At 68.8% G+C, this 228040-nt stretch carries 207 protein-coding genes and 24 pseudogenes; 121 read left to right on the forward strand and 110 right to left on the reverse strand.

The annotated features are described in order from the left end of the window. Positions 1-133: 133 nt before the first annotated feature. On the forward strand, positions 134-295 hold the full coding sequence (locus CG723_RS46085) for a hypothetical protein (protein WP_159032396.1): 162 nt from the start codon (positions 134-136) through the stop codon (positions 293-295). Between the two features lie 27 nt (positions 296-322). Next, complete coding sequence (locus CG723_RS08075; protein ID WP_100592627.1) at positions 323-583, forward strand: hypothetical protein; 261 nt, start codon at positions 323-325, stop codon at positions 581-583. A 25-nt stretch (positions 584-608) separates the two neighbouring features. Here the strand turns inward: CG723_RS08075 and CG723_RS48875 are convergent, their stop codons facing one another. Continuing rightward, positions 609-926, reverse strand: coding sequence for a hypothetical protein (locus CG723_RS48875; protein WP_199841695.1), 318 nt, complete (start codon positions 924-926; stop codon positions 609-611). 318 nt (positions 927-1244) lie between these two features. Between CG723_RS48875 and CG723_RS08085 the strand changes: the two genes are divergently transcribed. From CG723_RS08085 to CG723_RS08095, 3 genes are all read left to right on the forward strand, one after another. Then, positions 1245-1652, forward strand: coding sequence for an STAS domain-containing protein (locus tag CG723_RS08085; protein ID WP_159032397.1), 408 nt, complete (start codon positions 1245-1247; stop codon positions 1650-1652). A gap of 384 nt (positions 1653-2036) precedes the next feature. After that, positions 2037-3059, forward strand: a complete 1023-nt coding sequence (locus tag CG723_RS08090; protein ID WP_100592629.1) for a DNA-directed RNA polymerase subunit alpha — start codon at positions 2037-2039, stop codon at positions 3057-3059. 919 nt (positions 3060-3978) lie between these two features. Beyond that, positions 3979-4203, forward strand: coding sequence for a hypothetical protein (locus tag CG723_RS08095; protein WP_159032398.1), 225 nt, complete (start codon positions 3979-3981; stop codon positions 4201-4203). Between the two features lie 37 nt (positions 4204-4240). Here CG723_RS08095 and meaB read toward each other — a convergent pair whose 3' ends face one another. From meaB to CG723_RS08110, 3 genes are read right to left on the reverse strand one after another with little or no spacing between them, the layout of a single operon-like run. Further along, positions 4241-5221: a methylmalonyl Co-A mutase-associated GTPase MeaB gene (gene meaB / locus CG723_RS08100; protein WP_100592631.1), complete on the reverse strand. Its 981-nt coding sequence runs from the start codon at positions 5219-5221 to the stop codon at positions 4241-4243. A gap of 12 nt (positions 5222-5233) precedes the next feature. After that, complete coding sequence (gene scpA / locus CG723_RS08105; protein ID WP_100592632.1) at positions 5234-7447, reverse strand: methylmalonyl-CoA mutase; 2214 nt, start codon at positions 7445-7447, stop codon at positions 5234-5236. After that, positions 7447-9258, reverse strand: coding sequence for a methylmalonyl-CoA mutase family protein (locus tag CG723_RS08110; protein ID WP_100592633.1), 1812 nt, complete (start codon positions 9256-9258; stop codon positions 7447-7449). The genes scpA and CG723_RS08110 overlap by 1 nt, the downstream gene beginning before the upstream one ends. Before the next feature lie 252 nt (positions 9259-9510). On the opposite strand from CG723_RS08110, the gene cobF reads away from it, so the two are divergent. The 4 genes and pseudogenes from cobF to CG723_RS08135 all read left to right on the forward strand — a co-directional run bounded on the left by cobF (position 9511) and on the right by CG723_RS08135 (position 12914). Then, the gene (cobF, locus tag CG723_RS08115; protein ID WP_100592634.1) at positions 9511-10296 is read left to right on the forward strand and encodes a precorrin-6A synthase (deacetylating); all 786 of its coding nucleotides are present in this window, start codon (positions 9511-9513) and stop codon (positions 10294-10296) included. 56 nt (positions 10297-10352) lie between these two features. After that, positions 10353-10632 (forward strand): annotated as a pseudogene (locus tag CG723_RS47375) (aldehyde dehydrogenase family protein); the annotation flags it as partial. A gap of 267 nt (positions 10633-10899) precedes the next feature. Beyond that, the gene (locus CG723_RS08130; RefSeq protein ID WP_100592635.1) at positions 10900-11703 is read left to right on the forward strand and encodes a MerR family transcriptional regulator; all 804 of its coding nucleotides are present in this window, start codon (positions 10900-10902) and stop codon (positions 11701-11703) included. Then, positions 11700-12914, forward strand: a complete 1215-nt coding sequence (locus CG723_RS08135) for a glycosyltransferase (RefSeq protein ID WP_100592636.1) — start codon at positions 11700-11702, stop codon at positions 12912-12914. The genes CG723_RS08130 and CG723_RS08135 overlap by 4 nt, the downstream gene beginning before the upstream one ends. A 233-nt stretch (positions 12915-13147) precedes the next feature. Here the strand turns inward: CG723_RS08135 and CG723_RS08140 are convergent, their stop codons facing one another. Then, positions 13148-14356, reverse strand: a complete 1209-nt coding sequence (locus CG723_RS08140) for an aminotransferase-like domain-containing protein (protein ID WP_234374198.1) — start codon at positions 14354-14356, stop codon at positions 13148-13150. 96 nt (positions 14357-14452) lie between these two features. On the opposite strand from CG723_RS08140, the gene CG723_RS08145 reads away from it, so the two are divergent. Together CG723_RS08145 and CG723_RS08150 are read left to right on the forward strand one after the other, a co-directional pair. After that, a complete protein-coding gene (locus CG723_RS08145; protein ID WP_100592637.1) occupies positions 14453-15064 on the forward strand; it encodes a DJ-1/PfpI family protein in 612 nt (203 codons plus the stop codon). Next, positions 15039-15173 (forward strand): annotated as a pseudogene (locus CG723_RS08150) (transposase); the annotation flags it as partial. The gene CG723_RS08145 and the pseudogene CG723_RS08150, both read left to right, overlap by 26 nt. 346 nt (positions 15174-15519) lie before the next feature. Here the strand turns inward: CG723_RS08150 and CG723_RS46090 are convergent. The 4 genes from CG723_RS46090 to CG723_RS08170 all read right to left on the reverse strand — a co-directional run bounded on the left by CG723_RS46090 (position 15520) and on the right by CG723_RS08170 (position 18796). Beyond that, positions 15520-15693, reverse strand: a complete 174-nt coding sequence (locus tag CG723_RS46090; RefSeq protein WP_159032399.1) for a hypothetical protein — start codon at positions 15691-15693, stop codon at positions 15520-15522. Positions 15694-16097: 404 nt separating this feature from the next. After that, a complete protein-coding gene (locus CG723_RS48880; protein WP_324902800.1) occupies positions 16098-16748 on the reverse strand; it encodes a hypothetical protein in 651 nt (216 codons plus the stop codon). A gap of 5 nt (positions 16749-16753) precedes the next feature. Continuing rightward, on the reverse strand, positions 16754-18301 hold the full coding sequence (locus CG723_RS08165) for a PA domain-containing protein (protein WP_234374199.1): 1548 nt from the start codon (positions 18299-18301) through the stop codon (positions 16754-16756). Between the two features lie 9 nt (positions 18302-18310). Then, positions 18311-18796: a hypothetical protein gene (locus CG723_RS08170; RefSeq protein WP_100592639.1), complete on the reverse strand. Its 486-nt coding sequence runs from the start codon at positions 18794-18796 to the stop codon at positions 18311-18313. 561 nt (positions 18797-19357) lie between these two features. Here CG723_RS08170 and CG723_RS08180 point away from each other — a divergent pair. After that, a pseudogene (locus CG723_RS08180) lies at positions 19358-20077 on the forward strand (cation transporter). A gap of 92 nt (positions 20078-20169) precedes the next feature. Here the strand turns inward: CG723_RS08180 and CG723_RS08185 are convergent. The 7 genes and pseudogenes from CG723_RS08185 to CG723_RS08215 all read right to left on the reverse strand — a co-directional run. After that, positions 20170-22140, reverse strand: coding sequence for a potassium transporter Kup (locus CG723_RS08185; protein ID WP_100592641.1), 1971 nt, complete (start codon positions 22138-22140; stop codon positions 20170-20172). Between the two features lie 700 nt (positions 22141-22840). Next, a pseudogene (locus tag CG723_RS49130) lies at positions 22841-23114 on the reverse strand (IS5/IS1182 family transposase); the annotation flags it as partial. A 73-nt stretch (positions 23115-23187) separates the two neighbouring features. Beyond that, entirely contained in the window at positions 23188-23754 is a 567-nt protein-coding gene (locus CG723_RS08200; protein WP_100592643.1) for a universal stress protein, read from the reverse strand. A 366-nt stretch (positions 23755-24120) separates the two neighbouring features. Further along, complete coding sequence (locus tag CG723_RS08205) at positions 24121-24891, reverse strand: GNAT family N-acetyltransferase (protein ID WP_100592644.1); 771 nt, start codon at positions 24889-24891, stop codon at positions 24121-24123. 95 nt (positions 24892-24986) lie between these two features. Further along, positions 24987-25064: a 50S ribosomal protein bL37 gene (locus CG723_RS49135; protein ID WP_382007288.1), complete on the reverse strand. Its 78-nt coding sequence runs from the start codon at positions 25062-25064 to the stop codon at positions 24987-24989. A 31-nt stretch (positions 25065-25095) separates the two neighbouring features. After that, on the reverse strand, positions 25096-25905 hold the full coding sequence (locus CG723_RS08210; protein ID WP_100592645.1) for an SDR family NAD(P)-dependent oxidoreductase: 810 nt from the start codon (positions 25903-25905) through the stop codon (positions 25096-25098). 406 nt (positions 25906-26311) lie between these two features. After that, a pseudogene (locus CG723_RS08215) lies at positions 26312-26695 on the reverse strand (potassium-transporting ATPase subunit B); the annotation flags it as partial. 643 nt (positions 26696-27338) lie between these two features. Between CG723_RS08215 and CG723_RS08220 the strand changes: the two are divergent. From CG723_RS08220 to CG723_RS08275, 12 genes and pseudogenes are all read left to right on the forward strand, one after another. After that, positions 27339-28751: a hypothetical protein gene (locus CG723_RS08220; RefSeq protein ID WP_100592646.1), complete on the forward strand. Its 1413-nt coding sequence runs from the start codon at positions 27339-27341 to the stop codon at positions 28749-28751. Positions 28752-29104: 353 nt separating this feature from the next. Further along, positions 29105-31612, forward strand: coding sequence for an ATP-binding protein (locus CG723_RS08225; RefSeq protein WP_100593745.1), 2508 nt, complete (start codon positions 29105-29107; stop codon positions 31610-31612). Positions 31613-31720: 108 nt separating this feature from the next. Then, on the forward strand, positions 31721-32731 hold the full coding sequence (locus CG723_RS47390) for a DUF4118 domain-containing protein (RefSeq protein ID WP_267893696.1): 1011 nt from the start codon (positions 31721-31723) through the stop codon (positions 32729-32731). Between the two features lie 365 nt (positions 32732-33096). Beyond that, a pseudogene (locus CG723_RS08235) lies at positions 33097-33368 on the forward strand (amino acid permease); the annotation flags it as partial. Between the two features lie 304 nt (positions 33369-33672). Next, positions 33673-33762 (forward strand): K(+)-transporting ATPase subunit F, encoded by a 90-nt coding sequence (kdpF, locus tag CG723_RS08240; protein WP_018536030.1) that lies wholly within the window; start codon positions 33673-33675, stop codon positions 33760-33762. Between the two features lie 8 nt (positions 33763-33770). Beyond that, positions 33771-35435, forward strand: a complete 1665-nt coding sequence (kdpA, locus tag CG723_RS08245; protein ID WP_100592647.1) for a potassium-transporting ATPase subunit KdpA — start codon at positions 33771-33773, stop codon at positions 35433-35435. Further along, on the forward strand, positions 35432-37582 hold the full coding sequence (gene kdpB / locus CG723_RS08250; RefSeq protein WP_100592648.1) for a potassium-transporting ATPase subunit KdpB: 2151 nt from the start codon (positions 35432-35434) through the stop codon (positions 37580-37582). Before kdpA ends, kdpB begins: the two co-directional genes overlap by 4 nt. Before the next feature lie 5 nt (positions 37583-37587). Beyond that, complete coding sequence (locus tag CG723_RS08255; RefSeq protein WP_100592649.1) at positions 37588-38295, forward strand: potassium-transporting ATPase subunit C; 708 nt, start codon at positions 37588-37590, stop codon at positions 38293-38295. A gap of 121 nt (positions 38296-38416) precedes the next feature. Next, a complete protein-coding gene (locus CG723_RS08260) occupies positions 38417-39100 on the forward strand; it encodes a response regulator (RefSeq protein ID WP_100592650.1) in 684 nt (227 codons plus the stop codon). A 68-nt stretch (positions 39101-39168) separates the two neighbouring features. Then, positions 39169-41715: a sensor histidine kinase gene (locus tag CG723_RS08265; RefSeq protein WP_100592651.1), complete on the forward strand. Its 2547-nt coding sequence runs from the start codon at positions 39169-39171 to the stop codon at positions 41713-41715. A 173-nt stretch (positions 41716-41888) separates the two neighbouring features. Then, positions 41889-42174 (forward strand): annotated as a pseudogene (locus CG723_RS47395) (amino acid permease); the annotation flags it as partial. A gap of 224 nt (positions 42175-42398) precedes the next feature. Further along, a complete protein-coding gene (locus CG723_RS08275; protein ID WP_100592652.1) occupies positions 42399-43145 on the forward strand; it encodes a maleylpyruvate isomerase family mycothiol-dependent enzyme in 747 nt (248 codons plus the stop codon). 593 nt (positions 43146-43738) lie between these two features. Here the strand turns inward: CG723_RS08275 and CG723_RS08285 are convergent. Further along, a complete protein-coding gene (locus CG723_RS08285) occupies positions 43739-44671 on the reverse strand; it encodes an alpha/beta fold hydrolase (protein WP_100592653.1) in 933 nt (310 codons plus the stop codon). 403 nt (positions 44672-45074) lie between these two features. On the opposite strand from CG723_RS08285, the gene CG723_RS08295 reads away from it, so the two are divergent. The 3 genes from CG723_RS08295 to CG723_RS08300 all read left to right on the forward strand — a co-directional run bounded on the left by CG723_RS08295 (position 45075) and on the right by CG723_RS08300 (position 46720). After that, entirely contained in the window at positions 45075-45686 is a 612-nt protein-coding gene (locus CG723_RS08295; RefSeq protein WP_100593746.1) for a TetR/AcrR family transcriptional regulator, read from the forward strand. A 416-nt stretch (positions 45687-46102) separates the two neighbouring features. Beyond that, on the forward strand, positions 46103-46258 hold the full coding sequence (locus CG723_RS46100; RefSeq protein ID WP_234374299.1) for a DUF6131 family protein: 156 nt from the start codon (positions 46103-46105) through the stop codon (positions 46256-46258). A gap of 72 nt (positions 46259-46330) precedes the next feature. Beyond that, positions 46331-46720, forward strand: a complete 390-nt coding sequence (locus CG723_RS08300; protein ID WP_100592655.1) for a hypothetical protein — start codon at positions 46331-46333, stop codon at positions 46718-46720. Positions 46721-47015: 295 nt separating this feature from the next. Here the strand turns inward: CG723_RS08300 and CG723_RS08305 are convergent, their stop codons facing one another. The 8 genes from CG723_RS08305 to CG723_RS08335 all read right to left on the reverse strand — a co-directional run bounded on the left by CG723_RS08305 (position 47016) and on the right by CG723_RS08335 (position 51894). Then, positions 47016-48029 carry an iron-containing redox enzyme family protein gene (locus CG723_RS08305; protein ID WP_100592656.1) on the reverse strand — a complete coding sequence of 338 codons (1014 nt, stop codon included), beginning with the start codon at positions 48027-48029 and terminating at the stop codon, positions 47016-47018. 14 nt (positions 48030-48043) lie between these two features. After that, positions 48044-48286, reverse strand: coding sequence for a CDGSH iron-sulfur domain-containing protein (locus tag CG723_RS08310; protein ID WP_100592657.1), 243 nt, complete (start codon positions 48284-48286; stop codon positions 48044-48046). Continuing rightward, a complete protein-coding gene (locus CG723_RS08315; protein ID WP_100592658.1) occupies positions 48270-48959 on the reverse strand; it encodes a HemK2/MTQ2 family protein methyltransferase in 690 nt (229 codons plus the stop codon). Before CG723_RS08315 ends, CG723_RS08310 begins: the two co-directional genes overlap by 17 nt. Positions 48960-49387: 428 nt before the next feature. Next, positions 49388-49990 carry an alkaline shock response membrane anchor protein AmaP gene (locus CG723_RS08320; RefSeq protein WP_100592659.1) on the reverse strand — a complete coding sequence of 201 codons (603 nt, stop codon included), beginning with the start codon at positions 49988-49990 and terminating at the stop codon, positions 49388-49390. Between the two features lie 20 nt (positions 49991-50010). Continuing rightward, the gene (locus CG723_RS08325; protein WP_100592660.1) at positions 50011-50499 is read right to left on the reverse strand and encodes a DUF6286 domain-containing protein; all 489 of its coding nucleotides are present in this window, start codon (positions 50497-50499) and stop codon (positions 50011-50013) included. Between the two features lie 248 nt (positions 50500-50747). Beyond that, complete coding sequence (locus tag CG723_RS08330; protein ID WP_234374201.1) at positions 50748-51020, reverse strand: Asp23/Gls24 family envelope stress response protein; 273 nt, start codon at positions 51018-51020, stop codon at positions 50748-50750. Between the two features lie 137 nt (positions 51021-51157). Continuing rightward, on the reverse strand, positions 51158-51325 hold the full coding sequence (locus CG723_RS46840; protein WP_165914339.1) for a hypothetical protein: 168 nt from the start codon (positions 51323-51325) through the stop codon (positions 51158-51160). A gap of 83 nt (positions 51326-51408) precedes the next feature. Further along, complete coding sequence (locus CG723_RS08335) at positions 51409-51894, reverse strand: Asp23/Gls24 family envelope stress response protein (RefSeq protein WP_100592662.1); 486 nt, start codon at positions 51892-51894, stop codon at positions 51409-51411. Positions 51895-52093: 199 nt separating this feature from the next. Here CG723_RS08335 and CG723_RS08340 point away from each other — a divergent pair, with 199 nt between their 5' ends. The 12 genes from CG723_RS08340 (at position 52094) to CG723_RS08400 (ending at position 59056) form a co-directional block, all read left to right on the forward strand. Beyond that, entirely contained in the window at positions 52094-52675 is a 582-nt protein-coding gene (locus tag CG723_RS08340) for an RNA polymerase sigma factor (protein ID WP_100593747.1), read from the forward strand. A 155-nt stretch (positions 52676-52830) separates the two neighbouring features. Further along, positions 52831-53172 (forward strand): hypothetical protein, encoded by a 342-nt coding sequence (locus CG723_RS08345; RefSeq protein ID WP_159032403.1) that lies wholly within the window; start codon positions 52831-52833, stop codon positions 53170-53172. 404 nt (positions 53173-53576) lie between these two features. Continuing rightward, complete coding sequence (locus CG723_RS08350; RefSeq protein WP_100592664.1) at positions 53577-53897, forward strand: gas vesicle protein GvpO; 321 nt, start codon at positions 53577-53579, stop codon at positions 53895-53897. A 32-nt stretch (positions 53898-53929) separates the two neighbouring features. Continuing rightward, entirely contained in the window at positions 53930-54394 is a 465-nt protein-coding gene (gene gvpJ / locus CG723_RS08355; protein ID WP_100592665.1) for a gas vesicle protein GvpJ, read from the forward strand. 3 nt (positions 54395-54397) lie between these two features. After that, on the forward strand, positions 54398-55147 hold the full coding sequence (locus CG723_RS08360; protein WP_100592666.1) for a GvpL/GvpF family gas vesicle protein: 750 nt from the start codon (positions 54398-54400) through the stop codon (positions 55145-55147). Position 55148: 1 nt separating this feature from the next. Next, a complete protein-coding gene (locus CG723_RS08365; RefSeq protein WP_100592667.1) occupies positions 55149-55403 on the forward strand; it encodes a gas vesicle protein GvpG in 255 nt (84 codons plus the stop codon). Between the two features lie 7 nt (positions 55404-55410). Beyond that, positions 55411-56277 carry a histone protein gene (locus CG723_RS46845; protein WP_199841697.1) on the forward strand — a complete coding sequence of 289 codons (867 nt, stop codon included), beginning with the start codon at positions 55411-55413 and terminating at the stop codon, positions 56275-56277. Positions 56278-56283: 6 nt separating this feature from the next. Continuing rightward, positions 56284-57372 carry an SRPBCC family protein gene (locus CG723_RS08380; RefSeq protein ID WP_100592668.1) on the forward strand — a complete coding sequence of 363 codons (1089 nt, stop codon included), beginning with the start codon at positions 56284-56286 and terminating at the stop codon, positions 57370-57372. Beyond that, positions 57365-57709 (forward strand): gas vesicle protein, encoded by a 345-nt coding sequence (locus CG723_RS08385; protein ID WP_100592669.1) that lies wholly within the window; start codon positions 57365-57367, stop codon positions 57707-57709. Before CG723_RS08380 ends, CG723_RS08385 begins: the two co-directional genes overlap by 8 nt. A 43-nt stretch (positions 57710-57752) precedes the next feature. Beyond that, on the forward strand, positions 57753-58547 hold the full coding sequence (locus tag CG723_RS08390) for a GvpL/GvpF family gas vesicle protein (RefSeq protein WP_100592670.1): 795 nt from the start codon (positions 57753-57755) through the stop codon (positions 58545-58547). Between the two features lie 6 nt (positions 58548-58553). Continuing rightward, positions 58554-58781 carry a gas vesicle protein gene (locus CG723_RS08395; RefSeq protein WP_100593748.1) on the forward strand — a complete coding sequence of 76 codons (228 nt, stop codon included), beginning with the start codon at positions 58554-58556 and terminating at the stop codon, positions 58779-58781. Continuing rightward, positions 58778-59056, forward strand: a complete 279-nt coding sequence (locus tag CG723_RS08400) for a gas vesicle protein K (protein ID WP_100592671.1) — start codon at positions 58778-58780, stop codon at positions 59054-59056. Before CG723_RS08395 ends, CG723_RS08400 begins: the two co-directional genes overlap by 4 nt. A gap of 104 nt (positions 59057-59160) precedes the next feature. Here the strand turns inward: CG723_RS08400 and CG723_RS46110 are convergent, their stop codons facing one another. The 11 genes and pseudogenes from CG723_RS46110 to CG723_RS08450 all read right to left on the reverse strand — a co-directional run bounded on the left by CG723_RS46110 (position 59161) and on the right by CG723_RS08450 (position 64173). After that, a complete protein-coding gene (locus CG723_RS46110; protein ID WP_234374301.1) occupies positions 59161-59316 on the reverse strand; it encodes a DUF6131 family protein in 156 nt (51 codons plus the stop codon). 517 nt (positions 59317-59833) lie between these two features. Further along, a pseudogene (locus tag CG723_RS08405) lies at positions 59834-59992 on the reverse strand (transposase); the annotation flags it as partial. A 104-nt stretch (positions 59993-60096) separates the two neighbouring features. Then, positions 60097-60312 (reverse strand): CsbD family protein, encoded by a 216-nt coding sequence (locus CG723_RS08410; protein ID WP_234374202.1) that lies wholly within the window; start codon positions 60310-60312, stop codon positions 60097-60099. Between the two features lie 126 nt (positions 60313-60438). Then, a complete protein-coding gene (locus tag CG723_RS08415; protein WP_100592672.1) occupies positions 60439-60846 on the reverse strand; it encodes a gas vesicle protein K in 408 nt (135 codons plus the stop codon). Beyond that, positions 60836-61072 (reverse strand): gas vesicle protein, encoded by a 237-nt coding sequence (locus CG723_RS08420; protein WP_100593750.1) that lies wholly within the window; start codon positions 61070-61072, stop codon positions 60836-60838. The genes CG723_RS08415 and CG723_RS08420 overlap by 11 nt, the downstream gene beginning before the upstream one ends. Continuing rightward, complete coding sequence (locus tag CG723_RS08425; RefSeq protein WP_100592673.1) at positions 61072-61884, reverse strand: GvpL/GvpF family gas vesicle protein; 813 nt, start codon at positions 61882-61884, stop codon at positions 61072-61074. Before CG723_RS08425 ends, CG723_RS08420 begins: the two co-directional genes overlap by 1 nt. Then, the gene (locus CG723_RS08430) at positions 61877-62275 is read right to left on the reverse strand and encodes a gas vesicle protein (RefSeq protein WP_100592674.1); all 399 of its coding nucleotides are present in this window, start codon (positions 62273-62275) and stop codon (positions 61877-61879) included. The genes CG723_RS08425 and CG723_RS08430 overlap by 8 nt, the downstream gene beginning before the upstream one ends. Positions 62276-62305: 30 nt before the next feature. After that, positions 62306-62557, reverse strand: a complete 252-nt coding sequence (locus tag CG723_RS08435) for a gas vesicle protein GvpG (RefSeq protein WP_100592675.1) — start codon at positions 62555-62557, stop codon at positions 62306-62308. Positions 62558-62566: 9 nt separating this feature from the next. Continuing rightward, positions 62567-63280, reverse strand: a complete 714-nt coding sequence (locus CG723_RS08440) for a GvpL/GvpF family gas vesicle protein (RefSeq protein WP_100592676.1) — start codon at positions 63278-63280, stop codon at positions 62567-62569. 3 nt (positions 63281-63283) lie between these two features. Next, positions 63284-63799 (reverse strand): gas vesicle structural protein GvpA, encoded by a 516-nt coding sequence (locus CG723_RS08445; protein ID WP_442802534.1) that lies wholly within the window; start codon positions 63797-63799, stop codon positions 63284-63286. 26 nt (positions 63800-63825) lie between these two features. Continuing rightward, a complete protein-coding gene (locus CG723_RS08450) occupies positions 63826-64173 on the reverse strand; it encodes a gas vesicle protein GvpO (RefSeq protein WP_100592677.1) in 348 nt (115 codons plus the stop codon). Positions 64174-64588: 415 nt separating this feature from the next. Here CG723_RS08450 and CG723_RS08455 point away from each other — a divergent pair, with 415 nt between their 5' ends. Further along, on the forward strand, positions 64589-65005 hold the full coding sequence (locus CG723_RS08455; protein WP_100592678.1) for an SseB family protein: 417 nt from the start codon (positions 64589-64591) through the stop codon (positions 65003-65005). 630 nt (positions 65006-65635) lie between these two features. Next, complete coding sequence (locus CG723_RS46850) at positions 65636-65869, forward strand: hypothetical protein (RefSeq protein ID WP_100592679.1); 234 nt, start codon at positions 65636-65638, stop codon at positions 65867-65869. Here CG723_RS46850 and CG723_RS08465 read toward each other — a convergent pair. Further along, positions 65854-66111 (reverse strand): ATP dependent DNA ligase, encoded by a 258-nt coding sequence (locus CG723_RS08465; RefSeq protein WP_234374203.1) that lies wholly within the window; start codon positions 66109-66111, stop codon positions 65854-65856. The two genes, CG723_RS46850 and CG723_RS08465, sit on opposite strands and share 16 nt — an antisense overlap. 196 nt (positions 66112-66307) lie before the next feature. Between CG723_RS08465 and CG723_RS47400 the strand changes: the two genes are divergently transcribed. The 7 genes and pseudogenes from CG723_RS47400 to CG723_RS08495 all read left to right on the forward strand — a co-directional run bounded on the left by CG723_RS47400 (position 66308) and on the right by CG723_RS08495 (position 71975). After that, on the forward strand, positions 66308-66580 hold the full coding sequence (locus tag CG723_RS47400; protein WP_234374204.1) for an ANTAR domain-containing protein: 273 nt from the start codon (positions 66308-66310) through the stop codon (positions 66578-66580). A 171-nt stretch (positions 66581-66751) separates the two neighbouring features. Further along, positions 66752-67534: an SDR family NAD(P)-dependent oxidoreductase gene (locus CG723_RS08475; protein WP_324902801.1), complete on the forward strand. Its 783-nt coding sequence runs from the start codon at positions 66752-66754 to the stop codon at positions 67532-67534. 40 nt (positions 67535-67574) lie between these two features. Further along, positions 67575-68633 (forward strand): annotated as a pseudogene (locus CG723_RS08480) (NAD(P)/FAD-dependent oxidoreductase); the annotation flags it as partial. 13 nt (positions 68634-68646) lie between these two features. Then, a complete protein-coding gene (locus tag CG723_RS48635) occupies positions 68647-68817 on the forward strand; it encodes a hypothetical protein (protein WP_159032405.1) in 171 nt (56 codons plus the stop codon). Positions 68818-69073: 256 nt separating this feature from the next. Continuing rightward, positions 69074-69244, forward strand: a complete 171-nt coding sequence (locus CG723_RS46120) for a hypothetical protein (RefSeq protein WP_159032406.1) — start codon at positions 69074-69076, stop codon at positions 69242-69244. A gap of 260 nt (positions 69245-69504) precedes the next feature. Then, complete coding sequence (locus CG723_RS08490) at positions 69505-70707, forward strand: PP2C family protein-serine/threonine phosphatase (protein WP_234374205.1); 1203 nt, start codon at positions 69505-69507, stop codon at positions 70705-70707. Positions 70708-71732: 1025 nt separating this feature from the next. Continuing rightward, complete coding sequence (locus CG723_RS08495; RefSeq protein ID WP_100592682.1) at positions 71733-71975, forward strand: hypothetical protein; 243 nt, start codon at positions 71733-71735, stop codon at positions 71973-71975. Between the two features lie 513 nt (positions 71976-72488). Here the strand turns inward: CG723_RS08495 and CG723_RS08505 are convergent. Next, on the reverse strand, positions 72489-72710 hold the full coding sequence (locus CG723_RS08505; RefSeq protein WP_100592684.1) for a hypothetical protein: 222 nt from the start codon (positions 72708-72710) through the stop codon (positions 72489-72491). A 1222-nt stretch (positions 72711-73932) separates the two neighbouring features. Between CG723_RS08505 and CG723_RS08515 the strand changes: the two are divergent. From CG723_RS08515 to CG723_RS08525, 3 genes and pseudogenes are all read left to right on the forward strand, one after another. Then, a pseudogene (locus CG723_RS08515) lies at positions 73933-74265 on the forward strand (PRC-barrel domain-containing protein); the annotation flags it as partial. Positions 74266-74518: 253 nt separating this feature from the next. Then, complete coding sequence (locus CG723_RS08520; protein WP_100592686.1) at positions 74519-76102, forward strand: FMN-binding glutamate synthase family protein; 1584 nt, start codon at positions 74519-74521, stop codon at positions 76100-76102. Positions 76103-76184: 82 nt separating this feature from the next. Continuing rightward, on the forward strand, positions 76185-77915 hold the full coding sequence (locus CG723_RS08525) for a thiamine pyrophosphate-dependent enzyme (protein ID WP_100592687.1): 1731 nt from the start codon (positions 76185-76187) through the stop codon (positions 77913-77915). Between the two features lie 2 nt (positions 77916-77917). On the opposite strand, the gene CG723_RS46125 is transcribed toward CG723_RS08525, so the two are convergent. Further along, positions 77918-78211 carry a hypothetical protein gene (locus CG723_RS46125; protein ID WP_159032407.1) on the reverse strand — a complete coding sequence of 98 codons (294 nt, stop codon included), beginning with the start codon at positions 78209-78211 and terminating at the stop codon, positions 77918-77920. Between the two features lie 1056 nt (positions 78212-79267). On the opposite strand from CG723_RS46125, the gene CG723_RS08535 reads away from it, so the two are divergent. Beyond that, positions 79268-80941, forward strand: a complete 1674-nt coding sequence (locus CG723_RS08535; protein WP_100592689.1) for an FAD-dependent monooxygenase — start codon at positions 79268-79270, stop codon at positions 80939-80941. Positions 80942-81060: 119 nt separating this feature from the next. Here CG723_RS08535 and CG723_RS08540 read toward each other — a convergent pair. Beyond that, a pseudogene (locus tag CG723_RS08540) lies at positions 81061-81217 on the reverse strand (IS5/IS1182 family transposase); the annotation flags it as partial. Here CG723_RS08540 and CG723_RS46855 point away from each other — a divergent pair. After that, positions 81206-81370, forward strand: coding sequence for a hypothetical protein (locus tag CG723_RS46855; protein ID WP_199841777.1), 165 nt, complete (start codon positions 81206-81208; stop codon positions 81368-81370). The pseudogene CG723_RS08540 and the gene CG723_RS46855 overlap by 12 nt on opposite strands. A gap of 177 nt (positions 81371-81547) precedes the next feature. After that, positions 81548-81988: a hypothetical protein gene (locus tag CG723_RS08545; RefSeq protein ID WP_100592690.1), complete on the forward strand. Its 441-nt coding sequence runs from the start codon at positions 81548-81550 to the stop codon at positions 81986-81988. A gap of 45 nt (positions 81989-82033) precedes the next feature. Here CG723_RS08545 and CG723_RS08550 read toward each other — a convergent pair. Both CG723_RS08550 and CG723_RS08555 read right to left on the reverse strand, forming a co-directional pair. Beyond that, positions 82034-82258 (reverse strand): annotated as a pseudogene (locus tag CG723_RS08550) (NucA/NucB deoxyribonuclease domain-containing protein); the annotation flags it as partial. A 276-nt stretch (positions 82259-82534) separates the two neighbouring features. Beyond that, positions 82535-83091, reverse strand: a pseudogene (locus CG723_RS08555) (helix-turn-helix domain-containing protein); the annotation flags it as partial. A gap of 378 nt (positions 83092-83469) precedes the next feature. Here CG723_RS08555 and CG723_RS08560 point away from each other — a divergent pair. Further along, entirely contained in the window at positions 83470-83907 is a 438-nt protein-coding gene (locus tag CG723_RS08560) for a cupin domain-containing protein (RefSeq protein WP_100592692.1), read from the forward strand. A gap of 307 nt (positions 83908-84214) precedes the next feature. Next, positions 84215-84745 carry a hypothetical protein gene (locus tag CG723_RS08565; RefSeq protein ID WP_100592693.1) on the forward strand — a complete coding sequence of 177 codons (531 nt, stop codon included), beginning with the start codon at positions 84215-84217 and terminating at the stop codon, positions 84743-84745. On the opposite strand, the gene CG723_RS47405 is transcribed toward CG723_RS08565, so the two are convergent. The 3 genes and pseudogenes from CG723_RS47405 to CG723_RS08580 form a co-directional block, all read right to left on the reverse strand. Beyond that, the gene (locus CG723_RS47405) at positions 84738-84986 is read right to left on the reverse strand and encodes a hypothetical protein (RefSeq protein WP_100592694.1); all 249 of its coding nucleotides are present in this window, start codon (positions 84984-84986) and stop codon (positions 84738-84740) included. The two genes, CG723_RS08565 and CG723_RS47405, sit on opposite strands and share 8 nt — an antisense overlap. A gap of 194 nt (positions 84987-85180) precedes the next feature. Then, positions 85181-85285: pseudogene (locus tag CG723_RS49140) on the reverse strand (helix-turn-helix domain-containing protein); the annotation flags it as partial. 555 nt (positions 85286-85840) lie between these two features. Beyond that, positions 85841-87145, reverse strand: coding sequence for a phospholipase D-like domain-containing protein (locus CG723_RS08580; RefSeq protein ID WP_100592695.1), 1305 nt, complete (start codon positions 87143-87145; stop codon positions 85841-85843). 681 nt (positions 87146-87826) lie between these two features. Here CG723_RS08580 and CG723_RS08585 point away from each other — a divergent pair. Beyond that, positions 87827-89185, forward strand: a complete 1359-nt coding sequence (locus CG723_RS08585; RefSeq protein ID WP_199841698.1) for an MFS transporter — start codon at positions 87827-87829, stop codon at positions 89183-89185. A gap of 25 nt (positions 89186-89210) precedes the next feature. Here CG723_RS08585 and CG723_RS08590 read toward each other — a convergent pair whose 3' ends face one another. Next, the gene (locus tag CG723_RS08590; RefSeq protein ID WP_199841750.1) at positions 89211-89471 is read right to left on the reverse strand and encodes a hypothetical protein; all 261 of its coding nucleotides are present in this window, start codon (positions 89469-89471) and stop codon (positions 89211-89213) included. A gap of 35 nt (positions 89472-89506) precedes the next feature. Then, positions 89507-90334, reverse strand: a complete 828-nt coding sequence (locus tag CG723_RS08595; RefSeq protein WP_100592697.1) for a phytanoyl-CoA dioxygenase family protein — start codon at positions 90332-90334, stop codon at positions 89507-89509. A gap of 70 nt (positions 90335-90404) precedes the next feature. On the opposite strand from CG723_RS08595, the gene CG723_RS08600 reads away from it, so the two are divergent. Next, complete coding sequence (locus CG723_RS08600) at positions 90405-91199, forward strand: AraC family transcriptional regulator (RefSeq protein ID WP_100592698.1); 795 nt, start codon at positions 90405-90407, stop codon at positions 91197-91199. 111 nt (positions 91200-91310) lie between these two features. On the opposite strand, the gene CG723_RS48885 is transcribed toward CG723_RS08600, so the two are convergent. After that, positions 91311-91523 (reverse strand): hypothetical protein, encoded by a 213-nt coding sequence (locus tag CG723_RS48885; RefSeq protein WP_324902802.1) that lies wholly within the window; start codon positions 91521-91523, stop codon positions 91311-91313. 621 nt (positions 91524-92144) lie between these two features. On the opposite strand from CG723_RS48885, the gene CG723_RS08610 reads away from it, so the two are divergent. After that, complete coding sequence (locus CG723_RS08610) at positions 92145-92903, forward strand: IclR family transcriptional regulator (protein WP_100592699.1); 759 nt, start codon at positions 92145-92147, stop codon at positions 92901-92903. Between the two features lie 133 nt (positions 92904-93036). Beyond that, the gene (locus CG723_RS08615) at positions 93037-93396 is read left to right on the forward strand and encodes an STAS domain-containing protein (RefSeq protein WP_234374207.1); all 360 of its coding nucleotides are present in this window, start codon (positions 93037-93039) and stop codon (positions 93394-93396) included. A 177-nt stretch (positions 93397-93573) separates the two neighbouring features. Here the strand turns inward: CG723_RS08615 and CG723_RS49145 are convergent. Continuing rightward, a pseudogene (locus CG723_RS49145) lies at positions 93574-93814 on the reverse strand (helix-turn-helix domain-containing protein); the annotation flags it as partial. Between the two features lie 288 nt (positions 93815-94102). On the opposite strand from CG723_RS49145, the gene CG723_RS08625 reads away from it, so the two are divergent. Then, on the forward strand, positions 94103-96523 hold the full coding sequence (locus tag CG723_RS08625) for a SpoIIE family protein phosphatase (RefSeq protein WP_199841699.1): 2421 nt from the start codon (positions 94103-94105) through the stop codon (positions 96521-96523). A gap of 602 nt (positions 96524-97125) precedes the next feature. Continuing rightward, the gene (locus CG723_RS08630; protein WP_100592703.1) at positions 97126-97530 is read left to right on the forward strand and encodes a helix-turn-helix domain-containing protein; all 405 of its coding nucleotides are present in this window, start codon (positions 97126-97128) and stop codon (positions 97528-97530) included. A gap of 28 nt (positions 97531-97558) precedes the next feature. Here CG723_RS08630 and CG723_RS08635 read toward each other — a convergent pair whose 3' ends face one another. The 7 genes from CG723_RS08635 to CG723_RS08665 form a co-directional block, all read right to left on the reverse strand. Beyond that, positions 97559-97792 (reverse strand): hypothetical protein, encoded by a 234-nt coding sequence (locus CG723_RS08635; protein ID WP_100592704.1) that lies wholly within the window; start codon positions 97790-97792, stop codon positions 97559-97561. Positions 97793-97805: 13 nt separating this feature from the next. Next, positions 97806-98075: an IS3 family transposase gene (locus CG723_RS08640; RefSeq protein WP_159032409.1), complete on the reverse strand. Its 270-nt coding sequence runs from the start codon at positions 98073-98075 to the stop codon at positions 97806-97808. A 20-nt stretch (positions 98076-98095) separates the two neighbouring features. Beyond that, positions 98096-98398: a transposase gene (locus CG723_RS08645; RefSeq protein ID WP_234374208.1), complete on the reverse strand. Its 303-nt coding sequence runs from the start codon at positions 98396-98398 to the stop codon at positions 98096-98098. 94 nt (positions 98399-98492) lie between these two features. Then, complete coding sequence (locus CG723_RS08650; protein WP_100592707.1) at positions 98493-99170, reverse strand: hypothetical protein; 678 nt, start codon at positions 99168-99170, stop codon at positions 98493-98495. 95 nt (positions 99171-99265) lie between these two features. Beyond that, entirely contained in the window at positions 99266-101131 is a 1866-nt protein-coding gene (locus CG723_RS08655) for a hypothetical protein (protein WP_234374209.1), read from the reverse strand. Between the two features lie 67 nt (positions 101132-101198). Beyond that, complete coding sequence (locus CG723_RS08660) at positions 101199-101411, reverse strand: hypothetical protein (RefSeq protein WP_100592708.1); 213 nt, start codon at positions 101409-101411, stop codon at positions 101199-101201. A 30-nt stretch (positions 101412-101441) separates the two neighbouring features. After that, positions 101442-101657, reverse strand: a complete 216-nt coding sequence (locus CG723_RS08665; protein WP_199841700.1) for a hypothetical protein — start codon at positions 101655-101657, stop codon at positions 101442-101444. A 338-nt stretch (positions 101658-101995) separates the two neighbouring features. On the opposite strand from CG723_RS08665, the gene CG723_RS08670 reads away from it, so the two are divergent. Both CG723_RS08670 and CG723_RS46130 read left to right on the forward strand, forming a co-directional pair. Beyond that, entirely contained in the window at positions 101996-102256 is a 261-nt protein-coding gene (locus CG723_RS08670) for a hypothetical protein (RefSeq protein ID WP_100593756.1), read from the forward strand. A 397-nt stretch (positions 102257-102653) separates the two neighbouring features. Then, positions 102654-102959 carry a hypothetical protein gene (locus CG723_RS46130; RefSeq protein WP_159032410.1) on the forward strand — a complete coding sequence of 102 codons (306 nt, stop codon included), beginning with the start codon at positions 102654-102656 and terminating at the stop codon, positions 102957-102959. Positions 102960-103044: 85 nt separating this feature from the next. Here CG723_RS46130 and CG723_RS08680 read toward each other — a convergent pair whose 3' ends face one another. The 6 genes from CG723_RS08680 to CG723_RS47420 form a co-directional block, all read right to left on the reverse strand. Next, entirely contained in the window at positions 103045-103305 is a 261-nt protein-coding gene (locus CG723_RS08680) for a hypothetical protein (RefSeq protein ID WP_100592710.1), read from the reverse strand. A 132-nt stretch (positions 103306-103437) separates the two neighbouring features. Then, positions 103438-103818: a helix-turn-helix domain-containing protein gene (locus tag CG723_RS08685; protein WP_100592711.1), complete on the reverse strand. Its 381-nt coding sequence runs from the start codon at positions 103816-103818 to the stop codon at positions 103438-103440. A gap of 584 nt (positions 103819-104402) precedes the next feature. After that, on the reverse strand, positions 104403-105071 hold the full coding sequence (locus tag CG723_RS08690) for a DUF4232 domain-containing protein (protein WP_100592712.1): 669 nt from the start codon (positions 105069-105071) through the stop codon (positions 104403-104405). A 360-nt stretch (positions 105072-105431) separates the two neighbouring features. After that, positions 105432-106652: a metallophosphoesterase gene (locus tag CG723_RS08695; RefSeq protein ID WP_100592713.1), complete on the reverse strand. Its 1221-nt coding sequence runs from the start codon at positions 106650-106652 to the stop codon at positions 105432-105434. A 222-nt stretch (positions 106653-106874) separates the two neighbouring features. Continuing rightward, positions 106875-107336, reverse strand: coding sequence for a hypothetical protein (locus CG723_RS46860; protein WP_199841778.1), 462 nt, complete (start codon positions 107334-107336; stop codon positions 106875-106877). Between the two features lie 825 nt (positions 107337-108161). Continuing rightward, positions 108162-108332, reverse strand: a complete 171-nt coding sequence (locus CG723_RS47420; protein ID WP_234374210.1) for a hypothetical protein — start codon at positions 108330-108332, stop codon at positions 108162-108164. A 649-nt stretch (positions 108333-108981) separates the two neighbouring features. Between CG723_RS47420 and CG723_RS08715 the strand changes: the two genes are divergently transcribed. Both CG723_RS08715 and CG723_RS08720 read left to right on the forward strand, forming a co-directional pair. After that, complete coding sequence (locus CG723_RS08715) at positions 108982-109197, forward strand: hypothetical protein (protein WP_100593758.1); 216 nt, start codon at positions 108982-108984, stop codon at positions 109195-109197. 123 nt (positions 109198-109320) lie between these two features. After that, the gene (locus CG723_RS08720) at positions 109321-110442 is read left to right on the forward strand and encodes a lipid II:glycine glycyltransferase FemX (RefSeq protein WP_100592716.1); all 1122 of its coding nucleotides are present in this window, start codon (positions 109321-109323) and stop codon (positions 110440-110442) included. Between the two features lie 130 nt (positions 110443-110572). Here the strand turns inward: CG723_RS08720 and CG723_RS47425 are convergent. Continuing rightward, a pseudogene (locus tag CG723_RS47425) lies at positions 110573-110821 on the reverse strand (SAM-dependent methyltransferase); the annotation flags it as partial. A gap of 225 nt (positions 110822-111046) precedes the next feature. Here CG723_RS47425 and CG723_RS08730 point away from each other — a divergent pair. Next, positions 111047-112273, forward strand: a complete 1227-nt coding sequence (locus CG723_RS08730; RefSeq protein ID WP_100592717.1) for a cytochrome P450 family protein — start codon at positions 111047-111049, stop codon at positions 112271-112273. A 382-nt stretch (positions 112274-112655) separates the two neighbouring features. Here CG723_RS08730 and CG723_RS46865 read toward each other — a convergent pair whose 3' ends face one another. Continuing rightward, complete coding sequence (locus tag CG723_RS46865) at positions 112656-112826, reverse strand: hypothetical protein (protein ID WP_199841701.1); 171 nt, start codon at positions 112824-112826, stop codon at positions 112656-112658. Between the two features lie 501 nt (positions 112827-113327). On the opposite strand from CG723_RS46865, the gene CG723_RS08745 reads away from it, so the two are divergent. After that, positions 113328-113516 carry a DUF6381 family protein gene (locus tag CG723_RS08745; protein WP_100592719.1) on the forward strand — a complete coding sequence of 63 codons (189 nt, stop codon included), beginning with the start codon at positions 113328-113330 and terminating at the stop codon, positions 113514-113516. A gap of 293 nt (positions 113517-113809) precedes the next feature. Here CG723_RS08745 and CG723_RS08750 read toward each other — a convergent pair whose 3' ends face one another. The 3 genes from CG723_RS08750 to CG723_RS08770 form a co-directional block, all read right to left on the reverse strand. Further along, a complete protein-coding gene (locus CG723_RS08750) occupies positions 113810-114583 on the reverse strand; it encodes a polysaccharide deacetylase family protein (RefSeq protein WP_100593759.1) in 774 nt (257 codons plus the stop codon). A 573-nt stretch (positions 114584-115156) separates the two neighbouring features. Further along, a complete protein-coding gene (locus CG723_RS08760; RefSeq protein ID WP_100593760.1) occupies positions 115157-115741 on the reverse strand; it encodes a GNAT family N-acetyltransferase in 585 nt (194 codons plus the stop codon). Positions 115742-116605: 864 nt separating this feature from the next. Beyond that, positions 116606-118810 carry an FUSC family protein gene (locus tag CG723_RS08770; RefSeq protein WP_199841702.1) on the reverse strand — a complete coding sequence of 735 codons (2205 nt, stop codon included), beginning with the start codon at positions 118808-118810 and terminating at the stop codon, positions 116606-116608. 518 nt (positions 118811-119328) lie between these two features. Between CG723_RS08770 and CG723_RS08780 the strand changes: the two genes are divergently transcribed. Then, positions 119329-119826: a cupin domain-containing protein gene (locus CG723_RS08780; protein WP_100592721.1), complete on the forward strand. Its 498-nt coding sequence runs from the start codon at positions 119329-119331 to the stop codon at positions 119824-119826. Between the two features lie 276 nt (positions 119827-120102). Here CG723_RS08780 and CG723_RS08785 read toward each other — a convergent pair whose 3' ends face one another. The 6 genes from CG723_RS08785 to CG723_RS08805 all read right to left on the reverse strand — a co-directional run bounded on the left by CG723_RS08785 (position 120103) and on the right by CG723_RS08805 (position 127099). Then, the gene (locus tag CG723_RS08785) at positions 120103-120708 is read right to left on the reverse strand and encodes a hypothetical protein (RefSeq protein ID WP_100592722.1); all 606 of its coding nucleotides are present in this window, start codon (positions 120706-120708) and stop codon (positions 120103-120105) included. A 592-nt stretch (positions 120709-121300) separates the two neighbouring features. Beyond that, positions 121301-121984: a snapalysin gene (snpA, locus tag CG723_RS08790; RefSeq protein WP_100592723.1), complete on the reverse strand. Its 684-nt coding sequence runs from the start codon at positions 121982-121984 to the stop codon at positions 121301-121303. 790 nt (positions 121985-122774) lie between these two features. Beyond that, the gene (locus CG723_RS08795) at positions 122775-123839 is read right to left on the reverse strand and encodes a peptidase dimerization domain-containing protein (protein WP_234374211.1); all 1065 of its coding nucleotides are present in this window, start codon (positions 123837-123839) and stop codon (positions 122775-122777) included. Continuing rightward, positions 123836-124288, reverse strand: coding sequence for a hypothetical protein (locus CG723_RS47435; protein WP_234374212.1), 453 nt, complete (start codon positions 124286-124288; stop codon positions 123836-123838). Before CG723_RS47435 ends, CG723_RS08795 begins: the two co-directional genes overlap by 4 nt. After that, entirely contained in the window at positions 124281-125345 is a 1065-nt protein-coding gene (locus tag CG723_RS08800) for an S-methyl thiohydantoin desulfurase domain-containing protein (RefSeq protein ID WP_100592724.1), read from the reverse strand. Before CG723_RS08800 ends, CG723_RS47435 begins: the two co-directional genes overlap by 8 nt. Positions 125346-125452: 107 nt before the next feature. Next, positions 125453-127099 carry an OPT/YSL family transporter gene (locus CG723_RS08805; RefSeq protein ID WP_100592725.1) on the reverse strand — a complete coding sequence of 549 codons (1647 nt, stop codon included), beginning with the start codon at positions 127097-127099 and terminating at the stop codon, positions 125453-125455. A 253-nt stretch (positions 127100-127352) separates the two neighbouring features. On the opposite strand from CG723_RS08805, the gene CG723_RS08810 reads away from it, so the two are divergent. Continuing rightward, positions 127353-128135 (forward strand): IclR family transcriptional regulator, encoded by a 783-nt coding sequence (locus tag CG723_RS08810; protein WP_100592726.1) that lies wholly within the window; start codon positions 127353-127355, stop codon positions 128133-128135. 10 nt (positions 128136-128145) lie between these two features. Here the strand turns inward: CG723_RS08810 and CG723_RS08815 are convergent, their stop codons facing one another. Then, positions 128146-128826, reverse strand: a complete 681-nt coding sequence (locus tag CG723_RS08815; protein ID WP_100593762.1) for an AroM family protein — start codon at positions 128824-128826, stop codon at positions 128146-128148. A gap of 309 nt (positions 128827-129135) precedes the next feature. Between CG723_RS08815 and CG723_RS48640 the strand changes: the two genes are divergently transcribed. Further along, positions 129136-129258, forward strand: a complete 123-nt coding sequence (locus tag CG723_RS48640) for a hypothetical protein (RefSeq protein ID WP_267893691.1) — start codon at positions 129136-129138, stop codon at positions 129256-129258. A gap of 136 nt (positions 129259-129394) precedes the next feature. Here CG723_RS48640 and CG723_RS08820 read toward each other — a convergent pair whose 3' ends face one another. Then, a complete protein-coding gene (locus tag CG723_RS08820) occupies positions 129395-130801 on the reverse strand; it encodes an alpha-L-fucosidase (protein WP_100592727.1) in 1407 nt (468 codons plus the stop codon). A 228-nt stretch (positions 130802-131029) separates the two neighbouring features. On the opposite strand from CG723_RS08820, the gene CG723_RS08825 reads away from it, so the two are divergent. The 7 genes from CG723_RS08825 to CG723_RS08855 all read left to right on the forward strand — a co-directional run bounded on the left by CG723_RS08825 (position 131030) and on the right by CG723_RS08855 (position 137976). Continuing rightward, a complete protein-coding gene (locus tag CG723_RS08825; protein ID WP_234374213.1) occupies positions 131030-132130 on the forward strand; it encodes a sugar ABC transporter substrate-binding protein in 1101 nt (366 codons plus the stop codon). A 44-nt stretch (positions 132131-132174) separates the two neighbouring features. Next, the gene (locus CG723_RS08830; RefSeq protein WP_100592729.1) at positions 132175-133266 is read left to right on the forward strand and encodes a mandelate racemase/muconate lactonizing enzyme family protein; all 1092 of its coding nucleotides are present in this window, start codon (positions 132175-132177) and stop codon (positions 133264-133266) included. Continuing rightward, positions 133263-134339, forward strand: a complete 1077-nt coding sequence (locus tag CG723_RS08835) for an ABC transporter permease (RefSeq protein ID WP_100592730.1) — start codon at positions 133263-133265, stop codon at positions 134337-134339. Before CG723_RS08830 ends, CG723_RS08835 begins: the two co-directional genes overlap by 4 nt. Beyond that, positions 134336-135349, forward strand: coding sequence for an ABC transporter permease (locus CG723_RS08840; RefSeq protein WP_100592731.1), 1014 nt, complete (start codon positions 134336-134338; stop codon positions 135347-135349). Before CG723_RS08835 ends, CG723_RS08840 begins: the two co-directional genes overlap by 4 nt. Further along, complete coding sequence (locus tag CG723_RS08845) at positions 135346-136887, forward strand: sugar ABC transporter ATP-binding protein (protein WP_100592732.1); 1542 nt, start codon at positions 135346-135348, stop codon at positions 136885-136887. Before CG723_RS08840 ends, CG723_RS08845 begins: the two co-directional genes overlap by 4 nt. After that, entirely contained in the window at positions 136884-137207 is a 324-nt protein-coding gene (locus CG723_RS08850) for an L-rhamnose mutarotase (protein ID WP_100592733.1), read from the forward strand. Before CG723_RS08845 ends, CG723_RS08850 begins: the two co-directional genes overlap by 4 nt. A gap of 61 nt (positions 137208-137268) precedes the next feature. Further along, positions 137269-137976 (forward strand): GntR family transcriptional regulator, encoded by a 708-nt coding sequence (locus CG723_RS08855; RefSeq protein WP_100592734.1) that lies wholly within the window; start codon positions 137269-137271, stop codon positions 137974-137976. Between the two features lie 413 nt (positions 137977-138389). Here CG723_RS08855 and CG723_RS08865 read toward each other — a convergent pair whose 3' ends face one another. Further along, entirely contained in the window at positions 138390-139358 is a 969-nt protein-coding gene (locus CG723_RS08865; protein WP_100592736.1) for a DUF4331 family protein, read from the reverse strand. 400 nt (positions 139359-139758) lie between these two features. Here CG723_RS08865 and CG723_RS08870 point away from each other — a divergent pair, with 400 nt between their 5' ends. Beyond that, a complete protein-coding gene (locus CG723_RS08870; RefSeq protein ID WP_100592737.1) occupies positions 139759-141858 on the forward strand; it encodes a SpoIIE family protein phosphatase in 2100 nt (699 codons plus the stop codon). A gap of 54 nt (positions 141859-141912) precedes the next feature. Here CG723_RS08870 and CG723_RS08875 read toward each other — a convergent pair whose 3' ends face one another. The 3 genes from CG723_RS08875 to CG723_RS08885 form a co-directional block, all read right to left on the reverse strand. After that, on the reverse strand, positions 141913-142674 hold the full coding sequence (locus tag CG723_RS08875; RefSeq protein WP_100592738.1) for an SDR family oxidoreductase: 762 nt from the start codon (positions 142672-142674) through the stop codon (positions 141913-141915). Between the two features lie 39 nt (positions 142675-142713). After that, positions 142714-144324 (reverse strand): benzoylformate decarboxylase, encoded by a 1611-nt coding sequence (mdlC, locus tag CG723_RS08880; RefSeq protein WP_100592739.1) that lies wholly within the window; start codon positions 144322-144324, stop codon positions 142714-142716. A 468-nt stretch (positions 144325-144792) separates the two neighbouring features. Next, positions 144793-148230, reverse strand: coding sequence for a protein kinase domain-containing protein (locus CG723_RS08885; RefSeq protein ID WP_100592740.1), 3438 nt, complete (start codon positions 148228-148230; stop codon positions 144793-144795). 394 nt (positions 148231-148624) lie between these two features. Between CG723_RS08885 and CG723_RS08890 the strand changes: the two genes are divergently transcribed. Then, positions 148625-149548, forward strand: a complete 924-nt coding sequence (locus CG723_RS08890) for an endo-beta-N-acetylglucosaminidase H (protein WP_100592741.1) — start codon at positions 148625-148627, stop codon at positions 149546-149548. Between the two features lie 491 nt (positions 149549-150039). Then, positions 150040-151455: an FG-GAP repeat domain-containing protein gene (locus tag CG723_RS08895; protein ID WP_159032414.1), complete on the forward strand. Its 1416-nt coding sequence runs from the start codon at positions 150040-150042 to the stop codon at positions 151453-151455. 308 nt (positions 151456-151763) lie between these two features. On the opposite strand, the gene CG723_RS08900 is transcribed toward CG723_RS08895, so the two are convergent. Continuing rightward, positions 151764-152834 (reverse strand): NAD(+)/NADH kinase, encoded by a 1071-nt coding sequence (locus tag CG723_RS08900; protein WP_100592743.1) that lies wholly within the window; start codon positions 152832-152834, stop codon positions 151764-151766. 582 nt (positions 152835-153416) lie between these two features. Between CG723_RS08900 and CG723_RS08905 the strand changes: the two genes are divergently transcribed. Next, a complete protein-coding gene (locus CG723_RS08905) occupies positions 153417-154823 on the forward strand; it encodes an extracellular catalytic domain type 1 short-chain-length polyhydroxyalkanoate depolymerase (protein ID WP_100593763.1) in 1407 nt (468 codons plus the stop codon). A 31-nt stretch (positions 154824-154854) separates the two neighbouring features. Here CG723_RS08905 and CG723_RS08910 read toward each other — a convergent pair whose 3' ends face one another. Next, positions 154855-155313, reverse strand: coding sequence for a hypothetical protein (locus tag CG723_RS08910; protein ID WP_100592744.1), 459 nt, complete (start codon positions 155311-155313; stop codon positions 154855-154857). An 83-nt stretch (positions 155314-155396) separates the two neighbouring features. On the opposite strand from CG723_RS08910, the gene CG723_RS08915 reads away from it, so the two are divergent. The 5 genes from CG723_RS08915 (at position 155397) to CG723_RS08935 (ending at position 160233) form a co-directional block, all read left to right on the forward strand. Beyond that, the gene (locus CG723_RS08915) at positions 155397-156179 is read left to right on the forward strand and encodes an MHYT domain-containing protein (RefSeq protein ID WP_100592745.1); all 783 of its coding nucleotides are present in this window, start codon (positions 155397-155399) and stop codon (positions 156177-156179) included. A gap of 134 nt (positions 156180-156313) precedes the next feature. Further along, positions 156314-158752, forward strand: coding sequence for a sensor histidine kinase (locus CG723_RS08920; RefSeq protein ID WP_100592746.1), 2439 nt, complete (start codon positions 156314-156316; stop codon positions 158750-158752). 23 nt (positions 158753-158775) lie between these two features. Beyond that, positions 158776-159222, forward strand: a complete 447-nt coding sequence (locus CG723_RS08925) for a roadblock/LC7 domain-containing protein (RefSeq protein WP_442802552.1) — start codon at positions 158776-158778, stop codon at positions 159220-159222. Next, positions 159219-159656, forward strand: a complete 438-nt coding sequence (locus CG723_RS08930; protein ID WP_234374214.1) for a DUF742 domain-containing protein — start codon at positions 159219-159221, stop codon at positions 159654-159656. Before CG723_RS08925 ends, CG723_RS08930 begins: the two co-directional genes overlap by 4 nt. Continuing rightward, on the forward strand, positions 159637-160233 hold the full coding sequence (locus tag CG723_RS08935) for a GTP-binding protein (protein ID WP_100592748.1): 597 nt from the start codon (positions 159637-159639) through the stop codon (positions 160231-160233). The genes CG723_RS08930 and CG723_RS08935 overlap by 20 nt, the downstream gene beginning before the upstream one ends. Positions 160234-160552: 319 nt before the next feature. Here CG723_RS08935 and CG723_RS08945 read toward each other — a convergent pair whose 3' ends face one another. Beyond that, complete coding sequence (locus tag CG723_RS08945) at positions 160553-162877, reverse strand: SpoIIE family protein phosphatase (protein ID WP_100592749.1); 2325 nt, start codon at positions 162875-162877, stop codon at positions 160553-160555. Positions 162878-163072: 195 nt separating this feature from the next. On the opposite strand from CG723_RS08945, the pseudogene CG723_RS08950 reads away from it, so the two are divergent. After that, positions 163073-163308: pseudogene (locus CG723_RS08950) on the forward strand (helix-turn-helix domain-containing protein); the annotation flags it as partial. 132 nt (positions 163309-163440) lie between these two features. Here CG723_RS08950 and CG723_RS08955 read toward each other — a convergent pair. The 3 genes from CG723_RS08955 to CG723_RS08965 all read right to left on the reverse strand — a co-directional run bounded on the left by CG723_RS08955 (position 163441) and on the right by CG723_RS08965 (position 167472). Beyond that, positions 163441-165474 carry a PTS fructose transporter subunit IIABC gene (locus CG723_RS08955; RefSeq protein WP_100592750.1) on the reverse strand — a complete coding sequence of 678 codons (2034 nt, stop codon included), beginning with the start codon at positions 165472-165474 and terminating at the stop codon, positions 163441-163443. Between the two features lie 178 nt (positions 165475-165652). Next, a complete protein-coding gene (pfkB, locus tag CG723_RS08960; RefSeq protein WP_100592751.1) occupies positions 165653-166600 on the reverse strand; it encodes a 1-phosphofructokinase in 948 nt (315 codons plus the stop codon). A 110-nt stretch (positions 166601-166710) separates the two neighbouring features. Beyond that, complete coding sequence (locus CG723_RS08965; protein ID WP_100592752.1) at positions 166711-167472, reverse strand: DeoR/GlpR family DNA-binding transcription regulator; 762 nt, start codon at positions 167470-167472, stop codon at positions 166711-166713. Between the two features lie 180 nt (positions 167473-167652). On the opposite strand from CG723_RS08965, the gene CG723_RS08970 reads away from it, so the two are divergent. Further along, positions 167653-168744, forward strand: coding sequence for a PP2C family protein-serine/threonine phosphatase (locus CG723_RS08970; protein WP_100592753.1), 1092 nt, complete (start codon positions 167653-167655; stop codon positions 168742-168744). A 645-nt stretch (positions 168745-169389) separates the two neighbouring features. Then, positions 169390-170160, forward strand: coding sequence for a CAP domain-containing protein (locus CG723_RS49150; protein ID WP_100592754.1), 771 nt, complete (start codon positions 169390-169392; stop codon positions 170158-170160). Between the two features lie 216 nt (positions 170161-170376). Here the strand turns inward: CG723_RS49150 and CG723_RS48900 are convergent, their stop codons facing one another. Next, complete coding sequence (locus tag CG723_RS48900; protein ID WP_324902804.1) at positions 170377-170571, reverse strand: SUKH-4 family immunity protein; 195 nt, start codon at positions 170569-170571, stop codon at positions 170377-170379. Between the two features lie 42 nt (positions 170572-170613). Then, a complete protein-coding gene (locus tag CG723_RS08980) occupies positions 170614-171513 on the reverse strand; it encodes an SDR family NAD(P)-dependent oxidoreductase (protein ID WP_100592755.1) in 900 nt (299 codons plus the stop codon). Positions 171514-171581: 68 nt separating this feature from the next. Here CG723_RS08980 and CG723_RS08985 point away from each other — a divergent pair, with 68 nt between their 5' ends. After that, positions 171582-172241 carry a TetR/AcrR family transcriptional regulator gene (locus CG723_RS08985; protein ID WP_100592756.1) on the forward strand — a complete coding sequence of 220 codons (660 nt, stop codon included), beginning with the start codon at positions 171582-171584 and terminating at the stop codon, positions 172239-172241. A 394-nt stretch (positions 172242-172635) separates the two neighbouring features. On the opposite strand, the gene CG723_RS08990 is transcribed toward CG723_RS08985, so the two are convergent. Next, entirely contained in the window at positions 172636-175854 is a 3219-nt protein-coding gene (locus CG723_RS08990; protein ID WP_234374216.1) for an AfsR/SARP family transcriptional regulator, read from the reverse strand. 818 nt (positions 175855-176672) lie between these two features. Here CG723_RS08990 and CG723_RS08995 point away from each other — a divergent pair. The 3 genes from CG723_RS08995 (at position 176673) to CG723_RS09010 (ending at position 179652) form a co-directional block, all read left to right on the forward strand. Continuing rightward, complete coding sequence (locus CG723_RS08995) at positions 176673-176948, forward strand: hypothetical protein (RefSeq protein ID WP_100592757.1); 276 nt, start codon at positions 176673-176675, stop codon at positions 176946-176948. A 99-nt stretch (positions 176949-177047) separates the two neighbouring features. Beyond that, on the forward strand, positions 177048-177314 hold the full coding sequence (locus CG723_RS09000; protein WP_100592758.1) for a hypothetical protein: 267 nt from the start codon (positions 177048-177050) through the stop codon (positions 177312-177314). Between the two features lie 865 nt (positions 177315-178179). Next, positions 178180-179652: a sialidase family protein gene (locus tag CG723_RS09010; RefSeq protein ID WP_100592759.1), complete on the forward strand. Its 1473-nt coding sequence runs from the start codon at positions 178180-178182 to the stop codon at positions 179650-179652. Positions 179653-180208: 556 nt separating this feature from the next. Here the strand turns inward: CG723_RS09010 and CG723_RS09020 are convergent. Further along, a complete protein-coding gene (locus tag CG723_RS09020) occupies positions 180209-181693 on the reverse strand; it encodes a UDP-N-acetylmuramoyl-L-alanyl-D-glutamate--2,6-diaminopimelate ligase (protein ID WP_100592760.1) in 1485 nt (494 codons plus the stop codon). Positions 181694-182408: 715 nt separating this feature from the next. On the opposite strand from CG723_RS09020, the pseudogene CG723_RS49155 reads away from it, so the two are divergent. Then, a pseudogene (locus CG723_RS49155) lies at positions 182409-182552 on the forward strand (SDR family oxidoreductase); the annotation flags it as partial. Between the two features lie 74 nt (positions 182553-182626). Here CG723_RS49155 and CG723_RS49160 read toward each other — a convergent pair. After that, a pseudogene (locus CG723_RS49160) lies at positions 182627-182698 on the reverse strand (DUF5994 family protein); the annotation flags it as partial. Between the two features lie 339 nt (positions 182699-183037). Between CG723_RS49160 and CG723_RS09030 the strand changes: the two are divergent. From CG723_RS09030 to CG723_RS09050, 6 genes and pseudogenes are all read left to right on the forward strand, one after another. After that, the gene (locus tag CG723_RS09030) at positions 183038-183616 is read left to right on the forward strand and encodes a DUF5994 family protein (protein ID WP_100592761.1); all 579 of its coding nucleotides are present in this window, start codon (positions 183038-183040) and stop codon (positions 183614-183616) included. A gap of 4 nt (positions 183617-183620) precedes the next feature. Further along, positions 183621-183830, forward strand: a complete 210-nt coding sequence (locus tag CG723_RS09035; RefSeq protein WP_100592762.1) for a hypothetical protein — start codon at positions 183621-183623, stop codon at positions 183828-183830. Positions 183831-183931: 101 nt separating this feature from the next. Then, on the forward strand, positions 183932-184198 hold the full coding sequence (locus tag CG723_RS09040; RefSeq protein ID WP_100592763.1) for a hypothetical protein: 267 nt from the start codon (positions 183932-183934) through the stop codon (positions 184196-184198). A 38-nt stretch (positions 184199-184236) separates the two neighbouring features. Continuing rightward, positions 184237-184508 (forward strand): annotated as a pseudogene (locus tag CG723_RS47450) (hypothetical protein). Between the two features lie 686 nt (positions 184509-185194). Continuing rightward, positions 185195-185410 (forward strand): annotated as a pseudogene (locus CG723_RS47455) (IS701 family transposase); the annotation flags it as partial. Positions 185411-185510: 100 nt separating this feature from the next. Continuing rightward, the gene (locus tag CG723_RS09050; protein WP_100592764.1) at positions 185511-185972 is read left to right on the forward strand and encodes a pyridoxamine 5'-phosphate oxidase family protein; all 462 of its coding nucleotides are present in this window, start codon (positions 185511-185513) and stop codon (positions 185970-185972) included. A gap of 153 nt (positions 185973-186125) precedes the next feature. Here CG723_RS09050 and CG723_RS46870 read toward each other — a convergent pair whose 3' ends face one another. Further along, the gene (locus tag CG723_RS46870) at positions 186126-186308 is read right to left on the reverse strand and encodes a Tn3 family transposase (RefSeq protein WP_100592765.1); all 183 of its coding nucleotides are present in this window, start codon (positions 186306-186308) and stop codon (positions 186126-186128) included. A gap of 150 nt (positions 186309-186458) precedes the next feature. Between CG723_RS46870 and CG723_RS09060 the strand changes: the two genes are divergently transcribed. The 5 genes from CG723_RS09060 (at position 186459) to CG723_RS09080 (ending at position 190759) form a co-directional block, all read left to right on the forward strand. Continuing rightward, entirely contained in the window at positions 186459-186914 is a 456-nt protein-coding gene (locus tag CG723_RS09060) for a nitroreductase family deazaflavin-dependent oxidoreductase (protein ID WP_234374217.1), read from the forward strand. A 433-nt stretch (positions 186915-187347) separates the two neighbouring features. Continuing rightward, positions 187348-187713, forward strand: a complete 366-nt coding sequence (locus tag CG723_RS09065; RefSeq protein WP_234374218.1) for an SbtR family transcriptional regulator — start codon at positions 187348-187350, stop codon at positions 187711-187713. A gap of 425 nt (positions 187714-188138) precedes the next feature. After that, complete coding sequence (locus CG723_RS09070; RefSeq protein WP_234374219.1) at positions 188139-188636, forward strand: ester cyclase; 498 nt, start codon at positions 188139-188141, stop codon at positions 188634-188636. Between the two features lie 6 nt (positions 188637-188642). After that, entirely contained in the window at positions 188643-189137 is a 495-nt protein-coding gene (locus CG723_RS09075; protein WP_100592768.1) for a DUF3237 domain-containing protein, read from the forward strand. A 257-nt stretch (positions 189138-189394) separates the two neighbouring features. Next, positions 189395-190759 carry a glutamate decarboxylase gene (locus CG723_RS09080; protein ID WP_100592769.1) on the forward strand — a complete coding sequence of 455 codons (1365 nt, stop codon included), beginning with the start codon at positions 189395-189397 and terminating at the stop codon, positions 190757-190759. A gap of 200 nt (positions 190760-190959) precedes the next feature. Here the strand turns inward: CG723_RS09080 and CG723_RS09085 are convergent, their stop codons facing one another. Continuing rightward, positions 190960-191637 (reverse strand): GAP family protein, encoded by a 678-nt coding sequence (locus tag CG723_RS09085; protein ID WP_100592770.1) that lies wholly within the window; start codon positions 191635-191637, stop codon positions 190960-190962. A gap of 720 nt (positions 191638-192357) precedes the next feature. On the opposite strand from CG723_RS09085, the gene CG723_RS09090 reads away from it, so the two are divergent. The 3 genes from CG723_RS09090 to CG723_RS09100 all read left to right on the forward strand — a co-directional run bounded on the left by CG723_RS09090 (position 192358) and on the right by CG723_RS09100 (position 195664). After that, on the forward strand, positions 192358-193011 hold the full coding sequence (locus CG723_RS09090; RefSeq protein ID WP_234374302.1) for a hypothetical protein: 654 nt from the start codon (positions 192358-192360) through the stop codon (positions 193009-193011). 117 nt (positions 193012-193128) lie between these two features. Beyond that, on the forward strand, positions 193129-194481 hold the full coding sequence (locus CG723_RS09095; RefSeq protein WP_234374220.1) for a Dyp-type peroxidase: 1353 nt from the start codon (positions 193129-193131) through the stop codon (positions 194479-194481). A 55-nt stretch (positions 194482-194536) separates the two neighbouring features. Next, positions 194537-195664, forward strand: a complete 1128-nt coding sequence (locus tag CG723_RS09100) for a catalase family protein (RefSeq protein WP_100592773.1) — start codon at positions 194537-194539, stop codon at positions 195662-195664. A gap of 330 nt (positions 195665-195994) precedes the next feature. Here the strand turns inward: CG723_RS09100 and CG723_RS48645 are convergent, their stop codons facing one another. Next, positions 195995-196123 (reverse strand): hypothetical protein, encoded by a 129-nt coding sequence (locus CG723_RS48645; RefSeq protein WP_267893692.1) that lies wholly within the window; start codon positions 196121-196123, stop codon positions 195995-195997. 167 nt (positions 196124-196290) lie between these two features. On the opposite strand from CG723_RS48645, the gene CG723_RS09105 reads away from it, so the two are divergent. Then, positions 196291-196479, forward strand: a complete 189-nt coding sequence (locus tag CG723_RS09105) for a DUF6381 family protein (protein WP_100592774.1) — start codon at positions 196291-196293, stop codon at positions 196477-196479. Between the two features lie 190 nt (positions 196480-196669). Here the strand turns inward: CG723_RS09105 and CG723_RS09110 are convergent, their stop codons facing one another. Continuing rightward, complete coding sequence (locus CG723_RS09110) at positions 196670-197734, reverse strand: AI-2E family transporter (RefSeq protein WP_324902805.1); 1065 nt, start codon at positions 197732-197734, stop codon at positions 196670-196672. A 499-nt stretch (positions 197735-198233) separates the two neighbouring features. Beyond that, positions 198234-198450: pseudogene (locus tag CG723_RS47460) on the reverse strand (GntR family transcriptional regulator); the annotation flags it as partial. 264 nt (positions 198451-198714) lie between these two features. On the opposite strand from CG723_RS47460, the gene CG723_RS09120 reads away from it, so the two are divergent. Continuing rightward, positions 198715-199773 (forward strand): zinc-dependent alcohol dehydrogenase family protein, encoded by a 1059-nt coding sequence (locus CG723_RS09120; protein WP_100593767.1) that lies wholly within the window; start codon positions 198715-198717, stop codon positions 199771-199773. Between the two features lie 525 nt (positions 199774-200298). Beyond that, positions 200299-200859 (forward strand): DUF6817 domain-containing protein, encoded by a 561-nt coding sequence (locus CG723_RS09125; RefSeq protein WP_100592776.1) that lies wholly within the window; start codon positions 200299-200301, stop codon positions 200857-200859. Positions 200860-201100: 241 nt separating this feature from the next. Here the strand turns inward: CG723_RS09125 and CG723_RS48650 are convergent, their stop codons facing one another. From CG723_RS48650 to CG723_RS09140, 3 genes are all read right to left on the reverse strand, one after another. Beyond that, a complete protein-coding gene (locus CG723_RS48650) occupies positions 201101-201235 on the reverse strand; it encodes a hypothetical protein (RefSeq protein ID WP_267893693.1) in 135 nt (44 codons plus the stop codon). Positions 201236-201403: 168 nt separating this feature from the next. Then, entirely contained in the window at positions 201404-201865 is a 462-nt protein-coding gene (locus CG723_RS09135) for a hypothetical protein (RefSeq protein WP_159032415.1), read from the reverse strand. Then, complete coding sequence (locus CG723_RS09140; RefSeq protein WP_100592779.1) at positions 201862-206688, reverse strand: hypothetical protein; 4827 nt, start codon at positions 206686-206688, stop codon at positions 201862-201864. The genes CG723_RS09135 and CG723_RS09140 overlap by 4 nt, the downstream gene beginning before the upstream one ends. A 158-nt stretch (positions 206689-206846) precedes the next feature. On the opposite strand from CG723_RS09140, the gene CG723_RS09145 reads away from it, so the two are divergent. The 7 genes and pseudogenes from CG723_RS09145 to CG723_RS47465 form a co-directional block, all read left to right on the forward strand. After that, a complete protein-coding gene (locus tag CG723_RS09145; protein WP_159032416.1) occupies positions 206847-207815 on the forward strand; it encodes a WD40 repeat domain-containing protein in 969 nt (322 codons plus the stop codon). Between the two features lie 250 nt (positions 207816-208065). Next, positions 208066-209154: a PP2C family protein-serine/threonine phosphatase gene (locus CG723_RS09155; protein WP_100592782.1), complete on the forward strand. Its 1089-nt coding sequence runs from the start codon at positions 208066-208068 to the stop codon at positions 209152-209154. Between the two features lie 69 nt (positions 209155-209223). Further along, positions 209224-209583, forward strand: coding sequence for a YkvA family protein (locus CG723_RS09160; protein WP_107489193.1), 360 nt, complete (start codon positions 209224-209226; stop codon positions 209581-209583). A gap of 158 nt (positions 209584-209741) precedes the next feature. After that, entirely contained in the window at positions 209742-209945 is a 204-nt protein-coding gene (locus CG723_RS09165) for a hypothetical protein (RefSeq protein ID WP_100592783.1), read from the forward strand. Positions 209946-210084: 139 nt separating this feature from the next. Then, on the forward strand, positions 210085-210837 hold the full coding sequence (locus CG723_RS09170) for a helix-turn-helix transcriptional regulator (RefSeq protein WP_100592784.1): 753 nt from the start codon (positions 210085-210087) through the stop codon (positions 210835-210837). 267 nt (positions 210838-211104) lie between these two features. After that, positions 211105-211590 carry a DoxX family protein gene (locus tag CG723_RS09175; RefSeq protein WP_100592785.1) on the forward strand — a complete coding sequence of 162 codons (486 nt, stop codon included), beginning with the start codon at positions 211105-211107 and terminating at the stop codon, positions 211588-211590. A gap of 184 nt (positions 211591-211774) precedes the next feature. After that, positions 211775-211929: pseudogene (locus CG723_RS47465) on the forward strand (alcohol dehydrogenase); the annotation flags it as partial. Positions 211930-212077: 148 nt separating this feature from the next. On the opposite strand, the gene CG723_RS09180 reads toward CG723_RS47465, so the two are convergent. The 8 genes from CG723_RS09180 to CG723_RS09215 form a co-directional block, all read right to left on the reverse strand. Further along, entirely contained in the window at positions 212078-212713 is a 636-nt protein-coding gene (locus CG723_RS09180; RefSeq protein WP_100593768.1) for a biotin transporter BioY, read from the reverse strand. Between the two features lie 83 nt (positions 212714-212796). Continuing rightward, entirely contained in the window at positions 212797-213657 is an 861-nt protein-coding gene (locus CG723_RS09185; protein WP_100592786.1) for a 3-hydroxybutyryl-CoA dehydrogenase, read from the reverse strand. 94 nt (positions 213658-213751) lie between these two features. Further along, positions 213752-215749 (reverse strand): acetyl/propionyl/methylcrotonyl-CoA carboxylase subunit alpha, encoded by a 1998-nt coding sequence (locus tag CG723_RS09190; RefSeq protein WP_100592787.1) that lies wholly within the window; start codon positions 215747-215749, stop codon positions 213752-213754. A gap of 9 nt (positions 215750-215758) precedes the next feature. Next, the gene (locus CG723_RS09195; RefSeq protein WP_100592788.1) at positions 215759-217363 is read right to left on the reverse strand and encodes a carboxyl transferase domain-containing protein; all 1605 of its coding nucleotides are present in this window, start codon (positions 217361-217363) and stop codon (positions 215759-215761) included. Position 217364: 1 nt separating this feature from the next. Further along, on the reverse strand, positions 217365-218546 hold the full coding sequence (locus CG723_RS09200; RefSeq protein ID WP_199841706.1) for an MFS transporter: 1182 nt from the start codon (positions 218544-218546) through the stop codon (positions 217365-217367). Between the two features lie 100 nt (positions 218547-218646). Beyond that, positions 218647-219846, reverse strand: a complete 1200-nt coding sequence (locus tag CG723_RS09205) for an 8-amino-7-oxononanoate synthase family protein (RefSeq protein ID WP_234374221.1) — start codon at positions 219844-219846, stop codon at positions 218647-218649. A gap of 318 nt (positions 219847-220164) precedes the next feature. Continuing rightward, complete coding sequence (locus CG723_RS09210; RefSeq protein ID WP_100592790.1) at positions 220165-221007, reverse strand: helix-turn-helix transcriptional regulator; 843 nt, start codon at positions 221005-221007, stop codon at positions 220165-220167. A gap of 550 nt (positions 221008-221557) precedes the next feature. Continuing rightward, positions 221558-222490 carry a DUF1259 domain-containing protein gene (locus CG723_RS09215; protein WP_234374222.1) on the reverse strand — a complete coding sequence of 311 codons (933 nt, stop codon included), beginning with the start codon at positions 222488-222490 and terminating at the stop codon, positions 221558-221560. 335 nt (positions 222491-222825) lie between these two features. Between CG723_RS09215 and CG723_RS09220 the strand changes: the two are divergent. Beyond that, positions 222826-222951: pseudogene (locus CG723_RS09220) on the forward strand (IS21-like element helper ATPase IstB); the annotation flags it as partial. Positions 222952-223005: 54 nt separating this feature from the next. Here CG723_RS09220 and CG723_RS09225 read toward each other — a convergent pair. Continuing rightward, positions 223006-223563, reverse strand: a complete 558-nt coding sequence (locus CG723_RS09225) for a hypothetical protein (protein WP_100592792.1) — start codon at positions 223561-223563, stop codon at positions 223006-223008. A 397-nt stretch (positions 223564-223960) separates the two neighbouring features. On the opposite strand from CG723_RS09225, the gene CG723_RS09230 reads away from it, so the two are divergent. Further along, positions 223961-225589 carry an alpha/beta hydrolase gene (locus tag CG723_RS09230; RefSeq protein WP_100592793.1) on the forward strand — a complete coding sequence of 543 codons (1629 nt, stop codon included), beginning with the start codon at positions 223961-223963 and terminating at the stop codon, positions 225587-225589. 76 nt (positions 225590-225665) lie between these two features. Here the strand turns inward: CG723_RS09230 and CG723_RS09235 are convergent, their stop codons facing one another. The 3 genes from CG723_RS09235 to CG723_RS09245 form a co-directional block, all read right to left on the reverse strand. Continuing rightward, complete coding sequence (locus CG723_RS09235) at positions 225666-226481, reverse strand: SAM-dependent methyltransferase (protein ID WP_100592794.1); 816 nt, start codon at positions 226479-226481, stop codon at positions 225666-225668. An 85-nt stretch (positions 226482-226566) separates the two neighbouring features. Then, positions 226567-226818, reverse strand: a complete 252-nt coding sequence (locus CG723_RS09240) for a DUF397 domain-containing protein (RefSeq protein ID WP_100592795.1) — start codon at positions 226816-226818, stop codon at positions 226567-226569. Then, entirely contained in the window at positions 226815-227681 is an 867-nt protein-coding gene (locus CG723_RS09245) for a helix-turn-helix domain-containing protein (RefSeq protein WP_100592796.1), read from the reverse strand. The genes CG723_RS09240 and CG723_RS09245 overlap by 4 nt, the downstream gene beginning before the upstream one ends. Positions 227682-228040 lie beyond the last annotated feature (359 nt).

Consider the following 228040-nt stretch of genomic DNA (forward strand, 5'->3'; position numbering starts at 1 on the left):
GCCGCCAACTACGCCGCCGACCGGTACGGCTCCATCGACAACGTCAACTCCGCGTACTGAGCCGCCGTCACCGCACGCACACGCCGTAACTGATCCACGGCACATCTCAACCCTCGAACGGAGGGCAGCGCCCATGCCGCACACCAGCGGAGACGAAGGGCACGCGCCCTCAGCCGACGCCCTTGAACACCCCGGCCACGGGTTGGCGAACCTGCACCGCTCACGCGACAGGTCACGCAGGAAGCGGCTGCGCGTCATCACGTACACCGCGCTCGGCAACCCCGCCAGGGCCTAAGAGCTCGCCGACACCGCGACCAGGACCGTGAGCGCCGACTCCGGTCTCGCGTCCGCGGACAAACTGCTCGGCCTGGCGAAGGACCTGAAGGGCATCAGCCCCGACCACATGAACATGGTCACGCTGCCGGTCAGCTACGACGCCCAGGACGCCGGCCGCGTCCTGCCACTGACCAAGGCGTCCCACCAGGTCTGGCAGGCCCTGCGCGACGACCGTCCGATCCCGAAGTCCGCGACCGAGAACTCGGTCGCCGCGCGGACCGACACACCGGTGTCCGCCGGCGCCTAGGGGGCGTCGGGCCGCAGCCGGTTGCTCACATCGACCGCGAGGACGATTCGCCCGTCGGCCGCCCTTGGCAGCGGGCATTGATCCAGCTCCAGCTCCACGCCGCAGCGGCCCCCGCCGGGTGCGCGGAAGGTCCTTCGGAGACCAGGGTTGCCAGGGTCGCCTGCGGGAACTTGTGCTGCGTTGCGCTGCGCTGCGCTGCGTTGCGTTGCGTTGCGTGGAGGATTTCCCAGGCCGTGGACGGGGCGATCGGATGGTTGAGGTGGGCGAGTGCGCCCTGTATTCGGAGGCGGCCCCAGTTGCTGTTCTCCCGGGCCAGGCGCAGGATGAAGTGTTCGAGCGGCACAGGGTCGGCACCGACCGCTTCGCAGCGGGGGCTGAGCTGGTTACCCGCAAGGCCGGGGCGGCTGACCGGTCTGGAAGGGCACCGTTATGGCCGAACAGGTCGTCTTGGGCGCCGCTGAGGCTGTGGACCACAGTCGGGAGCTGCTCTCGCCGAGTGGCTGACCAGGAGCCGGTGACCAGTACGTGAGACCAGTGATGGCGGTCACTGCCGTTCACGCGAACTGGCCCTTGCGCAGGCCTTGATCGGGCACGGGCCTGCCGTCTCCACCGCACGCTTCCGGGCATCCCACGCCGCCTCGAGACGTGAGGAGGGATGGCAATGCGAACGAACATCATCCGGCACGAGAACATGATGGTGAGCTACGACGTGGTCAACGGCTGGACGGTCATCGAGGTCGACGGTGAGGTCGACGCCCACACCGCCCCCGTGATCCGCGAAGGAGTGATCAAGCTCCTCAACGAGGGACACTGCCATTTCGTCCTGGACCTGGGCTTTGTCACCTTCATGGATTCGATGGGGCTGGGCATGATCGTGGCGGTCACCAAGCGCCTCCGTGAACACGAAGGCGCACTGCGTATCGCGGCCGCCTCCAGCCGGGTACTGAAGATCTTCGACCTGAGCGGCATGCGTGAGAGCTACGAAATCTTCCCCTCGACGGCGGAAGCTACGGCGTCTGCTCCCTTGCCTGGCAGCCTCGCGCACTGGCCGCATCCGTCCTCCGGCTGAGGAGGGCGCCACTGTGTGTCGGGTGTGCGGCGATTTCCAGGAACTCACGACCACGCCCCGGCGGAATCTGACAAGCGGGGACGAGGTTTCTGGCACCTGCAAGGTGCTCCGTGTCGGCGACGACCCCACCGGACTGGAGGCGGAGGCCGCCATCACACCCGGCTGTACCAGTCCCGGCCCTCGGCGTATGACTGACGCCCAGGAGTAGGAGCAGCTGATCGTCGGGCCCCACGCCAGCGAGAGCTGGGCCCGCCGAGCGGTCGGCAGACGGGCGGAGTCGGGCAGTTCGGGCTCTTCGGAGGCTGTATCGGCCATATCGCACGTACCCTTCGTGGTGTCTACGGCGCCACATAGCGGGCGCCGAACCACTGGAGGCAACACCTCGTGCTGATTGCTCAGCGTCCGTCCCTGACCGAAGAGGTCGTCGACGAGTTCCGCTCCCGGTTCGTCATTGAGCCGCTGGAGCCGGGCTTCGGCTACACCCTCGGCAACTCTCTTCGCCGCACCCTTCTCTCCTCGATCCCGGGTGCGGCGGTCACGTCCATCCGTATCGACGGTGTCCTGCACGAGTTCACCACCGTGCCGGGCGTCAAGGAAGACGTCACCGACCTCATCCTCAACATCAAGCAGCTCGTCGTGAGCAGCGAGCAAGACGAGCCCGTCGTGATGTACCTGCGCAAGCAGGGCCCGGGACTGGTCACCGCCGCCGACATCGCGCCCCCGGCCGGCGTCGAGGTGCACAACCCCGACCTCGTCCTCGCCACGCTCAACGGCAAGGGCAAGCTGGAGATGGAGCTGACCGTCGAGCGCGGTCGCGGCTACGTCTCCGCCGTCCAGAACAAGCAGGTCGGTCAGGAGATCGGGCGCATCCCGGTCGACTCGATCTACTCGCCGGTCCTGAAGGTCACGTACAAGGTCGAGGCGACCCGTGTCGAGCAGCGCACCGACTTCGACAAGCTGATCGTCGACGTCGAGACGAAGCAGGCCATGCGTCCGCGTGACGCCATGGCGTCGGCCGGTAAGACCCTGGTCGAGCTGTTCGGTCTCGCCCGCGAGCTGAACATCGACGCCGAGGGCATCGACATGGGCCCGTCCCCCACGGACGCCGCCCTGGCCGCCGATCTGGTACTGCCGATCGAGGAGCTGGACCTCACCGTTCGGTCGTACAACTGCCTCAAGCGCGAGGGCGTCCACTCCGTGGGTGAGCTCGTCGCCCGCTCCGAGGCGGACCTGCTCGACATCCGCAACTTCGGTGCGAAGTCGATCGACGAGGTCAAGGCGAAGCTGGCCGGTATGGGCCTCGGACTCAAGGACTCGCCTCCCGGCTTCGACCCGACCGCCGCGGTCGACGCCTTTGGCGCGGACAACGACGCGGACGCGGGGTTCGTGGAGACCGAGCAGTACTGAACGCTGCGCTGCGCCGGGTCCCGAGAGCCGGGAAGGCAGAGGAGCCGGTGACGCGGAGACAGCCACTGGAAGACCGCACCCCCTTTCCCCGTGAGAGGACGTGGGATCCTCTGGCGCTACCTCGACGAACGCGGCGATGCGGCGGTGGCTGAGCTCGTCCAGTCAGGCTTGCGCCTGCCGAAAACCTCATCCGTGTATCTCAGGCGGCCGAGGCGGTCGTGCCGAGGTATGTCGAGGCGGGCGATCCGGCCTGGATCGGCAATCGGTTCGGGGAGGGCGCGCGGCTTGCTGGACGTGCACATGGGGGTGCCTTTCACGAAGGTTGGACCCCAAGGGAGCCTGGTTCCCCGTTCTTCCTCGACATGTCCGCCACCTTCCCGCCTCGTCCTGAGCAAGGCGACAGGACCCGAGCGTGGGAAGCTCGGGTCTCCTAGGTGTGATTGGGCCTCTTCCCTGCGAGGGAGAGGCCTGAGGGGGCTCGATGGCAGCGGCCGGTAGTCCGCGTGCCCCGTGGCTCTCCGTCCAGCCTGGCACGAGTCTGGCTCGGGCAACTGCCGGGGTCCGGTGGGGACCACTCAGGACGCCGACCGTGCGCCACGCGTACGACCACCCCGCGAGCCGCCTCTTACTCCCACGGGTTCGGCTTTCGCCTGGGGCGCCCCCGTGCGCCCTGTTGTCGGGACGGTTTGACGCTACGGCGAGCGCATCTCTGATGCGACAGGGTTTCGCCTCCTCCGTGTTGGCCGGTCCCGCCTGGATCGGTAGCGCGAGCTTCCGATCTGTAGCTCCAGCCGGATCGGTGAGCGACGACCATTGCGATCGCTGCACGGCCCTGGAGTGTCGCTACCGCATCCTGACGGGGTTGCTGCCCGGTTGCGGTACTTCGCTGCTGTACAGCAGGGTCCCAGCGGGGGTGACCATGGAACGGCATCTGTTGATGCGGCTGCTGACCGGTGACGACGAGGCCGCCCGCCGGGCCCGGTTCCGCGCGCCGGTCCGCTTCGTCGGCCCGACGCGTGCCGGCGCCGGGCGTTCCGTCTTCCGTGACTCCCCGGCTCATCCGAGGCACGGCACCAGGGAAGGCGACGCCAAGTCGGCGCGGCATGGTCAAGGTGCCGCACCTTCGAAGCGCCGCACCGTGTGAGGGCATGCTGAGGCCGCACGGCACGGGTACCCCGACCTCATCCGTTGCGGAACACGTCCAGGATCCGCTCCGCGGCCAGCGTGGCCGTGAGCTCTCCCTCCCGTACCTGCCGCTCCAGGTTCGGGGCCAGCGACCGGACCGCCGGGTCGGCGTGCAGGCGGCCGAGCAGTTCGTCGCGGACCATGGCCCAGGTCCAGTCGATCTGCTGGTCGCGGCGGCGGGCGGCGAGACGGCCGGCGGAGTCCAGCAGGGTGCGGTGTTGTTCGAGCCGTTCCCACACGGCGTCGAGGCCGGTCGACTCTCGTGCGCTGCAGCTGAGCACCGGTGGAGTCCAGAAGGCGTCTTTGCCGTGCATCAGCCGCAGCGCGCCCGCGAGTTCACGGGCGGCTGCCCGGGCGTCACGCTCGTGGGGCCCGTCCGCCTTGTTGACACTGATCACGTCGGCGAGTTCCAGGACACCCTTCTTGATGCCCTGCAACTGGTCACCGGTCCGTGCGAGCGTGAGCAGCAGGAAGGTGTCGACCATGTTGGCGACGGCGGTCTCGGACTGACCGACACCGACGGTCTCCACCAGCACCACGTCGTAGCCCGCTGCCTCCATGACCACGATCGACTCACGGGTGGCCTTGGCGACCCCGCCGAGCGTGCCCGAGGTGGGGGAAGGGCGCACGAACGCCGCAGGGTCGACGGCGAGGCGCTCCATGCGGGTCTTGTCGCCCAGGATGGACCCGCCGGTCCGGCTGGACGACGGGTCGACGGCGAGCACGGCCACTCGGTGCCCGAGGCCGGTGAGCATCGTGCCGAAGGCGTCGATGAACGTCGACTTGCCCACGCCCGGCACTCCGCTGATCCCGATGCGCCGGGAACGGCCGCTGTGAGGCAGCAGCTCGGTGAGCAACTCCTGTGCCAGGGTGCGGTGTTGGGGACGGGTGGACTCGACGAGAGTGATCGCGCGCGCGATGACGGCCCGTTTCCCGTCCAGGACGCCCTTGACGTACGTGTCGAGTTCGATCGCCATGGAGTCACCCGCTCACAGCTGGTCGTGGCCGAGGTCGGTCGCCAGCCGGGACACCAGGTCGTGGGCCGCGTCAGGGATCACGGTGCCGGGCGGGAACACGGCCGCCGCTCCCATCTCGAGCAGGGTGGGGACGTCGGCGGGCGGGATCACGCCGCCCACCACGACCATGATGTCCTCGCGCCCCTCCTCGGCGAGCGCCTCGCGCAGCGCCGGTACGAGTGTGAGGTGCCCGGCCGCCAGCGACGAGACCCCGACGATGTGGACGTCCGCCTCGACGGCCTGTCGCGCCACTTCCGCCGGGGTCTGGAACAGCGGGCCGACGTCGACGTCGAAACCGAGGTCGGCGAAGGCGGTGGCGATGACCTTCTGACCGCGGTCGTGGCCGTCCTGGCCCATCTTGGCGACCAGTATGCGGGGGCGGCGCCCCTCGGCTTCGGCGAATGCGTCGACGCGGGTGCGGGTGCGGTCCACGGTCGGGGATTCGCCTGCTTCGTTGCGGTACACACCGGAGATCGTACGGATCTGCCCCGCGTGGCGGCCGTAGACCTTCTCCAGGGCGTCGGAGATCTCTCCGACGGTCGCCTTCGCGCGGGCCGCGTTCACGGCGAGCTCAAGAAGATTGCCTGTACCGGCCGCGGCCCGGGTGAGGGCGTCGAGCGCCTCCTGGCATGCCGACTGGTCCCGCTCCTCGCGCAACCTGCGCAGTTTGGCGATCTGTTGGGCCCGTACCGAGGAGTTGTCGACCTTGAGGACCTCGATCTCCTCGTCGGAGTCCACTCGGTATTTGTTCACCCCGATGACGGGCTGCCGTCCGGAGTCGATGCGCGCCTGGGTGCGGGCCGCGGCCTCCTCCACGCGCAGCTTCGGGATTCCGGCGTCGATGGCCTGCGCCATACCGCCCGCTTCTTCCACCTCCTGGATGTGCTGCCAGGCCCGGCGCGCCAGGTCGTAGGTCAGCTTCTCCACGTAGGCGCTGCCACCCCACGGGTCGATCACGCGCGTGGTGCCGGACTCCTGCTGGATCAGGAGCTGCGTGTTCCGCGCGATCCGCGCCGAGAAGTCGGTGGGCAGCGCGAGTGCCTCGTCAAGTGCGTTGGTGTGCAACGACTGGGTGTGCCCCTGGGTCGCCGCCATCGCCTCCACACATGTACGGGTGACGTTGTTGAACACGTCCTGGGCGGTGAGGGACCAGCCGGATGTCTGCGAATGGGTGCGCAGGGAGAGGGACTTGGCGTTCTTCGGGTCGAACTGCTTGACGAGCTTCGCCCAGAGCAGGCGTGCCGCACGGAGCTTGGCGACTTCCATGAAGAAGTTCATGCCGATCGCCCAGAAGAACGAGAGGCGGGGCGCGAACGCGTCCACGTCCAGGCCCGCTTCCCGGCCGGCCCGGATGTACTCCACGCCGTCGGCGAGGGTGTATGCCAGTTCCAAGTCGGCTGTCGCGCCTGCCTCTTGGATGTGGTAGCCGGAGATGGAGATGGAGTTGTACCGGGGCATCCGCTGGGAGGTGTACGCGAAAATGTCGGAGATGATCCGCATCGACGGCTTCGGCGGATAGATATAGGTGTTGCGGACCATGAACTCCTTGAGGATGTCGTTCTGGATGGTCCCGGCCAACTTCTCGGGCGGCACGCCCTGTTCCTCTGCCGCCACGATGTACAGCGCGAGCACCGGCAGCACGGCGCCGTTCATCGTCATCGACACCGTCATCCTGTCCAGCGGAATCCCGTCGAACAGCTGGCGCATGTCGTAGATCGAATCGATGGCGACGCCCGCCATACCGACGTCGCCGGTCACCCGCGGATGATCGCTGTCGTAACCCCGGTGCGTGGGCAGGTCGAAGGCGACGGACAGGCCCTTCTGGCCTGCGGCCAGGTTGCGCCGGTAGAAGGCGTTCGACTCCTCGGCTGTGGAGAAACCCGCGTACTGACGGATCGTCCACGGCTGATTCACGTACATCGTCGGGTACGGGCCCCGCAGGTACGGTGCGACGCCTGGATAGGTGTCCAGGAAGTCCAGACCATCGAGGTCCTGCACCGTGTAGAGCGGCTTGACGGGGATGCCTTCCGGGGTCTCCCACAGCAGATCCCCACCGTCCGCGGCCTTCTTCACCGCCGTCCGCCATTCGTCGGGCCCGGCATCGACGAGAGGTGTCCCGAGCGAGAGAGCCGAGAAGTCGGGGATGGAGGAGCCGACCGCATCGGAGGGGTGGAACGGGCTGGGCATCAGGACACTCCCATACGGTCGAGCGTGGCGGACAGGACGTCCGCTGCGTCACAGCCTGCGAAGACATAGGTGTCGACCCCGGCGTATGTTGCCGGCCGACCGGCGAGGAACACCTGCCGGGCGCCGGCCGCACGCAGCTGCTGAGCGGCGGTCTCGGCCTGCTCCGCGTACACCTGGTCACTGGAGCACAGGCACACAGCTTGCGCGCCGCTCTCCTCGAAGGTGCCATCGGCCACGGGTTCGATGCCGCCTGCCTGGAAGAGGTTGGCGGCGAAGGCGAGCCGAGCGGAGTGGGCGGCGGCCGGGCCCAGCGGAGCGAGGAACACGCGGGGCCTGCTGCCGGAGGCAGCGAGATGGGCGTCCGACCGGGACCTCAGCGCTTCGAAGGCTTCGTCCCGGCGTACCCGCGGCAGACCTCCGGACGGCGCCTCGGGCGCCGGCTCACGGACGACCGGCTTCTCGTCGAGGAACGGGAACTCGCTGACGCCGGTGACCGGCTCGCGTCGCTTCGCCAGATTCCTGCTGCGAAGGGACCAGCTCTCGGCCAGGCGCTCGCGGACCATCCCCGACCGCAGTGCGGCGGCCTGGCCGCCCGCACGCTCGATCTCCTGGAAGAAGTCCCATGCCGCGTGGGCGAGTTCGTCGGTCAGGCGCTCCACATACCAGGAACCCCCGGCCGGATCGATCACGCGGGCCAGGTGCGACTCCTCGATGAGGATGGTGGAGGTGTTGCGGGCGATACGCCGGGCGAAGCCATCCGACAGGCCAAGAGCTCGGTCGAAGGGCAGTACGGTCACGGCATCGGCGCCGCCAACCCCCGCGGCCAGAGTGGCGACGGTGCTGCGCAGCATGTTCACCCAGGGATCGCGCCGCGTCATCATCACCGGTGACGTCACCGCGTGCTGGAGTTGCGCTCCGTGCTGCGGGGCTCCGCAGGCCTCGGCCACCCGTCCCCACAGACGCCGTGCCGCGCGGAACTTGGCGATCGTGAGGAACTGATCGGCGCTCGCTGCGTAACGGAACTCCATCTGTGCCAGGGCCTGTTGGATGTTCAGCCCAGCCGACGTCAGCGCGCGAAGGTAGGCAACGCCGGTCGCCAGGGAGCAGCCCAGTTCCTGAGCAGTGGAGCCGCCGGCCTCGTGATAGGGCAGGGCGTCCACCATCAGTGCCCGCAGCCCGGGCCGGTCCGTGACGCACCGGCCGGCAAGCTCGTAGATCGGCGCGCCGTCGTACGACTCGCCGGTGCGGGCCTCGTGGCCGAGCGGGTCCCCGCCCAGACTGCCGCGCACCGCGTCGGAGGCGATGCCCGCTTCGTCGTACATGCGTAGTAGTTGTGCCGCGGCTGCAGGCGTCTCCGTGCCCGCGTCGAGGACGACCGGAGCGAGATCCAGATAAACGCCGTCGAGAGCGGCAGGCAACGCGGAGACGGGAAAGCCGGTGTGCTCGCCGACGGTGAGCCACAGTGAGGTGACGCCGTTCTCGAGGTCGGTGAGTACCGCACCGGAGTCCGCGACGCTGTGCAGTTGACGCACATCCCAGCCGTTGACCGTCTGTCCTTCGGCGCGGCCGCCGCGTACGAAGGGGGCGAAGCCAGGCATCCCGGTCGCTGGGGTGGCATCGCGAGGCGTATACAGAGGGTGGGCGCGCAGCCCGTCCTCGAGGGTGGTGGACAGGGCGTCTTCTGCCTCCTCGGCCGAGACTTCCTTGCCCGACTTGCGCAGAACACCTGCTACGAGGTGCTGCCACTGCTCAAGTGTCGTGTCAGGGAACTCGGCGGCCAGGGAAAGCCCGTCGTCAGGCAGGACCGTCATGCCCGGATGCTAGGTCAGATCGACAGATGAGCAGGAGATGACGCGGGTGTGACCTTGTTCTCCTTGCCTAGTGGGCGTCGGCTGCATATGGGTTGGGGAACGGAACCTGTCGCGGGAGCTGTGCCGCCGCCTGTGCCGCCGGGTGACGCGGAGCGAGACGGACCACCTGACCGGTTCCGACGGCCCTGTGACCGGGTGCCGCCGACCGGAACCTGATCCTGTCTCATGGCCCCACCTGCGACACTGCGTCGCATGACCACGGAGCAACGCCGGATACTCGTGATCGGCATCGGAGCGGGCGACCCGGACCACCTGACCCTCGGCGCCGTGAAGGCCATCCGTCAGGCAGACGTCTTCTTCATCGTCGGCAAGGGGCCGGACAAGTCCGCTCTGACGGACCTGCGTCACAGCATGCTGGAGGAGCACGCCGAGGCTCCGTACCGCGTGGTGGAAGTGGAGGACCCCAGCCGGGACCGGCGCCCCAGGGACCGATCCGACTACACCACCGTCGTCCAGGACTGGCGCAGTCGGCGTGGGGACATCTTCGAGGGCCTGATGCGCGACGAGATGGCGGAAGGGGAAACCGGAGCGTTCCTCGTGTGGGGCGACCCGTCGCTCTACGACAGCACCCTCGGGATCCTCTCCGACATCGAGGCCCGCGCTTCCTTCTCCGTGGCGGTCGAGGTCGTTCCAGGTATCAGCAGTGTCTCGACGCTCGCCGCGAAGCACCGCATTCCGCTGAACCAGGTGGGCCGCCCGCTCCACATCACCCCGGCTCGCCGCCTCCCTGACGTGGGCCAGAACGACGACGGAGACATCGTCGTCATGCTCGACGCGCACGAGTCGTTCACCCAGGTCGAGGGGGATGACGTCTGGATCTACTGGGGCGCCTACCTGGGCACGCCGGACGAGCTCCTCGTCGCGGGGCCACTGCACGAAGTGTCCGACCGTATCCGGCAGGTTCGGGCCGAGGCCCGGGAGCGACATGGCTGGATCATGGACACGTATCTGCTGCGGATCGTGGATTCGCCGGCCTGATCGGCCGCGTCAGTGATGCCAGGATCAGACGTCCGCACACAGTCGCCCTCGCCTGACGGGAGTGGGGGGAGTGGAATCCGCAGCGCCGTGCTCGCGTCCTGCTGAAGTTTCTCACCCTCATCGAGCAGGAGCGGGACGCGCTGGCCCGGCTGCTGTCCTCCGAACACGGCAAGACCATCGCCGACGCGCACGGTGACCTTCAACGCGGCCTGGAGGTGGTGGAGTTCGCGGCCGGTATCCCGCATCTCCTCAAGGGCGATTTCACCGACAATGCGGGGCGGGGGCATCGACGTCCACTCCCTGCGCGCTCCACTCGGCGTTGTCGCGGGCATCACTGGTCTTCTTGATGCGGTTCACGGCGCCTTCTGTGCCGCCGGAACTCCAGTGCAGGGTGACGCCGGCGGTCACCGCGTCGAGCTCTCGGAGCAGGCGGAGTGCGAAGTTGGTGAGGCCGGGCAGTTGACTGGCGTCGACGGCATCGATCCATTCGCGAAGTGTGGGGCCGAGCCGATGGGTGAGGATCTCTCTCGAGGCCCAGCGAGCGCGAATTGACCCTCCCCTTACGTCAGGCTTGAGGCTGTATGCCGACGAAAGGGCAGGTGGATGAGCTACTCCGTGGGGCAAGTCTCGGCATTCGCCAGGGTGACGGTGCGTACGCTGCATCACTACGACAAGGCGGGACTGCTCTCGCCCAGTGACCGCAGCCGTGCCGGCTACCGGCTCTACAGTGAGGCTGACCTGGTCCGTCTCCAGCAGATCCTCTTCTACCGTGAGCTCGGCTTCTCCCTCGACGAGATCGCTGTGATTCTCAGGGAGCCGCAGGTGAACGCCCTGGAGCATCTACGGGCCCGGCAGCGGCAGTTGAGCGAGGAGATCGCCAGGCTGCAGCGGCTGGCCGAGGTGGCGGAACGGGCCATAGAGGTCCAGCAGTCCGGAGTGTCCCTGACTCCTCAGGAACGCTTTGAGGTTTTTGGTGAGATCACTTTCGACCTCAGCTATGCCACCGAGGCAGAGCTGAAGTGGGCACACTCGGAGGGACAGCGCGAAGCGATGGCACGCGCGACCGCCCACACCAAGGAGGATTGGCGCCGGCTCATGGGCGAGGCCGCCGCCTGGCGCGCTGAACTGCTCGCGGCCTTCGACGAGAGGGAGCCGAGCGATGGCGAGCGGGCCATGGACCTCGCCGAGGAGCACCGTTTGCACATCTCTCGCTGGTTCACCTCCTGCCCGCCCGACATGCACCGGCGCATCGCGGACGACTTCGTCGCCGACCCGCGCGCATTCGCCCTGGTAGTACCGCAGTCGCAGCAACGTCCGGGCCTGGCCGCCTATACGTGCAAGGCGGTCCACGCCAACGCGGCCCGCCACGCAGGAGACCGTACTGATTCCGAGGGGGAGGACCGATGAGGATCCTGATCGCCGCCGCGGGATCGCGCGGCGACATCGCGCCCTATACGGGCCTGGGCGCTGAACTCCGCCGGGCCGGGTACGACGTTGCCCTCGCCACCACAGACACTTTCGCGCCCTTCGTGCGCGACGCAGGGCTGGAGTTCCGCAGCCTTCCCGCCGACCCGCGGGTGCGTGGCGGCGTCACAGACAGACGTGAACTGATGCGCACCGCTGCCGCGTTCGTCACCGAACTGGGTCAGGGCTTCGCCGACGCGATGAACGATGGCGCGGACCTCCTTCTGCTGTCGACCACCACGGCCCCGCTCGGCTGGCACCTCGCCGAGGCCACAGGCACACCGAGCCTCGGTGTGTACCTCCAACCCACCGCGCCGACCGGTGACTTCCCGCCCGTCGTCACAGGCACGCGCTCACTGGGCCGTCTCGCCAACCGCACAACCGGACGCTTCGCTCTGCGGATGGCCGACCACGTCTACGAGCAGGCGGTCGCAAGACTGCGCCACCGCGTCCAGTTGCCCGCGCTCTCCGCCTCCGCGATGCGCCGACGGCAGGAACAGGCGAACTGGCCCGTCTTGCACGGGTTCAGCACGGCCCTGGTGCCACGCCCCGCCGACTGGCGTCCCGGTCTGGATGTCGTGGGCAACTGGTGGCCTCATCACGATGCGACCGAGCGGCTGCCTGCCGGCCTGGAGGACTTCCTGCGTGCCGGACCTCGGCCCGTCCTCATCGGCTTCGGGAGCATGGCGTCCGGTGAGGGGGAACGGTTGAGCGGGATCGCCGTGCAGGCCCTGCGTCGCGCCGGGCTGCGCGGCATTCTTCAGGCCGGGCGTGCCGGGCTCGCGGCCGACGGCGACGACGTGCTCACCATCGGGGAGGTACCGCACGCCCTGCTGTTTCCACGGCTGGCTGCGGTGGTTCACCATGCCGGGGCCGGCACCTCGGCCGCCGCGTTGCGCGCCGGAGTGCCGGCGGTCACGGTACCGGTGACTGCGGACCAGCCGTTTTGGGCGCGGCGACTCGCCGCCCTCGGCGCCGCCCCCGAGCCGATACCTTTCCGGTCCCTGAGCGCCGAACGGCTCGCCGACTCACTCGACCAAGTGGTGAAGCAGCACGCATTCACACAAGCCGCCGCGAGAGCGGCGAAACACCTGGTGACCGAGGACGGAGCAGGACAGGCGCTCAAGGCCATCCAGCGGCTGTCGGATGGATGATGCCAGTCCGCCCAGTCCGCCCAGTCCGCCCCGTCCGCGCCTTCAGCGCCCGACTTTTCGTGCGCGGACGCCGGTGCGGGCAGGCATCGGCTGACGGAAGGCAGTTTCAGGCGAAGGCGTCCTCGACAGCGACTCGTCGCACCGTACGCAGCGTCGACCGGAGACTGTCCATGTCGGTCGAGCCCAGCGCGAGGCGGATCGCCTGCGGTGTGTGGATCGTGGTCGTGAACGGCTCAGCCGTGGATACCGAGATGTGCTGACGCGCGAGGGTGGCGGTCAGGCGATCGGCGCGTGCGTCGTCCGGCAGCGGCAGCCATGTGAAGTAGGACGAGGGGTGGCTGATGAGTGGTAGGCCTGCCAGCTCTTGTCTCGCGAGTCCTTGGCGGGCCTTGGCGTCGTCTCGCTTCTGCGCTTCCAAACGGTCCACCGTGCCGTCCTCGAGCCAGCGGCAGGCGATCGCGGTGGTGAGGGCCGGGGTGTTCCAGATGGTCGCCCGAATCGCGCGTTCGAGAGACGGCACCGCAGGGCGGCGCAACGACGAAGCCGACCCGGAGGCCGGTGGCGACGCTCTTGGACAGTCCTGAGACGTAGACGGTGATGTCCGGTGCGGTTGCAGCCAGAGGCGGTGGAGGGTCCTCCACCAGGTAGGCGTAGGAGGCGTCTTCGATGATGAGCGAACCGTGCTGTCGGGCGATCTCGATCAGGCGGGTTCGCTGAGTTGCCGGCATGACCCAGCCCAGAGGGTTGTGCAGGGTGGGCATGGTGTAGATCGCGCGCACAGGACGGGTCGCGCACAGCTTCTCGAGGGCATCGAGATTCGGCCCGTCAGCCGTTGCGGGTATGGGCTCCAGGTCGAGACGAAAGGCGTGCGCGAGCACCTTGAAACCCGGGTAGGTGAGTGCGTCGACCGCGACGACGTCGCCGGCGCTGAGCGCGGCCATGACGGTGATGGCCAGGCCGTGCTGCGCGCCGTTGACGATGAGGACCTGATCCGCGTCGGTGGTGATTCCCCGACGCCTCAGGTGCCGTGCGATCGAGGCTCTGTCCTGGGGACGCCCTCGATGCGGTTGGTAGTGCAGCAGCGAGTCGATATCACCGGAGGTGGCCACCTCTCGCAGGGCCTGCCGAAGGAGGTCGGCTTGCCCAGGCAGCGACGGGTAGTTGAAGTTGAGGTCGACTGCATCCGTAGCGACGACCTGCTGATCGATGCCGTGACCGGCGGGAACAGCGATGTCACGCACGAACGTACCGCGGCCCTGTTCCCGGCTCACCAGGCCCATCGTTTCCAGCTCGGCGTACACCCGGGTCGCGGTCACCACGGCGATGCCCTCACGGGCGGCGAGCCCGCGGTGTGTCGGCAGGCGTACGCCTGCGGCGAGCCGCCCCGTCCGGATGTCGGATGCGAGCGCGTCGACCAGCGTTTTGTACCGCGGGGCTGCCATGGAGCGGATTGTATGCATGACAATTCTTTGACTGTCCTGTTGGTGGGTCCTTACCGTCAAGATCCACCCGCCGATCCACCCGGAAGGGCAGCCGCTGTGCACGTCGCCATCCTCACCTTCGACGGCTACAACGAGCTCGATTCTCTGATCGCACTCGGTGTTCTCAATCGGATCAAGTCCGACGACTGGCGCGTCACCATCGCCACCCCCAGCCTCAAGGTGACGTCGATGAACGGGGTGGTCATCGAGCAGATGTCCACTCTCGAGGAGGCGTGCGCCGCTGATGCCGTCATCGTCGGCAGTGGCATCGCCACCCGGGAGGTAGTCGAAGACCCAGCGATCATGAACGTCCTGCGTCGCCTGGACCCCTCGCGCCAACTCATCGCGGCACAGTGCTCCGGTGCGCTTGTGCTGGCAAAGCTCGGCCTGCTCAACGACATCCCCACCTGCACGGACCTGACCACCAAGCCCTGGGTCGTCGCCGCCGGCGTCGAGGTACTCAATCAGCCCTTCTACGCCAAGGACAACATCGCCACGGCGGGCGGCTGCCTGGCCTCGCACTACCTCGCCGCCTGGATCATCGCCCGCCTCGAGGGCAACGACGCTGCGGAAGGCGCTCTGCACTATGTCGCCCCGGTCGGCGAGAAGGAGGAGTACATCGAGCGCGCCTGGCGCAACATCACGCCCTACCTGCCCGCTCCTGCGTGACCTGCGGGAGATCGTGAACGCGATCCTCTGTGTCAACCGCACCGGCATCCCGTGGGAGTACCTTCCGCACGACTGTCCGCCGCACAAGACCGTCTACGACCACTACGCGAAGGGGGAGGCGGCGGCACCACCGGGCGGGTCCACGGTCTGCTGCGGTGCCACGTGCGCTTGTTTGGGTGGCTTCCAAGGTGGCCAGACGACCGGCCGGCCACGTGGGTCCAAGCGGTGAACTTGGCAGGCCCGCTAGTGGGCTGCGGCATACCGGCCATGCGGCGCCGTTGATGTCACTGAAGACCGTCGTGGCGCAATTCACGGTGAGTTCAATTCCCATACTCACCACAGGCGTTGGCCTGCGGTCGGGAGAATGCCGGCTACCGCCGCTGTCGCAGGAACCAAGGAGCCCGCCGTTGCACTTTGCTTCGGTGCAACGGCGGGCTGCTTCGGCGGAGGTGTTACTACAGCTCCCGCTCGATCTGGTGCTCGCTCACCTTGTCTTCGCGCAGGGTCGCCTCGTTCTGGACGGCATAGCGCGTCTGTGCCCCGCTGCCCTCGGCGCTGCGGATCTCGCCCCGCTGAAGCTCATCCTGCTGGTCCCGGTACTCCACTTGCTGTCCCTTGCGGTAAGGCATGGGGATCTCCAAATCTCGTGTGGTCGACGAGGGCCGGCCCCGCGCGTTCGGCAGCGGGCGCCCCGCCCTCTTCGCGCCGGCGACTATCGCCAGGCGCACTGACAGCTCACCTCCAACTCCGTCCTACGGCAATCACTACGGGGCGAATGGGTGACTTGCCCGCCCCCGCGTCAATGTCCCCTGCGACGGAGGGTGCTGCGAGCCCACCACTGTCGAGGCTTGACCCTCGGCCTGGCAGCCCGGTTGTTCCGCGCCTCCCGGCTTGGCCGAATGTCCGGCCTTCTCGGGAAGATCTCGCATTCGCGGGCACCGCGCGCATGGCTCCGGGTACCCGTGCGGCGCCGACGTGCGGATCCCTGGTGAGGGCCGCTCATCGTGAGTGAACTCGCCACCAACGCCGTCCGTTACGGGGCGCCTCCGCTCCGGTTGCGCCTCATCAACGGCCCGACCCTGATGCGCGACGTCAGCGATTCGAGCCTCCTCGCACCACACCTGCGGCACGCACACACCACGGACGAGGGCGGCCGCGGGCTGTTCATCAGTGCCGAGCTTGCCCACCGATGGGGCGCCCGCTTCACGAACCAGGGCAAGACGATCTGGACCGAGCAGAAGATGCCCTCGCCTGCTGCGGCTCCTATGCGTGTTGTTCCGGAACGTGCCCGCTGGCGGTGGGGATCGATCAGCCGCCGGAGGCGATTGTCGACGGGCCGGCCTCGCTGTGTTCCGCATATGTCCATGAGGCGGCGTAGGCGTCGGTGCAGCGTGCGCGGTGACAGCCCGAGTTGTGTCGCGGCCGTCGGATCGGTCAGGCCTGCCAGCAGTGGGGCGAGGATCCTCCGGTCGAGGTCGGTCGGGCCTTCCGCACCGAGTTCGACGGTGGTTTCGGCTTCTCCGCCGGGGTCTGACAGTTCGAGCGGGTGGGCGGTGCGCCATACCGACTCGAACAGCGCGTCCAGGGCATCCAGCAGGCCGCTGCGGTGCAGCAGCACGGCGCCGGGCTCTCCGGCCGGTGTGTCCGCGAGCGGGACAAGGCCGAGGTCGGCGTCGGCCAGCACGAGTTTCATCGGCAGTTGGTCGGCGACACGCAGCTGCACGCCGTTTCCCACTCGGTGCGGGTGCCCGGATGCCACTCGCGCTCGGGGAGGTTGAACGACGGGCTGAGGGTGAAGTCGGACCGGCAACCTTCCGCCAACCCGCCGTCCGTGGCCGAGTAGTAGCGGGCATCGATCCGGGCGAGGTCACGCTTGGTCGGCTTGTAGACCAGGGCACGGTCCGGCACCTTGCCCGGGTAGTCCCGGGTCAGGTCGTAGACGAACGGCGTGTACTCGGTCTGCTTCGCGGTCAGCTTCAAGTTGCCGGCCTTGGCCATCGAGACAAGGGTCTTGCCCGCGTCGCGGTGCACGGTGGCGACGGGGATGGTCGACTCGCCGACGTACTCCATCAGGGAACCGGCAACGTCGTTGACCACGATCAGCGCCTTCGCACCGGCCGCGGCCGCGGCCTCGGTGCGCTCCTGCGGCGAGACCTCCTCGCTGCGCTTGAGGACGACGGCCTTGCCCTTGGCCCTGACCTTCTCGTATTCGGCCACCGCGCCGTTGCCCGCGTAGACGGCGTCCAGCCTGTCCGTGGCGGTGCCCAGCGCGCTGCCCGCCTGCACCAGCGCCTCGAAGCGGAGCCGGCCGCCCAATGCGCTCAGGCTGAGCTTCGGCTCGCCCTTGCGCCACCGAGTTGTCAGCGTGAACTCGCCCTGCTTCATCGGCTTCGTCGGCGCGACGTAGACGTCGTCGTACGTCGGCGGCAGCACGTACGCGCTGCGGTAGTCCATGTACGGGTCCTGGCCCTTGTAGTGGACGTTGAAGTCGACTTTGCGCTGGCGGTCCTCGGTGCGCTGCGGCGCCTCGGTCTGCAGCAGGCCTGCCTTGCGCGCTTCCAGCACCGCGTCCGCGGAACCGTCCTTGAGTACGGTCTCCGGATCGACCAGCACGGCCAGACCCGATCGGTCCGCCTTCTCGCCGGTCACGTCGAGGTACCCCGCGACGGTGTACAGGCCGGGTGCCATGCGCATGGTGGTCGAGCCGTCGACGTAGACGTTCCACGGCCAGACGTCGCCGCCCAGGTTGATCCCGACCCAGCCCGCGGCGGGCTTGCCGTCCCGGCCGACCAGCTTGATGTTCAGGTCGTGGCGCTCCTCCTCCTTGAGCAGCGCCACGGATGTGCGGGTCACCGGCTGCCCGGTGGCCGCGTCGGTGGCTATGACGTAGCCGACATGCCGGCCTGCCGAGGCGGACTGCGGGTCACCACTCACCGGGACGGCAGCGGTGCCGCCCGCCGGGACGGTCACCTTGGTGGCTCCGAGCGCGAACGGGCCGCCGTCATTGGTCAGCCCCAGGTTCAGCGTGACGTCGGCGGAACCGGTGTTGGTGAAGGTCAGGTCCTTCGTGACGGCGACATCGCTCGGCTCGTGCGGCCATGTGTAGTTGCCGAAGAAGAGCGACCCGGTGCCGCGGACCGTGGTGCGCACGGCGGCGGCCACATCGACACGGCCCGTGCCGACCTCGTACGGATCTGAGTGCTCCCATGGCCCGATGTTGTCCCCCTTGCCAGCCAACCCGATCGGTCAGCCGAACGGGGAGGCGCTTCCCGGCCTGCAGCCCTTGGGGACGCTGTTGCCGCTGACGTTGAAATCGCCGCACGTCAGAAACACATGGTTCAGTGAGCCGAGCGTGAAGGCGAGCACCCCGACGAGCGCGATCGTGCCGACGACCCTCCACTGCTGACGGGCGGAGAGCTCGGATTCCCCAAACAGCAGGATCCGAAGAAGGGTCCAGGTCAGCACTGGTGTGCCGATGACACTGAGGATGCCGCCCGCCAGGAAGAGCAGCTCTCGCGGTGTCCCGCCCTTGTGGGGCACGATGGCGGCGATGCTGAGCCAAACGCTGGGTAGCGCCAGGCAGGCCAGGTACATCCACCCGTGCCGAGGCAGGCGTTCACGTAGCAGTAGAGCGCTGAGCAGCACACCAGTCGATACCGCCCAGAGGCTGAGCAACTGGTAATAGAAGACAACGTGATAGGCGCCGAGCGTGAAAGCGGGCTCCCAGACCACCAGTGCTCCGCCTCCCGCGACCACGGCAGCCGTCGCTTCCCATCGTTCACTGTCGGGCCCGCGCCGACTCGCGGAGGCTGGGCGGCCTGTGGGGCGATTTTCGGCATCCATGGATATCCATATCCGGCATAGCGTCACTTTTTGGGCATTATAGGATCGGGTGGCCTAGGGGCTGTGCTGGTAGCCCGCACGTCCCCCACGTTTCGCAGTCGATGGGCACATGCGTGCATCCCTGTCTGCTACCGGCGACTCGCCAAATGAGATGGGCTGTGAGTGGGAAACGGCCGGAACCGCCCCCGCACTGGAGCCCCTGCCGACCCGGGATGCCGGGGCGCGCCATGCAGGGCAGTCAGCTCGCCCGTCACATGACCGCACTCGGGATCCCCGTCAAGGCCGCACGCAACACCGCGGTGATGGCCCTGGCCGCAGAGCTCCCCGCGGTGGCATTCAGACGTCTGCTCGGAATGCACATCGACGGGGCAATCCAGTGGAGTCGGATGGCAGGTGCCCATCAGAACGCCTACGCAGCTGAACTCAGCCGCCGTTGGCCCGAGTGCGGCCGTGCCGAGCGCCGCATCGCGCTCGGTAGCGTGCTCGGGGAGGGGCCGCCGTGACGCGCTGACCCGCCGCATACGCCTGCTGGTCGCGGCCACCATCGCCTACAACGTCATCGAAGCGATCGTCGCCCTCACGGCCAGCACCCTCGCGTCCTCCACGGCCCTGATCGGCTTCGGACTCGACTCCGCAATCGAGGTCTCCTCTGCTGCGGCGGTCGCCTGACAGTTCTCCGCCCGCGACCACGCTGTCCGCGAGGCCCGCGAACAGCGCACCTTGCGGATCATCGCCGTCTCCTTCTTCGTGCTCGCGCTCTACGTCACCGTTGACTCGATCCGCGCGCTGACCGGCACGGGCGATGCCGATCACTCCGTCACCGGCATCGTCCTTGCCGCCCTGTCCCTTGCGATCACGCCGTTTCTGCCCGCGGCCCAACGCCGCGCGGGCCGCGAACTCGGCTCCGCCACCGCCGTCGCCGACTCCAAGCAGACCCTGCTGTGCACCTACCTCTCCGCCGTCCTCCTGATGGGCCTGCTTGCCAACCTGCTGCTCGGCTGGAACTGGGCAGATCCGATCGCCGCCCTGGTCATCGCCGCCATCGCACTCAAAGAGGGCAGCGATGCCTGGCAGGGCAAAGGCTGCCGCGCCCCCAGCTCGACCGGCTCGCTCGGCCTCAAGTCCGAGGCGGACCAGTGCGGTTGTGCCATCGGCTGCGCCTGCTGCTGACCCGAGCCGACCGGCCGCTATGCGGCCCGATGGAGCGGAGGAATTCCGCACCTTCGGGGATCGCCTTTGAGCGGACGAGGTCCGGGAACGCCCTACACCTCGATGTGCGAGCCCATGATGACCGTGCGGTCGCGGGGCAGGCTGAAGTACTCGGCGGCGTCGGACGTGATGTAGGAGGTGGCGATGAACAGCCGCTTGCGCCAGGGCGCCATCGTCGGTGCCTTCCCGCGCCGGAGCTCGATCTTCGACAGGAAGTAGGACGCCTGGTCGAGCTGCAACGGCCCTTCGGTTTCGGCCGGGTCGAGCGTGGCCAGCAGACCGGGCACGTCCGGTGTCTCCATGTAGCCGAACCGGGCGGTGACGTGGACGATCCCGTCGTCGGCGTAGCCGAGGTCGTCCACGACGATCCGCTGGTCGGCTGGGACACGGGGCACCGGCTCTGTCTGCAGGGCGAGGATCACGACCTGCTCGTGCCGGACATGGTTGTGCACGACGTTGGCACGCATGGCCAGCGGCGTGGTCTCCTTGCCCCGGTTCAGGAAGACGGCCGTGCCGGGGACCTGGAGCGTGGAAGCCTTGCCGCTGCGGAGGTCGTCGACGAACTCGGGCAACGGCCCCTCGGCGCGAGCTCGTTCCGCGGTGACCAGCTCGCGGCCCCGCTGCCAGGTCGTCATGACGGTGAACGCCGTGAGGCCGATCAGCAGCGGCAGCCACGCGCCGTGGACGAGCTTGGTCATGTTGGCAGCCACGAACAGCAGGTCCACGAAGAGGAGCACGCCCGCGCCGATGCCGAGCAGCCACCGGGGCGTGCCCCACTTGGCGCGGGCGACGTAGAAGAACAGCAAGGTGGTGATGGTGATGGTGCCGGTGACCGCCATGCCGAACGCGTACGCCAGCGCCGCGGAGCTGCGGAAGGCGAAGACCAGGGTGAGGACCGAGACCATGAGCAGCCAGTTGATCCAGGGGACGTAGATCTGACCGATGGTGGATTCGGAGGTGTGCGCGATGCGCAGCCTCGGCAGGTAGCCCAGCTGGGCCGCCTGGGAGGCGACCGAGTACGCGCCGGTGATCACTGCCTGGGAGGCGATCACGGTCGCCGCCGTCGCCAGTAGGACCATCGGCCAGCGTCCCCAGCCGGGCACGAGCAGGAAGAAGGGGCTGCTGATGTTGTCCGGATCGTCGAGGATCAGCGCGCCCTGGCCCAGGTAGCTCAGGACGCAGGCGGGCAGTACGAGGAACAGCCAGCCTCGGGTGATCGCCCGGCGGCCGAAGTGACCCATGTCGGCGTAGAGCGCCTCGGCGCCGGTGACCGAGAGCACGATCGCCGCCAGGGCGAAGAAGGCCGTACCCCAGTGGCCGAACAGGAAGCCCAACGCGTACGTCGGCGACAGGGCCTTGAGGATGTCCGGGTGGTCGGTGATGCCGGCGACGCCGCACGCGCCGATGGCCACGAACCAGGCGATCATGACCGGCCCGAACACCCGGCCCACGGCGGCGGTTCCCCTGCGCTGCACCAGGAACAGGATGACGATGATCACCGCGGTGATGGGTACGACCGCGTCCTCCAGGGACGGCTCGACGACCTTGAGTCCTTCGACCGCGGACAGTACCGAGATCGCCGGGGTGATCATGCTGTCGCCGAAGAAGAGCGACGCGCCGAAGATGCCGAGCGCGGCCAGGACGACGGCGGCCCGGCGCCCGTGCTGTGAACTCAACCGTCGCAGCAGGGTGATGAGCGCCATGATGCCGCCCTCGCCGTCGTTGTCGGCGCGCATCGCGAGCAGCACGTAGGTGACCGTGACGATGATCATCACCGACCAGAACACCAGTGACACCACCCCGTACACGTTCTCCGTGCTGACGGGGACGGGGTGCGGGTCGTCGGGGTTGAACACCGTTTGGAGGGTGTAGATCGGGCTGGTCCCGATGTCGCCGAAGACCACGCCGAGAGCGCCGATGACCACCGCGAGGCGCACCGTGTCGCGCGCGTTCGCCCGACGGGCGTCCAGTGTCCGCGATGGGGATCCGTCATCCGAGGAGGGTTCCTGTCGGCGATCGGCCATGCTGCTCCTCCTCGTGCGGGCCGCTGAGCCGCGGACCGGGGCGTCGGGGCGGACGATACCGATCCCAGGGAGAAATCGTCGGCAGGGACGCCACTTCGTCTCGGCTACCGTCGCGGGCGCGAATCCGGGGCCGGCGGGGAGCACGTCGGCGACATGACCGCGTCGTATCTGAGGGGTGGCAGGCCGAAGTCCTCCCGATCGAGGAGGGGGTGGGGCGTGGCGCAGGTGAGGTTGGGAGGCGCCGGTCAGGGCATCGGCGCGATCACTCAATCGAGTTCAGGAGCGTCTCCGTACTCGTCGACGGACTCGGGACCCAGTGCACCGTCGCTTGTGAAGAGCTCGCGAAGTCAGCCGCTCCTCTGCGCGACACACGGAACCTTTATCCGTCTCGGGCCTGAACCGCTCGGGGGCCAGGCAGTGTCCGGCGGATCCCGAGCATGCAGCGCACAGACGGCAGCGGAGCCGGACGGAGATTGCCTGGCATCGGCATGGCCGGGCACCACCGGGTCCAGCGACAATGTGGGCATCTTCGGGCCGGGCGTCACTCGCGTTCCGGGCCTTTTGCGGTCGGAGCGGAGCGACACCATGACATGGGTAGTAGGAACGGGCGCGTTCCTGGGGATGCTGGCGATCGCATCGGGAATCGTCACGCTCCGGACAGGGTGGATCCTGCCCATGGCGCGCCGCCACGTCACCCGGCCCCGACTCCACCGCGCCGTTTGCGGGTGGCCCCTGGCCCTTCGGCTCGGGGTCATGTGCTTGGTCCGGCGTCTTCGCAAGTAGCGGCGATTGCGGCGTGAGCTCTATGCCTTGTTGCTGCCCAGGTGGTCCGGCTGGGTGCGGGGGTGACCGTCCTCGGGCGGGGAACGCGGATGCGTTCGAGAGCCTCGATCATCTGCGGCGCGTCGCCCCACTGGCCGGGTGTGACCAGGAATGGCCATCGGTCGTCATCCACCTTCACCTGCGAGGTGGATGACGATCAGACCGGCTCGGCCCTCGGAACGTCAGGGCCCGCGCGCGGACTCTGACGTTCTCCCGAGGTCGCTCTCAGGCGTCGGGTGGTGTCGTCTCCTTGGTGAAGTGTCGGGTGTCCAGGCGCAGTCGCCACACATTGCGCAGGTGTGCTGCCGCGAGGTCGGCCTCCAGTGGGGACGGCGGGACGGCGAGGACCGGGCAGCAGGCATGGGCGAGGCAGTACCGGCTCACCGACGGGTGCAGTGCGCGGTGGAGGTGGCCGCGGTGCCCGGCGCCGACGACCAGGAGGTCGTCCTCACCGTCGGCGGTCTCCACCAGTGCCCGGCCGGGGGTGCCGCGAGTCAGGACGGCGTGCAGGGGGACGCTGGGGCCGTCGGGCAGCACTTCGCGGATCGTCGTGACGAGCGTGGTGCGGGCGAGGTTCTCCCAGTCCCCGTCCGCGAGCGGCGCAGCCGAGGCCCGGCGAGCGTGGAGTTCGCCGCCGGGTGACTGCCACGCCAGCACCGCCCAGAGCTCGGCCTGCCGATGGTGGGCTTCGGCCGCGGCGCGGCGCAGGGCTGTGCGGCTTCCCGGTGACCCGCTCACCCCGACCACGACACGGGCGACACGCGCGTCTGGGGCCGCGTCGGAACCGGACATTGCTTCACCGTCCGTCAACTGCCGCCGCAGGAGAGGGTCCGTCGGCGGTTCTCATCAACACCGGCACCATCACACTCCCGTGCCGGGGCCCGTGCACAGCCCCTTCGTCGCTTCTTGGCGCACCTCTGACGGCGCCGTCCCACTGTCGGAGCAGTGCCCATCACCATCGCGTCAGCATTGCCGCTGTCCGCGTCAGCAATCCGTCAGGACGGCTCCGGGGGCCCGGGTGGGCGGGCATGGCGTCCTCGACGAGCCCTGGTCGCCCGTCCTGTGACCAGGGACCGGTCCTTCCACGTGCAGGGCCTGGGATGTGAGGGTGAGCGATCAGGCATGGGTGTGGTGGAGCGACTTGTGCGCGGGGCGGCCTCATGCAGCGATACGGCTGCGTCGTGCTGGGCTCCCGACCGTGTAGTGCACGTACTCGCGTACCAGCCGGAAGCCGGCTGTCCAGGCCAACAGGCGGCTGGCGCGGTTGAGGACGGAGCAGTTCCAGCTGGGTGTGTGGCCGCGTGCGGTGATGTCCGGGACGAGGGCGGTGACGCAGGCCAGGGCGAGGCGGTGGCGACGATGGTCGGGGGTCGTGAAGACGGCTACGTCCTCGTAGCGGGTGCCGCGGAAGTACGTGCAGGCGATGGCCAGTACCTGTCCGTCGCGGTCCACGGCCCCCCAGCCGTGACCGGAGGCGGCGAGTCCGGCTGCCCCGCCCCAGCTGGCGTGGATCCAGGCCGCATCGGGGCCGAGGGCGTGCAGGGCGTCGGTGTCTGCGGGTTCCAGGTGACGCACGGTCACGCCGCGCGGAGTCGGGCAGGGCTGGGGCTCGGCCTGCAGGGTCCACATCATGCGTTCCCACGGGGTGAGGCGGTCGAAGGCCGCGCCGAGGGCGGGCAGGAAGCGGGCGGGCGCGTCGATGCGGCTGCCTGCCAGGGGCGCCAGGTCCTCTGGTGTGTCCGGGAAGCCGCGCAGCAGGACGTGGTCGGCGCAGGAGACGGCGATGATGCGCGGCTGATCCGCCCGGTCCGCCCACCAGCGGCCGACGCCCGTGGTGAGAGCATGCTCGCCGATGGTGGCCGGCCCTGGGGCTCCGGCGGGGAACCAGCGGGTGAGTGGGGGAAGTTGACGGGGTTCGAGCTCGATCATCGATGCCTCCGTGGGCTTGGAAAGGGGGAGAGGCGGGCGGGGGAAGCGCGGCCCGTGCGGCCGGTCTCGTCACCGCGCCCGCCCCTCCGATCGGGTCAGCGCTGGCCGGCCTTGCGGCCGTGGTTCGCCTTGTTCCTGCGGCGGGCTCTCTTCTTGCGGGATCGCTTCGACATCGGCGTCAACTCCGTTTGAAGGAAGAGAAGTTCAAGCGGTGCGGCCGACGAGGAGGTCGGCCAGTTTGTTGAGGCGCTTGACCGTGCGGTCCTCGGTGGCGGCGGGCGCAGGGTCGACGTGCTCGGCGCGGTCGTAGTAGGCGCCGTTGACGATCTCGACCGACGGGTCACAGAGGCGGACCACGTGCGCGGCACCCTCGGTGGGCGTGACGCCGTCGTGGGCGTAGAGGGGGAGCAGCGCGGTGTCGCACACACCCGGGTGGACGGACACCGCGGTGACGCGCGGATCCGCCGCGAAGACCGTCAGGGCCAGCTGCGACTGGGCGTACGCGGCGAGCCGGGAGTAGCGGCGGGCGCGGTTGGGGTCGCTCCACTGGATGGAGCCGGTGCGGTGCAGGGAGGAGGAGACGTTCACGACACGGCCGCCCGGATTGCTGGTGAGTGCCGGTTCCAGCAGGCAGGTCAGCAGGTAGTGGGCGAGGAAGTTGACCTGGAAGGCGATCTCGTTGCCGTCCGCAGTGATGGTGTGCCGCTCGGGCGCCGCCATACCCGCGTTGTTCACCAGGACGTCCAGGTGAGGGTGCTCGGCGACGACACGGGCCGCCATGGTCTCGACCTCGTCCAGGCGCGTGAAGTCGGCACCCACGGTGCAGAGCCGGCCCGCGTCGATGCCGGCCGTCGCGACGAGGCGGTCGGCGACGGCACGCGCTTCCTCGGCGGTCCGGCCGTGCAACAGCACGGTGGCGCCGCGTTCGGCGAGATGCCGGGCGGTCTCCAGACCGATGCCGGAAGTGGCGCCCGTGACAAGGACGGTACGGGACGAAAGGGTGGTGTCAGACATGGTCCATCCGGGGATACGAGTACGGCTTCGCGTACGGCTCAGGTCCGCGTACGGCAGGTGCGTACGGGCATGGAAAGGGGCGCCGGACGTGGGTCACGGCGCCCCTGGGGCAGCGGAAAGCGCGTCAGCGGACGACGGACGCGGGCGTTTCCGCACAGCGGGGCACACGACGGGACGCCCGATGAGGCGGCCGGTCGATGAGGAGCCACTCGCTGTTCATGGTGTCCATGGAACCCGCGGGAGCCGCCCCGTACAAGCTCAAGCCCCGCTCCCTTACGCGCTTCTGACGTGCCCGGACGCCTTCTTGACGCGGGCTGTTCACCCGAGCCCGGGCACGCCGGAAATCAGCAGGTCGATGAGCTTGATGCCGATGAAGGGCAGGACAAGGCCGCCGGGGCCGTTGGCGCAGGCGCAGCGCGACCGTGTCCGTACGTGCCTTGCGCAGCGATTCCGCCTGCGCCTTGCCGCGGCCCTCGGCGACGGCCTCCGCGAGGTTCGCGAAGATCACCGTCAACCACAGCCAGGCGCTGATGACCCAGGTGAAGACGGCGGGGTGGAGGACCGCGGAGAGGGTGGTGAGGACGGCTCCGACGGAGACGACGAACAGCACCGGGTTCTTGACCAGGACTCGCGGGTGCAGCTTTCGCAGCGCCTCGGGGAAGGAGCGCGCGAGCTGGGCGGGTTCGAACAGCCCGCTCGGCGTACGACGGCCCGGACCTCTCTTGGCCCCTGGTTCGGGTCCGCGCTGAGGAGGGGACGGCGGGGCCTGCTGGGGAGGGGCGGAAAACATGGGAACCCTCATGCCTCGGTGGGGAACCGCGCCCGCGCGCAGGGTGGCGCGCCGGGGACCGGTCGGGCTGACAAACGTGTGGCGGCCGCCGGGCCCTGTGGTGCCGGGGCCCCGGCACCACAGGGCTGCGCACGGACGTCGGCGACGGGATTGGGAGACGCCGTCCGCGTGTTCGGCTGCCCATGAGGTGCCCTGACCGGAAGCGTCCGATGGGAACTCTCGGTGGAGAGCCGTCGTATCACTGACGCCCGCGGGCTTCACCGGCGGCCGACGGGAAATCTAGCCCCGCCGGATGCCCGAAGTGCGCAGTCCGGCACGGAATTTGCGCCTCTCTTACGACCCGCCGAACGGCAGCATCAAGCCTGCGTCAAGGTCACCTGAGAAAGCGTCAGGAGGGCGTCAATGAACCACGTCCGCGGCCGATTAGGGTCGCAGACTGAGCGGCGCGGGGGACACGGGCGACCGTCCGTGGCGTGACGTTGGAGGGCTCGTGACCATCACGGCCGGTACCACGCGCAGTTCTGAGGTCGAGGCCGAGACTGTCGCGGAGCCACAGCACGGACCGGTCGCCCCGCCCGGGGGCGGGCACGGTCCGCGGCCACGAGGGGGGTCGCGACCGGGCCCTCACCTCCGTCGCGAGGCCGTGGACGCGTGGGCCGCTCTGCGCCGCCGCTTCTGGGCCACCCTGCCCGCGCGGCTGCGCCTCCTGCACGTGTCCACGGTCTCGCTGACCGCCGCCCTCGCGCTGCTGCTTCTGCTGGCCGGGCTCGCCGCTTCCGGCACCTGGGACGCGGTCGCCGACCGGGACTCGCCGCGCACCACCAGTGCCGCCGACCTCAACCTCGCCCTCAACGACATGGACGCGCAGGCCGCGAACATCCTGCTGTCCAGCGGCGACGCGGGCAAGGGGCGTCTGAGGACGCCGTACGGGAAGGCGGTCGGCTTCTACGGCGACGCCCGCACCGCCATCGGCCACGACCTCCGCACCCTCGCCGTCGCCGCCCAAGGTGACCGCACCGACGAGCGCACCGTCGAATCCCTCACCGACCACTTCGCCGAGTACCAGGAGCTGGTGGGGCGCGCTCTCGAGAACGACGGGCGCACCGGCGGCAAGGCGTCGGCCCTCGCCGACTACCGGGATGCGACGGATCTGCTCCAGCGTAAACTCCTGCCGGAATCAAGCGAGTTGGTGGCCTCCAATAATCGGGCATTCAACACGCAGTACGCGCAGGCCCGTTCGGCGCTTTCCGTGCAACTCGCCGCTGTCATCGTGCTCGGCGTACTGCTCCTTGCCGTGCTCGCCGTACTGCAGTGGTATGCGGCGCGCCGTTTCCACCGGATCCTCAACCCCGGCGTCCTGGCCGGCACCGTCTGCGTCCTGCTCGCCACCCTCCTCGGTGCTCAGGCGCTCTCCGAGACGGCCGAGCAACTGCGGGGCGCCCGCCGGGACGCGTTCGACTCCGTCGTCGCGCTCTCCCGCGCCCGCGCGATCGCGTACGACGCGAACGCCGACGAGAGCCGCTACCTCCTCGATCAGGAGCGTCGCGGCCAGTACGAGCGAGCGTTCGTGGCGAATTCGCGGAAGTTGTACGGCGTCCGGGGCGCGACCCTCGCCACGTATGACGACGAACTCGCCACGACCTGGCAGGCGTACCGCTCCGACCACGAAGACCTGCGCTTCACCGGCGAGTTCCGGCGCGAACTCGACAACATCACCTTCCCGGGCGAGCGGGCAGCGGCAGAGAAGGCGGTCGAGACATACGCCGTCTACCAGCGCGACGACCGCAAGATCCGTGCTCTGGTCGCGCAGGGCAAGGAACGCGAGGCCGTCGCGTTCGGGATCAGCTGGCAGCCCGGCATGTCCAACGCGCACTTCGGGGCGTGGATGGCCGCGCTCGACAAAGTGACCGACATCAACCGCCGCCACTTCACTGCCTCGGTACGGGCGGGCCGATCCGCGGTGGGCGGATTGCTGCCCTGGGCCCTTGGGGCGCTTCTCGCGGCGGTCGCACTCACCGCCCTCGGGCTGCGGCCGCGGTACGCGGAGTTCCGCTGACGTGAGGGGCACGTGGCCGGCGGGTGGAGCTCGGCGGTCTCTGCGCTTCGTACGCCGTCCCCGTTGGTCCTGAGATGGGGAGCATGTGGCCTTCTGCCGACCGGAGGCCCCGGTGCGCCTCTTTCACCCTGGCGGACCAGATCTCGTCAATGTGGTGTCAATGTCCATGTGAACGGCGCCAAGGATCCGTCAAGGGGCGCGCCGATGCCCTTGCACAAGCGCTTCGGTAGAGGGAAGTAACCCTTCCTCCGGGAGAGTTGATCGTCAGTGAGCGGAGCGCATCGGCTGCGATGAGTGACGTACGGAACGACGAGAGTGACGTACGGACCGGCTGGAGTGAGGCACGGACCGGCGTGGGTGACGTGCGTCCCGGACGTCTGAAGGTCTACCTCGGAGCTGCCCCGGGAGTGGGCAAGACCTACCGCATTCTCGACGAGGCGCGGCGCAGGGCGGCGCGCGGGGCTGATGTGGTGGTGGGGTTCGTGGAATGCCATGGGCGCCCCGGCACGGAGGCGATGCTCGACGGCCTGGAAGTCGTCGATCGAGTCTCATGCGCCTATCGGGGCGGCGCGTTCACGGAGATGGACCTCGCCGCGGTCCTCGCCCGCCGCCCTCAGGTTGCGATCGTCGACGAATTCGCCCACAGCAACGTCCCGGGCGGCGGCCGCAACCCCAAGCGCTGGCAGGACATCGAGGAGCTGCTCGCGGCAGGGATCGATGTCATCAGCGCGCTCAACATTCAGCATCTCGAATCCCTCAACGACGTCGTCGAGAAGATCACCAAGGTCCCGCAGCATGAAACGGTGCCCGATGAGGTCGTCCGCAGAGCGCGTCAGATCGAGCTGGTGGACATGCCGCCCGAGGGGCTTCGCCGCCGGATGGCGCACGGCAACATCTACGCCCCCGAGAAGGTCGACGCGGCCCTCGCCAACTACTTCCGGCCCGGCAATCTGACAGCCCTGCGCCAACTCGCCCTGCTGTGGGTGGCCGACCGCGTCGACGAGGCACTGCAGACCTACCGCTCCGAGCACGGCATCGGTGGCGTGTGGGAGACCCGGGAGCGGGTGGTCGTGGCTCTGACGGGCGGGCCCGAGGGCGACACACTCATCCGGCGGGCGGCCCGCATCGCCGACCGGTCGGCCGGCGGCGACCTGCTCGCCGTACACGTCACGCGCAGCGACGGACTCGCCGCCGGCACTTCGCACGCCTCCCTGGCCCGGCAGCGGCGCCTCGTCGAGGACCTCGGCGGCAGCTACCACTCCGTGGTCGGCGACGACGTCGCCACCGCCCTGGTCGAGTTCGCGCGCGCCGAGAACGCCACCCAACTCGTGCTGGGTACCAGCCGCCGTGGCCGCCTGGAGCGGTTCGTCACCGGCCGCGGCACCGGCGAGACGGTGGTCAAGTTCTCCAGCGACATCGACGTCCACATGGTCACGCACGAACGCGCCGGGCGTGGCACGCTGCTGCCCTCCCGCCGCCGCACTCTGTCGACCGTCCGCAGGATCGCCGGTCCCGTCGCCGGTCTGCTGCTGCCGGTGGCGCTGACCTTCCTGCTGGATCTCGACGTGGCCAGGGACAGACTCAACCTCACCAGCGAGGCTCTGCTCTTCCTGCTCGCTGTGGTGGGTGTGGCCTGCATAGGTGGGGTCGTGTCGGCGGTGATCGCGTCGGTGACGGCGTCCCTGCTGCTCAACTACTGGTTCATCCCGCCCAGAGGGCACTTCACGTTGAACGATACGAATGCGTTGCTGGCGCTCGGGGTCTTCGTCGTGGTGGCCGCCATTGTGGCGGCTGTCGTCGACCGCTCCCTGCGTCTGTCGCGGCGCTCGGCGCGCGCCACCGCGGAGGCGGAGACCATGTCGTCCCTCGCGGGCACCATCGTGCGCGGCGGTGCGACCATCCCCGCTCTGGTGAAGCGCACCCGTGAGACCTTCGGCATGGACTCGGCGGAACTGGTGGACGAGCCGCCCGCGGAAGACGGCGCAACTGTCGTACCCGCGGGTCCCGGAGCCTTCCTGGTGTTGCGCGGCCGCCCACTCCCGTCCTCCGAGCGACGCGTGCTGGCCGCCTTCGCGGCACACGTGGGCGCCGCCGTCGAACGGGCGAGGCTCGCCGAGGTCGCCGCCGAGGTAGAGCCGGTCAAGGCCGCCGACCGGATGCGTACAGCGCTGCTGCGGGCGGTCGGCCACGACCTGCGCACCCCGCTCGCCGCCGGATGGGCCGCCGTCTCCTCGCTACGCAGCAAGGATGTGGAGTTCTCCGACGCGGACCGGGACGAGCTCCTCGCCACCGCGGACGAGTCCATGGCCAAGCTGAACCGGCTGATCGAGAACCTCCTCGACCTCAGCCGTCTGCAGGCGGGAGCGCTCACGTTGAACCTGCGCCCCACCACGCTGGACGAGGTCCTCCCGGCGGCGCTGGCAGACACTCCAGAGGTCGAGGTGGGGGACCTGGACGAGGTTCCGGCCGTGCTGGCCGACCCGCCGTTGCTGGAGCGGGTGGTCGCGAACCTCGCCGGCAACGCAGCCCGCCACAGTCCCGCGGGGCGCATGGTGCTGCTGACCGCCAGCTCCCACGCGGGACGCGTCGAACTGCGAGTCGTCGACCGGGGCCCCGGCCTCCCGCCGACCGACCGCGACCGCCTCTTCGAACCCTTCCAGCGTCTCGGCGACACCGACAACGCCACCGGACTCGGCCTGGGTCTCGCCCTGTCCAGAGGGCTGGCCGAGGCGATGGACGGCACCCTCGTCCCGGAGGACACTCCCGGCGGGGGCCTGACCATGGTGCTGTCCCTGCCCTTCGCCGAGCGGGCGGAGCACCCCAGCGGTACGCAGAGCGTAGGAGGAGCACATGAGCTCTGACATCGGCGTACGAGGGCCCAGGCCCGCACTCGCCGCGACGAACGCAAGAGGTGACGGCATGATGACGGGCTAGGGGCTACGGGCTACGGGCTCCGCGACCGGCTCGCACTGCTCGCGGGCCTCGCGGGACCGTTCCTGGTGGCGCTCGCGCTCGTGCCCTTCCGTACCGACCTGTCACAGACGAACGCCGCGCTGATCCTGGTCGTGGTGGTCGTCGCGATCGCCGCCGTCGGCAGCCGTGCGGCAGGCGCGCTCGCGGCGCTGTCGGCGGCCGCCTGGTTCGACTTCTTCCTCACCCGGCCGTACCGGACCTTCGACATCAACGCATCCGACGACATCGAGACGACGGTCCTCCTTCTGGTCGTCGGTCTGATCGTGTCCCAGCTCGCGGCACACGCCCGCCGCCTCGAAGTCATCACGGTGACGGATGCGGGCTACCTCGCCCGTATCCATGAGACGGCCGACCTCGCTCAGTCCGCGAAGTCCTCGGACTCGGTGGTCGACCACGTCCGTCACCAGCTCACCGAACTGCTCGGCCTGCGCGCCTGCCGTTTCGAATACGGCACCCTCATGGGACAGCCGGCCCGCCTGCAGCCGGACGGCAGCGTCGTGGTCGGCCGCAAGCGCTGGGACGTCGACAGCAGTGTCTGGCCGGAGGGCGAGACGGAACTGCGCACGTACGGCAATGGCCACTACCTCGGCCGGTTCATGCTCACTCCTGGCCCGGGTCCTGTCCCGCCGCTCCAGGCCCGCCTTGTCGATTTCGCTGACGGTCGTGTGAGTGAGGCCGGTCCGATCCGACGTCGGCCGATGGGCACGAAGGGCTCAGTCCAGGCCGGAGGCTTTGAACACGGTCAGGGCCGTCTCGCGGTCGATGCGTGCCGAGATCCGGAGCAGTGCGGTTGCCCCGCATGTCAGGTGTCCGCGGGTGGCAGACTCCTGGACGTCCTTGGAGAAGCGGTGCCACAGCTCGGGGTTGTTCACGAGGACCTGGGGGTTGATCTCGAGCCGTCGGCCCGACGTGTCCCGCAGGCGGAGCCGCTGGGAGACGCCACCCAGGCAACGCACCGACACCAACATGTCGGTGCGTACCCCCCGCTCGCGCAGGAGCCCGCGTGAGGCCAGCCAGCCTTCGCTTGCGTGGCTGTGGACCGCGTCTTGTCGCGCGTCGTCGGGGCGTCCCATGGAGCCGACGGTAAAGCCCCGGGGAGCACGTTCTCCGTACCTTGACGGGGCTCTGATGGACACGCTGCCCCACCTTGACGTCCCGGTCAGGGTGCGGCCGTGGGGAAGGGCAGGCTCACTCCCGTGGAGTCGTGCGCGTCACGTGCTCATCAGGCTCAGGTCAAGGTCGGGGGGCTGTGGCGCGAAGATGCCGCAAAGGAGAGGTCGGAGACGGCGGTGAGAGGACAGAACCTGGGTGCACCCGCATAGCGCCTCCCCGTGTACGTGGGCCTTTCGTGATGTGTAGGAGCACGTGCCCCATGTCTGTCCTGACCGCCGAGCCCGGCGCCGCCCCTGCCGGGGCGAGGAACCCCCGGATACTGGCGAGCGCCATCGGCTCACTGCCCGCACCGGCCTGGCCGCCCTGTCTCTCGACGCGATGGCGTCAGTGGTGTACGGCCCGGAGGCGATCGTCCTGGTGCCGGCCGCCGCGGGGGCACGCGGCCTCGGCTTCACCCTGCCGGTCACGCTCGCTATCGCCGGACTGCTCGCGGTGCTCGTCGCTTCGTACCGGCAGGTGATCGCCGCGTTCCTGACGCCCTTCACCCTCGATGGCCCGCCCCTCGCCGGCGCGGGCCATCGGCGTATTCAGGCGGATGGGGGGTGGTGGTTCCTGCCGATGGATGAGCCGGCGTAAGAGTTCCGTCAAAGGCGTACGCGCCTCCGTAAGGGAGGCGTCAACGGCGCTCGAATTCGGCCAGGGAGGCGGTTTCCTCTAATCGTCCGTTCAATCCGAACCTCATCTAGGAGCTCGCGATGGCCGACCTGGCCTTCGTCGTCACCACGATCGCGGTGTTCGCGCTGGTGGCTCTCGTCGCCAAGGGGGTGACGAAGCTGTGACTGCCGAAAACATCGTCGGCCTGATCGTGGCCGTCGCCCTCCTCGGCTATCTGGTCCTCGCCCTCATCTACCCGGAGAGGTTCTGAGCACCGATATGAGCCCCGTACTCGCTGGTGTACTCCAGCTCCTCGCGCTGATAGTGGCGCTCGGCCTGGCCTACCGCCCCCTGGGCGACTACATGGCCCGGGTCTACTCCTCCGACAAGCACCTGCGCGTCGAGAAGTGGATCTACAAGGGCATCGGCGCCAATCCGAACGCCGAGATGCGCTGGATGGCGTACCTCCGCGGTGTGCTGGCCTTCTCGGCCGTGAGCGTGCTGTTCCTGTATCTGCTGCAGCGCTTCCAGGGCAGCCTGCCGGGTTCGCTCGGTTTCTCGGCGATCGACCCGGACCAGGCGTTCAACACGGCCGCGTCGTTCGTGTCGAACACCAACTGGCAGTCGTACTACGGCGAGCAGGCCATGGGCCACGTCGTGCAGACGGCTGGCCTGGCCGTGCAGAACTTCGTCTCTGCCGCTGTCGGTATCGCGGTGGCGGTCGCGCTGGTGCGGGGCTTCGCCCGCTCCCGCACGGGTGAGCTGGGCAACTTCTGGTCGGACCTGGTGCGCGGCACGGTCCGCATCCTGATCCCGATCTCCGTGGTCGGCGCGATCGTCCTCGTGGCGTGCGGCGCGATCCAGAACTTCTCCGGGATCCACGAGGTCGGCCAGTTCATGGGCGGCTCGCAGCAGTGGAACGGTGGCGCGGTCGCCTCGCAGGAGGCGATCAAGGAGCTGGGCACGAACGGCGGCGGTTACTTCAACGCCAACAGCGCCCACCCCTTCGAGAACCCCAACGGTTTCACGAACCTCTTCGAGATCTTCCTGATACTCGTCATCCCGTTCGCCCTCACGCGCACCTTCGGCCGCATGGTCGGCTCCCTGAAGCAGGGCTACGCGATCCTCGCGACCATGGTCACGATCTGGATCGGGTTCACGGCCCTGATGATGTGGACCGAGTTCCACCACGGCGCCCCGGCGTTCGACATCGCGGGCGGCGCGATGGAGGGCAAGGAGAACCGCTTCGGGGTCGGCGGCTCGTCGATCTTCGCGGTGGCGACCACATTGACGTCGACCGGTGCGGTGGACTCCTTCCACTCCTCGTTCACCGGGTTCGGCGGCGGCATCACGATGCTGGGTATGCAGCTGGGTGAGATCGCGCCCGGTGGTACCGGTTCCGGTCTCTACGGCATGCTGATCATGGCGATCATCGCGGTGTTCATCGCCGGTCTGATGGTCGGCCGTACGCCGGAGTACCTGGGCAAGAAGATCGGCACCCGCGAGATCAAGTTCGCGGCCTGCTACATCCTCATCACCCCGGCCCTGGTGCTGGTGTTCACGGCGATCTCGATGGCGCTGCCCACACCGCCGAACTCGATGCTCAACAGCGGCGCGCACGGATTCTCCGAGATCCTTTACGCGTATACGTCCGGCGCCAACAACAACGGTTCGGCCTTCGCCGGCCTCAGCGCGGACACGCAGTGGTTCAACACCACGATCGGGCTCGCGATGCTCCTTGGCCGGTTCCTGCCGATGGTGTTCGTCCTCGCCCTGGCGGGCTCGCTCGCCGAGCAGAGGCCCGTCCCCGCCACGGCCGGCACCCTGCGCACCGAGAAGCCGCTGTTCACCGGACTCCTCGTCGGCACGATCCTCATCCTCACCGGCCTGACCTACTTCCCCGCCCTCGCGCTGGGCCCGCTGGCCGAGGGGCTGGCGTCATGACCACTCGTATAGCCAAGACCCGTACAGAAAACGACGAGGACGCGATGTCCCAAGCCACTCCGACCCGGGCGCCGCACAGCGATGTGCCGACCGGTCACAAGGACGAAGGACGTGTCGGCGCGGGTCTGTTCGACCCGAAGCAGCTGCTGAAGTCGCTGCCGGACGCCTGCCGCAAGCTCGACCCGCGCATCATGGTCAAGTCGCCCGTGATGTTCGTGGTGCTGGTCGGCTCGGTCCTGACGACGGTGTTCTCCTTCAAGGATCCGAGCGACTGGTTCGGCTGGGCGATCAGTGCCTGGCTGTGGCTGACTGTGATCTTCGCGAACCTGGCGGAGGCGGTGGCCGAGGGCCGCGGCAAGGCGCAGGCGGACACCCTGCGCAAGGCCAAGACCGACACCGTCGCGCGCCGCCTGTCCAAGGACGGCAAGACCGAGGACCAGGTGCCGGGCACGGCCCTGACCGTCGGCGACCTGGTGGTGTGTGAGGCGGGCGACATCATCCCCGGCGACGGTGACGTCGTCGAAGGCGTCGCGTCCGTGGACGAGTCGGCCATCACCGGTGAGTCCGCGCCCGTCATCCGCGAGTCCGGTGGCGACCGGTCCGCGGTCACCGGCGGTACGAAGGTCCTCTCCGACCGCATCGTCATCAAGATCACGACGAAGCCCGGTGAGACGTTCATCGACCGCATGATCGCCCTGGTCGAGGGCGCCGCGCGTCAGAAGACGCCCAACGAGATCGCGCTCAACATCCTCCTCGCGTCGCTCACCATCGTGTTTCTCCTCGCGTGCGCCACACTGCCGCCGTTCGCGGACTACGCGGGCAAGCACCTCACGATGGTCGTCCTGGTGGCCCTGCTGGTGTGTCTGATTCCGACGACGATCGGCGCGCTGCTGTCCGCGATCGGCATCGCGGGCATGGACCGCCTCGTTCAGCGCAACGTCCTCGCCATGTCCGGCAGGGCGGTCGAGGCCGCCGGCGACGTATCCACCCTGCTGCTCGACAAGACCGGCACCATCACGCTCGGCAACCGGCAGGCCTCCGAATTCGTGCCGGTGACCGGCACCCGCGAGGCCGAGGTCGCGGACGCCGCGCAGCTGTCCTCGCTGGCCGACGAGACCCCCGAGGGGCGGTCGATCGTGGTCCTGGCGAAGGAGAAGTACGGGCTGCGTGAGCGGCAGCGTGGCGAGCTGGCCGGCGCCGAGTGGATCGCCTTCACCGCCCAGACCCGCATGTCCGGCGTCGACGTCGACGGGCGCAAGATCCGCAAGGGCGCTGCCGGTTCGGTCATCACCTGGGTCAAGGAGCATGGCGGCCAGGTCTCCGACGATGCGGACACCCTGGCCAACCGAATCTCCGAGGCAGGCGGCACTCCGCTACTGGTCGCCGTAGAGGACGACAAGGGTGCCCGCGTACTGGGTGTCATCCACCTCAAGGACGTCGTCAAGGAGGGCATGCGCGAGCGGTTCGACGAGCTGCGCCGCATGGGCATCAAGACCGTCATGATCACGGGCGACAACCCGCTGACGGCCAAGGCCATCGCGGACGAAGCGGGCGTGGACGACTTCCTCGCGGAGGCCACTCCCGAGGACAAGATGGCCCTCATCAAGCGCGAGCAGGCGGGCGGCAAGCTCGTCGCGATGACCGGCGACGGCACCAACGACGCCCCCGCCCTCGCCCAGGCCGATGTCGGCGTGGCGATGAACACGGGAACGTCGGCCGCCAAAGAGGCCGGCAACATGGTCGACCTCGACTCCAACCCGACCAAGCTCATCGAGATCGTCGAGATCGGCAAACAACTCCTCATCACCCGGGGCGCGTTGACGACGTTCTCCATCGCCAACGACGTCGCGAAGTACTTCGCGATCATCCCGGCGCTGTTCGCGGCGGTCTACCCGGGCCTCGACAAGCTCAACATCATGCACTTGTCCTCACCTGACTCGGCGATCCTGTCCGCGGTCATCTTCAACGCGCTCGTCATCATCGCGCTCGTACCGCTCGCCCTGCGCGGCGTGCAGTACCGGCCGGTGAGCGCGGACAAGTTGCTGCGCCGCAACCTCGGGATCTATGGCCTGGGCGGACTGATCGCGCCGTTCATCGGCATCAAGATCATCGACGTACTCATCTCCCTCATCCCCGGAATCGGCTGATCACGATGAACAACTCAGTGGCAAACACGGGTCGGTTGCTGTGGGCGGGACTGCGTGCGCTGCTCGTCCTGACCGTCGTCTGCGGTGTGATCTACCCGCTCGCCGTGACCGGCGTCGCGCAGGCCGTCTTCCACGACAAGGCCAACGGCTCGGAGATCAAGTCCGAGGGCAAGGTCGTCGGCTCGTCCCTCATCGGCCAGCGCTACGACCTGCCGCTCAAGAAGGGCCAGGAGACCGCGGAACCCGACCTCAAGTGGTTCCAGCCGCGCCCCTCCAACGGCCTGGGCGAAAACAGCGTCAACACCCAGTACAAGCTGATCCTTTCCGGTGCCACCAACCTGTCCGGCGACAACGGTGCGATCAACGGGAAGTGCACAGCGAAGTCGGAGGAAGGCACCCTCTGCGCCCAGGTGGTGGCCGCCAAGGCAGCCGTCATCAAGGACAACTCGGTCGGCGGCTACACGGTCAAGCTCTCCGACGTCCCCGCCGACGCGGTGACGTCCTCCGGCTCCGGCCTCGACCCGGACATCTCCCCGGCGTACGCCGACCTCCAGGTCCACCGGATCGCGGAGCGGAACGGCCTGTCCGTCACCCAGGTGGACAAGCTCGTCAAGGACCACACCAGCAGCCGCATCCTCGGCTTCATGGGTGAGCCCCGCGTCAACGTCCTCGAACTCAACGTCGCACTCAAGGAACTCGTGGCGAAGAGCTGATGGCCTTATGCGCACCACGCGGGAGTTGGCGTACGGGACACCCCCGATGCGTCAACTCCCGTAGCCATGAAGCAGGTTCCGCAGGCTCCGGCCTTCCGTACAAGAGGAAAGGCGCACACCGATGACCCGGGTGCTGGTGGTGGAGGACGATCCTCAGCTCGTCCGGGCCCTCGTGATCAACCTGGAGGCCCGCCGATACGGAGTGGACCCGGCACCCGACGGCGCCACCGCCCTACGTCTTGCCGCCGCGCGCCAGCCCGACGTGGTCGTACTCGACCTGGGCCTGCCCGACATGGACGGCACGGACGTCATCAAGGCGCTGCGCGGCTGGACCCGCGTACCGATCCTGGTGCTCTCCGCCCGTAGCGCCTCCGACGAGAAGGTCGCCGCGCTGGACGCGGGTGCCGACGACTACATCACCAAACCGTTCAGCATGGACGAACTGCTGGCCCGCCTGCGGGCGGCCGTCCGCCGCACCGAGGCCGCTCCGCTCGCCCCCGACATCGTCCTGGTCACGACCGACGAGTTCTCCATCGACCTGCTCGCCAAGAAGGCCAGCCGAGGCGGACACGACGTACGCCTCACGCCGACCGAATGGCACCTGCTGGAGATCCTGGTCACCAACCCCGGGCGACTCATCACGCAGAAGTACCTGCTCCAGGAGGTCTGGGGCGCGTCCCAGAGCAACAAGACCAACTATCTGCGCGTCTATATGGCCCAGCTGCGGCGGAAACTGGAGACGGATCCCGCCCACCCGCGCTACCTCATCACCGAGCCCGGCATGGGATACCGCTTCGACAGCTGACCCGCGCTTTCGTTACCCGGCCCCAGCACTCCCACAGCCTCCGCCCGTAGAGACGAAGAGACGAGAAGATGGCACGCGGCAAGCTTCGGATATACCTCGGTGCGGCACCGGGTGTCGGCAAGACGTACGCGATGCTGTCCGAGGCGCACCGTCGCGTCGAGCGGGGGACCGACTGTGTGGTCGGATTCGTGGAGCACCACGACCGGCCGCGCACCGAGGTGATGCTGCACGGCCTGGAGCAGGTCGTGCGCAAGGAACTGCAGTACCGCGGCAGCGTCTTCACGGAGATGGACGTCGACGCGGTGCTCGCCCGGCGTCCCCAGGTGGCCCTGGTCGATGAACTCGCGCACACGAACATCCCGGGCTCGCGCAACGCCAAGCGCTGGCAGGACGTCGAGGAACTCCTTGCGGCCGGCATCGACGTCATCTCGACCGTCAACATCCAGCATCTGGAGTCGCTCGGCGACGTCGTCGAGTCGATCACCGGCATCCGGCAGCGTGAGACCGTCCCTGACGAGGTCGTACGACGGGCCGACCAGATCGAACTGGTCGACATGTCGCCGCCCGCCCTGCGCCGCCGGATGGCACACGGCAACATCTACAAGCCCGACAAGGTCGACGCGGCACTGTCGAACTACTTCCGGCCCGGCAACCTGACCGCGTTGCGCGAACTGGCCCTGTTGTGGGTGGCGGACCGGGTCGACGCCTATCTGACCGAGTACCGCAGCGAGCACCGGGTCTCGAAGATCTGGGGCTCGCGTGAGCGGATCGTCGTGGGACTGACGGGTGGCCCTGAGGGCCGCACGCTGATCCGCCGGGCCGCGCGGCTCGCGGAGAAGGGTGCGGGCGGTGAGGTAATGGCCGTCTACATCGCCCGCAGTGACGGATTGACCTCCGCGTCACCGAAGGAGCTGGTGGTCCAGCGGACCCTCGTGGAGGACCTGGGCGGCACTTTCCACCACGTCATCGGCGACGACATCCCCACCGCACTCCTGGACTTCGCGCGCGGCGTCAACGCCACCCAGATCGCCCTCGGAGTGTCCCGCCGCAAGGGCTGGCAGTACGTCTTCGGTCCGGGTGTCGGTGCCACCGTCGCCCGGGACTCGGGCCCCGACCTGGACGTCCACCTGATCACGCACGACGAGGCGGGAAAGGGGCGCGGACTGCCTGTCGCCCGGACTGCGCGCCTCGGCCGGTCCCGGGTCGTCCTGGGCTGGCTGGCCGGTGTGGCCGGCCCGGCCCTCCTCACGCTGCTGCTCACCGGCGTGGCCCCCGAAGTCGGCCTGGCCAACGACATGCTGCTGTTCCTCGCGCTGACGGTGGCCGCGGCCCTGCTGGGCGGGCTCTACCCGGCGCTCGCGTCGGCGCTCGTGGGTTCCCTGCTGCTGAACTGGTTCTTCACCCCGCCCGTCCACACCCTCACGATCGCCGACCCCAAGAACGTCGTCGCCATCGCGATCTTCGTCGGCGTCGCCGTGTCGGTGGCCTCCGTGGTGGACCTCGCAGCCCGGCGCACTCATCAGGCGGCCCGGCTGCGCGCCGAGTCGGAGATCCTCTCCTTCCTGGCGGGCAGTGTGCTGCGCGGAGAGACCAGCCTGGAGGCCCTGCTCGAACGGGTCCGGGAGACCTTCGGGATGGAGTCGGTGGCGCTGCTGGAGCGGGCCGGCGACGTGGAGCCGTGGACCTGCGCGGGCAGCGTGGGTACGGGAGCGGTGGTCGGACGTCCGGAGGACGCGGATGCCGACATGCCGGTCGGTGACCGTATGGCGCTGGCGTTGTCCGGGCGCGTGCTGCCGGCGGAGGACAGGCGGGTCCTGGCCGCTTTCGCCGCCCAGGCCGCGGTGGTCCTGGACCGTCAGCGACTCCAGTCCGAGGCCGACCAGTCCCGCTCGCTGGCCGAGGGCAACCGCATCCGCACCGCGCTGCTGGCCGCCGTCAGCCACGACCTGCGTACGCCACTGGCCGGAATCAAGGCAGCGGTCTCCTCACTGAGGTCCGACGACGTGGCATGGTCCGAAGAGGACCATGCGGAACTGCTCGAGGGCATCGAGGACGGTGCCGACCGCCTCGACAACCTGGTGGGCAACTTGCTGGACATGTCCCGGCTGCAGACGGGCACGGTCACTCCGCTGATCCGCGAGATCGACCTCGACGAGGTGGTGCCGATGGCGCTCGGCGGGGTTCCTGAGGGCAGCGTGGAGCTGGAGATCCCGGAGACCCTGCCGATGGTCACCGTCGACCCGGGCCTTCTCGAGCGGTCGGTCGCCAACCTCGTTGAGAACGCGGTGAAGTACAGCCCCTCCGGCGAGCGGGTCCTGGTGTCCGCGAGTGCCATCGCCGACCGGGTGGAGGTACGAGTGGTGGACCGGGGCCCTGGCGTCCCCGACGAGGCCAAGGACCGGATCTTCGAGCCCTTCCAGCGCTACGGCGACGCCCCCGGCGGGGCGGGCGTCGGCCTCGGCCTCGCGGTCGCCCGCGGCTTCGCCGAGGCGATGGGCGGCACACTGAGCGCGGAGGACACCCCCGGCGGTGGCCTCACCATGGTCCTCACCTTGCCGACCGCGTCCGGCCTTGAGCCGGCCCGCCCCGACCTTCCCGAGACCGCCACCTCCTAGCCGCTCAGGGCTCGGCCGTGTGGGCCGAGTGGCCCCGACGGCACGGCCTGGCAGGGGACTCACCGCCGCAGCGTGAGGCCTTGGGCATCCTTGACGCGCCTTGCCGCGGGGGCCCGGCCACACTGGCCTCGACCGGTATCCATCCCGCTGCGCCCTGCACCGAGAGGTCCCCCGTGGCGTTCGGCTTGGCCCGCCGCGAACTGCGGCCGAGGGTTCCGTTGCGACCAGGGGAAGGCGAGCGCTACCACCTCACCGGTCTCGAAGGGCTCGCAGCCCTTTCGCTGGACGCGCTGAGTTCGGTCGCGTACGGACCCGAGGCGATCGTGCTCGTCCTGATCGCCGCCGCTACCCGGCGCGCTGACCGCCACGTTGCCGGTGACGCTGGTCATCGCCGCACTGCTGGCCGTGCTCGTCGTCTCGTACGAGCAGGTGATCGCCGTCCACCCGGACGGCGGTGGCGAGGCCCGTGAGGACCTCGAACGCTTCCTGCCAGCGGGCAGGATCGATGCTGTGACCTGCTGCCGCCGTCTGATCTTCTGTCTTCACACACCGATGATCACCGGTGGCCGCGCCCATTCCGCGGATCGGCCTCCAACAGCAGGACCACGAACCGCTGTTGGAGCATTCGCAGGTCAGTGGTAAGGCGAAGGGCCACTGTCAGCGGCGGGTGATAGGAAGCTGGGATGACCCAGACACCCGCCTTCGAAGACCTGTTGGCCCTGGTCCAGGACCGCTCCGCCGCCCTGCGCAGCAGCGTCGCGGCCTCCCCCGATCTGGATGTCCGCGTCCCCAGCTGCCCCGACTGGTCGCTCCGCGACCTCGTTGAGCACCTTACCGAGGTGCATCGGTTCTGGGCGGCGGCGGTCGTGGCCGGTCCCAGCGAGAAGCCCCCGACGGTGCCGGCCGATGACACGCTCTCAGCTGACCTACTGGCCCGTTCGGCCGCAGCCACCCAAGAACTGATCGTCGCCCTGCGAGCCGCAGGTCCGGCGGTCGACTGCTGGACATGGTGGAGCGACTCCGACGTCCCGACGACGAGTGGTGCCGTGGCGCGCCATCAGGTCCAGGAGGCCGCTGTCCACGCCTTCGACGCCCAGTTGGCCACCGGAACTCCCCAGCCCGTCCCGACGGCTGTCGCCCTCGACGGCATCGCCGAGTTCATCGGCGTCAGTCATGGCACCGCCGGCCCCTGGCCGCATGATCCGGCCCGGATCGGCCTGCACGCCGCCGAGGGCGAGTCATGGCTGGTCGACCTGTCGACGTCGGGCTCACACCTCATCGACGGCCCACATGAAACAGACGCCGACCTCCACGGATCCGCGAGCAACCTGTTGCTCGCCCTGCACGGCCGCCGCCCCTTGGACAGCCTGCGAAGCGAGGGTGACCGCGCCACCCTGGAGAACCTCCTGAACTGGCCCGACCTGGGCTGACGTCCCAGCTCGAGAAACCCCCTGCAGGGCGGGGCGCCTACGCTCTGGCCTGCGGCCCCCGCCAGCCAGATCGCGGTCTACAGCTGGAGTACTAAGCCCAAGCCGGTGAGAGCCGACCCACCTCCGCCGGCGCGGAGAGCACGACCTGATCGAGGCCGGGGCGCCGGCTGAAGCCGACCCACCTCCGCCGGCGCGGAGAGCACCAGCGCCGCCGATCTCGCCCAGGGCGTGTTCGGCCTCGAACATGGCGCCTTCGACGTCCGGCAGTGGGACGGTGGTGAAGTTGCCGAAACGCCCCGGATGCCGAGATCTGAGGGTCGTCATCTTCTTGAGTACGGGGATGAACTGGGGGCTGTCCGCGGCCTGCCCCGGGGTCAGGACGAACGCAGGCGGGCGGCACTTGTGGTCGGCAGCGAGGTGGACCTTGCTGGTCAACCCGCCCCTGGAGCTTGCGAGGAGAGGGGCATCCAGTCGTAGCCTGCGCCGACGCCGGAGATGTCGTCGCTCCTCCCGCTCGGGGGCGAGAGTCGCGTTCGGTGAGTTCGTGGTGAGCCGGAACAGGCAGGTCGCCCGGCAGGCGGGTTCGGCCGGTGTCAGTCGCCTTGAGCGATGAAGCCGGATAGTGCGGCGGTGACGGCGTCGGGTTGTTCGTCCGGGATGAAGTGTCCTGCGTCCGGCACGACGACCCCGGTGGCGTTGTCGGCCCATGGCCTGATGGAAGCTGCCATGTCGGGGATGGAGCCGTGGCTGCTGGAAATCCCGAGCACCGGCACCGTCAGGTGCTGTTGTTCAAGGGCCTCGTGGTTCTTGCGCGCCGATTCAGCGGCGTCTCGGTAGTAGGCCAGGGAAGCGCGGAGTCCACCGTCAGCGGTGATGGCCGCGGCGTACTGCTCGATCTCGGCGTCGTCGAAGGTGTCGGGGGAGAGGGATTTGACCTTCAGGAACCAGTCGACGTATTCGCGTTCGCGGCCTGTGAGCAGTGTCTCGGGCAGGTCGGGCACGAGATGGAATGCGAAGTGCCACGTTTTCCACGCCACCTCGGGGTCGGTCGGGATGGAGCCGGGGAGTGTGATGCCGGGGATTCCGGCGTCGAGCAGTGCGACGCCACGCAGCTGGCTCTGGTACTTCAAGGCGAGGGAGAAGGCGACCCACGCGCCGATGTCGTGGGCGGCCAGCCAGTATGTCGAAACTCCGAGCGCGTTCACCGCCGCGTGGACGTATGCGGCGATCGTGTGTGTGTCGTAACTGCCGTCCGGGCGTTCGGAGTGGCCCTGGCCCGGCAGGTCGATCGCGATGACGTGGAACCGGTCGGCCAGGCCGGGCATCACCTTTCGCCATGCCCGCCAGGTCTGCGGGAATCCAGCGAGCAGCACGACGGCTGGGCCGTTCGGCTGACCGCCTTCAACCGCGTGAAGTCGGACGCCGCCCGCGTCGACCCAGCGGTGGGTGAAGCCGGCCAGGTCGTGCAGTGGCAGGTCACGGACTGGGTTGTCGGGGACGCTGGCGGCGGTTGCGGGGTCAGTCACGGTTTTCCTCCATCGGTGTGGGGTGCGCTGGTTCGGCGTGTCGGCCGAGGGCGAGGCCCGCGAGCGAGGTTGGCGAGACCATCGTCGTGGTGAAGGGCCCGAAGCCCATCTGTGGCGCCCGGAGCGCATACAGCGGAATCGGCAGCGTCCCACCCAGCATGACCGGGGCGTACACCGCGGCCACGAGCCAGAACCCGGCACCCGTCGGCGGACGGAACAGCCTGTGCGCGGACGTCTGGCGCGATGTCGTCGATCACCGTGCGGCCTTTCGGGTGCGAGAACCAAGACCTTCACGCCAACCATCTTGGATCGATCGGTCAAAGATAACTCGACCGATCGATCCAAGATGCGAGTAGGCTCTGAGCGGAGACGTGACAGGGACGTGAAGGAGGAGGTGGACGCCGTGTCAGGCCGAAAGCAGTTCGATATCGGCGCGGCTCTGGACCAGGCCATGCGGGTGTTCTGGCAGCGCGGGTACGCGGACGCCTCACTCGATGCCCTCGGTTCGGCCACCGGCCTCGGCCGCGGCTCCCTCTACGGCGCCTTCGGCAACAAGGACGCCCTGTTCGGCAAGTGCCTCGACCGCTACGCGTCGATCTACGGCGCGCAGTATGAGCAGGCGCTCGCCGCGCACCCCGGTGATCCGGTGCGCGCGGTCGGGGCATTCTTCGACGTCGTCCTGAGGCGTATCGCCGACCCGTCGGTCCCCGTGGGATGCCTCATCGCCCAGTCCGCCACGCAGTCACTGACGCTGAAGGAGGAGAACAGCGCGCAGGTGCGTGGCCTGCTCGACATGCAGCGCCAACGGATACGCGCGGCACTGGCGGACTCCTCGGCCGACAGCCAAACGCTCGACGAGCTCGCCACATTTGTCGTCGCTGTCAACCAATCGCTGGCCGTACTGAGCCGTGTTGGCGCCTCCGACGCCGAGCTGCGCTCCGTGACCCGGCTCGCATGCACCACGGTGGCGGACACCCTCGCCCGGGCAGTTTCCGAGGACGTCACCCAAAGCTGACGGGCACCGGCCCCGCCAGAACTCGGCTTTCTGCAACCCGGCATGCCGACAGGCACTGCCGTCGACGTGATGCCGAGATGGGTCGGCGAGTCACGTCCGCTGCGGTCGGTCATGACTACCTCGCGACTCGGTGGTCCGGGGGCGCGATCCGGCAGTGGGCGCCTCGCCTCGATCACCGTGAGCCGGTGTCCCGCGACACAACAAGTGGGACTCCCTTTCGGTGAGCGTGATGAGGGGAGAGGCGCGACCGGCCCACCCCATGGGCATCGCCAGGACGGACTCTGGGACATAGCCGAACTCCGTCATCGCGACACTCGTCATCGAGACGTATGGGCTCCTCACGCGGGTACAGCACGCCGCAAGATGCCGGACGTGCCTAGGCTGGATGGAGCGGCACAGTGAAATCGGAGGACCTCATGATCGCTCTCGGTGTAATTCTGCTGGTCGTCGGCTTCGTCACGGGAATCAGCATCCTGTGGACCATCGGTGTCATCCTCGTCGTCATCGGAGCCATCCTCTGGATCATGGGAGCGGTCGGACACTCCGTCGGCGGACGCAAGCATTACTGGTAACGAGCACGTCATCAGGGGGAGCGCGGCAGGCGCGGTGGGGTTCTTCCCACCACCAGAGAGGCAGGCCAGACCATGGCTGAGCAGCCGAAGTCCCAGCCCTCGCACGGCGAGGGCCCAGGCCCGCACAAGGGCACCAAACAGCACGGTTGGTCTCCCGATGTCGACGAGACCCGTCAGCAGGACAACCCGAGCGCCCACCGCTCCTTCCACCCCGACCAGCACGCCCCCGCCAAGGGCCCCGGGCGCGAGGTTTCCAAAGATGAGGCCGGGAACACGCATGGCAAGCCCGTGAAAAGCAGGGGGCGCCGCGGCGAGGACCAGAGCAAGGCCGGCAGTGACGAGAAGGGTATGCACGACACCGGTCCCCGGGGTCGTTCCCAGCGCCCCAGCGGAACCAAGGACGCATCCGCCTCCACCGGCGTCGACCCCAAGGACCCGCCAGGCACGCGCAGCGCAGGCTGAACATCGCGACCGGATCCGCTGTGGATGTCCTGCGGCGGCGGCCCTTGCTCCCCGCAATAGTGTGACGGCTTCGCAAAGAAAAGAGCAGGAGTCGCCAAGCGACGATCCGAAGGCGCCCGCGCTCGACGTCCTCCGGATGGAGCCGTTTCCGCGGAGATTGCGGCGAGCTGCGACCGTTCGGGCGACGGCAGGACGACAAGCCGGTCGAATGCGCGGCCCGGGCCCGTGCGCCTCAAGTGGCGCGGAGCGAAAGGGCCCTGCTGGCCAGGAGGGGACCGAACAGTCGGGTCAGCTGCTACAACGGCGTGCGCAGCGCGGTGCGCTGATCGCGCCAGGCTCCCAAGAGCTGTCGTCCGAGGCGTTCTTCCAAGAGGACGGTGGCTTGGACGCCGAAGGCGATGTCTGGCTCGAGCATGGGTTCGCTTGCTCGCAGCCCGCCGATGACATCGCGACGCACTACCTGTTCGTGGACCGCGTCGGCCTCCACGTGCTCGTCGTAGAAGCGGGCCGCGGCGGGTCCCGCGCCGGTACGCCGCAGGGCCGAGGCCAGTCGCCGCGAGCTGGGGGGCGACGTTACTTCGACAGCGGCGAAGTGCCCCACCAGGGCTCCGCGCAGAGCACGGTGCAGGCCGAACAGAGACATGACGTTGACGGTGGCCAGGGCTTCCGCTGGAGCCGTTTCGACATAGTGCCCGTAAGCGGTGCGCAGGCCGAGGTCCGCCATGAGGTCGGCGAAGAGCTGGGCGTGGATGTCCTCCGGGTGTCCCGCGCCGAACTCGTCGAACTCGACGGCCACCATGGCGGCTTTGGCGCGGCCGTGCAGACGGGGGAGGACCCAGGCGTGGGGGTCGGCTTCCTTGAGGTGATAGAGGGAGCGCACGGCCGCGTACTCCCTGAGCTGCTCCAACGTGCCGTCCCTCTGGAGGTAGTGGCTGACGCTCGACTCGTCGTGACCGACGGGTTCCACCAGAAGCGGGGCAAGAGCCTCGTCGGCATCGGTCCGTGGCGGCACGTCAGTGCGCAGCGCGTCGAGGAAGCGCTGTTCGAGCAGACCGCGCAGGGCGAGCAGCTCCGGATTCCACTCGTGTTCGTCGCTGACGCCGTCGAAGCCTTGGTAGTGCAGTTCGTAGAGAACGTACAGAGCGAGCTGGAGATCGTCTCCGTATGGGTCGACAGTGCGCGGCGATGCGAGCGGCAGTGGCGCCGTGGCGGCGCCGCCGAGCGTTTTGAGGACTGTGGTCGACAATTCGCCCCGGGGCTGGGGAAGTGGGGGGCTGTGACCGCGTGGCTCCTGGCTGTCCGGCTGCATGAGGGGGTCCTTCCTCAGGCCTCGGAGTCCGATGCGGGCGGGGGTGCGTGGTCGGTCCGGGGTTTCGTGCGGCGCCGGTGGCTGGTGTCGCACCACGGGTAGTTACGGCTTCGCCGGCACGTGCAGATCGCGACGGTGAAGCGTTGCGAGACGAATACGGTGCCGTCGTCAACTACTACTCTTACGGGGCCCTCCACCAGCAGGGGTCCGTCAGGGTCGACGGTGACGTGGCGTGCGCGTTCAGATCTTTTCGGCACGGATGACCACCAGCTCTTCCCAGCTCTCCTCGCCCACGAGTCCTCGGCGGCGCAGCCATGCCGTCCGGGAGCGCAGGACCGGGCCGAAGGGGATGTGGGCTCGGTCGACGACGGCGGGGTGGAGTCCTGTGCCGGCGAGCCGCTCGAGTGTGGCCTCGGTGCCGGACAGTGCCGACTGCACGAGCAGCAGGGCTCCGCCCGGCCGCAAGGCTGCGGGGGCGGCGTCACAGATACGGTCCACCAAGGCGCGTCCGTCGGGTCCCGCGTCCCACGAGCGTGCCTTGCCGCGACTCGGCAGGCCGACCGAAGGGCAGGGCACGTACGGCGGATTGCTGACGATGATGTCGTATGAGCGACCTTGGAGCGCGTTGGTCAGGTCTCCGCGGCGGACGGTGACGTGATGCCGTGACAGGCGCGCGTTGAGACGCGCGGCCCACACAGCACGCCACGAGATGTCGACAGCGGTCACACGGGCTCCCATGCGCGCGGCCTGGACGGCGAGCGCTCCGCTGCCGGTCCCCAGATCCAGCACACGGGTGGTGGGCCCTATGTTCTCCCCGCACAGCGCCTGGACGAGTATCTGCGTGTCCCTCTGCGGTGCGTACACGCCGGGCGGCGTGAGCAAGCGGGGCGGGCGCGACGGAGCCGGTGCTGACTGGACCTCTGCGGTCATCGGATTCCACTCCGTGTGGACATTGTGCGTGACTACTGTGGCACCGGGTGCCCTGTGGGGTGAGATCCACACGTGCGGCCTCTTGTGGTGGATGTGGTTGCGCTGCCGAAGTGGCGCTGGGTTGCGGCGGCACCTCGAGCAGAGGTGCTCGCGGTACACCTCTGGGCGACGACGACCGGCGGTTGCTGCGGAGACTCGCCGGCTTGGTCGCAGACCATGATCGTCGCCAAGGATGCCTACACCGACCCGGTCTTCCAGGCGCGACGGAGCGCGCCGACGACGCGACCGTCTCCCTCATCGAGTGGCGGGGCGGCGACGCCGGTCACCTCGCCACCCTCGATTGGGCTGACAACCACCCACCCCGACGGAGCGAGGACGAAGCCCCCACGGCCGGTCCGTGCCTTTCACCGCACTCGGTAGCAGCGCCTCTATTCGGCACGGCGCGCCTTGTGCCTGCCAACGTTCAGGTGCGCTCGGGCGGGTAGACGGGTCAACCCAGTGGCCTCGCGTGCGTGGGCCACTGGGCCATGACACAGGGCCTGCAGGACGGGGGCAGGCAGTCCGTGGTCCGTCAGCGTGAGCGCCACATGCAGTTGGGGGCCCGCCGCTCGTCCGGTGAGGTGGGCGCCGGCCTGCTTGACGTCGGGCAGAGCACGCGCTTCGGAGGTCACGGCGTCGCTGAGGGCACGGCCTCGCAGTTCGACGCTTTCGGGTGGAGGCGTCCCACCCAGGTGTACTGCGCTGGGGCGGTGGCGCCGCTGCGCGAGAAGCCAGATGAGGGCCAGGGCGGCTGCCAGAACCAGGACGGCGATGACGGCGGCCCACCACCAGCCCTGATCGCTCCAGTGGACGCGGTCGGTGTTGCTGAGCAGGACTTCGTGAGGCGCGGCCACGGGCCACCCGGCGGGCGGGGCCACGTGAAGCCGGCGGTAGAGGTCGAACCCGGCTGTGAGGATCAGCAGGCCGCCTCCTAGCAGCACCAGGCCGCAAAGAGACAGGAGGAGACGGTTCAGTGTGGATCGACCGTTCATGGCGCGCTCCCGGGGCAGCCTCAGCGGGTGTGGTGTCGTAGACGGATCGTCAGCCGTGGGGTGTGCACCAGGGCGAGCTGACGGCACTGCTCCTGCAGAGCCTGGGTGAGGTCGTCGCGGACGGCCGCAGTGTCGCGGAAGCCGACCTCCGCGCGGGCTGTGACACGACGGCGCCTGACCCGGAGCCGGGCACGGCTGACGCCGGGGACCCGCATTGCGGCATCACGCAGCACCATTGCGGCGCCCTTGCGATCCAGCCAGGCCCCGATCTCCGTGGACTCCTCGGGTGCCCGCAGGGGCAGGAGTCGGCGCAGTCCGGGTGTGAGGGCGAGGATGAGTAGCCACAGGCCGAGAACGACAGCGACGGCGCCCGTGGCCAGCAGCCAGGGGTCGTCGACGGGCCGGGTGGTCATCTCCTCGGCGATGCGGTTGCGCCATGCTCCGGCGCGGTGTCCCGCGCGCACCGCGATCACGTCGTACAGCAGGGCTCCGATGGCACAGAACGCCACCAGAGCGACCAGAGCGGCCGGGATGCGGCGTGCGGACCACAGGCGGGGCGACCTCGCCCCCCGCCCGTCGTACGTTGAGGGCGATGTCGCGGGAGCCCGGATATCGGGCCGGTCCGTTCCGGCTCCTTGATCGGTCGAGGCGGTTCGGTGTGACAGCGTCATGGTGTCCGCCCTCCGTCGTCTGTCGGTTGTGTTTGCTGCTCGGTCAAGGCCGGTGCCGAGTAGGCGCAGGTGGTTGGGCTGCGGGATCAGCGGACGCGACCTGGCTGACCCGCGACAACCAGCCGCCGCACCGTCACCATCACCTCGCCGATGTCCAGACCGGTCAGGTGGGCCACCTGTTCGGTGACCTCGCGTTGCAGTTGCCGGCAAGTGGCGGTGATATCTGTGGGATAGGGAAGATCCACGGACAGCGCCAGCTGTGCCGTCCCGTTGTGCGCAGTCGCGTGAGCGCCGGGTGCAGCCAGGTCCGTCAGCGGGTGCTGCGGTCCGGTGATCCGGTGCAGGGCTGTGCTGGCCACCCTCGCGGCGATGCGTGCCACGACCCGGTCAGGAATCACCGTCGCGCCGCGCTCCGCGGGCGGCGGTGGGCGCTGTGCGCCGTTCGCATAAGGGCCGTCCGGGTGTTTGGACGACTCGTTGGCACTGGGGGCAGTACTCACCGCTGCCGCCGAGTGAATATGTCGGCGTCGCCCTGCAGGACGAGACCTAGGACCAAGCCCACCGCACCCAGGACGGCTACGAGGAGGAAGGCCCAGAAGCCGCCGAAGTATCCGGCGAATCCCAGTGCCATTCCGGCTGCCAGACCCACTGTTGCTGTATTCATCGCTCACTCACCTGTCCCTTGGGTGTTCTGCCACCTAGGGCGCGCTTCTTCCCGCCAGGGGGAGCACCGCCGGTAGCCGGAAGTCATTCGACGCGGCCCTCGGTCGGCTCTGCGTCGTCTTCGTCGGGCAGGTTCACGTCGTCGACGACGAGGTTCACCTCGACGACCTCGAGCCCCGTCATGCGCTCCACGGCGGAGATGACATTGACGCGTACCTCAGCCGCCACATCGACGATGGAGAAGCCGTACTCGACGACGACATCGATGTCCATTGCGGCCTGGCGCTCGCCCACCTCGACCTTCACACCGCGGCTGACGCCGCCGGTCCCTCCACCAGGGACGCGCTCACGAACGGCTCCGATGGCACGGGTCACGCCTGCGCCGAGGTTGTGGATACCGGGTACCTCGCGGGCGGCCGTGCCCGCGATCTTGGCTACGACGCCGTCGGCGATGGTGGTCTTGCCCCGTGTTTCGGGTGAGGTGCCAGCACCGGTCGGCCCTTTCAGCATGGTCGCAGTTTCTGTAGGGCCGTCCTGCTCGGAAGGGGGACGGTCGGTGGTGTCCGTCATGGCAGTCACCTCGATCAGTCGATGCGGGCACCATCACGATGCCCGTCACAAGGTTCGACACAGCCAGGTGGGAAAACGTCACATAAATCAATAAAGCGACTCGTGGGTCCTGAGCTGGGCACTCGTGACAAAGCGGGAAGGAGGTGCAGGCGTGAAGCACAGCACCAGTCCTTCCTCGCGCCAAGGTGCCGGCGACTACCTGTCTTTCAGGCACCCTGCTTCCGGCACTGTCGATGGACTGCTCACCGCACCCGACGATCTGCTGGCGACGCGTGCTGGTGAGGGCGACGAGGAAGCCTTCGCCATCCTGATGCGACGCCACAGCCGCCTCCTGCTCACACTGGCCCTCCACACGCTGGGCAACCTCCAGGACGCCGAGGACGCAGTCCAGGACGCGTTCATCAGCGCCTGGAGGCGCCTGCCCGAGTTCCGTCACGCCTGCGCGTTCAGCACCTGGATGTACCGCATCACCGTCAACCGCTGCCTGAATTCTCTGCGCAGGCGGCCGGCACCGGTACCGTTGAATGCAGTGGCGGAACCCACCGCCGGTGCGGACAGTTCGCCCGCCCAGGCAGCCGAAGAGGATGCTCTAGCCAGCGCCCTGGCCGACGCGCTCGGCGCCCTTGAGCCCCGTCAGCGGGTGTGCTGGATCCTGCGGGAACTGCACGGACTGCCCTACGAACAGATCGCCCAAGTGACTGGCACCAGCCAGCAGACGGTCCGCGGAAGGCTGTACCGGGCACGCCGATCCCTGAAGGAGATGATGGGCCCGTGGCGCTAGACGACCAACCCGCCCAGCCTCCGCTCCCCGGCCGCCTGCACGTGCCGTCTGACGGCTGGCCCGGTGACTCCGTCGAAGACCCGGCACTGGACACAGCGACGAAGACCCTGCGGGAACGGGAACCGCCCAGCACGCAGCGCCTCATCGCCCGCGTCATGACCAAAATCATCAATGATCAGGTGTGGCCGGGATCGACACTCCCCTTCGGCGGCCACGCGCGCGCCCTGCGGATAGCCGAGCGCGCCGCGTCCGCCGTGCTGCGGCGCGCAGCGGACGAGGTGCCCGGCGTCACTACCGTCAGTTGTCGCCTTGTCCGATCTGACCTCTTCACGGGTGTGCGCGTGATCATGACCCTGACCGCCGAAATGAACCGCCCTTTGCCTGAGACGGCCGGACTGGTGCGCCGCTCGGTAGCAGACACCTGCGGCCATGTCCTGGGCATGGTGGTGACCGCCGTCGACATCACGGTGGTCGAGTTCCACCACGCATCCGTGTAGCCGTTCCCAACTGCAGCAGACCAAGCCGCGTCCGGTGCGCCCCGTCGCCTCTCGTCAAACCGCCGCAGCGGCGCCGCCAGCGATTCCGCGCTGCTGCTTCCGCGCAGAGCAGAGGTTGATTGCCGCCGCGACCGTGGGGTGGCCGCGGCCCGGAAAGCCGCGTGAGCGTCCTGCAGTCTCAGGTGGGAACCACGACCGGATCCTCTGGAAGCATGAGAAGCCCAGCAGGCAATACGTCAACAGACCCCCGGGGACGCTGACGTGGCCAATAGCTTGCCGAGCGCACACCAAATGCCCGGATCAGCAGGTGACGGGCCTTGAGGCGCGAGCAACCCGGTCCGACGTGTGCGCTCGTCTGCTCCGCTCGAAGTGCGCTGAGCCCGACATTGGTCAGACTTGTATTCATGGCAGAAGAACGTCGGCCGCGCGCCGGGAAGTCCTCGACGACAGCCGCACGCCGCTCACCGCCCATGCGGGGAGCAGGCCAAGCCGCGCGGGCTGCCTGCCGGAGCCTGGAGGGGCTCATCGGCCATCCCACGGAGGGCGTATCGGCCGTGAAGCGCATCGATGACGGTTGGTGCGTCGTCGTGGACGTCCTCGAGCTGCCCCGGATTCCGGACACTACGAGCCTTCTCGCCTCGTACGAGGTGCAGCTCGACCAGGACGGTGAACTCATGGAGTACTGCAGGGTCCGCCGCTATCGGCGCGGATCCGCCGATGAGTGACCCCGGCTTGTCGACGATCGGAAGGACACCCCATGCCTGCGACCACCTACTCCGATGAGGTAGTGGCGTGCCCACCACGCGCCGGCACGTTGTACGACGTGCTCGAACTCATCCTCGATCGGGGCATGGTGATCGACGTGTTCGTCCGGGTCTCCCTGGTCGGCATCGAGATCCTCAAGATTGACGCGCGCATCGTTGTCGCGAGTGTGGACACCTACCTGCGGTTCGCCGAGGCCTGCAACCGGCTGGACCTGGAACGGGACTCGGGCAGCACCACCGTTCCTGAACTGCTAAGCGGCAGTGCCGCCAAGTCCATCGGCAAACGGAAGGTCCGCAAGGCCGCGGAGACCGTGGGTGACACCGTGCGCAAGGCAGTCGGGGGCCACGACGACGACTCCGACGAGCAGGACGACGACGAAGCAGAGCAGCAGGAACGGCCACGGAAGCGGCGTGCTCCGGCCCGTGGCAGTTCGCGTCGACGACCGGTGGAGGCCTGAGTCGTGACAACCGATGGGGTATACGTATACGCGATCATTCGGGCGGGAAGACCGCTGCCGACGGACTCAAGCGGTGTGGGCAGCCCTGCCGCCCATCTGCGAGTGATTCGGCAGGGCCGGGTCGCCGCTGTCGTCAGCGAGGCGCCCGCGAACCTCCGCGCAAGACGACGCGACCTCTTGGCTCATCAGGAGCTCTTGCTGCGCCTTACGGGTCAAGGCCCTGTTCTTCCCATGCGATTTGGGATGGTGGCACCGGACGAGGCGGCGGTACGCGATCAGTTGGCAGCCTGCGAGGCGGACCACGTGGCTGTACTTGAGCATCTCGCGGACGGGGTCGAGGTCAACGTCAAGGCGTTTCCGGCACAGAATGCGCTGCGAAGCCTTCTTGCGGAGGACAAGAACGTCCGTCGCCTGCGAGATGAGGCGCGCCACAGGCCCGGGTACGAAGCCAACGTCCGGTTGGGCGAAGCCGTCGCGAGTGCTCTGGAAAGCAGGGCCGCCGCAGCCGGTCGGCAAGTGCTGCGCGAGCTCACGTCCAAGGCGCGTGCTGTGGCCTCGGGACCGGAGGTCCACGGATGCGTGCTCAACGTGTCGTTCCTAGTAGGCCGTGGCGACAGCGACGGCTTCCGAAGCACAGCAGAGCAATTCGCCGAGGCGCACCGTGAACGCGTTGAGTTGCGTCTTGCCGGCCCGCTGCCCTGCTACAGCTTTGTCTCCGCTGAAGGCACTTCTGTTCGGACTGTCGGAGTCTGACATGGGTCTGATCACCGGAATTCTCACACTCCCCATTGCGCCGGTCCGCGGCGTGATCTGGGTGGCAGAAAAGCTCAACGACGCAGCTGAGCGAGAGCTGCACGACCCGGGGGTGCTCCGCGCCCAGCTGGCTCTGCTGAACCGCGAACTCGAAGACGGGGACATCAGCTTGGAGGAGTTCGAACGAGAAGAGGAACGACTGCTCGATCGGCTGTATTCCACACGGGTTGGTCCCGCTCCGAACGATCGAAGGTGACAGGCTCATGAATGAAAAGGAAAAGGTGGCGCTTGCTGCTGCTGTAGTGGGCGGCTATGTGCTGGGTCGAACGAAGAAGGGTCGCATGGCTCTGTCCATTGCGACCTATCTGGCAGGCCGGAGGTTCGGTCTTGACCCTCGCCAGCTTGCAGCCGAGGGGATGCGCAGGCTGGGGGAGATTCCCCAGTTTGCTGATCTGCAGGAGCAGTTGCGAGGGGAAGTCCTCCAAGCGGGGCGTCAGGCAGTGGCTGCCGCTGCCGACCGCGGGATGAGCACGCTTGCCGGCGCCATCAGCGATCGCACGGCCCGTCTCGGCGAGACCGCGGACGAGGACGAGGAGGAAGAGGAGGAGTACGCGCCGGAAGAGGAAGACGCGGAGTACGAGGAAGAGGAAGAGCCGGAGGCCGAGTACGAAGAAGACCAGGCCGAGGAAGAGGACGAGGAAGAGGAAGAGCCGGAGGCCGAGTACGAGGAGGAGGAAGAGGAGGAAGAGGAGGAAGAGGAGGAAGAGCCTGAAGAGGAGGCGCGGCCGCAGCGCCGCCGCAGGGCATCCGCAGCAGCAACATCCAAGAAGGCCGCACCCGCCCGCGCGAAGAAGTCCGCACCCGCCAAGAAGTCTGCGGCCAAGAAGACAGCGGCGAAGAAGTCCGCACCCGCCAAGAAGTCTGCGGCCAAGAAGACAGCGGCGAAGAAGTCCGCACCCGCCAAGAAGTCTGCGGCCAAGAAGACAGCGGCGAAGAAGTCCGCACCCGCCAAGAAGAGTGCGGCCAAGAAGACAGCGGCGAAGAAGTCCGCACCCGCCAAGAAGAGTGCGGCCAGGAAAACGACGTCATCGAAGCGAGCAGCATCCAAGCGCGCCGATCGTCGGAGGTAGTCAGTCATGGCCAAGACGGAGAAAGACCAACCCACTGAGGAAGCTTCGGGTATGGACCAGCTCCGCGAAGAGCTGTCCAAGTTCCTCTCCGCGCAAGTGGAAAATCTCGCCGAGAAGGCGGGAGAGAAACTGACCGACGTGACCGAGAAGCTCACCGACGCGTCCGAGTCCGGTTCACTTCCGGCGATAGGATCCCGCATCCTGCAGGGCGACTCCCCGGTGAAGGCATTCGTTTCAGAAAAAGCAAAAGGCGTCAAGGACAGCGTCGTGGGGAAGGTGAAGGACGCTTTTGGCGGGGGGAAGGGGAAACGCAAGTCCAGCGGTGGCAAGGTCATGAACATCATCGAGGTTCTCGATGTAGGGGTGCCCCTGCGCGACGCCTACGACTATTGGACGCAGTACGACCAATTCAGCAGCTTCGCGAAGGGCGTTCGCGACGTCTCGAAGAGTGACGAGGTCGGGAGCGACTGGAAGGTCAAAGTCGGTCCATCCTCGCGTAGCTTCAAAGCGACTGTTCAGGAGCAGATTCCCGACGACCGTATTGTCTGGACCTCCGAAGGAGCCAAGGGCACCACTCGCGGCGCGGTCAGCTTCCATGAACTGGCACCCACCCTGACCCGAATCGTCCTCGTCGTGGAGTACTACCCATCAGGGTTCTTCGAAAAGACCGGCAACCTATGGCGGGCCCAAGGGCGCCGTATGCGACTGGACTTCAAGAACTTCCAGCGGTACGTCAGCCTCACCAATGAAGAACCCGAAGGCTGGCGCGGTGAAATCCGTGACGGTGAAGTCGTCGTGTCGCACGAGGACGCCATGGAAGAAGAGGACGCTGAGCAGGAAGGCGCCGACTCCGATTACGAGGACGAAGCGGAAGGTGCCTACGAGGACGAGGACGAGGAGGAGGACGAGGGCGAGGAGGAGGACGAGAGCGAGGAGGAGGAGGGCGAGGGCGAGGAGGAGGACGAGGGAGCGGAGGACGAAGAAGCCGACGCCGACGGCGAATACGAGGACGAAGACGAGATGGAGGACGAGGAGGAGGACGAGGAGGAGTCTGCTTCCAAGAAGCGACGAGGACAGAGGCGGCGTCGTGACTGACGTCGACTTGCGGCAGACGTCCTATCCCGCCTCCGGCCCGCAGACCACCAATCTCGCCGACATCCTCGAACGTGTTCTCGACAAAGGGATCGTGATCGCCGGGGACATCAAGATCGAACTCCTCGACATCGAGCTGCTCACCATCCGGATCCGCCTGTTCGTGGCCTCCGTAGATACCGCGAAGAAGGCCGGAATCGACTGGTGGGAAACCGATCCGGCACTCAGCTCGCGCGCTTCCCGTAGCGCCCTGCAGGACGAGAACCGCGCATTGCGAGAACGCCTGGAGGCGCTCGAATCCAAAACGAAGGACGAATCGCCCGAGCAGCGACCCAAGTGACCCCGCAGCGAAATTCCCCATCCAGCAAGGAGAACCGAGGCACATGACGGAGCGCGGCCCTGAGCATTCGGACGCCCACGCCACCTACGTGTTCGCGGTCTGCCGGAACCCGGACCCGTCGGCCTTCGTCGGGCTGCCTGGTGTCGCCGACGAGGCGCCCGTGAGCATACTGCCGCTGGAGACACTGACTGCGATCGTCCAGAAGGTCCGAGCTCGCGACTTCACCGACGAGGCCTGGCAGGCACGCCTGTCCGACCAGCGGGAGCTGGAACGTTACGCACGCGCCCACCATGACGTCGTTACTGCGGCTGCCGCCTGCTGCCCTACAGTGCCCCTGCCGCTGGCCACGCTGTACCACGATGAGCAGAGGGCGGGGGACGCCCTCACCAACGAGGCGAACCGCTTTCATGCAGCACTCAGGCGCATCGCGCACCATGCCGAATGGGGCGTAAAGGTGTACGCGCCACCCTGCCCACCGGACGATTCGAGCCGTAGGGCCCGCGCCGGCCGACCGGCACCCGGAGCCGGCCTTGCTTACCTGGAGCGCAAGCGAGGTGTGCAGGAACGTCGCGACCAGAGCCAGGACGAGGCGCTGCAGGTTGCCGGAACGGTAGATTCCGAAGTCCGTCTCCTCGCCACGGCGGCCCGTAGGTTGCGACCGCACGCCCCCCAGCTCTCCGGGGAACGGCGGATCCAGGTTCTCAACGCGACCTATCTGGTAGCCGAACAGCGCGCCGACGAACTCGCCCTGCTGACCCAGTCGCTGCGAGCACGGACCGGGGTGGAGATCGAGCTGTCGGGGCCGTGGGTGCCCTACTCATTTATTGGTGAGGTGTAGACCGTGATCTACGACGACGTGGTGCCTTGGGACAGCCCTGAGCCACTGAACGGCCCCATCGGGGTGCCTCTCGTCGATCTGTTGGACCGACTCCTGGCCACCGGGGTGGTCATCAGCGGCGACCTGGTCATCGCCATCGCCGACGTTCCCCTGGTGCGCCTGTCACTTCATGCTCTGTTGTCGTCCGTCAACGAACGCGTTCCGGCGCCCTGGGCGGACGGAGGCCCGTTGTGACCGGATCTCGACTTGATCTTGACTCCGACAAGGTGGGACGTGACCTCGTCGCCTTCGTGCTCACCGTGGTCGAGCTCCTCCGGCAGTTGATGGAGCGGCAGGCGATTCGACGTGTCGATCAAGGCGATCTCAGCGATGCGCAGGCTGACGAGATCGGAACCACCCTGATGCTGCTCGACCAGCGGATGGCAGAACTCTGCGAGGAGCACGGAGTCCGGCCGGAGGATCTCAACCTCGACCTCGGGCCACTCGGAACGCTCCTGCCGCGGAGCTGATGCTGCAGGCTACGAGCGACTCGAGTCCACCCACCACGTGGAACCTGCACCACCGATCTCGTGGCGTAGACCGCACTTGCGGCAGAAGTTGATCTGGAGATGGATCACCAGTAGTGCCGTCGGCCGCCGACAGCGTGCCCGACGCTCCCCAGAATCCACAGCACAACTCCGATGATCACCAGGATGCCCCCGATGGTCCAGAGAATGCTGATGCCTGCCAGAAGCCCGATGATGAGCAGAATAACTCCGAGGATGATCATCTTGTCCTCCGCCACGGGAGCTCGGCTCCCTGATCGTCGGATGCCCGTGAGTTTAGACGCAGACATGGAGTTTTGAGCAGGCGCGCCGCTCGCGAGAGCTGGCATCGCGGCCTTCGCGGAAGCGAAGCTTCAGACGTCCAATGTCATGATTGCGTCAGCTCTTGAAGGCACCCTTGGAGTGCTCTTTCGCGCCCCGCATCATGCCCCGTGCTTCGAGAGCGGCGCCTTTCGCTGCAAGGGTTTCTTTGTGTGCTGCGTGAGCCGCCTTCCGCAGGGTCTTCCCGACGACCTGTTCGGCCTTTGCCTTGGCTCTTTCTCCGACAGTCATCTCGATACCTCCACGGAACCTCACTGACCGTGTGCCCATGAGCCAGGAGATAAAAACATAAGCACTGGTTCCCTCTGCCTGTGCTAAGGGAACAGGAGCACACGATGTATCACCACATCGTCGCCGAGGTGGCTGAGTAGGGTGGCAGCACGCTGAAGGAATGGCCCATGGTCCGTGGCGGCACTACAAAATTCCTGCCAGGCCCTGCTCGTCGAGGCGTTGAAGAACCCTCTGGTGCAGCCGGCCCCAGACACCGGCACGGGACCAGATGACGAACCGGCGGTGCACGGTCGACTTCGACGCCCCGAAGCACGGCGGCAAGGCCCGCCAGGCGCAGCCGCCGACCAGGTGGTCAGTGGTCCACAGGGGGGAAGCGGCAGTTTGAGGTCAACGTCAACGGCTCGGGCCCTGAGGGGAGTTCAGTCCCTTCGGGGCCCGTGTCCGTCTAGAGATCAGGTGTGCTTCCGGATCTTTCCCTTCGTTTCTTCTGCCCCTCCGCGGACGGTCTGTTCGACTTCGCCAGCTGCCTTTTCGGCTTTACCCTTGGCTCGATCGCCCGTCCCCTTCATTCGCAGCTCGTTGTCGCCTGTTGCTCGTCCGACCTTCTGCTTGGCCTTGCCCATGGTCTCCTGGGCCTTGCCGTGCAGTTTCTTTCCCGCACCAGCCACATGGATCAGCTCCTCGGCTGAGAAAAGAGTCCTTCTCTATTGTCAGCCAAGAACCGGGAAATGACGCCGGAAAATTCCTTCGTTGGCGGTCGGTGAGTGATTGGCTACCGAGGGTCGTCGTGAGAGTCACGCGGACGGCGGTAGCAATGTACCGAGTGGCCCCAAATCCAGATTCAGGTCTTCCATCGTCAGCCCGTACTCGGCACACAGACCAGCCATGCGTTCGTGAAGGACCATGAGCGTGGCACCGAGGCGCTCCTCCTGCTCTTCGGTGAGGTCGCCCTGGTCGACCCGGTGGAGCGCCTGGCGTTCCATGAGCTGACGCAACAGTTCCACAAGCGTGAGAACCAGCCTGACCAGGTCCCGTTCCACGGTGTCCGGGTCGGAGCTGATCCGGTGTGAGGATGCACGTGCGGGCTCGACCTCCGACAGGAGGTCACGGGGCGTGGCGGGCAGCATCCGGAAAGCGCGCTCAGCAGCCTCGGCGACCTCGGCTTTGCGTTGTGCGTGCCTACCGCGTTCTTCAGAGGTCATCGCTGTGTCCTGTGGGAGCGAGCGGGGGCCATGGCGAGGGATTGTCCGGGCCGATGGACACGATCAGGGCGCGCAGCGATATGCGAACGAGGTCGATGTCGGCGATGGAGAGCACCACATCCCCGGTGAGGACCACACCTCCGCTGAGCAGCCGGTCGAGCAGGTCGATGAGGGCGACCTGTCGGTCCGGTAGCGGGGTGACCTCGGACGATTCGCCTGCCGTCATCATGAGATAGGTCCGTCCATGGGATGGTCCGGTCCGGGCGGGGCTGTCGCGAACGAGTAGGGAGCCCATGGTCCGGTGATCTCGACTCTCACTCCCTGGAGGCCCTCGGCAGCCCGTGCGACCTCGGAGCGGAAGCTCTCAGCACGGTCTGCGGAGACGAGGTACGCGTCGTTGAGGACGTTTTCGTCCGCCGTGGTGGCGAGCTCCCCCTGCTGGACACGGTGACGTGCGCGGCCGACCGCGAACTGGCGCCCAACTGTTTCCACCCGCTCGGCAGCCTGCTGCGCAGCCCGGTACACCTGGTCACGGACGCCCTTCTGTGCCTTGCGTTGCCGAAGATAGGCCCGTCCCGGCGGCAGAGCGCCGACTTCGGCCTTGACCGGGGCGGGAGTTGGAGCGGAGGGGTCTGCGTAGATCTTGACGCCCCACTCGACGTGACCTGCGAGCCGAGTGAGCTGCTCGTCGAACACCGCCGCTCGGTCGTCGAGCACCTCACGGGCGCGTGCGTTGTCGAGATAGACGGTTGCCAGGCGCAGAGGGAGAACGTCGGTGCGGGTCGCGAGGGCGTCGATGACGCTGTGATGGGCACGGGCGACGGCCTCAAGCCACGCCATGTCCTCCAGATGCTGTTTGAGGGCGGCCTCCTGAAAGTCGTCCGCTCCGACGCGGCTCACCACGAGGACAATTGATGCGTCGCGGTCGCTGGTCACGAGTGCGACGCTCTCGCCGACACCAGTGAGAGTAGCCGCGTATTCGGCGAGCCCGTGGGCATTACGGGCTACGGCGTAGGCGTAGGTGACCAGTTCATTCATCGCTCTGGCTCCGGGGACGACGCCTCGCCTGCTCCTGTTCCCCCTCGGGGAGCTCCGTGCCCTGGCGCAGGGCATCGATCTCAGCCCTCAGCCGCCGGTTCTCCTCGGACAGCGACCGCTCCCCTCTGGCTCGGGACGAGAGTGACGGATCGTGCTCCCACCAGTCGATGCCCATCTCCTTCGCCTTGTCGACGGACGCGACCAGCAAGCGAAGTTTGATGGTGAGCAGCTCGATGTCGAGCAGGTTGATCTGGATGTCGCCGGCGATGACGATGCCCTTGTCGAGGACCCGTTCAAGAATGTCCGCGAGATTGGCTGACGAGCCTTGGGCGTAGGCCGGCGCGGCTCGGGTCGGATACGAGCCGAGCCTGTCGACGGGAGAGTCAGTCACAGGAGTGGCCTCGCGTTCTGTAGCTTGCGGCTAGGGAGCGCCGCGGTCGCGACGAGCTTTGATTTCATCGAGCCGGTCGAGCAGTTCGTCTTCGCGCTCGTCGAATGTCGCCTCGTCGATCTCCCCGTCGAGCAACCGACGCTCGAGTTCCGCCAATTCGCGGTGGACCGGCGCAGGGTCGTAGTACTTGTCCTCGGCGGCCTCAAGAACACGGTCCGCGACCCAGACAACGCCGCGCACCGGTGCGAGGGGGAGAGTGAGGATTTGAGTGAGCAGGCCCATGGTGATTCCTCAGACGAAACTGTAGGGAGGCAGGGGGCCGTTGAGTCGGAAGTGGACGTCCTCACCCAGCTGATTGGCGACGCTCAACTCCGTGGTGAGGAACATCTCTTCCTGATCGTGAGGGACGAGGAACGAGACATTGAGGAAGTCTTCGCCGGTCAGCTGGGACGACTCCCTGTCCCGGGAGTAAGGGCGAAGCGCCTCGACGACCCCATGGGCCAGTGCCTGCTGGCGCACCTGGACCTCCGCCGCGACCAACTCGCCGAGTCTTACAGGGGCCTCGGGACCGGCGGTTCCGCTGCGGATTTCGTCGTTGAGCTCCCGTGCCTCCTGCGACGAGTCAAGAACCTGTCGTAGCAGAGTGTCTTCGTCCTGCGACACCTTGAGGTTGTACTCCACGGTGTCCTCAAGTGCCTCCAGTCTGGCCGTGTACTCCTCAGCGCGCTCCTCGAGTGCAAGCCGCACTGCCTCGTCGTCCGGGGCCAGAAAACCGAACCTCAGTGGCAGCACCGCACCGTCTTCCATGAGACGGTCCTGGACTTGGTGATGTGCCGAAAGATCACGACGCTTGGGGCGCAAGCCGTCCGGCGCATCGCTGATGACGGCACACAGTGCTCCGCCAATCACGGTACGCAGTTGGGTGGGTGGATCGCCCACGCCATCGAGTCCGTCGAGCCGGAGGGGGTGCTGCTTGCTGGTGATCGAGTAGATGTATACGGCCATCGCTCATTCCTTCTCGCGGGACGAGCCTCTGCTGCGATGGGCCGTCCGTCGGGGGGACCGCCGTCGCCTTTCCACGGGCTCCCTCTCCCTGGTGTCCTCCTCCTCGGATTCGCTCTCTTCGCTCTCCTCGGGTTCGCTCTCTTCGCTGTCTTCCTCGTCGCGCCCGGTGACGCCTTTGATGGTGTCGGTGACCGCATCTACGGCACCGGTCAGCGCGCCTTTGGATTTTCCCTTGGCGCCGCTCTCCACCGTGTCTCCGACGATGTCGGTCAGTTGGGCGGGTGCCTTCCTTCCTGTCTCGAGATCAAGGCGGTTGCAGGCTTCCGCGAAGCGTAGATAGGTGTCGACACTCGCGACCACGATGCGGGCGTCGATCTTGAGGATCTCGATCCCTACCAACGAAACTCGGACGAATATATCGATCACGAGTCCGCGATCAAGAATGAGTTCCAGGACGTCGTACAGACTCCCTGTGCCGCCTCTGGAAACGCTGTTGCCGCCCTGCGGCACCATGGTCATGGTGCCTCCCTTCACCGACGGTGCCCTCAGCCCCGACGGTCGATCTGTCCACGTGTATAGCGCTGGACCCTCTCGTAACCCACCAGGTCGCCCTCCTTGTCCAGAGTGACGCGATAGCTGGCCATCACGCTCGTCGTCTCAGGGATGCGCTCGAGCTCCAGTACCTCTACATTCGCCACCCAGCCGTCCTCCGTCGGTTGCACAGCGGAGACCGATTCGGGGCGCCGACCAAGCAACTCGTACAACTGCTCCGCCGCGGACCGCATGGCCTGCGCCGCGTTGGTCTTGCCGGAGCGGTGCCGAGCGGCGCCGCCTCCCTCGCCGGCGCGGGCGCCCGCGCCGGACCGGCGCTTGGGGGGTCGTTCAGCGGGCATGACGCCACCGATGGAGTAGGAACAGAAGCTACATTTTCTGGATGAACATATAATTCCATGGTATAGGGACATTTGTCGCACTGCTGAAGGTGTGCTCCGGTCTGAACGGCTGGATCGGCGAGTACCTGAGAGTCGTAAGCAGACAGCGCCCAGTGATGCGTACCCGTGGAATCCAGTGATGCGTACCCGTGGAATCCCGCGCTTCAACTGCGGGCTATGCAAAAGGTGTTCGTCTGACGCGACGGCGACGCACTTCGCCGTGGCGCGCTGAGCTGCCACGAGGACGACCGCCATCACCTTCCTGCGGAGCTTTAGGGGAAGGCAGTTGTTGTGGTCGCCCCACGGCGGACAGTTTCCCGTGGACATTGGCGAACCCACGCCGGGCGGCCCACTCGGAGCCACTAGGGGACAAACGATGTGTGACGACAGCATCCCCAAGGAACTTTTCGCGGCCGCCGCCCAGGACGCCCTACGCGACCTCCACCAAGCACCCGACGACCTGGCCGCGCTGGACACGCTGGCCGCCTGCGACATTCTCGTTCCTGAACCTACAGAACTCGGCACTCACGACCACCCGGAAGAGGGCGGACTGACCCTCCCCGTGATCGATGACCCACCACGCCTCCGTGCCGTCCCCGTCTTCACGTCAGCAGAGCGAATGGGCCAGGCACTCCCCGACGTTGTCGTAAGTCACCAGATACAACTTGGACTGCTGGCAGCCAACTGGCCCACCGACGAAGACCTGGCGCTCCTCATCGATCCCGGCCACCACGACGGCGTGATCCTCACCAGCCGAGGCGTGCGAGCGCTACTCGCCCCGCCCCGGACATGACCGCCGTCTCACCAAGCGCTCATGCCTGACTACCCGGCAGAGGCGCTGCCACCCACCCCGGTGCCCCACGGCTCGCACCGCGCCCGCGCGCCCACTCTCGCTCTGCCGCCACCTTCGCGAGTCGGCACCACGCGGCAGGCCGACGGGCCCCGCGTCGCTTGATCGTCGACACGTGCACGACGCTGCTCGACGCTCCGTGCGAACGGCTAGGGGTGAGATCGGCATCGCCGGCACGACCGCCGCGGTGTGGAACGCGGTGCGGTACGCCTGAGGTGTGCGCCCTGCGGTGTGCGCGTACGAGACCTGCCGATCATGCTGGACGAGGTGCTGCGCGCTGGAGGAGCGGCCGGCATGGCGTCCACACCACCACAGGAAAGCCTCACGCAGTTGTCGCGGCATGGATGCTCAGAGCGCATCGGTGGGGGTCTGCCGTCTCCCCGGTACCCGGGAGTGATCCAACTATGCGGCACCAGGGTGTCGGCGGCGAGGACGGGCCCGCACGCCGGCGATGGGGGAGGGGTGAGTGTTCTGAGCCGCGGAGATTTCGGTGGCTGCTGAGGCCGACAGCCGGCATCGGCTGCTGCGCGGGCGGGTGCGGACCTGCACTGCGTCACCGCAGGCAACATCGGGGTGAGGCTGCCGGGCTGCTGGACTGTAACCGGGGAAAGTCGCGCGCCGGGGATCGATCCGGCCCGGATCGACGCCACGCTCACCGACGGCGAGTTCGAGGACATGTTCATCACCGACGTCATCGTCGAAGACATTGGCGAGGGCAGCGATACGTGCTCCGGGGCAGCAGCTGCACCGTCAGGTATGTACACGCACCAAGCTTTCTCGCCGCTCATGGCTCACCGCGCTCCCTGACGACGTCGGTCGGATTCTTGTCGTCTCGTAGCCCCAGGTAGCGGGGATGACGCAGCATGCCGTCGTGTCCACTCCGAGAATTCGATCTGCTCCACGAGCCGCGGCCGCACCCAGCGTGCGGTCCGCTCGGCGATCCGTCCATCGAAGGGTGACTCGGCTGCCTGGAGATGGTCGAGTTCCTGCCGCAGCACAAGCAGGGTGCGCCGGTCGAGCCCGGTGCCGACTTTGCCCGCACAGCCCATCCGCCCGTCCGCGTAGTAGCCGATGAGGAGCGCGCCGAGGAGCCACTCTGTAGGCCTCTCGGCGGATTGTCAGGTCACTCGGGGACGGTGAAAGTAGTGGCTACATTTGTCGTCGATTGTCCTGGAGGCACCCTTGAGGCCCCACCCCCATGAGCAGCTGAGCGATGAGCCTGCGGCCGAAGGTCCTGAGGCACCCGTGCTGGACTCGGAAGGCGGAACCGGTCGGCCGCAGCCGGGGGCCTTCGACGCGGTGGTCGACCAAGCGGCCGGCGTGCTCATCGCCGTAGGGCGGATGACGCCGGCGGACGCCTGGGACGTCCTGCGGGAGACGTCCATGCGCACCGACATCAAGCTCCGGCACGTTGCCGAGCTGCTGGTCGAGTGGGGCCGCTCGGGCGTATTGTGCGCCGACATCCGCACCGAACTGGATCGCCAGCTCGCTCAGCGCAGCCGGGCGCCCAGGATCTGATCAGGCGCAAAGGGGGCGCCACGGCCCGGGGCGGGGCCGTCGGAGGCACTCGGTATTCCGAACTCCGACGCGGCACGAAAGAACGGTGTTACGTGTCCTGGCGGTCGGGTACCCGGCCGCCATGGGCCGTTTGGAGCAGCTCGGACACGACAACGCCTGGCCCGGCGAGTCATGATCCGGCTTTCAAGGACCGCCGTCGCGACCGGGGCGAGCGTCGGCGTGGGTCTGGCTGCGGTCCTGACCTTCGCCGCCCGCAGGGACCGGGCCGCTCTCTTGGACCGGGGCAGTGCCGGACTGGCCGTGGCGGCGGACGAGGCGCGGCACGCGGGGGGCGAGGCGCTCATCGTCACCGTCGAGGTGGCCGACCCCAAGGCCATTAATCGGGCTGCCCAACAGGTGGCCGACGCGTTCGGCCGGATCGATGGTGCAGTTGCCCGCCGTCAACACACCCCAAGTCGACTGGATGTTGCTCCGTGTGGCGGGGCGGGCCCGCCCGCTGCCGCGATCTATGAACCGGAGCTGGTTGCGCGTGCCATAGCCCAGGCCGCTGCACACCCGCGGTGGCGTGAGTACTGGGTCGGCGGGTCCAAGGTGGCCACAGTGGTGGCCAACGCGCTGGTTCCCGGTCGGCTCGGCCGGTACCTCGCCCGCACCGGACACGACTCCAAGATCGAGGAAGGCGAGCATGCCGGGACCGGCTTCCTCTGGCGCCCCGCCGAAGGTCCTCGGGGACGGGACTTCGGCGCGCACGGGAGCTTCGACGCGGGGTCCCGGCCGGGCAGCGCGCAGGAATGGGTGTCCCGCAACCGGGGGCGGGCCGTTAAGGCCGCGGTCATCGTCTGCGGGGCAGCCGTCTTCGCACGCAAGGTGATCCGCAGCGCGGGAGATTCTCACCTCGGGCCGTCCCGGGGTGCTTGGCCGCTCCGGGCAGGGGGACGCGGTAAGCCCGTATGAGCGACCACCTCGGAGGCGAAACGTAGCGCAACCTCGCATCGTGATCGTCGGTGCCGGCTTCGCCGGGTGTCAGGCGGCCCGCACTCTGTCCCGGCCGGCCCGGCACAAGGCGGAGATCATCCTCCTCCACCCGACCGACCACTTTCTGTATCTGCCCCAGGTCGCCGAGGGCGTCCTGGAGCCACGCCGTGTCACCGTCTCGCTCACCGGCACCCTGCCCCACGTGAGGCTGGTGCTGGGAGAGGCCGACGGCATCGACCTCAAAGGACAGACGGTGCACTACGGAAATCCCGAGGGCGGCGAGGGCTCACTCACGTACGACCGGCTCGTGCCGGCCGCGGGAAGCGTCAACAGATCGCTGCCCATTCCGGGTGTCGCCGAGCACGCACACGGCTTCCGAGGACTGCCCGAGGCGCTGTACCTGCGCGACCACGTGACCCGCCAGGTCGAGCGCGCTACTGCCGACGACCCCAAGAGCTGTGCCTCGCACTGCACATGCGGGGTGGTCGGTGCTGGCTACACCGGTACGGAGGTCGCGGCCCACGGGCAGCTGTTCACCGACGCGCTGGTGCGCAAGCAGCCGCTACGGGAGGGCATGCGGCCCCGGTGGCTGCTGCTCGACATCGCCGAGCGCGTCCTCCGAGCTGGACGAGCGGCTGTCGCGCACGGCCGACCGCGAGCTGCGTCGGCGTGGCGTGGACGTGCGCACCGAGACCGCCGTCAAAGAGGCGACCTCGAACGGAGTGCTGCTCAACGACGGCGAGTTCGTCGAGAGCCGGACCTTGGCCTGGTGTGTCGGTGTACGGCCCGATCCGCTCGCCGAGGCCCTCGGACTGCCCATGGAGCGCGGCCGGCTGTTCGTCGACCCTCACCTCCAAGTCCCCGACCACCCCGCGGTGTTCGCGTGCGGAGACGCTGCCGCTGTGCCTGACCTTGACAGGCCCGGCCAGTACACGCCGATGACCGCGCAGCACGTTTGGCGGCACGGGAAGATCGCGGGCCGCAACGTGGCGGGGAGCGCCGTACCTACCGTCATCGTGGCCTCGGCTTCACCGTCGACCTCGGCGGCGCGAAGGCAGCGGCCAATCCTCCGGGCGTACGCTGTCCGGCCCGTGCTTGACGCCTTCACCGACGGCCGTCCGGTCCCGCGTCCGGTGCGTATCGTTGTCCGGACGATGCCCGGCTCGGCGAGTCCCGCGGAACAACTGCACGCGGCCGGCATCGATGCCGGGACGATCGCGGCGGCGACACGGCTGCTCGTCGAGGCGGCCGTTGTGCGCTGACCGGAGGAAACCGACATGACCAGTACCGAGACGGGCGCAGGTCGCCGTTATGACGAACGCACAGCCACCCAACTGGGTGAGGGTGGTCAGATCCTGATCGACCACGGGGGCGGGCCTGCCCAGGATGCGCGACCCGGCGGACGGCGACGTGGACGATCTGCGGACTCTGTTGAGAGAACCGCACGGGATCGGACGCGTCGGAACGGGCATCTTCCTCCGTGAAGTACAGGAACTATGGCCTGAGTTCAGTCCCTTCGTGGACTCCAAGGCGCCCCAGGGCGCCGAGCGTCTCGGGTCGCCACCGCGGACCTCAGAGCTGGTCCGCATGGCCGAGGATGCGTCGACGAGCGCGTCAATGGCCTCGGCACTGGTGCGGGCAGCCCTGGACAAGGACGTCGTGGCGGACCGCCTGGACCACGCCGCCTGAGGGTGCCCGGAAAGCGATGCCCCCATCCCATGCTCTCCAGAACCGACGAGAAACCCTTTCCAGGGGTCCTCGGACACGTTCGGCAGAAGCCCCGTTCACCTGGGCATTTCCCTGGCCGGACAGCGAACCCAGGCACGGCGGAGTCTCCGAAGAGCCACGATGAGTCTTCTCCCCGCGCGCGAGCCAGGCGGCCTGGTGTGAGACTGCACAGGTACGCATCCGCCGTGGACCGGACCAGGTTCCGGAGGAGGGGTGATGAGGTGTCGGTTCCTGAGATCCCTGACGTTGCCCTGGGCGAGCTTCTCGCGGATCCCGGCACCTCGACGCTCGACCTGACCACCGCTGTCGCGCGTTGTTCCAAGGCCCTGGGACTTGAACATTCCGTGGTGTACCTGGCCGATCTGCAGCAACGACAGCTGACACCGCTCAACGACGTGTTACCGGCGCTTCCCATTGACGACTCGCTCGCCGGCTGGACCTACCGCACCCAGTCCCTGCGCGTCGAGGAGTCCGACGTCGGAGGGATGACGGCCTGGTTGCCGCTCGTGGACGGGGCGGAACGCCTGGGGGTCCTCGCTGTACGGTCGCCCGCTCTCGATCCGCTGTCGCTGCGCCGAGGCAGGACCCTCGCGGCCTTGCTCGCCATGATGGTCACGTCAAAGAAGGCGTACAAGGACACCTACGTCCGTCAAACCCGTACGGAACCCATGAGACTGGCCGCCGAGATGCTACGGGCCTACCTTCCGCCCCGCACGATCGGGTCGACACGCGTCGTGTCGACAGCCGTCCTGGAACCGGCGTACGAAATCGGCGGAGACGCGTTCGACCACGCGCTGACCGACTCGATCCTCCACACCGCGATCCTGGATGCCATGGGGCACGATCTGGCCTCCGGCCTGACCTCAGTGGTCGCGCTGGCCGCCTGCCGTCACGCGCGCCGCAACGGAGCAGACCTCCCGGACCTCGTGGAGTCCGTCGACACGGCCCTGTCCGAGTGGCTGCCGAACCGCTTCTGCACCTCTGTCCTCGCCCAACTGGACCTACGCACTGGCAAGTTGCGCTGGATCAACTGCGGACACCCGGCGCCGCTCCTCATCCGCGACCAACGCCTGGTCGCCGGAGCGATGGATCGCGAGGCCGACCCGCCCATGGGGATGCCGGCCGCCTTCACTGTGGAGCCACGACGAGTGCACGAAATCTCCCTCGAGCCGGGGGACCGCGTACTGATGTTCACCGACGGCGTCACGGAAGCCCGTACGGGGGACGGCGGCGAACTTGGACTCGAACGGTTCGCCGACTACGTCGTGCGGGCCGCCGCGACAGGCGAGCTGGCGCCGGAGACACTTCGGCGCCTCATCCACGCGATCCTGGATGCTCAGGAGAACCGCCTCCGGGATGACGCGACGATCCTCATGCTCGAGTGGCGGAACCCGCCGCGGGCGCCAGAGGCGTACGGCACCTGACGTACGAATTCCCGTGACGCGGTCGCGAGGGGTGGAAGGAGCTGAACGGGTCACTGACGAAATCGGCGTCGACCTCCCTGTTGTGGCGCACCGCGCCACCGGGCCAGGGCCAGGGCCGATGCCGTACCGCCACGCCGCACCTCCAGCGAGTTCGGCCCCCAGTTCACAACCAAGTGCCCAGATCAATAGGCGTGAACCGGAAAATAGCCAGGCATTCACGGCGAATCCGGCGCCGTCGCTGTGCGCCGGCAGCGGGGGCTGCCATCCGGGGTCGGACCGACCGCAGGGTCGCTGCCTGAGGGACAAGTGGCTACGGCGAAGCTGGGGGGCTCGGTCCAGATCGTGCCGCAGGCGCGGTGGTGCTCCGATGGGGGCGCGCCAGGGTAGCCGTAGAAGCTGATTACGCCGCCGCACGTGTGGGGCTCGGTGTCACGGCACAGCGGCGTCACTCTCATGGACCTGTGCACAATCCGATCCTCGCGTCGGGACCGAACCGAGCCCCGTGCGCGTGAAGGCAATGAGGGCTCCCGCCCGGCACGGCTAGGCCTCGCAGGTGTCGGCGCTCAGGCCTGGTGCCGTGATGGATCACGTCCGGGGGGCGGGTACGAGCGCCCGCCGACCCCCGCAGGGCTTTTTTGAGGGGCAACCGGATGACACGAGGCCGCCTACGCCGTGGCTCGTTTGCCCGTCGATTGCATGGGCGTACGAAGAACAGGTGGGCCGGCCCGGTTCGGCGAAGGCCGGGCCGGCACCTCCTTGGTCGGAGACCGGTGCGAACCATGTCACGGCCGCACGAGAGGCCATGCCGTGGCACCGGGTGACTGGCCTTTCGCGCTGCTCGGCTACACGTGCGCATCGCACTGACCTCACCTCTTGGCCGACCGGCAAGCTCCTTCAATGGAGTGCATTGCGAGCAGGCTGCGGCTGTCCCATGCATCCCTCGGGCAGGACTTTCGGTACAGGCGCCCGGCGGCCGTCACCCCATGCCTTCGGTGCCTGGCCCCCTTCGACGAAAGGAGATTTCCATGACCGAAGTCCTCGGTCACGGCACGGACCCGGTCAGTGCGCTGATGCACCTGATCAGCGCGGACAACCAGCGATGGCTGAAGGACCAGCCACTGTCGAAGCAGAGGGAGGTCGCCGGGCGGTATTTCGACAGCACAGGCGTAAAGGTGGCCGAGGTCATGGGCGGTCTGGCGGACCAGCCGAGCTCGCAGCAGAAGGCCGACCAGCTCATCGAACAAGAGAGGAACGCCAAGCAGGACTAGGGGCGTTTTCGACACCTTCGGGCCAGATGAAGACACCCACGATGTTCCAATGCGGCCAGGCCAGGCCACGTCATTGCTTCAGCTCGATGCACCGCTCCACAGAGGTGCTTGGTAGGCAGTTGTCGAAAGCAGGCATCCTGCCACCGACCGGCCACAGTTCATGCGCTTGGCGAACTTGTCGGTGTGAGTGGACCTGGCCGGGAGAGACGTCTGATGCGTGGTCGTCCGGTCCCCGGCAGGGGCGCCTTCGGTCGAGGACCCTGCCGGGGACGGTGGGCCGGGTGATCGCGGAGTCGACGGCATCGACGCAGTCGAGGCCGCCTCGGCGTCGGCCCGCACGAGCAGGGCGTGAACGTCCTCTCCCAGGTGCCGTCAGCTGGCCACTTGCGCAGTCTGGTTGTGAACGCCTTCCCCGATCCGAACGCCTTGGGCAGGCAGGCCGGCCCCAACGCGACGAGGTGCGGACAATCGCCCGCGGCCTACCGATGCCCGCGGCGAACCTGTCGCCTCACTTCAGAGACGACGATCTCGCTCTTCGTCGATGAGCGGAGCGGACGGTGGCACGACGACCCGCCTGCGTTTGGCGATGCTGGTGAAAGCCAGCACACCGATGACGCCGACGATCATCATGATCGCGCCGACCACATCGAGGTTGACGCTCCGCATTTGCCAGTCGGTCCCGAACGTGAGAATGGCGCCTGCGCCGATGAGCAGAATGCATCCGCCTAGGCCCATGAGATTCGCCTCCAGTGTCGGATGGTGATGGTGCCGGTCGCCCTCGGGTACCCGCGGCGTTCGCCGCCATGCACGATCCGGGGGTCTCTTGACGACCGCTCGGATGCGCACATGTGGCAGACCACGAGAGGAACCCGCGTACACCGGAGCAAGGGAGGGAAGTTGGGGACGGGCATGCTCGACGCATGGGACGTTCCCTGCCTGTGCCAGTGGAACAGGAGCACAGGATGGATCACAGCATCGTCGTCGAGGTGACCGAGCCGGTGGCAGCACTCCGAAGGAACGGCTCGTGGTCCATGGCGCATCGACGGAGGCCACGTGCGGAAAGAGCGTGTCCTGCCCGCCACGGAGTTGCCCTGTCGCTGAACATGGCCACCCTCATCAGCCTCTTCCGGCCTCACACCACTGTCGGCCGCGACGACGAGCGTCCTGAACAGCCTGTCAGGGAAGCGGAGTTGTCCGTCGACGTTGTCGAGCCTCCCATCCTGACCCGCAGGACACTGCCATCGAGTTCGAAGTGCGGGTGCCGCCTCGCGGAGAGATCACCCTGGCATTGAGCAGGCAACAGGTCGGCATCCAGCAGGCGCTGGCCGGTAGGACGCTAACGGTCTGGGCGAACCAGTGCAGCGTCCCATTCCTCCTGGACGGACACCTCGTCACCACGTCCCTTTCAGGCTGCGACCGGAGGACATCGCCTGCCTGACCATGCACCCCGGCGCCCTACCGGCCGGTCCTGCGCCCGCGCCCGCCGTCCTGCCCCGGGCAGGCAATGGCACGGCCATCCTCGCGGCCGGCGAACCGGTCGAGAGGGACCGCAAGTCCATCGCGACGGGATCGTCTGCCTGGCCGGCGGCCGTTACCTGGTCGGGCTCGCCCTCGCCGGCCGCTCGATCACGTTGCGGTTGGACCGGCAAAGTCCTGAGACTCACACCGACAGTCCGGGACCCCTGGGCGCAGTGTGGGTGACGAGGCAGATCGCCCTCTGCCCTCGGAACTGTTACGCCGTGCACGGTCACCCACGCCACAGCCATTGTGACGCGGGTACGGCAGTCACCGTCCGGTCGGAGTGCACCACTGTTTCCGTCTCCGTGATTCCAGCCATGTTCGAACGGGCTTGTTTAGCGGCTGGGAGCTCGGACAGCCGGAGGATGTCGCCTGAACAGGACGCACGGTGCAGTCCGCACCGCCTGGACGGAAGCGGCTGAAGTACGGAGGCGCCACAATGACCGAGAACATCTGGAGCTACCCGGCCAGCGCTGGTCACACTCAGAACGCCGATCTGACGGGCTACAAGGTCGAGGCCACGGACGGCCACATCGGCAAGGTCGACAAGCACTCCAACGACGTCGGCTCGCAGTACATCGTTGTCGACACCGGCGTGTGGATCTTCGGCAAGGAGGTCCTGCTGCCGGCGGGCACCATCACCGGCATCGACGCCGAGGCGACGACGATTCAGGTCGCGCGCACCAAGGACCAGATCAAGAGCGCGCCGGAGTTCGACAAGGACAAGCACCTGGGCGACGCCGGCTATCACGAGCAGGTCGGCACGTACTACGACGCGCCGGGGACTCCGGGGACTCCGGGGACTCCGGGGACTCCGGGGACTCCGGGGACTCCGGGCGCGGGGCCGACGCCCCCTGGGCGCCCCACGATCTGACCAGACCTGGGCACAGCCCGGGGGACGGCGTGCGGGTGGCCGCCTCGCTGTGCCCACGACAGAAGTGACGCGGACACGGATTCGCCGGAGCCGCGCACCGGTTGGACGAGCACGACGAGAACGACGAGGACGACGAGGACGACGAGGACCAATGACGCGTTTCGCAACGGTAGGACTGTTGACGGCCTGCGCGCTGGGCAGTTTGCTTCTCACCGTCTCGGCATCTCAGTGGTGGTGGTTCGCTGCGGCCCCTCTCACGGCCGCGGCACTGACCGGTGTGTACGACCTGGTCCAGCGTCGGCACTCTGTACTGCGGAACTATCCCGTCCTCGGCCACCTGCGCTTCCTCATGGAGAGGCTGCGCCCGGAGCTGCAGCAGTACTTCGTGGAGCGCAACTACGACGGCAGGCCCTTCGACCGGGACACCCGCAGCATCGTCTACGAGCGGGCCAAGGGCGTCGCTGCCGAGGAACCGTTCGGCAGTGAGCGAGACATGAATGATCGTGGCTACGAGTTCCTCGTGCCGTCCATGGCCCCGGTGGATGTGCCCGACACGCCGCCCCGCGTCGGGATCGGCGGTCCCGACTGCACCGAGCCGTACGACATGGCCCTTCTCAATGTCTCGGCGATGAGTTTCGGCTCGCTCTCGGCAAACGCCGTCGTTGCTCTGAACACGGGCGCGGCACGTGGCGGGTTCGCACACGACACCGGCGAGGGAGGCCTTTCGACGTACCATCTGCGCCCCGGCGGCGACCTCGTCTGGGAGATCGGCACGGGTTACTTCGGCTGCCGTACCAGTGACGGGGGCTTCGACGCACGGCAGTTCGCCGAGAAGGCCGCCCATCCGTCCGTGCGCTGTGTGTCGCTCAAGCTGTCGCAGGGGGCCAAACCCGGGATCGGAGGTGTCCTCCCGGGCAGCAAGGTGAACGCCGAGATCGCTTCGGTCCGAGGTGTTCCCGAAGGCGAGACCATCGTGTCGCCGCCGTACCACCGCGTCTTCTCCACTCCGCGCGAACTCGTCCGGTTTCTGGCCCGGATGCGCGAACTGGCGAGGGGTAAACCGGTGGGTTTCAAGCTGTGCCCGGGATCGAGGACACAGTTCCTCGCCGTGTGCAAAGCCATGAGAGAGGAAGGGATCACTCCGGACTTCATCGTGGTGGACGGCGCGGAGGGCGGCACCGGCGCGGCGCCGTTGGAATTCGCCGACCACCTCGGCATGCCGCTCACCGATGGCCTCTTCACCGTGCACAGTGCCCTGACCGGTGCGGGGCTGAGGGAGAGGATCCGGATCGGTGCGAGCGGCAAGGTGGCGACGGGCGCCGACATCGTCAAGCGCCTGGCCATGGGCGCCGACTACACCAACGCGGCCCGGGCGATGATGTTCGCTGTCGGGTGCATCCAAGCCCAGCGCTGTCACACCAACGATTGCCCGACCGGTGTGACCACCCAGGATCCGCGCCGGGCCCGCGCCCTCGACGTCGTCGACAAGGCCGCGCGCGTCGCGAGCTACCAACAGGCCACCGTTGACAGCGCGCTGCAGATCATGGCGGCGATGGGCGTACGGGACACCGCGGAACTGGGCCCTCGGCTGCTACGGCGCCGGGAGGACCATGGTGGGTTCCGGTCCTATGCCGAACTGTACGAGTGGCTGTCCCCGGGCGAACTGCTCGCCGAACCGCCCGAGAGCTGGGCTACCGACTGGCAGGCAGCGGATCCGGACACCTTTGCCTCCTGACGGCGCTACCTGAGGGCAGAGCTGACGGCAACGGGCACCGATCATTCGAGCATTTCGAGTCGTTAGAGAGGAGACACAGCCGATGAGTCGAACCGTGGCCCGCGTCATGATCGACGCCTTGGAGGAGCTCGGAGTACGCCATGTCTTCGGCGTGGTGGGGGATGCTCTCAATCCCCTCACCGATGCCATCCGCGCGTCCGGGTCCGTCGAATGGGTCGGATGCCGGCACGAGGAGGCCGCAGCGTTCGCCGCCGGGGCCCAGTCCCAGCTCACCGACACCCTCGGGGTCTGCATGGGCACCGTGGGACCTGGCTCCGTGCACCTGCTGAACGGTCTGTACGACGCGGCGAAGAGCGGAACCCCGGTGCTCGCCGTCGCCGGCCAGGTGCCTCTCGCGGAGGTGGGCACGGACTACTTCCAGGAGGTCGACAACGATCTGCTCTTCCGCGATGTCGCCGTGTTCCGCGCCACCGTCACGTCTGCGGAGCAGATGCCCGGCCTGCTGGAGATCGCGGTGCGCACCGCGATCGGGCGGCGCGGTGTGGCCGTGCTGACCGTCCCCGGCGACATCGGCGACCACGAACTGCCGGCGGACCGGCCGGCCCGGCTCTCCGTAGCCGGTTCCGCCAACCGGCCCGACGATCCGGGACTGGACGCGGCGGCCGATGGCCTTCGCGACGGCGGCAAGGTCACGATGCTCGTCGGTCGCGGAGCGCGCGGCGCCCGCGAGGATGTTCTCGCCCTCGCCGAGCGGCTCGCCGCGCCCATGGTGCTGACGCTCAAGGCGAAGGAAGGATTCGAGGGCGACAACCCCTACCAAGTCGGCCAGACCGGGCTGATCGGCAATCCGGCCGCCGCGCACGCGATGGACGAAGCGGACACCCTGTTGCTGCTCGGCACCGACTTTCCGTACCGGGAGTGGTACCCGCAGGGCAAGAAGGTCGTCCAGGTCGATCGGGTCGCCGAGCACATCGGCCGACGTGTCCCGGTCGACGTGGCCCTCGCTGCCGACGTCGGTCCCACGGTGCGGGGCCTCCTGGAGCGGCTGGAGCGGCGCAAGGACCGCGAACACCTGGACGACGCGCGCGAGAAGTTCGGCGCATGGCAGCAGGGACAGCAACGGCTGGCCGCGCCCGGCCACGACCGTGGGCTGATCGGCAAGGTGCGGTCAGCCTTCGACAACCGCGACCACCTGGTACGCCCGGAGGCGCTCGCCGCCGCCGTGGACGCCCTGGCGGCCGACGACGCCGTCTTCACCTCGGACACCGGCATGGCCACCGTCTGGCTGTCACGCTTCGTCGAGATGCGTGGATCCCGCCGCCTGCTCGGCTCCTACAACCTCGGCTCGATGGCCAACGCGATGCCGCAGGCGATCGGCGCGCAGCTCCTGGACCCCGACCGGCAGGTCGTCGCCTTCTGCGGTGACGGCGGACTCGGGATGCTCCTCGGCGATCTCATGACCGTCCGGAGCCGGCGGCTGCCGGTGAAGCTCGTCGTCTTCGACAACCAGCGCCTCGGGATGGTGAAGCTGGAGCAGGAGCAGGCGGGCCTGCCGGAATTCGGGACGGAGCTCGACAACCCGGATTTCGCCGCGGTCGCCGAGGCACTCGGCATCACCGGCATCCGGGTGAGCCGGGCCGAGGACCTGGCCGAGGGCGTCAGCCGGGCCTTCGCCACGCCGGGACCGGTGCTCCTGGACGTCCTCACCAACCCGGAGGAGATCGCCGTGCCCGCCAAGCCGGCCATCCAGCAGGGCTGGGGCTTCGCCATCGCCAAGATCCGCGAGAACCTCACCAGTCCCGGCGGACGCTGACATCAGGCCCGGGAAACCACGACCCAGCGCAGGATGAGCTGCTTGACGGCGGGCGCGGTGCAGGGCCTGCCGGGTCGGTGGTGCCGGGTGAATGTCCCTTTCCTGGCGATGAGTTGGCGGTGCCAGGCCAGGAGTGGGGTGATTGTGAAGGCCTGGCGCCGGCGCTCGTGCGGGACGAACCGCGAGAGCGTGGCGAGCCGGATCCGGTGTGCGGGCTCGTGGCGAACGCGGGCGGTATGACGGCCCAGGACCGCGTTCTCGTGTCGTAACGCGAGGACCTCTGCGTGCGTGGCCACGCGGCTGCGCTGTACGGCTGGGGGCATCGTGATCGGAGTCCGAATGAGCGCGGCGACGGTGGACAGTGGCGTCGAAGGATCGTCGCAGATGCTGTGCGGGCCGGTCTTCTGGTCGGGGAACTGCCAGGGCAGGTCCCGAATCGTGTTTTCGAGCGGCACAGGCAATCAACGACATTGATGACCCGGACCTGGATTACTGCATAGGCGTGAAAGCATGACTGCTGAATTCCCGGTGTGACTGAGCGCTTCACTTGGCCGCGCTGGCGCTCAGCCCGTCCGAGCACCGCTGCCCTGACTACCTCACAGCGCCGATCGTGCAGGTGCCGAACAAAGCGGCACCTGTGATGCACAGCAACACGACAAGGCGCGCCGTCCAGTTGTCCTTCTCGATGGCCAGCCGAATTGTCCGCCAGAACTCCCTGCCCATGGCTCCTCCGTGGCGTCGTGTGTACGAGTTTGGGCACGGGCGGGCAATTGCACTCGCGCCTGTACACGGACCAGTCGGCTCACCCGGCCCTGCGCCACGGGGCGAAAATCCGTCACACCCCGAGTGGGAGCTCGGTGCACAAGAACCTCAGGTCACAGGACCGACCAGAGGTCGCAGCTGTGACGGCGGGAAAGTAGGCCGTCACACGTCCAGTGCGTCCGAACCCGCGTTGGCGTCGCAGTGGCAGCCGTGGCCCTACGGGCGTTGGCGGACATGAAGGCGGTCTTCCCGGCGGGCGAGGCTCTGGCCTCTGTCATGTAGTGGCCGGAGATGGAGATGGTGTCCCACTCCGGGATCCCACCTCGCAGAGGTCACACGGATGTACACCAAGGGGTCACGGCCCGGTAAGTACGTGCTTGGCTCCCCCTCAGGCGGCCTACTTGGATGCTCAGAGTGGCCAACTGAAGCACCAAGAAGCCATCTCATTCGGCTCGGTAGGCTATTGGCAAAGAAAGGGTTTTGATTCCTTCGGTTCCGCACCGCGGGGCAACCTCAACCCTTTCTGGTCGGCGCAACCTTGTTAAGCACACTGGCTCGGGAAACAATCCGGACGACGAGGGAGCCTGATCATGGCCGATGTCGACGTACTCGTGGTGGGCGCTGGCCCGGTGGGCCTGACGGCGGCGGCCGAGCTGCGGCGGCACGGCGTGGACTGCCGCATCGTCGATCGGCTGGCCGTCCCGCAACCCCATGCCAAGGCCATCGGCGTCCTGCCCCGCACGCTGGAGGTGTGGGACGCCATGGGCCTGGTCCGCGGGGTGCTGGACGAAGCGGTGCCGCACCTGGGCCAGTTGGTCTACATCGACGGCAAGCCTCGCCCCCGGGTCGAGCTGACACTGCCGCCCGAGATTCCCTACCCCTTCGCCACGCTGCCCCAGCACGCGACCGAGCGGCTGCTCGCCGAGCATCTCGCGCGCTTCGGCACGCAGGTGGAGCGGCCGACCGAGCTCCGCTCGGTGGAGACGCGTCCGGACGAGGTCGAGGCCGTCCTCGCGCACGCCGACGGCCGGACCGAGCGTCTGCACGCCCGCTACGTCGTCGGCTGCGACGGGGCGCACAGCCTGGTCCGCAAGGCGGCCGGGCTGACCTTCGAGGGCGAGGCCTTCCCCGAGCAGTACATGATCGGCGACGTCGAGGTCGACTGGGAACTGCCCGCCGGCTACAGCATGCGGGCCGTGCACCTGGACGCGAACGGTGCGATGGACGACATGCTCGTCTGCATTCCGATGCCGGGCGTTCGGCGGTACTGGCTCTCGATGCTGCGCCCCGGCGCCCAAGCCGGAGGCGAAGACGGCTCGAGCGCGCCGGACGGGACCGTTTTTGGCCTGGGGGATGGTCAGGGACCGGGCCTCGGCCAGATCCAGGCCGCGCTCGACCGGCTGTCCCCGGAGGTGACGACCGCCTCCACGCTGCGCTGGTCGTCCGCCTTCCGGACCAGCCACCGCATGGTGGACCGCTACCAGAACGGCCGCCTCTTCGTCGCCGGGGACGCCGCGCACATCTACCCGCCGATCGGCGGGCAGGGCCTGAACACCGGCGTGCAGGACGCCTACAACCTCGCCTGGAAGCTGGCCCTGACCGTCCGCGGACTGGCCACGGACGACCTGCTGGAGAGCTATCACGCCGAACGCCACCCGGTAGCGCAGGAGGTGGCCGGCCGCACCGTCCGCCATGCCCGCACCGTCCGCCATGCCCACTCCGGCCTCATCAGCAACGGGGACGACGCCGAGATGCTTCTGCGGCGCCAGGCCCAGCTGCTGGTCGCCTACCCGGACAGCCCGTTGATCCAGCCGCCGGCGGTGGACGGGACACCCGCGGCCGGTCCCGCCCCCGGCGACCGGGCACCGGACTGCCGCGGCCTGCTGAGCGACCTCGCCACCTACCCGCGGCGGCTGTTCGACCTGCTGCGCACCCCGCGGCACGTGCTGCTGCTGTTCGCGGGCTCGGAGCACGCCTCGGGCGACGGAGCCGCCCGGCTCGAGGCCTGCGCCGCCGAGGCGCATCGCGCCGCCCACGGCCTGCTCGACGCCTATCTGGTCACCGCCGCAGAGGTACCGGAGGACGCCCGCCCGGTCGGCCTGCGCCCGCCGCGGGTGCGCGACGCGGCGGGCGAGTTCCGCGACGCCTATGCACCGCGCGACGGCGAGGCACTCCTGATCCGCCCCGACGGCTACCTCTCCGGACGCTTCCACCCGGCCGTACCGGAACGCCTGACGGCGCATCTGCGCCGAACTTTCGCCTGACTCCCGCTGCCGCGGGCGGAGCGCCGCCGGTGACGGTCCTACGGGCGTGCGCCCCCGAAGATCGAGGGGCACCCGTCTACAGGCCGTCAGCCCCGCGGCGGGTGTTGTCAGGTTAGGAGTCATCTCATTCGGGTGGGTCTGCGGTAGCAGATGAGGGTGCAGGCGATCCTGGTGAGGGCCAGGAAGTGGTCGGCTTGCGTTCGTAGCGGCGGTGGAGGCGGCAGCAGCCGGCGAGCCAGGCATGGTGCGTTCGATGGTCCACCGGTGTCGTCCGAGTCGGCATACGTCGAGTTGAGCGACCTGTTGCCGTCCGTGACCGAATACTTCGGGCCCGACCATCCGGCCGCGCTCGACGCGGGACACGCCTACGCCTGGTCCGCCGGGCGCACTGGGAGGGCCCAGGAGGGCCTGTGCGTGGCGCCCTCTTGATCAGGTCGCGGTGCCGGCACAGGACCCGTTTCCGGCCGCACGAGCAGCCGCAGCCGGCGAAGCACCGACCCAGGTAGCGGACTCAGCAGTGCGGCCAGGGAGGCCCGGTCTTCGGGCCGGCCGGGGCTGGGCTGATCGGTAGGGTCACAGGCAGCGAGGAAGGGGTGTGCCCGCCCGATGGGTCTGGTCAGCAGGCAGCAGATGGATGCGGACGTCGACTTCTACGCGTTGTGGCTGGAGGATGCGGACGACACGAGCGAACGGGACGAGCCGGAGGATGGCGCCCCGTTCGTTGCCGCATGCGGCCAGCGGGTCTATCTGCAAAGCGGCGGCCACACCCACACCCCGGCCTTGTCGGTGGAGGTGTGGGAAGACCAGCCGCCTGTGGACGGCGGGGTGTGGGAGGCCCAGGGCGAGGCGGGCATGGATGTCCCGTCCGGCCAGGTCGGGGTGTGGACCTACGGTGGGCCCTGCGAGGGCGCGATTGAGCTCGGTGAGGTGGGTCGGCGCTGGCATGTACGGGTGTATGTGAGCGGTCGCGAGCGGGTCCGTGAACTGGCCGAGCAGGAGGTCCCGGTCCACGCCGAGCGCTACCTGCTGCAGTTCTGGCCTGCGTGACACCTTCCGGTCCCCGCTGGGGCGGGGACCGGGGGCGTGGTGGCGTCAGGAAACCTTGATGATGTAGCCGTCGTTGGGGCCGTCGATGATGCGGTTGAGGCGGTAGAAGTCCGCGATGCTGCGCCCGCCGGCGCCGTTGTCCTCCTTCGGGATCGGCCGTGCGGAGAAGTTGTTCTTCGGGGCCTTGTGCTGCGGGTCGTACTTCGTCAGCGCCTGGGCCACGCCCTCATACGTGGCGGAGAAGGGGAACTCGTCGCATTGCTTGCCGCCCTGCGCGTAGTTGACGCCCCGGTTCTTCTACTGGGAAGGCCTGGCCGAGTCGCTGGTCCACTCCCACATTGCGGGTGCGGATTACTCATTCGCCCAGCTCAGGCTGCAGGTTGGTACTCGTGAAGGGTTCCGTCGAGTCGGTCTGGTCGGCGGATCTCCAGGTGCGTGAGCTGTCCTGGCTCGGTCTTCGGTTCGGGCAGTGGGCGGAGCGGGGGGCTTGATGCAAGGCCTGTCGTGGCTGATGCCCGATGTGGTGCCGTTTGAAATCGCGGAGCACGGCTCACCGTCTTCGGGTATGACCTCGCCGTCGGCGATCGCGTAGAGGTGCTCGATACGGGCCTTCTTTGTGGCGTAGTCGGGGTGGCGCGAAGCCTTCCAGGTCTTCACGCGTTGAAAGGAGACGCCCTCCTCGCGGAGCAGGATGCGCAGGCCCTCGTGGCTGATGTCGTCGCCCCCCTCAGCGGCCAGGAAGTCGGCCGGCTTGGCCAGGCTCCAGATCGAGGACGGCAGGCCGTGCCCGGCCGGCTTGGACTTGGCGATCTTCTTGATCTCGCGCCGCTCGGGCAGCGTAAAAGTCCTCGGGCGACCGCCCTTGTAGCTGGGGTAGAGCGACCCGAAGCCGTCGGTGTTGAAGTCGTGAATCACATCGCGGACCCGGTCCGCGCTGGTGAACGTCACCTCGGCGATCTCCGCCATCGCCATGCCCTGTGCTGACAGCAGCACCGTCTGGGCCCGCCGCCACGTCACGACCGAGCCGGTGCCTCTGCGGATGATCCGCAGCAACCTCGGCCTTCATCGTCATCGATCTCACGAACCCGCACACGTTCTGCCACCCGGACAGAGCCATGGTGACGCACCGTGTGCGCCAGCGCCCGCGCGGCGCGTCACATCACAACAGGGCGGACGCTGCCTGATACGGCGCTGGATGCCCGCCGATGACATGGCGCGGTGCGGTCTCGATGCCGCTGGCTCCCGGATTGTGGCGGCCGCCGACGGGAGGCAGGGTGGTGTCGGGACCGATTGGGCGAGGCAGAAGGCACACGACCTGTCACGGATGCGGGCTGTGGCCCGTCCTCATCGCGAAGCGAGTCCTGTGAGCCGGGAACCGGCGAACTTGGTCACCGCCGAACGAGTGGGTCGGTACACCGGTCCGGAATGCGGTGGCCGACGCAAGATCGTCCATTCCGGGCAGGCTTATGGAGGTGTGGTACATGTCAGCGAAGAACCCAGAGCACGGGAGCGCCCACGAGGTCTCCTTGCCGCCCGAAGTCAAGTTGCTGCAGGAAGTCACTCCGCCCTTCTTTCCCGAAGGTGGTTCGGGAATGACCATCCTCGTCGAGTGGCCTCCCGGTCACCCCGGGCTCCCTCCGCATCGCCACTCGGGCCCGTCGTTCGGCTACGTGATGGAGGGCGCGGTCCGGTTCGAGCTCGAGGGTGAGCCGGAACGTGTGGTCGAGGCCGGTGGGACGTTCTGGGAGCCAGGCGGTGACGTGATCCACTACCAGGACGGCAACGCCCTGTCGGACGCATCGACCAAGTTCGTGGTGACCATGGTGTGCGCGCCGGGTCAGCCGATGCTCAGGCTGGTCGACGAGGAGGAGCTGAAGGAACGGGCGCACCTGCGCGCACCGCGTCCCTCCGAAGGCTGACCCGCGAGATCGACAAGTGTGCGGAGTCCGGAACGCCGATCCAGGTGCCGGGCTTTGGAGCAACCTCCGGCCTACATAGTCATCGATTTCACGAACCCGCACACGTTCTGCCACCCGGACCGACTCATGGCGACGCACTGCTGCGCCAGCACCCGAGCGGTGCGTCACATCACCACAGGGCAAACGTTGCCTGATACGGCGCCAGTTGGCATCAGCGCGGGTCCGAACGTTGCCTGATGCCAACGATCGACCCTGGTCGCACGAGGGGGAGTTTTGAACACGTTCAAGTAGGGCGTACGCTCCTGCCATGAGCGACAGTGGTGACAGACTCGCCCTTCTCAAGGGCATCCGTGCGTGGCTGGTCCTCTTCGTCGTCTGCCTCGTGCTGAGCGGGGCGACGGCCTTCCCTCTCGTGCACGAACTGCACTGGACCGAGGATCTGTTGAGGTCCTTGTCCGTGCCGGAGCACCTGCCCGCGCTCATGGACTGGATCGAGCACGTACGGCAGGGGATCGACGTCGCTGACGAGGAGTACCCCTTCCTGCTGTACGGCACGGACTGGCTGGCGTTCGCGCACCTCGTGATCGCCGTCGCCTTCTACGGGCCCTACCGCGACCCGGTCCGCAACATCTGGGTCGTCGAGTTCGCGATGATCGCTTGCGCCGGCATCATCCCGCTAGCCCTGATCTGCGGACCGCTCCGAGGTATCCCCTTCTGGTGGTCGGTCATCGACATGTCCTTCGGGGTCTTCGGGGTGATCCCGCTGTATGTCGTCCGCAGGAAGATCAAGCGGCTGGAGGCGCTCACCTCGCCTGTGCCGCTTGCCATGGCTACTTGAGCGCCGCCGGCGCGATCCGCTGGGCCACCAGGTTCATCTTGGGTGCGCGTGGGGCGCTGAGGAGGATGTCGACGTCCTCGGCGGTGAAGACGGCATCAAGGGAGGCGGTGTACTTCGCGCCCCGGTCGCGGAGCAGGTACCGGACCTGTTCGCCGTGTTCGGCCAGTGCCCTGGTGGCCTCGCGGGCCTGCTGGACTGCCCACTGTCCGGTGGGATGCGCGGTTGTGGGCGTGATGTGCAATCGGCGGGTTCCGGGTTCCGGGTTTCCAGGAAGGCCATGGCGTAAAGGCGTTGGCCGAGCGCGGTGTCGAGGTGGAAGAAGTCTGCCGCGACGACACCGTCGGCCTGAGCGGTGAGAAATTTCCTCCAGCTCGGCCGCTGCCGTCTTGGTGCCGGGTCGATCCCGGCCGCGTGCAGAATGTTCCACACCGTGCCGGATGCCACCGAGTGCCCCAGCCGCGCCATCTCGCCTTGGATGCGCCGGTGCCCCCACCGAGGATTCTCGTCGGCCAGGCGCAGGACCAGCTTCTTCAACGCCACCGACGAGGCCGGCCGACCGGCGCGCGCTGGAGTCTCACTTCCGGGTGATGATTCGGCGATGCCAGGCCAGAACGGTTCCCGGGGCAGGCGCGGGAAAGACGCGGGCCCAGCGCTGCGGGGGTATCAACGAGGGCAGAGCGGAGGGCCAGAACCGGTCCGCCGGCTCGTAGCGCAGGGGCAAGGTCAACTGCCTTCGCAGCAATGCGTTCTCATGCCACAGGATCAGCGCCTCGGCCTCCACGACGCCTCTCGCCGGAGCAGCAGCGCCGGCAGTGACAGGAGTCCCCGAACGGCGCACTACACGAGCGAAACGATCGTTGCCGCAGCGTCGCAGACCATTGATCCGCACCTACCTCACCAGCAGCGATGACTTCTTGAGCCCCTCACGATCGACGCCGGCTGGGCAGACAGGCACGCGGAAGCTCCTGGTGGACAGGCGATCTTGGTCGCGACCTCGTCTACCAGGAGCATCTTCACGTCCGGACGCCACTCACCCCAACTACCCGCCAGACCGCCCAAGTTGGAGCTCACTGGCGCTGTTCGGGCCGAGAACGCCTATTCCTGGACCTGCCTCGGATCGATCGGAATCTCTCGTGCCGTATTCTCGGCGCGCTTCTCGGCGATCGACTGCCGCTCCGCGGTCCCGCAGCAGCGGTCGTACTGGCTTTGCCAGTCCGTCATGAACGTGTCGTAGTTGGAGCCGCCGGTCAGCTTCAGGTCCGTCTCGTCGTTGTGCCAGACGCCGTTGCTCGTCCAGTTCGAAGAACCGACGAACACGAGCTTGGAGTTGGCGGCCCCCGCGTAATTGCCGCTGACCATCATGTACTTGTTGTGCGTGTAATGCAGGGCGTTGCCGTTCGCGTCGGTGCCGCGGGTGGTGTCGTGCACGTCGATATTCGGCCGGTTCTTCAGGTAGTTCTGCACGCTGCCATCGACCTGGCCGGCGGTGATAAGGATGTGGATCTTGACGCCGGTTCCTGCCAGGCTCACCAGCTTCTTCGGCAGCTCCAGATAGTTCCGGTCGCCCGGCTCCCCGTGAGAGGTCCACTGGAACATGGCGATGTTGATCGTGGCCGGCGCCTTGATGTTGCCCAGGAAGTCGACCCAGGTATCGCTCTTGGCGCGCGCCTTGGGCCACTGATAGGAGGGCGGGGACAGTTTCCTGGCGGCCGTGGCGCTGGTGGAGCTGTAGTAGTCGGGCGCCAGCGGGCCCGGGCCGTTGAGCGCCCCCTTGGCCATGGCGGTGAAGTAGCTGACGTAGGAGTTGTACAGGTCGACGTTGCCCTTGACGGTGGCGCTGCTGTTCCACGCCGTGCTGGCCTGGGCGGCGGTGGGGTTGGCGCTGCTGACGGTCACCGTTCTGTTCGCGTCGCTCCCGCCGCTGAGCATGTAGTACTTCGCGTGCAGGGAGGAGCCGGCGTAGTGGGTCAGGCAGCCGCCCGGGCACAGCGCGGCGAAGCTGGAGGCTCGCGGGTCGTTGCCCAACTCGGTGACCATCGACTGCCAGATCGCATTGTCGCTGTGAGAGTCCATCAGCGCCTTGACGATGACGCCGCGCTGGTGCGCGGCGATCAGGGCGTTGGCGAAGTCCGGGCCCGGCTGTGCGTTGCTGATCGAGTACATGGCGACGCGTATGGTCTGCCCGCAGCTGGCGCTGTTGATCGATTCGATGATCGGGCCCATGATCTTCATCTGGGCTGCCGGGTCCTCCGGGTCATTGAAGCGCGGGCCCGGGCTGGAGGTGAACGGCCGGGACTCGCAACTGAGCGGGGGCTTGGCCTTCTTGACCGCGGCTTGCGCCGTTGTCAGCGACAGCGCGGTGACGACCAGTGCGGTTATGGACGTGAACGTTCGCTTCATGGGCGGCCTTTCGCTGGGCTGTTGGTGATGAAGAGTCGGGTTGCCGCAAGAGGCCCGCAGGAGCGATGCCGCCGTCAGCGGAATCTACTACTGTTCCACCGATTGTTCCGATAAACACGTAAAGTCCGTGCACTGTGCATCGCAGGATTCCTTGAGCAGGGGAGTAATCGCGGGGTGTTGCTCTGCTGGTCGACCAATGAGTGGTCACCGTGGGGAGCGACAATCGCCTGGCGTAGCGACCCGACCGTGCCGTCGGGCCGGCGCTCGCGCCCCTGCCGCACCTGCGTCTGACGCGTCCGCTGCCATGACTGCGGCGAACTCCTTCACCCGGGCAGGGATAAGAAGGCGAGGGCAGCATGACCGGCCGTCCCCGAAGCACGTCCGATGGCCCCTGACCGAATCCCAACAGACCCTCGATGTTGGCGTGTTCAAGGTCGCACCAGCAGCCGCACTCTCCGCCGGACATCCGACGGCGGCCGGTGCAGCAGCGCAGCGAGGAACGCTCGATCACTCGGTGTGAACCGGACCGGCTTCTTGCCGAGTTGGCGCTCCAGCACAGTGATCTGGTAGCGGAGGGCAAGAATTTGAGTTCTTGACATGGCCCCGACATGAGAGCACTCTCGCGGAGGATTTCGTTCCTGCGCGCCGTGGCTCGACCGACACAAGGGCAGGGGAGTCGCCGTGAAGACGCACACCGCAGAGCCGGAACCGTCCACCGCGCGCACGCACCGCAACCGCGCGGTGGTCGCCAGCACGGTCGGCACCGCCATCGAGTGGTACGACTTCTTCCTCTACGGCACGGCCGCGGCTCTGGTCTTCCCGCACCTCTTCTTTCCCGGTCAGTCCGAGTACATGGGCGTCCTGGCCTCCTTCGCCACACAGTTCGTCGGCTTCGCCGCCCGCCCCATCGGCGCGGCGGTCTTCGGCCACTTCGGCGACCGGGTCGGGCGCAAGTCCACGCTCGTCATCACCCTGCTCCTGATGGGCATCAGCACCGTCCTCATCGGCTGCCTGCCCAGCTACGCGTCGATCGGGTTCGCCGCGCCGATCCTGCTCGTCGTCCTGCGCGTCTGCCAGGGCATCGGCGTCGGCGGCGAATGGGGCGGCTCGGTGCTCCTGGCCATGGAGTGGGGGCCGAAGAAACGCCGTGGCCTGATGGCCAGTTGGCCCCAGATGGGCGTGCCGCTGGGACTGCTCACCTCGACCGGCATGGTCAAGTGGCTGAGCGCCGCCTCCGGTGACGACTTCGACAGCTGGGGCTGGCGTATCCCCTTCCTGGCCAGCGCCGTGCTCGTCGCCATCGGCCTGTACGTACGGCTGAGGGTCCTGGAGAGCCCCGACTTCCGGGAGGTGAAGCGCGAGGAGGCCGTCGTCCGTATCCCGCTGTGGGACGTCCTGCACCACCGGTGGCGAGAGGTGATCACCGCCGCGTTCGTCCGCCTCTCCGAGCAGGCACCGTTCTATCTCTTCATCACCTTCGTCCTGACCTACGGAACGGAGAACCTCGGGCTGGCCCGGGGTGACCTGCTCGACGACACCCTCATCGCGGCCGCCATCGGGCTCATCACCATCCCGGTCTTCGGCCATCTCTCCGACCGCTTCGGACGCCGCCTCGTGTACGGCATCGGCATCGTCTGCGTCGGAGCCTTCGCCTTCCCGTACTTCGCGCTGCTCAACACCAGGACACCGGGACTCGTCCTCCTCGCCATCGCCTTGTCCCTGGTCTTCCACGACATGCAGTACGGTCCCCAGGCCGCGCTCATCGCCGAGGGCTTCGGCACCAACGTCCGCTACAGCGGCGCGGGTCTGGGCTACCAGCTCGCCTCGGTCATCGCGGGCGGACCCGCACCGCTGATCGCCGTGGCGATCCTGGAGGACACCGACTCGAGCGTCGGCATCAGCGTCTACATCCTGGGGTGCTGTGTCCTGTCCATGGTGGCTTTGCTCCTCGTTCCACGGCGCACCGACGATGAGGTGACGGTGAGGAAGGGGCGGGGATCGGTACCGCGGCAGGGGCCGGGGAAGAAGTCCACACGGTGAGGGCGCCGGTCCTGGCACCGAGCGTTCAGACAAGCTTCTCGAAGAAGAACTCGTGCTTGAGGAACGAGGTTTCGTACTCGGAGCCGGGCGGAGCCGGGATGAGCTGCGCGGCCTGGAACAGCCGCCAGCCGTCTTCCAGCGCCGCGACACCTGTCATGTACGGCGGCTCGTCACTGTCGCCGGTCGTGGGGTGGGTGCGGCCGGTCCCGTCGTAGCAGGCCCAGCCGACGACCTCGGAATCGAGGGCGGAGGTGCCCAGGTACAGGACGAGAACCTGCTGCCGCACGGTCTTCTCCGTGGTGTGGTCGGTGTGGCGAGTGGTCACGCGTTGCTCCCCTGCGCGGGCCGGTTCGCGATACGCGTGGCCCAGTGGTCGATGTCGAAGTCGGGGTCGGCGGTCATGGTCCGCCACAGCTTGATGCGACCGTACGTCTCTATGCGGCCGGTGGCAGGCTCGTACCACGGGAAGGCTCTGGTCAGTTCTTCGCGGACGGCCGGGCTGTCCAGGTCCGTCGTGTCCCACAGGCGGACCTGTGGCACGGTCGGGTTGAAGCGGATCTTGTACATGTACCGGAGGCGGTCGCTGTCGTTGCGGCGTCCGCCGTGCCAGATGCCGTGGTGCAGCAGGATCACGGTGCCGGCCGGGCAGCTGAGCCGGGTCTGGCCGCGCAGGTTCTGGTAGCGGCCGATGTCGGATTCATTGGTACGGCGAAGGTGGCTGCCCGGGACGATGAGCGTGCCGCCCATCTCGATGGTGACGTCGTGCGGGTAGTACATGAGCTGCACGTCGAACGCGTCGGACCGTACGTCGATGATGGCGTCGGCGTGCAGCGGCTGGGCGCGGCCCTCGTGGGGTGCCCGGGTGTGGACGTAGTGGTGGTCGACGGTCGGATCCGGCCCCACCAGGCTCGTCAACGCCCCTGAGACAGCCGTGAGTTCGATGAGGCGCCGGGCGAACGTCCCCTCGGGGAACGCCTTGGGTGCGGGGGTACCGAACGGCACCAGGGGCAGTGGGCCGTCGAAGACGCCGGGCACCTCGTCGTTCATCTCCTGGGGGACGATTCCGTCGAGCCGCAGGAAACCGTGTGAGACGAACCGCGCCATCTGGACCGAGCTCAGAAGTCCCGGCAATTGCCGTGTGGTTGACATGCGGCAACGGTAGGCAGCGGCAGTGGGGAAGTCGTGGGTTGTAATCGACAGCGACTGGTATTTTCTCACCATGGTCCTGCCGTCGTCCGTGGAGCCGGCCCTCGACCGCCCCCCGCGCGAGGTGAACGCGGGTGTGGGCGTGCATGGTTCGTCCGGCCCGCACGAGGTGTTCCGGCTGCCGCACCTCTGGCAGCTGCATCTGTACGGATATTCGGGCCAGTTGGAGCTGTGTGGATCCTCGCATCCCATCCGCCCCGGCCATGTGAGTCTCGTACCGCCGGGTGCGGAGGTGCACTTCCACTACGGCGCACGCCGCTGCGAGCACCTGTACGCGCACTTCCGGCTGCCCGGCGACGGGGAGCGGCGGCCGGTGCCGGTGATGCAGGACGCCGGTTCCGAGGCGGCCGTGCTGAGTGGGCTGCTGCGGCAGACGGTCGCGGCGACCGCGCAGAGTCCGGTACGGGCGTCGGCGGAGCTGTGGACGGTGCTGTGGCGCGTGACCGGCCTGGGTGGCGGCGCTGCCGAGAGCCCCACGGGTTCCCCGCACCCGGCACTGCGGGCGGCCTTGGCGTACGTCGAGGAGCGGCTGGCCTGCTCCTTGTCCGTTCCGGAGGTGGCCCGTGCCGCCGGTGTCTCGCACACCCATCTGACCCGACTGTTCCGCGAGGCCACAGGGGGCACGGTCGTCGGCCACATCCGACGGCGCCGCATGGAACGGGCCCGGCACCTGCTGGAGGCCTCGACCATGGCGATCCCGGCGATCGCGACGACGGTCGGCATCCCGGACCTCCAGGCGTTCAACAAGGCGTGCCGCCGCGAGTTGGGCCTCTCGCCGCGGGCGGTACGGGAGGGCGCGCGCGGCTGAGTCGGTGTCGGAACGTCCTGTGCGGGTGCGCCGGGCGCTGCGGTCCCACTTCGCCGCGATGAACCTGTGATGCCAGGCCAGCAGCGTGCCAGGCACCGGGAAGATCTCGCGTCAGTGGTGATGGGGTATCGGGTTGGAGAGGGCGGCCGGCCAGAACCGGTGCGCGGGCTCGTAACGGACCGGGCCGGTGATCTGTCGGCGTAGCACCGCATTCTGATGGCGGAGGACAAGTGACTCGGCGGGCTTGGTGCTGTCGCGACTCAACAGCACCCCGGGGACGGACAGCAGCTTGCGGGCGACTTTGTACTCGGTGGGGTTCCTCATCATCACGCAGGGTGGACGCCGGATCGCCCTGACGGCGATGCGGCTCTTTCTGCCCTGCTCCGCAGGAGTCCGATTCCTCCCCTCCCCAAAGGCCGGGGCATCCTCGGAGGAATCCGGTGAAGCGATTGAGCTCTGCGACACAGAGGCGCGAGGCGTCCTGGGGGGTCACGGGAGATGATCACCGCTAGACGGCTGCCGAGCGCCACGGTCAGCCATCGGAAGTGATGGAAACCTGTCCCGGCACCATGGTCGAAGAAACCGACCGATATCCCTGGCGGCGGCGTGCCCACGACGCCGGAGAGGCAATCCGGGTTGTCGCTGACCAGGAGGCCACCGCCGCGTCGGCGATAGCAGGGCCAGTGCACGTCACTGGCCGGCAACGTGGAGACGAGATGGTTCCACTGGTACTGCTGAGGATGTTGTAAATGCCGCGATGGAGGAGCTTGTGGTGCTGTTGGACGCCGGCACCGCACGGACGACCCGCTGCGAAATTCGTGATCACGAAGAGTGGCTGCGTCCGCTGAATCGCGTCTATGCCCTGTGCTGTCCGGGCCGCCGAGGCGGGCAACATTCTGCCCGCCGGACTTGCCCCGACTTGTCCGCAAGGAGCAATGTGGAGGCATGGGTGGTAAGGAAGGCCCCACGCTCATTGCTTCGGTGCAGCGAGCCTTCCGGTTGATGGAGGCTGTGGGTGCGCACGAAGGTGGCGTGCCGGCCAAGCAACTGGCGCGCGAGACCGGGCTGGCTTTGGCCACGACCTACCATTTGCTGCGCACGATGGTGCACGACGGCTACGTGCGCAAACTCGACGACAGCACGTTCGTCCTGGGGGAGAGGCTGGGTGCGCTGCATGGAGGAAGCCGCGATCAGGCGGCGCTCAGCAGGGTGCGTCCCACGCTCACGGAGCTGCGGGATGGCCTGTCGGCCGCGGCCTATCTGACCTTCTACGAGGACGGCGAGATCCGGGTCGCGGAGATCGTGGACGGGCCGAAGGCGCCCCGTGTCGATCTGTGGGTCGGCTTCGAAGATGCAGGGCACGCCACGGCGCTCGGCAAGTGCGTTCTGCGTGAGCTGGACGGCGATGCCCGCGCCGACTACCTCTCCCGCCACACGCTGAATGATCTCACCCCTCGCACCATCACTCACCGTGCCGAACTGCTACGGCGTCTCGACGCCGCGCCCCATGGGTCTGCGATCACCGATATTGAGGAGTACTCCCTGGGCACCGCGTGCGTCGCAGTGCCCATCCGTCAAGGCGACACCCTTGGCGCGCTTGGTATCTCCCTGCGCGCCAACCGCACCGACCGTCTCGAAGGTGCTGTGGCGACGCTGATTGCCACCGCGGAGCGGGTGTCTCGCAGACTCTCGCTCACCATCTGAAAACCGGGACCTTGTGACTTCGCGGCCATGACCTGTCTTATGGATTAAACGGACAAACCGGTCAAGGGTGCAGAGGAGCAGGGACGTGTGTGATCAGGGCGTCGCAGGGCCGCATGAGTCAGTCGATTGCCACGTGGCGAACGGCTGGACGGTCGTCGAAGCCAACGAAGAGATCGACATTGCCTTCGCTCCTTTCGTGCAAGCCGCAGTGGTCCGGAGGCTCGCCGAGGGCCACCGTCACTTCGTTCTCGATCTGTGCAGTACCCCCTTCCTGGACTCCATGGGGCTCGGCATGATCGTCGCTGTCACCAAACGCATCAAGTCCTGTCACGGGTCGCTGCGGATTGCCTGCTCCGACAAGTGGCTCCTGCATGTCTTCTCTCTCGGCGGTCTGCGTCACGTCTACTCGTTCCACGACTCCGTCGAGCAGGCCATCGCGCAGTCCCCAGGGGCGAGCTCCTGGCCCGTACGGAGCGTGACCAGGCACTCATGATCGATGCCGTCGACAGATGGGGTATGGATCGCATCGACACAGGTGGCGGACGGTCCGTTGCAGAGCTGGCTGACTCGGTGCTCGCGGCAGCAGACGCAGAGAAGGGGAAGGGGAAGGGGAAGGGGCGGTCATCCTTCGGTCGGTGACCCGTCGTGGCGGCTCACCTGTGGCAGGACCCGACGCCCTTGCGGAGGGAACCTGCGCGCACCAGCCGATGCGGTGCAGCAGCAGATGCATCCCGGCCAGGGTGTGCTCCACCCTGAACCGGCGGTGCACGACCTCGACGATCCTCGTCAGAGTCCAGCACCGGTCGCTCCGGCCGGCAGCGGCCGCACCCGGCGTCCAACACCGCCTCCAGCGCCCGCAGTTGACTCGCATCCAGCTTGCAGCGGGCACCGCCGGGACCCTTGGGGGCCAGGGTGCCCGCTCCTCAGCCGTCAGCCCTCCGCCATGGTGAAGAGCCACTTCCAGTAACACTCCGTGGTGTTGTCGAGCACGTTTGGTGAGCGCGGCCCACGGGCTCACTGATGCACCGTTTCGTGGTCACGAAGCGCAACCCGCCGGAGTTCAAGGCGGACGCGATTGCGCTGTACCAGTCGCGCTCGGAAGCAGTGATCAGGTCGGTTGCGGCTTCACCGCCGCAGCATCCTCCGGCCCCCGATGCGACAATGTGTGCGTAGGTCGTGCCCGTGGATGGGATGACGCTATGGGCTTCAGCAGTGAGGCGGGCGGTGGAGATCCGCTCAAACCATTCGACATGGCAACTGCAGCTTTGCTGATGGTGGACAGCCATGGTGTGATCGCGGGCTGGAACCAGGCCGCTCAGGATCTCCTCGGGTACACCGCGGCCGACGTGCTGGGGCACTCCGTGACAACCCTGCTCCTCGACGAGGGTGATGTGCCTGCCGTGCAGTCATGGCTGCGAGGGGCGGAGAGCGGCTGGGAGAGCCCCGTCGCAGTGCTCCACCGTGAGGGGCGTCCCGTGGAACTCGCGGTTCGTACCTGCCGCCTTCACGCGCTCGGTGGCCATCGTGAGTGGCTCGTCGCCCTGCGGGACGCCGCTGCGCTGCGCGAGGACGAGTGGCATGAGGATGTCGCGTGGAGCCTGCTCCAGCAGTCCCCGCTGGGTGTCGCCGTGCTTGACACGGACCTCCGGTACGAGTGGGTGAACCTTGCGATGGCTCACCTCGACGAGGAGGTGTGCGGTGCCGCCACCAGTCCGGCCGCCGGTGCGGAGCCATCGCCGATCGTTGCACGCCAGGCCAAGCAGGTACTGAAGTCAGGCCAGGCACCGGTGGCACTGGAGAACATAGCGCCGGTCCGGGTGTCCGGCCGGGAAGACGGCGGTCACGTCAGGCTTCGCTCCTCCTTTCCCTTGAGCGGTGCTGACGGCAACGTGCTCGGGGTCTGTCACGCTGTCCTCGACTTCGAGGGCCAGGACCCGGCGCGCGAACGGCTGACGGTGCTCAACACGGCCAGTGAGCACATGGGCACCACGCTCGACCTGGACCGTACGGTGCACGAACTTGCCGAGATCCTGGTGCCCTCCATCTCGGACTTCGTGGCGGTTGACCTGTTCGAAAGTGTCCATACGCCGATGGACCTGACAACGAGATCCGCCGAGTCCTCCGACCCCTTGTGCCGTGTGGCCCACCTCTCGATCCAGGAAGATCGCCCCGAAGCGGGAGTCGAGATCGGCGCGACGCCCCATTACCCCAAGGAGTCGCCCCAACGACGTTCCCTGGCCACTGGACAGTCAATCCGCGAGGTGGTTCGCCCGTCGACGCCTTGGCTCGCGAAAGACCCACTGCGCTGGACAAGGCTGATCGGGCTGGGCGTGCACACGCAGCTGGTGGTACCGCTGCGGGCACGCGGCATCAATATGGGCGTCGTCACCCTGCTGCGCTGGAGGAATCCCCGCCCGTTCGACGAGGACGACCTCCTCCTCGTCGAAGACTTGGTGGGCCGGGCCGCCGTGTGCGTCGACAACGCCAGGCGTTACACACGCCAGCAGCAGGCGGCGCTGACCTTGCAGAGGAGCCTGCTGCCGCAGGACCTGCCCGATCTCAGCGCCGTCGAAGCCGCCTACCGGTATCTGCCGGCCGACACCGAAGTGGGCGTCGGCGGTGACTGGTTCGACGTCATTCCGCTCTCGGGTGCCCGAGTGGCGCTCGTGGTGGGCGATGTCGTCGGGCACGGCATCCACGCCGCGGCCAGCATGGGACGGCTCCGGGCGGCCGTGCAGACCCTCGCGGACCTTGATCTGCCCCCGGATGAGCTGCTGACCAAAGTCGACGACCTCGTGGTGCGTCTCTCCGACGAGGCGGAAGCCACATCCGACGGGCCCGTCGTTATCGGCGCGACCTGTGTCTATGCCATCTACGACCCGATCGCCCGCACCGTCACCATGGCCCGCGCCGGACATCCCACCCCCGCGATCGCGCGCCTCGACGTGCCGGTTGAGTTCCCCGACGTTCCCGCCGGGCCGCCGCTGGGGCTGGGCGGCCTGCCCTTCGAGTCGGCAGAGATCCCGGTCGAGGAGGGAAGCATCATCGCGCTGTACACCGACGGGCTGATCGAAGCGAGCGACCGCGACGTTGATGTCGGATTCGAGCGCCTGTGCTTCGCCCTTGCTCACCCTGACCGCCCGTTGGACGAGATCTGCGACACCATGGTCAGAATCCTGCTGCCCGATCGTCCCTCTGACGACGTTGCCTTCCTCATCGCACGTACCCGCGCCCTGAGTTCTGACTGCGTTGCCGCTTGGGAGGTGTCCGCCGAGCCGTCCGCCGTCCACGAGGCGCGTGAGAAGTCCGTCAGCCAACTTCGGGTCTGGGGAATGCAAGCGGCCGCTTTCACCACCGAGCTGATCGTCAGTGAACTCGTCACCAACGCCATCAGGCACGCCTCCGGCCCGATCAGCCTGCGGCTCATCCGCGAGCACGTGCTGATCTGTGAGGTCTCGGACACCAGCAGTACGTCTCCGCACATGCGACGCGCTTCGGGCACGGAGGAGGGAGGTCGAGGACTGTTCCTGGTCGCGCAGGTGGCCCAACGCTGGGGGACCCGCTATACAGCCGACGGCAAGACGATTTGGGCCGAACAGCCGCTGCCCGCCTCTGTCTGACCGTCCGGCGGCCTGAGGCGACGATGCGCTGCCTACACCAGAGATCCGTCCGTGCGTGTGGTCACGGATGCGGGGGAGGGCTGTACCTCGATTTCGGAGACGTCCAGGTGCCTCGTTTCCCGCACGCGGGCGCCGTACAGGTCTTTCAGGCCGCTCGGCTCCGCGCTCACCAGGTCGTCACCGAGCGCGAGTTGCCCGTCGGCGGTAGAGCGGATCCGACATGCCGGTGCAGCCGTCCGCCTGGACAGCAGGTCCCGCCGCGTCAGCGCTCTTGGCCTCGTCGAGGGCGCCGATCTGGACGAGCCGTTCGGCGACCGGCAGTGAGGGTCTGCCCCGCTGTCACACGTCCTGCAGGGAAGCGTGGGGCTGGTGGCCGCGATCCGGGCCGACTCCGCGTCACTGATTCCTTTCACCGTGGACAGAGGGAGCCGCGCCCCACACCTGGTCCGCGGCCTCGACCCGGTGCGCTACCTGGGAGCGGCTCGCATCGCTTCTCGGTTCACCGAGAAGCCTCCTCCGCGTGATCGTCCCCACACGCACCGACATAGACTCGATCTCGCCCGAACGGCGTCAGCTTGTCGCTAGCAGGAAGAATCGATCTCGTGGCCAACGCACTGCAGGAATTGGTGAAGAGCCGGCTGGAGCAGCAGGGCTGGTCCTATGGTGACGTGGCCCGGCGCGGCGGCATCCCGCGATCCACCGTTCACCATCTGGCGACCGTCGCGCAGGTGGCCCGTATGCCGCAGCAAGCCACCCTCGAAGGCCTGGCCCGGGGACTGGAACTGCCCCTGGACTCGGTACGGAGGGCCGCCGCCGAAGCCTGCGGTATCCACCTCTACTTCGAGGACCCCGCCGACACCACGTCCGACCCGGAGATCGCCACCCTCATCGCCAGCGTCCAGCGCCTGTCCGACGCCGACCGCCGCCACGTCACCGCACTCGTCGAGTCCCTCCTGCGCAGCACCCCCGACCCTGACACCCCGACAGACTCCGGCTCCGGAGACTGATGGGCGGTGTCGGGCCGTTCTCCGCCCGTCACCGGAGGATCCGCAGCCATCTGATCACCGCGGCCACCGTCTGGTAGTCGAGCTCGGCGATCCGGGTGACGGCGTGGTAGTCGGTCATCCGTGCCGTGATGCAGGCCGCGTCCAGGGCACAGTGCAGCATCACCTGGTGCGCCTGAGTGGCCGGCAGGTCCCCCTCCATGCGCATCTGGGGGCGCAGCAGCGCGGAGATGGGCAGCGGGGGCGTGGGGTGTTCCAGGGTCATGTTCCGGTTCCTCTCAGGAAGGGGTGCCGTCACCGGTGCGCCCCTGGATACCGGCCCGGCGCATGAGGAGTTCCACCGTCCCGTGGCTGACGGCGATCCCGTAGGTCCGGGTGAGTTCGCTGTGGATGCGCCGGTATCCGTGGGTGGCGCCGGAGGCGGCGTGGATGGTGGTGATGAGTTCGGTGAGCCAGGTGTGACGGATTGACCGGGCGGAGGGACGGCGGGCGCGCCAGGTGAAGTAGCCGGACTCGGTCACGCCGAGCGCCCGGGTGGCGGTCCGCACGGGCAGCCCTTCGCCGGCCATCACGTGGACTGCCTCGAATCGCCTTTTGGGGACACCACATCGCGCAGCAGCTCGGTCGCGCGCCGGAGGGCGGCGAGCTCGGACTCCAGTTGGGCGATACGCCGGCGTGCGGCCCTGAGGTCTGTCCCCGTGGACGGCTCGGGCCCTCCTCTGCTGAGGTGCGGCAGGTGCCGGCGCCGCCACTGGTAGACCGTCTGGTCGCTGAGGCCGAGAGCGACGGCGACCTTCTTCACGGGCTCGCCGTCGGCGAGCAGGTCCAGGGCCTTGCGGCGCAGTTCGGGCGGGTATCGCATGGGTCGCATGGGCGTTGTCTCTGGGGAGGTCGGCCCCCGGGTCCGGGAGAGCAGGCCCGGGCCCGGGGAGGCGGTGGGCTCCGTGGGCCCGGAGCGCCGGGGGCTAGTCGATGTGACGCCGGAGGGTGACGGTGGGCCGCAGGCCCAGTGGGTCGACGGTCTTGCCGTGCGGCGCGGCTGCCACCCCGTGCTGGAGAAGGCTCACGATCTCGGCGGCCAGGGCGTCGGCGTGGCCCTTGACGACGTCGATCGGCTCGCGACTGCGTTCCAGCGCGGCCAGCCGCCGTTCGTACGCGCCGAGCTTGTTTCTGGTCGCCGAGCTCAGCGTGAACCGGTACGGGGTCGAGACGATGAACTGGTAGGCGCCGGCGAAGGTCTCGCAGCCCTCGCAGTGGTCGTTGACTGCCTTGCTGGTGTTCGAGGCGTTGAGTCGCGCGGCCCCGTTCGTGGTGACGATTTGGAAGGACAGCGCGATCGACCGGCAGGGCGCGTCGATCGAACAGCCGACGGAGCGGGCGATCGCCCGGTTGCGTACGCCGGCGCCCACGACCGTGCCGAGCTGATGGATCGTGAACTCCTCGTCGTGGTCGATGCGGTGTCTGGGGTTGGCCAGGGACCGTGCCTCGTCCACGGCGATGCCGACGCCACTGGTGATGCGGGATCCGGTCGCCGCACCCGCTGGGGTCACGGTGGCGAGGCCGGTCAGGCAGACGGTGGTCAGCATGCCCAGGCGCATGGCCGTCCGGCCGACTGTGCTGGTGCGTGGCTTTCGGTGGCTCACTGAAGTTCTCCTTTTGCGGGTGTACGAGCGGCACGGGGCCGGGGAGGTTCGCCGGGGTTCACGGCTGTTCATCGGGGGGTTGTGGGCCCCGGGATTCACCAGGTGAAGGGGTCGGGGAAGCTCTCGGTGGGCAGCGGCGGGGAGGGGCTTGTCGAGGGCGGGGCCGACGGCGAGACGCTCGGCGTACCGGCCGAGGGGCTGGGACCGGACGGTGCCGGACTCTGCCTGCGGCTCGGGGTCGGGCTCGAAGTCGCCTTCTTGGGTGTCGGGGCGGCCGTCTTGGTCGCGTCCTCGGCCGACGGGGAACCGCTCGCCGTGTCGGCCTCGTCGGACGGACTGGCATCGGGCGTCGGCGAGAGCAGGCTCGCCTCCGGCGACGGGCCGGTGAGGAGGGGCGAGTCCGGCCGGGCGTCGTCCTGCGGCGCCTCGTCCGAGTCCGACGGCGATGCCGTCGCGCGGAGCGTTGGCACACCGGGCTGGAGAATGGGGACGATGGGTGGCTGTGGCGGCAGCGGTTTGGGCGTCATCCCGCCCAGCCATGCCGCGCCGAGCGCGGTGCCCGCGGCCAGTACGCCGGCGCAGATGACCAGGCGAAGCCGGAGGTTTCCCTTGGTGGCGCGGAGGGTTGCCCGGACGAGCCGCCCGGTCAGACGCACGGTGAGATACCCTGCGCCGGCCAAAGGGCACAGGATCATGAACCCTCCGACGACGCCGACGAGTCCGGCCGCGATCTCCCCGTCGGCGAAGGCGAACCAGGTTCCGGTCGCCTGCTCGGCCAGCGAACGCAGCCCGGTGGCGAGCAGGCGCGGGAGGTTCCACAGGACGTAACCGAGCTCGCCGATGATCAGCGGCACCATGGTCAGCACCCAGATGGTCACGATGACCCGTGCGGAGCGCTTGAGACCGGCCACCTCCGGGGTGACCGGCCGGCCCGGCAGCATGCTCAGGAGGATGGGTTTGATCTTGCCGTAGAGGTCGGGGATCCCTGCGAGGTCACCGAGGATGTAGTAGCCGTCCAGCCGGACCGCCGGCATCAGTTGTTCGAGGATCTCGAAGTGCACCAGGTAGACCGCGCCGAGGAAGAAGGGCTGGCCGGTGAGGAGGTAGGCGCCGGCCAGCCCTAGTACGAAGACGACGTTGAAGTAGACCCCGCCCAGGTCGGTGCGGATCCGGCCGGCCCGGTTGATGCGGTAGACGTCGGTGACGTCGGTATACATCGAGGGCCAGATCAGGAAGAGGCCGAACCCGATGCTTCCGGGGCGCGCGCCCCCGTACCGGCAGGCCGAGGCGTGACCGAACTCGTGGAACACGAGCGAGGCTACGATCAGCGCGAAGACGGCCAGCATAAGGACGGGTTGCTCCAGCACCTGGAGCACCGGCTGCATTGCGCCGTGGTAGCCGAACAGCCAGACGTCCAGCACGGTGACCGCCGCCAGCACCAGGGCCACCACGGAGGGCCGGTGCAGCCAGGCCAGAGCCGTGGCGATACGCGCGACCTGTCGCTCGCGGAAGATCACCCGGTGGCCCTTGAGGACCAGGAGGAGGTCGGACCGGGGACCGGTGGCGACCTGCTCGTCCGCCTGCTCGAACGGGACGGTGAGACCGAGCGGTTCGAGCTTGTGCTCCACGAGGTAGTGGATGTTGTCGGCGCTGATCTCGCGTCCGAAGCGGCCGCTGACCCGGTGGGACATGCTCTCGGTGTCGCGTACGCCGTCGATGGCTTCGACCACGAGATAGAGCAGCCGGGAGAGCTGGACCACCTGTCCGTCCTCCCGCCGGACCAGATACTTGCGTTCCGTGGAACCGGATCCCTGGTACTCGCCCAGGCGTTGAAGCCCTGCGCCGAGTCGCGGGACGGGGAAGTGCGGTTCCTCGTACACGTTCCCGGGAAACGTTTTGTCTGCGTCCCGGACCGCCGTCCCCATGGGAGCGGGGTCATGGGCCCCCTGACCGTCGGCCATCGTCCTGCCCTCCCTCCCCGGTGCGGACCGCGTCGCCACGAACACGGTCCGCACGTGTCGGGTGCCGTTACTGGCTGATGTTGATCGTCTGGTTGGCCTCGGAGGCGGCGATGGCCTCGGGGGAGTTGAGGTTCGCCGCCAGCGAGTTGTTGTGGGCGTCGACGTAGGCGACGTGCCGCGTCACGTTGGTCGTCTTGACGAAGCTGAACTTCAGCCGGCCCAGGGCCTCACGGCCGGGCAGCAGTTCCGCGGACTCTTCGTTGAGCTGTTCGTTGTTCATGGTGAAACCTCTTTCGGGATGAAGGGTCGGTTACTGGTGGACGTTGATGGTCTGGGTGCCCGCGGACTGGGCGATGGCCTCGGGGGAGCAGGCGTTCACGGCGAGCGAGTTGTTCTGGGCCTGGACGTAGGCGACGTGCCGCGTCACGTTGGTCGTCTTGACGAAGCTGAACTTCAGCCGGCCCAGGGCCTCGCGGCCGGGCAGCAGCTCTGCGGACTCCGCGTCCAGCTCACGCATGCCGAGCATGGTGGTTCCTTTACTGAATGGGCATGGACGGTCACATCCGATCCCGGACGTCCATCCATGCCGGACGATCTGTCTGACGAGATTGGACAGTAGACCGTCCAAGAACCTCGGACAACCACTTCACGCACATCGCCCCTCACCGGACACATCGCCCATCGGGGGAAACGGCAGGTGAGGGCGCGAATAGCCGGATATGAACTCCGCCCGACACGCGTCGCACTCCCACCCGATTGGGTCAACTAGGGGCCATCCGGCCCAGGTTGTGCGGCTCCACCACGGCTATCCTCTCGACCCCCAAGACGGGTGAACCACCCGAAACCTCCGCGAGAGGGGTGCACGTGCTTGTCGTCCAAGGAGTGTCCGCGACCGCCGTCGTACGCGACAGAACGGGAGAGCCGGTGGTCCTGCTCTCCGGCGAACTCCCCGAGGCCCTCACCCCTGCCGCACTCGACGAGCTGCTGAACCTGGCCGCCGCGGTGCTCGACGCGGAGGAGCTGCGGCTGTTCCGAAGCTGCCTGTCCGCACTGCACTGCGGCGAGAAACTCGACGAACGCCGTATCGAGGTCAGCGGAGCCGTCCTGACCGTCTACCGAAGCTGACCGCACTGAACCGACTGCGCACAACGCGGGGCGAATACGCTGCGGCAGATTTCCGTTTCCGCAGGGCAGAACTCCCCGCTTATGGAAACGGCAGGGAATTCTTCAACGCATTACCCGGGGCGGGCCAGAAGCTTTTTTGATATTTCACGGAGGCTCGCAACACGGCTGCGACATACCGGAGTTGCTTCACCCTGAAGAGTGTTTCCGGACCCCGCGGAAGCGAGACCCGGAAATACCCGGTAAGTAAAGCTCAGAGCATGTTTTGGGCGCCGCGGAACCCGACATCGGCTGTGGTCCGGTAAGTCGTCCATAGCCGGTTGGATGAACGAGTGGAGAGTCGTTGCCGAGTAATGTCTGGCACGCCATCCGGCAATTCATCGAAACAAGGAGAAACACGGTGAGAAAACTGGCACGCGCCACCGCGACGGCCGCCCTGACCGTCGCAGCGATCGCCATCCCCCTGACGGGCACGGCCATGGCCTCCACCGCGACGGCCGCCCCGGCCCAAACCCACCGGCTCCTGCACAAGGCCGCTCTCCACAACAACGGCTGGTGCGGGGACTACCGGTACAACCGGCACCACCGCGGCCACTACTGGAGCCGGTGGGACGACAACTGCGGCTACCGCAAGGACTGGAGGGGCCACCGCCACGTCAACTACCGCGGCTACGACGACTACAGGAACTGTGACCGTGACTTCTGATCCGGTCTGATCGGGCCCGATGCGGGGCGCACCCGACGCGGGGCCCCCGGGAGTAACTCCCGGGGGCCCCGCGACCGTGTCCGGATCAGCTTCGGTAGACGGTCAGGACGGCTCCGCTGACCTCGATACGGCGTTCGTCGAGTTTCTCGCCGCAGTGCAGTGCGGACAGGCAGCTTCGGAACAGCCGCAGCTCCTCCGCGTCGAGCACCGCGGCGGCCAGGTTCAGCAGCTCGTCGAGTGCGGCAGGGGTGAGGGCCTCGGGGAGTTCGCCGGAGAGCAGGACCACCGGCTCTCCCGTTCTGTCGCGTACGACGGCGGTCGCGAACACTCCATGGACGACAAGCACGTAGACCCCCCTCTCCCTGGAGGCTTCGGGCGGTTCAACGCGGCCCGTGCGACGAGAGGATAGCCCCAATGGAACGATTTTTACGGCGATCTGATGCTTCGCCACACAATGGACGCCCGTGCGGGGAAACCCCTAGCGGGGACCGCCGGGGGTGCTGCGCAGGAGGGACTCGATGAGTGCGGTGACGTGGCGGCGGTCGGCGTCGGACAGGCGCTGGACGCTGGCGATGAGGGTGGCGATCTCCGGGTCGGACGTGGTGTCGGCGGGGTCCTCGAAGTAGAGGTGGATTCCGCAGGCTTCGGCGGCGGCTCTCCGTACCGAGTCCAGGGGCAGTTCCAGTCCCCGGGCCAGGCCTTCGAGGGTGGCTTGCTGCGGCATACGGGCCACCTGCGCGACGGTCGCCAGATGGTGAACGGTGGATCGCGGGATGCCGCCGCGCCGGGCCACGTCGCCATAGGACCAGCCCTGCTGCTCCAGCCGGCTCTTCACCAATTCCTGCAGTGCGTTGGCCACGAGATCGATTCTTCCTGCTAGCAAGGCGGTTGAGCAAACACTCTTGAACGGCTTGCCATCAGGTGCTACGGGGACTGGCGTCCAATGTCGTTGGACACTCTGCCCGGAGGCACCACGACCGCTGGGTTCAACGCTTCGCCGCCTGCTCCGTCACGCCCGGCGCCCTCGCATCGCTGCCAGCCGCGTCACCTCCGGTACCCCCCCGCAGCAGCCTCTCCCCCCGCTCTTGGAACTCCCTCCCGCAGCACCGCCGCATCCGCCCCGGTCGGCCGCCGATACACCGGCTCGCCCGAGAACCGGGCCACGTCCGCCGCCCCCGCCTCTCTCCCCTCACGAATGACGAGGCCGAGTAGCCGCTGACCTGGACCGGGGCCACTCCATGGCCGCGGCAGTCCGGGATGGCACCAGGCCTGCTTCCTCCGGACCGAGCGATCCAGTATCAGAGTGGCCACCAATCAGGGGGAGGCCCCAAGAACGTCGGGACCGCCGCCTAGCTCGCTGACATGGGCCGGCTACACGCCGGCTGGCCAAGATCCCGGCCGGCTGCGGCGGTTGGCCGCCAGAGCCGGCCGCGCGCACCGCCCTTACTTGGTCGTGTGTGTCGGGTAGACCTGAACGTCGGTGTAGGCGCCCTTGATGTCTCCCGCGCCCGCGGGCCACTTCAGGGTCACGGTGTGGGTCTCGTTCGGGGGCGTCACCAGGATGTTGGTCGGGCGCGAGAGGCTGTTGCCGGTGTTGTCGATGTTGTAGGCGAGGTTGAAGACGGCGGCGTCGCCGGGCTTGAGGATGGTGACACGCGGCTGGGCGGGGCCGCGCTCGATGGGGTTCGAGGTGTTGTCGGTGTCCTTGATGTCGACGCCCGCGAAGCCCGTCGCCGAGCAGGTGGTCGAACCGCGGTTGATCATGGTGATGTTGATCCTGCCGGACTCTTCGTCGGGCGCTGCATCTGTGGCGTCGATGGCCAGGTCCTCCGTCTTGCAGAACGTGACCTTGCTGCCGGTCTCCGTCGCGCCGTTCGCGGCTGCCTCTGCCTCGGCGCCCTCACCGGAGCCCGACTTTGCGTTGCTGGCCTCCGAGCCGCCGGAGCCCGAGCCGTCCTCCGACTTCGAGCCACCGTCCGAGGACGAAGAAGACGAGGACGAGGAGCCCTTGGAGGACGAGTCCTTACCGGAGCCGTCGTTGCCACAGGCGGTGAGCGAGAGGGTGGCGGCGACGCCGATGGCGGCGAGAGCGGTGATGCGCGTGTACTTCACGGTGTTCCCCCAGAACGAGCGTGGTGCATGCGGTCGGAAGTATTTGTATCTCGCACTGAGTTACAGGGCGTCCTCCGCCACGTCTTCGTTCTGTCACAGGCGTATTGACCTCACGGTCCGCCAAGGCGCCACACCGATTCTTCATAGGACCAGCGGTCGATGAGGAACAGAGTCGGCCCGCTCCTGGTCCGGATCTTGAGAGGCGGGATCCGGGGGGATCTGGAAAGAATCCGGCACTCGGAGACCGTGGACGCGGACGTGATCGGCTACGTCGGGCCCGCGGCCCCGTACTGCTCTGACCGGGAAGGTTCGCCGCGGTCTGGTGAACCGGTGCATGCGGGATTGTCGGCCCGCCCCGTGTTACTGCGTGGGTGGTCGCTGCGGGGAGCGGAGTACGAGCAGGGTGATCTCGCTGGGGGCGAAGATGCGGAAGGGCGGGCCCCAGAAGCCGGTGCCGCGGCTGGTGTAGAGGAGGGTGCGGGTGCCGTGGCGGCTGAGTCCGGCGAGGGCGGGCTGGTCGATGCGGACGAGGTGGTGGAAGGGCCAGATCTGGCCGCCGTGGGTGTGGCCGGAGAGTTGGAGGTCGACGCCGTCGGCTGCGGCCCGGTCGATGAACTTGGGCTGGTGGGCCAGGAGCAGGACGGGCAGGTCGGGGTCGGCGCCGTTCAGGGCTCCGGCGAGGTGGGCGCGGTGGCCGGCCAGGCCGGAGGATTCGGCGGTGACGTCATCCACGCCGGCGACCACGAGGGTGTCGCCGCCGCGTTCGAGCAGCAGATGGCGGTTGCGCAGCGGCTCCCAACCCAACTCGTCCATCAGGTCGACCCAGCCCTGGGCCTCGCTGTAGTACTCGTGGTTTCCGGTGACGTAGACGCGGGCCCGGGTGGCTCGCACGGTGGCGAGCGGGGCGGCCTGGGCGCGGCGGCGTTCGGCCGTGCCGTCCGCGATGTCGCCGGTGTGGCAGACCAGGTCGGCCTCGAGGGTGTTGACCGTCTCGCAGACCCGCGCAGACCAGCGGGCGCGGTCGAGCGGGCCGTAGTGGGTGTCGGTGATGAGGGCGACGCGCGTGCCGTCCAATCCGGCTCCCAGGCGCGGGAGTTGTACGTCGAGGTGGCGTACCCGTGGTACCCGGCGAGCCTCGGCGTATCCCCAGGCGAGCAACACGGCGGCCACGCCGAGGACCGTCCAAGTGACGATCCGGGCCCGGTTCTGCCCGTCGCCCACGCCGGCCACGGTCAGGGCGAGGCGCAGCAGGACGCCGAGCAGGAGGGACCAGGTGAACAGGACCCAGCTGGCCCCGAGGAGGGTGTCTCCGACGATCGCCGCCCGGTCCTGCTGCCGCCGGCCGTGGCCGCGCACCATCGCGAGCGGCATACCGATCAGACCGAGGACGAACAGGGTGGTGCCGGCCAGCGCCACGGGGAGCGGCCAGTGCTGGCCGGCGTGCAGCAGCACCCAGCAGGGCACGGCCCACAGCAGGATGGGGGCGATCAAAGGGATGTAGCGCATCAGGCGGCGCAGCAGGCTCTGCCTGGTCGCATGCGCTGCACCGTCCGCGGATCGGGCCTCGCTGATGTCGGTCACGCTTACCTCCTCAGGTAACCAGACTGCCGACGCGGCACTTTATCCGGTCGTCCTGGGGGACGCCTTGCCGGTCATTGATCGAGCCAGACGAGTGTGCTGGCGGGCGTGCTCCCCGGAGCGTCACCTTGGCCTGCCGGTCACCGTGGCGTCTCGCTCCGGCTCGTGCTTGCCCGTCGGGCCGTCCTGGCAGGGCGGTCATCTTGATGCACGATCCGGGCCGACTCACCCTGCGGACGGCCGATCAGCGGATGTCCTGAACGTCGGTGCCGACACCGCTTGTTGCAGGTCCCGAGGCGCCGTGGCGAGATCGCCCAGGGCGCGCCGTACGAACTGGTCGGCCTGCGCGGGGTTCTGTGTGAGCAGCGAGACGATCTCGACCGTCTCGAAGAAGGCCAGGTGATTGGCACCGTCGAGGAGTGGCGTCACCACTTCCCGACGCTCGGTATTCGTGCCATGCCCCAGTTCCTGGGTGGAGCAGGCACTGGCATCGAGGGCCTTCGCCGTAGCCACTTGGAGCAACGGGTAGCCGATCCGGCGCCGCCTCGCGCTCCTGGCCTTGAACGGCGCCAGGTTCTCCCTCGTGCTTCGCCGGTGTTGTGCTTCAGCGCCTTCGTGCCGCGGCAGAGGTATGGCGCTCGAGGCGGCCCCGGGAAAACACTCGACGCGCAGGTCCACCCCCGCCACGGCCTCGTCCTTTACACTTTCGCCGTCACACAGCGTGAGGAGTGATGTGAGAAGCGTGATTGAAGTGCTGCGTAGTCCGCGGCGCCCCCTCGTGCTCGGCGCGGTGCTGACCGTCGCGCTCGCCGCACAGTCGGCTCTGCTCGTCGCCCAGCAAATGCAGATCGACGACCTGCGGATGCAGCCCGTCGACGTTCAGGCGAGCGTAAAACCTGGGCCTTCAGGGCCGTCTGGTCCCCCTGGTCCCTCGGGCCCCGTCGGTCCTATCGGCCCGGCAGGCAAGGACGGCACAGACGGGAAGGACGGGAAGGAGGGCACGAACGGGAGGGACGGCACGGCCGGGAAGGACGGGAAGGATGCTGTCGCTCCGCCAGCGCCAGATCCAAGTTAGACACTCGGCCGCACCGGCCGACTCCTCCGGCGTGCGCTGGAGGGTATTCCGCGCTTGCGCGGTGCCGGATAGTGCAGTCGGAGTTGTGGACAGCGCCCGGACGGGGTGCAGCGCCGCCGAGAGTGCCGGACGCACCGGTGGCACGGCGCGGGATCGTCATCCGGCCGTCGGGGGCCGTTCCCGGTCCGTCGCATTCATAGCGGTTGTGGCCTGAAAGCAGACGCCGAAGCCCGTGACGCATCGTGGGCTTCTCCGCGCGCCGAAGGGGCGCCCGAAGTAGGTGAACATGGGTCCGCACACCCGCCTGCGCTGCGCCCGTGACGTGCTTCAGCCCCTCCCCGCAGTGATCGGCAGAAGTGGTGTGTCCGGTCGCCCCGGGAAGGACGCTCGACGTAGAGGTCCGCCCTTGCCGCGCACTTGCCCTTTGCTCCTTGTCATCACATAACGTGAGGAATGATGTGGAAAGTATGAAAGAGGCGTGGCGTAGCCCGCGACGCCGCCTTGCAATCGGCGCAGCGCTGACCGTCATGCTCGTCGCGCAGGCAGTCGTGATCGTCGCCCACCAGCAGCAGATCGACGAACTCCAAGCACGGCGCATTGCCCTCCAAGGGAACAGCGTTCAGCAGGGTCTGCCCGGCCCGCCTGGCCCCTCCGGCCCCTCCGGCGAGCCTGGCCCTACCGGCCCGACAGGGGTGCCGGGGTGGCATGGGCGAGACGGTCACCACGGCCCACCGGGGCGCGACGGAAGGAGAGGGAGGCATGGCAGGAACGGGGTGGTTATCTACTTGAGGCCGTGTCGCCATGCGGCCGCCTGTGCCCGCTGCTCTTCAGAGCTGTCACCGGTCATTAGGCGTCCCAATCACCAGCCGCCTAGGTCAGTCCGAGGTCCGCGAGCCGCTGGAGTTTGTCGTCGGTGAGTTTGTCCCGCCGGCTCTTGGCGTTGGTCAGCCACACTCCGCGCCTGACCTCGGTCCGGTCTTCCAGCTGTTCTTTGTGTCCCCTGCCGCGCCTTGGCGCAGTCCGGCCGCCGGGCCGGGTCCGCGCCCGGAGCGGCAGGGCGACCGTCTCGGGAGAACTCCGTGTGCCATCCCGCCTTGCGCCTGCCGACACGTTGCTGCCTCCCCCTTCGTGCGGGTGCGTTGACCGCATTGGGTGGCGCCATCCGAGTGTGCTGCGGCTGTGTCGGGCCGCGATCGCATGACTGATTGTCCATGCTGAGCCCGGACCAGCACCATGCCCAGCGAAGGGGTGTTTAGCATGTCGAACGACTCAGTCGCACGCTTCCTGGCGGCCCTGGCGCCTGAGGACAGAGAGACCGTCGTGGCCAGGCCCGGGGAGGAGCAGGAGCGGCTCGCCGCAGCCTGGGAACGGGAGTTGGAGGGGGATGACGAGCTTGACGTCCTCGACGAGCTCTCCCCGCCGGCAGCCGAGGCTGAGGCGGCTCGCCGCGTCCTTCGGCAGGAGTCAGACTGACCCGTCTGATGGACCGTCGTGCGGTAGTACGAAGCTGTGTCAGATCCGCTGATCTGTGACGGTGAGTGACATGCCTGAGCTGTGTCCCAGTAGGCTTGTTCGCCGACCGAAGGAGCGCTGCGCATGAGCTACCGCCTGAAGGCGATCACCCGCGAGGAACATCTGGCCTTCGTCACGACCCGTCCCTCGGTGAGCCACATGCAGGTTCCCTCGTGGGGGGACGTGAAGCCGGACTGGCGGGCGGAAAGCCTGGGTTGGTTCGACGACGACGATCGCCTCGTCGGTGTGGGACTGGTGCTGTTGCGCCCGTTGCCGAAGCTGAAGCGGTACCTCGCTTACCTGCCCGAAGGGCCGGCCATCGACTGGGCAGCCACGGATCTGAAGTTGTGGCTGGAGCCGATGCTCGCGCATTTGAAGGAGCGGGGCGTGTTCTCGGTGAAGATGGGGCCGCCCGTCGTCGCCCGCCGCTGGAGTGCCGAGGTGGTCAAGGCCGCGATCGCCGACCCTCAGGCCCGGCAACTGCGGGACGTGGAAGCCACCGCGCACGAGCCGCGGGCCTTCGACCTGGCCGACCGGCTGCGCCGGATGGGCTGGCAGCAGACCGAGCCCGGGGGTGAGGACGGCTTCGCCGCGGGTCAGCCGCGCTACGTCTTCCAGGTCTCCTTCGCCGGGCGCACGCTGGAGGAGGTCCAGCGCGACTTCAACCAGCAGTGGCGACGCAACATCAAGAAGGCCGACAAAGCCGGCGTCAAGGTGGTCCAGGGCGGCTACGAGGATCTGCCCACCTTCTATGCCCTCTACGTCGAAACCGCCAAGCGGGACCGGTTCATCCCCCGCCCGCTGGCCTATTTCCAGCGAATGTGGACTGTACTGCGGGCTGAGGATGAAGACCGCATGCGCCTCTACCTCGCCCATCACGAGGGTGAGGTACTGGCAGCCGCCACGATGCTCACCGTCGGTGAGCACGTCTGGTACTCCTACGGTGCTTCCACCAGCCGCAGGCGCGAGGTCCAGCCGAACAACGCCATCCAGTGGCGGATGATGTGCGACGCCTACGAACTCGGCGCGAGCATCTACGATTTCCGCGGTATCACCGACACCCTGGACGAGGCCAATCACCTGCTGGGGCTGCTCCGGTTCAAGGCCGGCACCGGCGGCCAGGCCGTCGAGTACCTCGGCGAGTGGGACTATCCGCTCAACAAGGTCCTGCACAAGGCCCTCGACCTATACATGTCTCGCCGTTGAGGATCAGCGGCCGACATGTGGGTGCTCAGGGTGCGGACACCAGGTCAGCGCGGAGCTGCGGAGACCGGCCGGATGTCTCGCGGTTGAGTTCGGATGCGTATCGGTGTGGGCTTGCTGACTGATGTGCGCTGGCGCGTACGGCGGTCGTGGCCAGGGCGGTGTAGTTCATCGTGAAGCGCCCGCCGAAGGAGTCGACGGCGCCCCCGACCGCGTCCAGTATCTCGGCCGGCTGATCTGGCTGGAGTTGAGTAAGGCCACCGGTGGTGGGGAGCAGGTCCGGCCATGGGGCGCGCGTGTAGGGCTGTTCCCCATCGAATCGCCACTGTTCGGGAGCGTTGAACTGTTCGATCTCGCGGATCCTGTCGGCGAACTTCGCGTATGCCTGTACCGCTCGGAAATGCGATTCGGCGGTGTGAGCTGTGGTGATGTCGTTCAGTCAGGCGGCGCGGCGGGATTCGTTGATCGTTCCTAACCTCCGCCAAAGTCGAGGAACTCCCTCGCACACCTTCCCTTCGGTGGACATCCACGACCCGAGCCGATGAGGCATATACCCTCAAAAACGACAACTTTGCCGTGTGGGTTCGTGACAACCCCTGGAGGCCCGATGAGCCAGCAGCCGGTCCTTGTGCCTTATGCCGATCCGGCCTTCATGGCGGATCCCTTCCCGTTCTACCGGCAGCTGCGCGAGGACGGCCCGGTACGGCGCGCCGTACTCGCCGGTGGCATCGAGGCATGGCTGGTCACACGCTATGAAGACGGTCTCGCAGCCCTCTCCGACTCGCGGCTGAGCAGCGACGTCCGCGATGCCTCGGACCCCCGGCTCCTCGAGCGGCTGCCCGCCACGGAGCGCGAGTCAATGCTGCGCACCATGCTCCGCTCCGACCCGCCCGACCACACCCGCCTGCGCCGCCTGGTCTCCAAGGCGTTCACCGCCCGCAGGGTGGCCGAGCTGCGGCCACGCGTCCAGGAGATCACCGACGGGTTGCTCGACGCGATCGTGCCCGCAGGCAAGGCCGAACTCGTCGAGGACTTCGCGCTGCCGCTTCCCGTCACTGTGATCAGCGAACTGCTCGGAGTGCCCGTCGCCGACCGGAACGACTTCCACCGGTGGACCGACGACATGATCCTTCAAGGAGCCGAGCCGCCGGACCCGGCCCGGATGGACCGAGCATGGCGGCAGATGCGCTCGTACCTGACCGGACTCCTCCAGGACAAGCGAGCCCGGCCCGGTGACGACCTGCTCAGCGCGCTGATCGCCACCCGGGACGAGGAACACCAGCTGGACGAGGACGAGCTGATCGCCATGGCTTTCCTGCTGCTGGTGGCCGGATACATCACCACGGTCAACCTGATCGGCAGCGGTATCGCCGCATTGCTCGCCCACCCCGACCAGCTGCAGATGCTGCGGGACGATCCGGAACTGCTGCCCGGTGCTGTCGAGGAGTTCCTGCGCTACGACGGACCGGTCAACCCCGGCATCGCCCGGTTCGCGCGCGAGGACGTCGCCATCGCGGGAGTGGCGATCCCGCGCGGAGCGACCGTGCTGGTCGCCTCCGCCATCGCCGACCGCGACCCGGCGCGGTTCCCGGACCCCGACCGCATGGACATCACCCGGCAGGACAACGCGCACCTCGCCTTCGGGCACGGCATCCACTACTGCCTGGGGGCGCCACTGGCCCGGCTCGAGGGCCAGATCGCCATGGGAACCGCCCTGCGCCGCCTGCCTCACCTCAGCCTGGCCGTGCCGCCCAGCGAACTGCGATGGCGCTCGGGCGGTCTGCGCGGCCCTGAACAGCTGCCCGTCACGTTCACCTCCGACGCCTCCAGCTGACTGCACCACACGGACATCTTCGTGTCCCACCGATCACGGCAGGTGGCTGCTCGTTGCACGTGCGCTCTGCGCCCGCCCAGTCGCTTATGTGGCCGCCGAGACGGACATTTCGAGGGGCACCGCGCACGCGCGAATGCGCCGGTGGCGGGCGGAACGCCACCCTGCCGGCCGCAGACTGCCATCGCTGCCACACCGCACTCGGCGGCAAGCCCCATCAGCCGTGTGAGCAACCCCTGCGGGACTATGCACTAGGAGTCCGGCGAACAGCGACAGGACGAGCACCGCAGCCGAAGTCGCCGCGACAGGCGACGCCTTCAGGACGGCCGTCCGGGCCGAGCCGCAGTGAGCCGGGCCCGGCAACGCCCAGCCCGGCACGCTGCGGTCATCTGGTCTTGATGTCGTCCACCCGCTCGCCCTCCGCCTGGGACGGCTCGGTCCTGGGGACGTCCGGGTGCTGGGCTGCACGCTCAGCCGGCTCGTCGCGCTCGCCCTCAGCTTGGGAGGGTGTGTGAGAGTACAGCCAGGTGTCGTAATCCGAGGCTTCGGACTTCATGACGGGCCTCCCTGGGTCGCTCATCTCCCATGCTCCTCCGTCGACCCCGGCAGGGCGAGACCAGCCAGCACTGCATCTCGCGTCCCAAGCCAATGAAGCTGCCGGATGCGCAGCCCAGCCGATCCCCGGCGGTACTTGATTTCGCCGACCTCTCTGCAGCCGACCACGGCTCAGGGGATCGCAGGACTCACCGTCGGACTCCTCCGAAATCTGCTGCGGGCCACGGCGGCTGGGGCGGGCAAAATCTGCTGACTGCTGCGACGCAAGGCCGCCACCAGGACACGGGCATCGATCAAGCCCGTGAAACGATCTCCGGATGTCTCGTGACGATCTGACGTATGCGCAGTGCACGGAGGCACCGCCTCTCCTCGCGCTGTTGGCGACACTGCGAGGGCTTTTCCAACTGCGCAGATAGCAGTGGGTGACCGCTCGAGATGCAGGGGGTGACGAGGCCTGTTTCGCTGGTGTGGCCCGCTCTTCCTCATCACCCAAGGAGTGATCATGAGCGCTGCAGGCGAGACCGGTCGTGCCCAGCAGATGCGTGCTAAGGCTCAGGACCTGGAACAGGCCGCGGAACGCGCCACTGACCCGCAGGAGCGTCAGCGTCTGAAGGACAAGGCCCGCCAGCTCAAGGAGCAGAGCGAGCATGCAGGCGGTACGGGCAAGCCGGACATCGACCCGACGATGTAGTCCCGGTAGTTCCGAGCACAGACGCCGGCCGGTGGCCAACCTCCGTGGCTTTCTGACACGCGAGAGGCCCCCGGCCGGTCACTGCTGTTTCCGCTCAGCCCCCCGGCGCCCACGCGCCCGCGCGCAGCCGGGCCGCAGCAAGCCGCGCACCCTGCCCCTGCCGATAACCTCATCTGTGCAGGTGGGAGGGCTTCGGGCAGCCATGGGCTTCTGCCTTGGATGACGTCTGCGGCGATGCCACTGCCGGCTGCGTTCGGGGCATCGGCCCCGAAGCGCCGAGCCGGGGTCGAGTCTCAGCGCACCGGGAAGCCGAAGGAGTAGCCCTGTTCCTTGAGTTGGGGGAGAGTGCGGCGCAGGGCTTCGACGGTCTGGGCGCGGTCGCCGCCCGCGTCGTGGAAGAGGAGCGTCGGTCCGTTGGGCAGCTCCCGTTCGACGGTGGCGACGATGGTGTCCGTACCCGGACGCTCGAAGTCCTTGCTGTCCACGTTCCAGCCCAGCGGGCGCATGCCCCGGGAAGCGGCGAGCTTGCGGCTGTAGGGAGTGAAGGCTCCACCGGGTGCCCGGTAGTACATCGGCCGTACGCCCCCGGACGCCTTGGTGATCATGCGTTCGGCATCGAGGATCTGCTGTGACTGGTAGGCCTCGGACTTCTTGTCCATGGCGGTGTCGTGCGACGCCGAGTGGTCGCACAGCCGATGCCCGGCCGCGACGACCTTCTTCACGAGATCCGGGTGCGCCTGGGCCTGCGGGCCCACCATGCAGAACGTGGCCTTCACCTCGAACTCCCGCAGCACGTCGAGCACTTGAGGGGTCCACTCGGGGTCGGGACCGTCGTCGATGGTGATGTTGATGCCGCGGGTCCCCGCGTCCGAGGCGTGTGCGATGGTCACCGCGGTCGGTCTCACGTCACCGCCCGGTGCGGCCGGGGCCGTCGCCTCAGGTGACGAGCCGTCCGCGGCACCGGCCTGCGCGGTCCACACCGAGGCACTGGTGGCGAGCAACGTCACCCCGAGCGCGGCCCCCACCACCTTGCTGTTCCAGCCCCGCCCGTTGCTCTGCCGCGCCATGTCCGTCCCCTTCACGCAGTGCCTCACCGGTCCCGATCACCTTGCGATCACTGGGCAGGACGAGACGTACGGGCCCACGGCTGCGTCCGTTACCGATCACGGACAAGTCCGGGAAGGTTCGCGGACAACTCCTGCGGCCCGGCAGCAAAACAGGAAGCCACAACTCTGGCGGCGTCATTGTGTCGGTTGTGTTGTGTTCTTCAGGGAGGGCTCGGCTCAACAGGCCTGTCAGGTCATACCAGTTGAGCGTGCCCCGCTCTCCGGAACGTAGAAGGGCACCGTCATGCCGCAGCACACGCACCGTCTTCGCTCGACGGCAACTGGAAGCGGGACCGGGTGGCGCGGTCGGCGATCGGGGACCCTGGAGCCTGTGACCTGCGAGCGGTCGCAAAAGCGATCTTCCATCAGAATCGGACGGGTTGTCAGCGCGCTATCTTCCCCGTGACTTCCCGGCCTGGTCGGCGGTGTTCTACTACTTCGGCCTGTGGCGCGAGGGCGGGCTTGACCAGCGGATCCAGGAACTCCTGCGTACTTCCTCACTCAACCCGGACGCGGTCTCAACCAGAAACGGGCTCAGCGCCGCTGTGCGTGGGCTGGAATCGGCACGGCCGACGGCCGCCACTCTCGCCTGATCAATCCGAACACCCACGAGTCGGACACTTCGCCGTTCACGACGCAGTCTTCCCGCAACGTCCCTTCACGCATGAATCCGATCTTCTCCTGGACCCGGGCAGATGCCACGTTGCGCGTGTCGGTCTCGGCCTGGATTCGATTCAGGTCCAGTGTGTCGAATGCCCACTGCAACAGGGCGTGTGCCGCCTCCGTCGCGTAGCCGTGGCCCCACATCGCCTCGGCGAGGCAGTAGCCCAACGACGCGCTGCGGTAGTCCGGGTTCCATTCGGCCAGAACGCACCAGCCGACGAAGGCCCCGTCAGAAGCACGGTCGATGGCCACCCGCGCCCCGGTGCCTTGGTCCGCCATCGTCCGGCACATCGCGATGAAACGCTCGGCGCGGGCCCGGTCGGTCCACGGCGGGGAGTCCCAGTAGCGCATCACGTAGGTGCTGCTGTGCAGCGCGAACAGGGGGTCCGCGTCGGCGTCGGTGAAGGGTCGCAGTCGCAGGCGAGCGGTGTGCAGTATGGGGGTGGCCAAAGTCATGCGCACCATCTTGTGTCCTCATGGGGCGGGCAGAACACCGAATATCCGATCACGGTCCGGCCCTCACGACCAAGGCACCGCGTACCAGCAGATCGTGCATGCCTTCAACCAGCACCCCCGACCAGACATTCAAGGTCTGCGAACGGCACGGCTACTTGTTGGAAGAGGCTCTGTCCGGCGGTGGTGAGGTGTCGGGTGACGTCATCCCAGTGGGTGGTCGGCGCAGGCCCGCGGTGGTGATGCGGCCGCCTGCGGGGCCGGTTCGCGTCTTGCCTCTGGCCTCGAGTCGAGGACGTGCCGGGCCACCTCCGCAGCGTCCGCAGCCGTCAACGGCTGCGACAGGACACGGCTCCCGTCCGGCAGCCGCACCGCGAGCGAGGTGCGCCCCGGGCAGCGTGACCGACTCCAGGAAGTCGCACGCCAGCAGGGCATCGGCCTGGGAGCGCAGGAAGTCCGCCCAGTTGTTGGAAGCGCGTTCCGGCGCCGGGTCGATCCCAGCCTCCTGAAGGATCTTCCAGATTGGGGCGGTCACCTTGATCCCGAGAACGAGGGGATCGCCGTGGATGCGGCGATACCCCCGACCGGGATTCTCCCGCCCAAGCCGCAACTCCTGGAGCCGGATGGAGCGCACGGTCCGCGGCCTTCCCGAGTGCTTCGGCCGGGAAGGGGCAGCGTGGCGGCGTGCGACCAGATCGTGGTGCCGGCGCAGCACCGTATCCGGACGCACCAGCAGCCTCGCCCTGCGCAGCACCTCCATCGGCAGCCGGTGCAGCAATGCAGCCAAGTGCGCCTGGTTCCCCACCACACAGATCGTGATCGACGGTCAGAGTTTCGACGTGTCACCGTCAACCATGCGCGCGCTCGTCAGGGGCCGGGGGACGCGGCTGCGGCTTCCCCGGTGATCCGCTCCAGGTCCGTCATCAGCGCGTCCAGCCACGAGACGGCCGCGTAGTACACCCGCGGCGCGCCCGGCGGCTCCACCGCGAAACCGTCGAAGTCGGGGTCCCGCAGCGGCACCGGGGCCTGCGGGGTGTCGCCACCCGGATCGAGCCGCGCCGACACCAGCAGCATCCGCCCGGCCACCCGGTCCCCGAGGCGGGACACGGCCGCCGACGGCTCCAGCTCCAGGGGTGGTACGACGATTCGCTCGGCCGGCACCAGCAGTCGGTCGGCTCCCCACAGGGTGTGGTGGGCGGCCATCAGAGTCGCCTGCCAGTCCTGGGAGCCGTCCTGGCCGGCGGGTTCATGGGGGCCTGTCGAGCCCTGCGGATCCCGTCCGGGGCGGGCAGTGGTCAGGCCCTTGGGCTCGCTCTGGAACTGCGCGTACGCCGACTCCGCCATGACCAGCGAGTGCTGCAGCGAGTGGTGGCCCGGCGCGGCTTTCACCGGCGCCCGTACCCCGCCCGCTGCCACCTGGGCGCTGGTCGCCACCACGTTCTCCGCCGCGCCGCGCAGCAGTACTGCCATCGACCGCCGCAGTTCGTCGTGGGCCCCCCGCGGCCAGGCGAGCAGCCCGAAGACAGCGCCGATGGCACTGCCGGTCAGCACGTCCAGCAGCCGGAACTCGGCAAGCTGCCACGTCGTGGGCGCCAGCTGTGCGAACGCCAGGGCCACCACCAGCGTGAACATCGCCTGGGCCCAGCCGATGCCCTTGACCGGCCCCAGCGTGAACGTGATCAGCATCAGCGGCGGCAGCACCGCCGCGTACACGGCGATATTGGTCCCGACCAGCGTGAGCAGCCCGGCCACGATCAGCGCGCCGACCAGGGTCCCGGTCAGCGCCACCCGCACCGTCGACCGGGTCTCCCGTACGGTGGTCCGGGTCAGAGTCAAGGTCGCCAGCAGCACCCAGAAGCCGTGCGGCAGCGTGTCCACCCCCGCGATCAACCGGGCCGCGGCGAGGGCCAGGCTGATCCGAACCGCGTTCTGGAAGAACACCGACCGGGCGCCCGCGTGCCCCGCCATCCGCCACCACCACAGCTGCGGCGCGCGCTTCCGGGCGTACCAGAACCGGCCCGGGGCCGCCTGCGCCGCGCCCGCCCGGCCCCGTACGGCGATGGCCGCCGCCGTGGACATCGCCAGCGCGGCGTCCGCGAGCTCCAGCACCGCCGCGTGCCGGCGCAGCGCGGCCGGCGCGGCATCCGCCTCCGGGCCGGCCGCCAGGGCGGTACGGGCCCGCAGCAGCTCGGCGTGCGCGTCCCCGGCGGCGGGAGCCCGGCCCCGCAGGCGGTCGGCCGTCTCGCGTGCCGTGTCCCGCACCGCGCGCAGTACGACCAGCCAGACCTCGGACTCGGCCGGCCCGGGATTCCATTGTGGCGGAGCGGTCAGCCGCGCCAGCAGGGTGCGCGTGGCCAGGCCGGTGTGGGCCAGGCCCCGGGCCCGCACGCTCGGCCCGGCCGGCCGTTCGGCCTCCGGCACCTGCGAGGACCGCAGCGCGCTACTGGCGGCCTGGGCCTCCTGCGCCGTCCGGGCGGTGACCGCGTACGGCGGCCCGGTCAGCTCCTCGGCACACCGCCGGGCGCTGTCGGCGGCCCGCGCGGCCAGCTCCCTGTAGGGGACGGTGGGAGGATCCGGCAGCAGGAACGTCTCCGCGAGCACGAGGAACACGATGCCCACCGAGGCTCCGGCCAGCCGGACGCCGAGCGAGCCGGGGTCGTAGGGCGGGAACGACGGCAGGATGTACATCAGCTGGAGCCCGGGCGCGGCCCCCGCCGGGCGCGGGCCGCCCACCGCGGAGAAGGCCAGCGCGAAGCCGACCACCAGCATCCCCGCCGTCGCGCTCCAGGTCTGCACCGACAGGTAGGTGCCGACGATGATCAGCACCAGGCAGACCGGCAGCAGCCGCGCCACCACCGTGGCACGCTGCCGGCCTGTCCCGGGGATGTGCGACAGTCCCGCCAGCGACACCGCCGCGAACAGCGCGTAGGTCGCTGCTTCGGCCGAGCCGAAGCCGTACAGGCACAGGTAGAACCCGGCGCCGGCGGCCATCGTGACCCGCACGGAGCGGCGGGCCGCCGCCCGGTAGGCGGCGGGCAGCCGGACCCGGGGAACGCCACCGGTACCACCCATGCCACCAGGATCACCCCGAGTTGTGCGGGCCGCTCGCCCGGGAGGTCAGTCGGCCTGGAGCTCGCCCATCCGGCTCAAGCCGTCGGCGCTCTCGATCGTCGCGCTGACGGTGTCCGGCCGTACGGCCGGCGAGCGGCCGCATCGTCTCCAGGGCCGCCGTGAAGGGCTCGGAGGGCACGTTGGCCTCGGCGGCCCTGGGGTTCTCGCCGTGGACGGGTGGGTCCCCTTCGCCGCGGCCCACCGTGCGACCCCGCTCACCATCGTCCAGATCCGCAGGCACCTGTCGAACCGGGCCGTCGACGAGGTGACCCGGCAGGAGGTGCGGCCACGGACACGCCGGTGTCGATCGGCGAGGGAGAAACGCCCGGTGAGCACTGCCCAGCCCGTGAACGTCGGCTAATTGACCCATGAATTGGGCCACGAAGTGCACCCCACGACAGGTCTATCTGCTCTATAGAGTTGCGTTCACAAGGCGCCGGGAGAGCCCGAAGCCGCAGCTCAGAGGCAGGATCACCATCATGAACGCGCAGACTGCACCCAAGGCCCTCCTCACCCGTGCCGCCACCGCCGAGACCACTGCGGACCCCAGCAGCGTGATGACACTGCTCGCGGACTACGGCACGGACGGCAGCGCCCTCACCAGCTACCGCTCCACCTTCGCGAAGGGAGCGGTCGGTGCTCCCGCGCACTTTCACACCAAGGCGTCCGAGCTGTTCTTCGTCTTGGACGGCGCTTTGCGCGTGCTGATCGATGACGAGGTCAAGGTTTTGGAGAAGGGCGACTTCCTGATGGTGCCGCCGCATACTCCGCACGCCTTCGCCGCGGCCCCGGGCCGCGAGGCGGATGTGCTGTTCGTCTTCAGTCCGGGCATGCCGCGCTTCGACTACCTGCGCCTGCTGGGCCGTGTGATGCGGGGCGAGGCCGGTTTCGAGGAGATCAAGGACTCTTCGGAGCTGTACGACAACCACTACGTCGACAGCCCTGTCTGGCAGGCCGCCCTTCAGGACGCCAAGTAACTCTGCGCCGCCGCTCAGCCCTTCAGGCCCGACGACGTGATCCCCTTCCGAAGCGGCCGCTGCTCGATCACCACCGCCACCCCCGGGATCAACTACAGCACAACTCCTTTGATGGCTAGGGGAGTTGACCCGATCCCGAGGTTGCCCTGCAGGGAGCCAGGTCCAGCGGCACCGGGAAGGTCTGGTTACTGGTCTCCAGGATGAGCGGCCGGAAGAACTCGAAGCGGGGCACAACTCGTAGAGGTCGCCCCACCATCGGCGTCCTCTGCTCAGCCGTCAGGCGCGTAGACCCGCTTGCCGCAGGCCGATCGCGGCCAGGTCGGCGATGACCTGTTCGTCGCCGCGCCGCCAAGCCTCCGCGAGGCCGCCGGGTGGCGCGGGCACCGCGGCGAGTGCGCGCTGCGAACCGGTGAGGACGCGCAGCGCGAGGAGGTCGGCGCCACCCGGATCGGCGGCGAGGCGTCGGGTGACGGCGCTGCGGCGGATCCAACGCAGGCGCGGGGGCAGCCACAGCAGCAGCACGAACACCACCGGAATGACGATCAGGACGACCGTGGTCAGCGTGGCCACGTGGCCCACCGTGTCCTGGAGCGAACGACCCGCGTCGGCCAGCCCCGTGCCGGCCTCGGCGGCGGACCCGAGCTGCTTCTTCAACTGACCCCCGACGAACGGCACCTTCGAGGCCGCATCGCCCGCGTCGACGAGTCCGTCGGAGAGGCTGTTGCCGGCGCTTTCCGCCTTGCGGCCCGGATCGGCCAGTCGCCCGATCGCGTCGTGCACGACCAAGGCCAGCTTCACCGCGGCGTAGATCAGGGCCGCCGCGATCAGGTCTGCGAGGATCTGGCGGCTTCGACGTGCCGGGGTCTGGGCGTAGAGGCGCATGGGCGTGCTCCTTTTCCGAACGGGCATCGGCGGTCGGCGGCTGCCCGTACGGCTACCCTGATCGGGAGGGTGGAACTCCGTGCGAACCGTCGGCCCATGGGCCTTCAGAGATAGACCACGCCCTGTTGCATTTTCGCGCGAAGGCGGACGGCACCGTAAACCACACCCGTTCGCGAGCCTCATCTGATCCATGTGGGCCTCTCAGCGTGCCCTACCTTTCAAGCGGGTCGGATCTGATCATTCGTAGGATCAGGGACGCCCAGGCGTTTCGGGTATGGCTGTCAGTTTGTCGCCGCTTGATGGCGCAAAGAACTTGGCAGCCTGGAGCCCAGCGACGACTCGACCGCTAAGGGGGATTCGCGACTTGACCGCTTCGCAGGACAACTCCGGCGAGGTCGTCTGCTGGGACCGGTGTGAGACGACGAGCCGGCGGAGGTGGCTGTGCCCCAGATATGGGCCGGAGTGGACATTGGCAAGGGACGCCACCACTGCGACAGTGCAACGCACGGCCCGGCGAGCACACGTACGGACCGTGGTCCGGCGCCACGGTCCGTACCGGCGGTGCAGCGCTCGGGTGGTCAGCGGGCCTGGTTCACCGTGCCCAGGTCCTGCCGGAGTGCGGGGCCTGCGCGAGTCCGGTGGCCCACAGCTGGTCGACACGCGAGCGTTCGGTGGCGTTCGGGTAGTGGCTGGTGCAGGACGGGCCGGGGCCTCCGCCCGACATCAGCTCACTGCACGGCCCGCTGTAGTTGTCCGGCAGGCCAAGCACGTGCCCGGTCTCGTGGGTGGCGACGCGGACTGAGTCGTTCTGCCGGCTCTGGGTGTAGTCGAGGAAGATGTAGCCGTCTCCGTGGCCGTTGGTGGAGGCGTAGGACCCGTCTGGGTCGTTGCCCTCGCGGTAGGAGAAGTCGGCACCACTCGACGTTGCCTGGAGCTTGACGTTGGATTCGGAGCTGTTCCAGATCGAGGCCGCGCTCGATATCTGCGAACGGAAGCTCGGTGCCTGGGAGGCGTTGTAGTAGACGGTCACCGCCTGCGCGTTGGGCTGGGCGGCGCGCTTCTCGGCGACCGACTTGAGCACGGCGTCGAAGAACGCCTTGTTGTTCGCAGTCTCCTTGACCGACCCGGCGTACCGCGCCACGGAGGTACCGGCGGCAGCGGACGGGGTGGCGGCCGTCTGGGCGCTCGCCGGCACCGCCGCGCCCAGCGCGCTGGAGGCCAGACCCAGGCCGAGAACGATGGCGAGGGTCCTCGCGGACGTTCGGGACGACTTCATACGGGGTCTCCTACTCGCTCGGTGACGCCGAGCGCCCGGGGCGTGGTCGGCTCTGCCTGAACACGGTTCCGAACTGCGGCGACGTCCTGTGAGTCGTCATTCTTAGAACGGCTCGGCAGGGAGCACAACGGGTCCCGCCACTACGTCACCTCGTAGGTCCCGGGACCTCGCCAGGGCCGTGTGCGGGTCTTCGGCCCGCATACGGCGGCACGAGGGGAAGCTGTCGCGGCGTCAGAAGTGTTACGCCACGGGGCATCGGGCGCGCGGGTCGGTCGGGCGGAATACGGGGATGTGCAGCAGGATCCGAATTAGGGTCAATTCGGACAAATGACTAGATGTCCGCCATGCCGCATCTACTAAGGGTGCCGGTCAATTGGCGGAGCGCTGTGACTGATGTCATAGAACAAGGACTTTTGTTCCTTTCGCGCCCCACCGGCCTCGGGGCGCCCCCCAGGGAGTCACCCTCGGCGCTGGGCGGCGCCCCTCGCCGCTGAGCCGCCGCCGCTCGGCCCGAATCGGGATGGAGGCCGGGCCCGCCGTGCAGCCCGGCCCGTCGAGTGGTGTTCCGGGACACCGGTGTCCTGGCTCGGCCGGCTTGCACGTCGATGCCCGGGCGGATTCGGGTCATGGCGGGGTACGTGTGGCCGCGGGGTGCCGGTGATCCGACGCCAGAGAGCCCGCGGCCTGGACGCCGCGCCGAGTTCGACATGACGTTGAGGCCGACAAGCTACGGGTCGGCCTCAACGTCGCAGAGTCCGGTTCCACGACCGTGACACAGGGCTCTGGGATGTCAACGCGCCCCGGCCGGCCCCGCCCCTTGAACGCCGGAGGGGCTTGATCGGGCAGTCTTGTCCCGGAGGGCGTATGCGTTCAGGGTCAGGGACAGGCTCGCCGTCAGGCGTCGCGCGTACGGGAGGTGGAGGGACTCGTTCGGGCCGTGGGCGTTCGCACCCGGGCCCAGTACCCCGCAGGCCAGGAACTGGGCCTCGGGGAACTGCCGGGTCAACCTCCCCATGAGAGGAATCGTGCCGCCCTGCCCGATCCGGGCGACGTCCGCCCCGTCGAAGCAGGCCCGGCTCGCCGCGGACAACGCCGCGCTGAGCCAGGGGAGTTCGGCGGGCGCGTGCCAGCCGTCGGCGAGGACCGGGTCGGGCGTGAAGCGGACCGACGCGCCGTACGGCGGGTCCGCTTCAAGGATGCGGCCGACGGCCGCGACGGCTGCCGCACTGTCCACCGTCGGGGGCAGTCGCAGGGAGAGCTTGAGCCGGGTGTGCGGACGCAGCACGTTGCCCGCGGTGGCGACCGGTGGCAGTCCGTCCGCTCCGGTGACCTCCAGGCTGGGGCGCCAGGCCCGGTTCAGGAGGAGCTCCGCGGGATCGCGGCTCACCGGCGAAGCGTCCCCGGACCAGTCGAAGCGCCCCCAGACCTGGTCACCCAGGAGCGCCGCCGCCTCGCGGGTCTGGGCGCGGCGTCCGTCCGGCACCTCGCAGTGCAGCGCACTGGGGCGCAAGGTTCCCGTCGCGCCGTCCTCCAGGCGGTCGAGCAGCTGCCGCAGTACCCGGAACGACGACGGCACCACACCGCCCGCGTCCCCGGAGTGCGCGCCGTCGCCGAGGACACGCACGTCGAGCGTTCCCCCGCAGGCCCCGCGCAGTGACGTGACCAGCCACAGCCGTTCGTAGTCGCCCGCGCCGGAGTCCAGACAGACCACGAGGCTCACTTCGCCGATGCGCGGCGCCAGTTGTGCGAACCAGTGGTCGAGGTCGGGGCTGCCCGATTCTTCCCCGGCCTCGAACACGCCGACGCAGCGCGGCCGGGCGGCACCCTGTTCGGCCAGCGCACGCACCGCGGTCACCGAGGCGGGCAGCGCGACCCGTCGTCGGCGCCGCCGCGGCCGTACAGCCGGGTGCCGTCGAAGGCCGGTTCCCACGCGGTGCGGCCCTCGGTCCAGCCGTCGCCCTCGGGCTGCTTGTCGAGATGGCCGTAAAAGAGGACGGTCTCGTCGGAGCGCGCGCCCTCGCCGGGGATCTCGAAGAAGATCAGCGGCGTACGCCCGGGTGCGCGCAGGACCTCCACCCGCAGGCCCGGCAGTGGCACGTCCCGCAGCCACGCTGCCGTCGCGTCGACGGCCCGGTCGAGGTGGCCGTGGGCCTCCCAGTCCGGGTCGTACGCGGGACTGACCGCCGGGATACGGATGTGCTCATGGATCAGGGGGAGCACATCCGTGTCCCACTGCTTGTCGCAGAAGTCCCGTACGGGACCGGCGTCCGCCACGGCACCGGCCACGGCTCGCGGCTCAGGCATCGGCGAGGATCTTCGCCACCGGGGCGAACTCGATGCCGAGCAGTGCCTCCACCGGCGCGTACACCTCGGGCATGAACATCGTCGTGGAGAGCTGGAGGTTCTCGGCCGGGGCGACGAGGACGCTGATCTGCTTGCCGACCTCGACATCGGCGGAGGCGAGTGGCTGCCCGGCCTCGTCGAACGTCGTGATCAGGTCGGGGAAGGACGCCTTGCGCTCGCCGCCGGCCTCGAAGGCCATGTACTCGTTGACGAAGTGCAGCGTCGTTCCCTCCGCGTCGTCCAGCACCGCGACGCCGACGTCCAGGCCCTCGCGCTGCTCGCAGCGGTACTCGCGCACCGTGCCGGTCACCGCTATCTCACCGCCCAGGTGCCCCGCGGCGCCCGCCGGGCCGTTCCCAAGGAAGCGGTGACCGAGCTCGATGGCGAAGCTGATCGCGCCGGGTGCGCCGTTCTGCACGGCGTAGCCGACCTCGACCGGGTTGCGGGCCACGCCCACCCAGCCGCCCGCCTCGACCGAGGCGCGCCGGACGACGTTCGAGGTGGCGTCCAGGGTGCCGGAGACCGCGCCCTCGACGTACGCGTACGGCTTGCCGCCCGCGTAGCCCTGGTAGGACCGGTAGCCGTCCCGCGCGTGCAGGCCCATCGCGCCCATCTGACTGGACGGGTGAGCGCGGCCGTTGCAGGCCAGGTCGATGACGGGCAGGCCGGTCATCGCCGAGTGGAACCAGCCGTTGATGGTGGTCTCGGCCCCGTTCTCGTTCGTGTGGATCGCGACGAGCTCGCGCGGCAGGTCGCGGCGGAGCAGTTCCAGGGCGCGCAACAGGTGGGTCGGCAGCACCTGCGGGTCGGGCGCGGCAGGGGCGCCCACCAGGGCCACGGTCGCGGTCAGGTCGTCGGCCGCGAACTCGTCGGCGGTCCACAGCTCGGGCGCGCCGACCTGGAGGGCCAGGTCGGCGGTGCGCAGGCCCCGCTCGACGAACCCGCCGCCGCCTCCGCCCAGTACGGCTCCGCCGTACACGGCCGCGCGGATGTCGTCGTGGGTCAACTGTCGCTTCACGGGGGTCTCCCAGGGTGGTTCTGTGCAGGATGTGCGAGAGGACGGACGGGTGCGAGAGGACGGACGGGGGCGTCGTCCGGTCGTGGGTGTCCGGTTACGGCGTCCGGCTACTTGGCGGCCTTGAACACGCCGTTGCCGAACGAGTAGAGGGCGTCTCCGGCGATCGCGCCGCCCGCGAAGACCTCCAGGTCTTCCTTGGCCTTCGGGCCGAGCACGCGCGGGGCGAGGACACGGACGGCGATGCCGGCGGCGACCATCCAGCCGGCCATCGGCGTGGTGATCAACAAGCCGGTCGCGAGCAGGATGCCGAGCTGGCGCCTTGAGCCACCGACGATCTGCACGATCGCGCCGGGGATCGCCCACAGGGCGAGGTGCTGGGCGGTCTCCACGGACGGGCCCGCCTTGATCGCGGCGACGTACGCCGCGTCGATCGGGGCGGTCTGCCCGTTGTCGAAGAACATCCGGTACGAGACGAGGACGACGACGATGGCGACGCCGAAGCCGATCATCGCGGCGATCAGCTGCTGGCGGCGGCCCTCCAGCTCGAAGGCCGGGTCGGCGTTCTCGCCGCGCAACAGGTGGCCCGCCTTGAGGTCGTAGCCCATGTCGGCGAAGGCCGGACCGGTCGCGGCGGTGAAGCCGGACAGGACGACGAGCGCTTCGGGCGGGAATCCGATGAGGATGCCGAGCAGCAGCGTGATCAGGGCGATCGCGAAGGCCGGGAACCAGCCGGAGTGCATGGAGGCGATACCGACGAGCAGCTCGTGCACGAACGCGGCGACGGTGGCGTACACGAGGAACCCGATCAGCATGCCGGGGCTCATGTGTGCCGCGGCGCCGGTGCCGAACGCGAGCAGGATCGAGATGACGAGGTAGGCGCCGAAACCCAGGCGCATCGAGCGGCCCAGGCGCTGCGCGCCGTCCCGGGTGCCTTCCGGCGCGCCGGCCGGTGCGGCCGCGCGGGCCTCGTCGGCCGCGGTGCGCCGGGCCTTGAGAATGGTGCGGCCGACCTGGACCAGGGCGACCACACCGGCGCCGATCATCATGCCGTGCGGCAGGTACATCGCGTTCAGATCGAGGCCGAACAGCGGCTCGGCGTACTGGGTGAACAGCAGGCCGACGCCGAAGGCGGCCATGGCCGCGAACCCGCCGATGAGCGCCACGCCGAACGCCGACATCGGCAGTGTGAACACGGCGCCGGCCAGTCCGGTCAGCAGGCCGAGGCCGAGCACCTTGGCGCGTCGGCCGCCCTCGTCGCCCGCCTTGATCGCCTCGGCGGCGGCGAGACCGGGCGGCCAGGGGTTCTTCGCGGGGAAGGCCGGGGTGTCGTACATGCGGTAGAGCAGCCAGGCGTCGACCAGCATCGCGGCGGCGACACCGATCAGCATCGGGATGATCATGTTGTCCATCCCGAACAGGAACGGGATGCCGATCGGCAGGAACAGGCTGTTCGCGGCGCCGAACGTGGCCGAGGAGATGCTGGTCTGCGCCAGGTTCTGGGCGTGCACCGAGCGGAATCCGCGCAACCGGACGAGCGGCACCCGGGCCAGGGTCATCGCGGCCAGCGCGCCGATCAGCGAAGTGCTGGGGGTGACGCCGAGCGTGGCGAGCAGCTGTACGCCCACGACGGCGCCGAACACGCTGAGCACCACGGTGAGGATCAGGTTGCCGGGTGCGAGGGCGCGGGGGTGGTGTCGCCCCTGACTCGCGGTGTGCGAGGTCTCGGCCTGGGGCGCGGCGTCAGTGCGGCTCATGGGTCTCCGGTGCTCCCTTGCGGGTCGGCGGCTTGTCAGCCGCCAGAGGAGGTTCTAAAATCTGGAACCAGGTCTTAATTTCTGGATTCCTTTGGATCATCCATACGGCGTACCGCGCCGTCAAGGGTGCGACCCGGGATCTCGGTATGTGGGCGGCCCGGAGGCGCGGGCGGGGTGCGGTCAGGGGTGCGCCCGGCCGCCCCTTACGATCGGACGAAACGACTCGGGGGAGCTCGGGGGAGGCGGGAGAACGGTGAGCACACTCGCCAACGCGCGCGATGTCCTGCGGTTGATGGCGCGCCTGCAGCGCGACCTGACCGTGACGGATGTGGCCGGCGCACTGGACCTGCCCAAGAGCTCCGTGTCGCGGACGCTGAGCATGATGGCCGACTACGGCTTCCTCGACCGGGACCCGGTGAGCCGCGCCTACCGCCCCGGCGAGCTCGTCATGGAGGCCTCGTACCACTTCCGTGCCTCGCGCAGCACGGCCTCCCTCCTGGAGGAGGAGCTGGCCAGGCTGGTCGCCGACATCGGATACACCGGGTACGTGGACGTGCTGGACGGCGCCGAGTCGCTCGTGCTCCACATGCGGATCGGCACGGTCGGCGCGCTCCAGGCGTACACCCCGGCCGGTACCCGGGCGCCCGCCTACGCCAGCTCCATGGGCCGCGCGCTGCTCGCCCGTCTGGACGACGCGCAGGTGCTGCGGCTCGTCGACGCCCGCCTCGAACAGAGCACGGGTTCGGCGCCTCGCACCCCCGGTGAACTGGTCTTCTGCCTGGCCCGGGTGCGCGCCAACGGCTGGGAGTCCTCGCGCGGCGAGTTCGTGCCGAACGTCGCTGGGATCTCCGCCGCCGTCCTCGACAGCGACACCGGCCAGGTCTTCGGTATCGGGATCGCGCTGCCCGCCCCCGAGGTTCGCGACGAGAACGAGGCGCGTTTCGGCCGGGCCGTACGCGACGCCGCTCTGCGCGTCGGCAAGCGCATCGGTGACCCGTACTGGCTGCGCTACGTGGAGTCCGGCGCCGCCCGCTGAGTCCGCCCGGTCAGTTCAGCATCGGGCCGAGGGCCGCGCCGACCACAGCAGCCGGTGTCAGTACCGGCACGGTGACCCCGTCGGCGCGCAGCGCTTTGCGGTGTCGGGTCCCGAAGCCCATGCAGTCGAGCATCAGGGCGGTCGCACCCGCCTCCAGGTGGGTGCGAGCCGCCGCGCTCAGGGCCAGGTGGTCGTCGGCGTACGGCGAGGCTGTGGCGAAGGCGGGGGCCGGAATGATGTCCCGCCACTTCTCGCGGGCCTCGGTCACCTGCTCCGGCAGCGGCACGACGATCCCGACCTGACTGCCCCGCAGCACCGTGGCGACGTACCCCGTAACCAGCGCGTCCGGCTCGACGAGCCGTGCCCGCCGGGTCCGGAGGCCGGAAAACTCGCCCGTGCACAGAAGCACCACGACGTCGGCGCCCTCGTCCTCCACCTGGTCGACGCGGGTTTGCAGCCCGGCCCCGACGGCCTCGGCGTCCAGCGTCACGGAGCCGCCGTCGGCCAGTCGGCTGAGGAGTGTCGCGCGCCCGCGCGTGGCCGCGAAGCGTGCCTCGACCTCCGGTCGGGTCAGACCGTCGAGCACTCCGGCGTGCCGTACGCGCGCTGTCGCAGGCAGGTACGCCTCGATGGCCTGGGAAAGGTCCGGGCGTGGGGCCTGACCGATGGTCAGAAAGGTCACCGCGTGCATGACGCCTCGCTTCATAAGGAGTTCCAGATAATGGATCCTGGTTCCGTATTAACGTATCCCCACTCGTCGGCTGCCGGTAGGTGTCTCCCGGTGGTACTCCTCCGGTCCCGGCCCAGGGCATCAATCGGCGCCCGCCGACCGGCTCGCCGCCGAGTGCGGTGTGTCCGCGGTGGTGGTTGTAGCGGTGGAGGAAGTCTTGCCAGGGCTGCGGTGCGTTGAGGGTCGTTCATCGGACCGTCCAGCCGTTACGGCCGGCGAACCGAGTGGTGCGCCGCATGCCACCTCTGCTAGGAGGACGGTGACGGCTTCGTGCCGGACAACTGGCGGTCCCCCTACGACGTGCCCGAGGCGTACGAGATGAAGTTTGCTCCCAACCGCGTCGAGGCTGCCCGCCAGGCACAGCTCAATGCAGGCCCGGAACGCGACGGCTGAGGACGACGACGGTGACGTGCCTCCCCGTCCTGACCGGCCGGGGAGGCACGGCTTGTCGATCACCCCGAATCGTGGAGACCCGTCCAGGCGGCCAGCCGCTCGTTGAGGCCGGCCCCGTAGTCGTGTTCGCTGCGGGTCAGTGCAGTTGGCCGATCTCCTTCAGGCGGTCGACGTACAGGTCGGGGATGCGCCCGCTGAGGTCAGGTGCGACGTTCAGCAGGAACAGGGCGTTGCCCTCGTTGGCCTTCTTGAGGTTGGTGACGATCTCGTCGGCCGGCCGTGGAGCGCCCGTCCCGGTGGTGTGGAACCACGTGCGGTTGGTGTCGAGTGTGTCGCTGGCGTCGGTGGGGCGGGGGTTGGAGGCCGGCGGCATGCCCTGGACCGGTACCTCGTACACGATGACGTCGGTGGTCCGGAGCGAGCCCTCGTGGTCGTTGTTCGCGACGACCGTGTGCGGCGAGGTCTTGCGGATCATGTCGCGGACCGGCTGGTAGGGGATCTTGGAGTACGGGATGTTCCAGCCCCAGCCGTCGAACCAGAGGTAGTCGATCTGCCCGTACTGGGTGAGCAGTTCACGCAACTGGTTCTCGATGAGCTCGGTGCTGTCGCCGTTGTGCCGGTCCCAGATGGAGAAGTAGAGGCCGACCTTGAGACCGTTGGCGTGCATCGCGTCGACGTATTCGCGGACGATGTCGCCCTTGCCGTTCTTGTACGGGCTGGCGGCGACGGAGTAGTCGGAGTACTTCGTCGGCCACAGGGCGAAGCCGTCGTGGTGCTTGGCGGTGAGCACGCCGAACTGCATCCCGGCCGCCTTCATGGACTTCGCCCACTGGTCGGCGTCGAGGTTCGTCGGGTTGAAGTCCGCGGGGTTGCCGTTGGGGTCGGCCCACTGCTCGTCCTGGTACGTCGACATGTTGAAGTGCATGAACATGCCGAACGGGTTGTTGTCCACCCACTTCTGAGCGGCCCGGCTGGGCTTGAGGACGGACGTTCCGAAGACCTGGACCTCCGCGAGGGCCAGGTAGCCGCTCCCTTCGAGTTGTACCCGTACGTAACGGGCCGAGTGCTTCAGGGCGACCTCGGCCGAAGCGCCGTCGAGGGTCCCGAACCGCGTGGCGCTCACGCCGCTCTGCGCCTTTGCCTCTTCCAGGCCGGCCGAGCCGAAGGGCTTGTCGGAGGTCAGGACCCAGAAGTTCGACAGCCGGTCGGTGCAGCAGTCGGTGCGGTTCCACACGGTGACCTTGGTGACGTCCTGGCTGCTGCCGAGGTCCGTCTGCCACCACGGCTGTGCCTCCAGCGCGGTGTGCGAGACCGAGTCGGCGTAGTAGCTGCCGTTGTGCTCACCGTCGACGGCGCGGGCTGCCGCGCCGTCGTAGGCGGTGCTGCTCTGTGTCGCCCTGGTGCCGATGGCCAGGTCCCGCAGCTCGCTGCCGGCCGGCGGCGTCGCGTTCGATGTCGCGGCGGAACCGCTCTGAACTCCCGCTGTCAGCAGGGTCAGTACGGCCAGTACGCCGATGAGATACGTCCTTGCGGAGCGTCTCACGCCTACCTCCTCGTCGGAGAATTTTCCTATACGATTTCGGCGTGTAAGGGGGATGTCAAGGGGCGCGGCACCCCTCGCGGACACCTGCGTGCTTCGTATCAATTGCCGCTATTGTTCCCGTATTTGGGTGGCAACTTCACCGCGCGGTCATGTCACACGTATTGACGCGGCCGCAGCGTCAGCGCACCATCACCCTGCAAAGATCCTATTGGATTGGGGTGGATGGGCGTGAAGAACCAGCTCCTGCTGAGAACCGTGGCGCGGGCCGCCGTCGCCGGGACGCTCCTGGCGGCCGGTGCGGTGGGCTGCACGGTGAAGAACTCCGGGGATCCGGTGAACGCGGGCGCCGGAGCGTCGGCGAGTACGGGCGACGGAACGGCCGAGCTGGCCAACGGCTCGGGCGTGAAGGTCGCATTGGTCCCCGGCGGGGCGCACCCCTACTTCCAGCCCTGGAAGCAGGCCGGGCGGACAGCCAAGAGCACGTACAAGCTGGGAGGAGTCACTTTCGACGAGACCGCCGAGTGGGACCAGCAGAAGCAGAACGATCTGCTGTCCTCCCTCGCCGCCCGCGGCTACAACGCCTTCGGTGTCTTCGGTGTCTCGCCGACCGACATCAACAGCACGTTCGCCCGCCTCAAGTCCCAGGGGCTCCCCGTCGCTTCGCTCGGCTCCTGTCCCGCGGGCACGGTCGACAAGGCGGACTTCTGTCTGTCGACCGACGTCGAACTCGCCGCGTACAAAGCTGCCAAGGCCGCCATCGACCAGATGGGCGGCAAGGGCACCCTGGTCCATCTGACGGGCAACAACGTCGACGCCAACACCCAGTTGCGGATCAAGGGCGTGGCGAAGGCGGTCCGCGAGAGCGGCGGGAAGGTGAAACTGCTGCAGACCGTCACGGACATCGACAAGGACCTTCAGACGGCGCAGAAGGCGGTCTCCGACCTGATGGCCGCCAAGGGCAAGTCGATCCAGGGCATCGTCGCCACCGCCTACAACCCGGCGGTCGCCGCCGCGGGCGCGGTGCGGAGTTCCGGGTCGAAGGCCAAGGTCATCGCGATCGACGACGACGCCAAGATCCTCAGCTCGATCAGGAACGGCTCCGTGAGCGCGACCGTCGTACAGAACCCGGTCGGCCAGGCCGACATCGGGTCCTGGGTGCTCGCCCTGCTGCAGACCAAGCAGTGCACGATGCGGACCCCCGGCGTCACGGTCGACTCGGGGTCGTTCGTGGTGACCAAGGAGAACGTCGCCGACTACGACACCGCCCGCAAGGCCAAGACCGCCGTGCTGAAGAAGAAGTTCGCCGACGAGCTGCTCAACTGCCGCTGACCGCCGGCCCCGTACCCCTGCACCTCCCGTACACCCGGAGTCCCATGAGCATCGTCATCACCGCCGCCACGGCCCATCTCGCCGACATCGAGGTCGAGACGGTACGGACCGACGCCGTCCAGTCCTTCGTCAAGCAAGAGACGATCTTCGTCGACCTCACCACGTCCGAAGGCCTCACCGGCACCGGATACGCGTACACCATCGGCACCGGCGGCTCGTCGGTCCTCGCCATGCTGCGCGACCACCTGCTGCCCAGGCTGATCGGGCAGGACGCCCGCCGCGTCGAAGGACTGTGGCAGGAGCTGTTCTCCCTGACGCGCGCCACGGCCGTCGGGGCGATCACCTCACTCGCCCTCGCCGCGGTCGACACCGCCCTGTGGGATCTGCGGTGCAAGCGGGCCGGCGAACCGCTGTGGCGGCTGGCCGGCGGGTTCCGCCAGGACGTTCCGCTGTACGACACCGAGGGCGGCTGGCTGCACCTCAGCACCGAGGACCTCGTCAAGGGCGCCCTGGATGCCCGGGACAAGGGCTGGTCCGGGGTGAAGATCAAGGTGGGCAAGGAGCACGTCTCCGAGGACGTCGAGCGGCTGCGCGCCGTACGGGAGGCCGTCGGGCCCGCCCTGCACATCATGACGGACGCCAACCAGTCCCAGACCGCGTCCTCCGCGCTGCGGCTCGCCGCGGCACTGGAGCCCTACGCTCCGTTCTGGCTGGAGGAGCCCCTGCCGGCCGACGACGTGAGCGGTCACGCACGGTTGGCGCGGGCCACCTCGATTCCTGTGGCCGTAGGTGAATCCCTGTACTCGTCCCTGCAGTTCAGGCAGTACCTGGAGTCGGGCGCCGCCTCCGTCGTCCAGGTCGACGTGGCCCGCGTCGGCGGCATCACGCCCTGGCTGAAGGTCGCCCATCTCGCCGAGACCTTCAACGTCATGGTCTGTCCGCACTTCCTGATGGAACTGCACATCAGCCTCGTCGCCGCCGTGCCCAACGGCCGGTTCGTCGAGTACATACCGCAGTTGAGGGCCGTCACCCGCTCGGAGCTCGCCGTGGACGGCGGACGCGCTCTCGCTCCGGACGTGCCGGGTATCGGCATCGACTGGGACCGGGACGCACTGGACGACCGGACGGTGGCATGAACACCACGACCGCACCACCCGCGCCCGCGGCGGAGCCCGCCACCGACAAGCCCCGGTCCGCCGGTCGGCTGCCGTTCTGGGTCAACCAGCAACTCGGGCTCCTCGTCCTGGTCGTCGCGCTGGCCGCGCTGTTCGGGGCGCTGCGTCCCGCGTTCTTCAACGCTCAGTTCTCCCTCTTCCCCCTGCTCAGCGACATCTCCACACTGACCGTGGTGGCACTGGCGCAGATGGTCGTGCTGTCGGTCGGGCACATGAACCTTGCCGTCGGACGCATGGCCTCCTTCGGCGCCATGTTCGCCGGACTCGGCTACGACAGGCTCCATCTCCCGCTCGTCCTGGGCCTGTTGCTCTGCCTGATCGCCGGCACCGCGATCGGGGCGCTCGCCGGATGGGTGATCGCCCGGACCGGAGTGAGCTCCTTCGTCGTCACGCTGGCCATGGACTTCGCGCTCCTGGGACTCGTATCGCTGCTGTACGGGGCGCTGACCGACAATGCGGCCTTCACCTCGACCCCGGCGGGCATGGCGGAGCTGCGTAGTTACTCGCTCGCCGACATCTGTGCGGGCCCCGTCTGCGGCTCCAACGCAGTACCGCAGCTTGCCCAGTTCACGGTCCTGTCCCTGATCGGCCTCGGCTTCCTGTACCGCTACACCCGCACCGGCCGCGAACTGCTCCTCACCGGCGCGAACCCCGCCGCCGCGGAACTCTCCGGCATTCCGACCCGCCGGCGCATCGTCACGGCCCACGCCCTGTCCGGGCTGCTCGCCTCCCTCGCCGGATTCATGGCGGCCGTCAGCACCGGGTCGTTCCGGGCATCCATCGGCGGGGAGTTCATGCTCCCCTCGTTCCTCGGGGCGGTGCTCGGCGGCACGCTGCTGACCGGCGGAGTCGTCTCCGTACTCGGTGCGCTCCTCGGCACCTCGCTGGTGGACGTGATCCGCAAGGGGCTCGATCTGCTCGGGGTCGGACTGGAGAGCCTGAACATCTATCTGGGCGGCGTCCTGCTGCTGGCCCTCTCGGCCGACCGGATCCGTAACGTCGTCTCCTACCGCAAGGTGGTGCGGTCCACATGAGCCTGACCCGTGACGTCCTGACCACAGTCACCCCCGTGATCCGGCGGCACTCACGCTCCACCGAGACGACGCTGCTGGCCGTCGTCGTCGTGGGCTGCGCCGGCCTCGCGATCGCCTCCTCGGGCGACTTCCTCGGCGGGAACTCCGTCCGGACCTTTCTGCAGTACCTCGCCACTCCGGTACTCATCGGGCTGGCCCAGATGGTGGCGCTCTGTGTGGGCCAGCTCAATCTGGCCGTCGGCGCCCTGGGTGGATTCACCGCCGCCGTGATGGCCGTTCTGATGGCCGACGCGCACTGGCCGATGGCGGTCGTGGTGGTGGCCGGAGTACTGATCGCCACCCTGATCGGGCTGCTGACCGGCGTGTTCATCGTGGCCACCCGGATCAACGGCTTCATCGTCACGCTGGCCACCATGACCATGCTGCTGGGCGCCCAGTACCGCGTGGTGGGCACCCGGACCGTGGACGGCTACTCCTCCTTCCTCAAGGACCTGGGGTCGGCCGCACCGCTGAACATCCCCCTGGTGTTCCTGACGGCCGTCGCCACGGCCGCGCTGCTCGCGCTGTTCATGCACCGCGGCATCGCCGGGCGCCGGCTGCTCGCGGCGGGCGGCAATCCCCTCGCCGCACGCCTGTCCGGCATTTCCACGGACCGGCAGATCGTCCTCGCCCACACCCTGTCCGGACTGCTGATCGGTGTCGCCGCCGTCACCGCCACCGCATCCCTTCCCGGAGTCAACGCCAGCGTCGGCGGCGACTGGCTGCTGCCCAGTTTCGCGGCCCCCATCATCGGGGGAGTGGCGCTCACCGGCGGGTCGGTGGCCGTACTCGGCACCGTCCTCGCTGCCTTCCTCATGCGGCTCATCGACACCGCGCGGGCGCAGTTCTCGCTCGACCCGAGCTGGGTGAACTTCCTCATCGGCATCGTCGTCCTAGGCACCGTGATAGGCGGCCGTATCCGTCAGTCGAAGGACACAACACCACTCCCCGTCAACGGAGTTGCGTCATGAGCGAGGTACTTCTCGAGGCCCGCGGCATCGTCAAGGTCTTCCCCGGCGTCCGTGCGCTGGACGGCGTGAGGCTGCGCCTGGAGGCCGGCACCGTACACGCCCTGCTCGGCGAGAACGGCGCGGGGAAATCCACCCTGATCAAGGTCCTCACCGGGGTCCACCCGCCGGACGGCGGGCAACTGCTGCTGCACGGTGAGGGCGTACGGTTCCGGTCACCGCTCGAGGCCGCGCACGCCGGCATCGGGGTCGTGCACCAGGAGCGGAACCTCGTGCCCGCCTTCTCCGTCGCGGAGAACATCTGCCTCCAGGCCCCGCCGTCCCGACGCGGGATGATCGACCGCGAGGCGATGTCCGCCCCCGCCCTGAGGTGCCTGGCCGAGATCGGGGTGGAACTGGATCCGCAGACGCCGGTCTCCCGACTATCTGTCGCCCAGAAGCAGTTGGTGGAAATCGCGAAGGCGCTGTTCACCGAGAGCAGGGTCCTGCTGCTCGACGAGCCGACCGCCTCCCTCTCGCCCCAGGAGACCGAGCGGCTCTTCGGGGTGATCCGCAGGCTCGCGGACCGGGGCACCTGCGTCGTCTTCGTCAGCCACAAGCTGGAGGAGGTGTTCGCGGTGTGCGACACGGTCACGGTGCTGCGCGACGGGCAGTCCGTACTGGGCTCCGCACCCCTCGCCGACCACACCCACGACGACGTGGTGAACCTGATGGTGGGCCGCGCCCACACGACGTCCGGCTTCACATCGCGGACCGTCGACACCACCTCACCGCCCGCCCTCTCGCTCTCCGGATTCTCCACCGGCGCCGGGCACCGGGACATCACGCTCGATGTCCGGGTGGGCGAGATCGTGGGCCTGTACGGACTCGTCGGCGCGGGCCGCAGCGAACTGGCCAAGGCGATCCTGGGACTTGACCGCATCGAGTCCGGCGAGGTCCGGGTGCACGGTGCCCCGGTGCGCATCAACTCGCCCCGGCAGGCGCTGCACGAGCACGGCATCGGCTATGTGACGGAGAACCGCAAGGAGGAGGGCGTCTTCCTGGAGCAGCCGATCGTGCGGAACATCACGGTCACCGTCTGGCGGAAGCTGGCCCGCGCCCTGGGGTACGTACCGGCCGACCGCGAACGCGCCACGGCGGCGGAACTGGTCGAGCAACTCGGCATCCGTATCTCGGGACTCGACCAGCCCGCCGGGGAACTCTCCGGGGGCAATCAGCAGAAGGTGAGCCTCGCGAAGTGGCTCGCCGCCGACACCCGTCTGCTGGTCGTCGACGAGCCCACCGTGGGCGTCGACATCCGTACGAAGAGGGCCTTTCACGAACTGCTCTGGGAACTCGCGGGCAAGGGCCTGGCGATCCTGCTGATCAGCAGCGACCTCGGCGAGATGGTGACCCTGGCGGACCGCATCGTCGTCATGGGCGGCTACCGCACGCGTGGCGAAGTACAGAACGATCACGACTACGAGGAGATGAGCGGCCGGATCATCCGTCTCATCCACGGCCGGTCCGAGGAGGCCGTACACGAGAGGAACACGGCATGAAGCGCATGGCCCAGGTCATCAAGGTGCGGCCCGAGAAGCTCGCCGTGTACCGGGAGCTGCACCGCGACGTCCCGCAGCCGGTCCTCGATCGCCTGCGCCGTTCCCAGATCGCCAACTACTCGATCCACCTGCTGGGCGACCGGCTGTTCAGCTACTTCGAGTACCACGGCGACGACCTGGAAGCGGACCTGCGGGCCATGGCGGACGACGAGGCGACGCAGGCGTGGTGGGCGCTCACCGACCCCTGCCAGGAGCCGGTCGAGGAGGCGGCGCCAGGGGAGTGGTGGACCGGCCTTGAACAGGTGTTCCTCATGGAGTAGGGAACGGCCTCGATAGACTCGTCCCCACCGATCGATCCTTCGCTGCGCACCTGGAGGCCGGATGCCGTCCCACGACCCCCCTGCCTCCGACCGCCTGAACGGCCCGGCCGCGAAGCCGCAGCGCCAGGTGCTGACGGACACCGTGTACGAGGCCATCAAGGCCATGGTGATGGACCACGAGATCGTCCCCGGCGCCCGCGTCGGGATCGAGTCCCTCTCGCGGTCCCTCCAGGTCTCGCCCACCCCGGTGCGCGAGGCCCTGGCCCGCCTGGAGTCCGACGGGCTGCTGGTCAAACGGTCGCTGGCGGGCTACCGCGCGACCGAACTGCTCACGCCGGAAGGGCTGGAGCAGCTCTTCGAGATGCGGCTGCTCCTGGAACCGCGGGCTGCGGCTCTCGCAGCGAGGTATGCCGACGAGGCGCAGCTGGACACCCTCGAGCAGCTGCTGGAGGACATGCAGACCCGCCCCGCAGTGGACGGCCGGTACGCCGCCTACCGCGATTTCGTGGCGTTGGACCAGCGCTTCCACGATGCCGTTGCGGCCGGCGCCGGGCGCCTGCTCCTCGCGGACGCCATCGAGCGCCTCCACTCCCATCTGCACATCTTCCGGCTCCGCTCCATCCCCGGCGCGGGCGAGCCGACCCTCGCCGAGCACGAGCGCATCGTCCGTGCGGTGCTGCGCCGCAGTCCCGAGCGCGCATCGGAAGCGATGGCCGAGCACCTGCGGCTCAGCCTGGACCGGCAGCGCAACCGCGGGGACGCCGGGTAGCGGGCGGAGCCACTCTCACGGCGGCTGGTGCGCCGGACAAGCGTCGCGGCACGGCTCGCGGAGCCCTCGGCGCATTCCTGTGAACCGGCACAGATCGGCACGGCAAGGAGCGTTGGGGGTCACGCGGGAGGGGTGCGGCATGGCTCGCTGCAGGGTTGCCGGACGCCGGACGCCGGACGCCGGACGCCGGACGTCGCGAGCACCGCGCTGGAGTGCCAAAGGGCTGCCCAAGTGGATTGAGCCCAGGCCTTCCACACGATGCCGTTGAGGACCGTCCGGTCATCCAGCCGCGGCTGCCCGAACGACGCCGGCGGCAACAACGGCTCCGACAACTCCCAGTTCACATCAGACAGTTCATGACGACGAACCATCACACTGTCGTCCACCAACCCGACCCGCTCTGACGACAACTCCTAGCCCGCAGGGGCCGGGTGCGGAGTGCCGAGGTAGGGGAACTCGGGCAGGAGGTCGGTGTGCGGGCCGATGCGGTCGCTGGTGATCTTTCCGCCGGACACCATCGCGAGACGCGCCGAGGTCACATCGTCGGTGAGCGTGCGGCCGTTGGGGTAGGCGGCCGGCTGGTCACGGTCGAAGCGCAGAATGTCGGGGAGCACCGTGCGCAGGGCCTGCTCGGCGTCCTGGGGCTGGTAGTCGCCGGTGTGCTGGAGGACGGCGGTCCACGGTACGCGGTAGGTCTCCCAGTCCTGGGCGGGCTCGCCTTCGTTGTAGGCGGTCTTCGCGTCGTTCTCGGGGTTGAAGTACGCGGTCAGGGACGGATGGGCGCCCCGGTCCACGGACTTGAGCGCGCCGTTCTGCCTCAGGCTCACCCGAGCCCAAACTCCGAAGACCGGGTTCGAGCCGAGCTCGGTGTCGGGCATCTCGAGGACGATACCGAAGATGTTCTTGTCGGCTCCCCAGTCCATACCCGTCCACTGGAAGTCGTGGATGATGCCGTCCAGATCTGCGAAGAACGGGTCGCTGCGCAGGCCCGCGGAGAAGAGGTAGGGACCTGCCTCGATCACGTTGGGTGCCGGTCCGAAGGAGACCGCTGCCTCGGTGACGATCACCTGCCCGGCGGCTTCGTGAGCACGTGCCTCGTCGCCGGTCGCCCGGTACACGGTGGCGGTCTGCTGCCCGTCCCGGGGCTCGGAGAAGACGAAACTGAACGCGATGTCGGCCTGCTGGTCGCCGTCGGTGTCGACGTTGACGCGGTAGACGGCGTCGGGGTGGAACGCCTGGCCGCCGGTGGGGGCGATGGGGTTCACGTTCATGATCAGCGCGGTGCGGCCGCCGGGGACGGTGAAGGCGAACAGGTCCGTCAGGTCCAGCCGGGCGTCGTTCATGGGAGACCGCAGGTCGGCTCCGCTGAGGTGATGAGACATGACCGTCAGCCTGCACCCGGGGGCCCCGTGCCACGGGCGGCGTCACCGGGCGGTGGCCCATGGATCACTCCTTTGGCCACCGCGTCGGTTCCGCCTGCTGAGGCGAGCGTGAGCCGCGTCGTTGTCAGTCGTACGGTCGGCGGAGGCCCGTGACCAGTGGCGTCTTCGGCACCCGCTCGAAGGTCCACGTGTGCGGAGCCGAGCCCACCGGAGATGCACAACGGAGTGCGGACTCGGTGGTTCATGCAGCGAGTTCTGGCCGGCTCGGCGTGTGCCGCCCTCACCTGTTCCCGGCCACTGACGCACGGCCCGGGACACATCACCGTCGGTACCCGACGCGCCTACGTCGGCGGTTCCGTGCAGGTGCCGGTACGTGGTAGGAGAGCAATAATTCTCACTGATGAATACTTCGCCGGACATCCCGGGTGGTACTTCGCGCGACGTGGATGACGCCACTCTCAGGGCGCTGTTCTCAGAGTCGCCGATCGGCCTGCACATACTGGACACGCAGCTGCGTCTGGTGCGTTTCAACGCGGCCGCGCGGTACATCCGGGCGTTCCCGGTCGAGGACCTGCTCGGACGCACGGTCGCCGAGGTGCTGCGCGAGTACGGCAAGGATCAGGCGGATGAGGTCGAGGCCATGGTCCGCGAGGTGCTGGAGACCGGCCGTCCCAGGCGCGACGTGCTGCTGACGCTGCGCTCACTCCAGCCTCCGCATGCCGAGGTCGCCGTGCAGGCGTCCTGGTTCCGGCTCCAGGACCTGGAGGGGTGCCCCCTGGGGGTGGCGGCGGCCATCCTGGACGTCACGGACCGCAACCAGGCGCAGGCCCGGCTTGCTCTGCTGGACCGGGTCGGCAGCCGCATCGGCACCGCCCTCGACCTGTTCGACACCGCGCAGGAGCTGGCGGAAGGTACCGTCCCCGACTTCGCGGACTTCACCACCGTCGACCTGTTCGACCCTGTACTGCGCGGTGAGGCACCCGAACCTGGACCTCATCTGGGGACTATCCCGCTGCGTCGTGCGGGCTGGTGCTCACACGGCAGTCCCGTGACGGCCGGGTGGCCCGTGGCAGGAGAGGTGAGCGGCTTCCCGTCGGGAACCCCGTACCGCGAGAGCCTCACCGACCTCCTTCCGCGATTGGTGGCCCGGCTCGTGCCGGACGCCGAGTGGCTCGACCGGGACCCCGTCCGCGGTCGGCTGCTGCGCCGGAACCTGGTCCACTCGATGATCGTGGTTCCGATGTGCGCCCGCGGTGTGGTTCTCGGCCTGGCCTGCTTCTATCGCGGCCGACGTCCGGACCCGTATGTCGACGAGGACACCGCCCTCGCCGCCCAGCTCGTCGCCCGTACCGCGCTGTCCCTGGACAACATCCGGCTCTACAACCGGGAGCGGTCGGCCGCCCGCTTGCTCCAGCTCAGCCTCCGGCCCCCCGAGGTCCCTGTCCACGCCGCTGTCGAGACCGCGCACAGCTACCTGCCGTCCGGCTCCGGCGGGGACTGGTTCGATGTGATCCCGCTCTCCGGCGCTCGTGTCGCCCTGATCGCCGGGGACACCGAGGGTCAGGGCCTCCACGCCGCGGCCGCCATGGGCGAGCTCCGCGCCGCGATCGGCGCCTTGGCCGACCTGGATGTGCCACCGGACGAGCTTCTCGAACGCCTGCATGATTTGGTGACCCGGCTTGACGACGAGGTGACCTCCACCCCGCACGACGCCTCCCGCTACCGGGTCGTCGGGACCACGTGCCTGTACGTGGTCTACGACCCGGTGATCCGGCGGTGCACCATGTCCAGCGCCGGCCATCCGCCGCCCGTCATCATTCGCCCCGACGGAACGGCGGAGCTCGCCGACGTCCCGCAGGGCCCGCCCCTCGGCCAGGGCGTCGCCACCCATCGGATCACGGAACGCGAGCTGCCCGAGGGCAGCATCCTGCTCCTGTGCAACACCCCCTTGGTCCAGGACCGAGATCCCCAGCAAGCCGTGCAGCAGCTCGACCGCATCCGTGCCGCGCTCGCTCCGGAGTCACGCTGCCTCCAAGAGACATGCGAGCGGGTGCTGCGCGTGCTCCCCGCCGACGGCCATCAGCACGACCCCGTCCTGCTGATGGCGCGAACCCGTGCCAAGGGCCCCGACCAGGTGGCCTCCTGGACGCTGCGCGGCGCGCCCGAGGCCGCGGCCGAGGCGCGCAGACTCACCGCCGACCGGCTGTCCGCATGGGGACTGGAGGACTTGGAGGACACCACCGAGCTGGTGGTCAGCGAACTGGTCACCAACGCCGTGCGTTACTCCGAGGGGCCGATCGGCCTGCGCCTGATCCGCGACCGTACGCTGATCTGCGAGGTCTCCGACACGAGCAGCACCGCCCCGCACCTGCGACATGCCGAGGCGGACGAGGAGTCCGGCCGCGGACTGTTCATCACCGCCCAGCTGACCCAGCGCTGGGGCACCCGCCCTGCCCGACGAGGCAAGACGATCTGGGCCGAGCTGAGCCTGTCCGCCTGACGGGATCGGCGTAGCAGGGCGGAAAGCGCGATGAACCGGAACCGGTTCGCCCTGTTAGAAGCCTCTGCGCACGCCTCCGTCGATCGGCAGCATCACTCCTGTCAGATACGACGCGGCGGGCGACAGCAGGAAGGCGGCGCTCCGGCCGAACTCGTCCGGGGTTCCGTAGCGGCGCAGGGGTACGCCGGCGGTCTCACGCTCGCGGGCGGCGTTGGTGTCGCCACTCCCCTCGTAGAGTTCGCGTACCCGGTCGGTTTCGATGTGGGCGGGCACGAGGCCGACGACACGGATGCCCCTTGGGCCCAGCTCGTTCGCGAGACTCTTCGCGTAGCCGGCCAGGCCTGGCCGGAAGGCATTGGAGATCGCAAGGTCAGGGATCGGCTCGTACACGGAGGTGGAGAGGACGAAGCCGATGACACCTCCCTCGCCCAGCTCCGCCGCGACGGTGCGGGACAGCCGCACCGCACCGAGGAAGACCGATTCGAATGCGGTGCGCCACTGGTCGTCGTCGATGGTGTCCGACGTACCTGTCGGCGGCCCGCCGACGCTGATGAGCACCCCGTCCAGCCGCTGGAAGGCATCGCGTGCCGCAGCGATCAGCCGGTCCGGAGTCCCGGTGTCGGCGTTGTCGGCCGCAACACCGATTGCCCGCCCCACGCCGCCGAGTTCCTCCGCAGCCGCGGCCACCGACTTCTCGCTGCGGCCGCTGACGACCACCCTCGCACCGTCCGCCACCAACTCGCGCGCGGCGGACCGGCCCAGCCCGCGGGTGCCACCGGTGACGATGTACACCCGGTCCTTCAGGCCGAGGTCCATGGCTGCTCTCCCCTCTCCGATCCTGAGGGCCGCATGGCCTTACAACATCGCCTTCTGGGGTTGCGTGGGCACCACGATGACGGTGGTGGTGCCGGCGGCCAGGGCCGCCTTGAACTCCCGCTCGAGGTCCTGGGTGGTCTCTACGTCGACCGCGTTGCATCCGAAGCCACGCGCCACGGAGGCGATGTCGAGCCCGGGCAGGTCGAGTCCCGGAACGCCCGGAGTCTCCTCCAGCACCGCGAACGACTTGAGGATGGAGTACTCGTGGTTGTGCATGACCACGTACACGATCGGGAGGTTGTGCTGCGCCGCCGTCCAGATGGCCTGCACGGAGTACTGGAAGGAGCCGTCGCCGATCAGGCCGACCACCGGACGTCGGACACCTCTGTCCCGGTCGCCGAGCGCGACGCCCACCGCGGCCGGGGTACCCCAGCCGATCCCGCCGCTGGCCGTGGCGAAGAACGATCCGGTCCGGGTGGTGGGGAGCCATTCGATCTGCTGCGCCATCGTGGAGGTCGATTCGTTGACGATGACCGCGTCGGGCGGCCGAACTTCGCTCAGGGTGGCGTAGACCTCGGGCGGGGTGAGCGGGCTGTTCGGTTCCTGCGGCAGTTCGCGGGGCCGCGCCATCGGCTCCGGAGCCGTTCGCGTCGACCCCTCCGTGACCATGTCCAGGAGCAGCTCGATCGCGATCGCGGGATCGCCCAGGAGGCTGTCGCCCACACGTGCCGCCGCGGCAACCGCCGGATTGCCGGTGATCTGCAGGAGCTCCGTGCCGTCGGGGAGGTAGTCGCCTGGCACGTAGGGGTAGTAGCGGAACACCTCAGCGCCGATCACGACCACCAGGTCGTGCCCGGTCAGCCGGTCGCTGATGGTCTTCACCGACATGCCGAGCGGGCCCCGGAAGAGGGGGTGGTCTTCAGGGAAGGAGGCGCGGTCCAGCAGCGGGGCGCCATAGACGGAAGCACGCAGCTTCTCCGCCAGGGCGACGGCCGCCTCCCATCCGCCGGCGCGGTCGACCTCCGGCCCGAAGACCAGTGCGGGCCTGCTGCTGGCGGAGACGCGGTCGGCGAATGCCCGCAGCCGCTCGGTGCTGGGGGCGACGCGGTCACTCACTGTCCGCACCCGGGTGAAATCGGACAGGGGCTCCTTCCAGTCGCCCATGGGAATCGACAGGTAGACCGGACCTGTCGGAGGCTGCAACGCCTCCGCATAGGCGCGCATGAAGGCTTCTGGGACGTCCTCGGCGCGGGCCGGCTCATAGGACCACTTCACCCATGGCTTCGGCAGTGTGATGGCCTCACGGTTGCCGAGATACGGCTCCCCGATCAACAGGTCCCGATGCTGCTGTCCCGAGGTGATGATCAGGGGGGTGTTTCCGTGATACGCCGCAACCAGGTTGCCCACAGCGTTTCCCAGCCCGGCCGAGGAGTGCACGTTGACCAGTGCGGGGCGGCCGGTCACCTGGGCGAACGTATCGGCCATGGCGACGACGGACGCCTCCTGCAGCGCCAGGACGTACGTGAAGTCGTCGGGGAAATCCTGGAGGAAGGGCTGCTCGGTGGAGCCGGGATTACCGAAGACCGTGGTGAGTTTCAGGGCCCGCAGCAGGTCGTAGGTCACGCTACGGACGGTGGATTGCTCGGTCATGGTGGCCGTCTACTTTCCTGCTGGGGCTGCGGGCTCAACGGGCCCGCCAGCGGGGTGAGGGTTTCTCGGGGAAGGCTCGAATGCCTTCCAGAGCGTCGTGGGGGCGCCAGAACTGGTGCGCCCATCTGATCCTGCTGGACAAGAAGGGGCTCGTCGCGAAATGTGGTCCGTTCGGTGACAGGCCTGTATGAGGGCATGGCCCGGTTCGCTGAGGGAGCGGGACGGCGCGAACCAATCGGTGGGCGCGGGATCGTCGGCGCATCTGGCGGGCTGGTTGGCGGGTGTCAGGTGAGGCGGTGGAGTGCGTCGGGAGTGAGGTCGGCGACGGAGAGCTAGCCGTCGACGGCCATGATCAGGTCTGCTTCGGCGAGCGGCGAGGGACCGCCGGGTGCGGTCCGGCAGGCGCGGCGTCGCAGCGCGCGAGCTTCAGCGTCGCGCCCTGCGGCAGGCTCTGTGACAGGGTGAGCGTCACTTCTCGTCTCGTTGAGTGGCGTCGGTCGCCAGTTCCCAGTCGAGGTGCCACAGTCGGATGCCGTCATCGCCCGCCGACACCAAGTTGCGTGAGTCGGGGGTGAGTTCGAGGTGCCGGATGTATCCCTGGTGCCCTTCGAGGACGTGCAGGCACCGACCGGTGGCGACCTCCCACAGTCGTATGGTCCGGTCGTGGGCCGCCGAGAACGCGAACCGGGCGTCGGGCGTGAACCGCACTGCGGAGGACCAGCCTTCGTGCCCCTCGAACGTGCGCAGACACCGCTCGGTCCCGGCGTCCCACAGGCGGATCGGCTCGTTCTGCCCGCCTGAGGACGTGACCATGTGCGTGGACAGGGCCAGGCGGCCGTCAGCGCTGAGGCACGCCGACAGGATCGGTTCCCGCGGGCCCGACCAGGTCCGCAGACACGTTCCGGTGTCGAGGTCCCACAGCCGGACCACGCCGTTGGAGTCGCCGACCGCCGCGAGCCGTCCGTCCGTGGACGTGGAGATCACGTTGACCGCGCCACGGGACCCGATCGTCGCGACGCAGCGGTCGTCGTTGAGGTCCCACCGGCGGATGACGCCGTCTCCGCCGCCGAACCAGGCATGCCTGCCGTCGCCGGTGAACAGGACGGTCCGCGTCATGTCCCAGTCCGGGGTCACCTGCCGGCGCTCGCCGTCAGCAAGGCGCCATCGGGTGATCGCGAGAGGTTTGGTGGCCTTGCACAGGACGTGCCGGCCGTCGTCGCTCAACGCCACCTCGCCCACCCTGCCCCGATGGTCGTCGAGGACCCGGGTGCACGTGCCGCGGTCCAGATCCCAGATCCGGATGGAGCCGTCACTCTGGCCGCTGACGGCGAGCCGGGCACCGGCGGCCACACCGATCGCGGTGATGCCGCCGAAGGGGAGAGGGCCGGCGTCCAGCGGCTGCGACCACGCCGCGCGCAGCCCCACGTGGCGGGCCGTGCGGCTCAGTTCGTGCCAGGCGGCCAGGGCTTGGGGCGCGCGCTCGTAGCCGGGGACCGCCCGTGCGCGGGTCAACAGGTCCAGGGCGGACCGGTGTCGACCGTTCGACAGTGCCTTTCGTGCGTCGGCGATCAGCTCCTCGGCCAGACCGCCGAGCCGGCTCACCTCGGCGTACTCGCGCGGTTTGCTGACGTGGGGCTCGGCGACGTACCCGGCGTCGGGCAGCTGCCAGTGATGCAGGGGCAGTTCGGGGTGCCCGCCGACGGAGCAGCCGAACCGGGCGTCGGTGTCGCGGAACCCGACGTGATGCATGCCGTACGCGTCGGCGGAGAAGGTCCGAAGGCACCGGCCGCTGTCCAGCTCCCAGAGCCGCACCGTGTGGTCTCCGGTCGTGCCGGAGAGGAGCCGGCGTCCGTCGTGGCTGAAGGCCAGGTGGCCGGCCGCGGCGGTGTCCCCGGTCAGCGTACGGACCTGCCGGCCGTCCTCCACATCCCACAACCGGATCACCCGGTCCTGGCCTGCGATCGCGGCCAGCCGTCCGTCGGGACTGAAGCACAGCGCATGCGTCCGCGAGCCGGCGGCCAGCACACGGCACAGGCCGTCGGCCACGCTCCACAGCCGCGCCCCGTCGTTCTCGGCGGTCAGCACGTGGCGTCCGTCGGCGCTCACCTCGTACAGCGAGCCGTCCAGGGCGCCGTCCTTGATCGCAGGACCGAGCAACCAGCGGCAGGTCCCGGTCCCCAGTTCCCAGACCTGGACGCGCCCGTCCGCGCCTTTCCACACGCCGATGCGCCCATCGGCACTCAAGCTGACCGGGCACCCCGTCGCATGCGCGACGGCGTGGATGGCCCGGGAACACCTGCCCGCCCTGAGATCCCAGAACTGCACCGTGCCGCCGCGGCTCGTCGACAGCGCGTACGAGCCGTCCGGGGTGAGATCGACGCCGAGTACCTGCGTGCGCTGTCCCTTGAGCGCCATCCGCTGTGCTCCGGTCGCCGTGTCCCACAGCCGGATCACGCCGTCCCAGTGGCCGCTGACCGCGAGGCGTCCGTCGGGAGTGAACCGGATCGGCAGGTAGCCCATCACCTCGTGCCGGGCGAGAAGCTTCACCGGTGCGCCCGGCAGCGCGAACGGCTCGCTGACCGGGCGTGTCCCGGTGTGGCGGGCATCGGTCACGCTCCCGGACGTCGCGACCCGCAGTGCCGCCCGCACGTCGGCGCCGTCGGGCCGTTCGCGCGCGAGGGCGCCGAGGAGGCCGTGTGCCGCCGCGAGGTCGCCGCGTTCGAGGTGGACGCGGGCCAGCAGCAGGTCTGTCTGCCGGGCGGACGCGCCGGATCCCTGCGGGATCGCCTCAAGCCGGGTGACGAGTTCCGCGTCGGTGATCGCCCCCGTACGCCACCGCAGCAGGCCGCCGTTGTACACCGCTCCGACGTGGTGCGGATCGACCGCGAGCGCCTGGTCGAAGGCCTGCTCGGCGTCGGAAGCCCGGTTCAGGTCCAGGAGCGAGAGGCCACGGTTGTTGAGTTCGTCCGCGCGGAGATCGGCTTCCTGCGGCGTTGGACGCGGATACGTCGAGCCGGTCTGCTGCTCGTAGATCCCGGTCAGCACGTCCGCGATGTCCGCCATCGAGGGCGGCCGGTCGGCCGGGTGCTGCCGCAGGCAGCGGCGGAGCAGATGGGCGACTTCCGACGGCGCGGCGACCGGGTTGGCGGGGTCGACCAGGTACTCCTCCAGCGCCAGGCCGGCGACCGAACCGGCCGACCAGCGCACACCGCCGGTGAACATCTCCAGGACCGTGACCGCGAAACTGTAGACGTCGCTGCGCCGCCCGACGCGCTCTCCCGCGAGCTGCTCCGGGGACGCGTAGCCGACCGTCATACCGCCCCACGGCACCAGAACGCTGGCACCAGGCGCCGTCTCGCTCGTCGTCGAGGCCACGGCGGCCATGGACCGGGCCAGGCCGAAGTCGGTGATCTTCGCGGCGCCCGCGCCGTCGAGCAGGATGTTGGCCGGCTTCACGTCCTGGTGCACCAGGTCCCTGCGATGCGCGTGCTCGAGCCCGCGGGCCGCTTGGACGGCTGTGTCGAGTACGCGGGCGAGGATTTGGCGCGCGTCCCCGGCGTAGAGCCGGCCGTCGCCGATCCACTCCGCGAGGCTGCCGCCGTCGACGTACTCGGCGAACACACGGGGCACCCCGGCGATCACGCGCACGTAGTGGCAGGCGCAGATGTTCGGGTGCAGCCCCAGCGACACCCACGCCTCGGCCTCCCGGACGAACAGCTCCCGATCGCCAAGCTCGCGGAACACCTCCGGACGCGAACTCTTCACCGCCATGTCGATGCCCCAAGCCAGGTGCCGGACCCGGTGCACCACGCCCATCCCACCCCGCCCGAGCTCGCCGAGCACCCGGTAGCGGCCGTCGACGGTCGTGCCGGTCGACCAGACGGCGGACGGCGTAGGTGCGCCCACTGCGATTCCCCCTGCCCGTGACGCCCGGTGCCGGCGCCGAAGCCGGTCGGTGACTGCGTCAACTGCGTCTGAGGCGGAGGGTACTGCCGCTGCCTCCCGTGTTCTACGGGGCAGCGGCAGGATCGGGCCGACCTCGAAGCGGACCACCCGGCCGCCGGGGTGAGAGGGGTGGACGCGGAGGGCACGGGCCCACAGCAGGTCGGCGTCGACCGTGGACCTGGGCGCACCAACTCCCTTGCCGCGGTGCCGGGTTGCGGGGCGGCGTGCGTGGGACTCGTGAAGAGTTCGCGCACGATTCTCGAGATTCGGTCACGGGAGCGGAAAACTCGGAGGGCTCACTCGGCGCTTCCGAACAGGTCGGGCGCCGACCCATGCGATGGGAGACCGATCAACGATGTTCACTCTGGTACGGAGCAGAGCACGGACGGCCGCGCTCGCGCTCTCGGCCGTCGCGGCCCTCGCCTTCGGTACGGCCACCGTGACCGGCGCGGCAGCGGCCCCTGCACCCGCTCCCGCGAAACAGGGGCCGACCTCGGTGGCGTACGTCGAGGTGAACAACAACAGCATGCTGAACGTCGGCAAGTACACCCTCGCCAACGGCGGAGGCAACGTCTTCGACGTCGCCGTGATCTTCGCGGCGAACATCAACTACGACACGGGCACGAAGGCGGCGTACCTGTACTTCAACGACAACGTGCAGCGCGTCCTCGACAACGCCGCCACGGAGATACGGCCGTTGCAGCAGAAGGGCATCAAGGTCGTCCTCTCGGTTCTTGGCAACCACCAGGGCGCGGGCTTCGCCAACTTCCCGTCCCAGCAAGCGGCTTCGGCGTTCGCGAAGCAACTGTCGGACACCGTGACCAAGTACGGCCTCGACGGCATCGACTTCGACGACGAGTACGCCGAGTACGGCAACAACGGCACCGGCCAGCCCAACGACAGCTCGTTCGTGAACCTGGTGACGGCGCTGCGCGCGAACATGCCGGACAAGATCATCAGCCTCTACAACATCGGCCCGGCCGCGTCGCGCCTCTCCTACGGCGGCGTCGACGTCTCGTCCAAGTTCGACTACGCCTGGAACCCGTACTACGGCAGCTGGCAGGTCCCCGGCATCGCACTGCCCAAGTCGAAGCTGTCACCGGCGGCCGTCGAGATCGGCGGGACCTCGCAGAGCACGGCCGCCGACCTCGCCCGCCGCACCGTCAGCGAGGGGTACGGCGTCTATCTGACGTACAACCTCGACGGCGCCGACCGCACCGCAGATGTCTCCGCGTTCACGAGGGAGTTGTACGGCAGTGACGCTGTCTACACGCCGTAAGGCGACCGCAAGTCCTGGGGCGTGGCCCCTCGGGGCTTGCCACATCACGTAGGGCCGCGACCCGTGCAGCCGCGCCTTCGACAACGATGTCGGGGGCGCGGTGGCGCTGCGCTTGCCGAATACCTCATCCGAGCTGCTCAGGCCGCATGTTCGGACGCGTGGGGGGCGCCACCGAGTCGCGCCTCGTGCGATACCGACGGTTCGAGCGGTCTCGACCAGCGTCGAAATCCTCCCGCCGGCATGGACGGGGTATTCGGCAAGAGCAGGGTCGCCGTTTCGGGTTGGCTGGTCCACCTCGAAGTCGTGGCCAGCCATGCCGCTCCCGCTCTCCTCTTCAACGCCACGCACTGGTGGATCGCGGCAGGGACGTCGCGCCGAGACCGGATGTCGTTCGCGACGACCCCTACGTGCGTCCGTGACCTGGCACGACTGGGTAACGGTCGGCGGAGGGATCTGGCCAAGGTCAGGAGCAGCGGGTGAAGGTGTCGCGCATGAGATGCCGTGCCGTGCTCGTGCTGGTCCTCGCCTCGTCGGTTCTGATGACCGGCTGCGGGGACGCCGACCGTACCCCGCAGGAGCGTAAGTCGGCGTCGGGCGGCGGCAGTTCACCCTCGGTCAGGGACGGCGCGGTGCCGAAGCCTGTGCCGGCGGACGCCCGCCCGCCCGCCGCCGGAAAGGGCTCCAAGGACCCCGACGACATCAACGGGGACGGATACCGCGACCTGATGCTCTCGGTACCGGGACCGGCTCCCTCGAGCGGGCGCGTGGATCAGCGGTTCGGCGTGCTCTTCGGCTCGGCGCGCGGGCTCGACCTGACGACCCGGGCCGTGTACGGGCGCAGCGACCTGGGGCTGCCCGAACGGACGGACCCGGACGACGGGCAGGGCGACTACCTCGGTGTCGACTATGTACACACCGCGGATCTGGACGGGGACGGCTTCCCCGACTTCGTGACGACGGAGCGCGTCGCCACCGGCCGCTCTGTCACCTATGTGGCGTGGGGATCGGCGCACGGTCCGACCGGGCGGCCCGCGACGCCGCTCGTGCTGCCGCCGGGCGCCGTGGTGACGGCCGGCGATCCGCTGGCTCGGGGCGACTTCGACGGGGACGGCCACCACGACCTGGCGATCGGCGGCGGAAGCGCCGCGGGACCCGACACGAGTCCGGGCCATGTGCGGATCCTGTTCGGGCCGTTCAGCCGCGCCGGGGCCGCGTCCCGCACCCGTACGCTCCCCGACTCCAGCGACATCGACCTGCTCGCGGCCCCCGTCGACGCCTCCGGCGCGCACCGCGCGACCCCGCTGTATCTGCACCACGACGACGACGGCGAGCAGACCGCCGGGACGCTCTACCTGAACGGCTGGGCCCGTGGCCGCGAGACCCACGTCGGCAACGCCGTCGAGTTCGGTGACTTCGACGGCGACGGCACCCAGGACCTGGCGGTCAGTGACAGCGGCAGCCGTAACAACGAGGTCGAACCCGGATACGAGGACGAGGCGTCGCACGCCTTCGACGGATGGTTCCTGTACCCGGGCTCGGGCGCCGCACCCGTCCGGCACGAGGAGAAGGCCCCGGGCGACACCCCGCGCCTCGCGATCGACCCCGACGGCGACGGCCGCGACGGATACGTGGCCGGTTCCGGGGCGACCCTCACGTACGTGGACGGGGAGCGCCGCGCCCCTGTGGCGCATCGGATCCCTGCCCGGGTGGACGGCCAGAAGGTGTCGCAGTCCTCGCGGGTCGCGATGCCCGTCGCCGCGGCGGACTTCGACGGGGACGGCCGACAGGAGCTGGTCCTCAGCTGTTCCCCGGACTCGGCGAGCAGCGGGGTCACCTACTGGTGGGTGACTGACGTCGCGACGCGACGCGACATGATGTCCTTCTCCACGCGCGACTTCGCCTCGTAGATGCCGGACTCCGTACATGCCGGATCACAGCCCTGCGAGCCCGTCCAGCTCAGGGCGGGCCTGGCCCACCCCGCCCTTCTCATAAGCGCTTCGAGACCCGGGCGGCACGGCATGCTTTCGATGCCGTAGTGCGAACGGGACGCGGTCCACCGCTGGTTCTCTCCCCCCCCCCCCGCGCTCTCGACAGGCCCAGCACGCTGAGAGCGTGGACGTGGCTTCGAAGAACGCCTCCGCTCGCCGGAGACACGCGGCCGGGACCTGTCCGAGGTCCTGGCGTCCCGGCGCTGACCCACCGTCGGCCGGGGCCGTCATGGGCCTCGCGAGGGGTCCGGAACCGGCAGCATCTCAAGATGGGCGATGTCCGCGGGCGGAGGCGTGGAGATGGACCACAGCGGGGGCGCGCATCCGTCAGCGACGGCGGCCGGGGCGTCGGTCAGGTTCATCCGCTTGCGGAGGCGGCCGTAGAAGTCCATCGGTGCCAGACGCACGGCCCGCAGGCGGCGAGGGGCGGCATACACGGCGATCCAGTCCCCCGGATCCAGCACACCTCGGAGCTGTCCGTCGATGCTGACTGCCGCCTGCCCGGACCGTTCGAGGACTCGCAGGGCGACGGGTTCGTCGGCGGCGGCGACGATGGACCGGTTGAACGCCATGTGCGGGGCCACCGGCGTGAAGACGAGGGCGTCGGCGCGGGGTGACACCACTGGGCCGCCGGCGGCGAAGCTGTAGGCGGTCGAGCCGGTCGGGGTGGCCACCAGAAGCGCGTCAGCGGAGTAGGACGCCAGCAGTCGGCCGCAGATGTAGACGCCGACCGACACTTGGCGGTCCCTGGTGAGCTTTTCCACGACGATGTCGTTGAGCGCGGTGACGTTCAAGGGGGTACCCCACTCGCCGTCGCCCTTGAGGTCCGGGTGTACCGGGGGCGGCGGCATCATGCGCCCACGGCCGTACTCCATCCAGTCCTCCACGTCCTTGGGAACCTCCAGGCGGCGGGAGGCCCGCAGGGCGAGCAGCATGCGACTGTCGACCTTGAACCGTCCTTCGTGTACCGCGTTCAGTGCCGAACGCACGTCATCGGCCGACACGTCCGTCAGGAATCCCACGCGCCCCAGGTCGACTCCCAGAACCAGCGCGTCGTCCTCCACGGCGAGCCGGGCACCCCGCAGGAAGGTGCCGTCTCCGCCCAGTGTGACGATGAGATCGGGATGGCCGGCTGCCTCCAGTTCCGTACGGTCGTCACGCGGCCCATCGTTGTGCCACACGTCGATGTCCGTGCACCGCACGGCGTGTTCCTCGCACCAAGCACGGACCACTCGGGCCACTTCCACGGCCTCCGCGCGCCCACCGTGAACGACCAGGCCGACTCGGTTCACCGACATTTTCGCCTCCAAGGTCATCGCGCGCCTCGACCGATCCGGCCGACCGCATCTCGCACGGTCCCCCGCTCGGAGTGCGAGTCACCGCCGTGCAATTTAGCGACAAACCATGACAAATAATGAGCTTACGCCGAACAACGGGGTCGAAATCCCTTGCGCCGGCCTGGGCGTCTTCCAGGGCCCGCCCGAGGGCCTGGTGAGCTCGCTGCAGGTTGTAGTGCGCCTCGCACGAGGGGGCATCCGGACGCCGGTCCCCATGCGACGGCATCAGGCACATTCATACGCCGCCGTGACCTTCCCGAGTGGCGCAACGGTGACGGCCCACAGCCCGCACCCCTTCGAGGTGGGGCGCGTCACCATTACTGTCGCCGACCGGCCGGACGTAACGTCCCCGTAACTCCCGGGACGTGTGCCGCTGTTCGGTGCCGGCCGGCCAGGGCCGGGGGTTGTCCCTCTCCCCATCCATCGCGATCACCTGGTGGCACGATGCATCCTGCTTCCCCTCAATCCTCGCGGCGCCGCTTCCGACGCGGGCGGCGGTCCGCCGGCCGAGGATGGCGGCCGCGCTCCGGGTCCGCCGTCGCACTGGTGCTGTCCGTCATCGCACTCACCCTGGGGCTGCTGTCCCCGGTACCGGCGCAGGCCGCGTCCCTGCAAGAGGTGACGAGCTTCGGCTCCAACCCCGGTAGCCTGCAGATGTTCCGCTATGTCCCCGACGGACTGCCGTCCGGGCGCCCGCTGGTTGTCGCCATGCACGGCTGTACCCAGTCGGCCTCGGCGTTCGACGGCGAGACCGGCTGGACCAAGTGGGCCGATGTCTGGGGCTTCGCGCTGGTGCTGCCCCAGCAGAAGAGCGCCAACAACGCCAACTCGTGCTTCAACTGGTTCCAGTCGTCCGACTTCTCGCGCGGCCAGGGCGAGGCCCTGTCCATCAAGCAGATGGTCGACAAGATGGCGGCCGACTACGGGACCGACCCCTCACGTGTCTACGTCACCGGCCTGTCCGCAGGCGGGGCGATGACTGCGGTCATGGCGGCCTCCTACCCGGACGTCTTCTCCGGCGCCGCGGTGGCCGCCGGTCTCCCCTTCGACTGCGCCCGCACCGTCACCGACGGCCTGACCTGTATGAACCCCGGCACCAACCTCACCCCGCAGCAGTGGGGCGACAAGGTCCGCGCGGCCTACCCCGGCTACGGCGGCCCCTATCCGACGGTGGCGGTGTGGCAGGGTTCCCAGGACACCACTGTGGCGCCGATGAACATGACCGAGCTCGTGGAGCAGTGGGCCAACGTCCATGGCACCGACGCCACGGCCGACGTCAGCGACACCGTGCAGGGTTACCCGCACAAGGTCTACCGGGACACCTCCGGCCGCGGCGTCGTCGAGTCGTACAGCATTACGGGCATGTCGCACGGGCAGGCCGTCGACCCCGGCGCCGGGGCCACCCAGTGCGGCACGGCCAGCCAGTACCTGCCGGACACGAACATCTGCGCCTCGTACTGGATCGGGCACTCCTGGGGCCTCGACGCCACCGACGGTGGTGGCTCCTTGCCCGCGCCGTCCGGACTCGGCGTCACCGCCACCACCGACACCTCGGCGTCCTTGTCCTGGACCGCCGTCGACGGAGCAGCTTCCTACCGGGTCTACCGCGGCGGCAGCCAGGTCGGCTCGCCTTCCTCGACCTCGTACACCGACACCGGGCTCGCCCCCGGCACGACGTACAGCTACACCGTGGCCGCCGTGGACGCCTCCGGGGCCGTAGGCGCGTCCTCCACGTCGGCGCAGGCGACCACGACCGGTGCCACCCACCAGTGCTACACGGACAACAACTACAACCAGGTCGCTGCCGGACGCGCCCACCAGAGCCTCGGCTACGTCTATGCCAACGGCTCCAACCAGAACATGGGCCTGTACAACGTCTACGCCACCCACACCCTGCAAGAAACCTCGCCCGGCACCTTCGTGATCGCCGACTCCGGCTGCCCGTCCTGACGGACTCAACGGCGCGGCGGCGGCTTCACCTTCACCCGGTGAAGCCGCCGCCGCACGCCATGACCTGCACCGTGACGCGGTCGAACTCCGGTGTGCACAGCAGGCAGAAGGATCCCTCCGCCCCCTGCCGGTGGCGTGTGAGGGCTTGCGGAACGGGCAGCGCGGCCGCCGTGTGTTGCACCTCGGTGGAGCATGGGTTGCCCCTGGGGGCGCCGCGCGCAGCGCTGCCGTGCGGCACATGTGCCGGCTGGGCGGGAGTGTCGGCCGGCTCCGAGTCGGCTGCTCTCAACTCCAGCGCCACGAGCCCCGCCTTGAGTTGAACGGGTATGTCCCAGACGTCCGGAACTGAGCGTCTCGTCCAGGGTGTCTGAAGCGCTTCGATGTGCGGCGTGACAAGAGTCGCACCAATGTGGGCGAGATATGAAGAGCCGATGCGCGAAAGGCCGTTGAACCAGGGCTTTACCGTCCAGTAACCCGCCTGCAGGCGCATTTCTGGTCCCCATGGACAGAGATCCACTGCGTGCTAGCGTCCCGGTCGCCGGGGGGCCGACACAGCACAGTGAGAGGAAACCCGTGGGTCACATGCACCACATGGCCGGAGGCTGGGCCACGCCGGTCCTGTCGTACGCCATGGCCGTCGTCGGATCCGCGCTGGGATTGCGCTGCACGGTGCGCGCCCTGACAGCTGAGGGACGGTCCAAAAGGAACTGGCTGGTCAGCGCGTCGATCGCGATCGGTGCCGGAATCTGGACCATGCACTTCATCGCGATGCTCGGCTACGCCGTCGACGGCACCGCGATCCGCTACGACATCCCGCTCACCCTGCTCAGCCTCCTCGTCGCCATCGCTGTCGTCGGCGCCGGAGTCTTCACCGCCGGATATGGCAAGTCCCGCGTGCGCTCCATCCTGTTCGGTGGCGTCGGCACCGGACTGGGTGTGGCCGCGATGCACTACATCGGCATGGCCGCCGTAGAGCTCAACGGCACGATTTCGTACAGCCCGGCTGTCGTCTCCGCCTCCGTCGTCATCGCGATCGCTGCGGCATCCGCCGCGCTGTGGGCCGCGCTTTCCGTGCGGGGCCCGGCCGTTGCCGCCGTCGCCGCCCTCGTGATGGGGCTCGCGGTGAGCAGCATGCACTACACCGGCATGGCCGCGGTCACCGTGGACGTGCATGCGAGCAACGCACCTCTGCCGGGCGCGAGCGCTACCGCGTTCATCCTGCCGCTCGCCGTGGTCCTCGGTTCCTTCCTCTTCCTCACCTGCGCCTTCGTGGCTCTGTCCCCGACGGCGCGAGAGCGCGCCGAGGGCGAGGCCGCGGCCCGGCCGCTGCACGAGGTCGAGCTTCCGGTCGCCTGATCCGGACTCCCTGAGCCGCCTGAGTCATCTCCGTGGCGCATTTCTCGCCACGTCGCACGCGGCCACCGTTCCCCGGGCCGAACGCCACTTCGCGCGCCCTCAACACTCCTGCACCGCCAAGGAGATCCCTGGTCATGCCCGCACGCCTTCCGCTGCCCGAACGGTGGCGCCCCAAGTCGATCCGAGCGAAGGTCGTCACCCTGCTGACGGTGCCGGTCCTCTCGCTGATGGCCCTGTGGGGGCACGCTGCCGTCACCACCGCGTCGCAGGTCTCGTCCACCGAGCAGTTGCGGCAGATCAACTCGGCCCTGGTGCAGCCGATCGCGGACTTCACCACCACGGTCCAGGACGAGCGTGCCGCCGCCCTGAAGTTCCGGGCCGCTCCCGGCCCATCTGCCCGCCGTGACTTCGATGCTGCCCAGTCCCGCACGGACAGGGCCGTCGCTGCTCTGCGCGCGGGCATCCGCTCCAGCAGCACCGATCTTGCGGCCCTCGACGCCCAGCTGCCCGACCGGATCAGTGCTCTGGTCAAGAGCGCGGGGTCTCTCCCCGAGCAGCGAGAGACTCCCCACGACGCCGCCGCCGTGTTCTCCGGCTACAGCACGTCCGTCGACCGGGCCTTTGCGGTGCGCGCCGGGCTCGCGGGCGCCGACCGCCCCGACCGTGCCTCCGACACCCGCACCGTCCTCGAACTGGCCCGTGCCCGCGAGGCGTTGAGCCGCCAGGATGCCGTGCTCGGTGCTGCGCAGGCGAGAGGCACCATGTCCGCCGGCCAGTACCGCGCGTTCATCGGCGACGTCGCCCAGCAGCGCGGGCTCACCAAGGCAGCGGTGCCCGACCTGCGGGCCGAGGGTGCCGCCCGCTACCGCACCGTTCTCGCCTCTCGCAGCGCCACCGAACTCGCCACCGCTCAGGACGCCGTCCTCGACGCCGGTGAGGAAGGGGCCGTGTCCGCCGTGCCGGCGGGGGAGTGGCACTCCCTCGCGGGACACACCCTGGCCGGGCTTGCCGCAGCGGAGCGGGGCGCCGTCGACACGGGCGCCGACGCGGAGCCGTACTCCCTTGCGACTCTGGGAAGCTCGGGCCTGGCGGTGGCCCTCGGCCTGCTCGGTGTGGTCCTCTCGCTGCTGCTCTCCGTACGTATCGGGCGCGGCCTGGTCGACGACCTCACCGGACTGCGGAACTCCGCTCTGGAGCTCGCCGCCAGCCGGCTGCCGGCCGCGATCCGCCGCATCCACGGTGGCGACGACCTCGACCTCGACGCCGAGGCCCCGCTCGCCCGCACCCCCATCCGGGACGAGATCGGCCAGGTCGGCGCGGCGCTGACCACCGTGCAGCGGGCCGCCCTGCGCGCCGTCGCGGGCCGCGCCGCCGTCCTCACCGGAGTCTCCGGCGTCTACGTCAGCCTCGCCCGCCGCAGCCAGGTGCTGCTCCACCGCCAGCTGGAGCTCCTCGACGCGATGGAGCGCCGTACCGAGAACCCCTCGGACCTGGAAGACCTGTTCCGTCTGGACCACCTGACGACCAGGATGCGCCGCCACGCCGAGTCCCTGCTCATCCTGTCCGGCTCCGCGCCCGGCCGCTCCTGGCGCAACCCGGTCCCGCTGATCGACGCCGTACGCTCGGGCATCGCGGAGACCGCCGACATCGACCGCGTCCAACTGCACGACATCCCCGATCTGCGTCTGGCAGGCACGGCGGTGGCCGACCTTGTCCACCTGATCGCCGAACTCACGGAGAACGCCGCCGCGTTCTCGCCCCCGCACACCCCCGTGGTGGTGCGCGGAGAGGAGGTCGGGGCCGGTGCCGTGCTGGAGATCGAGGACCGCGGTCTCGGCATGGGCGACGAGGCGCTCGCCGCGGCCAACGAGAAGATCCGGACCGCGGACATCGACCTCCTCGACTCGCGTCGGCTCGGCCTGTTCGTCGTCAACCGCCTCGCCGAGCGCCAGCACGTGGACGTCACCCTGCGCCGCTCGGTCTACGGCGGCGTCACCGCCGTCGTCTTCGTTCCGCAGCAGCTTCTGGAGGCACCGCACCCAGGCTTGCGGCCCCTGCCGGAGCCGGAGCCTCGGGCGTCCGGTCACGTACCGGCCTCTGATCCGGTCGCCCTTCCCCTACCGGCACAGCAGCGCCCCGAACAGGAACCGATCCCCCGACCGGAGCATGAGCCCGAGCCACCGCTCACTCACCCTGCGCCCCTCCAACTCCCCACTCGGGCCCGCCACGCGGCCCCCCAGCCGACGCAGCCCTCGCTCGCCGTCACCGCGGAAGCCACCTCGAGCGATGACTCCGAGGACGGTCTGCCGCGCCGGGTGCGCCAGGCCAGCCTCGCCCCCGAACTGCGCGGCGACGAGAACGCGGGCGCTGGTCCGCGGCCGGCCCAGGGCCCGGCCGTCCGATCCCCGGAGGCCGCGCGCGCCACGATGGCGTCCCTGCGCTCCGGTCGGCGCCGCGCGTCCGCGACTCGGAGCGAGCCGGGCCCACCGTCCGCCCCCGGGAGCCCGTCCGGCGCCCCACATGCCGCGCCCCACCCTCACACCGCGACCGAAGAAGGATTCCGAAACCGATGACCCCGACCTTCACCGTCACGAACCTGGGTGACAACCCCGACGACCATGGCACGGGTGGCGCGGGCGCTGTCGACTGGCTCCTCGACGACCTGGTCGACCGTGTCGCGGAGGTCCGGTACGTGGTCATGCTTTCCACCGACGGCCTGTGCGTCGGCGCCTCCCACGGCCTGGGGCGTGACGAGTCCGAGCGATTCGCCGCCATCGCCTCCGGGTTCCACTCCCTCGCCAAGGGCGCGGGCCGCCATTTCGACGCGGGCGGCGTCGTCCAGACGATGGTCGAGCTGCACGGTGGCTTCCTCTTCGTGGTCGCCGCGGGCGACGGGTCCTGCATCGCGGTGTTCACAGACGGGCACGCCGATATCGGCCTCGTGGCCTACGAGATGGCCCTGCTGGTCGAGCGTGTGCGTGAGCACCTCGCCGTACCCGCGAGGACGGACGGCGCCCCGACGCCGGACGGCGGGACGTCGTGACCGACCTGCCATCCGGCCGCCGACCGACGCCCGACGCCGCCGACCGGGACCCCGACCCCTGGACCGACCGCTATGACGCGGAGGCCGGCCCTCTGGTCCGCCTCTACGCCATGACCGCGGGCCGCGCGCGTACGGACAACGGCGCGGAACACGTCGACCTGATGGCGATCGTCCGCTCCACGACCGCCACCCCGCGCGGCCCGATCCCGCCCGAGCAGCGCAGCCTGCTGGCTCAGTGCGCCCAAAAGCCGCGCCCGGTAGCGGACTTGGCGTCGGACTCGGGCCTGCCGCTCGGCGTCGTACGCGTCCTGCTCGGCGACCTCACCGCCCAAGGACTGATCCGCATCACCCCGCCCGAGTCCACCGCCGCCGGGAAAGAACCTGTCTCCGCCCACCTCCTGCGAGAAGTGATCAATGGCCTCCGTGCACTCTGACCGCGCCGCGCACCCGGCGCCCGCCGACTTCACCGCTCTCAAGCTGTTGATCGCCGGCGGCTTCGGCGTGGGGAAGACCACGCTGGTGGAGTCGGTCAGTGAGATCCGCCCGCTGCGCACCGAGGAACCCCTCACCGAGGCCTCACGCCCGGTGGACAGCCTGGAGGGCGTGGCCACGAAGTCCACGACGACGGTCGCCATGGACTTCGGCCGGATCACCCTGCGCGACACACTGGCCCTCTACCTCTTCGGCACCCCGGGCCAGGACCGCTTCTGGTTCGTCTGGGACGAGTTGGCCACGGGCTGCCTGGGCGCGGTCGTCCTCGCCGACACCCGCCGTCTCGCGGACTGCTTCCCCGCCATCGACTACTTCGAGAGCCGCGGCATCCCCTTCATCGTCGCTGTGAACTGCTTCGACGGCATCCGAACGCACAGCCAAGATGCGGTGGCGCGCGCCCTCGACCTGACCGCCGACACCCCGGTGCTGCTGTGCGACGTACGCGACCGGGAGTCCGGCAAGGAGGTCCTGATCTCCTTGGTCGAGCACGTCCTGGCCTTGGACCCGACCCCCAACTGACCCTCCGCATACGGCACCTGCTCGCGGGGCCATGTACTTCTTGTCGGTCCGGATCCACGTACAGCCCGACTCGGCCGCCGAACTCGGCAGAAGGGTGGCCGCCGAGCATCCCTCGCCGGGGCTGCTCGTGAACAACGCGGGCGTGGGCGCGGGGCGGGACGCGGTCGCGGTGCCCGCCGGCCAGGGCGCGGCCGACGATCTCCTCGCTCAGGCCCGCGCCGTACATGTCGGCGGTGTCGAGGAAGTTCATGCCCCGGTCCAGCGCGCCGTGGATGGTGCGGATCGACTCGGCCTCAGACCTGACCGGCGACGCCAACTTCTATGCCGGCTGGGGGAGTTCTTGCTCGGTCCAGATGGTCTTGCTGCCGTCGCTGAAGCGTACGCCCCAGCTCCGTGCGAGTTCCGCACAGATGAACAGGCCGCGGCCGCCTTCGTCACTGGTCTGCGCATGACGCAGGTGCGGTGAGACGGGGCTGGAGTCGCTGACCTCGACGGTGAGCGTACGGCCCTTGATCAGGCGGAGCGTGATGGGCGGGGCGCCGTAACGGACGGCGTTGGTGGCCAGTTCACTGACGATCAGTTCCGTGGTGAGTGCGAGCTCGTCGAGGTTCCATTCGGCCAGCTGACGCCGGGTGCGCGCTCGGAGGGTGGCGACGGCCGCAGGGTCGACCTGCAGCTCCCAGGTGGCGACGAGGCCGGGATCGAGTGTGTGCGTCCGCACGAGGAGCAATACGGCGTCGGTGCCGGGAGAGGGAGCCGGCACGGTGCGTACCGCTTCGTCGCGGAGGTCGCCCAGCGGCCGTCCGCTGTCGGCGAGGATCTGCCGCAGACGGTACTGGCCGGCCTTCGTCCCGGCCTCGCCCATGGACAGAAACGCGTCGGTGCACAGCGCGATGACGCTCCCCTCGGGTAGGTCGAGACGGGTACCGGCAAACGGTGCTTTCTCGCCGGAACCCAGTGGGGGAGCGACGGGAATGTCGGCTGTCTCGGTTGTTCCGTCGGGGTATGCGATGACGGGTTGCGGGCCTCCGGCAAGGGCGATGACGCAGCTCTTGCTCAACGGGTCGTAGACCCCGTAGAGGCAGTCGGCGGTCAGTTTTTGGCTCCGCAGGTGGTCGCCGGGTGGCAGGCCGGTGCGTTCGTCGGCGAGTCGGACCACCGTGTCGTCGAGGCGGGCGAGGAGTTCGTCGGGTTCCAGGTCGAGCGCGCCCAGGGTGTGGATGGCGGTGCGCAACTGGCCCATCGCCATGGCAGCTTGGATGCCGGTACCCGAGACGCGGCCGACGGTGAGGGCGGTGCGCGCGCCGGAGAGCGGGAAGAGGTCGAACCAGCCGCCGCCGGCATCGACCGACTGGTGGAACTGGACGCTCTCCACGGCTGCCAGCGGCTCTGGGCGCTGGGGAAGGAGACGGCGCTGCAGGGCCAGGGCGACGGTGTGTTCTCGGGTGTAGCGGCGTGCATTGTCGATATGCAGTGAGGTACGGGAGGCGACCTCCAGTGCGAGGTCGAGGTCCTCGTCCACGAACAGGTCGCGGTCAGGGGCACGGTAGAGGCTCAGCGTCCCGTATACGCGGTCCCGGAGGGTGAGCGGGGTGACGATGGCGGAATGCGAGGCTGGTGCGCGCGTGGACCTCGAGCTCCGCGGATCGGTGGCGGGGGCGTCGTCAGGCTGGTACGTGATCAGTTGGGGCCGCAGGTCGGTCAGGGACTGGAGCCACGCTGCCGGAAAGCGGAATGGGGCTGTACCGGCCCCCGTCGAGCTCTGTTCACGGTCCGCCGACGCGACGGACATCCGTCGCAGGGGCACGTCGGGTCCCACCGGCGCCGACGGGGGGTCGTCGCCCCGGACGACCGGGTCCAGCAGGTCCACCACCGCGGCGTCGGCGAAGGCAGGTACGAGCACGTCGACGAGTTCGGTGCAGGTGGCGTCCAGCGCCAGCGACGTTCCCACGTGATTCCGTACGTCGTTGAGGACCCGTGTGCGGGCGAGGGCACGCTCGCGCACGGTGACGTCCACTTCTGCCGCGGAGAGGCCCAGGACGCGGCCGTCGGCATCCTGGAGCCGGAACACGGAGACGGAGTACACATGCTCATGGTCCGGGTCGCTGGGCGGGCGGACGCGCACGAGCCTGTCCAGTGCAGGTTCGCCGGTGGCAAGCACACGGCGCACCATTGCCAGGGACTCTTCGGGGTCGGACAGCCGGAACACGTCAATGAGTCGGCGACCGAGGGTGTACGCGTGGTCGAAACCGGCCATCCCTGACGCTGCAGTGTTCACTCGCAGGACTCGCAGATCGGGATCCAGCACCTGCATGCCGATAGGCGATTGCGTGAACAACGCCTTCAGGAGAGCATGCTCGCGCGCATCCCCGCCCTCCTCCGACTGGAGCAGGTTGAAAGCCCAGCCCAAGCCACCGTCGCTCAGCGTCACGGGCCGCATCACGAGGCCTGGGTCCGCCCCTGGACTGTCGGAACGACGGTCGGGGTCGGCGCCGGCCGGAGCCCACGGTCCGGGCAGGAGCTCTATGACGGGACGGCCGAGTGCCTCGGATGCTGTGTGGTCGAAAAGGGACTTGGCCTCCTGGCTCCACGCCACCACGACACCCGCTGCGTCGATCTTGAGCAGCTCGTCGTCCGGTGCCATGGGCCGATCGCCTCCATGCGTCGCTCCCCGACGACGGGCAGCAACCCGGCAGGCCGGGAGCCTGCGTCCGGTCAGATCACTTTCCAGAGTGCCTCGCGGCGTCGGGCGCCGCACATCGGCGAGGCAGCATGCGGCACAGACGTCTGACGAGCCCGGCCTCCCGCGTCTCAGCAGCCGGGGACGTTCCTGTGGCCCGTCTACAGCCGCACGAACCGCACCATGCGGCAGCTCGCGCCGATGTTCGGCTGCTCGTCGGCAACGGTGTGCCGGGTCATCCAGCGGCTGCGCCCGCTCCTGGCCGTTGAGCAGGCGGTGGGACCCGCTGGCGTAGTCGAGGGGCCCGGATCGTCGACGGCACCCTGACCCCGGTCCGCGACCAGAAGGTCGGTGCTTCCACGCGCAACTACCGGTTCTCGGCAAACGTGCAGGTCAGGCCGGGATTTTGGTCCCGGACCATGACGTATCTGGCATGAGCGGGCAGTTCAGAACTGTCGGGTGGCCACCGGTATCTGCTGTCAGGCGGCCACCGGAACCTCCTGTAAGGCGGCCACCGGAACCTCCTGTCAGGCGGCCACCGGTATCTTCGGCTCCTCCCCCTTCTGCGCCGTCGCGTCGCCAGCCCCGTCCGCCCCGCCCTCGGGCGCGGACTTCCGCATACCCTTCAGGATCACGACCAAGGCCGTCGACACACAGACACCGGCGGCGATCGCGATGAGGTACAGGAACGGGTTGCCGATCAGCGGGACCACGAAGATGCCGCCGTGCGGGGCGCGCAGGGTGCAGCCGAAGGCCATCGACAGGGCGCCGGTGACCGCGCCGCCCGCCATCGAGGCGGGGATGACGCGCAGCGGGTCCGCCGCCGCGAACGGGATCGCGCCCTCCGTGATGAACGAGGCGCCGAGCACCCAGGCCGCCTTGCCGTTCTCGCGCTCGGTCCTGGTGAAGAGCCGGCCGCGCACGGTCGTCGCGAGGGCCATGGCCAGCGGCGGGACCATGCCGGCGGCCATCACCGCGGCCATGACCTTGAGCGAACCCTCGGTGGGGTTCGCGAGGCCGCCGACCGCGAAGGCGTAGGCGACCTTGTTCAGCGGGCCGCCCAGGTCGAAGCACATCATCAGGCCGAGGACGACTCCGAGGATGATCGCGTTGGCGCCGGACAGGGAGTTCAGCCAGTCCGTCAGGGCGCGCTGGAGGGAGGCGATGGGCTTGCCGATGACGAGGAACATCAGGAAGCCGACCACTGCGGAGGAGATCAGCGGGATGACGACCACCGGCATGATCCCCCGCAGCACGGGGGGCACGTGCACCTTCTGGATCGCCATCACGACGCCGCCCGCGATGAGACCGGCGGCGAGGCCGCCGAGGAAGCCGGCGTTGATGGTGAGCGCGATCGAACCGCCGACGAACCCGGGCACGAGCCCCGGCCGGTCGGCCATCCCGTACGCGATGAAGCCCGCGAGGACCGGGACGAGGAACGCGAAGGCGACGGAGCCGACCTGGAAGAGCAGCGCGGCCCAGCTGTCGGTCTGGGTCCACACGAAGTGCTCGGCGACGGACGGCGCCTTGTTGATGGTGTAGCCGCCGATCGCGAAGCCGAGGGCGATGAGGAGACCGCCGGCCGCGACGAAGGGGACCATGTAACTGACGCCGCTCATCAGCCACTTGCGCAGCTTGGTGCCGTAGCCGTCGCCGGCGTCACCGGCCCGGTCCACGGGGGTCGCGGACGCGGCGCCCGAGGTCGTCTCGCCGCGCGCGGCCTTCTCGCGTACCTCGCCGATGAGTGCGGCGGGCCGGTTGATGCCGGCCTTCACGCCGACGTCGACGGTGGGCTTCCCGGCGAAGCGGTCCTTCTCCCGTACGGGCACGTCGTGCGCGAAGATCACGCCATCCGCGGCGGCGATCACCTCCGGGGCGAGACGGGTGAACCCGGCCGAGCCCTGCGTCTCGACCACCACCTCCACGTCCCCCGCCTCCAGGCCGGCCTTCTCCAGGGACTCGGCCGCCATGTAGGTGTGGGCGATGCCGGTCGGGCAGGAGGTGACTGCCACGATCTTGAACTTCGAGGCGGGGGCCGTGGGAGCGGTCTCGGGCTCGGGCGTGGGCTCCATCTCGGTAGTGGGCTCGGGCGTGGGCTCCGGCTCGGGCGCGGGCTCGGGTTCGTCCCCGCGGATCAGCGCCGCCGTGGCCCCCGTGTCGGTCGCCGTGCGCAGCGCCGCCTTGAAGTCCTCGTCCATCAACTGCCGTGCCAGCGAAGACAGGATGGTGAGGTGGGCGTCGTCCGCTCCGGCGGGCGCGGCGATGAGGAAGATCAGGTCGGCCGGGCCGTCCGGCGCCCCGAAGTCGATCCCGTCGGCGCTGCGGCCGAAGGCGAGGGTCGGCTCGGTGACGTGCTCGCTACGGCAGTGCGGGATGCCGATGCCGCCGTCGAGGCCGGTCGGCATCTGCGCCTCGCGGGCCGCGACGTCGGCCAGGAAGCCGTCCAGGTCGGTCACCCGGCCCCGGGCGGCCATCCGTTCGGCGAGGGCGCGGGCCGCCGCCTCTTTGGTGTCGGCGGACAGGTCGAGATCGACCAGGTCCGCGGTGATCATCTCGCTCATCGCGGGCTCCTTCGCACGCGTATCGCCTTGGCGGCGGGGGTGGGGACGGGGGTTTCGCCGCGGGGACGGCGGCTCCGGAACGGAGCGGGGGAGGTGATCAGGACGGAAGCGACCGGGTGGAGAGTGATCAGGCCGGAAGCGACCGGACGGGGCGTAGTCAGGGGCGGGGTGCAGGCCGTCATGGCGCAGGCTCCTTCAGTGCGCGGTCCAGCGGGACGTCCGACGTGAGAGTCACCGCGTCCGGGTCCAGGTCGGCCGGGGTCGGCATCGCGCTGCCCGGGAGCTGGACCGCCGCGGCGCCGTGGGCGACGGCCGAGGCCAGCGCCCGCGGACCGGTGCCGCCCGCGATGAGGAAGCCGGCCAGGGAGGAGTCACCCGCTCCGACGTTGCTGCGGACGGTGTCGACCGGGGCGGTGGCGAACCAGGCGCCCGTGCCGTCCACGAGCAGCTGCCCGTCCGAGCCGAGGGAGGCGAGTACGGCGCGCGCTCCGAGGTCCCGCAGCTCCTCGGCCGCCTTGAGGGCGTCGCCGACGGTGGCGAGCGGACGTCCGACCGCCTCGGCGAGCTCCTCCCCGTTCGGCTTGACGACGTCAGGCCGTTCGCGCAGGGCCGCGAGGAGGGCCGGGCCCGAGGTGTCGAGAGCGATACGGGCGCCGGCCGCGTGGGCGCGGGCGACCAGCTCGGCGTACCAGGACGGGGCGAGGCCACGCGGGAGGCTGCCGCAGCAGGCGATCCAGTCGGCGCCCGCGGAGCGCTCGCCGACGACGGTCAGTAGCGACTCGGCTTCTTCCGGAGTGAGCTCGGGCCCCGACGCGTTGATCTTCGTCAGGGTTCCGTCCGGCTCGGCGAGCGCGATGTTGGACCGTGTCTGTCCGGCTACGGGTACGGGGTCGACGCTGATCCCCTGGGCGTCGAGGAGTTCGGCGACCAGGGCGCCGGGCGCGCCGCCCAGCGGGAGCACGGCGAGTGTGGGGGCGCCGGCGGCGGCGACGGCCCGCGAGACGTTGACGCCCTTGCCGCCCGGGTCCATGCGCTCGTCGGTGGCGCGCAGGACCTCGCCCCGGTCGAGTGCGGGGACTTCGTAGGTGCGGTCCAGGGACGGGTTGGGAGTGACGGTGAGGATCATGCCGCGTGTGTCTTCCGTGGTGGCTTGCGTGGGGGGTGCCGGAGCCGATGCCGGTGTGGGGGCCGATGCCGATGCCCCGGTGTCTGGAGCCGGTTCCGGAGTCGGGGGGCTCATGCGCGGACCACCTCCGTGCCGCCCTTCTCGATGGCGGCGGCGTCCGCGTCACTGAGGCCGCTGTCGGTGATCAGCACGTCCACGTCGCCCAGGTCGCCGAAGCGGGCGAAGTGCTCCTGCCCGTACTTGGCGGCGTCGGCGAGCAGCACGACCCTGCGGGCGGCGGAGACGGCCGCGCGCTTCACGGCGGCCTCGGCGAGGTCGGGCGTGGTCAGGCCGTGTTCGGCGGAGAACCCGTTGGCCGCGAGGAAGAGGACGTCGGCACGGATTTCCCCGTACGCCCGCAGGGCCCAGGCGTCGACGGCGGCGCGGGTGCGGTGGCGGACGCGGCCTCCGACGAGGTGCAGCTGGATGCCGGGGTGGTCGGCGAGGCGGGCCGCGACGGGCAGGCCGTGGGTGACGACGGTGAGCGTCGACTCCAGGGGCAGGGCCGCGGCGAGGCGGGCGACGGTGGTTCCCGCGTCGAGGATCACCGTGCCGTCCTCAGGCAGCTCAGCGAGCGCGAGCCGGGCGATGCGGTCCTTCTCGTCGGCCGCGGTGCCCTCGCGCTCGGCGACGTCGGGCTCGAAGTCGAGCCGCCCGGCCGGTATGGCACCGCCGTGCACACGCCGTACGAGACCGGCCCTGTCCAAGGTCTTCAGGTCACGGCGGATGGTCTCCGCGGTGACTTGGAACTCCTCGGCGAGTGACAGCACGTCCACGCGTCCACCGTCACGCGCGAGACGGAGGATCTCCTGCTGCCGCTCCGGTGCGTACATGTCCGTCTGCCTCCGACGTCTCGCCCGGATGTGCCCGAGTCTGTGGTTTCGATCTGAGGCTACGGCTTGATTTCTGGAAAGTAAACAGGTTCGGGCATGTTGCAGACACAATCGGACTTTGATCAGTCGACCCTGTTCGTCAGAGCGCCATGCCCTCATTACGTAGATATTCTGGGAAATGTGATCGAGTCCGGACGGCCGCGGCTCCGTAGGCGCCCCGGCCCAGGAAGGCTTGTACGGCTGTCGCCGGTCATCCTGACCGTCGTCATCGCCAGCCTGGCATACGCCACTCCGCCGGAAATGGCCTTCAGCCGCCTCCTGCCTGCGGCGCCGGCCCTGGCCGCCGCCATGTGGCCGGTCCTCCCCACCGTCCTGCTCGGGACGGTCTGCCTCTTTCTGATGATCGGCCTCAGTCTCGTCTTCCCTGGTCTGGGAACGTGGTGGACGGCCGCGGGGATCATCGCGGTCACCGTGGCCGCCGCGTACGGAAGCCATGTCCGGCTCCAGCGGGAGCGCACCCTCCTTCAGGTACGGCTCGTCGCCGACGCGGCGCAGCAGGTGGTGCTGAGCCCTATGCCACGCCGCTTCGGCAGCATCGAGGTCGAGTCGCTGTATCTCGCGGCCGCGGCGGAGGCCCGCATCGGCGGGGATTTCTACGAGGTGGTCGACACGCCGTACGGGGTCAGGCTGCTCATCGGTGACGTGCGGGGCAAGGGTCTGCCTGCAGTGGGGGCGGCCGCGGCGATCGTCAACGCCTTCCGGGAGGCGGCCTACGGCGAGCCCGACATGGTCAACGTCGCACGCAGGCTGGACGCCAGCAGCACCCGTTACAACGCCGCCTTTCCGCCCGAGGGGCCGATGGAGCGCTTCGCCACCGCCCTTCTCGTCGAGATCCCGCACGACGGCAGACGTATCGGCATCCTCAACTGCGGACACCCCCCGCCACTGCTCCTGAACCGCGGGAGACTCCGTGCCCTCGAGTCGGCCACCCCCTCGCCGCTGCTCAGCCTCTCGGAGCTGATCGGCGATCAGTACAACGTCGACACCTTCGACTTCACCCCCGGCGACCTGCTCCTTCTCTATACCGACGGGATCGCCGAGGCCCGCGCCCGCGACGGCGAGTTCTTCCCGCTGGCAGCTTGGATGCGTCGACAGCCCCCGACGCCGCCCCGCGAACTGCTCACGGCTCTTCACCGTGATCTCCTGCGCCACAGCAGAGAACGCCTTGACGACGACGTCGCCGCCCTCGCCGTACGCCTGAGTGAGCCCTGACGATGCCGGCCTCGTGCCGCTGCTCGCGATGACGACGGGATGCCTGTGACGTTCGCCCGCTGGTACACCGAGTGGCTTGTGCGGCCGATTCACGTGGTTGCTGCGAGGTGTCGTGAGGGCCGGAGCCCCGGCGCGTCGCTGCCCCGGGTGGCTCCCGTCATGCGAGCGCGCGTTGGAGAGCGGTGATCCGCGACAAACGGAGCCTGCACCACCGGCGGCACGGCGAGGCCGGCGCACTCGTCGTCCCGTGACATCAGCCACACAGACTTTTGGCTCTCAGGTCGTCGCATAGTAGATCGAGGCTTGACGGCATAGTGCGTTTTATCGGTCTTGTTGCAGAAATACTCCCAGCCGGATCGAGCGGTATTCGACCCGCTCAACGCTTTCGCCCGTTCGTGCGGCGAGCAACGGCTTCTGACGGACCAACAGACCTCGTCGCCACCTCGAGAGCCGGACCAGCACGCCTGCGCGCCTGTTTCAAGAGCCATCCATCTCTACGGGCCGAGGTAGTACTGCCGCCTGTTGCCGCACCCCGACAGCAGTTCCAAGAATGTCGGCCGCAAGGCGTCTCCGCGGCCCTGGTGCAGGAACTGGGCAGGGCCGGACCCCCTGGGGGCGCTCCGCGATCACCGAGCGAGGTCACGCATGAGGAAGCACCGCAAGAAGTCGTACCGCCGGCCGATAGCCATCGCTGTCATAGCCGTAGGAGCCGTGGGTGTGCCCTCCGTCGCCATGGCCTGCCTGGATACTCAGGGTGATACGGGCGGTCGCCCCTCCGGCCACTGGGAGAAGGCGAGCTCCCACCATCGGTGGACGGGTTCGTCCTGGGGTCACGAGCCGACTGCGGGAGCGTCGAAGAGCCCCACTGCGACTCCCAGCGCACCGCGGTCCACGGCGTCTCCCAGCGCACGGCAGACCACCGCGTCTCCCAGCGCTCCGCGGTCCACGGCGTCTCCCAGCGCACGGCAGACCACCGCGTCTCCCAGCGCTCCGCGGACCACCGCGTCTCCCAGCGCACCTGCTACGGCCGCACCGGCATCCGGGGACACGGCCCGCGTGCTGACGCTCGTCAACAACGAGCGCAGCAAGGCCGGATGCTCCCCGCTGACCATGAACGCGAAGCTGACCAAGGCCGCTCAGGACCACAGCAAGGACATGGCATCCCACCGGAACATGTCCCACACGGGCTCCGACGGGTCGTCGCCCGATGACCGGATCACGCGCGCCGGTTACAGCTGGAGCTCCTACGGCGAGAACGTCGCCTACGGCTACTCCACGCCCGAGAAGGTCATGGCGGGCTGGATGTCCAGCCCGGGCCACAAGCGCAACATCCTCGACTGCTCGTTCAAGGAGATCGGCATCGGCCTCGCGCAGCCCGGCAGCTACTGGACCCAGGACTTCGGCACGGCCCGATAGGGACATTGCGGGGAGGGTGCGCATCCTCCATCGGGTGAAGGCCCCGACCGGCTCGCAGGCCGGGGCCTTCATCATTGGTGCATTTCCATGCGGGTGGGCGACCGTCGCCGCGTGTCATGGCGCAGATGGGGCGGGCACCCCGCCTAGGCGCACAGCGGCTTCCTGGTGGCCACAGGGCCCTGCGCTGGCGCTTCCCCTTGAAGGCGGGGACTCCCGTCAGGTGTACATGCCCCCGCGAGGGTTGTCGAAGAGCTCGACCCACTCGCTGTTCTCGTGGGCGAAGGGAAGAGGGTCGACTTCGCGGATGCCGGCCATCAGCGCTTCCACCTCTTGCTGGCCCTGGCTGTTGCGGGTCGTACGTTGTTGACAGGGCGCTGGCGGTGTCCTCGGCCGGCGACCCGCCTGTGACATGAGCGCGAGGCGGTAGCGGACAGCTTTGGGGGCGGTCCCAGCTCATGGGATGGCACGCTCGGCCTGCGGCGGCAGGTCTACGGGGTACGGCTCGACGAAGTCGGCCGAGCGGCTCACCTGTTCCCAGGCGCCCGCCTCGGCCAGTTGGCGGCGGGAGTAGTCGAGTGCCATGGTCACCGCGTTCACCCCGAGCAGCAGATGGCCCGGGACCCGACCGTGCCGCACCGTACGCACGATGATCGCGGCGGCCCGCTCCGGGTCGCCGGCGCCGCCGGCCGTGCCCTGGCGCACCCGCCGGTTCATCGCGCCCACGGTCTCGTCGTAGGCGTCGGGAACAGGGTGGACGGTCATGGACGAGCCGGCCCAGTCGGTGGCGAAGCCGCTCGGCTCGACGACCATGACCTGCACCCCGAACGGCGCGGCCTCCGCGGCCAGCACCCGGCTGAAGCCGTCGACCGCGAACTTGGCCGCCTGATACGAGGCGATGCCCGGGGACCCGCCGACGCGCCCGCCGACCGAGGAGAACTGCACCACGGTGCCGGCCCCCTGCCGACGCAGGGTGGGCAGTGCCGCCTTGGTCACGTTGTAGACACCCCAGAAGTTGGTCTCGAACTGGGCGCGGAAGTCGTCGTCGTCCGACGTCTCGACCGGAGACACGTTCGCGTACCCCGCGTTGTTCACCAGTACGTCGATGCGGCCGAAGCGGGCGAGCGCGGCCTCGACCGCCGCGCGTGCCGCGTCGGGGCTGGTGACGTCCAGCGGCAGGGCGAGGACGCGGTCGCCGTACTCCGCCAGGTCCTTCGCGAGGGCCTCGGGGCGACGGGCGGTGGCCACGACGAGATCACCCGCGTCGAGGACGGCAGTGACCAGAGCGCGGCCGAATCCGCGGGACGAACCGGTGATGAACCAGACCCGCTGCGTAGTGCGTACGTCTTCACTCATGCATGTAGTGCAACACTGTTCTCTAAATAACGCAACGTCGTTCCGTTAAGTGTTCCTATGATGGCCCCATGAGTCAGCCAGCCTTCCAGCGGGCGCGCAGCGCCGAGGCCAAGCAAGCGCGTGAAGGGGCGATCCTGGACGCGGCCCGGACGCTCGGCCGGGGACGCGGCATCCGCGACGTCACCCTCACCGACATCGCCACCGAAGTGGGCATGCACAAGTCGGCCCTGCTGCGCTACTTCGAGACGAGGGAGCAGATCTTTCTCGAGCTCACCGCGGAGGGCTGGCGGGAATGGTCAGCCTCGCTCCGCGCCGACTTGGCGGCGCGGAGCGAGGCGACCCCCACGGACGTCGCCGAGGTCTTCGCCGCAACGCTGGCGGCGCGCCCCATGTTCTGCGATCTGCTCGCGCAGGCGCCGCTCAACCTGGAGCGCAACGTGTCGCTGGAGGCAGTACGCACGTTCAAGCTCGTCACGCTGCACGAAGTCGACCTGATCGGCAGCGAGTTGAGCCGCCTGCTGGGTCTCACCGAAGAGCAGGTCCTCGACATGATCTCCACCGCCACGGGCATGGCCGGTGCGTTGTGGCAGATGGCCAGCCCGGGCCCGCGCCTGCGGGAACTCTACGGCGACGACCCCCGGCTCGGGCACGCGATCGTCGAGGTGGAGCCCCGACTGCGCCGTATCCTCGCCGCGTTCCTGACGGGAGTCCGGGTTCCGGCCTGTTGAGGCTCTTGAGACCCCTGGGAGTGAACGACGGTTCGGCTAAAGGTTGTTGAAGAAGGCTGTGGACCGGTCCTTGGATGCGTGGGGCGCGGGACGAGGCGGCTGCGAGTCAGACCTCTTCTGTGAAGGTGAAGAACAGCGGGCGTGATGGGTAGATCACGCCGTATCGGCGGGCGGACTGGTTGGAGGCGCCGCTGTGTTCTCGTACCGCTGGACCAGCACTTCGGCCTCCATCGACGTCTCACTGCCGGAGCAGCAGCTGTGGCAGTGATGGCAGTCCCTGAACCGCGCGGTACACCAGCGAACCGATCGCTGCCACAGCGTCGCAGACTACTGATCCGCACTTACCTCAGGTGCAGCGATGACTTCTTGGCCCCCCAGGGTCGGCTGTGGGAAGTCACTGATCGAGATCCTCGTCCTCCTTCGTGGGCACGCCGATGTCCGAGAAAATGTCCCATGCCTGTTGTCTCATCAACTCAGCGGCAGGGCCGTCGGTCTTCCGGTGGGCGCGGGCGAGCGCCAAGAGGGTGCGGGCCTCGCCGGGGCGGTGGCCGGTCTCTCGATGGATGGTCAGGGCCTCCCGGCCCAACTCGACTGCTGTGGCGTGTGCTTCTTCGGACGCTGCAATGTCGCACAGGGCGGTCAGTGCCTGGCCCTCGACGACGCGGAAGGAGCGGGCGCGTGCCAGGGCCAGGGCCTGCTCGGCGTGGGCGCGGGCCTCGTCAATACGGCCCAACTTCTTGAGGGTGAGGGAGAGGTCCAGGAGACCGTCCGCCTCGAGGCGGACGTATCTCGACTCGCGGGCCAGGGCGAGTGCCTGCGAGCCGACCTGCATTGCTCGGTTGAAATGCGTCATTTCTCGGTGGGCAGCGGCCACGGTGTTGAGAATGCTGGCCTGAATCCAGCGCCGTCCTGTGTCCTGGGCCTTGGCAAGGGCGCGCATGGCCTGTTCCAGTGCCTCGTCGTGCCGGCCGAGCGTGATGTTGATCTTGGCGACGGCGTTGAGCACCGTGGCGCGGGCGTTGCGGCTCCCGTCCGTCTCGCCGGCGGCCCCCTTGGGGGCAAGGGCGTCGAGGCCGTCGGCCAGGCGGCCGAGCTCCCAGTACACCCAGCCCAGATTTTCCAGGGCCAGGCTGTCGTCCCACCAGCTGATCCATTTGCTTCGGCTGATGGCCAGCTCGAACTGCTCGGCCGCCTCGTGCAATCGGCCCAGATCCCGACAGGCCAGACCGGTGACCATCAACCCCAAGGTTTCAAGGTAGAGATTTCCGGCTTCCCGGGCGATCCGCATGCCGGTGGTGACATGTTCGTGCGCACTGTGCAGACGCGCCATGTACCACTCCGCCTGACCTTGGCCGCCGATGGCCACTGCCTCGCCCGTCGCCCAGCCGAGTTCCCGGCTGATGTCCCGTGCGCGGGTGTGATGCTCCAGCGCTTGGTCGGGATCCCCCTGGTCCGCCTGGACCAGTCCGAGGCTGACGTGCATGGCTGCCTGGCCGAACAGGTTGTCTTCGGCCGTGGCCGCGTCGAGTGCCGCCTGCGTGGTGGCCTGCCACGCTGCGCGCGGTAGCCGAAGCAAGAAGTATCCGAACAGTGCGTTGACCATGTGCCACGCGACCGGGCGGGGACCATGGTGGGCGGCATGGCGGATGACGGCGAGCAGATTGGCCTGTTCCGCCTCCAGCCATGGGGAGGATCCGGTGGCGGTTGGCAGGCCCGGTTGACCGCCGTGGCCGAGGCCGGGGGGCAGTTCCGGGAAGAGCCAGGTTCCCCCGACAGCGCGCGCCGCGTGCAGGTACCAGAGCAGGAGCCGTTCCAGCGCGGCGTCGCGATCCGCCGCAGTCTCCTCCGCCTGCGCGCACTCGTGCGCGTAAGCGCGAAGGAGATCGTGGAACCGGTACCGGCCCACCGTTGTGGGCTCGATCAAGTGGGCGGCGGCCAACGTGCTGAGCAGGCGTCGGGCCTGCTGTGGTGGCGCGTCAGCGAGCGCCCCCGTGGCCTCGGCGGTGAACTCTGCCCCGGGGAACAGGCCAAGCAGGCGGAAGAGCCGGCGCGCGGGCGGTGCCAGGACCCGGTATGACACGGAAAAGGCGGTGCGCAAAGGAGAGCCGGCGTCGTCGTCCGGCTCCAGGGCCGCCAGCCGATTGCCCGCGGTCATCTCGGCGACCAGGTCGGCCAGGCGCAGGCCCGGATCCCCCGCCAGCCGGGCGGCGGCCACCCGCAAGGCCAGGGGCAGGCTGCCGCACAGCCGGATCAGCTCGCCCACCGCGTGCTCGTCGGCGGCCACCCGGTCCGCGCCGAGAGTCCGGCCCAACAGCGCGCGGGCCTCGTCCGGCTGGAGGAGATCCAGTGGCAGGGCGTGGGCCCCGTCGTGGGCGACGAGGCCGCCGAGGCGGTTGCGGCTGGTGACGATGACGCAGCAGGTCGGGCTGCCTGGGAGCAGCGGGCGCACCTGCTCGGCCGAGGCCGCGTTGTCGAGCAGGACGAGCAGGCGCCGGTCGGCAAGCAGGGTCCGGAACACACGGCCCTGGGCCTCGGCGCGCGCTGGGATCTCCGACGCCGCGAGGCCGAGGCTGCGCAGCAGCAGTTCGAGGGCCTCGCGGGGTTCGAGGGGCTGCCGGTCGTGGTCGAAGCCGTGCAGGTTGACGTAGAGCTGACCGTCCGGGAAGCGGTCGCGCGCCTGGTGCGCCCAGTGCACGGCCAACGCGGTCTTGCCGATGCCGGCAGCGCCGCCGATGGCGGAGATGACGACAGTGTTTGCCGGTCCTTGCTCCTGCGCGGGCGGGAACAGCGCGTGGAGCCGGATGAGTTCGCCGGTGCGGCCGACGAATCCGGCGGCATTGTGGGGGAGCTCGGCGGGCACGGCGCTCTCGCGCGGTGGGGAGGTCGTCGGCGGGCGCTGGAGGAAGGTGCTGTCCTGGTGCAGCACCGCTTCGTGGACCCGGCGCAGTTCCTCACCGGGATCGGCGCCGAGCTCGTCCCGCAGCCGTACGCGCAAGTCCTCGAAGGCGTTCAGCGCCTCCGCTTGCCGGCCGCAGCCGTACAGGGCCCGCATGCGCAGGGCCGTCAGTGACTCGTCGTAGCGGTCAGAGGCGGACGCCACCCCGCTGAGGCCGTCCAGGGCCTCCCCGTAACGGCCCAGCAGAACCAGGCACTTGAGCCACTCCAGCCGGAGCGTCCGCCGCCGCTCCTCCCATCGCCGCCGTTCCTCCTGCGCGAACGGTCCCGGTAAGCCGGCCAGTGGCTCGCCCCGGAACAGCCCGATGACAGCGGACAGTTGATCTGCGGCGGTGGCCAAGTCTCCGGCCGCTACGGACCGCATCGCCTCGCCGCCCCGATCCTCCAGATCCGTCGTGTCGAGCCGGACCCCCTCGACGGCGAAGCGGTACCAGCCCCTGCCGCTGCGGATCACCGACTCCGCGGGCGGGGTGCCGTCCGGATCAAGCGTCCTGCGCAGCGAGTTGACGTGCGTGGGCAGCACCTTGCGACCGCCGGCGGGTAACCCCAGCCCCCACACCGCGTCGAGCAGCCGCTCATGACTCACCATGGCGCCCTGGCTCAGCAGAAGCGCGGACAGCACGGCCTGCCCCTTGACCGGCCCCAGATCCAGTGGCATCCCGCCCCGCCATGCTCGCAACGGCCCGAGCACCTCGAACCGAAGCACTTGAGGAGATCCACCGTCCACCGCGAGGCCTCCACTTCCTACGCCGCCCACGTCATCGAAAAATCATTGGCATTGCAGCACGCCGGGCCACGGTGGTGGTCACGACATTACGCAACCCGCACAACCGAAGGGAATGCCGAGTGCCCGAAGTGGAGTTGGCAGCCACCGCTGGTCGCAGGGGCGGCGGCCGCACTCGGAGATGCCCCCGCAACTATGGTCGACGCCATGCTTCGCAGGCGCCGCTGGATCGTCTACGTGGCGGTGGGGTGCCCAGTCCTTGTCCTCGACGTCGGCCGGTTTGCCTGACGGCCGCCCACAGTTCCTCAGGGCTGGCGTGCCGCGGTCGCGGCAAATCACACACTGACCTACACCTTCGTGTGCAGGGGACCGGCCCGGCGGGACGCTGGGCCGTCCGATCCGAGCACCTGGTCGGCCGGACGGGCCGGCTACCGCGCTTCGCACAGTCGTAGTTACTCAGTGCGACCGCTCCCTGTGGTGCCCAGGACGAGCGGGGGAGAGGATGCGACGCTGGAGTGAGGGGCCCGCGAGTGGAGGTCCGAGTGCGTCTCATTCGGTCCGGGGCCATCTCCTTCGGCCTGGTGACCATGTCCCGGTGCGGCTCAATGGCTGCAACGCAGAACCGTGCGGTCAGTCTGTGAGCCCGCCGGCCAGGCGCACCACTCACCGAGCGTCGCCAGGCGGCGTTACCGCGCGGATCCGGCCCGCCGGGACCAGGACCGCGCGACCGACCCGGAAGGCAGGTGCGTCCCATGCACACGTCGACCCGTATCGCCGGTGTCCTCACCGGCCTGACCCTCACCCTCGGCGGTGCGGTCCTCGCCGCCCCCGCAGTCCAGGCGGACATCCCTGCCTGCACACAGATGGCCGGACAGGCCGGTGGCACCGCCTCCGACTCCGTCACAGCGGCCTGCAGCCGTGGCGTGGTCGGAGACATGCAGAGTTGTGTGACCGGGCTGACCGAGGCCGGAGTGGCGGGCGGCGCCGCGAACGGTGCCTGCCGGGCGGCGGCCCACGAACCGCGTTAGAGGACCGCGCGCGGCAGCCGGCCGCTGGTACCGATCGGAGGCAGGGCACGGCCCGTCTCCTCCCCAACCCCCGGCCTGCCTGGACACAACGCGGCCTCGGTGGGCAACCTCGACGCCAAGGACATCGACGTCGCCCAGCTCCTTACCGACGTGCGCGGCGTACCGATGCGGCCGGTCGAGGGCGGTGACGCCATGCCTCTCCGGGGCCGGGCCGCCACCGCCCAGCCTCGCCTCGCGGGCCTCAGGATTCCTCGGATGCGCATGACTTCCTCCTCCTCTCAGGCGCCTTCGTTCGGTTTCGGCAAGGACAAGTCTCAGGACGACGGCGCCCTCCTACTCAGCACGGGCGCCCCGCACGAGGCCTAGCCCTGGCTGCGGCAACCCTTGCCGGCATGAGCGCCGTCGGCGCTGTCAGCGCCGAGGCCGCCTCGTTTCCGAGCATCACCAGAGACGAGTGCACGGCCGTCTGCGGACAGAACACATCACGCCCCTACGCCGACTACGCCTGCACGCTGCCTGACGGGACCACGCAGCCGATCACTTGATCAATCGGCGCACGGCTGGGCAACCAGTCCGGCCGGTGCACCCGGCGCGGTGCCTACGGGGTGACGGCAGCACCGGTCCACCGGTGGGTGGCTCGCCCGCGCCCGTCTCGACACCGCGGCACTCGCGATGGTGGAGCCGACCGACTCGAAGCCAGGGGCGTCACCGCTTCGAGGTCCGCGACGTCATGAACACCGAGCTCGCCGCCGTCCTGAACGGCCGCGAGCCTGGATGTGCCGGCGGTGATGGAGTCTTCCTTCTGGGCGGGCGATGATCGTGCCGCTGTCCGCGTCGAGGTTGTCCGTGCCGATGCCCTGACTCATCCCCACCGTGGAAGAGGTCCAGCAGGTCATCCCGCTCTACCATCCCGTCTGAGCCATGGCCGACCCCGCCGACATCGTCAACTGCCACACGGCCCACGGCCCTTCCGGCGCTCTGCGAGACGGCGCCGTAACAGCACGGCCAAGGAGCCGACCGGCACGGTACACCGCCGGTCGGCTCCTTGGCCGTGCTCCTCTACGACCCCGGGGAACTCCGCCGTTCGGCCCATCAAGGGCACCGGCAACAACGCCGAAAAGGATCAAGCGGAGTCGCCTCCACCCTCGCGTTCCGGTACGCCTCCGCGCTCCAGGCCGCCGCGATGACGGCGGTCCCGTACCCCGGCCGACAGGCCCGGAGGAGATCCCTCATGCGCGTCTTCCTGCCCCTGACCGCCGTCACCACCGCCGCGCTCCTGCTCGTCACGGTCACCGGCGCGACTCCCGCCGCAGCAGACCGGAACCCCGACGGCACACCACTGGTCAAGGTGTCCCACGGCGACCCGTACGCAGACTGCACCATCGGCGCGAGGTCCCCCGACAGCATCGTCTACCCGGCCACCGAGGTGGAGCCGTACCTGTCCGTCGATCCGCGTGACCCCAAGCGCGTGGTCACCGTGTTCCAGCAGGACCGTTGGAACGACGGCGGCGCCCGTGGCCTGGCGGCCGGCTGGACCAAGGACGGCCACACCTTCCACCGGAGCACGCTGCCGTTCAGCCTGTGCGCCCCCGGCGGCGCGGACTTCGAACGGGCCTCCGACCCCTGGGTGAGCACCGGACCGGACGGCACCGTCTACGCCAGCGGCGAGGGTGTCGACTTCACGAAGAGCACGCGCAGCGCCCTCCTGGCCGCCACGTCTCGCGACGGCGGCCGCACCTGGCGGAACCTCACCACCACGCACGTCGACAAGCAGCCGTTCTTCAACGACAAGCCCTCACTCACCGCCGACCCGATCCGCAAGGGCACCGCCTACCAGGTCTGGAACCGCCTCGACAACAACCCACCCGGCTCCAGCTCCCTCGACGGTCCCGGCTACATCTCCCTCACCCGCGACGGCGGCCGCACCTGGAGCAAGGCCCGGCCGTTCGTCGACACCAGCACCGTGCCCAACACCCAGACCATCGGCCATGTGATCGTCGCCGACCGGCGCACCGGCACCCTGTACGACTTCTTCGACCGGATCACGTACTCCGACGACCTGAGCACCGTCATCGAAGCCCACTACGAGATGGTCACCTCGACCGACGCCGGAGAGACCTGGAGCGCCCCGGCCACCGTGGCCCGGGACACCTCCGTACCGGAGGTCGACCCGAACGACCCCACCAAACTGCTGCGCGCCGCCGCCACCCTGCCCAGCCCGGCCGTCGACCCCAAGACAGGCAGGCTGTACATGGCCTACGAGGGCTCGGACTTCTCCGGCGGCAGGTTCGACTCCGTCCAGCTCGTGCGCTCCACCGACGGTGGACGCACCTGGGGGACCCCCGAGCTGATCAGCCCGGAAGGCGTGCCCGCCTTCTCACCGTCGATCGCGGTCGCCGAGCGGGGCACGGTCGCGCTCACCTACTACGACCTGCGCTTCCTCAAGCCGGGCGACACCACCACCCTGCCTACCGCCTACCAGCTGGCCACACTGCCGCACGGAGACCCGAAGCTCCAGACCGAACGACGGATCTCGCGGGTCTTCGACTGGCTCCAGGCGCCGTTCGCCGGGGGCTACTTCCTCGGCGACTACCAAGGCCTGGTGGCAGCCGGCAAGGGAGTACGGGCGGTGCTCACCGAGACCCACTCCGGCGCACCACGGAACCGTACGGACGTGTACACCAGCAGTCTCCGCACCCGCTGAGCGACGCGGACGCCGCCGGCCCGACCGCCGACGGCTGCATGCAGGCCTCGGACCCTGCGCCTGCCGAAAACCTCATCCGTGCATCTCAGGCGGTATGTCGGTACTCGTGGATCACTCCGCCGAGGCGGTGTGCCGAGGTTTGTCGAGGCGGGCGATCCGGCCTGGATCGGCAATCGCTTCGGGGAGGGTGCGTAGCGGTGCTGCCTGTTTCATGGCCTGGTGAGCGTGGTGCGAGTTGTAGTTCGGCTCGTATTCATGCAGGACGTGGCGCAGGCGGGTTTCGATGTCGGCACCCCGCCGTTCTCCGGGGCGTCGCTGGACTACGACCCGGACAATGCGCCCCGAGCCTGTGGAGCAGCGAACGGCGTGGGGGCCCGCACACCAGCCGCGTGCGGGCCTCTCGTCGCGGCTGGCAGTGTGTCTACAGGACACCGAGCCCCACGCCGACGGCCGCTGCAACGGGCGGGGGCTTTCTTTGCTTGCGCGGAAGTTGGCCCCTCGCCGACGCCGATTACAGCGTGCTGCAGCCTGCCGGGCGTCGAGCCGGCCCGTGCCTCTACCGAGTGGCGAGTTCGCGCACCGTCGCCATGTCGCTGAACGGGAGCAGTTCTTCGTTGACGATCTGGTAGGGCTCGCTGCCCTTGCCCGCGATCAGGACGATGTCGCCGTGCCCGGCGGCAGACAGGGCGAAGGAGATCGCGCGGCGGCGGTCGGCGAACCGCTCGAAGGTGACGCCGCTTGCCATCAGACCCGGGACGATCTGGTCCATGATCTCCCGGGGGTCTTCGTTCCTGGGGTTGTCCGAGGTCAGGACGCACAGATCGGAGTAGGTGCCGGCGATCTCCCCCATCGGGGCGCGCTTGGTGACGTCCCGGTCCCCGCCACAGCCGAAGACGGTGACGACCCGGCCCGAGGCGAAGCCGCGGATGGTGGTCAGCACCTTCTCCAGCGAGTCCGGGGAGTGTGCGTAGTCCACGATGACGGACGTGCCGTCCGGGGTCTCGTAGCGTTCGAACCTTCCCGGGATCGGGGGCATCTGCTCGAGTGCGTCGACCAGTCCGCCCAGGTTGTGTCCGACGAGGTGGCAGGCGGCGACAGCGGCCAGTGCGTTGGAGACGGAGAACCGTCCGGGAAGGGGGATCGCGGCCGGATACTTGTGGCCGGCGTGGTGCAGGGTGAAGCGGGTGCCGACGGCGTCCATGGTGAGGTCGGTCGCCCGGTAGTCCGCCTCCGCGTCGATGCCGTACGTGGCGACCGCGCCGGGCATCATCGCCCCGATGCCCGCTCCGAGCGGATCGTCGGCGTTGACCACCGCACGCCGGCACAGCCCCTGGAACAGGCGCAGTTTGGCGTCCCGGTAGTTCTCCATGGTGCCGTGGTCGTCCAGGTGATCCTGCGTCAGGTTGGTGAACACCCCTACGTCGATGAATGAGTGGTCCAGGCGGTGCGTCAGCAGACCCATCGACGTGGCTTCCAGCACGACGGTGGCGACACCGCGGTCGCGCATGCACCCGAGCAGGTACTGGAAGTCCGGCGACTCCGGGGTGGTCAGTACCGACCTCGGCATCGGAATCAGCTCGTCGCCGATCCGGCTGCCCGCCGTCCCGATGACCCCCACCTTGGCGCGCTCGGCGATCCTCAGCACCGACTCGACCATGTACGAAACCGACGTCTTCCCGTTGGTGCCGGTGACGGCCACCATGTCCATCTGCCGTCCGGGCTCGCCGTGGTACCGGGAGGCGACGACCGCAGCGGTTTTGCGCGTATCCGCCACCGCCACGACGCACACGCCCGCGTCCGACGCCCAGGTCGCGGCAGGAAGCTTCGGTGCCGCGGAGTCGACGAGGATCGCCACCGCGCCGCGTGCGATAGCCGGTCCGACGGACTCGAGGCCACCCTCGCGGTGACCGGGCACCGCGATGAAGAGGGATCCCGGAGCGGCGCGGTGAGCGTCGAAGCACGCGCCCGCGGTGATCCTCGTCTCCGGATCGCCCGCAAGGACTTCATGGTTGTGCCCGGCGAGCAGCTCGCTCAACTTCACAGGGGTCCTCTCGGAGATGCACCGGCTGCCGGTCGTCCGGCGGTCGGCGCGCAGGTGGCGCCCAGGGCGCCAAGGAGTGACAGAGCAGGAGAGTTTGTGGCGAGGACAGCCACAGTGCGGTTGCAGAGGAGAAGAAGACGGCGGCGCGGAAAGGGTTCCGCCGACAGAGAGACGGAATGATCAGGGTCGAGAACTGCCCGGAATCGCTAACCGTGGCCGTGCAGCGCGCGGCAGCAGGCCGCCGGCATGTTCACCAGATTGACGCGGGCACGTGCGGCGGACGGACACAGGGCATGAGTGGCCTGGAACAGGCACTCCCTCATTGCACATGTGCGACCCATGTGTGGAGTGTACGTCCGGCCACGGGAGCGATCTCCCGGAGTTCCTGCCTGATCTTGGACGGCGGGTGTGCCGTCTCGGCGGAACTGGCGTCGTGATCGGTGGTCGGTCGCGCGTGTGACCTGCAAGCCTTCCAAGGGTGAGGGGGGCTTGATCCGCTTTGACGGACGTCTGAGATCAGGGGTTCTGCCCCTGAAGGATGTCCGTGATGGAGAGCACGGGGAAGCAGAGGCCACGCCGTCGCCGTTCGTTCACGACCCGAGTTCAAGGCCGAGATCGTTGAGTTGTGCCGGCGCGGTGACCGCTCGGTCGGTCAGATCGCGAACGACTTCGACCTGACCGAGACCGCGGTGCGGTTGCACCTCGGGCGCGGGACCTGAAGCGCGGACAGGATGTAGCCCAGGAGATCGGCGCCCGCGCGGTTCAGCTCGACGTCGCCGAGGAGGACTCGGTACAGGCGGCCGCACGCCTGATCCAGGAGGAAGTCGGATCACTCGACGTACTCATCAACAACGCGGCAGTTTCCGGTACTTGGAACCCGCCCGGTGACGTCACCGCGGGCAGCTCTGCCGTGACATCACGGGAACGTGGCCACCAGGCGTCGTCGAGGACGCCTTCGCGGGAGTGCGTCGTCTGCAGCCGGAGCGGTGTCCTGCCGGGTTTCACCGCCCGATGGATCTCGTCCGGAAGGAGCTGCCGGGGGTGGGGGTGTCAGATTCAGCCATGGTGGTCCGCGTGCCTGCGCGGGGCCGCCGAATCCTCATGTCCGACGAGATACCGCCGTGGTCTCCCGCTACTCCGCGTGCCTGCGATCGTGCCCGCGAGCATCAGCCGGGCGGTGTCCCCGGTGGGAAATCACCTGGTCAGAACGGCTCGTCGGACCGCGGCGCGGAGTACCCTGAAGGTACCGGGAGTAACCCGAACACCCGCTCCCACGCGGACGTCGTTTCCGGCGATCAAGACACTGGGCCGCCCTGCAGGGCGGCCCGGAGACGAGTCCGCATCATGACGACGACCGTCGAACGCGGAGTGGCACGGGCGCTTCTGCCCCCGCACCCGACACGCTTTTCCCTGACGCCGAAGACCACCCTCGCCGGCCAGTTGGACGGTGCCTGGTGGCCCTACTCGCGCGACCTGTCCACCGAGCTGCCACCCCTGGTCGAAGCACTGGAAGGGCGTTTGGGGCGCATTACGCGCGCCATGGTGAATCCCACCCGCTGGCCCGTCGTCCCGCACAAGGTTCCCGTCACCGGGCACACGCTGCACGTGGGCTGGTTCACCGAACTGGATCCCGACAAGATGATCCTTCTCTCCTACACCGTCGGCCGCTTCGACCTGCTGGTGATCCCGCCCGGGACCGAACCGGCAGCAGCCGCCCGGCTCCTGACCGCCGCCGCAATCCCCGGCGGTGTCCTCACTGCCGGTGTGCTGATGTCCGACGAAGCCGCGACCGGCCGCCGTATGAGGGACGCCCGAAGCAGCGAGGACACCTGGGAGAATGACGGCGGGTCCGCCCTGCCGCCCCTCCGGCACCCGGTCGTGGGCGCGCGGATGATCCCCCTGCCGGGGAACATGCGGAGATGACGACATGGAGACCCCGATCGCGCTCGCGGCAGGCGCCTTCCTGGTCGCGCTCGGCCTGAGCCTGATCCACCGACTCAACGCCCAGCACGACGCACGCATCGCGGCCTACGACTTCAGCGACCCCTTCCCGGCCATCAGCCGGGCACCCGGCCGCAGCCACCACAGGTCGACAGGGCAAGCCCTCAGCCAGGGGCTCACGGGCGCTTGGCCCTGACTTCAGACCACTCCTCCGACCGAAGGCCGTGGGTGGGACGCCCGGCACCCGGGACAACCCACACACCGGCCCCCCGCTCGCCCCTGAAGGGAGCAGGCACCGTGTATCCCACCGACACCGCGGCTCTGCCCTCGGCCGGACACGCCGAGATCCGCATCGTTGCCGCCACCCCCGAAGCCGCCCGTACGGTCGCCGAATTGCTCCGCCATGCCTTCGCCGGTACGGAACAGCGCAGCTACCCCGTTCCCGACGGCGGTACCCGGCTCCACCTCACCGTTGACACCGAAGCCGCCGCAGCACCGGCCCTCGGCTGGCTCACCACCAGCAGACCGTCCACGTGCACCGGCGCCTACGGCGACGAAGTCTGAGAAGCATCGGACCTTCACATGAACGAAAGGACTCGGTCATGGCGACCCTCCGCGAGCGGCAGGTCTACCGCGGTCGGGTCCTGACCGCCCTCTACGAAGCCACCGAAGGCAACCGTCTCCTCGGAGCCCCGGGGCGGCGCTGCGGGACGACCTGCGCATCCCGGAGGAGGACCTGGCCGCCGCCTGCACCTACCTGGCCGGCGAGGGCCTGATCACAGTCGACTGGGAATCGGGCAACACACCCGCGATGGTCTCCCTCACCCACCAGGGAATCCGACGCATGGAGGCCGAAGAAGAAGAGCGCGGCTGAGCCGGAGTGCCTGAGGGCCGCCCCGTCCACCGCTCAGCCCGGCACTTACGGCCTGCACGGCCCCGCTTGCACACAAGAACGAGAGGGGACGGGGCCGGCCCGCTCGCGGGCCCCGGCCCATGCGGCCCGCAGCCGTACAATTGAAACTGGATCGAGCACTCTCACGTGCGACGATCCGGAAGGGCGGCCCTGGCGGAGCGAATGCGCCGGGGCCGTTGCGACGAATCGCCACCATAGGGACCACGACCACGTGACCGACGACCATGCGGAACCGTCCTATTCGTGGCGGTCATCCTTCTCGCTGAGGGCTGGTTCGTCACGCGTGCGGTAGGCGCGTGGCTAGAGATCTTGACCGGTCCGGCGCTCTCCCAGCACGGGTGAGCGGTCGAGACTCGCTTCGGGAGTTCGATCGACGTACGCCCCGGCCGTAGCTGTCGGCGGCGGCTCGGTCCCCACAGCGACCTACAAGTGTGCTGCCGTCCGGCGCCGTTGATGTCCCTCGTGGATGTCAGACCGGCCTGCGCCTGACGCCGGTCATGCCGAGCGAGAGGCGCGTCCGGAAAGCGTTCGGTACCGATCGCCGAATGGCGGCCCGGGAGGCCCGACTCAGTTCTCCCGTAGGCCGAATGGGACCATGGATGCTGGACTCACCGCATTGCTCGGTGCCGCCGTAGACTCACTCGCCGGCCTGGCAGAAGCTTTCGGCCGGACGCGGCGCGCAGGGACAGCGGTTCTGCGACTGGGCCGTCATCGACCTCGTCGAGGTGACACTGGGTCACCACCAGCTCCTGGTCAGTCGCAACCACACCACCGATGAACTCGCCTATTATCGCCGTCACTCCACCACGTCGGCATCCCTGGCCACCCTGATCAAGGTCGCAGGTTCCAGATGGCGAGTGGAGTTGGTCACCCCGAGCCAAAGGCTGAGGGGTTCATCGGTCGCTGGGAGTAGGTCCTGCGCCTCAGGCGCGCTTCGCGCCTGCTTGGCTAGGGTCGGTCCTCATGGAGACCACAGGAATCGTTCGCCGGCAGACGGCGGAGCGTATGCGCGACGCTCTGGAGCGGCTCGTTACCGAGCGGGACGTATGGGTGTCGACGGCTCACCCTGATCACGGGCCGCACCAGGTGCCGCTGTGGTTCTTGTGGGATGGGGGAGCAGTGTGGATGTGCACCAGCGCCACTTCCGTGACTGCGCGGAACGTCCGCAAGGAACCGCGCGTGCGCCTGTCACTACCGGACACCTTCGATGTGGTGCTCCTCCAAGGTGAGGCGGAGTGCTTCCCGGACCAAGACGTGCCCGTAGGCGCAGCGGAGTCATTCGCCGACAAGTTCGGGTGGGATCCACGCGGGGAAGAGGGTTCCTTTCTGTATGTACGAGTGGTCCCGAGGACGGTGCGCGCTTGGCGCGGCGAGCCGGAACTACGCGGGAGAGTCATCATGCGCGACGGGATGTGGCTGGAATAACGGCCGTCCCTCGCCGACGCGCATCCACGCTGGATTCGCGCTGCCAACGAGCCTCGGAAAGTCCGGGTTCATGGGCGTCCCCGGCGCCAACCCGGCGTCATGCGAGACTCGTCTCGCCGGCACGATTCCCCGGGGCCCGCACACCAGCCGCATCTACCTGCAGTGCTCGTCCTCGTCCAGGACGTCGTGCTCGTGCTCCTCGGCCGGCAGCGCCCGCAACTCCTCGACGGCGGCGTCCAGGTAAGGGGTCGTCCACAGCACGGCGGTATTCAGCACGAGCCCGAGCGCGCCGAGCTGGTCCTCCTGCCCCGTCCGGCCGGCCAAGGTGCGCCCCAAAGCCGCCCATCCCCTGCTCCCGGCGCCCCGGGCCGAGGTAACAGGCCCCCTGCGCGCCCACCGTTCGGACATATGAACCGTGCCCCGGGGTGTTGCTGCTCGTTGTCGATGTTCGATGACCGTTCACCATTGAAGGCAGGGAGTTTCCCCGTGACCACTATCGACTGGGACCACCCGACCGACCCCAAGCCGGGCACCTGGCAGCTGGACCACGTCAAGCAGTACGTGGCCAACGGGGCCGAGGGCCAGTACTGGAACGGCACTCAAACCTTGCTGCTGACCACCATCGGTCGCAAGTCGGGTGATCCCGTGCGTACGCCGCTCATCTACGGTGAGGCGGACGGCGCTTACCTGATCGTTGCGTCCAAGGGCGGTGACCCCGCGCACCCGCTCTGGTACCGCAACCTGCAGGAGCACCCCGAGGTGCGGATCCAGGTCGGGCCCATCATCCTGCAGGGCACGGCCCGTACCGCGACCGCCGAGGAGCGGGCCGCTTACTGGCCGCTGATGGTCAAGCACTGGCCCGCGTACGACGAGTACCAGGCGAAGACGGACCGCGAGATCCCGATCGTCGTCATCGAACCGACCACCGCCCCCGGGGACTGAGCCCGGACGCCCGCTTTGGGCCCGCTGTTCGTCTTGCAGCCGCGACGACTGTTCTGGCGATTCGGCGGTCGCACGCACCGTGATCACGGATTGCCGCCGAACCCATGTCGGGTCCAGCCAAAGTGAGTCTAGGGTCGGCGCGTCAGCGGCCCCGTGGGTATCGCCATGGGGCCGCTCGGGGTGGGGCGTTCAGGATGCCCGGGGCCGCTTCTGGGGGGATTCCGCGGATGCCTTTGGCGACTTGTGCCGGTGCGCCGTAGACGGGCCGAGTAGTGGGCGGTCGCCGCGTCGTCGACGTGCTGCGGTTCCAGACCGGTGGCCTCGCCGATCTCCGTCACGAGTGCGACGGTCTCCAGCAGGACGCCCACGTTCGTCATGAGGCGGGTCGGCCCGGCGGGGCGGCCGCGTTTGCGGGGCGGGAGGCCCCGGCTGTTTGCGCCTCGCCCACACCCTCGCGGCCGATCTGCCCCCTCTCGATGCCCTGCGGCGCTGGTTCGAGGAAGTCGCCCGATACGGGAGACTCAAGTACGGCGTCTCCGAGGTCATCCACGCGGCGACCAACGGGGGCCTCGACGACAAGAACTATGAACCCTTCCTCGGAGCCATCGCCGTCCTCCTCGACGCCGGCAGCGCCTCCGGCGACCTCAAACCGGGCACCGACCCGCAGGACGTACTCCTTCAGCTCCGCGTCCTGCGGCGTATCCCGCCCGGCGAGGACTGCGAGGACTGCGAGGCCGGCGCCGCCCGCATCCTGGACCTCATCCTCGACGGACTGAGAACCCGGCCCGCCGACTCCTGACCCCGCCGGTCGCAAGGGCCGCACGTGCAAGGGGCCGTGATCAGCTGCACCACGGGCGCCCTGCCGGCACGGCCTGTGGACCTGAACTCCGCGAGTGCGTCCAGGTGTTGGGGCGAGAGGGCCACGTCATGGGTGGGTTGTGCCGCTTGGGCGCGGACCGCTGCCGTCCGGCTGTCCACGGTGAGTGCTCACCTGGGCCTTACGAGGCTACGGGCCGCTCCGGAAGGCTGGTGCTGCCGCAGGCCGTCCCGGCCCTGGGTGCGGAACTGGCATGTGCGGATCCGGCGTCACCACGTCACCACCGTCGGCGGAACGGACAACGTCCCGCTGCTCCACCTCGCTCATCGCCCATCCTGCCGGATTCCTCTTGCCAATAACGTACGACCGATCGTACGTTTACTTTCTGAGACGGACAATCAGGAGGTGTGTGCGACTTGGACAGCCGTCGAATGTCTGAGCTGGCGCAGGCGTTGGCCACCGCAAAGAGCCGGCAGGACGTGCCCGCAGCTATGGAGCTCTTCCACCGGGACATGGTCCTGGACGCTCCGGCTTTCGGGACGAGGGCTCAAGGCCGGGCCGCGAACGAAAGGGCGCTGACCGGGTTCTTCGCGTCCTTCCCTGACTACCAGGTCGCTCTCGAAGGCCACGCTGCCGACGGCGACGCACTGGTCTGCTGGGGGACGGTGAAGATGACGATGACGGGTGACCGGTTCGGCGTGCACCCCAACGGCAGACGAGCCGAGTTGCCGGTGTTCATTCAGTTCGCCTTCAAGGACGGCCTGATCGCAGGCGAGCGATTCTTCTTCGATCTGTCGGAGCTCTGTGCACAGTCAGGCGTCTCGACGGACGCGGTCAGGCGAAAGCTGTTCGGAGCAGCCGCGTTCGCGCCCTCCACTCCTGGGATCGAACCAATTCAAAGGTGAAGGGACATGGCAGCAGACGCTCGGCTGAAAGACATCGACGAGATCAAGACGACGCATCTCTTCGACATGGCCGTGGACTTGGACCCGCGGCTGGACATCGGCCCCGGCCCGTTGGGCCGACGGGTCCTCTTCGGCTCCGCCGGAGGGACGTTCGAGGGGCCGAGGCTACGCGGAGAGGTGCTCCCCGGGGGTGGGGACTGGACGTTGTTCCGCCCCGACGGTGTGATGACGCTTGACGTCCGGCTGACATTGCGGACGTACGACGGCGACCTGCTGCACATGGCCTACGGCGGCCGCTGGGTCACCCCACCCGAACTGCGGGCCGACATGGCCGATCCCGCCACGAGGCACCGAGTCGACCCCGCCCGCTATTACTTCCGGACAAACCCCCTCTTCGAAACGGGGGCGAAGCGATACGCATGGCTGAACGACGTCGTCTGCGTGGGCTCGGGGTATCTGATCGAAGGCGGAATCGCGTACAAGATCTCACAAGTTGTGTGAACGACCTCTGTGGCAGCAGGAGAAGCGACGATTGAATCACCGACCCACGCCAGGACGTGCTCTTCCGGCAGACGGGAGGGGAGTTGGGTGGGTCGGTGTGGGGTCAGACGAGCCCACGACCTTTGGGAGGCTGGTCGGCGCTTTTCCCCGAAGAAAGGGCTGTTCCATGCGCGCAGGGCCGCAGCCAGTTCGGGGCCTCGCTCTTTGTCTCGGCGTGTCCCCCGCCGGGGCTGCACCGGCGCTGTTTGAATCGTCATATGACTAAGGGTGACAATGCGACCCTGTTCGGCAACCGATTCCTGACCGTGCCCGCTCCCTCGGAGACCTTCCCCGAGGAGGGGATGGCTGCGACGGACGCGATGAGACTGCTGGATGTGGACCTCGCCATGGAGGGTGACCCGCAGCGTAATCTCGCCACGTTTGTCACCACGTGGATGGAGCCGGAGGCGCAGCGGATCATCGCCGAGAATCTCCACCGCAATTTCATCGACCATGCGGAGTACCCGATTTCCGCCGAGATCGAGCAGCGTTGCGTGCGCATGCTCGCCGACCTCTTCAACGCGCCGGGCAGGACCACCGGTTGTCGGACGCAGGGCTCGTCCGAGGCGATCATGCTCGGGGCGCTGTCGCTGAAGTGGAAGTGGCGGAAGCGCCGCCAGGCGGCCAATCTGTCGGTCGACCGACCCAACTTGATCTTCGGCGGGGACGTCCACGTCGTGTGGGAGAAGTTCTGCCGCTACTTCGACGTCGAGCCGCGGATCGTGCCGCTCGCCGAGGGCAAGTACACGATCGGCCCGGAAGACGTGGAGCCTCTCCTCGACGAGAACACGATCGGCGTCGTGGCCGTCCTCGGCACCACGTTCACCGGCCACAAGGACGACGTCGTCGGGATCGACAAGCTCCTGCGGGACGTCCGCAAGGAGCGGGACCTCGACATCCCGATCCACGTCGACGGAGCCAGTGGCGCATTCGTGTGGCCCTTCCTCTACCCGGACTCGAAGTGGGACTTCCGGCTCGAGCAGGTCCGTTCGATCAACGTCTCGGGACACAAGTACGGCCTGGTCTACCCCGGCATCGGCTGGCTGGTCTTCCGGGAGGAGTCCGACCTGCCCATGGATCTCGTGTTCCACGAGAACTACTTGGGCAAGACCGACGCTACGTTCACCCTGAACTTCTCCACCGGCGCGTCGATGATGCTCGCGCAGTACTACAACTTCGTCCGGCTCGGTCGCCAGGGCTACACCTACGTCATGAAGATGTTGCAGGAGAACGCCCACGCGCTGGCGGACAACCTGCGCAGCAGCGGCCGATTCGAAGTGATCGGGAGCGACCTCGAGCAGCTGCCGCTGGTGGCCTTCCGTCTCGCCGGCAAGCACGCCTACGACGAGTCCGACGTCGCCTGGCAACTCGCGGCCGAGCGCGGCTGGATGGTGCCGGCGTACACGCTCCCGCCCAACGCGGAGGGGGTGAAGATCATGCGTGCCCTGGTCAAGGAGACCCTGAGCCGCGAGCAGATCGATCGCCTGAGCCAGGACATTGACGACGCGTGTCGCACGTTGGACGACAAGGGTGCGACCCATGAGATCGAGCGGGCCCAGGTCAAGCGCGGCACCGGCTACTGACGCACCTCTGCTCCCTGGTTGCGCACACCTGCTGGCTCTGAGGGCGTCTCCACCGCGAACTCCGCCTGGGGTAGATCTGCTGCGCGTGCCGGATACGTGCCAGATCGAACGGTCAGCGTCAGCCACATTCAGTTGAGGGGCACAGCGGCGTCCACGCGTTCGTCACCACCGTCGCGGCGCACAACGCGTGGGCAAACCCGTCAGTGGGTGAGGATGCCGATGCCGTCACCGAGCAGTTTCAGCCCGAGGACGAGGAACAGGACCGCCATCACGGCGACGTTGTGCTGAGCTGCCCAGTCTTTCCAGTTGCCGAGTGTGGTCTTCGCTCGCTCTCCCCCGAGCAGGAAGACTCCCAGTGGGGCCAGCAGGCCGAGGGTGGCGATCAGGACGAAGACGGCCAGCGATGCGATCTGCTGCCCGACCGGCAGCCCGGCTGAGCCGATGGAGGCGGCCGCGGCGATGGTCAGCGGGGCGTTCTTGGCGTTGAGCGCGGCCAGGCCCAGTCCGAGTCCGAAGACCTTGACCGGCGTGAGGCGGTCGATCGCCCCCATCCACTTCGGCAGCTGGGCCTGTGAGGGATCCTTCGGGCGCCGGTGCCATTGCCGGGCGCCGAAGAGGACGAGGAGTACGCCCAGAGCGAGCTTGAGCGCTCCCACCCAGGTGGCCGGGTGATTGTGGGCGGAGGCCCCTGCGGGGGAAGCGATTGCCAGCATTACCGCGCCCAGTGCCGAGAGTCCCAGGATCCAGCCGACGGTGAAGAGGGGGCCGTTGAGACGTCCCCGAGGTGTGGCGAGTATGAGGATGATGGCGATGATCGGGAGCGGGCTGATCGCGACGGCGGCCGCAAAACCCAGCACGTCACCGAGAACTGCGCCCATGGTTGCCTCCAGAAGGGGATCAGAACGGCGATCCGGTTGAGCAACGCTTGGTGGGTGCCCCGATGGCCTGCGCGGGCAGCCTTCGGACTGTCGTGGACGTGCCCAGGATTTACGGACGGGCCCTGGGCCGTGGGGCGCTGTCTCTCCGGAAGCTGCCGTTCTGAACGGCGAACTCCATGGCGGTCAGCACCTGTCCGGTACCTTTCCCAGACGTTTCAGATGCTGAGCGCCTCGTCGCTCAGACCCGCTCATGGTGCAGCGGGGGCGGCGCCCGGGCGGAGCGGCGGGTTGTTGCGCGGTCGGCCGCGCCGCTGTCTTTCACGGCCACGCGGAAGCGCTGCCCGAGAACGTGACGACGACGTACTCGGCACGCCCCAGTTCCATTTTCCTGCGCCTTTCCGGATCTGTCCTCGGGAGATCCGCAGGACCCGGGGACCCTGTCCTTGGCTGCCGGCCACCCGCATCGCGGCCTTCTCGGAACTGGACGGCAAGTCGTCACCCGGGGCGGCCTTCTTTCTCGGCACCCTGACGGACGAGGCACGTCCCTACGGTCCATCGGGCACGGACCGTAGCCGGCCATTGCGGGGAGGAATCGTGAAGTGATCAGGCTGGGCCTCGTAGCGCCGGGGCCTCCCAAGAATCTGCCCACAGGTGACCACATCACCCTGGGCCGGAGATGCACGGCGGCGCAGGTTCAGTCACGCTTAAGGAGTGGGGGCGATGGCGCCTCATGTCCGGACGCTTGGCGACCCTCGGACCGATCCGTGGCAGGAGAATCTCACGATGACTGCGACGACAGGTGCAACCCAATCGGCTCACCCCGAGCGCCCGGGCAGGTCGGACGGGGTCTGCAGCGAGTTCACCGTCTTCACCAAGATCAAGCCGGGCCATGCCGATGCGTTGCGTGAGGATCTCGCCGCGATGGCCGACGCGGCGGCTGACGAGAACGTCCATGCGGCGGTACGCCAGATCGGCACCTTGCATGACGCACGGCACGTGATCTTCGACAACGACAGCCGGTTCATGTTCGCGAGTGTCTTCGACGGCTCCTGGGACACGTACATCGACGACTTCGCCCAGACGGTGGTCGGGGCCCGCTTCGACAAGGTCTTCTCGCACTGCGAAGGATTCCCCGGCGTCACTGACCCAGGGGCGAAGGACTGGTTCGTCGCACAGCAGGAGCCCGCGGGTGTCTTCGTCAGCGCCTATCCCGATCTGACCGTTCAGCAGATCTACAAGGACCAGCGCGTGGACGACGCGTTCCAGGCGGTGCTGGACACCGCCGAATTCCGGGCGATGCTGGACAACCCGGCCAACGCGGCGCTGGTGGGCACGCCGGCCTTCCAGAAGCTGCTGGAGGAAGCCTCGGCCTAGAACCCGAACACAACCAGTCCTCGGAGCCGACCCCACATCTGTGGACCGCCTCAGCGGACGCGGGTCGGTCCTCACAGGGCTGCCCAGGCAGAGGCCGATATGGAGGCACAAGCGAGCATGAACACGGCGGCAAGTAGCAGCGCAGCCAGCGTGCGCGTCGAGATCGACGACGTCCAAAGCGGGGCACTGCGTCCACGGCCGGTGCCGTACGAGGGGAAGTTCATCTTCCTGCGCGTCGATGACCGCCACGCCGGGCGTGCCCTGCTGCGGCGGCTGCTCCCGGTGACCGCGGGTGGCCTGCCCAGCGTGGACCCGAGCCGGGATGCCTGGGTGGCTGTGGCGTTCACCTACCAGGGACTGAGGGCCCTGGGGGTGCCCCAGGAGTCGCTGGACAGCTTTCCGCGGGCGTTTCGTGAGGGGATGGCCGCTCGGGCGGAGCTGATCGGTGACGTGGGCGAGAGTGCCGCGGCCCACTGGGAGGCGCCGTTTGGAACGGGCGATGTCCACATCGCGTTGAGCGCCCTGTCCTCCGATGCGGCGCAGTTGGACAAGGAACTGGAGCGGGCCCGTGTCGCCTACGAGGACACGCCCGGTGTCCAGGTGATCTGGCAGCAGGAGGTCCACCAGCTCCCGACCGGGCGCACCACCTTCGGCTTCCGCGACGGCATCAGCCATCCGAACATCGAGGGCGTCGGACTGCCCGGCTCCAACCCGCAGGAAATTCCCATCAAGGCCGGCGAGTTCATCCTCGGCTACCCCGATGAAACGGGCAATCTGCCGCCCATGCCCAGCCCCGATGTGCTGGGGCGCAACGGGACCTACGCGGCCGTGCGCAAGGTCCACACCAACGTGGCGGCCTGGCGGCAGTACCTGCGCGCGAACACCTCCAGCGCCGAGGAGGAGGCGCTCCTGGCGGCGAAGATGGTGGGGCGCTGGCCCAGCGGGGCGCCGCTGACGCTGACGCCGGAGCACGACGACCCGGAGCTGGCGGCCGATCCGCACCGCGTCAACAACTTCCTGTACCGGGAGAACGACGATCGCGGCCTCCGGTGCCCCGCCGGTGCGCACATCCGGCGCACCAACCCCCGAGATTCCACCATCATCGGCGACGCACGGATGCACCGCCTCATCCGCCGCGGCACCACCTACGGCCCGCCACTGCCGGACGGCGTACTGGAGGACGACGGCGCCGACCGCGGCCTGGTCGGGGTCTTTCTAGGAGCCCATCTGGAACGGCAGTTCGAGTTCATCAAGGCCGAGTGGGTCAACGACGGCAACTTCATCGGCTATCCCGGCGAGAAGGACCCGGTGGCTGGGCACCACGGCGGAACCGGCAGCGTCACCATCCCGGAGAAGCCGGTCCGGCGCCGCCTGAAGAACCTGCCCAGCTTCGTGGTCACCCGGGGCGGTGAGTACTGCTTCGTGCCGGGTCTGCGCGCCTTGCGCTGGCTTGCCGAACTGGAGGACTGAGGGCAATTCCTGCCTCCTGAGGTCCCAACACGGTCTCCGAGGAGAGGTCGACGTCATGGCAGCACAGTTCGTCCCCTACACGCCGGACGTCGAAGACGACGACCCGCACTTCGACCGCAACATGCAGACGGTGATCGAAAAGACCGAGGCCTACATCACCGAGTCGGTCACGGCCGGTGGCACCGGCCGGGCCCTCCGCGACGCCCATGCCAAGGGCTACGGGCTGGTCCGCGGGGAAGTGGAGATCCTGGGCGGGCTTCCCCCCGAGTACGCCCAAGGCATCTACGCGACTCCGGGAACCCACGATGCGCTCATCCGCTTCTCCAACGGCTCGCCTCACGCCGGAGCCGACGCGCGCTTGGGTGCCGCCACCGGACTGGCACTGAAGATCTTCGACATCCCCGGCCCGACCCTGCTGGAAGACGAACCGGACACGGGCACCTTCGACTACGCCAACATCAATGGACCGATCTTCTTCTGCAACACGGTCGAGCACTACCTGTTCATCCAGGAATTGTTCCTGAACGCGCCGGCCTACTTCTCCCAGGGCCGACCCGGCGTGCACCGTTTCTTCACCGAGTTCGTGACCGGAAAGGGAACGCTGGACCAGGACAACTGGGCGTGGGACGAATTCCTGGCCTTCCTGCGCCTGTCGAAGACCCCGCCGGCGAACCTGCTGCTGTCGAGCTACTGGACGATGGGCGCGGTCCGGCACGGGGACTACATCGCCAAGGTGCGCATCACCCCCGATCCGTCCTTCGCCGCTGCGGTCGTCCGGCGCGACATCGACCCGACCTCGGCGGCGGAGGTCTTCCGACCGGCCCTGGTGGCCGAGCTGCAGGAGCGGCCCTACGCCTTCGACATCCAGGTTCAGCTCTGCACCGACCTGGAGCGGATGCCGGTGGAGGACACCACCGTGGAGTGGCCCGAGCAACTCTCGCCGCCCGTCACCGTGGCCAAGCTGCGGCTGCCGCAGCAGGACATCTCCAGCCCGGAAAACCTGGAGAAGATGGACGCGCTGTCCTTCACGCCCTGGCGGGTCACCGCCGAGCACGCGCCTCTGGGCAACATCATGCGAGCCCGCAAGGAGGTCTACCGGCAATCCTCCATCGCGCGCCACAAGCTCAACAAACAGCCGCGCACGGAGCCCCGCAGCGCCGATGAGGTACTCGGCCCGGCCTGATCAAGCCGACCGACGACGGGACTCAACCGGGCAACCCGTCCGAGAACACCTGAGCTTCCCAGGCTGACATCAACGGCTGACATCAACGACGGTGGACGCAGGCGACCTTGAGCGGTCACACACGCCATACCGGTACGTCGAGGGCCGAACGAGAGCCGCTCGGTCGAACTGCTAAAGCGGGTGTCGCATAACCGATGGGCAGTGCCCGCCGGCCCGACTCGCCTGATGGGGCCTACCAACCGCGGCCGCCTGAAATGTTCTCGCTGCGGCCACATACACGATCAGCACCACCGGTTCCGCCTCCGCGGCCCAGGCCATCGCGTCCGTTCCTCAGCCGCCCATGTAAATGGAGCAGACGTGGGGGTCGATGTTCTCCACCACGCGCGCTCCGATGGCATCGGCACCCATCACGTAGTGCTCGGGGTGTGCCGCGACTTGGGCATGTGTCTGCGACGCCACCCACGCCGCCCCCTGCGGTGAGAAGTGTGCTGTCCGTCGGCCGGGTGACCTCCTGCGCACCTGGCCTCCGCTGCGGGGATAGCGGTGGGTGACCGTTCGAGGTGCGCGGTGATGGGGGCGCTGATTCGCTGGTGGCATCCGCTCTCCCCCCGATCCCAGGAGTGATCATGAGCGTTGCAGGCGAATCCGGCGACCGTGCCCAGCAGATGCGTGCCCAGGTGCAGAAGATCGAGCAGGCCGCGGAGCGTGCCTCTGACCCGGCGGAGCGTCAGCGGCTGAAGGACAAGGCCCGCCGGATCGAGGAGCAGAGCAAGAAGGAGAGCGAGCCGGGCCGCGGGGGCGTCGACCCCATGTGACTGCCCTGCACAAATACCGGCCGGTGTCTGCCCACGCCATCGTTTCTGCGAGGGGGAGACGCCGGCCGGTGTCGTGTGCAGCGCGCAGCGTACGCGGGGTGGTGACGAGCGGGACGGGGCAAGGCTGAGCGGGACCGGGCCGACGTGCAGTTGGCGCCCGGCAACCCTGGGCCCTTCGGCCCTCAGCGTGTCAGTCCGGCGAGCGTCCGGGGTGGTCCGGCTCGGGCCGGGTACGCGGCATGCGGAGCTCGCTGAGCACGGACCAGGCGACCGACACCATGGGAACGGACACGACCGCGCCGATCACTCCGGCCAGGATGCTTCCGGCGATAACGGAGAGAGCTACCACCACGGGGTGCAGCCGCACGGCCCAGCCCAGCACCAGTGGATGCAATACGTGGCCTTCGATCTGGCCGACGACCACGATCAGGGCGAGCACCACGATTGCGATGACCGGGCCCCGCGTGGCCAGGGCGACGACCGTGGCCACGGCCAGCGCGATGGGGGAGCCCACCAGCGGGATGAAGGCGGCGAAGAACTCCAGCAGCATCAGCGGCAGGGCCAGCGGCACGCGCAGCGCGAACAGGGCGATCCCGACCAATACGGCGTTGGATGCGGCCACGATGATGATGCCCCGCGTGTACCCGGCGAAGGTGCGCCACGCCGTTCGTCCCGCGCGGCCCCAGGTGTCCCGAGCGCCCTCCGGCAACAGATCCTGGAACCAGTACCAGTACTTGTCCCCGGAATGCATGAAGAAGAAGGAACAGAACAGGGCAAGCGCAGCTGCGGTGAGGCCTTCCACCAGCCGCCCGGCGCCGCTGAGCGCTCTGCTGATGAGTTCCGAACGGTGCTGCGAGACGAACGTGGACACCTTGCCCTGCAGATCCGAGAGCACTGCGTGGTTCACGTGGAAGGGTGCGCCCTCCAGCCACCGTTGGATCCGCCCGACGCCCCCGGAGAATTCCTGCCCCAGCTGTGTCGATTCCTTCGCGATCAGTCCGCCGACCAGCCCCAGCAGCCCCAGCACGACGATCAGGCTCCCGACCACGCTCAACGCAACTGCCGCGGCCCTCGGCAGACGCCGCGCCAGCAGATCGGCGAGCGGACGCAGCACCGAAGTCATGACCAGCGCGAGGAACAGCGCCACACCGACCAGCTGCAATCGCCCCAGGATCGTGAAAACCGCGTACACGGCAACCCCGAGCAGCAGCAGCCGCCATGCGTACGCCGCCGCCACGCGCAGCCCGCGGTTCACAGCCGCGCCGTCGTGGTCCCCGGCGCGCCGCACCGCCGTCCCAGCCGTACGTGCCTCCGCCCTGCGGGCGGGCCGGCTTCCCAGCACGACATACCGCCGCCGTCGCCCACCGCGACCGGAGCGGGGGCGCGAGCCGGGCCCGCCCGGCTGCTGCCGCTGCGAACGACGCGAACCGTCGTCCACCTGTGTGTCACCGCCTCCCGTCGTCGAGTCGCGCAGCTACGTGTTCCCCAAGGGGCAGCTTCGACAACGCCGTCGGAATCATGTGTCTGGGCCAAAGCGGAGCGAACACAAGAGGCGTCATGGACAGGGTGTGGCTGGACAAGAGTCGTCGCAAGCCGGGACGGGGGCGGCCAAGCCCCTGCCAGGGCGGCCCGACAGCCTCCGCTGACGTTCAGTCGGGCATAGGGCAGCCCTCTCCTCCCGCAGCGGGGCGCTCTGATGCTCGGTGTGTCTGGTTGATCAGCGGAAGCGCTCGGCCCTGGGCCATCCGGGCTGTGCCGTCGGCGAGGAACTCGTAGACAGTGCGGACGCGCAAAAGGCCCTTGGCGATACCGAGCCGCTCCGTGATCTCAGCGGACGCAGGCACCTTGGCCTCGGTACGACTTTCCCAGTCCCCCTGTTTGCCCACGGCCCTCATATCCGCGCTGAACGGAGAAGCGTCGGGTTGGTTGCTCGCGCGCCGAGGAGCGGACCACACGCACGCCCCGCCGAGGCGCTCCGTGACAAAGCCCGGCGCGTTGGTGCAGCTCCCTTATGACGTCGCGAGCCTCGCGTCGAGGGCAAGTCTGCGTACGACATGACAGCGCTCGCGTAGGAGCGCAAGCTGGGGAGGAGTGGAGGGTGACACCTGGCGATCGATCAGGCGAGGCGAGCTGTACATAGGGCGTCGAGACTCCCCGGAGGTTGCGTCGTTCCGGCCCAGAACGTCCGCCGAGTTCGTCGGGTGCTGAGAGAAAAGGTCGCTCATGCCGCAATCCATGCGCGCACTCGTAGCCGGAGAGGTTGGCGAGCCGAACGACGTCCTTCGGCTGGAATCCCGGCCTGTTCCCACGCCAGAAGCCGGCCAGGCGTTGATCCGTGTGAAGGCGACTCCGATTCACGCCAGCGATCTGCATGTGTTGCGTGGTCGCTACGGTTTCTCCCCCGAGTTCCCCACGGTCGGGGGTCACATGGAATGCGTGGGCCGTATTGAGGCCCTGGGTCCGGATACCGAGGGACTGAAGATCGGCGAGCGTGTGGTGGCTGTTGCTGTCCCGGCGATACCCGGGCCGCGTGTGGCCGGCACCTGGCAGGAATACCTTGTTGCCGATATGCATAGGCTTCTGCCGGTCCCCGATCGTCTGAGCGACTCCAGCGCCTGTCAACTCGCTGTCAATCCGTTGACCGCGCTGCTCCTGGTGACCCGCGAACTCGACGTACAGCCGGGAGAGTGGTTGTTGCAGACGGCGGCGGGCTCCACCGTCGGCCGACTCGTCATTCAGCTGGCCAGACATCTGGGTATTCGCACGATCAATGTGGTGCGGCGGCGCGATGCCGTTGAGGAGATCAAGGCGTTTGGTGGCGACGAGGTCATATGCACTGAGGACGAGGACCTGTTGCAGCGTGTGACCGAGATTGCAGGACCGGCTGGCGTGCGCAAGGCCATCGACTGTGTCGCGGGAGAAATAGGTGCCCAGGTGTCCCAGGCATTGGCTCCGGGAGGAGAGCTCGTGGTCTACGGCGCGCTCTCCACCCATCGGCAGACTGCCCCGGCGGCGCTCACGATTCCGCTGCTGGCGCGCTCGGTCATCTACGAGACCAAAGTGGTCCGTGGCTTCTGGCTGAACCGCTGGTTCGGCACTGCCTCACCTACGGATGCGCTGCGCGCGCTGTCCGAGGTGCGCAGCCTCGTCGCTGATGAAGTGCTGAGCATCCCTCAAGGCCGGCCGTTCCCGCTCGAACGCTTCGCTGAAGCCGTCTCGTTCGCGGAAACACCCGCTCATGGCGCCAAACCGCTCCTCGTCTTCGAAGATGGCCGGGACAAAGGTCACGAGTAGAGGTCGCGGCATTTGGTTGGATAGCGGTGGACTGCGGTGGACTGCGGTGGCCTGCGGCGGAGGTGCGGAGGAGCATCTGATCCGCAGCTCTGGATGGAACGGTCAACGACGGCCATACCGGCGGTACGAGGCGAGGCCCCTCAAGGGAGATACCGGACGGGGCCGGTTGCTGGGGTTGCGGTACGGCACTGCTGTACGAGTGACGGGGCCGTCCGTCAACGGGATGCCGCTCTCGCCCGAGTCGAGCTCGGGAAGCCCGTACGTTCTGCACGGAGGAGAGCTACGGCCAGCAGTCCCCCGGGTAGCGCACGGCCGGCCGCGAAGACCCGCAGGTGCTCCAAAGCCATAACCCCGAGCTACAGCTTGGGTATTGCTCAGAAATCCCTAGGATTGACCGGGGTTATTGGGGTCCACGATGATAAGCGCAGGACCCAGGTGACAACCCGTCCGGTGCTTTCACGGGTCCGGACCACAGGCGAAGGCGCGGGCGGGTGCCGACCTCGTGAGCCAGAAGGACAATGCCCTGTGCCTGCTTCTCCTGCCCCTGCCGACCAGGCCATCGTGTTACTGCGCAAGCTCGGTGCTGCCGACATCGCTCATCCGGGTGGCACTCTCGTCGCCCACCTCCAGCGAGTCCAGGGCCAACTCGCTGTATGGGGCGCCCGTCCCGCCCTCCAGGTTGCGGGTCTGTGCCACGCTTTCTACGGCACCGACGGCTTCCCCACCGCCTTGCTGTCTCTGGACAGCCGCGCCGAACTTGCGGAAGTGATCGGTGCCGAGGCTGAAGCCATCGTGTATCTCTACGCGTCGTGTGACCGCAGGGCCACGTACCCGACGCTCATGGATGCCGAGGGGGCCTTCAGGGATCGGTTCACCGGACGTCTCCACGCTCCGGAGCCGCACCTTCGACGGGACTTCGCTGAGCTGTCCGCCGCCAACGAACTCGACCTTGCCCGGATTGACTCCGTCTTCCGCGAGAAGTGGGGAGCCGGACTCCTCGCTCTGTTCACACGATTCCGGCCCCTGCTGAGCCACCCTGCTTGGTCGGACTGCCGCACGGTGCTTGCTGCGGCTCCGCAGGACTGAGCCGGCTCCTTACGCCGGCCGGGGACTCCTGTCCGAGCAGGATGGCGAACGGCATGGCAGAGGGGATCTCTGCAGTGCAGGAGCAGGTGCGCGTCGGGGATTCGACCGCCTGCACGGAGCACACCGCGACGGACCCGGCGTGACTCCCGGCTCATCGACAGGTTCGCCGCGTCCGGGCCGAAGGCCATGACCGCCATCCGGTCGGCGCGGGCCGAGGTACGCGATACGAGACCGGGCCGCCTCAGGCAGCCGAGCTGGTAGTGGGCAGCTCCTGTTCGGTCCAGATGGTTTTGCCACCGTCCATGAAGCGGACGCCCCAACGCCGGGCCAATTTGTCGCAGATGAAGAGGCCGCGGCCGCCTTCGTCGCTGGCCACGGGGGACAGCTGGTCGGCGAGCAGCTGGGGCGACGCGCTGCCACAGGGGAAGGGACTGCCGGCCTCGGCGCGGGATGGGCAATCCCCGTACGGCGTCGTGCGGGGGCCTGCCCGGTGGTGACGCCCCGCCCACCGGTCTGAGCTGCCCCGCATCAGCGCGCCACGGCGTCACACATTCGTCTGGCCCCGCCGCATCGGCAGGAGCCGCTCCTGCGTTCCGTTCCCGTCCTGCCAGCGCAGATGGACGGTGAAGCGGCGGGCGCCGCGATGCGTGTCCGACACCGGAATCCACGGCACTGGATAGCGGGCGCCCTTGTCGAGCCGCTGGAGCGGGAACTCGTCCGGCGGGCAGTCCGCCAGCTCTACCACGGCACCCTCGACGTCCACGACCGCCAGGTGAACCCGCTCGGCCGGCGCGGGGCCGTGATTCCAGATGACCAGGTGGTACCCGGCCTGCCGGACGGTGCCGTCGAACAGCTTGATCCTTGCGAAGTCCGAAGTGCGGTGGAAGTAGGCGGTCACGTCGGCGCCGAGCGTCTCGCGCTTGCGGGCGCGGTGCTGGACGTACGCGGTGGCGGCCGAGAGGGCGAGCGCGCAGAGCGCGATCAACGTGCCTATCCATGCGTTCAAAGGTCACTTCCCTTTTCGGCTCCCTTTTCGGCGTCGTCGAATGTGACAGCGAACTGCCCGTGCGCCGTGGACGTCACGCGAAAGCCCAGGGCTTCGACGTACGACCGCAACTTCGTTCCCGACAGCGCACGGGTGTAGCTCGTGTCCCCGAAGGTCTTCTGGAGAACAACGCCCAGGTTCAGGGAAGTGACGGCCGTCGTGCCCGAAGCGCACGACACGAGATGGCCGATCACCAGCCGGTAGGCGTCGCGCTCGTTCGTGCTCGCGAGATCGAGGGCCTGTTCCCGGATTTCCGGTGACACAGCGATGGCCTTTGGGGCGGGAGCGATGCCGCCACCCGGTCGGGGAAGGGAGACCTGTGAGGGCAACGGGATGGGTGCGACCTCGACTGTTCGGATCTCCACGTCGGGGCGCCGCAGGAGTCGCGCTTCCTTGGCGACCTCCACCCGCCAGGCCCTCAGTCCGTCCTGTGCGAAACCCAGGTCGAATTCGACCACCTTGTTGATGTCCCGATGCCTGAGGAACTCCTCCCTCGGGACGAAGAACGCCTCGATGGAGCCGTCCTCCACAGCGAGCCACCCTGCCTGCTGGCCTTCGATCTTTCTGACAACGCCCCGGACCCGCCGGCATACGTTTGCGGAGTTCTCCCAGTCATGGGTCGCCGGCCTGCGCTCCCCGAGCTCCGAGAAGTGCGCGAGCCGAGGAGCGATGTCCGCACCCTTGCCGGACTTGTCCTTCGCGACCCACTCGTAGCTGAATGCCTTGCGGCGGCCCTGCATCAGCGCCTTCGCCTCGGCCATGTGGTGCTCGACCGCATCCTGTTTCAGCTCGTCCTCGTTCAGCCAGCGCATGAAGCGCAGTACGTACAGGTAATAGCGGCAGACCGGGCTGGGCCGGGAGGAGGCGACGAACGAGAACCGTTCGAGGGCGGCGAGTTCGTCGTACTCCGGAAGTCTTCGATAGCACCGGAACCACAACTGCACGTCGTGGTCGGAGAGATCGCCTCTTTCGTCGAAAGCCGCGTCATAGAACTCGACGGCGGTCCGGAACACCTCGGGAGACGTCTCCTGCCAGTCGTCGCCGTGTTCGCGGAGCAGGGCCCTCGCCAGGACGAGAGCCACACGCGAGTGGCTCCGGGACTGGACGACCAGATCGCGCCAGGCGCTGACCAAGCTCTTCACTCCGCCATGAAGGGTGTCGAGACTCACCTTGCAGGAGCTGAGGTAGGAGCTGTCCTGGTGGTCGGGCCGGGCCAGTTCGCACTCGTCCAGGAGCAGTTCGGCGATGCTCAGCTGCTCGCTCGCCCAGTCCGCCGCCATGCCTCCGGCCCGGATCAGGTCGATGAGGTTGCTGTGACGTGAGATGCGGCGGAGGTGGTTCAGGACGGTGACGATCATCTGAACGGGGGTGACGTAGTTGTGCTCGTCGATCCCGTTGAGCTGCCTGGCCCTTCCGAAAACCCGGAGCGCTTCGTCGTAGCGGTCCCGGATCCGGGTGATCGCCTCGTCCTCGCGGCCGGTATTGCTGCCGAGCTGGATGAGCTCATCCCGCACCGACTCGCGGTGCAGCATCGCCAGTGAGTGGAAGGGAACCGGATCCAGCTCGTCGGACAGATCGATCGCCTTCTTGATGAGCGTCTCCGCCTTGCCGTCCAGGTGCCCCCGGACAGAAGCGTGGAAGCGCCCCAGATGCAGCCAGAAGTGCGGTTCGCTCGGGCAACGGCGGGTGAGCTCCTCGAGAACCCGGTACGCCTGGTCCTTGTTCTCGAATTCGTGGATGAACTCGGCGAATCTCTGCGAATTCGACGTCGACCCCGACCACTTGTCGCGCCGGATGAAGAGGTTCTGAAGGATCTCCTTCGTCCATGCGTTGTCGGGACCGAGATGACCGGACACCTGGGAGATGAACTCTATGGCCGTGTTCGCCAGCAGGAACTCCCAGTCCCTGTCCCCGCGGACCGACTCCAGGACGGATTCCAGGACCTTCTCGGCCACGGAGGGGTGCAGGATCCGCACCTCCTCGTCATTCTCGACGCTGAGATGCCGAAGGTCCTCCCCAAGAGTTGACCTGAGGTCCTCCTGATACGCCGCAGCCGACCCGGCCTGCCCGCCCCATGCTCCGGTGAGCCAGCGCCGGACGAGGAAGTAGGGGAGCCCGTTCTGCGTGAACCGGGTTACGAGTGACAGGTAGCCGGCGACGCTGCGCTGCAGGTCGTTGAAGTGGGCGACATGGCTGTCCACATAACGGCGCGTGCCCTCGAAGTCCTCTTCGAAGGCTGACAGGCCGAAGTAGAACGGCGACAGATGCTGCTCTGGAGCCGAGCCGGGAATGAGGCGTTCCACGGCTGCCCTTGCCCGGGGCGAGCGGGCACGGGCCCCGAAGATCGCCCGGAATTCCCGGGCCTCCTCCGCGGAAAGGGGCTCTTTCAGATAGAACTTGTTGTCGTCCTTGCGTCCCTTGCCCGAGGCCGGGGCATCGGGATCCGCCGTCGGACGGTTGCCGCGCGTCACCCACAGCACGACGGCCGGTGTGTTGCGTTCGTGCAGTTTGTAGTAGAGGTCCTCACGCTCGCTCTGGCCGAGAGTCGCGCTCTCCACAACCACCAGGACCGACTTCTTGGTGGCCCGATAGATGTCGTCGATGCGTTCCACGGTCTGCTGCCCGTAGTGGTGCAGAAAGACCACGGGATGGTCGCGGTGCAGGTCCCAGGCGATGCGCCTGGCCAGCGTCGTGCCTCCGGCCCCCGGGGTGTGGAAGATCTCGAAGGTGGCCGAGCTGTGCTTCCTCAGCACCCGGCCGATGGCTCCCTGGACCATCGGCTGTGTGTCGCGGGGCACGTCAAGACCGGCGTCCAGGTCCACCCAGCTCGCCGGGCGGCCGCGCCAGAACTCGTCGACCGGCTCCTCACGCAGCTCGTCGACGAGGATGCGCGAATGCAGGACGACCAGATCGGCCGCCAGGCGGACGAGTTGCTCCTGCTCGAAGGGGACGGGTCCGTCCTGGCCCGGCAGGGTGGCGAGCCGGTCGGGTCGGGCCATCGCCTGCGCGTTGCCGAAGGCGTCGAGCAGGGCACGGAACTCGTCGCCGTCGCAAGGAACGTGGACGAGGTTTTTCGTCTGTTCGTAGAGAACCTCGACTTCCTCCATGATCCGCTCGGAGCGTTGATCAGGATCACTTCCCGCGGAGATGCAGAGGACGGCCGCGGCCCGGTTCACGCTCGCCCCGCTGGAGCGGTCGAGAACGCCCCGCACGACCGGCAGATGGGACCGGCGCCACTCCACGAACGCCGCCGGAGCTGTCTCGCCCCGGGTCTCCCAACCGCCGGCCATGATCCAGGAGACGGTGTTGCGTCCCGAGGACGGCGCCTCGTGCAGGCCGAACATCACAGTCTGCTTCTCGGCAGTCTCAGGATCGAAGTGGCGGGCCAGACCACTGCGCTCACTCTCCGGGCTGAGGTCGACGATCACCGTCCACTGCGGCGCGAGCAGGTGCGCCAGGTCGGGATGACTGACCCCGGCCTCGACGATGAGGATGCGGTCGTAACCGCTGTGCGCCGTGGCCAGGAAGGGGGCGAGCCGCTCCGCCAGTGCCTCGACATCCGTGGGTCGCGCCGGGGCCACCACCGCTTCCCGCGGAGCGCGCGGGGACTGGGCCTGTTCGAGTACCCGCTGCCGCAGTTCCGGGTGGTACTCCTTGAGGAGGTTGTGGGTGATCCAGCCGGCGAGTTGGTACGCGGTGACGCGGTCCCTCTCGGGCATGTTCTTGGCCGCGTAGTTCAGCGCGGCGCCCAGGCGGGCCAGTAGGTACTGGTGGGTGAGTGAGTCCACACGGCCGGGCTGGAGCCGGTTGATGCTCTCGTGCGTGCCGTCGCGGACGGCACGCACGGCGCTCACGAGCCCCTGCCATTCGAGTCCGGCGGCGCTTATGAGGCCGTCACACTCCTGGAGCACCGCCAGCGGCACCGGAACGCGGAGCCGGGACTGCATGCTGATCAGAGCGGCCGTCTCCAGATACGCCTGGTCGTACAACAGGGGTGACTCGTGACCCCAGTTGACGTCGATCAGCCAGTACGAGCCCCGGTAACTCCGGGTCGCGTCCAGAAGGATGTTGCGAAGATGGAGATCGCCGTGGCTGAAGCCCATCAGGACCAGGTCCGAACGGCGGGTCAGCTCGTTCTCCTGCTCCAGCACCGAGACGGGGTCGGGTAATACCTCGCCATGGAAGACGAACGTGCTGCCACTGATGTCGGCCATGCGGCGGGTCTCCCGCAGTGCGTCCCCGCGCCGGGCCCGGAGAAAGCCCTCGCCCAGCCAAGCGTCCAGCGTCCGCCCGGCCTGCATGCGTACACCCGTGCATCCGCTCAGCTGGGCTTCCAGCAGCTCGGCGCTCACAGTGCGGCATGCCGCGAGGAGCCTCGGACTGTGGGCCATCTCGGCGGCGCCCACGTTCCGCAGGCTGCCACCGGCGATTTCGTACACGTCGACGCGCAGACCGTCGCCGCCGGCGGAAAGCCGCAGTGCCGGCACATGCTCCTCGGCGAACCCGCCCAGCGCCGTACTGAACCTTTCGTGGGCCTCGTGCTGGCGGCCCTGGCCGTCAGTGGACACCTTCACGATGAACTGCCCATCGAGGCCGCCCTGTTGCGCACCCATGAAGTCACAGCGGGCGACGAGCGCATCGGTGTAGCCGTCGTTGAGTTCCTGCAAATAGGTGATGGACACCTCTGTGCCCAACTCACTCTGAATGATCGCGTCGGCTCTGCTGTGCAAGGACGGCTGCTGTGCCTGAGGCGCGGGGCCCTCGAGATCGGAGGCGGTGCTCATGCGCACCGATCGTAAGGCCAACAGCCGGTGGTGTGAGGCGAATTGAGAGACCTGGGGTCAGCAGAAGTTGCTGCTACCGGACGTCCCAGGAGGCGCGCAGGCCGGCCGTCGCCGTACGGCTTGCGCCACTCAGCTCAAATGGCCGGACCTTGGCTGTCGTGGGCGCTGATGCCGCCGTGCGCTTCTGGAACGTCGCGACACGTCGCCAGACCAGCGATCCTCTGGTCCAAGGTGATGAGGCAGGGCGCTTCACCATTTCCCTCAGCCCCGATAACGCTCTGCTTGCGATCGCTTCCTACAGAAACAGGCTACGACTCTGGGATCTCGCAGCCCGCCGCCCCATCGGCAAGCCGCTGCTCGGCACGGGCGACACCACTGCACTGGCTTTCAGTCCGGACGGCGGGACCCTCGCCAGCTCCGACATGGGCTCCACACACATATGGAACCTGGCGGCACATCGCCTGACCGGCAGAGCACTCGATGTCAGAGCAACGAGCGTCGCATTCAGTCCCGACGGCCGCACCCTCGCCACCAACACGGAGAGCGACACCGTGGCGCTCTGGGACGTTGCCACGCACCGCCGTATCGGTGAAACCCCGGCCAGCCACACCGCGCAGATCACGGCGGTGGTGTTCAGTCCCGACGGCACGACGCTCGCGACTGCGAGCCGCGACAATACCGTCCGGCTCTGGAACGCGGCCGCACGTGAGCAGATCGGGGATCCACTGACCGGCCATCGCAGCGGCGTCACGTCCGTGGCATTCAGTCCCAACGGGAGAACGCTGGCCACCGGCAGCATGGACCATACGGTCAGGCTCTGGGACGTCGCCACCCGGCGCCAGATCGGCGATCCGCTTGAAGGGCACAACGCCAATGTCACCGGTGTGGCCTTCGGCCCCGGCGGCAGAACGGTGGTCAGCTGGGGCGAAGACGACACGGCACGGCTGTGGAACGTCGAAGCGACGGTGGATCCGGTGCGTTCACTGTGCAGATGGGCGAGGGGTGCATTCACCGTCGATCGGTGGCGTGATGACGTACCGCCGGCCCCGCTTCTCGACCACTCTGCCCATAGTCCGGAAAGAGCGTTTCGTCCCTGTGAGGTTGTTCGGTGGGGTTTCAAGCGGTGAGCCGATGAGGGCTAGTGGGGCAGAGGTGTCCCACGTGCCGGATGGGGCGGGTGTCTTTCGTCGGCAGCGCGTTTCCCTCGGTTCGCCCGCATCCCAGCGACCTCTCGGATGCACGCTGGGAACTGATCGGTCTCACCCTCACCACCGGGCGGGCCGAACGGCCGCCCCGCACCCCGGCGCTCTCCTCGCATGAGCTCTCCGCTGCGTCCGTCGGGATGCGGCGCACGCCGGCTGCCGCCAGCGTGGGGGAGTGGTGCAGAACAAGGCCCAGTGGATTCCCGCCGGCGTGATCGTGCTGGCTGTAGTGATCGACCTGGTGACCCCGACCCAGGTGACGTCGGCCCCGCTCATCATGGCGGCGCCCGTCGCCGCCGCCCCGCTCCTTTCGCTGCCCGGCATCATCTGGGTGGGCCTCGCCTCGATGGCCGTCCACGCGGGACTGGCCTGGGTGGACGGCACCTTCGGCTGGCACCGCGGTCTGGCCAACCAGTTCACCCTGTTGGCCGTGACCCTGCTGGCCATCTTCATCAACCGCACGCTGAAGAGCCAGGACGCCCGGACCCGGCGTGCTCAGCGCGTCGCGGCCGTGGCCCAGCGCGCCGTGCTGCCCAGACCGCCGGCGCGCCTGGGCGACCTGCACATTGCCGCCCGGTACGTGCCCGCCGAGGACGAGGCCATGATCGGCGGCGATCTGTACGTCGTACAGGACACCCCGTACGGCACACGCGTCCTCGTCGGTGACGTACGGGGCAAGGGCCTGGGCGCCGTGAGCGCGGTCTGCGCCGATCTCGGCGCGTTCAGGTACGCCGCGGACGAGGCCGAGGACCTCGCACAGCTCGTGCGCTCGCTGGAGCAGGCACTGCTGCGTGAGGGCGGGCGGCGAGGCGGCCTCGAACAGGAGGAGGGATTCACCACCGCCCTGATCGCGGAGTTCCCCGCGAACCTCAGTGCCGTACGCATCGTCAACCGCGGCCATCCGCCGCCTCTGCTCCTCGACGCACAGGGCTCGGCCACCGTCCTCGAACCGACTCAGGAAGTGCCTCCGCTGGGGATGGGGGTGCTGGGCAGCTGGGCCGCACCGGTCGACACGTTTCCGTTCCCGCCCGGCGCGACACTCCTGTGCTACACGGACGGCATCACCGAGTCCCGGGACGCCGAAGGCACCTTCTACGACGCTGCGGCGCGCCTGCCCGTTCTGCTCCGGCACCGCGCCCGGTCCGGCGAGCACCCCACACCGGCGCAGGTCCTCGACATGCTGATCCGTGACGTTCGGCGCCACACGGGCGGCCGGCCCCAGGACGACCAGGCGCTCCTCGCGCTGCGCCGCTCGGCGCTCTGACCGCATCCCCGCATCCGGGAGAGGGCCTTCGGCCCTGGCTCCCCCCGCTCAGCGGGTACACGATGAGGCATGGACACCAAAGCCTGGCTCATCCTCGCCGCAGCCGTCGTGCTGCTCACCATGGGCATCGCCGCAGTTCTCCTGGTGCGGGTGATCCGGGCGAGGAGGCTGCTCCTCGACGCGGGCATCCCGCTCCGCAACAAGGCGCTGGTCTGGGCCGCCGTGATCTACACGGTGTCACCGGTCGACCTGCTGCCGGACCCCGTCTACCTCGACGACATCGGATTCCTGCTGCTGGCCCTGCGCGCCGTGCACGTCGCGGCGCGAACCGGATACCCGCTGGTGGCAGGTCAACCCGTGGTGCGACACCTTGCAGGTCGCCGAGCAGATGGCCATCAACCACCTGGGGCAGCTGCTGGTCGCGGCTGAGGAGAGCGGGGACGTCGCCGCCTGGCGGTTGTGCCGTGGCGACGGCGCGAGCGAGCCGTCCCCGGCGACTCTTGCCGCGGTGCAGATGCTCATCACCGCCCGGCATCGAGGTCCGTCACGACGAACCCGCCGCCCACTTCGACGTCTGGATTGCCACCATGAACGGCGGCCTCAGCTTCGGCCGGCCGTCCGTCGGTTCCTCCGCACGCCCCCTCGGCTTGGCGGACCCCGCCCTGCGGTGGGCCGGGGCAGTACTGCACGACGGCGGCACCCTCGCCTACCTGACCGCCCGCCCGGCCGGCGAGGACGCCAATGAGCTCGGCCCCGCGAGCAGCGAGGCGATGACCGGACGCCTTGCCTGAAGCCGTGAATCAGCATTCATCGGGACCTCCTAGTTTCACCAATAAGTCTTGGTCTTATTGAGGGAGGTCGTCGAGATACGCAGGACATCAAGACAGAAGGAACACTTGGGCCTACGCGGATGGGGATTAGCATGGTCTTGTGGCTTCCGTCCAGACAGCGTCGGCCGACGCGGCCGGCAGCGCCATCAACTCCGTCAGCGTCCTGAGCGAGGACTCACGACGGCGCATGTTCTCCTTCATCCGCCGGGCCGGCCACGCCGTCACCCGCGACGAGGCCGCCGCGAGCGTCGGTATCTCCCGCAAGCTCGCCGCCTTCCACCTCGACAAGCTCGTCGACGCCGGCCTGCTGCGCGCCCGCTACGAAACGCCCGGCGGGATCCGCAAGGTCGGCAGGCGGCCAATGGTGTACGAGCCCACCGACGCGCAGATCACCGTGACCATTCCAGAACGGCGCCACGAACTCCTGGCGGACCTTCTCCTGGACGCCGTTCTGACCGAGGAGGCCGACGAGAACGCCGCGCAGGCGGCCATGCGGACCGCGAAGCAGCGCGGCCGGCAGCTGGGCGCAGCCGCACGGGAGGAGACCCGCCCAGGGCGCCTGGGCCCCGAGCGTGGGCTGACCGTCTGCGAGGGTCTGCTGGAGGAGTACGGCTACGAACCCGTCCGGGAAGCCCCCACCCGGCTCCGGCTGCGCAACTGCCCGTTCCAACCGCTTGCCGCGAAGGCCCCCGACCTGGTGTGCGGCATGAACCAGGCCTTCCTCAGCGGCTACCTCACCGGCCTTGAGGTCAACGGAGTCAAGGCCGTCCTGACCCCCGAGCCCGGCGAATGCTGCGTACGGCTGTGCCCGAACGACACCGATCGTGATGAGCAGATGCCCCAGGATCACTGACACGGCACCGGCTGCCCGCCCCCGCGGGCCACCGACCCGATGTACGACTCTGCCCGCAGCGAAAGGATCGAATGGGGCAGGGAGTCGCCCGCGATCTATTGCCGGGGACACGCAGCATCGGTGCTCGACGTGTCGTCGAGCTGGGGGAAGCGCCCGTTCCGGCGTTCCAATCGGAGCATCGCCATGTTGCCCAAACGCGTTCTGAAATCTTCTGCCTCTTCCACGGCACCAGCGGCGCAGCCCACTTCCACTTCCACCGCCGCGCCCATGACGACCGCCGCCGACTTCGGTCTGCTGCTCATCAGGCTGACCATCGGCCTACTGATGGCCGCACACGGGGCTCAGAAAGTCTTCGGACTCTTCGGAGGCCAGGGCCTGACGGAGACGGGCAAGGGATTTACGGCCCTGGGCTACCGGCCGGGAAAGCTCTTTGCTGTGATCGGGGGCATGTCCGAGCTGCTGGGCGGCCTCGGTCTGGCCCTCGGCCTGCTGACGCCGCTGGCGGCCGCCGCCCTGATCGGCGTCATGATCAACGCCATGGTCACGGTCACCGGCGCCCACGGCCTGTGGGATGCGAACGGCGGCGTGGAATACAGCGTCTGCATCGCCGTCGTCGCGCTGGCCGTCGCCGCCATCGGGCCGGGCAGGCTGGCCGCCGACCGCCCCTTCCGCTGGGGCAAAGGCGGCTGGAAAGAGGCCGGTTTCGCCCTCGGCCTGGGCGGCATCGCCGCCGCGATCACGCTCAGTCTGTAGAACCAAGGCGGGCCCCTGCGAAGCCTCGCCCGCACAACGGCGTGCCGGCAGGGCCTCGATGACCGCTGGGCAAGTCCGGCTGCGCCGCATGCACGGACGCGCATCGCCCGCTCGCTGATCGCCGACTGTCTACCTCGTCGCCGCTGACACGGACCGGGCGCAGGGCCGCTGTCAGTGGGCGACGGGCAACCGTTCCTACGCCGGATCGCTCATCGGCAGCATCGCCGAGACGCAGGGGATGCTTCACTTCTGCGGCACATCCGGCATCGGCGCCGAGATCAACGAAGAGAGTACGAGCGCGTCCCGGCCTCCGACATCCGCTACCGCTTCGACATCGACATCGACATCGACATCGACATCGACATCGACATCGACATCGAACGACACGATGCGCTGACGAAGCCCGGGAGACAAGCCCCTGACCGCGCATCGCAGGCGGGCCTGCACAGGCCCGCCTTGCGAAGGGGAAGAGCCCCATTTCTCCCCCTCAGCGAGAGAGATCAGCCTGACCATCGTCAGCCCTGGAGTTTCCCAGCACGCGCCACACCGCAGGAAGCGCACCCATCGCCAGGGCCGCCTTCAGGGCGTCGCCCACCAGGTAGGGCGCGGAGCCCAGGGCGACCGCCCGGTCCAGGGAGAGATGCAGGGACAGCGCGAGATACGGCACTCCGACGGCGTACACGCAGAAGGTTCCCACGGCCATGACACCGGCCGTACGCAGCGGGCTCCGGTCGCCGCCACGGCGGGCCAGGTCGCCCACCACGGCGGCGGCGAGAACCAGGCCGACGACGTAACCGAAGGTGGGCATGGCCGCGCCGGAGGTCCCCTCGGCGAACCAGGGCATGCCGCAGACGCCCGCACCGGCGTAGACGGCGAGCGCCAGCGCCCCGCGCCGTGCCCCGAGGGCGATGCCGACCAGAAGGGCGGCGAAGGTCTGCCCTGTCACCGGGACCGGCGACCCGGGCACCGGTACCGCGAACTGCGCGGCGATCCCGGTCAGTGCGGCGCCGCCGAGGACCAGCGCGGCGTCGCGCGCCCGGGTCCGGGCGGCGCCCTCGGCCGGCAGCAGGTCGGCGAGGACCCGTACCGCGGGACGGGGCGTCGGCGAAGTGATGGTGGAGATTGTGCTCACCTCAGGGGAGTCCGTTTCTGCGTGTTTCTGCGTGTTCTATGGGGCTGTGGTGCAGGTACCGGTGCGCGCGGCGGCTACGGGTACGGGTAGAAGCCGCGGCCCGACTTTCGGCCGAGCAGGCCCCCCTCGACCATGCGGGAGAGCAGCGGCGGAGCCGCGTAGAGGGGCTCCTTGAACTCCTCGTACAGTGCATCGGCCACGGCTGCCACGACGTCGAGGCCCACCATGTCGGTCAGCCGCAGCGGGCCCATCGGGTGCGAGCAGCCGAGCACCATGCCCTGGTCGATGTCGTCGACGGTGGCGAAGCCCGTCTCCGCCATGCGCACGGCGGACAGCAGATAGGGCACCAGCAGCGCGTTGACGACGAAGCCGGCCCGGTCCTTGGAGCGGATCGGCCGCTTGCCCAGGGTCTGCGCGACCCATGACTCGGCCCGGTCCATGGTCGCGTCGGACGTGTGCAGGGAGCCGACCAGTTCCACCAGGGGCATCGCCGGTACGGGGTTGAAGAAGTGGGTGCCGATGACCTGGGCAGGGCGGCCGGTGGCACCGGCCAGCTTCATGATGGGGATCGAGGAGGTGTTGGAGGCCAGGATGGCCTCCGGGTCCTCGACCACCTTGTCGAGGGTGGCGAAGAGATCGAGCTTGAGTGTCTCCTCCTCGCGGACGGCCTCGACCACCAGCTGCCGGTCGGCCAACTCGCCCAGATCCATGGTGAATCCGATGCGGGCCGCGGCCGCGTCCCGCTCGGCGGCGGCGAGCCTGCCCTTGACGACGGCGCGGTCGAGGGAGGCGAGGACGCGGTGCCGCCCGGTGGTCAGCGACGCCTCGCGGGAGACCGCGACCAGCACGTCCATCCCTGCCAGGGCGCTCACTTCGGCGATTCCGGCGCCCATGGCGCCCGAGCCGACCACTCCGACACGACTGATGGGGATCATCTGGTGTATCACTTCTTCCGTCTTGGTTTGCTTTGAATGCGTGGTGCCTGGAGGCGGTACGGGTGCGGATGCGTGGCCGGTGCGGGTGTGCGGCTCAGGCGGCCTCTTCGCGCTGTTCCGGCGCGATGACGACGAGGACCTGGTCGGCCGAGACGATGTCGGTCAGAGCGCAGCGGACCTCCTCGACCACGCCGGAGGCGGGGGCGAGCACCCGGTTCTCCATCTTCATCGCCTCGACGATCGCCACCGTGTCGCCCTGCTGCACGAAGTCGCCTACGTCTACGGGTAGTTGGACCACGGTGCCGGGCATGGGCGAGGTGACCGCGTCGCCGCCGGCCGCACTGTCGTCCTCGCCGGCGACATCGAGAGTGAGGGTCAGCCGGCGGCCGTCGACAACGAGTTCGCAGCCGTCCGCCCGGCGCAGGCCCGTCCACAGCGCCTCGCCGACCGTGCCGCGCAGCAGCGCCCCGTCCGGCGTGCACGTGACGGTGAAGGGTTCGCCCGCCACGGCCACCGTGAGCGCGTTCTCCCGCCGGGAGAGCAGCGCCGCTTCGAGGGGGCGGCCGCCGACCCGGCAGGCGACGCGGCCCAGTGGGGCGTGCCGGTCGAGCAGTTGCCGGTCGAGAGCGCCGAGGGAACCGCTCCACGGTGACTCGGCTCCGTACGCGGTGGGGCGGGCGGGCAGGCTCATGGCCGCCGCGCAGGCGGCCGCCACCGGCTCGAGGTCCCGCCGGTTCTCGGCGGCGCGGGCGGCGAACTCGTCCACGAGGTGGGTGTCGATCAGCCCGGCGCCGACCCGGGTGTCGCGCAGCAGATCGGCGAGGAAGCCGAGGTTGGTGGTGAGGCCGAGTACGGCGGTGGAGCGGACCGCGTGCAGCAGTCGGGCGAGGGCAGCGGGGCGGGCCGGGTCGTGCGCGATGAGCTTGGCGATCATCGGGTCGTAGAAGACCGGGACGTCGCCCGCGCCGTCGAAGGCCGCGTCGACCCGCAGACCGGTGGGCCACAGGGCGGCCAGCGCCCGGCCGGGGGCGGGGCGGAAGTCCGCGTCCGGGTCCTCGGCGTACACGCGGACCTCGATGGCGTGACCGGACGCGGTGATCTCGCCTTGTGCCAGCGGGAGTTGTTCGCCTGCGGCGGTCCGCAGCTGCCATTCGACCAGGTCGAGGCCGGTGATGGCCTCGGTGACCGGGTGCTCGACCTGGAGGCGGGTGTTGACCTCCAGGAAGTAGAACCCGCCGTCGCCGTCACCGGCACTGTCGAGGATGAACTCGAAGGTGCCCGCGTTGGTGTAGCCGATGGCCTGCGCGCCGCGTACGGCGGCCGACAGCAGTGCCTCCCGGACGTCCGCCGGGAGATTGACGGCCGGCGCCTCCTCGACGATCTTCTGGTGGCGGCGCTGCAGCGAGCACTCCCGCTCGAAGAGGTGCACCACGTTGCCGTGGGTGTCGCCGAAGACCTGGACCTCGATGTGCCGGGGCCTGCGCAGATACCGCTCGACCAGCAGGCGTCCGTCGCCGAAGCTCGCGCGGGCCAGGCGGACCGCGGCCTCGACGGCGGGGGCGAGGTCGCACTTGTGCTCGATGACCTGCATGCCCTTGCCGCCGCCTCCGGCGACGGGCTTGAGGATCACCGGGTAGCCGATGCGGTCCGCGTGCGCCCGGATGTCGTCCGCCGACTCGGTGGCGTCCGCCGAGCCCGGCAGGACCGGCACGCCCGCCTCGGCCATCAGCCGCTTCGCGGTGGCCTTGTCGCCCATGGCCGCGATGGTGCTCGCGTCGGGCCCGACGAAGACCAGGCCCGCCGCCGCGGTGGCGGCGGCGAACTCCGCGTTCTCCGAGAGGAATCCGTAGCCCGGGTGGACGGCGTCGCAGCCGGTGCGCAGGGCCGCGTCGATCAGGGCGTCGGCGCGCAGATAGCTGTCGGCCGCCGGGGAGGGGCCGATCAGGACCTGTTCGACGGCGCCGTCCAGGTGGGCCGCGGCGCCGTCAGCCTCGGAGTGGACGGCCACGTACTCGATACCGAGGCGCCGGCAGGTGCGGGCGATACGGCGGGCGATCTCGCCCCGGTTGGCGATCAGGAGTCGTTTCACCATGACGGACCATCACATCCTGAACACGCCGAAGCGCGTCTCTCGTTGCGGTGCTGCCGCGGCCAGAGCGAGGCTCAGCGTCAGCCATTCACGGGTGTCGGCGGGGTCGACCACGGCGTCCACCCACAGGCGCGCGGCGACATAGAGGGGCTGGCCCTCGCGGTCGTAGTTGTCCCGGATCGGCTTCTTGAAAGCCTCTTCCTCTTCCGGGGTCAACGAGCGGCCTTCCTTGGCCAGTTGCTCGTTCTTGATCAGCGCCAGAACGGTCGCGGCCTGCTCTCCGCCGACCACGGACGTCTTGGCGTTGGGCCACATGGCCATCAGCTGCGGGCCGATCGAGCGGCCGCACATGGCGAGGTTGCCCGCGCCGTAGCTGCCGCCGATCAGCATGCTGAACTTCGGGACGGCGGCGCAGGACGCGGCGTTCACCATCTTGGCACCGTGCTTGGCGATGCCGCCCGCCTCGTACTCGGCACCGACCATGAACCCGTTGATGTTGTGCAGGAAGAGCAGCGGGATCCCGCGCTGCGAGCACAGTTCGATGAAGTTCGCGGCCTTCTGGGCGCTCTCGGAGAAGAGCACGCCGTCGTTGATCAGGACGCCCACCGGGTAGCCGCCGATCCGGCCGGTGCCGCACACGATCGTCGTCCCGAACCGGGCGCGGTACTCGGTGAATTCGCTGCCGTCCAGAAGCCGGGCGAGGATCTCCCGGGCCGGGATCGGCTCGCGCGGGTTGGCGCTGACGATGCCCGGCAGTTCGGCGGGGTCGTACAGCGGCTCCGCCGGTATCTCGGGCGGTGCGGCCGGGGTGCCGGTGCCGCTTCGGGCGGCGATCTCCCGGACCAGGGTGAGGGCGTGCTCGTCGTCGAGGGCGAGGTGGTCGGCGACGCCGCTGGTCGCGGTGTGCAGGTCGGCCCCGCCGAGGGTCTCGGCGTCGACGATCACGCCGGTCGCCGCCCGCACCAGTTGCGGACCGCCCAGGAAGATCGACCCGTTGCCCCGTACGATCACGGTCTCGTCGCACATCGCCGGGATGTACGCGCCGCCGGCGGTGCACGAGCCCATCACGGCCGCGATCTGCGGCAGGCCCATCGCGGACATCTCCGCGATGTTGCGGAAGATCTTTCCGAAGTGGTTCTCGTCCGGGAAGATGTCCTCCTGCATCGGCAGGAAGACGCCTCCGGAGTCGACCAGGTAGATGCAGGCCAGCCCGTTCTCGCGGGCGACCTGCTGGGCCCGCAGGTGCTTGCGGACCGTCAGCGGGTAGTACGTACCGCCCTTCACGGTCGCGTCGTTGGCGAACACGACCGTGGGCCGGCCCTCCACCATGCCGACGCCGGTGATGATGCCCGCCGACGGCACGGCCTGCTCGTACACCTCGTGCGCGGCGAGCTGGCCGATCTCCAGGAACGGGGTTCCCGGGTCGAGCAGCCGGGTCACCCGCTCCCGGGCGGTGAGCTTGCCGCGCGCGGCGTGCCGGGCCTGCGCCGCGGCGCCGCCGCCGGCCGTCGCGGCGGCGCGGGCCGCCGCGATCTGCTCGCGCAGCGCTCCGTAGGCCGCACTGTTGCGGCGGAACACCTCGCTGGAAGGGCTGATGTGGGAACGCAGAACCGCCATGTCACTTCCCTTCCTTGACGACTGCCGTGGGGACGGCGATCCGGGTCAGGAGCCAGGCCGCGGCCCCCAGTGCGGCGGCGACCGTGGCCCAGGCGAGGTCGGCGTGCAGCAGCGCGGCGCCCGCCGCGGCCACGCCCGCCATGGACTGCTGAAGGAAGCCGCACAGCGAGACGGCGTAGGCGCCGTGGCCCTGCTGGCTGGTGACGGCGGTGGCCATGCTGTTGGGGAACAGCACGGACTGCCCGAACGTCGTCACGCAGTACAGCGCGACGAAGGCCACCAGAACGCCGGTGTCCGGCAGACCGGGCACCGACCACAGCGCGATCATCAGCACGCCGGACGCGGTCATCACGATCGATCCCGCGGTCATCAGGCGGCTCGAACCGGCCCTGGCCACCAGCCGGTTGACGGTCATCGCGCCGGCGAAGTAGGCCGCGCCGAGCAGCAGTCCGAGGCTTCCGTACTGGTCGGTGGCGAGCCCGAAGTGCTCCTGGAAGACGAACGGGCTGACCTCCTGCAGCAGCACGATCGTGGCGAACCCCGCGCCGCCGGCCAGGGCCGGCAGCAGGAATCCGGGCTGCCTGCTGATGGTGAGGCAGATGCGCAGCACCTCCGACGGCCGCTGCACGGTACGGCCCGACTCGAACGGCACGGTGAAGGTCAGGGCCGCCGCGATCGCGCCGACCGTGGCGAGGACGACGAAGCCGGCCTCCCAGTGCGCGTACCTGCCGATCAGGCCGCCGAGGAACTGGCCGCCGCCCATCGCCGTGATGAACGCGATCGACAGCACCGAGAGGCGTCGGGCCAGCTCGTCGCCGCTCCAGCGGTCACGCACCAGGATGCGGGCGATGATCGCGCTGCCTCCGGCGCCGATGCCCTGCAGCGCACGCAGCACCAACAGCCCCTCGGGGGACCGGATCAGCGCGATCGCCGCGCTGGTGAGCACGAACAGCGCCAGCGACGTCAGCAGCGGGCCTCGCCGCCCGTACCGGTCCGCCGCCACGCCCCACAGGACCACCGGAGCCGCGGCGCCGATCACGAACGCCGAGATGGAAAGCGCCGCATAACTGCGGGACATTCCGAAGTCGTGCGCCACGATGGGCAGCGAGGGCAGGTAGATGGTGGTCGCCATCTGGGCCATGAAGACCAGGAGGCAGGAGAGCGCCATGATGCGCCGGTTCACGTGATGAAGCGTGGCCTGCTTTCCCCTGGCCATCTCCTCTTCATCTACTGTCAATGTTCTGCCGGCCTGTTGCTTTTCGTCGGCCGGAGAAGTTTGCTGCTCAGTCATTCTGGCTCCGCAGTTCATTGACCAGACGGCCGAAGTTCTCAATGTCGGTACGCGTCATGTCCGCGCGGAGCATGATGCGCAGTCCCGCCTTTCCGCGGGCGATGACGGGGAAGAAGAGGGCAGAGGTGTAATAGCCCGCGGAAAGGAGGGCCCGACCGATACGGACGGTCTTCTCCTCCGAGCCGATGTCGATGAACCGAATGGGCAGTCCGTCGCCGCGGTTTGCGGTCGGCACCAGCGCGTCGAAGCAGTCGATGTTCTCCTGCAGCCGGTGCTGGAGTTCTTTGAGCTCGGGCGAACGGTGCAGTGTCGCGGAGGCGACGATCGCCCCGAGCCCGGCCGTGTTGATCCGCTGCGACCAGGTCAGCGGACCGCCGTAGCGCAGGGCGAGATCACGGCGGTGCCGGGAGCCCTGCGGCCCGAGGAAGATCGCGCCGCCGGACGCGCCGAAGCCCTTGTTCAGGGAAGTGATGATCAGCGTACGGTCGTTGATCTCACCCATGGCGTCGAGGACGACACCGCGACCCTGGTCGCCGCAGGTCGACACCCCGTGCGCCTCGTCGAAGAACAGGAAGAGCCCGTACTTCTCCTGCAGCGCCAAGAGTTCACGAACCGGCGCCTGCCCGCCCGTGCTGTACACCCCGTCGGCCACATAGGCGACGTTCGGGTGGGTGCGGCAGAGCTCTTCCAGGGCGTCGAGGTCGTTGTGTGCGATGGTCCTGACCTCGGCCTCGTCGGCGACGCTCGGCTTCATCGCGTTCAGACAGAAGTGCGCGTGCTTGTCGAACACCATGAGCGGCGGTACGCCGTCGGTGAAGGCGCCGGACGCCACCAGGGGCAGCGCGGACCAGGCGGCCGCGGCGCAGGAGGCGAGGGTGACCGCCTCGACCCGGAACAGGTCCGAGAGCGCGTCCTCGGCGTCCTTGAGAATCCCGAAGTGCACACGCATCCGGGAGACCGAGGTGTTCAGCGAGGCGTTCTGGGTGACGGCGTCGGCCGCCGCGCGGATCAGCGCCGGATGGGAGTCCAGACCGAGATACGAGTACGACGACATGTTCAGGAACTCGTGGCTGTCGGCCCGCGCGGCATAGCGCCCGGCGCCGACGTTTTCGGCGACAATTCCCGCCATCCCGGAGTCGGCGGTGACGTTCCAGAAGTCGTTGCTTATCCCTATCGTCTTCTTGATGTTCATGAAGGCATGCAAAATAGCTCCCGAAGTATTCCTCAGTCGAGTCCGAGCCTGGAATCAAACCAGAGCGGGGCGGACGGGTGTCACACCACCGTCCACCGCCATGTACTCCGCAAGCGGGAGGGGTCCCCATGGGCCCGGTCGTCACTGAGATTCGCAACTAGGCGTAGCGAAAGTCAACGGATTCGACCGGCAATGTTCTGCCGGTTGCACTCGGGCGGCAGAAAACGGACCGGCAGAAAATTGCCGGTATCCGCACCGGAAAATCTTTGCCGGTCGGCACCTGTTGAACGCGCCGCCGGTATAGGCCAGAGTGAGAGCTCAGCCGTCCAGGCGGTCGGCGCCGGTTTCTACGTCGGACCCCGGCAGCAGGCTGAGGAAGGTGAGCCGAAGTCCGGGATGGCCGACGGGATGCAGTACCTGGGTGACGACATCGACGGCGTGCGGAGCGAAGCGGGGGATGCTCAGACGGAACGTGTGGCCGTCCCGGTTGGCGATGATGACCGGACCGTCGTCCCAGATCCGCCGGCACTCGGGGTCGGCGAGTGCCGTCAGCAGGATCTCCGCGAGCTCGGGGTGCCCCGGGTACTGCGCCATGGCGTAGCGCAGCATCGCGAGATAGGCCCGCCCGTGCCGCGGCCAGTCGGCCAGCTGCTGCCGGGCCTCGGGGTCGGTCAGCCCCCAGCGGATCAGGTTCGCGCCGGGGACCTGCACCCACGGGAACCACTCGGCCATGGCCTCGTTGTGGGCGAGCACGTTCCACGCGTTGTCGGTGAGATAGGCGGGCTGCGTGGGCTGCAGGTCGAGCAGGCGCCGCAGCGGTGCCAGATCGACGCCGTCGGCAGGCGAGACGGCGGGGAAGGGCTCCCCGCCGGCAGCGAAGAGGAACAGGGTGGCCCGCTCGTCCGCGCACAGCCGCAGCGCGCCCGCCAGCGCGGTCAGGGTCCGGGCGTCCAGGCGGGGCGTCGCACCGCGTTCGAGGTCCCGGTACCAGCGTTCGCTCATGCCGACCGCGGCGGCGACCTCCACCTGCGGAAGCGGTTTGCCAAGGCCGAGCTTGCGGCCCGCTCGCGCCCGCCACGCCCGTAGGAGCACCGCGAGCCCCACCTCTTCGTCTGGCAGATGCCCGAGGCCGGGTCGGTCTGTGAAGTTTTCGCGCTGCATGAATGGGGCCCTACTCTGGCTGCTTCCTGGTGCCGTGGCTCAGGCGGGAGCGGCCGGCGTGGAGTACCGCATACAGGCGGCGCCCGCACTGTCACGAAAGGATCAATACAGGTCAGGTACCCCGCACAAGGGTAACCCGGCGTGCCCGTACACGTTCCGCGCCAACAACCGGCCAGGTGGAAGGCGTCGGTCTTCGTCGCGCATCCAATTGGTGGCCGGTGTTCCACAACGCGGCCGCCAACGACTACTACGTGGCCCGGTTCCGCGAGCTGGTGGCCCGGGTGCGCGGCGTAGAGACGTTGCAGCGGCACGAGGCGGAGTTCGTGTGGGGACTCGCCGGGAACGCGCCTTTCAGCCGACTCTCCAGGGCGCGACCTGGCACGTCGGAACCCTTACGACGTGCTGCCGCCCCCTGGCTGACGTCGTGTTGACGCTCGGCGAGGGGGCGCGTCCTGTGCTCCTGGTGCAAGACCCACTCCCCGGTCCTGGATCGCGAGAGCCGGCCTGCGGGGGTGCCGTGTGTGTGGGGCAGCAATCGGCCGTCTGCTCGTCATACTCCGCTGGTCGGCACCACGTTGGTGGCATCCACTGCGGGGCGCAGCGCTTTGGCGAGCTCGACGGCGTCGCCCACGGCCCAGAAATGGGTGAAGAACAGGCGGGGGCTCTCCGTCAAATGGTGGTTGTGCAGCTCGACGAGCTTGATCCTGCCCCGCCGCAAGGCTCCCAGTACGTTCTGCACCTCCTCGGCGAGCATGACGCAGTCGCCGCTGAGCGCTGCCCTGCCGTTTCCCAGCGGCTGGAAAATGAACGCGCTGGTCGCGCCCAGGCCGGAGGGCAGTACCAGATGGCCGTCGCAGATCGTCTCGCGGCGGGCGAAGACGGCCTTGTAGACCACGCCGTCGCTGGAACCCTTGGCGCCCAGCGCAGCGTCGATTGCGGCCATGTCCAGGTCGACGGGGCTCGGCGGGACGGACGGTGTTGCCGGCGGGATGCCGGTGCGATCGAATCCCGCGCGCAGGCCGTGCGCCAGGGCCAGTTCGTCATGGCCGTGTCCGTGGACGTGGACCCACCAGATGTCGGGGCGATGCGTGGGCAGATGCTTGTGGAGCGCGGTCTGCGCGATTCCGTTCGCCTGCCAGGCGTCGATCACCCGCTGCAGTTCCCTCTCGGTGACCGCCACATCGCCCATGCACATCGTGCTGCCGTCGGCATAGCGGACGAAGGCCACGTGCGCACCCAGTGCGAGCTCCGGTGTGATGACGACGTTGCCCTCGACGACGACGCGGAGATCGTCGCGGGGGAAGGGGGTGTGGTACGTCGTCCCGCGCAGCAGGTTGCCGCTGCGGCCAAGTGCTTTCGCTACGGCCGCCCAGTCCGATGCGGTGGTGGTCAACGGCTTGACCAGCGCCGCGTCGGGCATCGCGCGAGCGCTGGCCGGCCCCGCCCCGGCCAGCACCGGTGCCAGTGCGGCAGCGGTCAGCACGCGTCGCCGAGACGTGGCCGCCTGTTTGTCTCCAGTCATCATCTGATCTCCTCCATGGCGAGATGAAACCATAAGGAATGTGTGTTATCGGCATTGATTGGGCCCATATGGGCCAAATGTGTCTTCTCGACTGTCATCGAATGATGCCTTGAGTGGTGCCTTGAGAATCGTCAGTGCCCCGGTGACGTGCGGGAGTTGGGCCCTGCTCCGGTCGACCGGCGGACCGCACTGTTCTGGACAGCGGCGAAGCTGGCGCCGGCCGCGGTTGCGGGAGCAGGCGCGGGGCCGAAGCCCACGGGACACACCCACGCCCGGGTGCGGGCACGCGCACCGGCTCCGGCACCGGCAAGTCGGACCTGCTGAGCGCGCTCGGCACCGAAGCCGCGATGGCCGGCTACCGCGTCAAGTACGCCCTCGCGACCCGGATCGTCAACGAGCTCGTCGAGGCCGCCGACGAGGAGTAGCTGACCAAGAAGGGTCTCCTGACCGCCGGCACAGGCTCTTTGGCACTGCGCTCACTCGTGGGTCGGCCCCGTCACTCCCAGATCCGTACGCATCGCCTCGCGCATCCTGGACAGGTCTCGCCAGCCCTGCTTGATCACGTCCCGCACGTTCTCGATGTCGTCGCCTTCGCCTGCCGTGCCATGGGTGAGGCGGGCCAGGATGCCGTACACAGAGCCCAGGCCGATGTCGACTCGTCTCACCTCCGTCAGCACAATGTCCGGCACGATCATCTGGGCCTCGGCGTACTGGCGGCGGTAGTCCGCGCGGGCCGTCTCGACCGTGGCCAGCGACTCTTGCGGGGCGTACCCGATGCGCAGTACGTGGTTGTGGTCGTTGAGGGTCGCCAGGTAGTGGCGGGCGGCGGCGTTGAACTCCGTGTACGCCGCTCTGCGCGTCTCCCGGCCCGACTCCGTGTGCTGGGCGGCTAGTTCGGTGCGGCGAGTGCGTTCGAGGCGTTCCCACTCCTCGCGGCGCGAGGCGTCTCCGCGTCGCTGGGTCAACCACGCCGAGCCCAGCGTGCCGCCCACGCCCACCACCGCCGCCAGCAGGCCCGCCACGGCCGAGTCCATCACGCCTCCCCCGTACCAACCACCGCTCCCGTACTGCTCCCTAGTGTCTCTGACAGACGAACGCATTCGACAGCTCCAGCGAACCAGTGTGCGTAACGACCTTCCGTCCGGCACTCGCTGGCGAGGACATCCGATCCTCCTCAGTACGGCCCGCAGCGGGAGCCCCCGCGGCTTGACTTCTCTATTGGGAAGGCACTCGAGTCGCCCCTGCGGCGGCGGAAGGCCAGGAGCCGGCCGGGTGCTACCGGCCTCGTCGTCGGCGGCACGGTGACGGTGGTTCGGCCATGTGGCCGCGGTCGGCTCGCGCGCGTTGCCGGGCCGCGGTCCCGTTGACACAGATGCGTGCCGACGTCCAGTGCGGAAGGACGTCCGGCCCTCAGCGGTGGAAGGACAAGGCATGCACATATCTGGACCGATAGCGGGTCGTCGGGTTTGTGCCGCGGTCATCGCCGCGTTGGTGGCCGGCTCGACCGTTCTGACCGGGCAGATCCTCGCCGCGGCCGGAGGCCCGCCCGCACCTTCGGTGCCGGCCCCGAAGCTGGACTGGAGACCCTGCGTTCAAGGCAGCCCGTTCGACTGCGCGACCGCGAAGGTGCCGCTGGACTACAACGACCCAGGTCGTCGCACCATCGAACTGGCAGTCATCAAACGGAAGGCGACCGACCCAGGTCGACGCATCGGCACCCTGCTCTTCAACCCTGGCGGACCCGGGGGGCCAGGCACAGTCCAGATGCCACAGGACTACGACTTCTTCCCGCGCGAGGTGCGGGAGCGGTTCGACATCGTCAGCTGGGACCCCCGCGGGATCGGCAGCAGCACAGCGGTGAACTGCTTTGCGACTCCCGAGGAGGCCGCCGCGTGGAACGCGGGCAAACCGGCCGGCGTCCCGGTGGGCGCACAGCAGCGAGCGACTGTGATCGCCGCGTACGAGGACCTGGCCCGGCGCTGTGAGCGGCGTGACCCCGAGCTGCTGCGTCATGTGTCGACCGCCGACACCGCTCGCGACCTCGACGGGCTGCGCCAGGCGGTTGGCGATGCGCAACTCACCTACCTCGGAATCTCCTACGGCACGATCCTGGGCGCCACCTACGCCAACTTGTTCCCCGGCAGGGTCCGCGCCATGGTCCTCGACAGCGACATCGATCCGCAGGCCTGGACGAACCACGGCTCCGACGCGGACCCCCGGCTGACCACGTTCCTGCGTATGGGCTTGGACCGCGCCGCGGCAGCGGTCCTGGAGCGGTTCCTCACCCTGTGCGGATCCACGGACACCGCGGGCTGCACCTTCTCCGCAGGCAGCCCGAAAGCGACCCGGGACAGGTTCGACCAGCTGATGCGGCGGCTGCGGGCGCATCCCGTGGGTGAGTGGACCTACGGCCGCACGGTCGCCGACGTGATGAGCAGCCTCTACGTTGTCCACCCGGGCTGGACGGACCTCGCCGGCAGGCTGCGGGACCTCTGGCAGGGGCGCGTCGCCAAGGCGTCCCCGCTCCCGCCCCCGCCAATGGTCCCGCATCCGAATCCGTACGTCGGCGAGGAACAGGCGGGTGCGGTGCTCTGCGGCGAAAGCCCCAATCCGCGTGACCCCGCCGTCTACCCCGCCATGGAAGAGGCCGCCGCCGGCCGCGCGGGCGACGCCGGGCTCTTCTGGACCTGGGCCACCGCGGGGTGTGTCTCCTGGCCGGCCGTCGCGGCCGACCGCTACCGCGGCCCGTGGAACAGGCAGACGGCACACCCGGTCCTGGTGGTCGGCACCAGGTACGACCCCGCGACTCCCTACGCGGACGCGCAGGCGCTGGCCGGGGAATTGGCCGACGCCCGCCTGCTCACCCACGAGGGATACGGTCACACCGCGCTGATCAACCCCAGCAGCTGCGTGAAGGCGTACGAGAGCCGGTACCTCGTCGACGGCACGCTCCCGCCGGCCGGAACGACCTGCCGACAGGACGAGCCCCCCTTCCGCGCGCCCAAGCTGGTCGGCGGCGTCGCCACCGGCGGCGGTGGGATGGCCGGCACCGTCCACTGAGTCGGCCACAGCCACCCGGCCTGGGCACGGGCCGACTCGATCGAGCTCCAGAACGTCGTCTTCGGCCTGACCCCGGTCAGCGTTTGATGCCCACGCCCGCCAACAGGCTGATCTCGGCGTCCGCGGGCTCCGTCCCGTCGGCGGGACCGGCGGGCCGCCAGCGGTGGCAGCAGATGATGCCGGGTTCGATCAGGTCGAGCCCGTCGAAGAACCGGCGGACGTCGTTGTGCGAACGGAACTGCACCGGAGATCCGGACTTGGTGTAGACCTCCGCGACCTTGTTCCAGGTGTCGGGGTCGAAGTCGGGCGTGCAGTGGTTCATGGCGAGGGCGCTGCCGGCCGGGAGCGGGTCGAGCAGCCGGCGGATGATGGCGTACGGGTCGTGCGGGTCGGTGATGAAGTGCATCAGCGCGTTGAGGGAGAGGGCGATGGGCTGGTCGAAGTCCAGGACCTCCGAGGCTTCCACGGCGCTCATCAACGCATCGGGGTCGGTGACATCGGCCTCGATGTAGGCCGTGCGTCCCTGCGTCGTGCTGCGCATGAGGCGTTCGGCGTACTTGAGGACGAGGGGATCGTTGTCGGCGTACACGACGCGGGCATCGAGCGCGACGGACTGGGCGACCTGGTGCAGGTTGGGCTCGGTCGGGACGCCCGTGCCGATGTCCAGCCACTGGCGGATGCCGTGCTCCTGCGCCAGCACATGGGTGGCCCGGTGCATGAACGCCCGGTTCTCGCGGGCGGTCACGTAGATGCCGGGGTGGGCCTGGGCGGCCACGAGGGCCGCCTCCTTGTCGATCTCGAAGTGGTCCTTGCCGCCGAGGAAGTAGTCGTACATCCGGGCCGAGTGCGCCTTGCTCGTGTCGAGGTCCCGGCCGGCCTGCCTGGTGGTCATGTTCTCCCTTTCAGGTGTGTGTCTGTCGGCCCGCAGGCCAAGGACGGGACCGGTGTCGTCGTCCTTCCTGCTGCCCGCCGTCGGTTCACCCGGCGGCCAAGTGATCGGCCAGGCCCTCTTTGACCCCGCGGACGAACGCGGCGATCTCCTCCGGCGTGTAGATCAGCGCCGGCCCGGCCGGGTCGGTCGACTGCCGTACGGCCACGCGGCCGTCGGCGAGCTGCTTCGCCTCCACGCACTGACCGCCGTTCGGCCCGCTCCACGGGCGCTCCCAGCCGTGCTCCCCGAGATTGTGGGCCGGCATCCCGTTGTACACGCCCTCGTTGGTGATCGTCATGAGTACTCCTTGCGCATGCGGTTCAAGAGCGCCCTGCTGTCCTCCGACGACGTCAGCAACGCCATTCGGGAATGCGCCTCGAGATGCGCGACGACGTCCACGCGCTGGTCCAGATAGACGGAGGCGGACAGGAGTTCGCTGTAGACGATGTCCGGCAGCTCGGGTTCCTCGAACCGGAAATAGGTGAAGGGGGCGCACGCCCCGACATGGGCACCAGCAGCGAACGGGACGATGTCGATGCTGATGTGCTCGAGCTCGGACACGTCCAGGAGCCGCTCGATCTGCTCCCGCATCACGTCAGAGCTGCCCACCGCCCGGTGCAGGACGGCTTCCTCCATGACCACCCACAACGTGGGGGCGTCCTCCCCCTCCAGCAGGCTCTGGCGGCGCAGCCGCAGCTCCACGCGGCGCGCGAGCTCCTCCTCGCTGCCGTTCGGCAACCCGCCGCGCAGCACGGCGCGGGCGTAGTCGGGAGTCTGCAGAAGGCCGGTGACGTACTGGGGTTCATAGGTGCGCAGGGTCTTGGCGTCGGTCTCCAGGCTGACGTAGGCGGTGAACCAGCTGGGGACGGCGTCACGGTAGGAGTGCCACCAGCCGGGCTCGTTGGCCCGCTCGGCCAGGTCGACGAACTCGTCGATCTCCTGGCGGTCCGCGCCGAAGGTCTCCAGGAGCTTCTCCACGTAGAGAGGCTTCAGCGCGACCTCGGCCTTTTCCAGCCGGCGGATCGTCAGGGTCTTCACGCGCAGTGCTTTTGCCGCGTCCTCCAGCGAGGCACCGGCGCCGAGCCGCATGTCCTGCAGCCGACGGCCGAGGATCATGCGCAGGACTGTCGGTGCGCTGGTGCTGGAACGGGCTTCACTCACGCCCAACCTCCTGATGGTTCATCAACATCACCATTCTGACAGTGACTTGAAGACGACGCCAGGGTGATACTCGCGCTGCTGAAATTATCAGAGAGTCGGTTGCAGCGTGATAGCGATCACGCGCATAGTTGGCATGTGAGTGGTCAAGTCACAGCTCTGACGCAGCATCCGGCCCGGACGGGACACGCGATGCTGATGCCGCCGTGGGCACCCCACCCCAGGGTGCCTGTCTCGGTATGCGCCTCTCACCCCTCGAGCTGCAGCCCGCATCCCCACACCGCGCCTGCCCCCCGGAAGGCACTGGAAGGCGACATCCGTGACTCTGCCCACGTCCTCACCTCCGGCCTCGGCCCCCGCCT

This window comes from Streptomyces sp. CB01635 (assembly GCF_002803065.1).
GTDB lineage: Bacteria > Actinomycetota > Actinomycetes > Streptomycetales > Streptomycetaceae > Streptomyces.

Bases quoted from the DNA above. Each gene is read 5' to 3' on its own strand.
- CG723_RS08805 (WP_100592725.1), bottom strand. From the start codon at position 127,099: ATGAGCCGCACTGACGCCGCGCCCCAGGCCGAGACCTCGCACACCGCG.
- CG723_RS08610 (WP_100592699.1), top strand. From the start codon at position 92,145: ATGGGTGGTAAGGAAGGCCCCACGCTCATTGCTTCGGTGCAGCGAGCC.
- CG723_RS08560 (WP_100592692.1), top strand. From the start codon at position 83,470: ATGTCAGCGAAGAACCCAGAGCACGGGAGCGCCCACGAGGTCTCCTTG.
- CG723_RS08265 (WP_100592651.1), top strand. From the start codon at position 39,169: ATGGCACGCGGCAAGCTTCGGATATACCTCGGTGCGGCACCGGGTGTC.
- CG723_RS09030 (WP_100592761.1), top strand. From the start codon at position 183,038: ATGACGACGACCGTCGAACGCGGAGTGGCACGGGCGCTTCTGCCCCCG.
- CG723_RS08760 (WP_100593760.1), bottom strand. From the start codon at position 115,741: ATGACTTTGGCCACCCCCATACTGCACACCGCTCGCCTGCGACTGCGA.
- CG723_RS08495 (WP_100592682.1), top strand. From the start codon at position 71,733: ATGACCGAAGTCCTCGGTCACGGCACGGACCCGGTCAGTGCGCTGATG.
- CG723_RS09190 (WP_100592787.1), bottom strand. From the start codon at position 215,749: ATGGTGAAACGACTCCTGATCGCCAACCGGGGCGAGATCGCCCGCCGT.
- CG723_RS08580 (WP_100592695.1), bottom strand. From the start codon at position 87,145: ATGAAGCGAACGTTCACGTCCATAACCGCACTGGTCGTCACCGCGCTG.
- CG723_RS08655 (WP_234374209.1), bottom strand. From the start codon at position 101,131: ATGGCCGACGGTCAGGGGGCCCATGACCCCGCTCCCATGGGGACGGCG.
- CG723_RS08855 (WP_100592734.1), top strand. From the start codon at position 137,269: ATGCCGTCCCACGACCCCCCTGCCTCCGACCGCCTGAACGGCCCGGCC.
- CG723_RS08875 (WP_100592738.1), bottom strand. From the start codon at position 142,674: ATGGACCTCGGCCTGAAGGACCGGGTGTACATCGTCACCGGTGGCACC.
- CG723_RS08345 (WP_159032403.1), top strand. From the start codon at position 52,831: ATGACCAAAATCATCAATGATCAGGTGTGGCCGGGATCGACACTCCCC.
- CG723_RS08980 (WP_100592755.1), bottom strand. From the start codon at position 171,513: ATGAGTGAAGACGTACGCACTACGCAGCGGGTCTGGTTCATCACCGGT.
- CG723_RS08455 (WP_100592678.1), top strand. From the start codon at position 64,589: ATGTGTGACGACAGCATCCCCAAGGAACTTTTCGCGGCCGCCGCCCAG.
- CG723_RS08305 (WP_100592656.1), bottom strand. From the start codon at position 48,029: ATGCAGCCGGACAGCCAGGAGCCACGCGGTCACAGCCCCCCACTTCCC.
- CG723_RS09230 (WP_100592793.1), top strand. From the start codon at position 223,961: ATGCACATATCTGGACCGATAGCGGGTCGTCGGGTTTGTGCCGCGGTC.
- CG723_RS08995 (WP_100592757.1), top strand. From the start codon at position 176,673: ATGCACACGTCGACCCGTATCGCCGGTGTCCTCACCGGCCTGACCCTC.
- CG723_RS08635 (WP_100592704.1), bottom strand. From the start codon at position 97,792: ATGACCCTGGAACACCCCACGCCCCCGCTGCCCATCTCCGCGCTGCTG.
- CG723_RS08335 (WP_100592662.1), bottom strand. From the start codon at position 51,894: ATGACGGACACCACCGACCGTCCCCCTTCCGAGCAGGACGGCCCTACA.
- CG723_RS08870 (WP_100592737.1), top strand. From the start codon at position 139,759: ATGAATACTTCGCCGGACATCCCGGGTGGTACTTCGCGCGACGTGGAT.
- CG723_RS47435 (WP_234374212.1), bottom strand. From the start codon at position 124,288: ATGCCTGAGCCGCGAGCCGTGGCCGGTGCCGTGGCGGACGCCGGTCCC.
- CG723_RS08085 (WP_159032397.1), top strand. From the start codon at position 1,245: ATGCGAACGAACATCATCCGGCACGAGAACATGATGGTGAGCTACGAC.
- CG723_RS08850 (WP_100592733.1), top strand. From the start codon at position 136,884: ATGAAGCGCATGGCCCAGGTCATCAAGGTGCGGCCCGAGAAGCTCGCC.
- CG723_RS46085 (WP_159032396.1), top strand. From the start codon at position 134: ATGCCGCACACCAGCGGAGACGAAGGGCACGCGCCCTCAGCCGACGCC.
- CG723_RS08300 (WP_100592655.1), top strand. From the start codon at position 46,331: ATGGCTGAGCAGCCGAAGTCCCAGCCCTCGCACGGCGAGGGCCCAGGC.
- CG723_RS09160 (WP_107489193.1), top strand. From the start codon at position 209,224: ATGGACACCAAAGCCTGGCTCATCCTCGCCGCAGCCGTCGTGCTGCTC.
- CG723_RS08965 (WP_100592752.1), bottom strand. From the start codon at position 167,472: ATGTACGCACCGGAGCGGCAGCAGGAGATCCTCCGTCTCGCGCGTGAC.
- kdpA (WP_100592647.1), top strand. From the start codon at position 33,771: ATGAGCCCCGTACTCGCTGGTGTACTCCAGCTCCTCGCGCTGATAGTG.
- CG723_RS46110 (WP_234374301.1), bottom strand. From the start codon at position 59,316: ATGATCATCCTCGGAGTTATTCTGCTCATCATCGGGCTTCTGGCAGGC.
- CG723_RS08840 (WP_100592731.1), top strand. From the start codon at position 134,336: ATGAGCCTGACCCGTGACGTCCTGACCACAGTCACCCCCGTGATCCGG.
- CG723_RS08890 (WP_100592741.1), top strand. From the start codon at position 148,625: ATGTTCACTCTGGTACGGAGCAGAGCACGGACGGCCGCGCTCGCGCTC.
- CG723_RS09120 (WP_100593767.1), top strand. From the start codon at position 198,715: ATGCGCGCACTCGTAGCCGGAGAGGTTGGCGAGCCGAACGACGTCCTT.
- CG723_RS08350 (WP_100592664.1), top strand. From the start codon at position 53,577: ATGGCAGAAGAACGTCGGCCGCGCGCCGGGAAGTCCTCGACGACAGCC.
- CG723_RS08595 (WP_100592697.1), bottom strand. From the start codon at position 90,334: ATGTCAACCACACGGCAATTGCCGGGACTTCTGAGCTCGGTCCAGATG.
- CG723_RS08945 (WP_100592749.1), bottom strand. From the start codon at position 162,877: ATGGCACCGGACGACGAGCTGCTCAAGATCGACGCAGCGGGTGTCGTG.
- CG723_RS08835 (WP_100592730.1), top strand. From the start codon at position 133,263: ATGAACACCACGACCGCACCACCCGCGCCCGCGGCGGAGCCCGCCACC.
- CG723_RS09050 (WP_100592764.1), top strand. From the start codon at position 185,511: ATGGAGACCACAGGAATCGTTCGCCGGCAGACGGCGGAGCGTATGCGC.
- CG723_RS09100 (WP_100592773.1), top strand. From the start codon at position 194,537: ATGGCAGCACAGTTCGTCCCCTACACGCCGGACGTCGAAGACGACGAC.
- CG723_RS08365 (WP_100592667.1), top strand. From the start codon at position 55,149: ATGGGTCTGATCACCGGAATTCTCACACTCCCCATTGCGCCGGTCCGC.
- CG723_RS46100 (WP_234374299.1), top strand. From the start codon at position 46,103: ATGATCGCTCTCGGTGTAATTCTGCTGGTCGTCGGCTTCGTCACGGGA.
- CG723_RS08210 (WP_100592645.1), bottom strand. From the start codon at position 25,905: ATGTCTGACACCACCCTTTCGTCCCGTACCGTCCTTGTCACGGGCGCC.
- CG723_RS09240 (WP_100592795.1), bottom strand. From the start codon at position 226,818: ATGACGATCACCAACGAGGGCGTGTACAACGGGATGCCGGCCCACAAT.
- CG723_RS08520 (WP_100592686.1), top strand. From the start codon at position 74,519: ATGACGCGTTTCGCAACGGTAGGACTGTTGACGGCCTGCGCGCTGGGC.
- CG723_RS08565 (WP_100592693.1), top strand. From the start codon at position 84,215: ATGAGCGACAGTGGTGACAGACTCGCCCTTCTCAAGGGCATCCGTGCG.
- CG723_RS08135 (WP_100592636.1), top strand. From the start codon at position 11,700: ATGAGGATCCTGATCGCCGCCGCGGGATCGCGCGGCGACATCGCGCCC.
- CG723_RS46090 (WP_159032399.1), bottom strand. From the start codon at position 15,693: ATGCCTTACCGCAAGGGACAGCAAGTGGAGTACCGGGACCAGCAGGAT.
- CG723_RS08450 (WP_100592677.1), bottom strand. From the start codon at position 64,173: ATGCCCGCTGAACGACCCCCCAAGCGCCGGTCCGGCGCGGGCGCCCGC.
- CG723_RS08830 (WP_100592729.1), top strand. From the start codon at position 132,175: ATGAGCATCGTCATCACCGCCGCCACGGCCCATCTCGCCGACATCGAG.
- CG723_RS08645 (WP_234374208.1), bottom strand. From the start codon at position 98,398: ATGCGACCCATGCGATACCCGCCCGAACTGCGCCGCAAGGCCCTGGAC.
- CG723_RS08465 (WP_234374203.1), bottom strand. From the start codon at position 66,111: ATGGGCTGTGCGGGCAAAGTCGGCACCGGGCTCGACCGGCGCACCCTG.
- CG723_RS09080 (WP_100592769.1), top strand. From the start codon at position 189,395: ATGACTAAGGGTGACAATGCGACCCTGTTCGGCAACCGATTCCTGACC.
- scpA (WP_100592632.1), bottom strand. From the start codon at position 7,447: ATGCCCAGCCCGTTCCACCCCTCCGATGCGGTCGGCTCCTCCATCCCC.
- CG723_RS09105 (WP_100592774.1), top strand. From the start codon at position 196,291: ATGAGCGTTGCAGGCGAATCCGGCGACCGTGCCCAGCAGATGCGTGCC.
- CG723_RS08140 (WP_234374198.1), bottom strand. From the start codon at position 14,356: ATGGCAGCCCCGCGGTACAAAACGCTGGTCGACGCGCTCGCATCCGAC.
- CG723_RS09165 (WP_100592783.1), top strand. From the start codon at position 209,742: ATGAACGGCGGCCTCAGCTTCGGCCGGCCGTCCGTCGGTTCCTCCGCA.
- CG723_RS09235 (WP_100592794.1), bottom strand. From the start codon at position 226,481: ATGACCACCAGGCAGGCCGGCCGGGACCTCGACACGAGCAAGGCGCAC.
- CG723_RS08910 (WP_100592744.1), bottom strand. From the start codon at position 155,313: ATGCGCCTGCAGGCGGGTTACTGGACGGTAAAGCCCTGGTTCAACGGC.
- CG723_RS08275 (WP_100592652.1), top strand. From the start codon at position 42,399: ATGACCCAGACACCCGCCTTCGAAGACCTGTTGGCCCTGGTCCAGGAC.
- CG723_RS08420 (WP_100593750.1), bottom strand. From the start codon at position 61,072: ATGACGGCAGGCGAATCGTCCGAGGTCACCCCGCTACCGGACCGACAG.
- CG723_RS08185 (WP_100592641.1), bottom strand. From the start codon at position 22,140: ATGGCCGATCGCCGACAGGAACCCTCCTCGGATGACGGATCCCCATCG.
- CG723_RS09090 (WP_234374302.1), top strand. From the start codon at position 192,358: ATGGCGCCTCATGTCCGGACGCTTGGCGACCCTCGGACCGATCCGTGG.
- CG723_RS08745 (WP_100592719.1), top strand. From the start codon at position 113,328: ATGAGCGCTGCAGGCGAGACCGGTCGTGCCCAGCAGATGCGTGCTAAG.
- CG723_RS09185 (WP_100592786.1), bottom strand. From the start codon at position 213,657: ATGATCCCCATCAGTCGTGTCGGAGTGGTCGGCTCGGGCGCCATGGGC.
- CG723_RS09085 (WP_100592770.1), bottom strand. From the start codon at position 191,637: ATGGGCGCAGTTCTCGGTGACGTGCTGGGTTTTGCGGCCGCCGTCGCG.
- CG723_RS08935 (WP_100592748.1), top strand. From the start codon at position 159,637: ATGGCCTCCGTGCACTCTGACCGCGCCGCGCACCCGGCGCCCGCCGAC.
- CG723_RS09095 (WP_234374220.1), top strand. From the start codon at position 193,129: ATGAACACGGCGGCAAGTAGCAGCGCAGCCAGCGTGCGCGTCGAGATC.
- CG723_RS08750 (WP_100593759.1), bottom strand. From the start codon at position 114,583: ATGGCGCGGCAGAGCAACGGGCGGGGCTGGAACAGCAAGGTGGTGGGG.
- CG723_RS09010 (WP_100592759.1), top strand. From the start codon at position 178,180: ATGCGCGTCTTCCTGCCCCTGACCGCCGTCACCACCGCCGCGCTCCTG.
- CG723_RS08475 (WP_324902801.1), top strand. From the start codon at position 66,752: ATGATCCGGCTTTCAAGGACCGCCGTCGCGACCGGGGCGAGCGTCGGC.
- CG723_RS08130 (WP_100592635.1), top strand. From the start codon at position 10,900: ATGAGCTACTCCGTGGGGCAAGTCTCGGCATTCGCCAGGGTGACGGTG.
- CG723_RS09210 (WP_100592790.1), bottom strand. From the start codon at position 221,007: ATGCAGCGCGAAAACTTCACAGACCGACCCGGCCTCGGGCATCTGCCA.
- CG723_RS08845 (WP_100592732.1), top strand. From the start codon at position 135,346: ATGAGCGAGGTACTTCTCGAGGCCCGCGGCATCGTCAAGGTCTTCCCC.
- CG723_RS08900 (WP_100592743.1), bottom strand. From the start codon at position 152,834: ATGTCGGTGAACCGAGTCGGCCTGGTCGTTCACGGTGGGCGCGCGGAG.
- CG723_RS09225 (WP_100592792.1), bottom strand. From the start codon at position 223,563: ATGGACTCGGCCGTGGCGGGCCTGCTGGCGGCGGTGGTGGGCGTGGGC.
- cobF (WP_100592634.1), top strand. From the start codon at position 9,511: ATGACCACGGAGCAACGCCGGATACTCGTGATCGGCATCGGAGCGGGC.
- CG723_RS08440 (WP_100592676.1), bottom strand. From the start codon at position 63,280: ATGGCCGTATACATCTACTCGATCACCAGCAAGCAGCACCCCCTCCGG.
- CG723_RS08665 (WP_199841700.1), bottom strand. From the start codon at position 101,657: ATGCTCGGCATGCGTGAGCTGGACGCGGAGTCCGCAGAGCTGCTGCCC.
- CG723_RS08205 (WP_100592644.1), bottom strand. From the start codon at position 24,891: ATGATCGAGCTCGAACCCCGTCAACTTCCCCCACTCACCCGCTGGTTC.
- CG723_RS09175 (WP_100592785.1), top strand. From the start codon at position 211,105: ATGACGACCGCCGCCGACTTCGGTCTGCTGCTCATCAGGCTGACCATC.
- CG723_RS46865 (WP_199841701.1), bottom strand. From the start codon at position 112,826: ATGAAGTCCGAAGCCTCGGATTACGACACCTGGCTGTACTCTCACACA.
- CG723_RS08110 (WP_100592633.1), bottom strand. From the start codon at position 9,258: ATGACGGTCCTGCCTGACGACGGGCTTTCCCTGGCCGCCGAGTTCCCT.
- CG723_RS08435 (WP_100592675.1), bottom strand. From the start codon at position 62,557: ATGGGCCTGCTCACTCAAATCCTCACTCTCCCCCTCGCACCGGTGCGC.
- kdpB (WP_100592648.1), top strand. From the start codon at position 35,432: ATGACCACTCGTATAGCCAAGACCCGTACAGAAAACGACGAGGACGCG.
- CG723_RS08770 (WP_199841702.1), bottom strand. From the start codon at position 118,810: ATGGGTGGTACCGGTGGCGTTCCCCGGGTCCGGCTGCCCGCCGCCTAC.
- CG723_RS08390 (WP_100592670.1), top strand. From the start codon at position 57,753: ATGACGGAGCGCGGCCCTGAGCATTCGGACGCCCACGCCACCTACGTG.
- CG723_RS08780 (WP_100592721.1), top strand. From the start codon at position 119,329: ATGAACGCGCAGACTGCACCCAAGGCCCTCCTCACCCGTGCCGCCACC.
- meaB (WP_100592631.1), bottom strand. From the start codon at position 5,221: ATGGCGATCGAACTCGACACGTACGTCAAGGGCGTCCTGGACGGGAAA.
- CG723_RS08785 (WP_100592722.1), bottom strand. From the start codon at position 120,708: ATGCGCCTCTACGCCCAGACCCCGGCACGTCGAAGCCGCCAGATCCTC.
- CG723_RS08625 (WP_199841699.1), top strand. From the start codon at position 94,103: ATGGGCTTCAGCAGTGAGGCGGGCGGTGGAGATCCGCTCAAACCATTC.
- CG723_RS46840 (WP_165914339.1), bottom strand. From the start codon at position 51,325: ATGAATACAGCAACAGTGGGTCTGGCAGCCGGAATGGCACTGGGATTC.
- CG723_RS08255 (WP_100592649.1), top strand. From the start codon at position 37,588: ATGAACAACTCAGTGGCAAACACGGGTCGGTTGCTGTGGGCGGGACTG.
- snpA (WP_100592723.1), bottom strand. From the start codon at position 121,984: ATGAAGTCGTCCCGAACGTCCGCGAGGACCCTCGCCATCGTTCTCGGC.
- CG723_RS09140 (WP_100592779.1), bottom strand. From the start codon at position 206,688: ATGAGCACCGCCTCCGATCTCGAGGGCCCCGCGCCTCAGGCACAGCAG.
- pfkB (WP_100592751.1), bottom strand. From the start codon at position 166,600: ATGATCCTCACCGTCACTCCCAACCCGTCCCTGGACCGCACCTACGAA.
- CG723_RS08730 (WP_100592717.1), top strand. From the start codon at position 111,047: ATGAGCCAGCAGCCGGTCCTTGTGCCTTATGCCGATCCGGCCTTCATG.
- CG723_RS09035 (WP_100592762.1), top strand. From the start codon at position 183,621: ATGGAGACCCCGATCGCGCTCGCGGCAGGCGCCTTCCTGGTCGCGCTC.
- CG723_RS48885 (WP_324902802.1), bottom strand. From the start codon at position 91,523: ATGAGGAACCCCACCGAGTACAAAGTCGCCCGCAAGCTGCTGTCCGTC.
- mdlC (WP_100592739.1), bottom strand. From the start codon at position 144,324: ATGACCGAGCAATCCACCGTCCGTAGCGTGACCTACGACCTGCTGCGG.
- CG723_RS08545 (WP_100592690.1), top strand. From the start codon at position 81,548: ATGGGTCTGGTCAGCAGGCAGCAGATGGATGCGGACGTCGACTTCTAC.
- CG723_RS08865 (WP_100592736.1), bottom strand. From the start codon at position 139,358: ATGTCTCATCACCTCAGCGGAGCCGACCTGCGGTCTCCCATGAACGAC.
- CG723_RS08505 (WP_100592684.1), bottom strand. From the start codon at position 72,710: ATGGGCCTAGGCGGATGCATTCTGCTCATCGGCGCAGGCGCCATTCTC.
- CG723_RS08320 (WP_100592659.1), bottom strand. From the start codon at position 49,990: ATGAACGGTCGATCCACACTGAACCGTCTCCTCCTGTCTCTTTGCGGC.
- CG723_RS08380 (WP_100592668.1), top strand. From the start codon at position 56,284: ATGGCCAAGACGGAGAAAGACCAACCCACTGAGGAAGCTTCGGGTATG.
- CG723_RS48900 (WP_324902804.1), bottom strand. From the start codon at position 170,571: ATGTCACAGGCGGGTCGCCGGCCGAGGACACCGCCAGCGCCCTGTCAA.
- CG723_RS49150 (WP_100592754.1), top strand. From the start codon at position 169,390: ATGAGGAAGCACCGCAAGAAGTCGTACCGCCGGCCGATAGCCATCGCT.
- CG723_RS46845 (WP_199841697.1), top strand. From the start codon at position 55,411: ATGAATGAAAAGGAAAAGGTGGCGCTTGCTGCTGCTGTAGTGGGCGGC.
- CG723_RS08895 (WP_159032414.1), top strand. From the start codon at position 150,040: ATGAGATGCCGTGCCGTGCTCGTGCTGGTCCTCGCCTCGTCGGTTCTG.
- CG723_RS08985 (WP_100592756.1), top strand. From the start codon at position 171,582: ATGAGTCAGCCAGCCTTCCAGCGGGCGCGCAGCGCCGAGGCCAAGCAA.
- CG723_RS08425 (WP_100592673.1), bottom strand. From the start codon at position 61,884: ATGAATGAACTGGTCACCTACGCCTACGCCGTAGCCCGTAATGCCCAC.
- CG723_RS08990 (WP_234374216.1), bottom strand. From the start codon at position 175,854: ATGCCACTGGATCTGGGGCCGGTCAAGGGGCAGGCCGTGCTGTCCGCG.
- CG723_RS08660 (WP_100592708.1), bottom strand. From the start codon at position 101,411: ATGAACAACGAACAGCTCAACGAAGAGTCCGCGGAACTGCTGCCCGGC.
- CG723_RS08535 (WP_100592689.1), top strand. From the start codon at position 79,268: ATGGCCGATGTCGACGTACTCGTGGTGGGCGCTGGCCCGGTGGGCCTG.
- CG723_RS08600 (WP_100592698.1), top strand. From the start codon at position 90,405: ATGGTCCTGCCGTCGTCCGTGGAGCCGGCCCTCGACCGCCCCCCGCGC.
- CG723_RS49135 (WP_382007288.1), bottom strand. From the start codon at position 25,064: ATGTCGAAGCGATCCCGCAAGAAGAGAGCCCGCCGCAGGAACAAGGCG.
- CG723_RS08200 (WP_100592643.1), bottom strand. From the start codon at position 23,754: ATGTCCGGTTCCGACGCGGCCCCAGACGCGCGTGTCGCCCGTGTCGTG.
- CG723_RS09205 (WP_234374221.1), bottom strand. From the start codon at position 219,846: ATGAACATCAAGAAGACGATAGGGATAAGCAACGACTTCTGGAACGTC.
- CG723_RS08955 (WP_100592750.1), bottom strand. From the start codon at position 165,474: ATGAGCGAGATGATCACCGCGGACCTGGTCGATCTCGACCTGTCCGCC.
- CG723_RS08260 (WP_100592650.1), top strand. From the start codon at position 38,417: ATGACCCGGGTGCTGGTGGTGGAGGACGATCCTCAGCTCGTCCGGGCC.
- CG723_RS09075 (WP_100592768.1), top strand. From the start codon at position 188,643: ATGGCAGCAGACGCTCGGCTGAAAGACATCGACGAGATCAAGACGACG.
- CG723_RS09195 (WP_100592788.1), bottom strand. From the start codon at position 217,363: ATGGCGGTTCTGCGTTCCCACATCAGCCCTTCCAGCGAGGTGTTCCGC.
- gvpJ (WP_100592665.1), top strand. From the start codon at position 53,930: ATGCCTGCGACCACCTACTCCGATGAGGTAGTGGCGTGCCCACCACGC.
- CG723_RS08715 (WP_100593758.1), top strand. From the start codon at position 108,982: ATGTCGAACGACTCAGTCGCACGCTTCCTGGCGGCCCTGGCGCCTGAG.
- CG723_RS08920 (WP_100592746.1), top strand. From the start codon at position 156,314: ATGCCCGCACGCCTTCCGCTGCCCGAACGGTGGCGCCCCAAGTCGATC.
- CG723_RS08415 (WP_100592672.1), bottom strand. From the start codon at position 60,846: ATGACCTCTGAAGAACGCGGTAGGCACGCACAACGCAAAGCCGAGGTC.
- CG723_RS08815 (WP_100593762.1), bottom strand. From the start codon at position 128,826: ATGCACGCGGTGACCTTTCTGACCATCGGTCAGGCCCCACGCCCGGAC.
- CG723_RS08720 (WP_100592716.1), top strand. From the start codon at position 109,321: ATGAGCTACCGCCTGAAGGCGATCACCCGCGAGGAACATCTGGCCTTC.
- CG723_RS08445 (WP_442802534.1), bottom strand. From the start codon at position 63,799: ATGACCATGGTGCCGCAGGGCGGCAACAGCGTTTCCAGAGGCGGCACA.
- CG723_RS08315 (WP_100592658.1), bottom strand. From the start codon at position 48,959: ATGACCGCAGAGGTCCAGTCAGCACCGGCTCCGTCGCGCCCGCCCCGC.
- CG723_RS08525 (WP_100592687.1), top strand. From the start codon at position 76,185: ATGAGTCGAACCGTGGCCCGCGTCATGATCGACGCCTTGGAGGAGCTC.
- CG723_RS08095 (WP_159032398.1), top strand. From the start codon at position 3,979: ATGGAACGGCATCTGTTGATGCGGCTGCTGACCGGTGACGACGAGGCC.